Origin of the sequence: Citrobacter sp. Cpo147, from assembly GCF_030332405.1 — a bacterium.
GTDB lineage: Bacteria > Pseudomonadota > Gammaproteobacteria > Enterobacterales > Enterobacteriaceae > Citrobacter > Citrobacter portucalensis.
Window position 1 is genome coordinate 690,352 of sequence record NZ_JAOWHX010000030.1, and the last position, 230,686, is coordinate 921,037.

The window sequence follows — 230,686 nt, forward strand, 5'->3', positions numbered from 1 at the left end:
GGCAGAAACTGAAGAAGCATTAAATCGCCGGCAAATAGATCAAACACTATTAAGCACTAGCGATTTAGCGCGTGATGAATTCTAAAACATGATTTTGTCCGGAGGCTTTCATGCGTGTTAAACATGCAGTGGTTTTGCTCATGCTAATTTCACCATTAAGTTGGGCCGGAAACATGACGTTCCAGTTTCGCAACCCAAACTTTGGTGGCAACCCGAATAATGGTGCTTTTCTGTTGAACAGCGCCCAGGCCCAGAACTCATATAAAGATCCAAGCTATGACGATTACGGTATTGAAACCCCGTCAGCTCTGGATAACTTTACTCAGGCGATTCAGTCACAAATTCTCGGTGGCCTACTCACCAACATTAATACCGGTAAACCAGGAAGAATGGTGACCAATGATTTTATCATTGATATCGCCAACCGGGACGGACAACTGCAATTGAATGTCACCGACAGGAAATCGGGGAAAACTTCGACTATTGAAGTGTCGGGTTTACAAACACAGTCGACCGACTTCTAAGTTATAGCCACGAAAGGAAATAATCATGCAGCGTTTACTTATCATGGTGGCAGTAATTTTACTCAGCGGATGTTTAACAGCCCCGCCTCAAGAAGCCGCTAAGCCGACATTAATGCCCCGAGCCCAAAGCTATAAAGACTTGACGCATCTGCCTATGCCTACAGGTAAGATCTTTGTGTCGGTATACAACATTCAGGATGAGACTGGCCAATTTAAACCTTACCCGGCAAGTAACTTCTCAACCGCCGTCCCGCAAAGCGCCACGGCTATGCTTGTCACCGCATTGAAAGATTCTCGTTGGTTCGTCCCACTGGAACGTCAGGGGTTACAGAACTTGCTTAACGAACGCAAAATCATTCGTGCAGCTCAGGAAAACGGTACGGTTGCGATTAATAACCGGATCCCGCTACAGTCCCTGACCGCGGCAAACGTCATGGTGGAAGGGTCAATTATCGGTTATGAAAGCAACGTTAAATCCGGTGGTGTCGGTGCACGTTATTTTGGTATTGGCGCCGATACGCAATACCAGCTCGACCAGATAGCGGTAAACCTGCGCGTAGTTAACGTCAGCACCGGTGAGATCCTGTCGTCAGTGAATACCAGTAAAACCATTCTGTCTTATGAAGTACAGGCTGGGGTGTTCCGCTTTATTGACTACCAGCGTCTGTTGGAAGGTGAAATTGGTTACACCTCTAACGAACCGGTTATGCTTTGTCTGATGTCAGCGATTGAAACGGGCGTTATCTTCCTGATTAATGACGGCATCGATCGCGGATTGTGGGATTTGCAGGATAAGAAACAAGTTGATAATGACATTCTGGTTAAATACCGTCATATGTCGGTACCGCCAGAATCCTGATGGGTCTATACAGCATAAAAAGCGTGAGGAAATCCCTCACGCTTTTTTATTTACTGGTCAGCGTCGACGATATTCTATTTTCACGGCGAGATGCCAGCCACAGACCACTGTTTTTCATCGCATAGCCGAATACCAGACCCAGTGCCAATGACGGAACAACCAGTCGCCAGTCCCCCTGCCCTGCAAATGTTGCACATGCGCCAATGAACGTGCCCGGTACAAATGAAAGCAACCATTGCTTTGCCTGGATACACATCAGAAACGCGACAATTCCTGTCATGACATAACCAATAATGTCCATATGCGGAGCAAGCGCGCTACCGTTAATAATCACCAACGCCCACACCACACCGCTTAGCAGCGTACACGCCGAGATCCACAGTCCTTTTAACCCACCTTGCGGGCAGGCGAAATAAGCCGTACAACCCAGAAAGCCAGCCCAACTGAGTAAACCAAGAGAAACGGCCACCCATCCCCAGATCCCGGAGAGAATGCCCGTTGTGATTGCAATTGAGAGAAGTATGTTCATGCCGCGCATCTTAGCAGAAAAACGGCATGGGAATGAGATCGCGCACACAATTTATGCAAGCTTATAAATTGAGTTGCACTATTAAGTGATACGCATCACATTTATTCGTCTGTATCTTCCTGCAATTCGTCCCACATCGCACCAATGGCATCACGCGTCAGCGGTGCTATCGTACGCCAGAAAGGCGTGTTCGCGTGCGCTTCAACTTTTCCAAGGAACGTACCGCACCAGGGCAGCAAGTAGTCTACAAACAAGGTTTCAAGCGCCTCACTTTCATCTTCCGCAGACTGGTCCTCAAGCCATGAAGCCGCCAGCAACAGCGTACCAATGTGATCTGCCGGTGTATCAGCCAGCGGCATGCCCCGGGCTGAAAGAAATGCACGAACATCGGATTCTTTCGCCCCTTCTACCCAGGCACTACGATATGGCGGCACTGCACACTCGTCACCGACAAACAGCGCGTTGTAATCTGCAGCCAGCTGGGGCATATCGCAGCTCTTCTGTAAACGGGTGAGCAGTTCGTCCTGTTCCAGCGGCCAGTTGGCTGACAGTTTACCTTCACTAATCAGGGTAAACAGGGGAACCAGTAAAGGGTCCTGCGGTTGGCGGTAAAATAGCGAGCCCAGTACACGACACAGGATAGAAAACTCGTTCATTGATATATTCCAGTTAGTAACAATTACAGTTCAGCAAATTCCGCGATCGGCTCCATGCCTCGCGATTCCAGAAACGCCAATAGACGTTTAGGTGTGACGTTTAAAATTCTGTCTTCAGGGAAATTAACATCATCCAGGATTTTACGGCATTCGCCAAATTCTCCCAGCGTGAAAGCGGTATGTGAATCCGACCCTAACGCCACCCAGCCGCCAGCATCACGTACAGCCGCAGCAACCGCACGACAATTATCCTCACTGCCCTTACGCGAATGCAAAAACGAAGAGTTATTGATTTCCAGTGCAACCTGGTACTTTGCCGCCGCCTTCGCAATTGCTTTAATATCAACAGGATACTTTGGATTTCCCGGATGGCTGATGATGTGCACATTACCGCTGGCCATCGTAGCTATCATTGCCTGGGTATTGGTGTCTTTATCGTGAGGGGCAAAAACCGGCTCATGGAAGCCCGCAATAATGAGGTCCAGGGAGGTAAACATCGGACCTGAACAGTCAATTTCACCTTCAATATTCTTAATATTGGCTTCTATTCCTCGCAGGATCCCCACGCCATCCACGACACGTGGCCAAATACGCATATTGATAAAGTGCCAGTGGTGAGGCGCATCCGCCATGTCCGGTCCATGATCGGTAATGGCAAACAGCTTGATGCCTTTGCGACGAGCTTCCGCGATGTAATCACTTAAGGTGCTGTAGGCGTGGGTGCTGGCGACGGTATGCATATGCAGGTCAACGGGATACATAACTCTCTCCTGTAGTCATTTTCCGTCAAGGATAGCAGGTATCGCCGCCATTAATACCCTAAAAATTCGAGTCGTAGGCAGGTGGCAAGGGAGTGATACCTGAATCACTTACTTATGTAAGTGATTCAGGTGAACAACCGTAGCCAACGCACATGCAGCTTGAAGTATGGCGGGTATTTTAGCTGAAACCCGGTACTTGCCGGGTTACCATCAATATCCCCGAACGCGATTGACCTGACCTGTTACGACTTGCCCGCTCTCCAGGTTCATAATCGTGCGGGAGATATAGTCCACCGCTTCTGCCGGACGGGTAACTGCGGCAATATGTGGCGTCATCGCCACACGCGGATGTTTCCATAATGGGCTGTTTTCTGGCAGCGGTTCACGGCTATAAACATCCAGCATGGCCCCCTTCACCTTGCCGCTGTCCAGCGATGCCAGAAGATCGTCTTCATTGAGATGAACACCGCGTGCAAGGTTCAGCACGTAGGCGCCATCCTGCAATTGGCTAAGTAAATCAGCGTTAATAATGCCTACGGTTTCTGCCGTATTAGGCAGGAGGTTGATCAGCACGCGAGTTTGACTCAAAAATGCGCCCAGTTCCTCAGTACCGGCGAAGCTTTCCACGCCAGACCAGGATTTACGCGTACGACTCCAGCAGCGCAGTGGGAATCCCCATGCTTGCAGGCTTTCGGCAACTTTTGCGCCCAATACCCCTGCCCCCATGATCCCGACGGTAAATTCCTCGCGAGTATATTCTGACAACGGTTGCCATTTCGCCTGATTTTTCAATGCCTGATAATCATCAAAGCGACGAAACCAGTGCAGCACCTGACTGACCGCATATTCCTGCATTTGCAGGCCCATACCCGTATCTTCCAGACGGAAAAGCGGGATCGACGCATCCAACATTTCCGGATGAGCATTGAGTTTACTGAGAATAGAATCGACACCCGCTCCCAGCGCAAATACGGCTTTTAATTTTCGTCCTGCGAGCATTTCAACCGGCGGATGCCAGACCAGCGCATAGTCAGCATGTGCATTATCACCCGCTTTCCACTCGCGTACGTTCGCACCAGGTATTGCCTTTGCCAACGCATTAATCCACCAGGTCGTATCGAATGTTGGGTGATAGAAAATTATATCCATATTGTCTCCTGAACATTGTTGTGCGGAACTTTCTCGCACTTATTATCATCATTTTTCGAGGGAACATCAGAGTAGCAAATTTTAGGATGCTGGCAAAAAAAACAATTCCCGCTTATTTATGCTCCATGTTGCTTGAAGTTTGTGTAAATGCACATTTTTTTCAAAAAGTTGATTGACGGCGGGGCGGTGTTTCCCCTACATTAGCGCCCGTTCCGGTAGCACAGGGACAACAATATGGTGAGGTGTCCGAGTGGCTGAAGGAGCACGCCTGGAAAGTGTGTATACGGCAACGTATCGGGGGTTCGAATCCCCCCCTCACCGCCATATCTTAAGAAGAGCTCGTACGAAAGTACGGGCTTTTTTTTCGCATGTTGCACATCTGCAGGGGGATGAGAAGCCCCGACCGGGGTTCGACTACTGGCGCAGCCAGTTGGACAGACCGGGAGCGCAGCGAACGGGCTTCCCCGCAGGGGCGAGCAAAGCGAGTCAATCCCCCCCTCACCGCCATATTTTGAGAAGAGCTCGTACACAAGTACGGGCTTTTTTTTCGCATGTTGCACATCTGCGGGGGATGAGAAGCCCCGACCGGTCATGTACTGGCGTCAAACAACAAAGCCCGGTTTCCCGGGCCTTGAAGACGGAGTACATATCAGTTGTAAGCGTTGAGCGTCCGCTGACAAAGCGCAGAGCGGACGCAATCGTCTTTATTGAAACGAACAATCCCAACCATCTCATCTTCTTCGAAACGGGCCAGCGCATCGCTAAGCCCTGAGCGAACGTGGGCTGGTAGATCGCACTGGGTCACATCCCCATTCACAATCACCGTCACATTCTCCCCGAGGCGGGTCAAAAACATCTTCATTTGCGCAGCAGTGACGTTCTGAGCCTCGTCAAGAATGACCACTGCATTTTCAAATGTACGTCCACGCATATAGGCGAACGGCGCGATTTCCACCTTACCAATCTCAGGTCGCAGGCAATATTGCATGAAGGAGGCTCCCAGCCGTTTGACAAGCACGTCATACACGGGGCGAAAATAGGGAGCAAACTTCTCGGAAACATCTCCAGGTAAGAAGCCGAGGTCTTCATCAGCTTGCAGAACTGGACGGGTTACAATGATCCTGTCCACATCTTTATGGATCAGGGCCTCTGCTGCTTTTGCCGCGCTGATCCAGGTTTTACCACACCCGGCTTCACCGGTGGCGAAGATCAGCTGTTTACTCTCGATAGCATTCAGGTAGTGCGCCTGAGCTTCATTCCGCGCCGTGATTGGCGAGGCGTCGCGACTGTCACGCGCCATACCAATCGCTTCTACGCCGCCCATCTGCACAAGCGAGGTGACCGATTCATCTTCACGTTGCTTATGGCTACGCGAATCCCGCCTCAGCACACGTTTTGCTTCACGACGAGCTTTGATCACTGCTTTTTGTCTTCCCATGGATAGCACCTTGAGTTGTAGGTATACATCACACGCGCCGTTGGCGGCACGATTATGCGCACGAACATCTGAGGGTTGGCTTCCTTGTAAGCCATTGCTTGCTTTCGGATAAGACGCCACGCACAGCTACGCGCACCGTACAGGGCGTCAGTTGCGAAGATAAGAAGTGAATAAGAGAGAGATTTAGCGGTGACGAGGAGGCTACCGGAAGAGAAACGTCCGCGTAAGGTACTGCTGTTACTGTGAAAAACGTGTCCAATACAGGACTTTTCCATTCGCGATCTCCATAGTGAATGACAATCACCGCCGGGAACTACCGCTATTACTTATAAGTACATCATAACCTTTCGCTAATGCAACAATATTTTTACTTACTGTTAACTTAAATTCTATCTTATCACCAGAGACAGTCTCTTGCAGAGAGATGACAGAATTATTTCAGTCGCATACCGATCATAAAAAATAGTTTGTTCCTTCATCAAGATGTCAGGAAAAACCCCGCTGTACTGCGGGGCATAATCATCAGGCTTCAAGCAGAGACTGTCCCAGATAATTGTCTGCAGTTTTAACACCCGGCAAAGCAAAGAAATATCCCCCACCAATCGGTTTGACATATTCTTCCAGCGCTTCACCGTTCAGACGTTTCTGCACTGTCAAAAAACCTTTTTCCAGATCGTGTTGATAGCAGACAAACAACAGCCCCATATCCAGTTGACCGGAATTAGTCACACCGAGCGAATAACTGTAGCCACGACGCATCATCAGGCTGGAGTCGGTCTCTTTCGTACGCGGATTTGCGAGACGGATATGGCTGTCGAGCGCAATCACCTCGCCTTCAGGATCGCTGGCATAGTCAGGCACATCATGCTCATGCTGCATACCCAGCGGCGCGCCGGTGTGTTTATCGCGACCAAAAATCGTTTGCTGCTCTTTCAGCGGCGTACGATCCCAGAACTCAACGCGAAACTGAATGAGCCTGACGGCCTGATAGCTACCGCCTTGTGCCCAGTCAGGCTCGCCCTGCCCGTCCGTAACCCACACCACGTCTTGCATCAACTTCGCATCCGTAGCGTCCGGATTCGCGGTGCCGTCTTTAAAGCCAAGCAAATTGACCGGGGTCTCTTTGCCTTTACTACGTGCGGCGTGGTCGGAAATAAAACCTTCACGTTTCCAGCGCACGCTAAGGAGATCGGGTGTATGTTTAATGATATCGCGCAACGCGTGGATGACGGTGTCCTGGGTGTTGGCACAAATCTGCAGCAGCACATCGCCATGGCACAGCGCCGCATCCAGCGAATCATTCGGGAAACGGGTCATTTTTTGCAGCTTTTTCGGCATCTGCGATTTCAGGCCATAGCGTTCATCAAACAGCGAGGAGCCGACTGACAACGTCATCGTCAGGTTGTCTGGCGCAATGTATGCGCCGAGGATACCTGAATCCATAGGGGGGAGACGCGGATTCGGCGTATCCGGCGCCGGTCCACCGGTGGTCAGAAACGCAAACCGGCTGGTCAGCAACCGGAATAACCGCTCAAGATCGGCCTTATCGCTGGCGAGAACATCGAATGCCACCAGCATCATTGATGCCTGCTGCGGCGTCAGGATCCCCGCCTGATGCTGACCATAAAACGGCTGCGCTTCACTACGTGCATCCGGAGACAACGTGCCCGGCGCGCTTTGTGATTTTTGCGCGTGGGCAACCGGACACCCACCCGCCAGCGCCAGCGCCCCACCCAGGGCGCCCATCCCTTTCAGTAAACGTCGGCGTGACGGTTCGCTCACGCCGTTTTCATTATCTTGCTGCATAGTGCTTAGTCCAGACCCAGAACACCGCGTAATTGCGACAAATCTTCCGCCAGCGTCGTGATTGGCCCTTTCAGTGCATTACGATCGGCATCAGTCAGTTTGTCATAGGTTTCAAAGCCGTCTTTGGTACGGTACTTGCTCAGAATGGTATCGACCTTTTTGAAGTTCGCATCCACCTTCGCAAGCAGTTCAGCATTGGATTTTTGCAACTGAGGACGCAGGAGATCGACAATTTTCTGCGCACCATCGACGTTGGCCTGGAAATCCCACAGATCGGTATGGCTATAGCGATCTTCTTCCCCACTGATTTTGCTGGCAGCAACTTCTTCAATCAGTCCTGCTGCCCCGCCAACAACTTTAGACGGTGGGAAAGCCAGCTCGCTAATACGCGTTTGCAGGTCAAGAACATCGCTGTTTAATTGGTCGGCGTACTTATCCATACCTTTGGTGGTATTGTCGCCAAACAGCGCTTTCTCCAGGCGGTGGAAGCCGGTGAATTTAGGATCGGCGGCTTTTTGCTCATAATCATCTTCACGTGCATCGATGCTGCCATCGAGATCGGAGAACAGTTCAGCAATCGGTTCAATACGCTCATAATGCTGACGGGTTGGCGCATACAGCGATTTCGCTTTTTCCAGATCGCCAGCTTTAATCGCATCGGTAAAGGCTTTGGTGCCCGCAACCAACTGCGCGGTTTCGGCTGTCACATAGGCTTTGTATTCGGTAATCGCGCCGCTCAGACTCAGCAGAGCATCGCTTTGCGCGGCATCCGCCGTTGCGCTACCTTTTACGATCAGTTTGCCTTTCGGGTTAGTCAACAGGCCGCAGGTCATATCATATTCGCCAGGCTGGAGGTTAGCGGTCATTTTCTGGCTAAAGCCCGGTGCAATGTTTTCGCGTTCTTCAACCACCATAACGCCTTTGAGGATCTCCCACTCCAGCGCTTTCTGGCTATGGTTCTGGATGATGAACTGCGTTTTCCCTGCATTAACCGTGATAGTCATCGGTTCACATTGTTTGTCGTTAACCGTGACTTTCACCTGCGGAATATCGGCAGCTTGTGCATTAAAAGCGGAGGCAAACAGCGCGGCGATACCTAGCTGCAGCGCACTACGGCGAAAATTAAACGTCATAACCTATCCCTATAAATAAGTATGTTGTAACTAAAAAGTATTCTGCATCGCGTTTTTATCAAGGTGCGGTACGCGATGCCGTAGTGCCTGAACGCGGCGGTAACGCAAACATAATCAACGCCGGAATCAGGTAGATAAACCAGACAGCGACTTCACTAACGCTTGGCGCTTCCTGATAGCCGAAAATGCCTTCCATCAATGTGCCAAACAGCGAATGCGTCGACAGCACGCTGCTCAGGTCAAACGCCACATCCTGAAAATGATTCCACAACCCAGCTTCGTGGAAAGCACGGATTGCCCCTGCAGCAAGACCGGCAGCCACCAGCAAAATGAACAGGCTGGTCCATTTGAAAAATGCCCCGAGATTGAGGCGAATGCCGCCGAGGTAAATCAGGTAACCCAGTACCACCGCGGTAGCCAGTCCCAGCATCGCGCCTAACGGCGGCCAGATACCTACATCCTGCTGGAATGCTGCCAGCAGGAAGAACACCGACTCCAGCCCTTCACGGGCAACAGCAAAAAAGACCATCATAACCAGCGCCCAGCCGTGATGGTTGCCACGCTGCAACGCGTTATCGACAGCCTGTTCAAGCTGGACTTTGACGTTGCGCGAAACTTTACGCATCCAGAACACCATCCAGGTGAGGATCACCACGGCAATGACCGCCACGATGCCTTCAAACAGCTCCTGTTCTTTTTGCGGAAATTCACCGGTGGTTTCGTTGATGAAAATCCCTAACGCCAGGCATAACGCCGCCGCCAGCAGAACACCAATCCACATCACACCAATCCATCGACCACGCTGAGTCCGTTTCAGGTAGCTGGCAATCAGGCTGACAATCAGCGCGGCCTCTAACCCTTCGCGCAACATAATTAGAAATGGAACAAACATGCGAAGAACCCTTAAACGTTATTCTCAGTCAATTGATGAAAAGAAAAGTAAATTACAGTGATAGTGATTATCATTACAGGAAAGAAAAACTCAAGCAGAATGTTTTGAGAATGATGACTGAATGTAAAAGGTTAGGCAGGTAATGGTTATAGCAGGTTTACAACGGAAGCAATAAAAAAGCCCGCACGCGGCGGGCTTGAAGACAGAGGCAGATTATTCTGCCTGTAAACGCGATGGCGGAGCTGAGTGATAATGCGCATCAGCCTCGGCAAAACGTTGCTGCATAGCAGTTGAAGGCGCTTTACCCAACAGGCTGAAGACCACAATACCGATGCTGCCGAAAACAAAGCCCGGGATGATTTCATACAGACCCAACCAGGCAAACTGCTTCCAGACGATTACCGTCACCGCACCGATGATCATCCCTGCCAGCGCGCCGTTGCGGGTCATACGCGACCACATTACCGAGAACAGAACCACCGGACCAAACGCCGCGCCGAAGCCCGCCCAGGCGTAGCTTACCAGACCCAGCACGCGGTTCTCCGGGTTCGCCGCCAGCGCGATAGACACCAGCGCCACGACCAGCACCATGATGCGGCCAATCCATACCAGCTCTTTCTGGCTGGCATTTTTACGCAGGAACGCTTTGTACAAATCTTCGGTGATTGCGCTGGAGCACACCAGCAGCTGGCAGCTCAAGGTCGACATAACCGCAGCGAGGATCGCAGACAGCAGAATACCAGCAATCCACGGGTTGAACAGGATTTGCGCCAGTTCAATAAACACGCGCTCGGCGTTCTGGTTAACAGCACCGGCAAGCTGTGGGTTGTTGTTAAAGTAAGCAATACCAAAGAAGCCCACGGCCACGGCACCTGCCAGGCACAGGATCATCCAGGTCATACTGATACGGCGAGCATGAACGATGCTATGGTGGGAATCTGCTGCCATAAAGCGCGCCAGAATATGCGGCTGGCCAAAGTAGCCCAGACCCCAGCCCATCAAAGAAATGATGGCAACAAAATTCAGCCCTTTGAACATGTCCACGTTCTCAATGCTCTTTTGTTTAATCACTTCCAGCGAATCTTCAAATCCACCCACGCCAATAATGACCATCACCGGCGTCAGGATCAGAGCAAAGATCATCAGGCTGGCCTGGACGGTATCGGTCCAGCTAACCGCCAGGAAACCACCAATAAAGGTATAAATGATCGTCGCGGCCGCCCCTGCCCACAGCGCTGTTTCATAGCTCATGCCAAAGGTGCTTTCAAACAGACGCGCCCCTGCCACAATCCCTGAAGCACAATAGATGGTGAAAAACAGCAAAATAACCAGCGCAGAGATAATACGCAAAATTCGGCTTTTATCTTCAAAGCGACCGGTAAAGTAATCCGGTAACGTCAGCGCATTGTTATTGTATTCGGTATGTACACGTAAACGTCCGGCCACCAGCTTCCAGTTGATCCATGCGCCCAAAATAAGGCCGATGGCGATCCAGCTTTCTGAAATCCCCGACAGGAAAATCGCGCCGGGCAACCCCATCAGCAACCAGCCGCTCATGTCAGATGCCCCGGCAGATAACGCGGTCACGAATGGACCCAGACTGCGTCCACCCAGAATGTAATCGTCAAAGTTTTTGGTTGAACGCCATGCAATAAACCCTATCAATATCATGCCGAAAATATAGACACAGAATGTCACTAACATCGGTGTGCTAATAGCCATCAAAAATCTCCAAAATTATGTATCAGCAATGCCGTGGCTTGCCGTTTTATTACCCTGCCGGAACGTGGCAAAGATATCTATGTTGACCAGGGCGACCGTATCCTGCCGGAAGCGATGGTTATTCACAATCGATTTAACACACCATTTACATCAAATTTGATCCAGAGTAGATAGCATTTTTCTGTAGGTTGCACTCTCTCACATTTTTTTCGGTTGCACCTTTTAAAAGTGTTAACTACCGCAGAGAAAAAGATTCTGTAATTTTTACAGCCCACATCATAAGACTCATATTTATTAACATTTCATTCATTTCCAAGCTTGCAAACCAAGTCACATTTAACACGGTTGCACAAAGTTGCAACATAGTGGATATTTCTCGGTAACTATCAGCCCCGTATTTCAGTACAACAGGAGTAAACGGCATGGGAACCACCACGATGGGGGTTAAACTGGATGACGCCACTCGCGAGCGTATTAAAACAGCAGCATCACGAATCGATCGCACGCCACATTGGCTGATCAAGCAAGCCATCTTTAATTATCTCGAAAGACTGGAAAATGACGACGCGCTTCCTGAACTGCCGGCCCTGCTGGCGGGTGCCGCGAATGAGGGTGAGGAGTCAACCACGCCGCAGAATGAAGCGCACCAGCCTTTCCTGGAATTTGCCGAACAGATCCTGCCGCAGTCTGTTTCCCGTGCAGCAATCACCGCCGCGTACCGCCGAGCCGAAACCGATGCCGTGCCGATGCTGATGGAGCAGGCTCGTCTGCCGCAACCCATCGCGGAGCAAGCACACAAGCTGGCGTACGATCTGGCTGACAAACTGCGTAACCAAAAGACCGCCAGCGGCCGCGCCGGGATGGTACAAGGTTTATTGCAGGAATTCTCCCTTTCTTCACAGGAAGGCGTCGCGCTGATGTGTCTGGCGGAAGCCCTGCTGCGTATTCCCGATAAGGCAACCCGCGATGCGTTAATCCGCGACAAAATCAGCAACGGCAACTGGCAGTCGCACATTGGACGCAGCCCGTCCCTGTTCGTCAACGCGGCGACCTGGGGGCTGTTGTTTACCGGTCGTCTGGTTTCTACGCATAATGAGGCCAGCCTTTCACGCTCACTCAACCGTATTATCGGCAAGAGCGGTGAACCACTGGTACGTAAAGGTGTCGACATGGCAATGCGCCTGATGGGCGAGCAGTTTGTCACCGGAGAGACTATCGCTGAAGCGCTGGCTAACGCGCGTAAACTGGAAGAAAAAGGCTTCCGCTACTCTTACGACATGCTGGGCGAAGCGGCTCTGACCGCAGCAGATGCCCAGGCTTACATGGTTTCGTACCAACAGGCAATCCACGCCATTGGTAAAGCCTCAAATGGTCGCGGCATCTATGAAGGGCCAGGCATTTCTATCAAGCTGTCAGCGCTGCATCCGCGTTATAGCCGCGCGCAGTATGACCGCGTGATGGATGAACTCTATCCGCGTCTGAAGTCGCTTACTCTGCTGGCCCGCCAGTACGACATCGGTATCAATATCGATGCTGAAGAGGCCGACCGACTGGAGATCTCCCTCGATCTGCTGGAGAAACTGTGCTTTGAACCTGAACTGGCGGGCTGGAACGGTATCGGCTTTGTTATTCAGGCCTACCAGAAGCGCTGCCCGTATGTTATCGACTACCTGATTGATCTCGCCACGCGCAGCCGCCGTCGCCTGATGATCCGTCTGGTTAAGGGCGCCTACTGGGATAGCGAAATCAAACGTGCGCAAATGGACGGTCTGGAAGGTTATCCGGTCTATACCCGTAAGGTCTACACCGACGTTTCCTATCTGGCCTGTGCGAAAAAACTGCTTGCGGTACCGAATCTGATCTACCCGCAGTTCGCCACCCACAACGCCCATACGCTGGCGGCGATTTATCAGTTGGCCGGTCAAAACTACTATCCTGGTCAGTACGAGTTCCAGTGCCTGCACGGTATGGGCGAACCGCTGTATGAGCAGGTCACCGGTAAAGTTGCCGATGGCAAACTGAACCGTCCATGCCGCATTTATGCACCGGTAGGCACGCATGAAACGCTGCTGGCATATCTGGTGCGTCGTCTGCTGGAAAACGGCGCCAACACTTCATTCGTCAATCGCATTGCAGACACTACCCTGCCGCTGGATGAACTGGTAGCCGATCCGGTCGAAGCCGTTGAAAAACTGGCGCAGCAGGAAGGCCAGGCTGGTCTGCCACATCCGAAGATTGCCCTGCCGCGTGATCTGTACGGTAAAGGCCGTGAAAACTCAGGCGGTCTGGATTTAGCAAACGAACATCGTCTGGCCTCGCTGTCCTCTGCCCTACTCAACAGCGCACTGCAAAAATGGCACGCAAAACCGATGCTCGAACATCCGGTTGCTGACGGTGAAATGACCCCAGTCGTCAACCCGGCCGAACCGAAAGACATTGTCGGTTACGTGCGTGAAGCAACCCACAGCGAAGTGGAACAGGCATTGCAGAACGCGGTAAATAACGCGCCGATCTGGTTCGCCACACCGCCACAAGAGCGCGCCGTTATTTTGCATCGCGCCGCCGTTCTGATGGAAGGCCAGATGCAGCAGTTAATTGGCATTCTGGTGCGCGAAGCAGGCAAAACCTTCAGCAACGCCATTGCGGAAGTACGCGAAGCGGTTGACTTCCTGCACTATTATGCCGGTCAGGTCCGCGATGACTTCGATAATGAAACCCATCGTCCGTTAGGGCCGGTGGTCTGTATCAGCCCGTGGAACTTCCCGCTGGCCATTTTCACCGGGCAGATTGCCGCTGCGCTGGCGGCGGGCAACAGCGTGTTGGCAAAACCCGCGGAACAAACTCCGCTGATTGCCGCCCAGGGTATTGCCATTTTACTCGAAGCAGGTGTGCCGCCAGGCGTGGTGCAACTGTTGCCTGGTCAAGGCGAAACGGTCGGGGCACAGCTCACTTCCGATGAGCGCGTACGCGGCGTCATGTTTACCGGCTCAACGGAAGTCGCCACGCTGTTGCAACGCAATATCGCGACCCGCCTCGATGCTCAGGGGCGCCCAATCCCGCTTATCGCCGAAACCGGCGGGATGAACGCCATGATCGTCGACTCTTCTGCGTTAACGGAACAGGTGGTGGTCGACGTTCTGGCTTCTGCCTTTGACAGCGCCGGACAGCGCTGCTCAGCGCTTCGCGTCCTGTGTCTGCAGGACGATGTCGCCGACCATACGCTGAAAATGCTGCGTGGCGCGATGGCGGAATGTCGCATGGGTAACCCGGGCCGTCTGACCACCGATATTGGACCGGTTATCGATGAAGAAGCCAAAGCCAATATTGAGCGCCATATTCAGGCCATGCGCGCTAAAGGGCGTCCGGTGTTCCAGGCCGTGCGCGAAAACAGCGACGATGCGCGTGAATGGCAAACCGGTACCTTTATCGCGCCGACGCTTATCGAGCTGGAAAGCTTCGACGAATTGCAAAAAGAGGTGTTCGGTCCGGTACTGCACGTGGTGCGTTACACCCGCAACAATCTGGGCAGCCTGATTGAGCAAATTAATGCCTCCGGCTACGGCCTGACGCTGGGCGTGCACACCCGTATCGATGAAACCATCGCCCAGGTCACGGGTTCGGCACATGTGGGGAACCTGTACGTTAACCGCAATATGGTCGGCGCCGTCGTCGGAGTGCAGCCATTCGGTGGCGAAGGCTTGTCAGGAACCGGGCCAAAAGCGGGTGGACCGCTGTATCTGTACCGCCTGCTGGCAAACCGTCCGGAAAATGCGTTAGGCATTACGCTTGCCCGTCAGGATGCCGAATACCCGGTCGATGCACAGCTTAAAACGGCGCTCGTTCAGCCGCTGGAAGCGCTTAGCGAATGGGCAACCGATCGTCCAGCACTGCGTGCGCTCTGCCAACAGTTTGGTGAACTGGCGCAGGCCGGAACGCAACGCCTGCTGCCAGGACCCACCGGCGAGCGCAATACCTGGACGCTGTTGCCGCGCGAACGCGTGCTGTGTATCGCCGATGACGAACAGGACGCACTGGTACAAGTTGCCGCTGTAACTTCCGTTGGTAGCTTAATCCTGTGGCCAGATGATACGTTCCATCGCGACCTGGCAAAACGCCTGCCAGCCGCGGTTTCCGGGCGCATTCAGTTTGCCAAAGCGGACAACATCGCCACGCAGCCGTTTGATGCGGTTATTTTCCACGGCGATTCCGATCAGCTTCGCGCACTGTGTGAAGCAGTGGCGGCCCGCGAAGGGGCGATTGTGTCGGTCCAGGGCTTTGCCCGCGGCGAAAGCAATATCCTGCTGGAAAGGTTGTATATTGAGCGCTCCCTGAGCGTCAATACCGCCGCAGCTGGGGGGAACGCCAGCCTGATGACAATCGGCTAAGGTTGTGGTTAATTAAGGCTCCGGTAACGGGGCCTTTTTTTATTAAGCCAGAGGGAAGCATGAAACGAATCGTACTGACATGTGCAGTGCTGCTGCTGAGCGGCCAGGCGCTGGCGGATGACTGCGCCAACGCGAACACGCAGATTGAGATGAACACCTGTGCGGCAGAGCAGTATAAGGCGGCCGACGCCAAACTTAATGAAACGTACCAGAATGCGCTAAAGCGCGCCGCCCCAACCCAGCGCGATTTACTGAAAAAAGCGCAAATATCATGGATAACTTTGCGCGATGCAGATTGTGCATTAATCAGTTCCGGTACCGAAGGCGGTAGCGTTCAGGCGATGATTTCCAGCCAGTGCCTGACGGATAAGACCAACGAGCGCGAAGCGTTTCTCGCCTCGCTCTTGCAGTGTGAAGAAGGCGATTTAAGCTGCCCGTTACCGCCGGCCAGTTAACGCACGCGGATCCCTTCAATAATCATCCGCTGTACGCTCTCCACCGTTTGGTTAAAAAAGGCTTCATCACGCAGCGTTGCGCCCGTCACCGCCTCTACCTGTGGGGCAAAATCGGCGTAGTGCTGAGTTGAAGCCCAAATCATAAAAATCAGATGATGCGGATCGACCGGAGCCAGTTTTCCGCTTTTGATCCAACCGGCAATCAGCGCGGATTTCTCATCAATTAGCGTTTTGAGATCCCCCTCCAGTTCTGCCATCAATAAAGGCGCTCCGGCCAGCATCTCCATACAAAACAGCCGTGAGGCCTGAGGGTAATCGCGCGACACTTCCAGCTTAAGGCGAATGTATTCTTTAATGGCCACCAGCGGTGCAAAGTCTTCGCGAAAAGCTTTCAATGGAGCTAGCCAGATGTCGAGGATCTGCCGTAAAACGGCGATATAAAGCACCTCTTTTGACGGGTAGTAATAAAGTAAATTGGTTTTTGACACGCCCGCCTGCTCTGCCACCTGCTCCAGGCGAGTGCCGTGGATCCCATATTGGGAGAAGATATTTAATGCCGCGGTTAAGATGGCCTGGCGTTTTGCACTGACGGCCTGCGAGCGCTTACCTGTTTTTTTCTCTGCGCGTTGGACCATGCGCCCTCTCCTTCTTGTGAGGGCGTCAGCATACCAAATCACGCGGTGAATGGTTAAATTAAAGCGATTCCGGCGGCGCCTCTTGTCCAAGCGCTTTTTTCTTTTTGAACTTCAGCTCGCTGACCAGTACGCCAACAATAATGAATGCCGCACCAAGCAATGCAAGTAGCGGTAAACGTTCACCCGCCAGACGGCCAAAGATCCCCGCCCACACCGGCTCACCGGTATAAATAACCGTTGCGCGCGTCGGCGAAACGCTGCGCTGCGCCCAGTTCATGGTGACCTGAATAATCGCGCTAAAAATCCCCAGCCCCAGCGCCACCACCAGCAATCCGGTAGACATTGGTGGTACGGTCTCTCCGGCCGGTCCCATCGCCATAAACGCCACTATCGAAGCGGTTGCCAGTTGCACTACCGTTACCCGACGTACATCCACTTTTCCCGCCCACGCGCTAATCAGGATAATTTCTGCCGCAATCGCCACCGCACCGGCAAGCGTGATCCACTCGCCTTCGCCCAGGGCCAGTAAATTGCCTCCCGGTCCGGCAAGAAAAATCAATCCGATAAAGGCCAGCACAATGCCGACGCACGGCATCAGGCCAGGCATGCGCCCCAGGCACAGCCATTGTAAAAGCGGCACCAACGGTACGTACATCGCGGTAATAAACGCCGATTTACTGCTGGGAATAAACTGTAGCCCCCAGGTTTGCAGACTATAGCCCAGCGCAATTGCGATACCGATTGCAACCCCAGCTTTGACTTCCAGCCACGTCAGCTTATGCAGTGTGTGTAACGATAAAAGCGCGACCGCCAGCGCGGCAGTGGCAAAACGCACACCGACAAAGAAAAAAGGGCCGCTCAGGGTAACGGCATATTGCACCGCCAAAAACGTGCCACCCCAGAACATGGTGATCACAATGAGGATCGCTTCCTGAGGTTTAACAGAGAAGGAATAACGAGAAAGTAATGGCATGAGACACCCGATTAACTGAATGTCATTAGTCTGCGTTGCGTTTTGTTACAGTTCAACCTTGCAGACAAAAAAAACCGCCGGAAAGACCCGGCGGCGGTGGCTACGTAACGTCTGTCTCTGACACTCAGCCGTCACGACATATCTGACAGATAGCCCGACAATTACGATTTGTTGTTGCCGTGGCTATTTTTGCCCCCTTTTTTGCCTGCCTCTGAAGCGCGTTGCGGGTCATTCTTGAAGTTGCCCCCGCTGTGCTGGCCACCTTTTCGACCTGCTTCTGATGCTCTTTCGCGGTCTTCCGCAAAGTTGCCGGAACCGCCCCGATGGTTTGCCATTACTGACCTCCGTCATTGATTAGACATCATATTGCATAGGTACTGAGGAGTGATACCTCACGCAGCGTTACGGGCGAGGCCCTGAAAATAACTGCGTGGGAATAAGCATAGTGAAGCGTGGCCAGGGCAGACGCTAACTGTAATATCCTGCAACAGGATCAGGAGTGACAAAGAAATAATCACCATAAGAAATCAATAAGTCTTTCTTATGACTACCGAATTCTACCCGGTTAAATATGTATCATTTTGCTACAAAGCAGGTTGTTATAAAAATTGTTATAAATCAAAGAAGTGATTGTGAAATTTGCACTCCTGACAGTACGTCATATCTTTAAAGGTAGGTAGCGAATCGCTACGGACACGGTTAACTCGAGGAGTAGTGTAAAATGGCAAAAGTTCTGGTGCTTTATTATTCCATGTACGGACACATTGAAACTATGGCCCACGCAGTCGCAGAAGGCGCAAATAAGGTAGATGGCGCAGAAGTGATTATTAAGCGTGTACCAGAGACCATGCAGCCCGAGATTTTCCTTAAGGCTGGCGGCAAAACACAAAACGCACCAGTCGCAACCCCGCAAGAACTGGCTGATTACGACGCCATCATTTTTGGTACCCCCACGCGCTTTGGTAATATGTCCGGTCAGATGCGTACCTTCCTCGACCAGACTGGCGGGCTGTGGGCCTCTGGCGGCCTGTACGGCAAACTCGCCAGCGTATTCAGCTCAACGGGAACCGGCGGCGGTCAGGAACAAACCATTACATCAACCTGGACTACGCTTGCCCACCATGGGATGGTGATTGTACCTATCGGTTACGCGGCGCAAGAGCTGTTTGATGTCTCACAAGTTCGCGGCGGTACCCCTTACGGTGCAACCACCATTGCCGGAGGCGACGGCTCCCGCCAGCCAAGTCAGGAAGAATTATCTATCGCCCGCTATCAGGGTGAATATGTCGCAGGTCTGGCAGTAAAACTCAACGGCTAATCTTCAACAGGAGGATTCGAATGCCAACTCAAGAAGCGAAAGCCCATCGCGTCGGCGAATGGGCAAGTCTGCGCAATACATCGCCGGAAATAGCCGAAGCCATTTTTGAAGTCGCGCATTATGACGAGAAACTGGCGGAAAAAATTTGGGAAGAAGGTAGCGATGAGGTACTCATCAAAGCCTTTGAAAAAACAGACAAAGATTCGCTCTTTTGGGGTGAACAGACTATCGAACGCAAAAACGTCTAGCGCGCTGACTCCCCCGCGAACACGGGGGAGTTTTCTTTTACTTAGCCGCCTCATTCAGCACGCTATCGAACTTATCTATCGGGCAAAAACCATCCGCATCTATCGGACATCCTTTCAGCTCCAGCGTTACGCGCTGCGCCGGAGATTTCAGCGTCAGAACGTCTGCATTACGCAACTGCTGCGAGCTCTGATACACATACTCGATTTTCATCAGATCACGATTTGCATTGCTGTCATGCCAGCGCTGGAAGACAATCTTCCCGCCAATCGGCGTACGCTCGTTCTGATCGTGAAGTTGGTACGGTTTAAAATCCAGCGCGGTGAGCAGCGAAGCGATATTTGAATCATGCCCCACCAGCACGGTTATTTTCGGTGCTTTCGCGCGTTCAGTAACCAGCGCATTATCAATATATTTCACCAGTGGTTTGGCGACGTTCTGCGCCACTTCCGGGGAGGTGAACAGGCTATCCTGATAGCCGTTTTTCAGCTTCGACAGAACCTTCCACTGCTGATCGGATTTAATCTCGCCCCAGGCAACTTTGTCCATTGGGAAGCCTTCGTAATATTGCAGCGTGAAGGCATCAACCAGCGAATTCCCCACCTTCAGCGGCCCCGAAACGCCTGGCTCCTGCTGGTATTTCGCACTAAACGTATCTTTGGCATCGGTCAGGGAACACTGCTGTTTTTCTTTGCAGGACGGAGAGTCTTTGTAGTCGGTCATTTGCTCAAGCAACTGATAGCTATCGTTGAGCTGCATTTTACTACGCTCTTTCTCCATGGCCTGAACGGCCTGCTGGCTGAAGACGGCGGAATCATCGGTGATCACCGGATTAAAGGTAGGATCCATGGTGCCCATTTTTTCCTGATGATGGACCGGAACATCGCAACCAGGGAAAGCACCGGTGACAAAGAACTGCGCCGTGGCGACCGTACGCTGCAGGCTGTTAGCATAGGTATAGACCGTGTTCGGTGCCGGGCATTCGCCCGATTTCACCATCCCCTGCTCTGCCAGCCACTCTCGCATGTAGTGGCCCATATAGATTTCCAGCACACCGCCTTTGGTAGTGAGTTGTCCGCCGGGGACATCCCATTCTGGCCATTGTTTGGGGGTGGACTGTTCAAGAACGCTGCCATTATTGGCTAAAGGTGCACGTAAGTTATGCCGACTCATCATCAATACTTGTTGAAGCTGATACCCTTCCGGCGCGGTCTGCGCCTGCGCGGCGGTTGACAATAATACAGCCCCTGCCACGGCTGCGGCGATTAACGATTTATTCATCCCTACGACCTCTTGTTGTTATCAATCACAACAGAGTGTGACAGAAATATGACATATTTCCGGGAACGCTTTCGCAAAACAGACCATCTAGCGTGTCGTTTTAACACCAAATTCGGTTTCGAGTTTACGAATGCCAAGAGGTGTGAAGATGATATGGCGGCTGCCCTGTTCGGTTTTTATCCATCGCTGTTCACTGAACCAGCGCAGCAGCGTTGCGCCAAGCACACCACCAGGATGATAACGTCGTTCGCTCCAGTCCAAACAACCGCAGGTTAACTTCCGCCGGGATGGGACCGCCGCCAGGACAATCCCCATCTGTGCCAGCTTTTCCAGGCCAAGAGGAGTCAGGGTTTCACCATCCGGCGTTAACCACTGACGGGAAACCAGCGTATCGAACAGCCTCACCGCCACCTCTCCGGCGAGATGGTCGTAGCAGGTGCGGGCATGGCGCAAACCTGACGGTGTAGTGATTCTGCGGGGCGTTGATGTCGCCCACGCAACGCCCATCAGGCGTTCCAGCAGTTCAGCGATATCGGAACCTGCAAGGCGAAAATAACGATGTCTGCCCTGCGCCAACGCCACAACAAAACGTTGTTCGCACAGACGCGCCAGATGCGCGCTGGCGGTCGATGCGGATATATCCGCCACCGCGCTGAGCTCAGTTGCAGTCCAGGCGCAGCCATCCATTAGGGCGCACAACATACGCGAGCGCGATTTATCGGCCATCACTGCCGCAGTGAGTGCCATTTTCGACTCCAGATCGCCCTCTTCTTCATGTAACATCACGGATGCCATAACGACCTCATTGGCCCTGAATCTCTGAATTAACGATGCCATGAAAGTCGCGCAAAGTCACCGCACCGGTCACACAGCACGCAGCATCATCTCTGTACCCAACCCAATCAGACAAAACAGAAAACAGCGTTTAAACACGAGCGGAGAAATAACCTTTCGCACACGGGTACCGATCCATTGGCCAATCAGTGCAGGAACAATGGCCAAAGCCGACAAGCTTAGCGATTGTATGGGCAGCGCGTTGTGCCACCACAGACCCAGCGCCAATGCCAGGGTTGAAAAGGTAAAAGAGATCCCGAGAGCCTGCACCAGTTCATCTTTCTCAAAGCCGAGGGACTGGATCCAGGGCACTGCGGGCATCACAAACACCCCGGTTCCGCCGGTCAATAAGCCGGTCACAAATCCAATAACGAGGGAGTATGTTTTTTCACGCTGCGGGGCCACCGCGATTTTCTTTCCCGCCAGCGTCCAGATAGCGTAGGCCACCAGCGCCACGCCGAGCGCAAACTGGGTACGGGTGGTGTCACCCCCGGTAATCCAGGTGCTGGCAAGCAGAGTCGCCATTACCACTGTCAGCAGCATTGGCCACAGTCGTTTGAGTAATTGGCGTGTATTTCCACCACCGCCAAACTGGAACAAATTGCTTATCAGCGAAGGCAATAGCAGCATGGCCGCCGCGGCAACTGGCGAAATAAGCGATCCGAGGATCCCCATTGCCACGGTGGGTAACCCCATACCCGTAACGCCTTTCACCATCCCCGCGAGGACAAATGTAGCTGTAATCATCACCACCAGAGCGTGTTCAAACGCTAAAGAACTCGTCATGTTGCACTTTCCTGGAAAAGAGAAGATGACTGATTCTGGACGTTAATCACTGTGTTTGCTTCGTCAGGCAACGAAATATGCCTTCCTGGCGAGGGTGTCGTCATAAAAAATGCCGGGTTTCCCCGGCACATTTATCAGAACGTTTTCGCCCACCACAACCGAAGTTTCATGCCCCAGTAGCTGGTCCAGCCGCTGGTGGTTGATACCACCCGACCTTGTGACATCACCACCAGCGTGGGCGTGACGCTGATCGCCCAACTGCGGGAAATGGCCCCGTTCGCATCATTGATGACTGGAAAGTCCACGCCTTTTCGCGACAGCCAGCGAGATACCTCAGCTTCATTTCCGGAACGTAACGCAATGGTCATCACATTTTCCCCTTCCGAACGCAGCCTGGCGACTTCCGGCGTCGTGAAGCGGCATACGCCGCACCAGCTCGCCCAGAAATAAAGCAACACCGGCTCGTCTTTGCTGAGCGCCGCCAGCGTGACGGTTTCACCATCCAGCGTTTGTAAAGGCGTGCTGTCAAAGGAGGCAGGGAGCTGCGGCGCGCGCCAGGCATCCATCAGCAGCATCGCCCCCGCCAACAATGCCAGTAAGATCAGCCCTTCGCGCAGCCAGCGGCGCAGTTTACTGAGCATTGGCCGCCACCAGTTTTTCTTTTACCACTTCCTCAAGGGTTTCCCACGACACCGCACCGGGAATAAGTTCATCACCAATAATCGTTGCGGGAGTTCCCTGCACACCCACCAGTCTCGCCAGTTGCAGGTTAGTACTCAGCGTTTCAGCACTTTGGGCATCCAGCGTCACCGGAATGGCCCCCGCTTTTTCCTGCGCCTGCTTGATACTGACGTCGGTATGATAGCCCTTCTTCTGCATCAATTTTTCATGTAATGCCAGGGACTGTTGCGGATGCTCATGCCAGGTGGTCAACACGGTCCGCGCCGCCAGTTCCGAACTTTCACCTTTAAACGGCAGCGGTTTAATCACCACCGCCACGTCAGGATATTTCTGCACAATTTTTTCCAGCATTGGATCCAACTGCTTGCAGTATGGGCAGTTGTAATCAGTGAAGTTTATCAGGGTCAGTTTCGCCTGCTTCGCGCCAAGCCGCGGGCTGTTGGGATCGTTAAACAAGGCTTCCTGAATTAATGCTTCAATTTGCTTTTCCTGTTCCGGGGTAAACGGCGCAGGCTCTTTCGCGATACTGACGGCAGAAAACAAGGTTAACAACAGAACAATCATCATTTTCATGGAGTTACTCCTTTGGCATCATTCAACGTTTGCAGTACCGCATCGCGGGTTAACAACGTGGGTAACGCCTGGCCATCCGGCAGACCGGGGCCATAAATTTGGTTATACGGCACAGCAACCTGGCCGCGTTTTTTTAGAAATTCGGTAATAGCTTCAGAAGGGAGTGTCCAGTCGCCGCGCAGCGCCACCACATCCGGCTGTTGCAATGCGGCCTGTACGTCTTCTTGATGCAAGACGTTGTATTTGTTTACCTTACAGGTGATGCACCAGTCGGCTGTGACGTCAATGAACACGCGCTTATGTTGCGCCAGCGCATCCTCAATCGCCTGCTCGCTTAGCGGTTGCCAGTTCACGCTTTCTTTAGCGCTACTTTGTCCGCTAAACCCTAAGTGTGGGAGCAGCAACGTCGCAAGCCAGATAGCCGAACCCAGCATCATCACGCCAAGCAGACGCCGCAAAATATTCATCCACCGCCCTGGTCGCGGCAAACGCAGCGCCAGACCGGGACGCAGGGCCACCAGCAGCCACGGTAAGCTCATCCCCAGCCCAAGTGCGATAAACAATCCCCACAACGTCGGCAGCGAAGCGGTCAATGCTACCGCCACCGCCGTTCCCAGAAACGGGGCACTGCACGGCGTGGCAAGCAGTGTCGCAAATGCACCTTGCCAGAAATGTCCCGACAGTCCGTTGCCGCCGTGAGTCGCCAGCGTGGTGGTCATTGCAGAAGGCAGGCGGAATTCAAACCACCCGAACAGGCTGGCGCTGAACGTCAGCATCACCAGTACCATGACGCCAATGAACCATGGATTCTGAAACTGGATCCCCCAGCCAAGGGCCTGATTGGTTAAACGCAGCACCGTCATCAATAGCGCCAGTGCCATAAACGAGACCAGTATTCCGGCTACCGATGCGAGGAACTGACGACGGATCTGGCGACGACTTTTTTCCTCGACCAGCAAAATAGAGCCCAGCTTCATGCCGAGAACCGGTAACACACAAGGCATCAGATTGAGGATCAAACCGCCCAGCAGCGCCATTAGCACCACTTGCCACAGTGGGAGTGAGGCGTTCTCAACAACCGGGGCTTCACCAATCGCAAGACGACTCTCCTGGGCAACACCGTTATCTGCCAGCACCAGCGTGACTGACTTACCACGTAAATCCGGCGCGCCTTCTCCCCAACCGTCATGTACAGGTACCGTGGCGCGTAACGTCTCCCCCTCAACATGGATTTGCGGCATGCCAAAATCCGTATCATCAACGGCATCCAGATATAGCCCTGGTTCAGTCCAGCCTCCCGCACGGTGAGCCTCGACGACTAACTCTCCCGCCCGTGCGCCAGCGCTCAGAGTATCGGTCAGGCCGCTGGCAAGTGGGATCTGTCCCATCGCCTGAGCATAGTCATGTGCAAAAGTCGGGTCCTGGGCTGTGGGCGTCACGGAAAAAGGAAAATCCGTCAACAGGCAAACGTTGCTACAGGTGGATAGCGTCAAAACGCCACTGAGCGTGGCGGGCGCTCTACCGCGCACCACCATCGGGAACGTCACCTTATCGTGATACCCTTGGGTAGTGATATTGGCGACCTCAAAACGAGCAGGGGTTGGCCAGAACCAGTCGACCGCAGGCATTTCCCCTTTCCAGGCGATAGCAGGCGCAACGCCTCCCTCGCCCGGGGAACGCCAGTAGGTTTTCCAGCCGTCCTCCAGTTTGACATCCAGCAGCAGACGGGTTTCTCCGCCTGCGGACGTATCAGCGCGTAACCGCACGCTGGCGTGATCGTTATCGGGTGAACGCAGCCAGCCGGGTTCAGCCGCCCAGGATACGGGCAGCCATAGCAATAACAGACAGAGCAACGCCTGTCTGAAAACAGTCATCATAGTTTTTCTCCGTGAATAATTATCTAACAGTCAGCAACGGCTGTTCTGTCATTCACGGAAGACGCAAAATCGGAGATGCACCCGGAGAGTGGGCGGCGAGATGGCTCGCGGTGGGAAAAAAGGTAGGCGAAACGCCCGCACTGGCGCCAGCAACGACAACAGCAGGCACAGCACCAGAATAGCACCTTCAAACAGTACGGGTGGCGCAGCCAGTAATGACTTCGCGCTCAGTTCACAAGGGGTAACGGGTGAGGCCTCGTCGGTCTGCACTTGCGCGCTGGCGGCAACGCTTGTAACGGCGGTATCCATCTGCAACGCGTGCAGGCCCGCCATGCGTTGTGCGGTGCAAACCATCACCACAACACATGCCAGACAGAGGAACCACCATCCCATCCGTTGACGTTTCGCCATTATACCCTCACTCATTGATGCGAGTTATCTTAACCACTCGCCAGGTTTTGGCAACCTTTACGCTGTAAAGTTATGTCCTGCTATCTGCTGGATATACCGCGATTTCAATCAGATTGAGATCGGGATCCCTGACATACACCGAGCGAATAGGTCCTGTCGCACCGGTACGTGCAACGGGCCCTTCAATAATCTCGACTCCGTGGGTTTGAAACGTCTCCATCACCTCTTCCAGCGTACGCGTGGTGATAAAACACAAATCCAGCGCCCCCGGCGTTGGCGCGTAGGCTTTGGGTTCAAACTCTTTTCCCCGAATGTGGAGATTGATTTTCTGATTGCCAAAGACGAAGGCTTTCCGACCTTGCGCGAAGGTTTCCAGCCTCATGCCTAAAAGCTCGACATAGAAACGAACGCAAGCCTCTTCATGATTGGTGGTTAGTACCAGGTGATCCAGGTGGTCAATCATAGCGATATCCATTTGGGTTGCTCATCTCTGACACTTACCCTATTCATTCACGCACGACAAGAAAAAGAAAATCTACGGGGGTATTTGCAGAACTTAGCGCAATACCTTGCTATTCACGCTTTAAAAACGAAATGATAATTAATCATATTACGTCTTCTTTTATTACACTATAACATTGCTAAAACACCCCTGAAAATATCACGCAAGTTATCATTCACTATTTACGAAGAATGCATGTAGATAATTCAATGACAGCACACAAATAATGCCCGCTACGTACTGATGCGTAAATGAAAGTAAGGGTCAGCGTATTTTCAGAAGATTCCATTAGTATATCCAGGCGCAATGAATAACGTATTCATTAGCAGAATGATTTGTTTATTAAATGTTATTTAGAGTATATGGAAATGAAAAAATATTTATTACCCCTGATTGGGTTACTTTTTACAGTTAGCGCTCAGGCAGCATCATTTACCGACGGCAAAGAGTATATCACCCTGGAAAAACCTGTCGCTTCCGCACCGCCGGCGCTGAAGTTTTTCTCATTCTACTGCCCTTCCTGTTATCAGTACGATGAAGTTTTTGAAATCACTGATAACGTGAAAAAAGTATTGCCTGCAGATGTCAAACTCACCGAATACCACGTCGACTTTTTAGGACCGCTGGGGCAAGACATGACCCACGCCTGGTCCGTCGCCATGCTGTTAAATGTACAAGATAAAGTTAAGCCGTTGCTTTTTGATGCCGTTCAGAAAAAACAAACCGTTAAAACAGCGGACGATATTCGTAACGTATTTATCAGCGCGGGCGTCAGCGCCAGTGATTATGATGCGGCATGGAATAGCTTTGCCGTGAAATCACTGACCGCTAAGCAGCAAGAAATGGCGAAGGCAGTTGATTTAACCGGTGTGCCCGCCATTTTTATCAACGGAAAATATATGATCAATCCAAAAGGACTGAAGTCTGATGACCTTAATGCATTCGTGCAAAACTATGCTGATACGGTCCGCTTCCTGATAAGCAAATCCTGATGTTTAGCTAATCTCATTTTTCGCACCACACAACAGATGCCGTAACCTCAACTGCGCTGTTGGTGGTGCAATGCCTGCATCGTTTATCGCAATATCCTCCCTTCCCGGTTGGCATTCGCCGTTATCAGGATTACCCTAAACTTAGCGGTGATACCTGTTGTCAGGGTTCACCTTCTGCAAGTGTTGATTTACACGAGAGAACGCTATGGAATTAAAGGATTATTACGCCATTATGGGCGTGAAACCGACAGACGATCTCAAGACAATCAAGACCGCCTATCGTCGACTCGCCCGTAAATATCATCCTGATGTCAGCAAAGAGACTGACGCGGAGGCCCGGTTTAAAGAGGTTGCAGAAGCCTGGGAAGTATTGAGTGATGAGCAGCGACGCGCCGAGTACGACCAGCTGTGGCAGCACCGCAACGACCCACAGTTCAGCCGTCAATTCCAGCAAGGAGAGAATCAAAGCTACAGCGCCGAAGATTTCGACGATATCTTCTCCTCCATTTTTGGTCAGCGTGCGCACCAGTCGCGCCAGCGCCCTGCCAGCCGCGGGCACGACATCGAAATCGAAGTTGCCGTATTCCTCGAAGAAACGCTTACTGAGCATAGCCGCACTATCAGTTACAACCTGCCAGTCTACAATGCGTTTGGCATGGTAGAACGAGAAATTCCTAAAACGCTGAATGTGAAAATTCCGGCTGGCGTCGGTAACGGCCAGCGCATCCGTCTGAAAGGCCAGGGCACCCCCGGCGAAAACGGTGGGCCGAACGGTGATTTGTGGCTGGTGATTCATATTGCGCCGCATCCGCTGTTCGATATCGTTAATCAGGATCTGGAAGTTGTCGTTCCCCTCGCGCCGTGGGAAGCTGCGCTGGGTGCGAAAGTAACCGTTCCGACGCTGAAAGAGAGCATCCTGCTGACCATTCCTGCAGGCAGCCAGGCCGGTCAGCGGCTACGCATTAAAGGCAAGGGTCTGGTAAGTAAAAAACATACCGGCGATTTGTATGCGGTGATCAAAATAGTCATGCCACCGAAACCTGACGACGCCAGTGCCGCCCTGTGGCAACAACTGGCGGATGCACAAAAGACCTTTGATCCGCGCAAAGAGTGGGGGAAAGCATAATGGCTAACGTTACCGTCACTTTTACCATTACCGAATTTTGTCTGTACACCGGTGTGTCAGAAGAAGAGCTGCATGAGATTGTCGGCTTAGGGGTGATAGAACCCCATGAAGACGAGACGTTTGACGATCATGCGCTGACAGTAATGCGTCGCGCGGTGCGCCTTCGTCAGGAGCTGGAACTTGACTGGCCAGGGATTGCCGTTGCGCTGACGTTGCTGGAGGAGAACGCTCAGTTACGCCAGGAAAACCGCCTGCTGCGCCAGCGCCTATCTCGCTTTATCAGCCATCCTTAGTGTGTCAGGACCAGCATGGTGCTGGTCCTTTTATTATCCGCCCCGCGCTCTTAATGACATTGCCCAGCAGATGGCATACAGTCTCAGATAAGAATTATCTTAAACAAGAAGACGTTGAGTCATGCAGCTTAAACCCCTCACGAAAGGTCGTTTTCACAACATCTGGCAGCAGGATGATGCCTTGATTGAGAAGATATTTCAGGAACTGCTCTCTGAAACGCAGATTCTCCAGGAAGATGAGTATCTATACCGCCAGGGACAGGTTGTCGATCGACTGATCATGGTGCAATCCGGAAGAATTTCGCTGCGTTACAGCGCGGAGAATGGTCGCCGATTCCAGTTGGGCGCCATGGAATGCGACGAGCAGCTGTTTGGTGAAATGGAGTTTTTTACCGGGTATCGCTGCCAGCTTGATATCGTCGCGGAAGAACCACTGACCGTAGCGGTGTGCAGCTGTGACCGTCTGGAAGAAGCGCTGAATCAGCATCCCAGACTGGCGATATTTTTTGCCAGTGCAATGGCGATTGATTATCAGGATATGCTGGAAATCTTCCTGCACCGGATGCTCTACCCTATCGTACATAACGTGGCGTATGACCTGTATCGCCAGCATCAGAACAAGCAGCCGATGGATGGTTTCCATAAAAAATACCAGGAAGCTGAGCGATTCGGCACAACCGACCGGGTCTATCGGCGGGCGGTTAAAGCGCTGACGGATGCCGGGCTGGTAACGCGAACGAAGCAAGGACTGGAAATTAAGGATCTGGATGGGCTGCGTAAATTTCTCGGCAATGACATCATTGACTGACACACCAACTCTCGTAAACAGAGCATTGGTGTGTCATTTCGGCGCAATCAGAACTTATAGGTGAGATTGAAATAGTGACCGAGCCCGGTGGTTCGCCCTGCTCCGCCGTGGTTTTCCATCAATGCCATGTTACGGAAATACTTCAGGCCATAACCGACTGCATAATGCTCTGAATGCCAGTAGATACCGTTATACCATTCAATCGCGTTATTGCTGTATAACGGTTGATTAGCAATCTTATTCGCGGCGAACTGGTAGTCAAAGTACCCCTGATAGTTCAGATAACTGCCGTTGGCAAAGGTATAGAATGGCGTCGACCAGTTAGTCGAGAACATGTAACCATCCCACTTTCCTTCGTTATCCGCACCGTAGTTTTCACGAACATAATGCGCATAGATGTTCATTCCCACCAGACCAAACCACGGGACCTTCACATCTGTACCCAGACCAACGTAATGTTCAAATAATTCCCGGTCGCCAATGTTATTTACCGTTGCAATATAGAATTCGTTAAACGGCCCAACGGATAAATCTTTATTAAAAATGGCGTCCAGGGAAAAACGTGGAGATATCTTGGCAAAGAAGTTATCACCACCGTGACGATCGTCCTGCTCGCGATCCAAAATATCAAAGAAATCCACATAACCGTACAGATCGATAATGCCAGAGCGTGCACCAAACTCCAGTTCCAGATAGGTGTCATTGCGAATACCATATGGCACTTTCGCGTCCACACTTTGCATTAAGTTCATCTGCATCCAGTTAAAATCATTTTTACGGATGTTGCCATCAGTATAGTCAGCCGCGAATGCTTGCATACAGCTCATTGCCACTACTGCACCCAAGATTGTTTTTTTAATCATTAATTTATTCTTTTTCAGCATTTTCAATTCCTTTGAGTAAGGTTGAGTATCGCCTCACCATATAAATGGTGTGGCGACTGGCTATTTAATTAAAGAGGTAAGTATTATTAGTGCTTTTAATTACGTTTGAGTTTTAATGTCGCCATTAACATAACAAAGATAATTAAATACAACACCGGTATTGCGTACATAATTTTCTGTAATCCCATTGTTTTTTCCATGAGCGCGCTGATCGCCGGACTAAACATGGCCCCGGCACTGCCGCTAATTAAAATATAAGAAACGTTCTGACTGCTCGCACGCTTCACGAAAGAAACACCATAGGCAATAAATGAGTTATACAGCGCAGCACAGACAAAGCCGTAACTGTAGGCCAGATAATCAAGCCCGGAGATATTATCCTTCGTGACGATAATTGCGGTAATAATGCTTGCCAGCAAAATAATACTTAGCAGGAAATAATGTATCTTCACCCGAGAAACAATGACGGTTGATACTAATGCCCCGACCAGCGCAGCGCCCCAGTATTGCGTAATAATATTTCCTGCTTCTTCAAAGGGAATGCCAAATTTGTTCTTCACAAATAATGGTGCCCAGGTCAGGAAGGTGTACAGCGCCAGCATACCTAAGAACAGGCCAATGCCTCCGCTGATAATCCCTGGATTCCACTCCGATTTTACCTTGTCTGTCCGATCTGCCGTGGGCGACGTCTCGCAGGCAGTAAAGCGGGTGAGCGCCACAACGCCCAGCGTGAGTAAGGCCACCATACCCACGCTCAGATAGCTGTAACTCCACGACATATTGTGCGTCAGGGCGAAGGTGGTGATCAGCGGGAAAACTACACCCGCGACGTTGAAAGTGGCGTCCTGCACCACCAGCATCGTACTTTGAATACGATCCTGCCAGACCGATACCACAATCGTTCCTGCCACACACAGACCGATCCCACCGCAAAAACCCACCAGGGTCATGGCGACCATCACCGGCCATAAGCCAGGGCTTAAGTGCATTACCAGAGCGCAAAGGAACACTATCGAATAGATAATGAGCGTCATACGCTTCACACCGATTTTCTCAATCAGGAAAAAGGCGGCGATGGTGCCGGCTAATGCTCCACCATTGAGCAACGAAAATATCGAAGCAACGGTATTCACATCGGCACCGTAGCGTACTGCAATCGGTTCGATTAGCATACCGAACTGACTGGCAAACCCTGCCATAATAAAATTTGCCAGAAAACTAATCAGCGTAAGTGCTATTTTATTCTTCATATAATGCCATCTCTGATTGGTTCAATTAAAAGCCGGAACTAAGCGGTAACAGCAGTATTTAGCGCCAGCTCAATCATGTTGTTAAAGGTCAATTGTCGTTCTTCTGCCGTTGTTTCTTCACCTGTCAGGCAATGATCGGAGACAGTTAAAATAGCCAGCGCTTCAATATTAAACTGATGCGCTAAAGCGTATAAGCCTGCTACTTCCATATCTACACCCAGTACACCGAATTTTTCCAGTGCCGGTATTAAATTTTCGTCAGGATCGTAATAAAGATCGCCGCTGAAAACATTGCCGACTTTAATATCGATACCCGCCTTCTGTGCCAGCGTCCACGCCTGCTGTAATAATGGGAAATAGGCAGATGTTGCCATCGCATAGCCCGCGCTACGTTTTAAATTTGTGACTGAATCCGTTCCGGCGGCGACGGCCAGGATAATATCGCGCATTTTGACATGATGTTGTGTTGCTCCTAAACTGCCGACGCGAATAATTCTTTGCACACCAAAATCATGTACCAGTTCATGGGCATAAAGCGTCATTGAAGGGATGCCCATTCCATGTCCCATCACCGAAACAGGTTGCCCAAAATATAAACCGGTATAACCCAGCATATTACGTACATTGGTGACTTCGCGGTAATCCATTAAATAATTTTCGGCAATAAATTTAGCACGGAGCGGATCGCCCGGCATAATAACGGTTGGCGCGAAATCCCCTGGCTTGGCATTAATATGTGCAGTCATAACAATTCCTGAATTATGGGTATTGAAGATATGCAGGGATTGTAACCAGACGTTTGTGAGGTGATTGAGGACAAAAGTCCTGCTCAGAGGATCGGCCTCTCATTTTTGAGAGTTAGTGGTGCAGGTAAGTGGTAAAACGGAACACAGCGTGTTGGTCTTCTGGCTTGCGGTGAATAACGTCAGCACCCCAGCGCAAAGAAGCAGTACGTTGCTCATGGCAAACGTGCACTGCCAGATAAAGGCGAGGACCGCGACGGGAACCAGGCACAAGAAAGCGCCTCACCATCCGATTGTGGTCCCCCCCAGATCCCCCCCACCAGCGGCGTGGCTACTACCGTCGCCAGCAGCAGGGGCTTACGATTCCCATTTATAATCCGTATGCAGAATAGCACCATAGATAATTGCATTTCTGTCTCTTGCCGCTCAATATTGTTTTTAAAGGAGGCTTATTGTTATTATCGTTTTCCATTCTAAGATTGAGTTATGCATGCCATGATCCCATTTAGATTTAGTGAGATGACTCACGCCGATATTCCTGCTGTTCAGTCGTTCCTTATTGAGCATCTTAATTTATTCTTCAATGCCGGCAGATCCATGCCTTCTGCCGAAGAAGATCTCTTTGATCTCGAACAACAGTATCTGTTACAGGAAAGAAATTTATTGCTTTGCGCATGGAATGAAAACCAAGAATTAATCGCCACACTGGCGGTATGTCAATATAATGATCGTATTACTGAACTGCGTGGGCGCTACAACTTGCGTGAAACGGCAGAAATTTGTCGTTGCTACGTGGATGAGCGCTATCGTAGACAGGGGATTGGCAGCCAATTGTTTGCTTTAGCAGATGTATTCTGCCAGCAACATCAATATAAAACGTTGTATCTTCACACCCACCATTTTTTACCAGGAGGATATCACTTCTGGTTGCGTAATAATTTTAAGGTGATTATGGATATGCAGGATGAATGGCAATTGGTACATATGGAGAGTTCGTAAAAAAAGGACTCAAACACCAATCCGCAGCATTTTTGATGGTGATCAATATGTTTTATACGCAGAGATTGAATCATGCTCGTAATTTGATCAACATCAATCAATTCTCATTTAGCTTTCTGTTGTTATTTTCATTTATAGCAACACACAGAGCAATGCATCTACATCCTATTGTTTTTACTGATTATTTTCAGAACGACATTATCTTTATACCTCTTACATTCCGTGGTTGACCTTGTTAACAATTGCCGTTAGAGTCACTTTCGACAGCATTTCATTACATTTTGTGTATGAATAGGAATATGGTGAGAATTATTTAATTCAATTCCATAACTGCCCCCGCAACTGTAGGCGGATGCAGAATATCCTTGTGTGGCTAATAAGCCACAGGTCACTGTAAAGTTTATCTTTATGGGAAGGCTGATATTCTGATTACCGTGAGTCAGGAGACCTGCTGTCAATGATGTATACCATTGAGTGGACGGGATGGTCCATGGGATGAATTATTTGACACCAGCAGTAGTGTATTTATGAATAAGATTTTGGCTAAGTCAGTATTACTTGCATTTTTCGCATATCTTTATTCTTAAATTTCACGATTCAATGTCATCTATCTTCATGTCTCCTCCCGATATATGGAATGAAATGAGCCATGACCAGACCTTAAGATTCTGGCATCAACGGGACGATGACAATGCACGCTAATTCTACCTTTTACTCCTCTAAAAAAACGCTTCTGGCAATTTTTGGTACCACTGCTCTGCTGCTCGCTTCCGGTTTTTCTGACGCGGCAAAAACTGAATATCCTCTGACGATTAAAAACTGTGGCCGCGATATTACCTTTAATCAGGCACCAACGCGCGTGGCAACGGTGGGTCAGAACAGTACCGAGATCCTCTATTCATTAGGCCTTGCCGATCGCGTCGTCGGTACTTCATTGTGGTTTGGCCCGGTACTGGACGCCTATAAAACAGAAAATGAAAAAGTTGCCGTTATTGCGCAAAATATTCCGAGCTTTGAAGGGATTTTGGCTAAAAAACCAGATCTGATCGCCAGCCAGTTTGAGTGGCAAATCGGCCCAGCTGGCACAGTTGCCTCTTATGAACAGTTTAGTGAACTGAAAGTTCCTGTTTACACCGCGCCAGCTGACTGTGCGAAAGATAACGAAGATGGTGGTGATGGTGTCCGTAAAGGGATGTTTGATATCACCATGGTGTATCAGGAAGTCGCCGATCTGGCAAAAATCTTCGATGTTCAGGATAAAGGCGAAGCGCTGATTGCCAGCCTTAAAGCACGTGAAGCCGCAGCGAAAAATAAAATTACCGGTATTGATAAGAATGTTTCTGCCGTGTTCTGGTTTTCAAGCGCCGATTTACAGCTCGATCCTTACGTTGCCGGGAAGTTTGGCCCAGCAGCATGGATAGCCCAAACACTGGGTGTGAAGAATGTGATTGATTCTGCCGAAGAATGGCCAACAGTGGGCTGGGAAACTATCGCTAAAGCTAATCCTTCTGTCATTGTGCTCGGCGAGATGAGCCGTCGCCGCTTCCCGGCAGATGACTGGAAGGTCAAGATGGAATACCTCAAGTCCGATCCTGTCACCAGGCTGGTTCCTGCCGTTAAGGAAAACCATCTGCCGGTCATTGACGTACAGACAATGAATGCTGGGATCAGAACTATTGATGGGCTGGAAAAACTGGCTGATGCCCTTGTTGAATATGGCTTAGCGCATCCGCAGGCTGCTCATTAATCTACGTTTTGCGCTATATCCTCGCACGGTATAGCGCATCTCTGTTACTCAGGAACGCAGATAATCATGAGTGATCCACGCAGGATGCGTCGTGCCGTTGGTCTGCTTGCGGTGAGAGTCGGTGGGCATGCCGTCTGGGTCAGTGCGCTGATGTGCTGCGTGCTGCTGGCGGGGATTTCCATCGGCGAAACGCTGATCCCCTGGCGGCATGTGCTCAGTACGCTGGCAAATCATCTTTTTGATACCCACTATCCTGTCGATGCGCTGGATGCTGGGATCGTCTGGAACTATCGCCTGACCCGAGCGCTGGTCTCTGCCAGTTGCGGTGCCTGCCTGGCTGTTTCCGGCGTAGTGTTACAGTCGTTGCTACGCAATGCACTCGCCGAACCTTATCTACTGGGGATTTCTGCCGGAGCATCCACCGGAGCGGTGCTGATTGCTCTCACCGGGCTTGGGGCCGGCATTATCAGCATGTCATTGGGGGCTTTCATTGGCGCGCTAACGGCATTTATGTTCGTTGCACTATTGGCAATGGCTGCTGGCGGTAGACAAGGCGGCGGTGTGACAACCCAAATCATTCTTGCCGGCATCGCCAGCTCGCAGCTTTTCAATGCAATTACGTCGCTAATCATCACCCGCTCAGCAAATGCCGAGCAAGCGCGCGGAATTATGTTCTGGTTATTAGGTAATTTGAGCGGTGTACGCTGGCCCGATGTTGTCTTAGCCATTCCTACCGCTCTGGTCGGTATTGCGCTGTGCTTTTGTTATGCCCGCCATCTCGACGCCTTCTCCTTTGGCGCTGAGTCTGCAGCATCGTTGGGCATTCCAGTAAAACGTACCCGTGCAGTACTGATTGCCGCCGTCACCGGCATGACGGCAATTATGGTCTCCATCGTTGGTGCGATCGGCTTTGTCGGTCTGGTTATCCCGCATGCCGCTCGTCTGCTGGTCGGCAACCAGCATCATCGACTGCTGCCAGTCAGTGCGCTTACCGGCGCGATTTTCCTCATTATCGCAGATGTTATTTCCCGCACGTTACTCCCCGGTCAGGTTCTACCAATAGGTGTGATCACCGCTCTGGTTGGCGCCCCTGCGTTTTCAATCATTCTGATTAGAGGAAACCAGAACAAATGACGGTGAATCTCGTATCCCCCCTTGTGAACTCTGCACAAGCCGTTATTGAAGCCTGTAATCTGCGATGGAAGGTAAAAGGCAAGACGATTGTTGATGATATTTCACTCAGCGTAACGCCTGGTGAATTTGTCGGCATCATAGGTCCCAACGGCTCGGGCAAAACGTCACTGATTTCACTGCTGGCCGGTTTATTGAAGCCGACTTCCGGGCATATCACTCTGCAGCAAAAGGCGCTCCAGCATTATTCGCGGCGTCATCTTGCGCAACAGGTGGCGCTGGTCGAACAACAGGCTGAAACCAGCGAGCGTCTTACCGCTTTACAAGCCGTTTCTCTGGGGCGAACCCCCTGGCTTAGCATGCTCTCCCCCTGGTCCGCCAAAGATGACGATATTGTGCAAACTATGCTGGAAAAGGTCGATCTCAGTGAATTACAGCATCGCTGCTGGCATACCTTTTCAGGGGGAGAAAAACAGCGCCTGCATATCGCCCGGGCGCTGGCGCAACAACCACAGTTGTTGCTGATGGATGAACCCACCAACCACCTCGACATTCAACATCAGATTGGCCTGTTGAGTCTGGTTAAACGTGAAAAGCTCACGGTGATTGCCGCTCTGCACGATCTTAATCATGCCGCGATGTTCTGCGATCGCGTCATCGTCATGACGTCCGGACATATGGCGATGCAGGGGAAACCTTGCGCCGTTTTTACCCGCGAAAACCTCCACTCCTGGTTTGGAATCGACGCCATCATTGAAAAGGATGCGGGTGGTGAAAATTGTTTTATTCGTTATCAACGGCCTGATGAATTTTAAGGAAGAATCAATGAAATACCTCAAACAGAGTCTGCAAATTTTGTGTTTACTCGCCTTCGCCTCTTCTGCCTTCGCACAAACTCATGAAGTGTTGATGAAAAATCGTGGGACTGGGGGACCAATGGTCTATGAGCCAGATTATCTGGAGATCCAGCCAGGGGATACGGTGAAGTTTATCCGTAAACATAAGAGCCACAACGCGGCTTCAATCGCTGAATTGTCACCGGCTGGCTATCCTGGATTTATGGGAAAAATAGATGAAGAGATCGAAGTTACTTATGACAATGCCGGGTTTTACGGCATCAAATGTACACCGCATTACGCTCAGGGCATGGTGATGCTGATTAAGGTTGGAGATGCCTCGTTACCAGAAAGCTACCGCGCGTTCAAAGCGCCGGGTATTGCTGACAAGCGCTTTCAGGAAATTTACGCGCGTATCGATAAACGTTAATCCGCGAAACTCAGGGAGGTATACGAGGTGGCAGATAATAAACTTCCAGATGGCGAAATCCAGGAACAGCGTAGGGAATGCCTGTGTAAACTGACTAAATTTGTCGGTGCCGCAGGCGTCGCGGCTGCCGTCTGGCCGCTGGTTTCGGCCTTGGGCCCGGATGAAAAAACGCTTGGGGAAAATGAACCGATTGATGTCTCTCTTGCAGGTGTTGCTGCCGGACAAACAGTCAGACGTGTATGGCAAGGAAGGTTGATTCTTATACACCATCGCACCCCGGATGAAATTATTACTGCCAGAAGTGCCGACCTGGATACGCTTATCGACCCACAGCCAGACAGCGCCAGGGTCTCTGCAGCCCATCCTCAATGGCTGGTGGTTCAAGGTTATTGCCCACATGCCGGGTGTGTACCCAACGCCCGACCGGGGGGGATGGGTTGGATCTGTCCGTGCCACGGTTCAGAGTTTGATACCTCCGGGCGCGTGACGCGCGGGCCCGCAACTGCCAACCTGGCAATCCCAGACTACGTTATTCATTCCGATGGGCAGGTCGTGCGTATCGGCACGAAGGAAGCCTGAAATGAGGAATGAACTTGTCTGTTCGCTTCGCGGACGTATCCCCTTCCCTCGCTCAGTTGCTGGACTCTGGGTGTTTGCAATCGGCGCTATCCTGCTAATTATGCTCGGGGTGCAGATCCTTACGGGTATCGTGCTGGCGATGTTTTACGTGCCGACAGCTGAGCTGGCATTTGACTCCATTATTCATATTATGCGCGCGGTTCGCCATGGAGAGCTGTTACGCAACATGCATGCTATTGGCGCATCGCTCTTTTTCTTTGCCTGCTATCTGCATATTTTTCGTGGTATGTACTACAACGTTTACCGCAAGCCCTGGACGACAATGTGGATGGTTAGCGTCACGTTGTATATCCTGCTGATGATGACCGCGTTTCTTGGTTATAGCCTTATCTGGGGGCAAAAAAGCTACTGGGCGGCAACGGTCATTACCCGCTTTGCCCAGGCTATTCCGTGGGTAGGGGATACGCTTTACGCATATTTAGTCGGCAGCCATACGCCGGGTACGCCGATGCTTGGTCGCTTTTTTGTTATCCACTTTATTCTTCCCTTTGTGATTGTTGTCGCCACGGTTATCCATATACGTACCGTACAGTCGGCGTTTGCCCAGGCGATGAAAAAGAAGTTTAGTGAGAAAGAGTCCAGGAGTCTGTTGTTCGATTACAAAATTACCGATCTCGATGCTATCAAAATCATCCTTTTTTTAATGGTTTTCGCCTGGTTTTTATTCTTCGCGCCGCACTATCTGAGCAGCGCCGACAACTTTATTGCTGCGGACCCAACGATTACACCCGCGATTGTTGCGCCAGAATGGTATTTCCTTCCCTTCTTCTCCATCTTGCGCTGCTTCCCGAATGAATTCGTAGGACTAGCCGCGATGTGCGGTTCGATCCTGATTTTCTATTTTCTACCCTGGCTTGATACTTCCCGGGCTCGTTTTCGCCATTACAGCAAACTGGTTAAGTGCGGATTCTGGCTATGGGTCATAAATGCCTGCTTTTTAGGCTGGTTAGGGTCGAAAGCACTGGTTGGTCCGGATCTTCTTGATGGCTTTCGTAATGAAGAGGGCTGGATCCGTGCCGCATCCCAGCTTTCGACACTGATTTGGTTTGCCTGGTTTTTAATCGTCTTACCTTGTCGTCGTTTTTTGGAAAAACAGGATTGAGGATGAAACAACTATTGAAATTCAGCGTCCTGTCCTTTTCTCTGTTGGGGCTGGGTTCCTCATATGCGCAGGAAGCCACGCCTGAACGCCAGGAATGGAGCTTCAGCGGCATTACCGGTCAATATGATAAGGAACAGCTTAGACGTGGTCTGCAGGTTTATGAAGAGAAGTGTCGCGCTTGTCACGGCATGAAACACCTTACCTTTCGGACGTTGACCAGGCCCGGTGGTCTGGAACTCACGGTTGAAGAAGCAAGAAGTATCGCCAGCGGCTATCAGTTTCCTGCGATTCAGGATGACGGCCAGATAGGTGAGCGCGACGGTACGCTAAATGACAGCTTTATATCACCATATCTAAACGACCGGGAAGCAAGATACCTTAACAATGGCGCTGAACCCGTTGACCTGAGCTATATCGTCCGTGCCCGTTCATACGATCGCGGATTCCCACAATTTTTGTTAGATGCTTTTCTGCCCTACACGGACCAGGGGGCAGATTACGTTTACGCGCTGCTAACCGGCTATCTGCCTGCCGATCCCGAACTGAAGGCTAATCGCTATTTTCCTGGCGGTGTGATTAACATGCCAAAACCGCTGACGAGTGGGGAGATCCAATGGAGCCCGGCGTCGAAAAAAGCTGAAACTGAGGAGCAATACGCCAGGGATGTTACCGCCTTTCTGGCATGGGCTGCCGACCCGGCGCTCTCTGAACGAAAGCAACAGGGAAATTACGTTATGGGCTATCTGGCTATTATGCTGGGCTTGCTATGGATAGCACGACGAATGAAGAGACGTTCGCTCATGTAGGTCTTGCGAGGCCGGGGATTACTCAGTTCACCAGCATTCAACCGGTCAGGTGCGCAGTTGCCCTTGCGCGAGTAAGACGAGTAAAGGAAGGCAAAATATAAACCGAGCAAAATGAAAAAACCCCAAGCTATTTTATAGCTTGGGGTTTATGTTTGGCGGAAGCGTAGAGATTCGAACTCTAGAACCCTTTCGGGTCGCCGGTTTTCAAGACCGGTGCCTTCAACCGCTCGGCCACGCTTCCAATGAGGCGCACTATAAACATCCCGAACGGACCTGTAAAGCACCAATGTGTTCGTTTGCCTGAAAAACAGCCAAAATGTTGTTAATCGACTGAAATAACAACAGATTGACCATTTATTCAGCACGAATGCCGGCTATAGCGCTTAATGTTTTTTGATGTACATATCTTTGGTGTAGTAATTTCCCCGGTTATCTGGCGCAAATCCCCCCACCCACGGCTTCACGAGATGCGTGCGGACGTAGTGGTAAACCGGAATCGCGGGCACATCCTCACCTAAAAGGTCTTCAGCCTGCTGATAGTATTTGCCTCGTTCTTCCAGCGAAGTTGCTTTCGCCGCATTACGCATCGCTTCATCAAAGGCGGGATTGCTGTACTTGGTGGTATTCTCGCTATCACCGGTACGGAAAATATTGAGGAAACTTGAGGCATCATCATAGTCGGCTATCCACGCATAGCGCACGACGTCAAAATTACCGGTGTGCATGGTGTCCAGCATGGTTTTCCATTCCTGGTTTTGCAGCTTCGCCTCGACGCCAAGGTTTTTCTTCCACATCGACGATGCGGCAATCGCAATACGCTGGTGCGTTTCGAAGGTGTTGTAGAGCAGATTCAAGCTAAGCGGATGCTCAGGACCAAAACCGGCTTCAGCCAGCAGTTTTTTGGCTTCAGCAATACGTTTTTCAAGCGGCCATGACGCATACTCCGGCGCATGCAGTTTCACCCCACCTATTTCCGGCTGGCTGATAACCCACGCTGCTCGCTGCCCCTGTCCCATTACCTTTTGCGCAATGATGTCTTTATCCAACGCCATATTCAGCGCCCGCCGCACGCGCGGATCATTAAACGGCGCGCGGGTTGTATTGAACTGATAGTAATACGTTGAAAGCTGGGGCGAGACATGCAGTTCATCCCCCATCGTTTTTTTCAGTTGCGCGAACTGATTGACCGGTACGCTATACACAATGTCGATTTCACCGGCCTTATAGCGATTTACGTCAGCCGACTCTGAGCTGATAGGCAAATAAGTAACTTTATTAATAACCGTATGCCGATCGTCCCAGTAATGTGGATTACGCTCGGCAACGATGCGCTCATTGACCACCCATTGCGATAGTTTGTACGCCCCGCTGCTGACAAAATGTTCTGGCCGGGTCCACTTATCACCAAAACGACCTATCAACACTTTATCCAGCGGGACCAGCGATGGATGCGCCAGCATCGCCAGAAATGCCGCCGTCGGTTGCGTCAGGGTAATTTCCAGCGTGGTATCATCCAGGGCTTTGACCCCTAGTGTAGTGGGATCTTTATTCCCTTGGGCAATATCAACCGCGTTCGCAACGTGCATGTTGCCCAGATACGAAGCATAAGGTGAAGCCGTTTGCGGCGAGACGAGACGCTGCCAGCTCCAGACGACATCCTGTGCGGTAATAGCAGATCCATCTGACCAGGTTATGCCCGGGCGTAAATGGAAGGTCCAGACAGTGTTGCCTTTATTCTCCCAGGATGCGGCTAGACGGGGTTCGATAGACCCATCCTGCTTAACAGCCACCAGACCGTCGAACATATCGCTGATTAAATTAAACTCAACGTTGCTTTCAACTTTATGCGGATCCAGCGATGCCGGCTCACTGCCGTTGTTTCTGACCAGTTCCTGTTTTTCTGCCAGTAGTGTTCCTGCGGGAACATTTGCCGCCCTCGCCGCGCCGTTTATAGACATCAAACAGACAGTCAACAGCGTAAACGTCAATATCTTCGATTTATGTTGAATCATTCCCTTTACCTTATTGCTCTGTTTTATGTAGACACCGCTGTCACTGTCAGAGAGATTCAGGAATAACGCAATATTTTTCAGTTACCTGGTAGATAGCGATCTGACATTTTTGCACATACAGTGCTAACATCTAATTCGGGAACTTTTGTTGAAATAATATGCTTAAGTCTGGCGGGTTAAAATGCGTAAAGATGGGTAAAACCGCTGTGTCATTCCCCTTGATTTCATTATCCTCCATCATTAATTACATCTGTCATAAGAGAGTGACTCATGGATCGTATTATTAGTTCTTCGCGCGAGCGTACATCGCTACTCAGCACGCATAAGGTGCTGCGCAATACCTATTTCCTGCTCAGCCTGACGCTGGCGTTTTCAGCGATCACTGCAACCGCCAGTACCGTACTGATGTTACCTTCTCCGGGACTTATCCTGACGCTGGTGGGTATGTATGGTCTGATGTTCCTGACCTACAAAACGGCAGATAAGCCGGTTGGTATTTTGTCAGCGTTCGCTTTCACTGGCTTCCTGGGCTACATCCTGGGACCAATTCTGAATACCTACCTGTCTGCGGGCATGGGTGATGTTATCGCCATGGCGCTGGGCGGAACGGCGCTGGTCTTCTTCAGCTGCTCGGCCTATGTGCTGACCACGCGTAAAGATATGTCCTTTCTCGGCGGTATGCTGATGGCGGGTGTGGTCGTGGTGTTGATTGGTATGGTTGCAAATATCTTCCTGCAACTGCCAGCATTACATCTGGCAATCAGCGCGGTGTTCATTCTGATTTCTTCAGGCGCAATCCTGTTTGAAACCAGCAATATCATCCGCGGCGGTGAAACCAACTATATTCGTGCCACCGTTAGCCTGTATGTTTCGCTGTACAACATCTTCGTCAGCCTGCTGAGTATTCTGGGCTTCGCCAGCCGCGATTAAGATGTCCACTCGCATTATCCAGCCCCGCTTATGCGGGGCTTTCTTTTTTGGTAAACTGCCGCCAGTTTGACTAACGAAGTGACGAATTATGTTGATCTTTGAAGGTAAAGAAATCAGTACCGATAGCGAAGGCTATCTGAAAGATACCACGCTGTGGAGCGAGGCGCTGGCGGAGAGAATCGCCGAAAACGAAGGCATTACGCTCTCCGCGGAACACTGGGAAGTGGTGCGTTTTGTCCGCGAGTTTTATCTGGAGTTTAATACCTCCCCCGCTATCCGCATGCTGGTAAAAGCGATGGCCAGCAAGTTTGGCGAAGAGAAAGGGAACAGCCGTTATCTCTACCGCCTGTTCCCGAAAGGTCCGGCCAAGCAGGCGACTAAAATTGCCGGCCTGCCGAAACCGGTGAAATGTATTTAATAGCGGATACTAAATCCTTTTAGCTCGTCGCCAGGACGATGTGGTTCACTGAGAACCCGATCAACCCTGGCGCTGCTCGGCCCCCCAGCTTTCAACCACTTCATCAGTTGTTCTACCCGGTTGCTTTCACCGCAGGCGACAACCTCTACGCTGCCGTCATCCATATTCTTCGCGTAGCCGGTCAACCCCAGCCGTTGTGCTTCATGCTGGGTGGTGTAGCGAAATCCTACCCCCTGAACCCGGCCATAGACCCAGGCGATTATGCAGACTTTCGACATTGCTGTTCTCCTTATCATCACAGCGTGCGTTGCAAATATGCAAAAAACTCAGGACAATGGCGCCCATTTCTTTGAATTGACAGAATAGTAAATTATGAGTGTACGTTTAGTGTTAGCCAAAGGGCGCGAAAAATCATTACTTCGCCGCCATCCGTGGGTATTTTCCGGTGCTGTCGCCCGTATGGAAGGTAAAGCCAACCTCGGTGAAACCATCGATATTGTTGACCATCAGGGTAAATGGTTAGCACGCGGCGCGTACTCACCCGCGTCGCAGATCCGTGCACGCGTCTGGACATTCGACAAGTCTGAGTCCATCGATATTGATTTCTTCACCCGTCGTCTGCAGCAGGCGCAGACATGGCGTGACTGGCTGGCGAAAAAAGACGGCCTGGACAGTTACCGTCTGATCGCCGGAGAATCCGATGGCCTGCCGGGCATCACCATTGACCGCTTCGGCAACTTCCTGGTGTTGCAGTTGCTCAGTGCGGGGGCTGAATACCAACGCGCCGCGCTGATTAGCGCTCTGCAAATTGTTTTCCCGGACTGCGCCATTTATGACCGTAGCGATGTGGCCGTACGTAAAAAAGAAGGTATGGAGCTGACTCAAGGACCAGTAACGGGTGAGCTTCCGCCAGCCCTGCTGCCAATTGAAGAGCACGGAATGAAGCTGCTGGTTGATATTCAGCATGGTCACAAAACCGGCTATTACCTCGATCAACGCGACAACCGCCTGGCCACGCGTCGTTATGTGGAAAATCAGCGTGTGCTGAACTGTTTCTCTTACACCGGCGGCTTTGCGGTCTCAGCATTAATGGGCGGATGCCGTCAGGTCGTCAGCGTTGACACCTCTCAAGAAGCGCTCGATATTGCCCGCCAGAACGTGGAACTGAACAAGCTGGATCTAAGCAAAGCTGAGTTCGTGCGTGATGATGTGTTCAAACTTCTGCGTGCTTATCGCGATCGTGGTGAGAAATTCGACGTCATCGTGATGGATCCGCCGAAATTTGTCGAAAACAAAAGCCAGTTGATGGGCGCCTGCCGCGGCTATAAGGACATCAATATGCTGGCTATTCAGTTGCTCAATCCGGGCGGTGTGCTGCTGACTTTCTCCTGCTCTGGGCTAATGACCACCGATTTATTTCAGAAAATCATCGCTGATGCCGCAATAGATGCTGGTCGTGATGTACAATTTATAGAGCAGTTCCGTCAGGCCGCCGATCACCCGGTGATCGCTACCTACCCGGAAGGGCTGTATCTGAAAGGGTTTGCCTGTCGCATCATGTAACTTGAAAAGTGGAATATTACCCTTACATAAAGGGTATCTATTTCCCGGGAGGTGACTATGATTGCCAGCAAATTCGGTATCGGCCAGCAGGTCCGCCATTCCCTGTTAGGTTACCTCGGAGTGGTCGTGGATATCGACCCGGAATATTCGCTTGATCAACCGTCAGCCGATGAGTTGGCGGTTAACGACGAACTTCGCGCCGCTCCCTGGTATCACGTGGTGATGGAAGACGATAATGGTCTGCCAGTGCATACATATCTGGCCGAAGCACAACTGAGTAGTGAGCTACAGGAAGAACATCCGGAGCAACCGTCGATGGATGAACTGGCGCGAACAATTCGAAAACAGCTCCAGGCCCCGCGCCTGCGCAATTGATGCTAAAACAGACCCGATGGCGATTCGCTAATCGGGCCTGTGCGTTTTGTTCGGCTACAGATCAGTCTTACTTCGCCAGTCCCAACCGCGGGATCTCAATCGCCGGGCAGCGATCCATCACCACCGTCATCCCTGCATCGCGAGCCAGCACGGCTGCCTGCTCGTTAATCACGCCGAGCTGCATCCATAGGGTCTTCGCGCCGATGGCAATTGCCTCCTGAGCAACACCCCACGCCGCTTCAGAATTACGGAAGACATCTACCATATCCACTTTCTCTGGTACATCTGCCAGCGTCGCATAGCCCTGCTGCCCCAGCAGCGTTTTTCCAGCAACCTTCGGTGAAACAGGAATAACTTGATAGCCCTGATCGAGTAAATATTTCATCACCCGATAGCTTGGACGATCGGGTTTATCGCTTGCCCCCACCAGTGCAATCGTGCGGGTTGTTGTCAAAATGCCAGCAATATCGGTCTCTTTCATCGTTTTCCTCCAGGCTGTTTAGCAAAGTGTACGACAAACCTGACTTTGCAACCATTCATCCCATACTGGCGCATGAGAGCTAAACTCAAAAATATGTCTATATGTTAGTAAACATGATTATCGAAAAATTTAGATACATCTTATACAGATATTTTCTGGACAGGAGAAACCTATGAAAGCCGGCATTGTGACAGCCTTGATTGCCCTATGTTTGCCGGCAACCGTTTTTGCTACTTCTTTACGTCTGTCCAATGATATTGACCTTCTGGTACTGGACGGAAAAAAAGTCTCCAGCTCATTACTGCGTGGTGCCGACAGTATTGAGCTGGAAAATGGTCGGCACCAGCTCGTGTTTCGCGTAGAAAAAACCATTCGCCTGTCCAGCCACGAAGAACGTCTGTATATTTCGCCTCCGTTGGTCATCAGCTTTGATACCCAACTCGTCAGTCAGGTTAATTTCCACCTCCCACGTCTGAGCAACGAGCGGGATGCAACGCATTTTGATGATGCCCCGCGCGTAGAACTGCTGGATGGGGATTCCATGCCTATACCGGTTAAGCTGGATATTCTGTCAATCACGTCCACCGCAAAAATCGTAGATTATGAAATGGAAACAGAGCGCTATAACAAAGCGGCTAAGCATGCATCTTTACCGCAATTTGCCACAATGATGGCCGATGACAGTTCGCTGCTTTCCGGGGTGTCTGAACTGGATCGCGTGCCGCCTCAGTCGCAAACACTGACCGAGCAGCGCTTAAAATATTGGTTTCAACAGGCTGACGCACAAACGCGAAGTAACTTCTTACAATGGGCGGAGAAACAACCCCCATCGTGACATTTATGTTCGTATACGCATTTTTTTTGTCTTTCTCTTGCAGCGTCAAGTGCTTCCAGTACTCTGTAACAAGGTTAACTTGGGAGCTGTACTATGGAATTAACGACTCGCACATTGCCAGCGCAGAAACATATTGCGTTGGTCGCACACGATCACTGCAAAAAGATGTTGATGAGCTGGGTTGGACGCCACCAGCCATTACTGGAAAAACACGTTCTGTATGCTACAGGAACAACAGGAAACTTAATTCAACGCGCGACAGGAATGGACGTCAACGCCATGCTGAGCGGCCCAATGGGGGGTGACCAGCAGGTAGGTGCGCTGATTTCAGAAGGGAAAATTGATGTGCTGATTTTCTTCTGGGATCCGCTCAACGCCGTTCCCCACGATCCTGATGTCAAAGCCCTGCTACGCCTGGCCACGGTCTGGAACATTCCAGTCGCCACTAACGTGTCAACCGCTGATTTTATTATCCAGTCGCCAAACTTCAACGACGCAACGGATATCTTGATCCCGGATTACGCCCGTTATCTGGCAGAACGTCTCAAATAAGCGCTAAGCAGGCGGTAATTACCGCCTGCTTTTCAGGGTTTCCGGGTCACCGGAACGTCTAATTGCTTAAGCTCATCAACAAAGCATGATGGCGCGTCTTTGCTAAACAGTAGCCATACCCGATGCCGCGCACGCGTTAGCGCCACATACAGCAACCGTCTCTCTTCTGCATCAGGAAAATCTTCAACAGCCGGGAGTAACGCCTCTTCCATAATCGACTCGCGAGCCGGAGCCGGGAAACCGTCATTCCCGTCATGAAGCCCCATCACAATGACATAATCCGCCTGCTGCCCTTTGCTGGCATGAATAGTCATAAAATCCAACTGCAGCTTGGGCCAGCGGGTGGCCGCTTTGTCCAGGCTAGCAGGTTTGAGATGATGGTATCGCGCCAGCACCAGAATTCTCTCTTCGGCTTTCACAAAACCCGACAGCTTATCCAGCAACAGATCTAACTGGCTTTCGTCGAGCAACGTGACGGCTTTTTTATCACCGGTCATCAGACTGTTCAGCGGTTTCGTGAGCTGATGTGGGTTTTGCTGGATAAACTGGTTTGCGACTTCGCCAATACGGCTATTAAAACGGTAAGTCGTATCCAGATTACAGCTATCGCCCTCACCAAAATTTTGCTGAAATGCGGTTGTCAGAGAAAGCTGTGCTCCGCTGAACCGGTAAATGGCCTGCCAGTCATCTCCCACGGCAAACAGCGTAGTCTGCGAGTTTTGCTTACGCAAGGCGGCTAACAGGGCGGCGCGCTGAGGGGAAATATCCTGAAATTCATCGACCAGAATATGTTTCCACGGACTGATAAACCGCCCCTTCTCCAGAATGACAATAGCCTGATGGATCAACCCGGAGAAATCGACGGCATTCTCATCCTTCAGGGCACTCTTCCAGGCCTTGAGCAGCGGCGCCATTAGCTTTATGCGTTTACTGAACAGATCACGGATCTCCTCCGGAGCATTAGCAATCATCTCCGCCTGTGCTCCGCCATGCATTCGCATCAAACTAACCCAGCGATCCAACCGGGAAGCCAGACGACGCTGTAATTTTTCGTCATCCCAGAAGTTACCTTCGGGTACAGACCACTGCATTTCTTCTTCTAACCATTGTCGCCAGCCTTTAGCCTGAGCCTTTTTCTCACTGCACTGCTGACGCCAGGTTGTTATAAAGAGTTTGTTGCGCGCGATAGCATCATTTTCCAGCTTGCTCACCGTTGGAACTTTTTTGCTACCTTGCGAAATAATGTGCAACGCCAGTGCATGGAACGTCCGCGCGGTGACCTCATCCGTATGCAGACGCTCACGGATGCGGTCATCCATCTCCTGGGCTGCTTTGCGTCCAAACGCCAGCAACAGGATCTGTTCTGGTGCGGCTTCTCCTCGTGCAAGCAACCAACCCGCCCGGGCAACCAACACAGATGTTTTACCGCTTCCAGCACCTGCAAGTACCAACAATGATTGCTCACCGTTCACCACCGCGCGCGCCTGAGCAGGGTTCAACGGCGAAGATTCAACATGCTGGAAAAACTCGTCATACTCTTCCAGCATTGCATCGGTGTACGCCTGATTGTGCTGTAAGCGGCAGGCTTCAATGTCTTTCAGCCATGCCTGGCATTGACGTAACGCCTCCCGGCAATTTTCAAATTCCTCCAGCCGATTAACCGGGAGCGGTAACGCGGCAAAGGCACGGCGAATCTGCTGCTGCAGCCCTGATGTTTGTTCGCGCGTCAGCCACTTACTTTCACTAGTACGCGCCGCTATCGCATCCAACTGCTGCTGTAAAACCCCCGCAGCAACGTCACTCATTTCCTGGCTCCACTGTTGCCAGAGCGCATTCAAATGATGATGGAAGCGCTGGGTTTCCGCCCACTCTGTACCGTGAAGACGAACCACCTTCTCATCCGGGAGTACAAACTCCAGCTCGCCCCATACCAGGCCGCGTTTGCAATGAATAGCCAGTAACTGATTGAAGGGAATAAGATACTCGTGACGATCGCCGGAAACTTTAATCCCGGCATTGAGAATAACGGCCCGATCGTAAGGGTGTTGTGCCAGACGTTTTCCAAGAGAAGTTGCTTTCAGTTCCATAAGACTCAAGCGGATCCACACGAAGAGGTTTGCTTATCAGTGTAACCGCCAGAGAAAACGTGCTCCAGCCCAAAAAAACGTTACAATTGCCGAATTCACAGAAAACCAGAGTTAACCGAGGGTTTATGCGTACTGTTCTGAATATTTTAAATTTTGTGCTTGGGGGGTTCGCCACCACCCTTGCCTGGTTACTGGCAACGCTGGTCAGTGTCGTGCTTATTTTTACTTTACCCTTGACCCGTTCATGCTGGGAGATAACCCGACTTTCGCTGTTTCCCTATGGTAACGAAGCGATTCATGTCGATGAACTGAATCCGGCCGGTAAAAGCGTCCTGTTAAATACCGGCGGCACCGTGCTCAATATTTTCTGGCTGATTTTCTTCGGCTGGTGGTTGTGCCTGATGCACATTATCTCTGGTATTGCCCAGTGCATAACGATTATTGGTATTCCGGTTGGCATTGCAAACTTTAAAATCGCTGCCATTGCGCTCTGGCCGGTGGGTCGCCGTGTGGTTTCAGTAGAAGTTGCCCGTGCAGCGCGTGAAGCCAATGCGCGTCGTCGTTTTGAATAATCAGGACCGATGGCCTTTATGTTAAGTCCTCTGCTCAAACGCTATACCTGGAACAGCACATGGCTGTACTACGTGCGGATTTTTATCGCGCTATGCGGCACAACAGCGCTGCCCTGGTGGCTGGGCGATGTCAAGCTGACCATCCCACTCACGCTGGGCATGGTCGCTGCCGCACTTACCGATCTGGACGATCGTCTCGCAGGCCGACTACGCAATTTAACCATCACACTGGTGTGCTTTTTTATTGCCTCAGCCTCCGTTGAACTGCTCTTCCCATGGCCATGGCTGTTTGCTATTGGGTTAACGCTTTCCACCAGCGGCTTTATTCTGCTGGGGGGATTAGGCCAGCGCTATGCAACTATTGCTTTTGGTGCATTGCTGATCGCCATTTACACGATGCTGGGCACCTCGCTTTACGATCAGTGGTATCAACAACCAATCCTGCTGCTCGCTGGCGCTATCTGGTATAACCTGCTGACGCTCACCGGACATCTTCTGTTCCCCATCCGCCCCTTACAGGACAATCTGGCACGCAGCTACGAACAGTTAGCGCACTACCTGGAACTGAAATCGCGTCTTTTTGACCCCGACATAGAAGATGAAAGCCAGGCACCGTTGTATGATTTAGCTCTCGCGAATGGCCAACTGATGGCAACGCTGAATCAGACTAAAGTGTCGCTGCTGACCCGCCTGCGCGGTGACCGTGGACAACGGGGAACACGTCGCACGCTACATTACTATTTTGTGGCACAGGATATTCATGAACGCGCAAGCTCCTCACATATTCAGTATCAAACGCTACGCGATCATTTCCGTCACAGCGATGTGATGTTCCGTTTCCAGCGGTTGATGTCGATGCAAGGGCAAGCCTGTTCACAATTATCTCGCTGTATTTTATTGCGCACGCCTTACCAGCACGATCCGCACTTTGAGCGAGCCTTCACCCATATAGATGCTGCACTTGAGCGCATGCGCGCCAGTGGTGAACCTGCCGACCTGCTCAATACGCTGGGTTTTTTACTGTCAAACCTACGGGCAATCGACGCGCAGCTTGCTACCATCGAATCCGAACAGGCTCAGGTACTCTCGCGCAATGAGTCTGAAAATCAGCTTGCCGATGACAGTCCCCATGGATTCAGTGATATCTGGTTACGTCTGAGCCGTAATTTCACCCCTGAGTCTGCTCTGTTTCGCCATGCCGTTCGCATGTCGTTAGTACTCTGTGTTGGTTATGCCATTATCCAGATAACCGGTATGAATCACGGGTACTGGATCCTGTTGACCAGTCTGTTTGTTTGTCAGCCAAACTACAATGCCACCCGACATCGCCTGGCGCTCAGGATTATCGGCACGTTGGTTGGGATTGCCATCGGTTTACCGATCCTGTGGTTTGTGCCCTCTTTAGAAGGGCAGTTAATACTTTTAGTGATCACTGGTGTGCTGTTTTTTGCCTTTCGCAACGTCCAGTATGCGCATGCCACCATGTTTATCACGCTGCTGGTATTACTGTGCTTTAACCTGCTCGGCGAAGGCTTTGAGGTTGCGCTGCCGCGTGTCATCGATACGCTAATTGGCTGTGCTATCGCCTGGGCTGCTGTCAGTTTCATCTGGCCGGACTGGCGTTTTCGTAACCTACCACGGGTAATTGAACGGGCGACTGACGCTAACTGCCGCTACCTTGATGCAATTCTCGAACAATATCATCAGGGTCGTGATAATCGCCTGGCCTACCGTATCGCTCGCCGTGATGCGCATAATCGTGATGCTGAACTCGCCTCCGTGGTATCAAACATGTCGAGCGAGCCGGATGTCACGGCCCAAACCCGCGAAACGGCGTTCCGTTTACTGTGTCTCAACCATACGTTTACCAGCTATATTTCTGCGCTAGGCGCACATCGCGAACAGTTGACCAATCCAGACGTTTTGGCATTGCTGGATGACGCTGTTTGCTATGTTGATGATGCCCTTCACCATCAACCCGCTGACGAGCAGCGTGTATACCAGGCGTTAGAAGGGCTGAAGCAGCGAATTCAGCATCTGGAACCACGCCCGGACAGTAAAGAGCCGCTGGTCGTTCAGCAAGTTGGGCTATTGATCGCTCTACTCCCGGAGATCCGGCGATTACAGCAGCAAATTGACGTGCTGCCGTCTAATACCCCGGTTCCGGCGTAAGAGAACTTACCCACTCAACCAGCTCCTGGCGACGCGTCGCCGGGAGCGCGGCTTCATGTATCCCCCCTACCGCGCCTTCAAGGGCATAGAGTACTTTTACCGTCAGAGCCGGGTTATTTTGCCGAAGTTTCAGCCAGCACATTTGTGCTCCCAACGATCGCATGGTCCCCTCATCTTTAATTCCAGCTTCATTCAGCAGAGTCTCCAGATGAAACGTCATATTCGGCAATTCCCGCAGACGATGCTGGGCAAAGCGACTTTGTTTCTCCTTAACCGCAGCATCCAACGAATATCGCGATAACGACACCAGCTGCTGCTGGTTTTGCCACAGGGCATCGTTCACCTGGTAATAATTAAGTACAAGAGGACGTCCGCGCTTAATAAATGTCAGCCAGACAGGAGAATTTTGTACACAATACTGGGCGCTCTGCTCACAGGCGCGAAGATACAGCTCACCATTAGCGACCATGGCAAAGACCGTATCGCCAACCGTCAGACTGTAACCACCAAACAGTGAGCGATAGTGAATTGTCCCCAGAGAAGCCAGATATTCCTGCGATTTATAGATCCTTGCATAAGAAAGCTCTTTCATAAAAATCCTTTTTAAATCATAACGTAAGCAAATGATTTTCAGTAGCGGATCCGTTAATGACGAAAATAGGCAACTTATGCGTATGGGGCAAGATGAATTTTATTTTTCCCGTGACGACGACTAAAAATTGCGAACCTGTTTCCGAAAATAAGGTTGATCTTTGTTGACGGCAGGGTTACTGTATATCCATACAGTAACTCACAGGGCTGGATTGATTATGTACACTTCAGGCTATGCAAATCGTTCATCGTCGTTCTCTTCCACATCAAGCAACATTGCGCGCGTTTCATCAGAGAACGCAACCGCTGGGCTTATCAGTGAAGTTGTCTATCGCGAGGACCAGCCCATGATGACACAACTGCTGCTGCTTCCCCTGCTGCAACAGTTAGGGCAACAATCACGCTGGCAGCTGTGGCTGACGCCTCAGCAAAAATTAAGTCGGGAGTGGGTGCAGTCAGCTGGACTTCCATTGACGAAAGTCATGCAAATTAGTCAGCTCTCCCCCTGCAATACGCTGGAATCAATGATTCGTGCGCTACGCACGGGTAATTACAGTGTTGTCATTGGCTGGCTGGCGGAAGAATTAACGGAAGATGAACATGCCGAACTGGTCAAAGCGGCTGATGAAGGTAATGCGATGGGTTTTATCATGCGTCCGGTTCGCGCCCAGACACTTGCGGGGAGACAGCATTCCGGGCTAAAAATTCACTCGAATTTGTATCATTGAGTAAAATTAGGATTTATCCTGGAATTTTTTTTCATCTCTCAATTTGTCTTTGAGCTGTAATGTGTTTTTCGTCTGAACGCTTGTCAGAAGCGGTTTTCAGGATATCCTCAGTACATTTATTCAGCTATAAATGTTAAATATTGTGTATACAAGCCTTTTTTTTTCATATGCCTGACGGACTTCACACTTGTAAGTTTTCAACTACGTTGTAGACTTTACATCGCCAGGGGTGCTCGGCGTAAGCCGCAGATATCGGTAGAGTAACTATTGAACTGGTCCCCGGGTGAAGGATTTAACCGTGTTATCTCTCTTCGGAGATATTCATGGCGAATTTTGGATGATAACGAGGCGCAAAAAATGAAAAAGACAGCTATCGCAATTGCAGTGGCACTGGCTGGTTTCGCTACCGTGGCGCAGGCCGCTCCGAAAGATAACACCTGGTATACTGGTGCTAAACTGGGCTGGTCTCAGTTCCATGATATTGGCAACAACCGTATCGACAACAACGGTCCGACCCACGAAAGCCAACTGGGTGCCGGTGCGTTCGGTGGTTACCAGGTTAACCCGTACGTTGGTTTTGAAATGGGTTACGACTGGTTAGGCCGTATGCCATACAAAGGCAGCGAGCAGAATGGCGCTTTCAAAGCTCAGGGCGTTCAGCTGACCGCTAAACTGGGTTACCCAATCACTGACGATCTGGACGTTTATACCCGTCTGGGTGGTATGGTTTGGCGTGCAGACGCTAAAAACAACACTGGCTTCAAAGACCACGACACTGGTGTATCCCCAGTATTCGCTGGTGGCGTAGAGTATGCAATTACTCCTGAAATCGCTACCCGTCTGGAATACCAGTGGACCAACAACATCGGTGACGCGAACACCGTTGGCGGTCGTCCAGATAACGGTCTGTTGAGCGTTGGTGTTTCTTACCGTTTCGGCCAGCAGGAAGAAGCAGCTCCAGTAGTTGTTGCTCCGGCTCCGGCTCCAGAAGTACAGACCAAGCACTTCACTCTGAAGTCTGACGTTCTGTTCAACTTCAACAAAGCAACTCTGAAACCAGAAGGCCAGCAGGCTCTGGACCAGATGTACAGCCAGCTGAGCAACCTGGATCCGAAAGACGGTTCCGTAGTGGTTCTGGGCTTCACTGACCGCATCGGTTCTGACGCTTACAACCAGGCGCTGTCCGAGAAACGTGCTCAGTCCGTTGTTGATTACCTGATCTCTAAAGGTATTCCTTCTGACAAAATCTCTGCACGTGGCATGGGTGAATCCAACCCAGTTACTGGCAACACCTGTGACAACGTGAAAGCTCGCGCTGCACTGATCGACTGCCTGGCTCCGGATCGTCGTGTTGAGATCGAAGTTAAAGGCATCAAAGACGTTGTAACTCAGCCTCAGGCTTAAGTTATCGTCTTATAAAAAACCCCGCCATGCGGGGTTTTTTTTCATCTTTTTTCATCCAAAGTAAGCCACGTGTTAAACCAGCCGACCGCTACTCTTTTCCCAGCAACGCCTGTAAATCCTGTTTCAATGTCGACATTTTGTTCGCGTACTTCTCTTTATGCTCTGCGTCTTCAATTAGCTGCACAATAGTTTCAGAAAGCGTTTTTCCGCGCCGCTGCGCAAGACCAGCCAGACGCTGCCAGACCATGAACTCCAGATCGATGGATTTCTTCCGGGTATGCTGATGCTCAGCATTAAAGTGCCGCTTGCGCCTGGCACGTATGGTTTGTTTCATACGATTAAGCAGCGCAGAATTCATGTGTTCTTCAATCCAGGCATTAACCCGAACCGGTTCATTTTCGAGGGTTAGCAATAAATCAACGGCTTCTTTGGCAGCGCTGGCCTCGACGTAACGGGTGATTAATTCCCCCTCACGATGCTTCTTCACCAGATACTTCCATTTCCAGCCGCTTTCAAGGTTTTCAAGTTGTTGATATTTCATTGCGATCTCAGTGTTACCGTGTAACTCTTATCAGAATATCAGCTTTTTCGGCATCTGAAGAAAAGAATATCCAGCCTGTGAACTGCCGCGCGTCATCACAACCGTTTCACGGCGCTTTCCAGGTGTTTAGTGGTGAGGGTTACGGTATAATCTCGTTTTTTACAACAGACTAAAAAACATCAACTTTGACCATTACGAAACTTGCATGGCGTGATCTGGTTCCTGATACCGACAGTTATCAGGAAGTATTTGCACAGCCGCACGTCACTGACGACACCGACACCTTACTTAGTGATACTCAGCCACGTTTACAATTCGCGCTAGAGCAGCTTCTTCAGCACTGGACAACATCCTCGTTCATGTTGGTAAAAGCACCGGAAGAGCTTGAGTATCTCAACCTTATTGCAAAGGCTGCACGTCCCTTGCACACGGATGCAGGAAGCCTGACTGGCGGTCATTACGACATCTCCGGTCACACTATTCGTTATCGTACAGCTGAGAAAGCGGAAGACAATTTTGCTACGTTGACGCAGGTGGTCAGCGCTGACTGGGCCGAAGCCGAACAACTGTTTGGCTGTCTGCGTCAGTTCAATGGAGAAATTACGCTGCAGCCAGGTCTGGTACATCAGGCCAATGGAGGTGTGCTGGTTATCTCATTGCGCACGCTGTTGGCCCAACCTCTGTTGTGGATGCGCCTGAAAGCCATTGTCAGCCACGAACGTTTTGATTGGGTAGCTTTTGATGAGTCTCGCCCGCTGCCTGTCTCCGTTCCCCCTATGCCGCTTAAACTGAAAGTTATTTTGGTGGGTGAGCGTGAATCGCTGGCGGATTTCCAGGACATGGAACCAGACCTGGCTGAGCAGGCCATTTACAGCGAGTTTGAAGATAATCTGCAGATAGTGGATGCCGAAACCATGACGCAATGGTGTCAGTGGGTCACGCATACCGCCATACGCAATAATTTGCCCTACCCCGCTCCTGATGCCTGGCAGGTTCTGATCCGTGAAGCCGTTCGCTATACCGGTGAACAGGATACATTGCCGCTTAACCCGCTGTGGATCACCCGACAGTTCAAAGAGGTGGCTCCGTTATGCGAGGGCGAAACCTGCAACGCTGAGCAGTTCAGCCTGATGCTGGCTCAGCGCGAATGGCGTGAGGGATTCCTGGCTGAACGCATGCAGGATGAAATTCTGCAAGAGCAGATCCTTATCGAGACAGAAGGCGAGCGTATTGGCCAGATCAACGCCTTGTCGGTAATTGAGTTTCCAGGCCACCCACGCGCATTTGGCGAGCCTTCTCGTATCAGTTGCGTCGTGCATATTGGCGACGGCGAGTTTACGGATATTGAGCGCAAAGCCGAGCTCGGCGGAAATATTCATGCCAAGGGTATGATGATTATGCAGGCGTTCCTGATGTCGGAACTCCAGCTTGAGCAACAAATCCCCTTCTCTGCCTCACTGACCTTTGAGCAATCTTACAGCGAAGTGGACGGTGACAGCGCGTCTATGGCAGAACTGTGCGCATTGATTAGCGCCCTCGCCGACGTTCCTGTTAATCAAAGTATCGCCATTACAGGTTCTGTCGATCAGTTTGGTCGGGCACAACCTGTCGGTGGTCTGAATGAGAAAATTGAAGGTTTCTTCGCCATCTGCCAGCAGCGCGAACTGACAGGCACACAGGGCGTTATCATTCCTTCGGCTAACGTCAGACACCTCAGCCTGCAGCCTGCGCTGCTACAGGCCATAGAAGAAGAAAAATTCACTATCTGGGCGGTGGACGACGTGACTGATGCGCTACCACTGTTGTTAAATCTGGTGTGGGATGGCGAAGGCCAGACAACGCTGATGCAAACCATTCAGGAGCGTATTGCCACGGCAACGCAACAGGAAGGTCGTCACCGTTTCCCATGGCCGCTACGTTGGCTGAACTGGATTATTCCGAACTGATCGGACTTGTTCAGCGTACACGTGTTAGCTATCCTGCGTGCTTCAATAAAATAAGGCTTACAGAGAACATGGTAGATAAACGCGAATCCTATACGAAAGAAGACCTTCTTGCCTCTGGTCGCGGTGAGCTGTTTGGCGCTAAAGGGCCACAACTGCCAGCACCAAGCATGCTGATGATGGACCGTGTCATCAAGATGACCGAAACCGGTGGCAACTTTGACAAAGGTTATGTTGAAGCTGAACTGGATATCAACCCGGACCTGTGGTTCTTCGGTTGTCACTTTATCGGCGATCCGGTGATGCCGGGCTGTCTGGGTCTCGACGCCATGTGGCAACTGGTTGGATTCTATCTCGGCTGGCTGGGCGGCGAAGGTAAAGGCCGTGCGCTGGGCGTAGGCGAAGTTAAATTCACCGGCCAGGTTCTGCCGACCGCGAAGAAAGTCACTTACCGCATTCACTTCAAACGCATCGTTAACCGTCGCCTGATCATGGGCCTGGCAGATGGTGAAGTGCTGGTTGATGGTCGTCTGATCTATACCGCAAACGATCTGAAAGTGGGTCTGTTCCAGGACACTTCCGCGTTCTAATCCAGAACTGCGAAGCAGCCAGACATTAACGTTTCCCCGTTTTTTCAGGTGTGCAAAAAGGCGAAACCTCCGCTCTGCGGAGGTTTCTTTTATCTAAAGAGACAGAATCAGGCCATTAAAACCCTATCCCCCATGGCTTCTCGCCAGCCTCCCAGCCAGTATGACCTCTGATTCAGCGTCTGATAGGGACACATTTCTTTTGAGCGTCCGGCAATGCCGGCCTGATATCCACGTTGATGTGCCCGTTCCAGGCGATCTCGTTTTTGTCTCTTCATGCCTCGTTTCCCTCATTTTTGGGTCTGGTGGAAAAGAAAACAGTGATTACTAAGTGTGCAATCACACTAAACGAATACCCCTAAACATCAGGCTCGTCAATGCGCAAAATTCACGCCAGTGTCATATTTGTGAGCTACTCGCTAAATCATTTGTACAAAAATAGTCAGTCAGAACAGCTATCTCCACGGCTAAAAAAATAAAAAAAACCGCCCCGGGCAATGAACCAGGGGCGGTATAATTTACAATTATTTAAGCTTAAGGGATGCGTTTCAGCTCTTGAGCAATGGCCATTGCTTCCTGACTCCAGGCATTGGCAAGAACCTTCACCATCTCATCGTAGCCGTCTTTAGTCTGTACAGCTTCGATGTGGAATGGACGTTTGATCAGTTGTCCCTGATGATTCAGCAACCATTCACCGCTCACGATAACCTTACCATCGTACCGACCGTGGAAGCCGGTTACGGTAACGTTCAGCGTGTCCTGAGTGCTTCCCAGCGGCTGTGAAGCGACAACCCAGCCAGGCAACTGCATACTGAGGTTCGCAACCAGCGTATTGCGCAATTGCTGATCTAATGGGCTGGCCCAGAGATTATTATTGGCTATCACATATTGCACATCGCTGGTCTGGTAAACCACCCCATTACCGGCCAGATAATCAGGTACCGCAATCTGTTCAACCCACAGCAGACGGTTTCCCTGATTGGCAGAGCTCTGCACACCGCCTTGTGCGATAGGGAGCTGGTAATAGCTTTTATTTTCTCCGCTGGAGCTGCATGACGTCAGCCAGACCGCCATCATCACCACTAGCCACTTTTTCATTGTTTCGCCCTCTTCGGCTCTGGATCTTTTTTGTCCTTCGCTTCAAATACCAGCGCATTACTCTTATCGTTCAACGTTTTCAGTACCGGTTGCAGTTCACGCAGTACCTGATCAAGACGCTGCATATCCGCCACCATCTTGTTGTAGGCCGCGGAACCAGGCTGGAAACCCTGCATACTACGATTTAGTTCACGCAGCGTGTTCTGCATATCCGCCGGCAGATCCTGCATCGACTGACTGGACGTGATCTTGTTCATGTTATCCAGCGTAGTTTGCAGATGTTTCATTGTGCGCTGGCTTTCCGACAGCGTATTAGTTGCCTGCTCAATCATCGGGTTCAGCGGCAGATTGTTAATCTTATCCAACGCTTCCATCAGACGCTGTTGGATCTGCGCCAGACCACCGCTCACGGTCGGAATAATTTGATAACCATTAAATTCGCGCACACCAGTAATCGGCGGCTCTTTCGGGTAGAAGTCGAGATCGACATACAGCGCGCCGGTTACCAGGTTCCCGGTTTTGAGCGATCCTCGTAATCCGCGTTTAAGCAGTTGCTCCAAATGAGCGCCTACATCGGTATCCTCTCCCAGTTGCGCCTTCAGACGTTCTGGTTCAATACGCACCAGCACCGGAATGCGGTAATCATTGTTAAATACCTGACGCATATTCGGTGAGAAGAAAGGTACTTTACTCACCGTACCCAAGCGGATGCCACGGAATTCCAGCGGTGCACCAGGCTGTAGGCCACGAATCGAATCTTTAAAGAACATCAGGTAATCAATATGATCGGTATACAGTGAATCCTGAATACTTTTTTGATCGTCATAAAGATTAAACGCTGATTGTTGTGCGACCGGCTCGCCCTGCTCTAAACCTTCTGGCACATCAAAACTTACACCACCGCCAAACAGCGTGGAGAGCGAACCCATTTCTACGCGCATACCTGCTGAGGTAAGATCTACGGCGATCCCGCTGTCTTTCCAGAAACGTACATTGCTGGTCACCAGACGATCGTTAGGCGCATTGATGAAAAGCTGATAGCTGATCGTACGCTTTTGCGCATCAAATGTGCTGGTTTCAACCGAGCCCACACGATAGCCGCGGAAAAGCACCGGATCGCCTGGACTCAACTGACCGGCTTTTTTGCTGTCCAGAATCACACGGATCCCTTTTGCATCTGGCGGGGCCAACGGCGGTGAATCCAGCAGTTGGTAATTTTCCAGCTTACTGCCTTTATTGCCAGGCTGCAGTTCAATATAAGCCCCGGACAATAGCGTGCCGAGTCCACTGATACCTTCACGTCCAACCTGCGGCTTCACCACCCAAAAGACAGAATCTTTATGCAGCAGCTTTTCCATTCCGGAGTTAAGACGCGCTTTAATCTCCACATGGGTCAAATCATCAGTCAGGGTTGCGCTCTCGACGATACCGACATCCACGCTGCGGCTTTTAATCGTCGTTTTGCCCCCTTCAATACCTTCGGCATTGGTGGTAATTAGCGTGACCTGTGGCCCCTGATGACTGTAGTGATAAAACAGTACCCACGCGCCAATGAGTGCAGTGACGATAGGGAATATCCACACGGGCGACCAGTTTTTTACCTTTTGCACTTTGGCTTCCCCACTTTTAGATTCCATGCTGTCAGGACTCCTCATGGCCTGGTTCTGGTTCACGGTCCCACGACAGACGCGGATCAAATGTCATCGCAGAAAACATTGTCATAATGACGACTAAAGCAAACATCAAAGCACCCATTGCAGGATAAATGTTCATTAACCCTCCCATGCGCACCAGCGCAGAGAGTACCGCAATCACAAAGACGTCGATCATTGACCAGCGACCGACAAATTCCACAACTTCATAAATCAGGTGCATACGTTCGCTGTCGCGTTTGCCGTGCCCTTTGGCATCCCAGCATAGCCAGGCAATGGCGATCATTTTCAACGTCGGCACCATAATACTGGCGATAAAAATAACCGCAGCCACCGGATAAGAGCCTTCGCTCCAGATTAAAACCACCCCCTCAAGTATCGTTGATGGCAGCTTTGACCCGAGCAGATCGGTAATCATAATCGGCAAAATATTGGCAGGAAGATAAAGCATGATTGACGTAAACAGTAATGCCAACGTCCATTGCAGACTGTTTTTACGCCGCACATAGCCTTTCGTCTGGCAGCGCGGGCACACCCGTTCATTAGCGGGAAGTATCGCAGTGCAGCAAGAGCAGGAACGCAGTCCCTGTCGAATGCCGGGCACACCAGGTTTTAACTCCTGCTTAATCACTGGCATTGGCGCAATATCATCCCACAGCCAGCGACGGTCAACGCACTGGAATGCGCGCAGTTGCAAAACGCAAAAGAAGCACCACGGAATAAAGCTGCTGCCCACGCCGATATCGCCGTAAGCCATGAGCTTAACGAAGCTGACCAGCACGCCGGCGAGGAAGATTTCCGCCATCCCCCAGCTTTTTAACTGGAACAGGACGCGTGCAAGACCCGCCTTAAGTCTTGCGGGCATCTGCACCCGATTCACCAGCAGCAGGATAGTCAGCAGGCAAAACGCGGGGACCAACTGCACGAATAATAAAAAGAAGGTGCCGAGACTGGCGTAGTCTTCAGAAAAGAGAACGCTGGGGATCTCCAGCAACGTGACTTCGCTGCTCACCCCTGCAACGTTCATATTCACAAAGGGGAAGAGGTTTGACAGAAGCAGCATGAATAATGCTGCTAAAACATAGGCGGTAGGACGCTGCCGCGGCGCGTCCCACTCCACCGTTAACGTAGTGCCACATCGTGGACATGCCGCTTTCTGACCATGCTCAAGGCGAGGTAACGCCACCAGCATGTCACACTGCGAGCACAAAATATGCTTCGCGGCATGGTGATGTTCGCACATATGTGCTCCTTTAAATTATGCGCCGTTCTTCAAAGACTCAAGATACTCCCAGCGCTCAAAGGCTTGCTCAAGTTCTTGTTCCGCTTCGTTCAGACTAGCTAATACCTGTTGTGTTTGCTCATGTGGCTGACTGAAAAAAGCGGCGTCAGCAACCTGCGCTTGTAGCCTTTCCAGTTTAGCTTCCAGTTCTTCAAGCTGCGCGGGGAGTTGCTCGAGTTCGCGCTGCAGTTTATAGCTTAGTTTGCTCGTGCCACGTTTGACAATTTCTGCTTTAGGAGCAACGGCTTCCTCTGTTTTTTTCGTGACCGGTTGTTTAAACGCCACATACTGAGATTGCTGGCTGCGCGCATCATGATAACCACCGACATAACGACCAATTTTACCGCCGCCTTCGAAGATCCAGCATTCAGTTACAGTATTATCCACAAACTGACGGTCGTGGCTTACCAGCAGTACAGTCCCCTGATAGCTATCAATTAGTTCTTCAAGCAGTTCCAGCGTTTCGACGTCAAGATCGTTCGTTGGTTCATCGAGAATCAAAAGATTGCTGGGTTTCAGAAAAAGACGCGCCAACAGCAGGCGATTTCGTTCCCCACCAGAAAGCGCACGCACTGGCGTCATCGCGCGTTTCGGATGGAACAGGAAATCCTGCAGATAACCCAGCACATGGCGAGGTTTACCGTTAACCATCACCTCTTGCTTACCTTCAGCCAGGTTGTCCATCACGGTTTTATCTGGATCCAGTTCGGCGCGGTGCTGATCGAAATAGGCCACTTCCAGCTTGGTGCCGACGTGAATGCGTCCACTGTCAGCCTGAAGCTGGCCTAACATCAACTTCAGCAGCGTTGTTTTGCCGCAGCCGTTCGGTCCGATTAGCGCAATTTTGTCGCTACGTTGTACCTGTGCGGAGAAATCTTTTACCAGCTGCTTTCCATCAACCTGGTAATCCACGTTCTCCATTTCGAAAACAATCTTGCCTGAACGGCTCGCCTCTTCGACCTGCATCTTCGCCGTACCCATCACTTCGCGGCGTTCGCCACGCTCGCGACGCATGGCTTTCAGTGCGCGCACGCGGCCTTCGTTGCGGGTACGGCGCGCTTTGATCCCCTGACGGATCCAGACCTCTTCCTGCGCCAGCTTGCGGTCAAACTCTGCATTTTGTAACTCTTCTACGCGCAGCGCTTCTTCTTTCTCCAGCAGATACTGATCGTAATTCCCCGGATAAGTCACCAGCTTGCCACGATCGAGGTCGACGATACGTGTCGCCATATTGCGTATAAATGAACGGTCATGGGAAATGAAGATGATTGTCCCATTGAAGGATTTCAGGAACCCTTCCAGCCAGTCGATGGTTTCAATATCCAGGTGGTTCGTTGGTTCATCCAGAAGCAGTACACGCGGATTACTCACTAACGCGCGGCCCAGCGCCGCTTTACGCAGCCAACCGCCTGAAAGCGAAGAAAGTGCGGCGTTTGGATCCAGCCCCAACTGCTCCAGCACTTCATTAATACGGCTTTCGAGCTGCCACAGATTGTGATGATCGAGCATTTCCTGAACCCGCGCCATCTCATTCAGATTTCTGTCGCTCGGATCAGTCATCACCAGACGCGAAATATCGTGATAACGCTTGAGATACTCGGCCTGCTCTTCGATACCCTCGGCAACGAAATCATACACGCTGCCCTCAACATTACGCGGCGGATCCTGTTGCAGACGCGCCACAACCAGATCCTGCTCATAAATGATACGCCCGTCGTCAAGCCCCTGCTCACGGTTCAGGATCTTCATCAGCGTCGATTTACCTGCGCCGTTACGGCCAACCAGACAGACGCGTTCGTTATCTTCGATATGCAGTTCTGCATTATCAAGAAGCGGCGCATCGCTGAACGACAGCCATGCACCATGCATACTGATCAATGACATTTATTTATCCTTTCAGGCTGCGGTAATCAGCCAGCAATTGTGGATCTGACGGTTACGGGCAAAATCCTGGGAAAGCGTTTTTTGGGTAATTTCTTGTGCTTTCAATTCCAGTTCAGCCAAACCGTCGAGATCCATACGGAACCCACGTTTGTTGTTGGAGAACATGATCGTGCCGTCTTTACGCAACAGACGTTTCAGATCTTTCATCAGCGCCAGATGATCGCGCTGCACATCAAACGAATCTTCCATACGTTTTGAGTTAGAGAACGTCGGCGGATCGATGAAAATCAGATCAAACTGTTCATTCGCATCACGCAGCCAGCCCAGGCAATCGGCCTGAATTAAACGGTGAGCGCGACCGCTCAGGCCGTTCAGACGCAAGTTGCGTTCCGCCCATTCCAGGTAGGTACGCGACATATCAACCGTCGTGGTGCTACGCGCACCACCCAGTCCGGCATGTACGCTGGCGCTGCCGGTGTAGGAGAACAGGTTAAGGAAATCCTTACCTTTACTCATCTGTCCCAGCATGCGGCGCGCAATACGATGATCGAGGAATAAGCCCGTATCAAGATAGTCTGTCAGGTTAACCCACAGGCGCGCGTTGTACTCGCTTACCTCAATGAATTCACCCTTCTCATTCATCTTCTGATACTGATTTTTCCCTTTCTGACGTTCACGGGTTTTCAGCACCAGTTTATTTGGCGCGATTTCCAGTACCGACAGCGTTGCGGCAATGATGTCGAACAGGCGTTGACGCGCTTTTTGCGCATCAACTGTCTTCGGTGGGGCATATTCCTGAACCACGACCCACTCACCGTAACGGTCCACTGCAACGTTGTATTCCGGCAGGTCAGCGTCATACAGGCGATAACATTCAATGCCTTCCTGACGCGCCCATTTTTCCAGCTTTTTAATATTCTTGCGCAGGCGGTTGGCATAATCTTCTGCTACCGTGGCAGGCTTGCTGTCCGCGGTGGTCTCTGCAACGTGATAGTTCTTCTGGACACAATCCAGCGGGCCGTTTTTCGCTTTGAACTGCTTGTCGGCACGTAATTGCAAACTGCTGAGCAGATCCGGAGAAGCGCTGAACAGCGACAAATTCCAGCCGCCAAACTGGTTTTTCATCGTACGGCCCAGCAGGCTGTGCAGGGCAATCAGCGCCGGTTCGCTATCCAGACGTTCGCCGTATGGCGGGTTACTGATAACCGTCCCGTACGGTCCTTTTGGCAGCGGATTACTCAATTTGGCGACATCTTTCACATCAAACGTCATCAGATCGGCAATCCCGGCGCGGCGAGCGTTACTACGCGCTTTTTCAATCACGCGCGCATCGCTGTCAGAGCCGTAGAAATGCGAGGTATAGTCAGCCAGTCCCTTACGCGCACGCACCTGCGCTTCGGCTTTAACTTCTTGCCAGACAGCTTCGTCGTGCTGCGCCCAACCGCTGAAGCCCCAGTACCCACGGTGCAGGCCCGGCGCACGATCGGTTGCCCACATCGCCGCTTCAATCAGCAGCGTGCCGGAACCACACATCGGATCGAGTAACGGGGTTCCCGGCTGCCAGCCAGAACGCATAACAATTGCCGCGGCCAGCGTCTCTTTAATCGGTGCCTGACCCGCGCGATCGCGATAGCCACGCTGATGCAAACCGTCACCGCTCAGATCGAGCGCAATGCTGGCAGTATCTTTGTTCAACCAGACGTTGATGCGCAGATCCGGAGATTCACGATCCACATTCGGACGCGGCATATTTTTGCGGGTAAAGGCATCGACAATCGCATCCTTGACCTTCAGCGCGCCGTACTGGCTGTTACGAATGGTCTCGTTCAGTCCGCTAAAATGGACGGCAAACGTAGCACCAGGGTTAAATATCTCTGTCCAGTCGATTGCCTGAACGCCGAGGTACAGATCAAGATCGCTGTAGACCTTGCACTCTCCCATCGGCAGGATAATGCGCGAGGCCAGGCGGCTCCACATCAGGCTCTGGTAAACAAGCCGCGTGTCGCCCTTAAAATGGACCCCACCCTGAACGACCTGACACTCCAGCGCGCCGAGGTTTTCCAGTTCAGTTTTTAACAGCTCTTCCAGCCCGCGGGCCGTACTGGCAAACAGAGAATTCATAATGTCACTTTTACTCCGAGAAAATTGCTGCGCATTATAGCTAATATGGGCTGTATGTCATAAAGTTGAAGGCTTATTTTCATTCGAGGGGCTGTACAGTGGTCACGTTAACCCGACTTTTTATTCATCCGGTTAAATCAATGCGCGGCATTGGGCTTACGCATGCCCTGGCAGATATTAGCGGTCTCGCCTTTGATCGCATATTTATGATCACTGAACCTGACGGAACATTCATAACCGCCCGCCAGTTCCCACAAATGGTCCGTTTTACGCCTTCCCCATTCCACGATGGGCTGCATCTTACGGCGCCAGACGGCAGCAGTGCGCTCGTACGATTTGCCGATTTCGCTCCTCAGGATGCACCAACAGAAGTATGGGGAAACCATTTTACCGCGCGTGTTGCGCCAGCGGCTATCAACCAGTGGCTTAGCGGCTTTTTCTCCCGTGAAATGCAGTTACGCTGGGTCGGCCCGCAGCTGACGCGCCGTGTAAAACGCCATGTTGATGTTCCTTTATCCTTCGCTGATGGTTATCCCTATCTGCTGGCCAACGAAGCATCCCTGCGCGATCTGCAACAGCGCTGTCCGGCAAGCGTCAAAATGGAACAGTTTCGCCCCAATATAGTGGTTTCGGGAGCTGGTGCCTGGGAAGAAGATACCTGGAAAGTGATTCGTATTGGCGACGTCATTTTTGATGTAGCAAAACCCTGTAGCCGCTGTATTTTCACGACAGTTAGCCTGGAAAAAGGCCAGAAACATCCATCCGGTGAACCGCTTGCCACATTGCAAACCTTCCGTACTGCGGTAGATAACGGCGATGTCGATTTCGGTCAGAATCTTATCGCGCGTAACAGTGGCGTTATTCGCGTCGGCGATGAGGTAGAAATTTTGGCAACCGGCCCCGCCAGAGCGTACGGCGCGGCTGAATCAGACGAAACTACACCCGAACAACAACCTGATGCCACGGTGCTTATTGACTGGCAGGGACAGACCTTTCGCGGAAATAATCAGCAGGTATTGCTTGAGCAGTTGGAGAACCTGGGTATCCGGGTTCCCTATTCATGCCGGGCAGGCATTTGCGGATGCTGTCGAATTCGACTGGTAGAAGGCGAAGTTAGCCCGTTGAAGAAATCAGCGATGGGGGACGACGGAACGATTCTGTGCTGTAGCTGTGTTCCCAAAACGGCAATCAGGCTGGAGAGCTAAACCGCCTGCTCAAGGCTGAAACTGTCAACAACGGCCTGCGGTTTCAGTCTGTCATTCATTATTTTAATCGCATCGCCAAGCTGCATCGTACGCCCGGCGATAACCACGCCAGGTTGCGCAAGCAGGCAAAGCGCGGCGTTTTCACCCGGCTCAACCACTAACAGGTTTACCTGTTCATCGGTATCGCTTAAATCAACACAGGCTGCGTCACCCACGACCGGCGACCAGTTAATACCGTGTGCGACAAAGTGCCAGCTTTTTGGCATTTGCGGTTTGAGATAACGAATCGCCACCAGCGCATTAAGCACCAGTTCCGCTTTTTGTTCTTTGGCTAAATCCAGGTAGCGACATTTTTCTTCAAAGGAAAAATAAAGCGCGGCGTCATCAACACAAAAACCAGACGGAGAAAATGCATCAGGAGTGAGCATTTTACGAGCAAAACGCGAACGGAATAACATGCCATTGGCTAAATCGAGCATCATACGATCGTGCTCTTCATCATAATACCAGCGCCAGTTATCGTCGGGTTTAATTCGCATCAGTTTCTCTCCTTTCCTTAATCATCACCGTTACGACAGTATCCTTTTGCCGCTTCGTTTATTGCCCTAATAATAAAAGCTCAGAATGTTTAAATAAGCAACAGTAAAGGAATATAAAACAACCAGGGCTAGAAATAAAGCCCTGGTTTGTGATTAAGGTAGCATTCAGATATTGCTGACGATTTCTTTTATCAACGGCGGACCTTTAAAAATAAAGCCCGAATAAATCTGTACGAGGGTTGCACCAGCAGCTATTTTCTCACGTGCAGCAATCACCGAGTCGATACCACCAACGCCAATAATCGGCAGCTGACCTTTTAATTCCTGAGACAACTGGCGAATAATTTCTGTACTTTTTAATTGTAACGGTCGACCGCTCAGACCACCCATTTGATCGCAATTTTTCATTCCCTGAACAAGAGAACGATCGAGGGTGGTGTTAGTCGCAATTACGCCATCAATATTATGACGAACTAAACTATCGGCGACCTGGATCAGTTCTTCCACAGAAAGATCCGGCGCGATCTTTACCGCCACCGGAACATATTTATGGTGGATCGCTTGCAGATCGTTTTGCTTATTTTTAATTGCCGTCAGGAGATCGTCCAGCGCTTCGCCGTATTGCAGCGTACGTAATCCCGGCGTATTCGGTGAAGAGATATTAATCGCGATATAACCAGCATAAGCATAGACTTTTTCCATACAAATCAGATAGTCATCTTTGCCGTTCTCTACTGGGGTATCTTTGTTCTTACCAATATTAATACCCAGAATACCGTCAAAATGCGATTTTTTAACGTTCTCAACCAGGTTATCAACCCCGTGGTTATTAAACCCCATGCGGTTGATCAGACCTTCTGCATCGACCAGACGGAACAGACGCGGTTTATCGTTACCCGGCTGAGGGCGTGGCGTCACGGTACCAATCTCAATGGAACCAAATCCCATCGCGCCGAGCGCATCAATGCACTCCCCGTCTTTATCCAGTCCGGCAGCAAGTCCGAGCGGATTTTTAAACGTCAACCCCATACAGGTAACCGGTTTTGCCGGTACTTTCTGGCGCACAAGCGCTTCAAGCGGTGTGCCGGTAATGCGACGTAATTGCTGGAATGTCAATTCATGAGCGCGCTCTGGATCGAGCTGAAAAAGGGCTTTACGAACGAAGGGGTAGTACATGAACTCTCCTGGATTCCCGGTGTGCAAACCGGGGGCGTATTATGTGCTATCGCGAGCAAAAAGGGAATTGACCTGCGGCAATAAATAGCAATCGTTTTCCTTGCCTCTGCCTTTTTATTCAATTTCCAACTTTTCTATGCCGTATAAATCATTTCGATAAACAAAATCTCTCTGCCAGACTGCTCAAATTGTTATCGATGTTAACCAAAAGCAAACAATTAGTTATAAGGGGAGAATGAAATTATGCGCGTCATCACTCTGGCGGGGAGCCCTCGCTTTCCCTCTCGATCCAGTGCGTTACTGGAATATGCCCGAGAAAAACTTCACGGTCAGGATGTCGAAGTCTTTCACTGGAACCTACACAATTTTTCCCCGGAAGACCTGATCTATGCTCGTTTCGACAGTCCAGCGCTGAACACATTTATCGAACAATTGCAGGATGCAGACGGGCTGATTGTCGCAACACCAGTCTATAAAGCCGCTTACTCTGGCGCCCTGAAAACCCTGCTCGATCTACTCCCCGAGCGGGCGCTGGAAGGGAAAGTGGTTTTGCCGCTGGCGACCGGCGGCAGCGTGGCGCATTTACTTGCCGTCGATTACGCGCTGAAACCGGTACTGAGCGCATTAAAGGCCCAGGAGATCCTGCACGGTGTGTTTGCTGATGATTCACAGGTAATTGATTATCAACATAAACCTCAGTTTACGCCCAACCTTCAGCAGCGTCTGGACAGTGCGCTCGATACCTTCTGGCTGGCGTTGCATCGTCGCGATGTCCAACTTCCTCAACTGAACACCCTGCGAGGTGCCGCTCATGCTTGATTTTCTCAGGCGTCACACGTCATGGCTGGCACTGACCGGGTTGTTGTCGCTGTCAACTCTGGGGCATGCCGCAGAATCGGCCCCCGATGCTCTGCGTATTGGTTACCAGAAAGGAAGCGTCAGTATGGTGCTGGCCAAAAGCCATCAGCTACTCGAGAAACGCTATCCGCAGACTAAAATCTCGTGGGTCGAATTCCCGGCTGGACCGCAAATGCTGGAAGCGCTCAATATCGGCAGTATCGATCTCGGCAGTACCGGTGACATTCCGCCGATTTTCGCCCAGGCAGCCGGGGCCGATCTGGTTTACGTGGGCGTCGAGCCGCTCAAACCGAAAGCCGAAGTGATTCTGGTGCCAAAAAATAGCCCGATCCAGAGCGTCGCGCAGCTTAAAGGACATAAAGTCGCCTTCCAGAAAGGCTCCAGCGCTCACAATTTACTGCTCCGGGCGCTGCAACAGGCCGGACTGAAATTTACCGATATTCAACCGACGTATCTGACTCCCGCCGATGCGCGAGCGGCCTTTCAGCAAGGGAACGTTGATGCGTGGGCTATCTGGGATCCCTATTATTCCGCCGCGTTACTGCAAGGTGATGTACGCGTACTGAAGGACGGCTCAGACCTCAAGCAAACCGGTTCGTTTTATCTCGCCGCCCGTCCTTATGCCGAGAAAAATAGCGCTTTTGTACTTGGCGTACTGGATACCTTTAGCCAGGCCGATGCGTTAACGCTCAACCAGCGCCAGCAAAGCATTACCCTGCTGGCCAAAACCATGGGGCTGCCCGAACCGGTGATTGCGTCTTATCTGGATCACCGTCCGCCAACCACCATTGTGCCAGTCAACGCCTCCGTTGCTGCCCTGCAACAACAAACCGCCGATCTGTTTTATGACAACCGTTTGGTGCCGAAAAAAATCGATATTCGCCAGCGTATCTGGCAACCCACTCAGCAGGCAGGAGAAAAATTATGAGTCTGAATATGTTCTGGTTTTTACCCACCCACGGTGACGGTCATTATCTTGGAACGGAAGAAGGTTCGCGCCCGGTCGATCACAGTTATCTGCAACTAATCGCGCAAACGGCCGATCGTCTTGGATTTACCGGCGTCCTGATCCCAACCGGTCGCTCTTGCGAAGATGCCTGGCTGGTCGCCGCTTCGATGATCCCGGTCACCCAGAGATTAAAGTTTCTGGTCGCGCTGCGCCCAAGCGTCACCTCGCCAACGGTTGCCGCACGTCAGGCTGCGACGCTCGACAGACTCTCAAATGGCCGGGCGTTATTTAACCTGGTGACCGGCAGCGATCCACAGGAGCTGGCAGGTGACGGCGTGTTCCTCGATCACACAGAACGATATGAAGCCTCTGCTGAATTTACTCAGGTCTGGCGGCGCTTGCTGCAAGGTGAAACGGTGGATTTCAACGGCAAACATATTCATGTCCGCGGCGCGAAGCTGCTTTTCCCTCCCGTACAACAACCCCGGCCACCGCTTTATTTCGGCGGCTCGTCTGATGTCGCACAAGACCTTGCTGCCGAGCAGGTTGATCTCTATCTGACCTGGGGCGAGCCGCCGGAACAGGTGAAAGCGAAGATTGAACAGGTGCGGGCCAAAGCAGCGGCGCTCGGGCGCAAGATCCGCTTTGGTATTCGTCTGCATGTGATCGTACGGGAGACAACCCACGAGGCGTGGCAGGCAGCGGATCGTCTGATAGCCCACCTGGATGACGACACCATTGCCAAAGCCCAGGACGCCTTCTCAAGAACGGATTCGGTTGGTCAGCAGCGAATGGCTGCACTGCACAATGGTAAACGCGACAAATTGGAAATTAGTCCGAACCTGTGGGCAGGCGTTGGACTGGTACGCGGTGGCGCGGGTACCGCGCTGGTCGGAGATGGTCCGACTGTCGCGGCGCGTATCAACGAGTATGCCGCGCTGGGAATCGACAGCTTTGTGTTGTCCGGATACCCACATTTGGAAGAGGCATACAAGGTTGGCGAGCTGCTGTTTCCGCATCTGGATGTTGCTATACCGGAAATTCCGCAGCCGCAACACCTGCAACAACAAGGCGAAGCGGTGGCAAACGAATTTATCCCGCGCAAAGTCGCGCAAAGCTAAGGAGCTGCAAATGGCAACGCCGAAAAACAGGTGGTTATTACGCCTCGCGCCCTGGTTTTTACCGGTAGGTCTGGTGGCGCTCTGGCAGCTCGCATCATCAATGGGCTGGCTGTCCACCCGCATCCTGCCCTCACCGGAGGGCGTTGTCGAAGCCTTCTGGACGCTTTCCGCCAGTGGCGAGCTTTGGCAGCATCTGGCCATCAGTTCCTGGCGCGCGTTGATCGGATTCTCCATCGGTGGATCGATTGGCCTGACACTGGGACTTATCAGCGGTCTTTCGCGTTGGGGAGAACGCCTGCTTGATACCTCGGTGCAGATGCTGCGTAACGTACCGCATCTGGCGCTGATCCCGTTGGTGATTTTGTGGTTCGGCATTGATGAATCCGCCAAGATCTTTCTCGTGGCGTTGGGCACGCTGTTCCCAATTTACATCAACACCTGGCATGGGATCCGTAGTATCGATCGTGCGCTGGTAGAAATGGCGCGCAGCTATGGATTATCCGGCTTTTCACTGTTTGTTCATGTGATCCTCCCCGGCGCCCTGCCCTCGATTATGGTCGGCGTGCGTTTTGCTCTCGGGCTGATGTGGCTGACGCTGATTGTGGCGGAAACCATTTCTGCCAATGCCGGTATTGGTTACCTGGCGATGAACGCCCGCGAATTTCTGCAAACCGATGTGGTCGTGGTGGCCATTATTCTCTACGCCCTGCTCGGCAAACTTGCCGACGTCAGCGCCCAACTGCTGGAGCGAGTCTGGCTACGCTGGCATCCGGCTTATCATGTAAAGGAGGCTACCGTATGAATACCGCTCGCCTGAACCAGGGTACACCGCTGTTGCTGAGCGCCGTGACAAAACAATACGCCGTCAATACAGTGCTCAATCAATTAGATTTGCATATTCCGGCCGGACAGTTTGTTGCCGTGGTTGGCCGCAGCGGCGGTGGTAAAAGTACGTTGCTGCGTCTGCTGGCAGGGCTGGAATCGCCGACCTCAGGCGCATTACTTGCCGGAACCACCCCACTGGCGGAAATTCAGGATGATACGCGTATGATGTTCCAGGATGCGCGTCTGCTGCCATGGAAGACGGTTATCGATAATGTGGGCCTGGGTCTGAAAGGTCAGTGGCGCGATGCGGCCCGAGATGCGCTGGCCGCCGTTGGGCTGGAGAGTCGTGCTCACGAATGGCCGGCTGCGCTATCCGGTGGACAAAAACAGCGTGTAGCCCTGGCACGGGCATTAATTCATCGCCCCGGTTTGCTGCTGCTGGATGAACCCCTCGGCGCTCTGGATGCCCTAACCCGCCTTGAAATGCAGGATCTGATCGTCTCTTTATGGCAAGAGCACGGCTTTACCGTACTGCTGGTCACTCATGACGTCAGTGAAGCGGTGGCAATGGCCGATCGCGTGTTGCTGATTGAGGACGGAAAAATCGGACTGGATCTTACGGTGGATATTCAGCGCCCCCGCCGTTTGGGATCGGGACGGTTAGCCGATCTGGAAGCGGAAGTGTTGAACCGGGTTATGCAGCGTGGCGACAATGAAGTTCAGTTACGCAAGCAGGGTTAAAAATGCCGGATGGCGCTACCGCTTATCCGGCCTACGCGTGAATGGTAGGCCGGACCCATCCGGCAATATTATCAGGCTAACGCTTTAGAAATCTTCTCGAACAGATCGCCTGAGAGATTCTCCAGACCTTTCAGCTGTTCCAGCGCCGCACGCATTTTCGCCTGACGTTTTGCATCATAACGTTTTAAGCGAATCAGCGGCTCAATCAGACGTGACGCCACCTGCGGGTTACGACTATTAAGCTCAGTCAACATGTCGACCAGGAACTGATATCCACTACCATCTTCCGCATGGAATGCCGCCGGGTTGCTACCTGCAAAGGCACCGATCAGCGAACGGATTCGGTTCGGGTTACTCATACTGAAAGAGCGATGCTTCAGCAGGCCGCGTACGGTTTCCAGCACGTTTTTCGCCGGGCTGGTGGATTGCAGGATAAACCATTTGTCCATCACCAGACCGTCATGATGCCACTTATCATCATACTCTTGCATTAGCGCGTCGCGACATGGCAGCTGCGCCGCTACTGCCGCGGATAGCGCCGCCAGCGCATCGGTCATATTGTTCGCTTCACGATACTGCTTGCTTACCAGCGTGTCAGCCAGATGGGTTTCGCCAAAGGCCAGGAAACGCAGGCAGGCGTTACGCAGCGTACGCTTGCCAATATCGGCATGCTCAACGCGGTACTCATCAAGATGATTAGCGTTATAGATGGCGAGGAATTCATCTGCCAGTTCGGCCGCCAGCGTGCGGGTTAATGCTTCGCGTACTTCGGTTATCGCCACCGGATCGATGATGTCGAACAGTTCAGCTATTTCATTTACTGAAGGCAGCGTCAGGATCTCTGCCGCCAGCGCCGGATCGATTTTCTCATCCAGTAAAATTGCGCGGAATGCATCAGCCACGTGTACCGGCAGCGACAGCGGTTGTCCCTGCTGATGACGGGCAACGTTAAGCTTAATATAGGTCGCCAGCAGGCTTTGCGCCGCGTCCCAACGAGAGAAATCGTTACGCGCATGACGCATCAGGAAGGTCAGCTGCTGATCGCTCCATTTGTATTCCAGTTTTACCGGCGCGGAGAATTCGCACAGCAGCGCCGGAACCGGCTGGAAGTAGACGTTATCAAAGACAAACGTCTGCTCTGCCTGGGTGACGTTGAGTACAGAATTCACCGGGTGCCCGCCTTTTTGTAGCGGGATCACTTTCCCTTCGTTGTCATACAACTCGAGGGCGAAAGGAATATGCAGCGGCTGTTTTTCGGCCTGATCCGGCGTGGCCGGCGTGCGCTGGCTGATCGTCAGCGTGTACTGCTCAGTTGACGGATTGTAGTCATCACGCACGGTCAGAATCGGCGTACCGGACTGACTGTACCAGCGGCGGAAATGGGAGAGATCAACGTTAGAAGCATCTTCCATCGCCTGCACGAAATCATCACAGGTTGCAGCACTGCCGTCATGACGCTCAAAGTACAATTGCATCCCTTTCTGGAAGTTAGCCTCACCGAGCAGGGTGTGGATCATACGAATCACTTCAGCGCCCTTTTCATACACGGTCAGGGTATAGAAGTTGTTCATTTCAATGACCATATCCGGACGGATAGGATGCGCCATCGGGCTGGCATCTTCAGCAAACTGCAGACCACGCATGGTGCGCACATTGCTGATGCGGTTTACCGCGCGTGAGCCGAGATCGGAACTGAACTCTTGATCGCGGAACACGGTTAAGCCTTCTTTCAGGCTCAACTGGAACCAGTCACGGCAGGTCACACGGTTGCCGGTCCAGTTGTGAAAATACTCATGACCGATAACGCGCTCAATATCGAGGTAGTCTTTATCAGTGGCGGTATCGGTACGTGCCAGCACATATTTGGAGTTAAAGATGTTCAGACCTTTATTCTCCATCGCGCCCATATTGAAGAAATCCACGGCGACAATCATATAGATGTCGAGGTCATACTCGAGGCCAAAGCGCTCTTCATCCCATTTCATGGAGTTTTTCAGCGAGGTCATCGCCCACGGCGCGCGATCCAGATTACCGCGATCGACGTAAAGTTCCAGCGCCACTTCACGCCCGGAACGGGTAGTAAAAGTGTCGCGCAGGACGTCAAAATCACCGGCCACCAGCGCAAACAAATAGCACGGTTTCGGGAACGGATCCTGCCACTGTACCCAGTGACGACCATTTTCCAGTTCGCCCTGCGCCACACGGTTACCGTTGGAGAGCAGGAACGGATATTGGGTTTTATCGGCGATAATTTTGGTGGTAAAACGCGCCAGAACATCGGGTCTGTCGAGATACCAGGTAATATGGCGGAACCCTTCCGCTTCACACTGGGTGCACAGCGCTTCGCCAGACTTGTACAGCCCTTCCAGCGCGGTATTGGCCGCCGGGCTAATTTCATTCACGATATGCAGCGTAAAACGTTCCGGCAACTGACTAATGACCAGAGCGCCCTCTTCTTCTTTATACTCTGTCCACGGCTCGTCGTTCACGTGGATCGACACCAGGGTCAGATCTTCGCCATTCAGGCGCAGGGGCACATCGGACGCGCCATGACGGACAGCCTGGCTCACTGCGGTGACCACGGTTTTTTCAGCATCCAGGTCAAAGGTCAAGTCAATATCAGTAATCTGGTAATCCGGCGCACGATAGTCGTGACGGTATTTGGCTTGTGGCTGTTGTGTCATAAAAAAACCTTTAGCATCTTTAATAGAGTCTCGGCTTCAGTCTATTCCTGTTGCGTAAATCGCGCTACGCAGAATGTTCATCTTTTCAGGCACAAACACCCTTTTTGCTACATTTTCATAACACGTGGCACGAATTGCCCTCGACCAGAAAGAGAGCTTATGGTGTGATCGGGGTTCAATAAATCGCTAAACAGGGTATACTCCAGCGGTTTTCTTAGTTGTTTATTGTACTAAACGCTCCCGTGAGAGGATGCTACTGCGCACCTATGACACAATTCGCTTCTCCTGTTCTGCACTCGCTGCTGGATACAGACGCTTATAAGTTGCATATGCAGCAAGCCGTTTTTCACCACTACTACGATGTACAAGTAGCGGCTGAATTTCGTTGCCGTGGCGATGACCTGCTCGGTATTTATGCCGATTCTATTCGTGAGCAGGTGAATGCTATGCAGCACCTGCGACTGCAGGAGGATGAGTACCAGTGGCTCTCCGGCCTGCCTTTCTTTAAAGCTGATTACCTTACCTGGTTACGTGATTTCCGCTATAACCCGGAACAGGTTTGCGTCACCAATGATAACGGCAAGCTAAACATCCGCTTAACCGGTCCGTGGCGTGAAGTGATCATGTGGGAAGTCCCGCTGTTAGCGGTGATTAGCGAACTGGTACACCGTTACCGTTCACCTGAATCAGGCGTCCCGCAGGCACTCGATGAGCTGGAAAGCAAACTAGTAGAATTCTCTGCTTTAACGAAAGATGTCGATATGTCTCGCTTCCATTTGATGGATTTCGGTACGCGTCGTCGTTTTTCGCGCGAAGTACAGCAGGCTATCGTTAAACGCCTGCAGCAAGAGCCCTGGTTTGTTGGCACCAGTAACTACGATCTGGCCCGCCGCCTGTCATTAACCCCAATGGGTACGCAGGCGCATGAGTGGTTCCAGGCTCATCAGCAAATCAGTCCAGAACTTGCCACCAGCCAGCGCGTAGCCCTGGCAGCCTGGTTAAATGAATACCCTGATCAACTCGGCATTGCATTAACCGATTGCATCACCATGGACGCATTTTTACGCGACTTTGGCGTTGAGTTTGCTACCCGCTATCAGGGTCTACGCCATGACTCAGGCGATCCGGTGGAATGGGGTGAAAAAGCCATCGCCCATTATGAAAAACTGGGGATTGATCCGCTGAGCAAAACGCTGGTCTTCTCAGATAATCTCGATCTGAAAAAAGCGATTGAACTCTACCGCCACTTCTCTTCCCGCGTACAGTTGAGTTTTGGTATTGGGACACGGCTAACATGCGACATTCCGCAGGTTAAGCCACTCAATATTGTGATCAAGCTGGTGGAATGTAACGGCAAACCGGTGGCGAAGTTATCTGACAGCCCGGGTAAAACCATCTGCCACGATAAAGCATTTGTTCGTGCACTGCGCAAAGCCTTCGATCTCCCGCATATCAAAAAAGCCAGTTAAGCCTTCCAGGGAGCCATTTTGGCTCCCTTTTTCGCGTTTATTTCCGAAATCTTTCACTCCAGCTACGAATTCTGCTTGTCTGATTGCAGATGCCAGGTAACATAGGTATCCCCCCATTACGGGTGGACATGTGTTTATATATCCGACTATTAACAGAGAGAATATTATGAGCGTTGTGCCTGTAGCCGACGTACTCCAGGGCCGCGTAGCCGTTGACAGCGAAGTCACCGTGCGCGGATGGGTGCGTACCCGCCGAGATTCAAAAGCTGGCATCTCCTTCCTCGCCGTTTATGACGGTTCCTGCTTTGATCCTGTACAGGCCGTCATCAATAATTCTCTGCCCAATTACAATCAGGACGTACTGCGCCTGACGACGGGTTGTTCAGTTATCGTAACGGGTAAAGTCGTTGCGTCTCCTGGACAAGGACAGAGCTTTGAAATTCAGGCCACTGAGGTTGAAGTAACGGGCTGGGTTGAAGATCCTGACACTTACCCAATGGCAGCTAAGCGTCACAGCATTGAGTATCTGCGTGAAGTGGCGCACATGCGTCCGCGTACCAACATGATTGGTGCGGTAGCGCGTGTACGTCATACGCTGGCGCAGGCTCTGCATCGTTTCTTCCACGAGCAGGGTTTCTTTTGGGTATCGACTCCGTTGATCACCGCTTCCGATACAGAAGGTGCCGGTGAAATGTTCCGTGTTTCTACGCTGGATCTGGAAAACCTGCCGCGTAATGATCAGGGTAAAGTCGATTTCGACAAAGACTTCTTTGGTAAAGAGGCCTTCCTGACCGTTTCCGGTCAGCTGAACGGTGAAACCTACGCCTGCGCCCTGTCTAAAATTTATACTTTTGGCCCGACGTTCCGTGCAGAAAACTCTAACACCAGTCGTCACCTGGCAGAGTTCTGGATGCTGGAACCAGAAGTAGCTTTTGCTGACCTGAACGATGTTGCAGGCCTGGCTGAAGCGATGCTGAAGTACGCGTTTAAAGCCGTACTCGCAGAGCGTGCGGATGATATGAAATTCTTCGCTGAACGTGTCGACAAGGACGCGATTTCACGCCTGGAACGTTTCATTGACGCTGACTTCGCGCAGGTGGATTACACCGACGCGGTAAGCATTCTGGAAAAATGCGGTAAACAGTTCGAAAACCCAGTTTACTGGGGTGTGGATCTGTCTTCTGAGCATGAACGTTACCTTGCTGAAGAGCACTTTAAAGCGCCGGTGGTAGTGAAAAACTACCCGAAAGATATCAAAGCGTTTTATATGCGCCTTAACGAAGACGGTAAAACCGTTGCTGCAATGGACGTACTGGCCCCGGGAATCGGTGAAATCATCGGTGGTTCTCAGCGTGAAGAGCGCCTGGACGTGCTGGATGCCCGTATGCTGGAAATGGGTCTGAACAAAGAGGATTACTGGTGGTATCGCGACCTGCGTCGCTACGGTACCGTTCCGCATTCCGGCTTCGGATTGGGCTTCGAGCGTCTGATCGCTTACGTCACCGGCGTACAGAACGTCCGTGATGTTATTCCGTTCCCGCGTACTCCACGTAACGCCACCTTCTAAACGTGCGTTATTGTTTTGAAGGCCAGCATTGCTGGCCTTTTTTATACCCTTTTCGTGTTATCTGGATACCCATCTCACGTTAAACACAACCTTTCAATCTCCTCCACCTGTTACGTAATATTTCATCGCAATACATTTGCACAAAAAATAATCAGCAATTTTATTGTGGATTAGCATTTTCTGATTAAATAGTACATTTTTCAGCCTCTCGCACGGCACTCCAGACGTCCAAAAATCGTTACCTGTAAAATCCTAACTTTCCGGCAGAACGGAGAAAAAATGACCTTAGCAAAATTAAACATAAGAAAATCATATAAATAGAAATAAAAACGAGAATTTTAAGCGCAGGGGCATCCGAAGTTTGACGCCGTTCACAAAGTTGCACAAAAATAACATTTTGTTACGTATTTTTTCTTTTTGAAACCAAATCTTTATATTTGTAGCACTTTGACGGTAGCGAAACGGTAGTTTGAATGGAAAGATGCCTGTCAGACACATAAAGACACCAAACTCTCATCAATAGTTCCGTAAATTTTGATTGACGGAATTTATTGGCGGCAGTGGCAGGTGTCATATAAAAACCGATGAGGGTAATAAATAATGATGAAGCGCAATATTCTGGCAGTGGTTATCCCTGCTCTGCTGGTAGCCGGGGCAGCTAACGCTGCAGAAGTTTATAACAAAGATGGCAACAAAGTAGACGTATACGGTAAAGCCGTTGGTCTGCATTATTTTTCCAAGCACAACGGTGATAACGCCTACGCTGCTAACGGCGATCAGACATATGCCCGTCTTGGTTTCAAAGGGGAAACTCAGATTAACGACCAACTGACCGGTTACGGCCAGTGGGAATACCAGTTCAGCGGCAATAACGCAGAAGGCGGTGACGATGCCCAGAAAGGCAACAAAACCCGTCTGGCGTTTGCTGGTTTGAAATTTGGTGACGCAGGCTCCTTCGATTACGGTCGTAACTACGGCGTTGTATACGATGCTCTGGGTTACACCGATATGCTGCCAGAATTCGGTGGTGATACCGCTGCTTCTGACCAGTTCTTCTCCCAGCGTAACGGCGGTCTCGCAACCTACCGTAACTCTAACTTCTTCGGTCTGGTTGAAGGCCTGAACTTCGCAGTACAGTACCTGGGTAAAAACGAACGCTCTAGCAGCCCAACCCGTTCTAACGGCGACGGCGTTGGCGGTTCCGTAAGCTACGAAATGGATGGTTTCGGTATCGTCGGTGCTTACGGTGCAGCTGACCGTACCAACGCGCAAGAGCAGCTGGCCTATGGCCGCGGCGCGAAAGCTGAGCAGTGGGCGACCGGTGTTAAGTACGATGCGAACAACATTTACCTGGCAGCGAACTACAGCGAAACCCGTAACGCAACCCGTATCTCTAACGGTTATGCTAACAAAACTGAAGACGTGTTGTTGGTTGCTCAGTACCAGTTCGACTTCGGCCTGCGTCCGTCCCTCGCCTATACCAAATCTAAAGGTAAGGACATCGAAGGAATCGGCGACGTAGATCTGGTGAACTACTTCGAAGTGGGTGCGACTTACTACTTCAACAAAAACATGTCCACCTATGTTGATTACATCATCAACCAGATCGATTCTGACAACAAACTGGGCGTAGGCTCTGACGACACCGTTGCAGTGGGTATCGTTTACCAGTTCTAATAGCAGACCTCTTTGTTAAATGCCTAAAAAACAGGACTTCGGTCCTGTTTTTTTATATCTGCTAGCGGATTCTTGCGTCTTAAAAAAACACCTCAGCTTTTCGTCAGTAACGGTTGGCATTTTGTAAATCTACCGTTAACCTGATAGCGGACTTCCCTTCTGTAATCACTATGGAACCTCGTCATGTTTGAGAACATTACTGCCGCTCCTGCCGACCCCATTTTGGGTCTGGCTGATTTGTTTCGTGCCGATGACCGCCCTGGAAAAATAAACCTGGGGATCGGTGTATATAAAGATGAGACAGGCAAAACGCCGGTACTGACCAGCGTTAAAAAAGCCGAGCAATATATACTGGAAAATGAATCCACCAAAAATTACCTTGGCATTGACGGTATTCCAGAGTTTGGTCGCTGCACTCAGGAATTACTGTTTGGTAAAGAAAGTTCGCTGATCAACGATAAGCGTGCACGTACCGCACAAACCCCTGGCGGCACTGGTGCACTGCGTGTGGCAGCTGATTTCCTGGCAAAAAATACGTCGGCTAAACGCGTATGGGTGAGCAATCCAAGCTGGCCGAACCATAAGAGCGTCTTTAACTCTGCAGGCCTGGAAGTTTGTGAATACAACTATTACGATGCAGCAAACCACTCGTTAGATTTTGATGCGCTGCTGGCAAGCCTCAGCGAAGCGCAGGCTGGCGACGTGGTGCTATTCCACGGCTGCTGCCATAACCCTACCGGTATCGATCCTACGCTGGAACAGTGGCAAACGCTGGCTCAGATGTCTGTCGAAAAAGGTTGGTTACCGCTGTTTGACTTCGCATACCAGGGCTTTGCCCGTGGCCTGGAAGAAGATGCAGAAGGTCTGCGCGCATTTGCGGCTCTGCACAAAGAGCTGATCGTTGCCAGCTCCTACTCCAAGAACTTTGGACTGTACAATGAGCGTGTAGGCGCCTGTACGCTGGTTGCTGCCGATGCTGAAACCGTTGACCGTGCGTTCAGCCAGATGAAATCAGCTATTCGCGCTAACTATTCCAACCCACCAGCACACGGTGCATCCGTAGTGGCCACGATTCTGAGCAACGACGCGCTGCGTGCCATCTGGGAACAGGAACTGACTGATATGCGCCAGCGCATTCAGCGCATGCGTTTACTGTTTGTGAATACGTTGCAAGAGAAAGGTGCAAACCGCGATTTCAGCTTTATCATCAAACAGAACGGCATGTTCTCGTTTAGCGGCCTGACCAAAGAGCAGGTTCTGCGTCTGCGTGAAGAGTTTGGTGTCTACGCTGTCGCTTCCGGTCGCGTAAACGTGGCAGGAATGACGCCAGACAACATGGCGCCACTGTGCGAAGCGATTGTCGCAGTACTGTAATCTATCGCGCACAAAAAAGGCCGCAAACGCGGCCTTTTTATTTATTAAACGAATTACCAGACAGGCATTTCATCTTGCAGGAACGGGTTATGTAAGCGTTCATTACCCAGCGTAGAGAGTGGGCCGTGACCCGGAATAAACGTTACGTCATCGCCTAACGGCAATAGTTTACGTTTAATCGAATCGATTAGTTGGCTGTGATCACCGCGCGGGAAATCGCTGCGCCCTACGCCACCTTTGAAAATCACGTCACCAGAAATCAGTAACTTTGATTGCTCATCAAAGAAGACCACATGTCCCGGTGTATGACCTGGACAATGCAGAACCTGTAACGTCACGTTGCCAACGCTTATCCGGTCACCTTCATTCAACCAGCGATCGGGCGTCAGCGGCTCACAATCTCCCAGGCCAAACATGCGGCTCTGAGCAGGGAGTCCCTGTAACCAGAACTCATCTTCTTTTTCCGGACCAATAACCGGTACACCATAATGTTGTGCCAGTTCAGCCGCCGCTCCAACATGGTCAAGATGACCGTGAGTAAGCAGGATCTGCATTAGCGTCAGACCGCTGGCATCCACTTCCTGTTTGATTTTCTCGGCATCGCCGCCGGGATCGACCAGCGCGGCCAGACGAGTCTGCTCACACCAGATTAGCGAGCAGTTCTGGGCGAATGCAGTGACCGGAATAATACGATAGTTCATACAGCTCCTGTTTCATTAAGCTTATGGATCACCAGTGCCGTGCAGGGCCGGTGTCAATATGCACAAAGTTACTGCTGGGGTAGTATCCTACACCACCTGCGCGCATAGATAACGCAGCTTTGCGAATATTACTTAATGCGATGCCTTCAATATGGAAATCCATGGCCTGACCTTTAGTGTGGTAGCTTTTCTTGGCCACACCGCGGCTACGTGCACGGAGTTCATTATTGGTATCGATAGAGCGATAGCCTGAAATCAGCTGTACGGGTTTACGCGTGCCCAGCAGGCCCTGCAGACGGAAGAGTTGATCAAACAGTCCCGGGTCAATGGATTTCACTTTATTGGCCCGAAAATCACGGAAAAAGTGGTTAAGTTTTGCTAATTCGTCCTGAATATAGCCCCTGCCATCAAAAAACTCTGCTTTTATTGACTCACCGGTATGCAGGTTATTCAGAGTCAATATACGCGGACGTGGGGTAGAGAGTGTTGCAAACGCAGGCGTAGGCAAGATGGCAGCGCCGAGGGCAATACCACCAAGCGCCAGCAGTTTGCGGCGATTAGCGTCAAATTTGTCCATGGTATTAAGGTCTACAAGGTCAATGTTATCGTATGTATGCTCTAGCGCACGCGGGAAACCTTATCTGGCTAAGTAGTCCACGTCAAGGCTCCCAACCCCAGGAAATACGGGGCTCACAGCCATTTTGCCCCGTTTCCAGCATAACTTACGACAATCATTTTCCTCGAACTGCTTCATTTATCTGATTAATTGCTCGGCTTTTGACACAATTTGTGCGCTGGATCGCGCTGTCAGATCGTAATTGTAAATATCTGTACGATACTGCGTACGCCCATCAGGGCCGACAAATGCGGTCAGATAGTAGAGGTTGACCGGAATATTCTGGCGAATATTCACATACCGCGTATCCCCTTGCTTCAGGGCATCCGAGATGCGCGTATCATTCCAACCCGCATCCTGTAGCAGCATATTCGCCAGCTCAGATGCCTTGTTCACACGCACGCATCCGGAGCTTAACGCCCGCGTATCTTTCTGGAACAGATTGTGGTTCGGCGTATCGTGCAGATAAATAGCGTCCGAACTCGGCATATTGAATTTATAGCGTCCTAGCGAGTTACGTGCGCCCGGAGCCTGCTGAAAGCGGAACGGCAGATTGGACGCAGTGATGGTCGCCCAGTCAACCTGCCACGGATCTATCGTCTCTTTACTGTTCCAGCCGCGCATTACGGTATAGCCGTGACGTTCAAGATATCCCGGATCATTCCATAACTTAGGCAGAATATCTTTACGTGCCAGCGTCGGCGGAACGTTCCACGGTGGGTTAACGACCACGTTATTCAGCGCACTGCTCATCATCGGCGTTTTACGATCGGGACGCCCGACAATAACTCGCGAGGCCAGCACCTGATTGCCATTCTGATAATAAACCAGCGAATAGGCAGGAATGTTCACCATGATACCGGTAGACAGCTCACTCGGCAGCAGGCGCAAGCGCTGAATATTTAACGCTAGCACGCCCGCACGCTGAGCAGGCGTCACGTTCAGCCAGTCACGTGTGGCTGGGCCAATCGCGCCATCTGCGCCAAGTCCCTGCCACGTCTGAAAACGCTTTACCGCATCAACCAATTCACGATCGTAGGTACCACGCCCTTCTTTGCCAGACGTACTGACGGCAGGCTCCAGCATCCCGGTTCGACGCAAAATTTCACGCAGCGCGGGGATGTCATTACTCCACTCCCCCGGACGCAGCGTTGCTGTACTGGTGAGTTGCGGCCAGGGACGTGAATCGCCCACCAGCTTGAGCAGTGATTCATGCATGGCTGCATACTGCGGATGTTGAGGCGAAAGGCTGGCCACAAATGAAGTCAGTTGACCGTTATCCAGTGCGACCTGCCACTGGTTGATGACGGAAATCGGCGGTGTCGTTAGCGCATAGGGCTTATCGCTGTAAAGCCAGCGATTACCTTTGACAGGGATGTTAGCGATAAAGTGCAAATACCCCATCATCGCATCAGAGAGCACGATGTCTCTCGCCTGACCGGTTACTGCCGGGTCAGTCAGAAGTGCAACCCAGGTAGTGAACTGCGGCTGAAAGCCGGCAATTGCGATCTCGGCTAACTGTTGCTGAAATGCCTTTACCGCATCACGATTTTCCCACATCGGCTTCATTTCGCGTGCGGCATACAGCAGTTCCAACTGGCTCATGTAAACCGGCGTATAACCTGCTGGCAGTTGAGAGTGTATTTCGGCGCGGGCTTTATCGACAGACACGCCTTCTGGCAGCGGTTGAATACCCGCCATGATAGCCGTCGCAGAAGATTGAACCTGCGGCTGCGATAACGCTGTTGGCTGTTCACTGACGGTCGCAGAGCTATCGCCAGGGATCATTTCAGGCTCATCGGCCTGCGCATTGAACAGTGGAGCGAATGTTACGGCCAGGCACAAACTGATTGCCGACAGCCGACGACCACACATTTTATTAAGCAACATCCCTTGCCCCCTGTTTTCTTTATCATACTCTGAATAGCCAGGCCGTCTGTATTCCCCTTTATTTTGACGAGGGTCGGACCTGTAAAACGCCAATACAAACTGAAGTATGACGAGCAAGCCAGTGACGCGTTAGGCTCACCTTTAGTATATAAACATCAAAAACTTTTTGCCTAACCTAATGTAAAGAAGTCTAAAGAAATTACACCAGGCATGAAGTCTTTTCGGAAAAAGATAAGGCGGCCATGTAGCCGCCTTTTTACTTATTACTTAGCTTGCCTGCGAGGAGGCATCTTCAGTCCCCGGCAGCGGTTCCGGTAACTGTGGCGCAAATCCGCGCAGCCCCACCACGTGAACGTGTTCAGTGTTCTGGAAGACTTTACGCACCAGTTTGTAGGTGGTGCCTTTCTCTGGGCTGATGTTTTCCGGCGCAGCGATAATCAGCTGCATCTGCAAACGCTCACACAGCTCAAACAAGGTCGCAATAGAACGCGCATCGAGTCGTGCAGCTTCATCAAGGAACAGCAGGCGGCAAGGAGAGATATCTTTCCCGCGCAATCTGCGGCCTTCATCTTCCCAGCTTTGCACCACCATCACCAGAATAGACATCCCGGTCCCGATCGCTTCCCCCGTTGACAACGCACCAGACTCAGCACGCAGCCAGCCGTCAGAGCCACGGTTAACCTCAACTTCCATTTCCAGATAGTTACGATAATCCAGCAGCTCTTCACCAATGGTTTGCGGCGTGCGTTGCCCCATGTCTATCTGCGGATTCAGACGCTGATACAGCTTCGCCAGCGCTTCTGAGAAGGTCAGGCGATTGCTGTTAAACAGATCCTGATGCTGTTCATGCTGCTCTGAAAGTACGTCCAGCAAGGTAGCATGTGTTTCACGCACATTGACGTTCAGGCGAACGCTGTTGACCTGGCCAAACGACACGCTTTGCAGCCCCTGGTTCAGCATGCGAATACGGTTCTGTTCACGCTGAATAGTCTTACGAATAATGTTCGCCACGCTGCGTGAGCTGATCGCCAGCTTCTGTTCGCGTGAGGTTAACTCTTCCGTCAGACGGCTCAGCTCGATCTCCATCTGTTCAATGGCTTCAACCGGATCGTCGGTACGAATAATATCCTGGCGAATACGTTCGCGCAGATGCTGGTAAACCGCGACGAAGAACTGAATTTTACGCTCTGGACGTTTTGGATCTTCAGACAGACGCAACACATCGCGCAGGTGCTCGTTATCTGCAACCGCCAGACGTAGCGCACCGAGCGCCTTATCCGACATCGAACGCAGTTCGTCACCGGAAAGATAGGCCAACTCGCGACGGTGCAGACGACGTTCTACACCGTTATCTTTCACCATCCGCATGACTGCACACCAGCCGGCTTTGGCGGTGACTACTTGCTCGCGCATTTCATGATAATCACGTTCCAGCTTGCGCAGTCTGCGGGTCAAGTTTTCCATCTCCGCTTCGCAGAAGGTCAGCGCTTTCTCAAGTTGGTTGCGGCGTGCACGGTTGTTGCTGAGCTGCGCATGCAGTTCGTCACGGCGGATACGCGCGCGCTCTTCAGCACCGCTGTCCGCACGAACGCCGATATCCTGCAGTTCACGTTGTAAATCGTTAAGCAGCTCTTTTTTGGTGTCATAAGAGCTTTTTAGCGATGCCATCACCTGGTTGTACTGGCTTAACTGTGCGGCGTGGCTGCGCAGCGCTTCACGAGCGCGGGTACGTTCGGCTTCCGCCTGTTCCAGGCGTTCACGCAATTTTTCGTTCAGATCGCTATTGCCGCTCAGCATTTCGGCTGAGTCGGAATAACTAAAGTGCGCCCGACGCTGTACGACTTCGGTCAGCGCAAAAGCCTGCTGACGCGCATCGCGCTGCATCTGCTGGGAATACGCATAGTCTTCCTTCAGCTGTTCAAACTGCTCAGGGTCATTTTGCAGAACCGAAACGATAGGTTCCAGTTTCGCCAACTGATTGCCATGTTGCTGTACAAAACGCGCGGCTTCCTGAGCTTCATCCAGACGCTCGCGAATTTCGTCAACGCGATCGGCCAGCGTATCATCTGCCAGCAGATTCAAGCGCGGCAGCAGGCGGTTCAGCGCAGAGACGCCCTCTTTCGCCTGTTCAAACTGCATACGGCTTTGCTGGTTATCATTTTCATGATTGGTCAGCGCACGTTCCAGTTCAACGCGACGGCTATTCAGCTGGCGAATTTCCGCTTCTGGATCGGCTTCAAACGCCACCGACAGATGGCTGCCGATAAAGCGACTGAACGCCTGATGCAGACGTTGGGTTTTCTGGACGTCAAAGGAGAGCGTGGCGAAACGTTCAGACAGCCCTTCACGCTCGGCATGCAGGGTTTCGATACGGCTTTCACGTGCTGCACGCCCAAAAATAGGCACCGTCGGGAAGCGAGAATAACGCCACTGACGCTCGGCAGTTTTCACCACCACCGCATTTTCCAGTTCATCAACGCTGAAGACGCTGTCATCAAACGACTGCGGATCCCCTTCGATGAAATAGAGATCTTCCGGGCAATCCGTCAGCCCTTCAAGCTGTTCGGTAATCAGCGACAGATCCGGTACCACAATGGCATGGCGCGAAGGACCGTACAACGCAGAGAAGTACGGTGCATCTTCAAGGCTAACGTCATCATAAATTTCTGACAGCAGCACGCCGCCAAAGCGTTCCGCTAGCGCGTTCAGACGCTGATCTTCCGCCCCGCCCGGCTGACTTAAACGTTCAATCTCTTCATCAACCGCATTTTTACGTGCACCGACTTCATCACGCTCAACAATGGCCTCACGCTCGCGCTCCAGCAATTGTTGCAGATACTCGGTCACATCCTGGCTGGAGGTAAACTCTTCCCCACACTGCTCGCTAAGCTGGTTCAGGCTATTTTGCGCAGCCAGCCAGACGGGTGCCCGTTTCATCAAATGCTGAATACGGGATTGTAGCTGTTCCTGCTCCTGACGCAGCGTCATACGCTGTTCGCTGGCAGACGAGACGCTGTCCGACAAGGCGGCGATGCGCGCTTCCAGCTCCTGGTGCAGTGCTTCCAGCTCCTCGATATCGAACTGTTTACCCTGTCGCTTGCAGAATTCGGCCAGCAGACGCTCGGCGTCCTGCTGTTCGCGCAGACGCTGCTCCAGTTCGCTCAGTCGCATACGCAACGGCTGAACCTGTTCTGCCAGGTGGCGCTGTTCCACGCCTTCGCGCAGCAGTTCACGCGCCACGCTCCAGGCTTCACCGCGCGCCAGCGGGCCGTTGATCGCCGCCACCAGCTGATAAGCCTGTTCGAACTGGCTATGCGCGGTTTGCGCCACGCTCATTTTTTGTTCTAGCGTCAGCAGCTTTTCAGTGGCTTCCTGCTCTTTGGCCTGGAAAGTCTCCAGCCATTCGGCGGCGCTGTCGGCTGTCAGATCCGGTAGGTGGCAGAGCTCTTTCGCCCGATTTAGGGCCTGGATCGCCTGAGTATACTGGATGGCTCGCGTTTGCTGGACGTCCAGCGCTTGCTGGTAATCGGCAAGCTGGCTTTTCAGCTCATCCACTTCCAGCTCAGCGGCTTCCGCACGGGCTTCGTTTTCATCCTGGCGGTCAACGGCTTCCGCGACCACCTCGTTTTGTTCTTCCAGACGGACCTGCAGTTCTTCGAGATCCGCCTCATAGCGTTCAATTTTTTCCTGTTGACGCAGCGCGGTTTGCACCAGATTCAGGTGATCGCTCGCGGCCTGGTAATCAGCTTCCAGATCACCTTCCGCACCGTTGTGCTCACCCAATTCACGTGCCATATCCACGTGTTTGTACTGCTCTGCCGCCAGCTGCTTGCGCGAGGTATACAGTTCACGACGATATTCCAGTGCTTTATCCAGATGGATACGGCGTTCGTTGGCGTGGCGCATATAATCCGCGGCCACATAGTTGGTCGCTTCGCTGATTAAATGCTTAAACAGGTCGCGGTCAGACTGGGTTACGCGAATCGCTTCCAGCGTCATACGGTTTTCACGCAGCGCGGCTTCCATATCCTGGAACGCTTTACGTACGCCGCTGTTTTCCGGCAGCAGGTAGTCACGAAGTGAACGGGTAATGGCGCTGGAGATCCCGCCGTACAGCGAGGCTTCAATCAGACGGTAGAATTTACTACGATCGGACGCGGAGCGCAGACGACGGGCAATGATGCCCAGATCGAACATCAACGAGTGATAATCGGTTATTGAGTTGAACTGCTTAAACTGCACGCCTTCCATCTCATCAAGCTTCTCTTTCAGCTCAGGTAGAGACAGTACGCGCGCCTGGCGTTCGTTCAGCGTTTCCGTCACCAGTTGGGTTGGCTGTACCGACATCGGCAGCCCCTGAATGGCAAACGGTTTGATATCCACTTTGCGATCGCGACCAGCAACCTGTTGCAGACGCACACCCACGACCACGCGCTGATGACGCGAGTTGAGGACGTCGAGCATTGAATAACAAACCCCTGCTTTCAGCTTACCGTGCAGGCCTTTATCACGTGAACCGCTGGTTGCACCGGCTTCGGTGGTGTTACGGAAATGCAGCAGGGTTAAGTCCGGAATGAGCGCCGTAACAAATGCCGCCATGGTGGTGGATTTACCCGCACCGTTACCACCGGACAGCGTGGTGACCAGCTCATCGAGATCAAACGTACGGGCAAAAAAACCATTCCAGTTAATCAGCGTAAGTGAGCGAAATTTACCGCGTTCAATCATTATTCTTCTTCTCCACTGTCCGGCTGATTCTCTTCGGGCTCATCGTTAAGCTGCAGACGGTTCTCGACCGCCATCGCTTCACCATCACGAATTAAGCGACGCTGTGCTTCACGCGGATCGTCGCCGCTACGCACATCCGCGCCAAAGCGGAAGACAGATTCCGTAATACGGAATTTGCTGCTGTCGTGGCCCAGAAACCACACCATGCCTAAGCGGCGCAAGCGGTTGAGCGAAGAACGCACTTTTTCCTGTAGCTTCTGGCGGTCAACGTCAGAACCGGTTGAACGGTTGTTCACCAGCTTCAGTAACTTCGCTTCGTCTGCCAGCGTTAGCAGCTCGTCGTACAGCTCTTGCTGGGTAAAAATCCCTTCGTTCGCCAGGCGTTCCGGGCTGAGATAGAGATAGCAAAGAATTTTACCCACCATCATGTCCAGTTCAGACAGGACCGAACGCGGAATGAGCGTCGTTGAACGCGGACGAAGGTAGAAGAACCCTTCCGGCGCACGGATCAATTCCACGTTATAGCGGCTGTAAAACTCTTCAAAATATTCCTGAAAATCCATCAGGAAGGCATGATTATCCAGTTCATCCAGACCGATATGGCGGCCCGAACGTAAGGCGCTATCCAGCGCAGGAAATAACGGATTCGCCAGCGCCTGCGCCAGCTTTACCGGCATCACTTGTTCAATATTTGTCAATGACATGCGCCTGTACCTTGGCTCCGTAATCATTAATCGGCTGCCATTTGGCTGGCAGTCCGGTGAAGTCTGCTTGCGCTACGCCAAGGCGTACCGCCTGATCGATAACAATACGCGCGACGTCGAAATGACGCGCACGTGGGTATTGCGCCAGATACTCGCGCACTACCAAACCGAGATCCAGTGGTGTTTGTCTGGATTTGTAGATAGCCAGCTGTTCTTCGATGATCGCCGCCAGCTGCTCACGGATCTCGTTAAATTCTTCATATTCCAGATCTTCCGGAAGTTCACCGGTGACCTCTTCGTCACGCAGCACCATCTCCTCGTCACGCATATCCAGCAGACGATCGGCGTTGGCATAGGTCAGCGCCCATGGGTCGTCAAAGTAGGTCTGCACGGACTGACGCAGACGCTGGGCGAAGACGCGGTTTTTATCCATATCGATCGCGGTACGGATAAATTTATGAACGTGACGATCGTAGCCGATCCACAAGTCAATGGACTGCTGGCCCCAGCTAATAATGCGGTCGAGCTTGCTTTGTAAATCAAACACCAGCCGATCGACAAAATGCAAATCGTCATGCGTCATCGTGGCGTCCTGGATGCGTAACAGGTTAGCCTGCAGCTTATCCCCTGCCGCTTCCAGCGTATCTTGCAGCTCACGCAGCGTACCAGATGTTTCTGACAGCAGCATTTCACAGCTGGAAATCGCCGCCCGCCAGTCTTTGTTTAGCAACTGTGCGATGTCGTCTTTTACCTGCTGCTGCTGTTCATCCATGATGCGCTGGGTCAGATCGATACTGTCGAAAATCTCCGCCACCGAGTATTTCAATGGCGCATAGACGTTGCGATGCCAGTGGAACTCATCACCACCTTCCGCTGCCGCATCCGCCGCGCGCTTCAGTTCGCCTGCTACAATTGACAACTGCATAGAAAGACGCAGCGTAGAGAATTCGCGCTGACGAATATAGTAATCTGTGATGCCAATCCCGAGCGGCGTTAAACGGTAAATGGCGTTGCCTTCAGCCTGCTCGCTGGTAAAGCGGTTCAGCAGACGTTGACGCACCATATCGTTGATCGCGTTGTTGGCGCGGACGCCGATGGTTTCGCTGGTTTGCTCAAACGCATCACTAACATGGCGGAACGCATCCACCAGTTCACCTTCACTCATCTCACCGTCAAGTCGCTCACCGTTCAATGTGGCGACCGCCAGCAGGAACGAAAGTCTGTCTACCGGCAGAGAGATGGAGAAGTCATTTTTTCTGGCCCAGGCAACCAGTTCGGGGACTGTCTGGGAAAATTCACTCATAGGTTATCCTTGCATCTGCGGCTCGGGCCGGACGTTTAATCGCGGTGACATGAATATAGCGCCCAAGGCTGATATACGGTTCCTGGCGGCAATAACGTGTTTCTATTTCTGTTAAAGCATCAAAACAGTCATGCTGTTTTTGTTTATCACGCAGATAATCATGAAACACCCTCACGCCCGTTTTTCCGGTTATCTCCCAGCCAATCTCCTCCAGCCAGCCATAGACCTGCTGAGGGTCGCGCGGAAAATCGGGAGACAACGTGCGCCGTTTCTTTTTATACATTCCCTGCTGTACATAGCCGAAATTACCGACCAACACATTACGCATCAACAGACCGTTTGCATTGTAGAACATCAGCGATAAAGCACCGCCCGGGCGTAACATCGACCACAATGTTTTTAAGACGGCTTGCGGATCGGCCACCCATTCCAGCACAGCATGAAACAATATCAGATCAACCTGAGAATCCAAATGCTGTGGGATGTCCTGAGCGGCACAATGTATAAAATGCATGTTGTCGCTCACACCTTGCTCTTCTGCCGCCCGTTGCGCTCGCGCCACCATCTCAGCAGAAAGATCGCACAAGGTGACGTGATGGCCCCGCTGCGCCATCAGAATGGCTGTCTGCCCTTCTCCGCCACCCGCATCAAGCACACGCAAAGTTTGGCCCGCATAGTCGGCAAGAAGTTTGTCCAGATCCTGCCAGAGGATCGTCTGACGAAGCTGACCTTTGGTGGTGCCGTAAATGTTACGGGAAAACTTCTCTGCAATGTCATCAAAATTGCGATCCCGCATCGGGCTCTCCACATGCTGGCTTTAGGGTGACTAAGTAAAACCGCTATTTTGTCACACCCACGCCGAGAATGAACCTTCCTGGTGTAATATCCCTGCTGATCCCCTGCTGTATGGTTAAAAAAGGAACCAAAAAGGATGCTTTTTACGCTGAAGAAAGTGATTGGCGGTATGATGCTGCCACTTCCGCTAATGCTCATTATCATGGGTATAGGCCTGGCGCTGCTCTGGTTTAGCCGCTTTCAAAAAACAGGGAAAATGTGCATTAGCCTGAGTTGGCTGGCACTGTTACTTCTAAGCTTGCAGCCCGTCGCCGACAGTCTGCTGAAACCGATTGAGGATAGCTATCCAACCTGGCAGGATACACAAAAAGTGGAATACATTGTGGTGCTGGGCGGAGGGTATACCTGGAATCCTCAGTGGGCGCCAAGTTCAAACCTGATCAGCAACAGTCTTCCGCGTCTGAATGAAGGTATTCGCCTTTGGCGTGCTAACCCGGGATCGAAGCTTATCTTTACCGGTGCTGCGGCAAAGAGCAATAACGTCAGTACTGCAGAAGCGGGCGCCCGCGTAGCGCAGTCACTGGGTGTGCCGCCCGGTGATATCATCACGCTGGATAAACCCAAAGACACCGAAGAAGAAGCCGCAGCGGTGAAGCAGGCCATCGGCAGCGCGCCGTTCCTGCTGGTGACCTCCGCATCGCACTTACCACGAGCAATGATTTTCTTCCAACAGGCCGGACTACATCCGTTGCCCGCACCAGCCAACCAGTTAGCGATTGACTCACCGCTTAATCCGTGGGAGCGCGCGATCCCCTCTCCCGTCTGGTTGATGCATAGCGATCGTGTTGGTTACGAAACGTTGGGGCGAATCTGGCAGTGGCTAAAGGGATCGGAACATTGACAGTAATGTTGCCTGATGGCGACACTAACGCGTCTTATCAGGCCTACGTGTTCAGCGCAGAATTGTAGGCCGGATAAGGCGTTCACATGTTCATCAGGCGAGCCACGGCAGCAGTGATTTCGTGGCCAGGTCAAAGTTAGATCGATTAAAACGTCCGGTGTTGACCAGTTGCGCCACCTCATCCCATAACACATACAGCCAGCGCCGCCAGATGAAGGACTCAGCCACTGGCGCGCGTTGCAGGTATTGCCAAAGCAGGCTTTCCGCCAGCGCGTTATCCATTAAACGGAACAATTCATACTCTCTGGGTGCCCACAGCATCAAACCCGGTCCGACCATCGCCAGAAGCTGATCGCTACGGGCGTCTTTGAGCATGCTACGTAAACTAAAATTACCGTGGATTAGCACGCAGTTATCATTGAATCCTTCAAATAAAGCGGGCAAACACTCACGGGTGCGAAACAGGATCCGCTTATCCTGCATCGTCAGCCCGGTATTGTTGAACTGATTTAACGTGGTCCACAACACTTCAACACGTTGGCGATACCAGGATGGCCAGATATTCTCTTGCGTGTTATCCACCATTCCCACACAGCCACGGCTATCCTGTCGATGCCATGACAGCAGACCTTCTACGATCTGATCTTTTAAATGTTCCCAGCGTTCGGGCGTTCGGGCTGGCGCTTCCACCGGCACGCCACGTAAACGCTCAAGCAGTAACACATCAGGACCGGGATGCTCTTCGTGGGTTAAGACCCCGTAAATGACGGGCATACGCACCGTACCGCTGCGCGCCAACATGGAGGTTTTCCAGGCCAGCTGCTGCGCCATACCTGGCGTGGTGAAACTTCTCGCCATCAGCGGCATCGGATTTCCCTGGCTGTCGTACAGTGACCACAGGGCCGTATCCACTTTTTCATTCACGCATTCTATGCGACTGAGTTTTTCGCCCAGCAGGTGGCTGAGTTCGGCACGCAACTGTTCCATTTCAGATTGCCCTCATAAATGCTACTGCTTTCATAATGAGCGTCGTGCAGACAGATGTCACCCGGATGAGATCAATTGATGAAAAGAAAAGTGGAGGGAAAGCGCAACGATACGACACTCCTCCCAAAAATACGCCTCAATATGGGAGGAGTGCCGTGAGAAAAACTAATGCATTTCGGCGCGAACGCGCTCAAGATCTTCGGCAGTGTCTACGCCGGTACCCGGGACTTCTTTTGCGACGGCAACGTGAATTTTTTCGCCGTACCACAGCACTCGCAGCTGCTCCAGCATTTCGATATGCTCAAGCGGGCTTGGCTGCCAGTTAACATAGCGGCGAATAAAACCAGCGCGATAGCCGTAAATGCCCAGATGGCGCAGGAAGGTGTCTCCCACCGTTTCCAGACTTTTGGCGAAACGATCGCGATCCCATGGGATGGTCGCGCGTGAAAAATAGAGAGCATATCCTTCTGCGTCCAACACGACTTTTACCGCATTCGGATTAAATGCCTCTTCGGCACTGTGAATCGGAGCCGCAAGAGTCGCCATACCGACCTGACGTTGCGCCAGATTCTCAGCCACCTGGCGAATAATGACCGCCGGAATCATCGGCTCATCACCCTGTACGTTCACAATAACGGTATCATCGCTAAAACCACATTTCTCGACGACTTCCGCCAGGCGCTCCGTACCAGACTGGTGATCGGCGCGAGTCATGCACACTTCGCCACCCACCGCTTCTACCGCGCGAGCGACATCCTCGTGATCGGTGGCAACGATGATACGTTCAGCGCCAGATTCACGCGCACGCTCCAGTACATGCACGATCATCGGCTTGCCGTTGATATCCAACAGCGGCTTACCCGGCAGACGTGTGGACGCATAACGCGCAGGAATAATGACCACAAAACTCATGATTTACTCTCATCAGCAGTCAGAACACGGGCTTCGGTTTCCAGTAACACGGGAATGCCATCACGCAGTGGGAAAGCAAGGTTATCCAGTTTACAAATCAGTTCCTGTTTTTCCTGGTTAAACCAGAGTTTGCCATTGCATACCGGGCAGGCAATGATTTCAAGCAGACGATGATCCATAGTTCCTCCAGATGGACCGGATTGTGAATCCGTAAATATTAACATAATCGCTTAAAGGGCTGGGTCTATTTCCCAACCATGGCGTGCATCAGCAAATAAACCTTCAGGATAACGTCCCAGCGTCACGCGTGTTGCCTGTTGCCAGCGGGCAAAATCGTCAATCGCCTGAAACAATCCTTTTTGCAACGTTACTCCAGGCTTAACCCCATCCTGTAACCACAGCGAAATAACGTCCAGCACACCCGTTTTACGGTGCATTTTGGCATCCATCCTCCCAACCAACTGTCCACGATGCAGCAACGGCAAGACAAAATAACCATACTGACGTTTCGGTGCTGGCGTATAACACTCCAGCCGGTAGCTAAAATCGAATAGCTGCTCTGCCCGTTTACGATCCCAGACCACCGGATCAAAAGGTGATAATACTGCACTGTGGGTCGCCGTTAATTTGCCTGCCAGCGCCTGTTCAAGCAGCGGCTGAAGGTGGCTATGCAGCCACAAGGCTCCTAGCCCCTCAACGTCGACAGGAATAATCTGCCGCTGTTCCGCCCGTTCGTTGCACCAGTTTTTTAGCGCCGGGCGCTTCAGGCGGTAGTAGTCTGCCAGCCACTGTTCGCGAAAAATCCCCAGGCTACGGGCGCTGTTATCCAGCATGGCGCTTTCAGCATCTTCCTGCGAAAGCAGGTCGCGTTCATCATCCCAGTGCGGCATGACGCGATGGGTTAGATCATACACTCGCTGGAAATTACGCCGTTCAACGACCATCACTTTCCCGGCAGTGAACAACCCTTCAAGATGACGCTTCTGCGGTTTCCATTCCCACCAGCCGCTGGTCCCTTTGCGTGGATGCTCAAAATCAGCTGAGCGTACCGGCCCATTATGCTGGATGTGCTGGAGCAGTTGCTCAATCTCATGCGCATGTTCTTTCATCCACGCCACTTTATATTTCCAGCCCATATTCTCCGGGGCCAGCATGCGGTGACGTATCAGCATAAAATCGCTGCGCGGCAAAAAACAGGCCTCGTGCGCCCAGTATTCCATCAGTTCGCCCTGCTGTAACGAGTCGTCCAGCCATTGGGGGGAATAATCGCCTAAACGACTAAACAGCACCAGGTAAGGACTGCGCGCCACAATATTGATGGTGTCGATTTGCAGTAACGACATGCGCGAAATGGTCGCGAGAATATCTGCCGGGGTTGCCCGGCGGCGTGTTTTTTTCAGCAGACCTTGAGCAGCAAGGTGAAGATGACGGGCATCCATCAGAGAAAGGCGCGGCAACGACATTTATGGCCTCATAAATGATTCGCTGCCGCAGCGTGAATCAGTTAGCGAGTCAGCGAGATTAAGCTATTCAGCAATACATCAGGCCGATCGCCTGACAAATGTGCATCAACAGGTAAATACCACCAGTTTTCATCGGCAAATGCCCGGCACTTAACCGCATCTTTTTCCGTCATTACCAGCGTTTGCCCGGCGTCTACAAACGCACTGACGTCACTGTAGGTCAGAGACTGATGGTCTGCCAGCGCTATAGTTTTTTGCACGCTGGCACCACATGCTTTCAGCGTGGCAAAAAAACGCGGTGGATGACCAATGCCCGCCATGGCGACAATATTGGACAATTGCGCCACATCACGGCGTTCACCGGTACGTAAATTAACGGCCAGCCCCGGTTCAAGTCGCATAGGGATTTCCCCTGGCTGCGCAACGCCACCGTTAACAATAGTCGCATCCACCGATTTAAGGCGACCTGCACGTTCCCGCATTGGACCAGCGGGAAGCCACCAACCGTTGCCAAACCGACGTTCGCCGTCAATGACCACGATTTCAACATCTCGCGCCAGACGATAGTGCTGTAGTCCATCGTCCGTCACAATAATCTGCACATCGTGTTGGGCCAAAATGGCTTTTACCGCATCCGATCTTACCGGGGATACCGCTACCGGCACGCCGGTACGTTGGGCGATCAGCACAGGTTCATCGCCCGCTTCTGCGGTAGTAGTATCAGCGGTTAGCAACAGCGGGTAAGCAGTCGCTTTCCCGCCATAACCACGCGACACCACACCCACGCGGATCCCGCGTTGTCGCAGTTGTTCAACCAACCAAATCACCACCGGCGTTTTACCGTTTCCGCCCGCGGTAAGGTTTCCGACCACCACAACCGGGACTGGCGCGCGCCATGCGCGTTTAAGCCCCAACTTGTAGCATAAGCGGATCGAGCCACTCACCAGGCCATACAGCCAGGAGAGTGGAAGTAACAATCGCCACAGCGGTGATTCACCAGACCAGATACGTGCGATCATTGACCAAATTGCATTTTGTGTAATTGTGCATACACCCCGCGCTGCTCAATCAGCTCGCTATGGGTCCCGCGTTCGACAATCAGACCATCCTCCACCACGATGATTTCGTCGGCTTGTTCAATGGTTGAAAGACGGTGAGCAATGACCAGAGAAGTACGGTTTTTCTGTAGCTCATCCAGCGCAGACTGAATCGCGCGTTCAGATTCAGTATCAAGAGCCGATGTTGCTTCATCAAGGATCAGTATTGGGCTGTCACGCAACAAGGCACGGGCAATAGCGATACGCTGACGTTGTCCGCCGGAAAGCAGGACGCCGTTTTCACCAATCACCGTATCCAGGCCATTGTCCATCTTGTTGATGAAATCCATAGCGTAGGCCATCTGTGCCGCTTTTTCGATCTGCTCACGGCTGTACATATCGGTACGCGCGTAGGCGATATTGTTGGCAACCGTATCGTTAAACAAGTGCACATTCTGCGAAACCAACGCAACCTGATCGCGCAGTGATGCCAGGGTATATTCGCGCAGATCGTGTCCGTCCATCAGAATCTGCCCTTCATCAACATCGTAGAATCGCGTAATCAGGCTGGCGAGAGTGGATTTCCCTGAGCCCGAACGGCCAACCAGAGCAACGGTTTTACCCGCTGGAATATTCAGGTTGATGTTACGCAGAGCCGGTACTTCACGTCCCGGATAAGTGAAAGTCACGTTGCGGAACTCGAGATCGCCGGTAGCACGATCGATCACACGTTTACCTTCATCTTTCTCCTGTTCGCTATCCAGAATCGTAAATAAGGTCTGGCATGCCGCCATACCGCGCTGGAACTGCGCGTTGACGTTGGTCAGAGATTTCAACGGACGCATTAATGCGATCATTGAGGAGAAGACAACCGTAATTGTACCTGCTGTCAGGTTTTCCATTACGCTTGGGAAGCTGGCCGCATACAACACGAAAGCCAGTGCCAAAGACGCAATCAGCTGGATGATAGGGTCGGAGATAGAAGAAGCAGAAACCATCTTCATGCCCTGCAAACGCATCTTGTTGCTGACATTATCAAAGCGCTTGGTTTCAACTTCCTGACCACCAAAAATCAGAACTTCTTTATGGCCTTTCAGCATCTGCTCCGCACTGGTCGTAACCTGCCCCATGGTGTTTTGCATGTTTTTACTGATGCTACGAAAGCGCTTGGAAACCACACGGATTGCCACTGACACAATTGGTGCCAGTACAATCAGGATCAGCGACAGCTGCCAGCTGTAATAGAACATCATGATAAACAGGCCAATGATTGAGGCCCCTTCACGTACCACGGTGATCAGCGCGCCGGAAGACGATGATGCAACCTGTTCTGAATCATAGGTAATACGTGATAACAATGTCCCTGTAGACTGTTTATCAAAAAAGGAGACGGGCATGCCCATCATATGGCCAAACAGGCGGCGGCGCATGGTCATGACCACTTTGCCTGACACCCATGAGATACAGTAGCTGGAGACATAGCTGGTTAAGCCACGAACTATCATCAGCCCAATGACCACCAGCGGCATCCACAGCAGCACCGAGCGATCCGTTTTACCAAAACCATCATCCAGTAATGGTTTAAGGAGCGATAACATGAAGGTATCGCTGGCCGCGTTAAGGACTAACGCTATACCCGCCACGATCAGACCCGATTTAAAAGGCGCTATGGTTGGCCATAGTCGGCGAAACGTCTGCCACGTAGAGAGATCTTTATCGTTATGCATTCAAAAAACCAGCATTTGTTAGAATAGCCGCATATTCTACCCGTTATCCTCCGACACGCCAAACCACTGATGATACCAACGAGGTAAAATCTGATCCCGCATGCTGCGTATGCGCCAGTTTTTTTGATAAAAATCCAGCGTAATCTGTCCCTGATGGGGGGTATCCAGCCATTGATAATTTTGTTGCCGATAACGTTGCTTCACTTTCCAGGACGGCAGACGCCAGGCGTTGTAACGGGATGCAGAGGCGAGTGCGACCTGCCCGTCAACCCGCTGAATGAGTGCCAGTGATGATGAAGTATTGCTGCCATGATGTGGAACCTGCATCACCGTCGACTGAAGGTGCTGCCAATAGTGACTTAGCATTTTTTGTTCAGCAGGAGATTCGATATCGCCGGTCAGCAGAATACTCTGATATCCGTCATCGACCTTAACCACACAGGAGTGGTTATTCCCCTGGTCTGTATTTCCACGCACAGGCCAGTGCGCACTGAAGGTTAACCCTTGCCATTGCCAATGCTCTCCGCGAAAACACGGGAGATGACCTTTCCAGCTCAGCGGACTTCTTACCCATAGCGACGGCCAGGCTTGTTGTAAGGAGTGCAACCCGCCGCGGTGATCCATGTGCTCATGGCTTAAAATAATTCCTTCTGGCTCCAGATTATGCCAACGCAACCAGGGAATAATCAGATGTTGTGCGCTATCGCCTTCAGGCCATGCCAGACCGGTATCGTAAAGCAGCGCTTTCCCATTTCGCGCGATCACCATCGCCAGCCCCTGCCCGACATCCAGCATATGCACTTGCCACACATCAGTACGCGGTGCACGCCAAAGCGGCCCACTCAGCAAAAGGAGCACAGAGAAACAGACCACCGGTAGCGTACGCAAGATATTTAGTCGCCATGCGATAATCATCATTCCGGGTAAAAATGCGAGCCATTGCCAGCGTGCATCAATATTGATCCACCCTTCAGGCAGACTTCTGAGCCCCCAAAATAGCAGCGCCAGAGAACGATCCGCCAGATACCACAGGCTTGATTCAACCATCACCGTCCCGGCTAAATGCATGATCATGCCTGCTAATATCAAGGGTACGGAAACAAACGTGACCAAAGGGACGGCAAACAAATTAGCCAGAAACGAGGTCAGACTAAAACCGTGAAACATTGCGATTTGCACGGGAAGAAGCAGAAGCGTAATACCCAATTGCAGATGAGCCAGCGCCAGAAATTGACGTCCAGCACGCGACAGCGGCCAGTCCGGGAGCGGTACCCATTGGTACCAGAACAGCAGTGCTGCAACGGCGGACGCAGACAACCATAGGCTTTGCGAAAGAACAGCAACAGGATCCACCACCACGATGGCTGCCAGACAGCAAATCCAGACCGACCATCCACTCCACTGCCTGCCGATAAGTCTCAGCGCCCCCCAGACTAGCAGCGCAACAACCGTTCGTAATGCCGGGGGTTGCAGCCCCGTCAGCCAGGCATAAAATGTGGCGCAGACAATTCCACCCACTAATGGCATCTGCCAGCAAATCCACCTTGTTGGCATAAAAAATTGTCCAGCACGTATCAATCCTGCGGTCAGTAATGCAGCAAACGCAATATGCAGCCCGGAGATAGCCATCAAATGAGCCGTGCCGGTATCACGCATAATTGTTTTCACCTCTTGTGACACAGACAAGCGCTCCCCCATTCCCAGACCCAGTATGACCTGCTGCCAGGGATAGTCGGTGAGTGCCGTTTTCAGCGAGGCGAGATACCGCGAACGCAAACTGCATTGTGGTGTGATTACCGAAGCCTGCAAGAATCGTCCCGTCAGCGGTTGATGCTGCGCCAATGCGTAACGCTGGCTATCAAATCCGCCTTCGTTTAATTGACCGTGTACAGCGCGGACTTTTAACGTCATCGCCCATGTCTGACCCGCACAAACATCACCGGGTAAATACTGCCCGTACAAGACGATTCCTTGCGCAGGAAAGATTCGTTTCCCCTGAAGGTGAGTGATCTGGCCGTAGTGCGTTGTCATATTGTCAGTTCCGGTTATCCGCACAATGGCTTGCTGGGTTTTCGCAGGCAGCGTATTACCTGCCCACATAGCCTCTTCCGCGGCCAGGATTCCCCAAAGAAAAAACAGCAGGGTTAGTCCGGCGGAACGCATATATTTGTAGGGGAGAAAACAGAGCAGACATGCCAGACAAAATACAATGCCGATACACAACATGCCTGGCAGCATGGGTAATAGCATGAGTGGGAGGATACCGAGTAATGCGCAGGTACTCACCGTTGTTATTTTCATCAATCACCTCCCTGTTACAGGGAGTGTGCAGTACTCTTCGACGGTTGTCTGGCATCAATTTATCGTTATACGACCTGAGTTCCGCAGACATTTAGTGATGGTTGTAACGTACAAATTAACTGGGATGAGGATTCCAGGATAGGTGGACAGAAATGAAAAAAGCACCCATTTGGGTGCTTTTCTCGGCGTTAAGTCTCGCTAAAAACTTAACCGTAAATATTGGCGCGATCGCGCAATTCTTTACCTGGTTTAAAGTGCGGAACGTATTTCCCTTCCAGATCCACTTTATCGCCGGTCTTCGGATTACGTCCGGTACGTGGTGCGCGGTAATGCAAAGAGAAGCTGCCGAAACCGCGGATTTCAATACGCTCGCCCTGCGCAAGAGTCGAGGCCATATGTTCCAGCATCTCTTTAACTGCATCTTCAACCGCTTTCGCGGGAATATGAGGTTGCTGGGTTGCAAGTCTTTCAATCAATTCTGACTTGGTCATGATTCCTCCGGTTCCTTAAAGGCATAATTAGCTGCTGCATTGATTAAGGGCGGCCGTAGCCGCCCTTTGTCATTGATTACAGGACGAATCCTGTAATCTGTCAAGCTACTCGTCACCCTTTGTGCCGTTAACAGCACAAAGGATTTAGAGCACTCGATATTACTCGCCTTTAGCTGCTTTGAAAGCTTCAGCCATTGCGTTGTTAGAGAAGTTAGCATCTTCCTGTTTGTTAACAGTTGCGATTGCATCTTTCTCATCAGCTTCGTCTTTAGCACGAACAGACAGGCTGATTGCACGGTTCTTACGATCAACGCCGGTGAATTTAGCTTCAACGTCGTCGCCTACGCTCAGAACCAGAGTTGCATCTTCAACGCGGTCACGTGAAGCTTCAGAAGCGCGCAGGTAACCTTCAACGCCGTCAGCCAGTTCTACGGTTGCGCCTTTAGCGTCAACTGCAGTAACTTTACCGTTTACGATTGCGCCTTTCTTGTTCAGTGCAACCCAGTTGTTGAACGGATCTTCTGCGAGCTGTTTAACGCCCAGAGAGATACGCTCACGCTCTGCGTCAACCTGCAGAACAACTGCTGCGATTTCGTCGCCTTTTTTGTATTCACGAACTGCTTCTTCGCCTGCAACGTTCCAGGAGATGTCAGACAGGTGAACCAGGCCGTCGATGCCGCCGTCCAGGCCGATGAAGATACCGAAGTCAGTGATAGACTTGATTTTACCTTCAACACGGTCACCCTTGTTGTGGGTTTCCGCGAACTGCTGCCATGGGTTGTTTTTGCACTGCTTCAGACCCAGGGAGATACGACGACGTTCTTCGTCGATATCCAGAACCATAACTTCCACTACATCGCCAACGTTAACAACTTTGGACGGGTGGATGTTTTTGTTGGTCCAATCCATTTCGGAAACGTGAACCAGGCCTTCAACGCCTTCTTCGATTTCAACGAAGCAGCCGTAGTCGGTCAGGTTGGTCACGCGACCAGTCAGTTTGGTACCTTCCGGATAACGCTTAGCGATAGCTACCCATGGATCTTCGCCCAGCTGTTTCAGGCCCAGAGATACACGAGTACGCTCGCGGTCGAACTTCAGCACTTTAACAGTGATTTCGTCGCCAACGTTTACGATTTCGCTCGGATGCTTAACGCGTTTCCATGCCATGTCGGTGATGTGCAGCAGGCCGTCAACGCCACCCAGATCAACGAATGCACCGTAGTCAGTGAGGTTCTTAACGATACCTTTAACTTCCATGCCTTCCTGCAGGTTTTCCAGCAGCTGATCGCGTTCTGCGCTGTTTTCGGATTCGATAACGGCACGACGGGAAACAACAACGTTGTTACGCTTCTGATCCAGCTTGATTACTTTGAATTCAAGCTCTTTGCCTTCCAGGTGCAGCGTGTCGCGGACCGGACGAACGTCTACCAGGGAACCCGGCAGGAACGCACGAATACCATTCAGCTCAACAGTGAAGCCACCCTTGACTTTGCCATTGATAACACCAGTAACGGTTGCAGCTTCTTCGTAAGCTTTTTCCAGCGTGATCCAAGCTTCGTGACGTTTAGCTTTTTCACGGGACAGCAGGGTTTCACCGAAGCCGTCTTCTACTGCATCCAGAGCAACGTCAACTTCGTCACCAACCTGGATTTCCAGCTCGCCCTGGGCGTTTTTGAACTGCTCTGCCGGAATGGCGGACTCAGATTTCAGACCAGCGTCAACCAGTACTACGTCTTTGTCGATAGCAACAACAACACCACGAACGATGGAACCCGGACGGGTTTCGATTTCTTTTAAGGATTCTTCAAACAGTTGAGCAAAAGATTCAGTCATGTTTAATCTTCAGGTTTCATATTTAACGTCCACCTGGCTCCATGCCGGATGGGGTTGTTTAACATACCCGCTGTCAATCCATTGCAACGGGGGTACTGCAAATTCGGTCGCACTTAAGCGAGAGCCAGTTTTTGGCGCGCGTATTGTAACGCTTTTTCAATCACTTGCTCAATGCTTAATCGGGTTGAATCCAAAACTAAAGCATCAGCAGCGGGAACCAGCGGCGCTACAGCACGATTACGATCGCGATAATCGCGTTCTTCGATCTCGGCCAAAAGGCGTTCAAAGTTAACACTAAAGCCCTTCTCCTGCAACTGTAGCATACGTCTATGCGCACGTTCTTGCGAGGAGGCGTCCAGAAAAATTTTCACCGGCGCATCCGGGAACACCACAGTGCCCATATCACGTCCATCAGCAATCAGACCTGGGGATTCGCGAAATGCGCGTTGACGACGTAATAACGCTTCACGCACGCGGGGAAACGCCGCAACCTGAGAGGCGGCATTCGCTACTTCCTGAGTACGTATTTCACCGCTGACATCTTCACCTTCAAGAATGACTTCCAGGTTGCCGTCTGTTGAGATAAAACGCACATCAAGGTGTGAGGCAAGCGGTACCAGAGCATCTTCAGATGTGACATCAACATGGTGATGTAACGCTGCGAGCGCCAGTACGCGGTAGATCGCGCCTGAATCTAACAGATGCCACTGCAATGCTTCCGCCATTGCCTTGCACAAGGTGCCTTTACCTGCACCACTTGGGCCATCAATGGTAATAACCGGGGCAATTGCCGTCATCTTTTTCTCCTTAAAAGGGCGTACATTAACGTGAACGCCGCGCATTATACGCGCCAACGCCAACGATCGTTATCTTTGTGTGAAAAATGCAGAATCATTGAAGCTGAGTGTAGAATAAATAGGCAATCGGAGATGTCAGAATGTGCCGCACCCGAAAGTGCGGCAATAAAATCAGGCAGATGTACTAATACGAGCAAGCTGTTCGAAATAATCCGGGAAGGTTTTGGCGGTACATTTTGGGTCAAGAATGGTCACCGGCGTGTCAGACAGCGCCACCAGCGAGAAACACATCGCCATGCGGTGATCGTTGTAGGTCGCGATGTCCGCAAATTGCAATGTTGCAGGCGGGGTGATGCGGATAAAGTCATGCCCCTCTTCCACTTCCGCGCCCACTTTGCGTAACTCCGTCGCCATCGCGAACAGACGATCGGTCTCTTTGACGCGCCAGTTGTAGATATTACGTAATGTCGTGGTGCCTTTAGCGAACAGCGCCGCCGTTGCAATGGTCATCGCCGCATCAGGAATATGGTTCATATCCATATCCACTGCGTTCAACTCGCCGTGAGTACAGGCAATAAAATCGTCTCCCCATGTAATGGTTGCACCCATTTTCTCCAGTACATCGGCAAAACGAATATCACCCTGCATGCTGTTGCGGCCAATCCCGGTAACTTTTACCGTACCGCCTTTAATAGCACCCGCCGCAAGGAAATAGGAAGCGGAAGAAGCATCACCTTCAACCAGGTATGCACCCGGTGACTGATACTGCTGCTGCCCCTTCACGACAAAGCGCTGGTAGTTTTGATTTTCAATTTCAACACCAAACGTTTTCATCAGGTTCAGTGTAATATCAATGTAAGGTTTGGATACCAGGTCACCTTTAATTGCGATCGTCGTATCCTGCGGCGCCAGCGGCGCAGTCATCAGCAACGCAGTGAGGAACTGGCTGGAAACGCTACCGTCTACCTCAACCTGGCCTCCGGTAAAGCCACCGCGCAGACGTAAAGGTGGATAGTTTTCCTGCTCCAGATAGTCAATTTTGGCTCCGCCCTGGCGCAGCGCATCAACCAGATGGCCAATCGGGCGCTCTTTCATGCGCGGTTCGCCCGTCAGCACGATGTCATTGCTGCCCAGACATAACGCTGCGGCCAGAGGGCGCATTGCGGTTCCGGCGTTACCAAGGAACAGCTCAACTGCACCTTCTGCGTGCAACACACCGCCATTGCCAACTATCTCGCAGCGGGTACGATCGGCAGAAAGGGTATAGCTAATCCCTAACGCATTCAGAGCATTGAGCATATGGCGAACATCATCGCTGTCCAGCAGATTGGTCAGGACAGTGGTGCCATTGGCTAATGCAGCCAGCAGCAAAGCGCGGTTAGAAACACTTTTGGATCCAGGCAGATTGATGGTGCCATCCACCCGCGCAATGGGTTGTAACGTCAGGGATTCCATGAAACTCGACTCTCAAAAACAGACATAAAAACCCCACAGACGAGCTGTGGGGATGAAAAGTACAGCAGATTAGCCGCGGCGGCGTTCGAAATCGACCATGAAATCGGTCAGTGCTTTAACACCTTCAAGCGGCATGGCATTGTAGATGGACGCACGCATACCGCCGACTACACGATGCCCTTTCAGCGCGTGCAGGCCCGCAGCAAAAGACTCTTCCAGGAACAGTTTATCCAATGCGTTGTCAGCCAGCTGGAACGGTACGTTCATGCGTGAACGGTTGGATTTCGCCACATCGTTACGGTAGAAATCGCTGTTATCGATTACGCCGTAGAGCAATTCCGCTTTTTGCTGGTTAATTTTATCCATCGCATTAACACCGCCCTGCTTTTTCAGCCATTTAAAGACCAGGCCAGACAGATACCAGGCAAAGGTTGGCGGCGTATTGAACATGGAATCGTTGTCATTCAGCACGGTATAGTCGAGGATTGACGGGCATGAGACATGAGCTTTACCCAGCAAATCTTCACGGACGATGACAATCGTCAGGCCGGCCGGGCCGATATTTTTCTGTGCCCCAGCATAAATTACGCCATAACGGCTAACGTCAAGCGGTGCGGAAAGAATGGTAGAGGACAGATCCGCCGTGACCACAACGTTGCTGGCAAAATTCGGCGTTTCATCGATCGCAATGCCATCGATGGTTTCGTTCGGGCAATAGTGCAGGTATGCCGCGTTATCAGAAAGTTGCCATTCACTCATCGGCTTAACAGCACGCAGGCCGTCCACGGTGACTTTGGCATCAATAACGTTTGGCGTGCAGTATTTTTTCGCTTCTTTAATTGCGCTGGCGGCCCAATAACCGGCATCGACGTAATCCGCGGTGGTTTTATCGCCCAGAATATTTAACGGTATACCCGCGAATTGCCCACGACCACCACCATGGCAGAACAACACTTTATAGTTGGAGGGGATGCTGAGAAGATCGCGAAAATCCTGCTCCGCTTCCTCTGCGACCTGGATGAACTCTTTGCCACGGTGGCTAATTTCCATCACTGACGTGCCAAGACCGTTCCAGTCACAAAGATCCTGTTGAGCCAGTTTAAGTACTTCTGCCGGTAACATTGCCGGACCTGAACTAAAATTGAAGACCTGAGCCATTTCCCCTCACCACGTTGTGTTGTTGTCCAATCAACATCCTGTCATTGACGATAATCCGGTGACAGACATTGGTATAAGTTATTCCTGTGGATATCGGTTTTATCATTCAGTGACACGCGCCGCAATGGGTAAAACTGGCAAGGGTAAAAATGTGTCATCGGTCACACAACAGAATCTATCGGATTGACGGGTAAAAACCGAGATTTTTGCTGTCAGGTAACCCGTTTTGCCCGACTGGCCTTCGACCATTCTGGATTTGCACAGCGCGGACATAATTGATGATCTCCGGCGCTCATTTGCACCACTTCGCTACAACGTATGCAGGCATAGTCCCCTGCTTCAGGTATTACTTTAAATCGTTGCGTACAACGTTTAGGCAGAATACTGAGCCCCGGCTTTACGTCTTCATCAGCAAAGAAGTAGACGCTGATTTGCCCATTCGTCTCCAGAATAGCCAGTTTCACTTGTCCCAATTGCTCCACGCCGTTCAAACGCAGTTCCATAAAGAATTCAAATTCCGTCATATTGGCGCTATTGAGCTTTGACCATGCCAGCTCGCCGTCTTCAATGATCACGACGGGTTTGCCCTCCAGCAGGTCCTCCATTTTTTCACTATGTGCCATTAGCCACATTACCAGCCGATACAGCACAGCAAGAGTAATAAATACCACCAGCACCGGCAGCATCGGAACATCGTCATAAAACGCCACGTCTCCCGCAGCGGAACCCAGCGTAAGGATGATGAGGACTTCAAAAAGCGACATCTGGCGTACGCCACGACGTCCGGTGATTTTTAAAAACAGAAAAACCAATATAAAGGTGTAAAGGCTGCGTAGCGCAACTTCCCCCAGAAAATCCATGGGCACCTTATCAAGCGCCATACGGTGTAAATCGAAAGCTTTCATTAATATGCTCTAAACGTGATTGGCTGTAAGAAAGCATAGCCAATGCTTTTATTTACGCATGGGCTCCGGCGACGATAGCGCCGTTCATTGAAAACCCGTATCATTGCGCGCTTTCCGTACGACAAAAGTGATTTTCATGACGCAAACATTTATCCCCGGCAAAGATGCCGCTCTGGAAGACTCCATCGCTCGCTTCCAGCAAAAATTGCTCGACCTCGGTTTTCAAATTGAAGAAGCTTCGTGGTTGAATCCCGTCCCTAACGTCTGGTCTGTACATATTCGCGACAAAGAATGCGCGCTGTGCTTCACCAACGGTAAAGGCGCGACAAAAAAAGCGGCGCTGGCTTCTGCGCTGGGCGAATACTTTGAGCGTCTGTCGACTAACTACTTCTTTGCGGATTTCTGGCTGGGCGAAACTATCGCCAATGGCCCGTTCGTACATTACCCGAACGAAAAATGGTTCCCGCTGACTGAAGAAGACGATGTTCCAGAAGGTTTACTGGATGCGCGTCTGCGTGCGTTTTACGATCCAGATAACGAACTGACCGGCAGCATGCTTATCGATCTGCAGTCTGGTAATGAAGAGCGTGGCGTCTGCGGCCTGCCGTTTACCCGCCAGTCGGATAACCAGACCGTCTACATTCCGATGAATATTATCGGCAACCTGTATGTTTCTAACGGCATGTCTGCAGGTAACACGCCTAACGAAGCTCGCGTTCAGGGTCTGTCTGAAGTCTTTGAGCGCCATGTGAAGAACCGTATTATCGCCGAAAGCATCAGCCTGCCGGAAATCCCGGCCGAGGTGATGGCGCGCTATCCGGCAGTGGTGGAGTCCATCGCCACACTGGAAGCGGAAGGTTTCCCAATTTTTGCCTACGATGGCTCGCTGGGCGGCAAGTATCCGGTGATTTGCGTTGTCCTGTTCAACCCGGCCAACGGTACCTGCTTTGCCTCCTTCGGCGCACACCCGGATTTCGGCGTTGCGCTGGAGCGTACCGTGACTGAACTGCTGCAGGGCCGTGGTCTGAAGGATCTTGATGTCTTCACCCCACCGACCTTCGACGATGAGGAAGTGGCAGAACATACCAACCTTGAAACTCACTTCATCGATTCCAGCGGTCTGATCTCCTGGGATCTGTTCAAGCAGGATGCCGACTATCCGTTCGTTGACTGGAATTTCTCCGGCACCACGGAAGAAGAGTTCGCCACCCTGATGGCCATCTTCAATGCTGAAGATAAAGAAGTGTATATCGCTGACTATGAGCACCTGGGCGTTTACGCGTGCCGCATTATTGTTCCGGGAATGTCTGACATCTATCCGGCAGAAGATCTGTGGTTAGCCAACAACGCTATGGGCACCCATCTGCGTGACACCATTCTCTCGCTGCCAGGCAGTGAGTGGGATAAAGAAGACTACCTCAATCTGATTGAACAGTTGGATGAAGAAGGTTTTGACGACTTCACCCGCGTGCGCGAGCTGCTCGGTCTGGCGACCGGTGCGGATAACGGTTGGTACACCCTGCGTATTGGCGAGCTTAAAGTGATGCTGGCGCTGGCCGGTGGCGATCTGGAGCAAGCCCTGGTGTGGACCGAATGGACGATGGAATTTAACGCCTCCGTCTTTAGCGCGGAACGTGCAAACTACTATCGCTGCCTGCAAACATTGTTGCTGCTGTCTCAGGAAGAAGACCGTCAGCCGCTGCAGTATCTGAACGCATTCGTCCGCATGTACGGCGCTGAGGCGGTTGAAGCGGCAAGTGCGGCACTGAGTGGTGAAGCGCCGTTTTATGGACTTCAGCCAGTAGACAGCGATCTGCACGCATTCCCGGCACATCAGTCTCTGCTGAAAGCCTATGAGAAATTGCAACGCGCGAAAGCGGCACACTGGTCAAAATAGTGACAAACAACTTGCCTCGAGTAGGCTAAATGTATTGTCTGAGCTATATTACGGGGCGCTTAAAGCGCCCCGTTTTTTATTTTGGTCAAACCAAAAAATAAATGTAAAGGCAAGGTTAAATATTAGTAGTTGATATTAAAAAAATTAGCTTATTAATGTGGTTTTTTATCTCAATTACTCCATTTTAATTAACCGTCCCATAGGAGGCTGAAAGAAAAAATTCAACTCACTTTATAATTTTTAAAATTTATTTTTATATGGATAATCAACATGTTACACCGTAATCGCATAAAAACCATGCGTCTTACGGGCCTATAAGCCAGGCGAGATATGATCTATATCAAATTCTCATCTATAATGCTTTGTTAGTATCTCGTCGCCGACTTAATAAAGAGAGAGTTAGTGTGAAAGCTGACAACCCTTTTGATCTTATTCTACCTGCTGCAATGGCCAAAGTTGCCGAAGAAGCAGGCGTCTATAAAGCAACGAAACATCCGCTTAAGACGTTCTATCTGGCAATTACTGCCGGTGTATTCATTTCAATTGCCTTTGTTTTCTATATCACCGCCACAACCGGCACTGGTACTATGCCTTTCGGCATGGCGAAATTAGTAGGTGGTATCTGCTTTTCCCTGGGGCTGATCCTTTGTGTTGTCTGCGGTGCAGACCTCTTCACTTCAACCGTACTGATCGTCGTTGCTAAAGCCAGTGGTCGTATTACCTGGGGTCAGTTAGCGAAAAACTGGCTTAACGTTTATGTCGGCAACCTGATTGGCGCCCTGATCTTTGTGTTACTCATGTGGCTTTCTGGCGAGTATATGACCGCCAACGGCGCATGGGGGCTCAACGTTCTGCAAACAGCCGACCACAAAGTGCACCATACTTTTGTTGAGGCAGTGAGCCTTGGTATCCTGGCTAACCTGATGGTGTGTCTGGCCGTATGGATGAGCTACTCGGGCCGCAGCCTGATGGACAAAGCGTTTATCATGGTATTACCGGTCGCAATGTTTGTTGCCAGCGGTTTTGAGCACAGTATCGCAAACATGTTTATGATCCCTATGGGTATTGTAATACGCGATTTCGCCACCCCGGAATTCTGGACCGCAGTTGGGTCTTCTCCGGAGAATTTTTCTCACCTGACCGTGATGAATTTCATCACCGATAACCTGATTCCGGTTACGATCGGTAACATTATCGGCGGCGGTTTGTTGGTCGGGTTGACATACTGGGTCATTTATCTGCGTGGTAACGATCATCATTAATCTGTTGATGCCCATTACACGCAGTAAATAAAAAATCCACTTAAGAAGGTAGGTGTTACATGTCCGAGCTTAATGAAAAGTTAGCCACAGCCTGGGAAGGTTTTACCAAAGGTGATTGGCAGAATGAAGTAAACGTACGTGACTTCATTCAGAAAAACTACACTCCGTATGAGGGTGACGAGTCCTTCCTGGCTGGCGCAACTGATGCGACCACTGCACTGTGGGACAGCGTGATGGAAGGCGTTAAACAGGAAAACCGCACTCACGCGCCTGTTGACTTTGACACCTCCGTTGCTTCTACCATCACTTCTCACGACGCTGGCTACATCAACAAAGCGCTCGAGAAGATTGTTGGTCTGCAGACTGAAGCTCCGCTGAAACGTGCGATCATTCCGTTTGGCGGCATCAAAATGGTTGAAGGTTCCTGCAAAGCGTACAATCGCGAACTGGACCCGATGCTGAAAAAAATCTTCACCGAATACCGCAAAACCCACAACCAGGGCGTATTCGATGTTTACACCAAAGACATTCTGAACTGCCGTAAATCCGGTGTTCTGACTGGTCTGCCAGATGCGTATGGCCGTGGCCGTATCATCGGTGACTACCGTCGCGTTGCGCTGTACGGTATCGACTACCTGATGAAAGACAAATACGCTCAGTTCGTCTCTCTGCAGTCCGATCTGGAAAACGGCGTAAACCTGGAAGCAACTATCCGTCTGCGTGAAGAAATCGCTGAACAGCACCGCGCTCTGGGTCAGATCAAAGAAATGGCTGCTAAATATGGCTGCGATATCTCTGGTCCGGCTACCAACGCTCAGGAAGCTATCCAGTGGACTTACTTCGGCTACCTGGCCGCAGTTAAATCTCAGAACGGTGCAGCAATGTCCTTCGGTCGCGTATCCACCTTCCTGGATGCTTACATCGAACGTGACCTGAAAGCAGGCAAAATCACCGAGCAAGACGCACAGGAAATGATCGACCACCTGGTCATGAAACTGCGTATGGTTCGCTTCCTGCGTACTCCTGAATATGATGAACTGTTCTCCGGTGACCCGATTTGGGCAACTGAATCAATCGGTGGTATGGGCGTTGATGGCCGTACTCTGGTTACCAAAAACAGCTTCCGCTTCCTGAACACCCTGTACACCATGGGTCCTTCTCCGGAGCCGAACATCACTGTTCTGTGGTCTGAAAAACTGCCTCTGAACTTCAAGAAATTCGCCGCTAAAGTGTCCATCGACACCTCTTCTCTGCAGTACGAGAACGATGACCTGATGCGTCCGGACTTCAACAACGACGACTACGCTATCGCTTGCTGCGTAAGCCCGATGGTTGTTGGTAAACAAATGCAGTTCTTCGGTGCGCGTGCAAACCTGGCAAAAACCATGCTGTACGCAATCAACGGTGGCGTTGATGAAAAACTGAAAATGCAGGTTGGTCCTAAATCTGAACCGATCAAAGGCGACGTTCTGAACTTCGACGAAGTTATGGACCGCATGGATCACTTCATGGATTGGCTGGCTAAACAGTACGTCACCGCGCTGAACGTTATCCACTACATGCACGACAAGTACAGCTACGAAGCCTCTCTGATGGCGCTGCACGACCGTGACGTTATCCGCACCATGGCGTGTGGTATCGCTGGTCTGTCCGTTGCTGCTGACTCCCTGTCTGCAATCAAATATGCGAAAGTTAAACCGATTCGTGACGAAGACGGTCTGGCTATCGACTTCGAAATCGAAGGCGAATACCCGCAGTTTGGTAACAACGACTCTCGCGTTGATGACATGGCGGTTGACCTGGTAGAACGTTTCATGAAGAAAATTCAGAAACTGACTACTTATCGTAACGCTATCCCGACTCAGTCTGTTCTGACCATCACCTCTAACGTGGTTTATGGTAAGAAAACTGGTAATACCCCAGATGGTCGTCGTGCTGGCGCGCCGTTCGGACCGGGTGCTAACCCAATGCACGGTCGTGACCAGAAAGGTGCTGTTGCCTCTCTGACCTCCGTTGCTAAACTGCCGTTTGCTTACGCTAAAGATGGTATTTCTTACACCTTCTCTATCGTTCCGAACGCTCTGGGTAAAGACGACGAAGTTCGTAAGACCAACCTGGCTGGTCTGATGGATGGTTACTTCCACCACGAAGCGTCCATCGAAGGTGGTCAGCACCTGAACGTGAACGTCATGAACCGCGAAATGCTGCTGGATGCGATGGAACATCCGGAAAAATATCCGCAGCTGACCATCCGCGTTTCTGGCTACGCAGTACGTTTTAACTCCCTGACTAAAGAACAGCAGCAGGACGTTATTACTCGTACCTTCACTCAGACCATGTAATTGGTTTTGACTGAAATCGTACTTTAAAAAGCGTACAATAAAGGCTCCACGTAAGTGGGGCCTTTTTAATAGCCTGCTTTGTCAGCTATCTATACTTATATACTCGATGGATTTCGAGTTGCATTGAGGCGGCAACGGAGTGAATCCCCTGGAGCGTACAGAAGTACGTGACTGGGGTGAGCGAAGGAAGCTAACAAAGATGCAGCTTGAAAGACGAAAAGTATGGATAGCAGCCAAAACAGACTCGACACAGTTAATAACTGTGCACTAACACTGGCCCCGGATGGGCCACACCTGGAGAAACACCGCAATGTCAGTTATTGGTCGCATTCACTCCTTTGAATCCTGTGGCACTGTTGATGGCCCGGGCATCCGCTTTATTACCTTCTTTCAGGGCTGCCTGATGCGCTGCCTGTATTGCCATAACCGCGACACGTGGGATACACACGGCGGTAAAGAAGTCACCGTCGACGAATTAATGAAAGAGGTGGTGACCTATCGCCACTTTATGAACGCATCCGGCGGCGGCGTGACGGCGTCTGGCGGCGAAGCTATCCTGCAAGCTGAATTCGTACGTGACTGGTTCCGCGCTTGTAAAAAAGAAGGTATTCATACCTGTCTGGATACCAACGGTTTTGTTCGCCGCTACGATCCGGTGATCGATGAGTTGCTGGAAGTCACCGACCTGGTCATGCTCGATCTCAAACAGATGAACGATGAAATCCATCAGAATCTGGTCGGCGTATCTAACCATCGCACGCTGGAGTTCGCGCGTTACCTGTCAAACAAAGACATCAAAGTGTGGATCCGCTATGTTGTCGTACCTGGCTGGTCTGATGACGATGACTCCGCACACCGCCTCGGCGAATTTACCCGCGATATGGGTAACGTTGAAAAAATCGAGCTGCTGCCTTACCACGAGCTGGGCAAACACAAATGGGTGGCAATGGGCGAAGAGTACAAACTGGATGGCGTCAAACCACCGAAGAAAGAGACCATGGAGCGCGTGAAGGGCATTCTCGAGCAATATGGACATAAAGTGATGTATTGAGTTTTAGCCACCACGAAACGGCTGCCCTGAACGGCAGCCGTTTTGCTATATAAGCGACAATATTTGAGTCGAAGGCGCGGTTAACAGGAGAAAGCGACGCTATCTCCTGCCCTCGTCTTTAGCGCCCTCTTCTCGCCAGTAGCGGGAAAATCAATCCCAGTCCAACCAGCACAAATGGCGTCACGATATTCAGCGTGAGCTGGAATGTCCACTCAGGGGTAAAGGCTTCCATTTTCGGGAAGATCCCGGTCAGACAGGCAAATGCGGTAAAGGCAAAGCACCAGATCCCCACGGTCATCGCAAGCGAGCGGTTGCGAATAAAGACATATTCCGATTTATATTTTTGCGCCAGGCGAATAACGGCAATGAACGCCACAAATACCCATAAATAACGCAATGGCATCACGACAGAGTTAAGATTCAATAGCCATTTATACAGGTTGTTCATGTCGCCAATTCCCAGTGTTGGCAACATAATCAGAATCGCTACCAGCACCAGCGTCAGAATATAACCATTGACCGGCGTACCGGAAGCGTTGGTTTTACACAGGCTCTCGGGAATATATTTACGATCAGCATCACCCAGAAGAACTTTAAGCGGTGCATCAATAGAAAATACCAATGCCGCAATCTGTCCCAGCGTATTGGCAATCGCGTAAATAACCATCAGCGAATTACCCATACCATAATACTCACCCAATTTCTGGAAGGCGTAATATTGACCATTCGTCATCAGGTCATCTGGAATATGCCGGGAGTCAAACATCATTCCCATAGCCAGCGACCCGAGAATCGCGCATACCGCTACCATAACAGCCAGAACGAGCATCCCTTTTGGAAATTCTTTGCCCGGATTACGTGTCTGATTAACGTATGGCGAAATTTTCTCCGCACCGCCCACAGCAAAGACCAGCATGGAGATCGTAGTAATGTAGGTAAAATCGATGTGCGGGATAAACGATTCCCAGGTGATATTGGTTGTCGCTATTTGCACATCCGTAATTGCAGGCGCGGTTACCGCCATCACGACATACAAAATGGACATCACAAACATCGCGATGCCAGCAACTGACCCAACAATTTTCAGTGACTTCATGCCACGGGACGCAACCCACATGAAAAAGACAAACAGCGCCAGCGTTAGTCCCTGCAACGCCACGACGGTGTACTCTTTAATCAACGAACCATCGCCCTTCAGCGCCCATCCCAGCGCAATCAGAATAGCCTGCGGTTTTTGCGCCAGATAAGGTATATGCACAACCCAATAGGTCCAGGCAGCAAGATAGGCCAACCCTGGCCCCATGGTATGTTTAATCCAGGTACTGACGCCGCCTTTACCCTCTTTAAAGGTTGAGCCAAGCTGCCCGACGATCAACGCATAAGGAATAAAATAGAGCGCGAAAATAAATATCCAGGAGGAGACAACAACCAATCCCTGATTAGCATAGTTGTTGACGACGTTACCAAAACCCCAGACGGTAATAAATGACATCAATGCAATGTTGTACCATCGCAATTGTTTTTCCTGCACACCAGCCATACGCAATCCTTTGTGGAAGCTTTTTGATTATCAATATATGAGGCGTGGGATTATGCGCGGTAAAATGAGCGAGCGGAAACGGCAGGATGTAAAACTATAACCTTCTGCACACTTTATTTTCAGGACAGACGTGTGCAATTAAATAATGCAGGTTCCCATAAAGCATACATAAACAGTATGTATGGGAACCTGTTCATATTCTGTTAAATCAGGTCAAATGTGCGCAATAGAATTAGGCGTATGGCCCGTCTTACGCAACAGCATCAGTAAATAAATAAACGATACGCTGGCGATCATGATAAACAGCAAGCTATCTGAATAATTCTGCATCAGCATCGCAGTAAATGAAGGTCCCAGCAGGCTGCCCACGGTATAGCTCAATAACAATGCCTGATTCATGGCGACCAGCTGATGATGTTCCACCTTTTCGCAGGCCCAGGCCATCGCGACCGGGTAGAGGGTAAAGCCTGCCGCACCCAACATAAACAACGCGGGCGCCATCGCCGCCTGGTTCAGCATGGCGATACTCCCGACGATCACCACGAAGACCTGGACGCGTAAAACCAGCAGACGTCCCAGCTTGTCCGCCAGACGGCCAATCGGCCATTGACCCAGAATACCGGCACTTACCAGGACCGCCATCCAGAAACCAATGCTGGCGTTGCTCACCCCCTGATGGTTGAGATACAGCGGCATCAGGCCATACAAAGACCCCAGCACGATCCCGGAAATAATGCAGCCATTAACGCCCAAGCGCGCCTGACGCAACCTCAGCATGGAGACAATAGGCGTAGACTGCTGTTCATCGCCCTGCTGATTAGCAATGCGCGTAAATAGCAGTGGCAAAACACCCGCCAGGATAGTACCCGTCACCCACGGCAGGACGTTCATCAATTCTGTTGATACTTTACTAACCAGCAGTTGGCCTAAAAACGTTCCCACATAATAGATCATCATATAGGCGGCAAGTAACCGTCCGCGATTACGGGACGTCCCGCTGCACATCAGCGCGCTTTCCACGACCACCCAGATCATGGCGCAGCCAACACCGGCGATAAAACGCCATGTCATCCAGCTCCAGAATCCCACCATAATCCCCAGCCCGACACAGCCCGCGGCGAAAATAAGCGAGGCGATGTAATAGCTGCGATTAAAACCAAGGTGTTTTATTAAATAACCTGTCAGCAACGTCCCTACCAGATTACCGGTAAAGTAAGACGAGCTCACCACGCCTACCTGCCAGGTGGGCAGATTTTCATGGGCGAGCCAAAGCGGGACGAGCGTGTTTAACACGGCGATCGCCAGGGTCAACAGAAGTAGCCCGCACAGCAATAGCATGACGGGACGGGTATACGTGGACATGAATAAAAACCGTGAGGAAGTTCAAATTTCATGCGCATCATGCCACTGCTAAAAACATTGTCAATCGGCGGAATCAGAGGGCTGAGGCGCTTTCTGGTCGTTCGATTTGCATTACTGATTCTTAATGTGAATAGATAAAAAATACAAAAACACATCTGCTTGTTTTTATTGATCTAAAACAAAAATCTCGCGTTACGTTCAGTCGAAAAATTTCATGGACTCCCCTTACTTTTATTTCTTACTAAACTCTATGCGGGATGCTGAGCTGCATTGTCTTCAAAATAGAACAGTGAGTTCCTATTTATCTATCTAATCCAAATATCGTTCTTTTCGTAGACTTAAACTCATCAAATTTCCCCCACTGATACTGAACAGGAGAAATACCATGACTAAACCTTACGTAAGACTTGATAAAGACAATGCGGCAGTACTGCTGGTCGACCATCAGGCTGGCCTGCTCTCTCTGGTTCGGGATATCGATCCCGATAAATTTAAAAACAACGTGCTTGCGCTCGGTGACTTAGCAAAATACTTCAACCTCCCAACCATTCTGACAACCAGTTTTGAGACAGGACCAAACGGACCGCTGGTACCGGAACTGAAAGCTCAATTTCCCGATGCGCCCTACATTGCTCGCCCAGGAAACATTAACGCATGGGATAACGAAGATTTCGTGAAAGCAGTAAAAGCGACCGGCAAAAAGCAGCTGATTATCGCTGGTGTCGTGACGGAAGTTTGCGTCGCTTTCCCAGCGCTCTCGGCTATTGAAGAAGGTTTTGACGTCTTTGTTGTCACCGATGCTTCAGGCACGTTTAATGAAATTACCCGCCATTCAGCATGGGATCGGATGTCTCAAGCAGGCGCTCAATTGATGACATGGTTCGGAGTAGCATGCGAACTGCACCGCGACTGGCGCAACGATATCGAAGGTCTGGCGACGTTGTTCTCTAATCACATTCCGGATTATCGCAATCTGATGACCAGCTATGACACGTTAACTAAGCAGAAGTAAAGACCGGGGCAAAACCCTGGCCTGACATGTAGCCGGATAGCGCGCAGCTTTAAGGCCTACGGATATTGTAGGCTTGATAAAGCACGAGCCGCCATCCGGCATATTATGGATTAACTCGCCACCGCCATACCGACGGTCATATGCAGCCCGTAGAACACGCCACGACCAATCAGCTCGCCGACTAACAGCAGAATAAACGCGACAGAAAGCAACGGAACGGCAGGCTGGTAACCCTTCACTTGCGGTACTATCCAGCAGCATAGCGCTAAGGCCAGTGCCACAATCCGCCACGCCATCAGCGAACCGTAATCCGGAACCAGCGCAGAGGCCTGTTGAATCGAACTGTGGATTGTCGCCAGTTCAGTCCCCTGCATTACCGACATGATGGCGCTCACGACCAGAGCAAGCACTGATATAGCCGGCAGCAGACGCATCGCCCAACCATCCACGCCAGCAATTCTCAGTAACAGATATCCCAGCAGCGGACCGCCCATAAACATCGTCAGGAAGAAGCCCAGCGGTGTCCAGACGCTGTACCAGGTCGGTACGGTATCGATGGTGTTATACACGCGCACCATCATCCAGACAAAAACCACACCCAGCACCATGGTAACAACTAACCACAGATTGCGTAATGCGGGCGACATTTTCTTCAACATAGCCAGCAGCCAGCCGATACCGCCAACGGCAAAGAAGAGTGAGCCGCTGGCAATTTCGTTACTCAACGCAGATGACCCAACGCGATTGAGTGAGTTAAAGGCGCGCATCGGTGAGCCCAAATGGAGCATGGAAGCAATAAATCCAATGCCCATTAATACCCACAGCCCAAACATGCAGGTAATTACGCGTTGCTGCGATTCTGGGCGTAAGCCCCCTTTCATCAACGCCAGCGCCAGAACGATAAAACCGCCAACCACACACTGCCCGAAGACCGTGAAGATCATCAGCGGCCATTCATGCCATCCACTTCCCATCTTACACCTCCTTCGGATTAGCCAGATAACCTGTGGTATCGCCGGTCGGGCGGCTATTGGCGTTAGGTTTGATAACAATGCTCGGTTTGGTAAAGTGCGCGCCCGGCAATGGCGCAACCGCAGCCAAAGTACCGTGTTTTTTGCGCAGTTCATCAATTGGGCCAAAATCCAGCGCACGCAGTGGACAGGACTCGACGCAAATAGGTTTCTTACCTTCAGCGACGCGCTCATGGCAACCATCGCATTTGGTCATATGTCCTTTGTCAGCATTATACTGTGGTGCGCCGTAAGGACAGGCCATGTGGCAATAGCGACAGCCGATGCACACATCTTCATCGACAACGACAAAGCCATCTTCACGTTTGTGCATCGCACCGCTCGGACACACTTTGGTACAGGCCGGGTCTTCACAGTGGTTACACGCAATGGAGAGGTAATAGGCAAAGACGTTCTGATGCCAGACGCCGTTGTCTTCCTGCCAGTCACCGCCCGCGTACTCATAAATGCGGCGAAAGCTGACTTCAGGGGTTAAATTTTTGAAATCTTTGCACGCCAGTTCGCAGGTTTTGCAACCGGTGCAACGGCTGGAATCAATAAAAAATCCATACTGGGTTGTCATCGGTTACTCCTTACACCTTTTCAACCTGAACAAGGTTCGTGTGTGATGGGTTCCCCTTCGCGAGAGGAGACGGACGCTGGGTCGTCAGGACGTTAATACAACCGCTCTGGTCCACGCGTTTTGCGTCCGGGTCATACCACGCCCCTTCGCCCAATGCCACCACGCCAGGCATCATACGCGGCGTTACTTTCGCCTCGATGTGCACTTCACCACGATCGTTAAAGATGCGCACCTTGTCGCCGTTGTTAATGCCGCGTCGCTGTGCATCCATCGGGTTGATCCACATTTCCTGACGGCAGGATGCTTTCAGAACATCCACGTTGCCATAGGTCGAGTGGACGCGAGACTTATAGTGGAAGCCGGTCAACTGCAGAGGGAATTTCTCCACCAGCGGATCGTTTAAGCTCTCAAAGCCTGGGGTATAAATCGGCAGTGGATCAATCACATCACCTTCCGGCAGTTCCCAGGTTGACGCGATCTCGGCAAGCTGCTGCGAATAAATTTCGATCTTACCTGACGGCGTGGTCAGCGGATTGACGTTAGGATCCTCACGGAACGCCTTGTAGGCCACGTGATGTCCCTGTGGGTCGCGCTGTTTAAAGATCCCCTGCTTGCGGAATTCTTCAAACGTTGGCAGTTCAGGAATGGCTTTTCGCGACTGCTCGTACAGATGACGCATCCACTCTTCCTGAGTACGACCTTCTGTAAACTGCTGCTCAACACCAAGGCGTTTCGCCAGCTCACTGGTCATCTGGTAGATAGTCTTGCATTCGAAGCGTGGTTTGATCGCCTGATCGGTGAAAATCACATACGACATATTTCCGCAGGAGGCATCCAGTGCGAAGTCCATCTGCTCCGAAGCGGTGCAGTCCGGCAGCAAAATATCCGCGTATTTCGCCGAGGAGGTCATATGACAGTCGATGACAACGATCATCTCGCACTTCTTATCATCCTGTAGGATTTCATGTGTGCGGTTGATATCAGAGTGCTGGTTAATCAGACAGTTACCGGCATAGTTCCAGATCATCTTAATCGGAACATCGAGTTTATCTTTACCACGAACACCGTCACGCAGCGCCGTCATCTCCGGACCTCGCTCAATGGCGTCCGTCCACATAAACATAGAGATGCTGGTTTCGACTGGGTTTTCCAGCGTAGGCATACGTTCAAACGGCAAACTGTATGAGCCCTCACGCGCCCCACTGTTGCCGCCGTTAATCCCAACGTTACCGGTAAGGATTGCCAGCATAGAAATGGCACGGGTCGCTATTTCACCGTTAGCATGGCGCTGCGGTCCCCACCCCTGACTGATATATGCCGGTTTAGCGCTACCGATTTCACGGGCCAGTTTGACGATTCGATCAGCAGGAATACCGGTAATTTGCGCTGCCCATTCCGGGGTCTTGGCGATACCGTCTTTGCCCTGCCCAAGAATATACGCCTTATAGTGACCGTTTTTCGGTGCGTCGGCCGGTAAGGTTTTCTCGTCGTAACCCACGCAGTATTTATCAAGGAACGGTTGATCGATCATGTTTTCGGTGATCAGCACATACGCCAGACCATTAACCAGCGCCGCATCGGTACCTGGGCGGATCGGGATCCATTCATCTTCACGACCCGCGCCGGTATCCGTGTAGCGAGGATCGATAATAATCATGCGGGCATTGGATTTTTGTCGCGCCTGTTCAAGGTAATAGGTTACCCCACCCCCGCTCATACGGGTTTCACCTGGGTTATTCCCGAACAAAACCACCAGCTTGCTGTTTTCAATGTCGGACGGGCTGTTACCGTCTGCCCAGCCGCCGTATGTGTAGTTCAACCCGGCAGCGATTTGCGCTGAAGAGTAGTCACCGTAGTGGTTCAGGTAGCCGCCACAGCAGTTCATCAGACGTGCTACCAGCGTTTTGCCTGGCGGCCAGGAGCGTGTCAGGGTGCCGCCCAGCGTACCTGTGCCGTAGTTCAGGTAGATAGACTCGTTGCCGTAGTCTTTGATAAGACGCTGCATATTGCTGGCAATGATGTCGTAGGCTTCATCCCAGCTGATGCGCTCAAATTTCCCTTCACCACGTTTACCGACGCGTTTCATCGGGTATTTCAGACGGTCGGGATTATAAACGCGACGACGCATGGAGCGACCACGCAGACAGGCGCGTACCTGGTGCAAGCCGTCATAGTTGTCATCACCGGTGTTGTCGGTTTCAACATACTTTATTTCACCGTCTACCACGTGCATACGCAGAGGACAGCGGCTACCACAGTTCACCGTACACGCGCTCCATATGACTTTCTCATTGGCCTGTGTCGGATTAAGGGCTTCTGCAGCATTTGCAATACGGGTAAATGGCAGGGTAAACGCGCTACTGGCCACCGCCAGTCCGCCTATCGCCGTCGTTTTCACCAAACCTCGGCGACTAACCTCAGCTGCCAGCATGGCATCGGGGATCTTAGTTTTCATAGTGGCTCACTCTGCTGCTCACAATAAACAAAAGAGAAATACTCGTTATGTAGATTTTTATATAGCGTATATGTCGATATACAGACTGGTAGATACCGAATTTGCGAAAAGACAGAGATAAATACTGACTTTCATTCGAAGGCAGTATTACTCCTATGGAGGTAGGCGTTATTGTCCGACGTCAAACGGGCATAAAAAAAGCGCCCTAAGGCGCTTTTTTAGCAAAGAAAGGTAGCTTAGCCGATAAATTCCAGGCCATTCATGTACGGGCGTAACACTTCCGGAACCTGAATACGGCCATCAGCCTGCTGATAGTTTTCCATCACCGCAACCAGCGTACGTCCCACCGCCAGACCGGAACCGTTCAGCGTATGTACTAAACGGGTCTTTTTGTCGGATTTGCTGCGGCAACGCGCCTGCATACGGCGAGCCTGGAAATCCCACACGTTGGAGCAAGAGGAGATTTCGCGATAGGTGTTCTGCGCCGGGATCCACACTTCCAGATCGTACGTTTTGCATGCGCCGAAGCCCATGTCGCCTGTGCACAGGATGATCTTACGGTACGGCAGGCCCAGCAGCTGAAGAACCTTCTCGGCATGGCCGGTCATCTCTTCCAGCGCGTCCATAGAGTCTTCCGGGCGAACGATCTGCACCATTTCAACTTTATCGAACTGGTGCATACGGATCAGACCACGGGTATCACGACCGTAAGAACCTGCTTCAGAACGGAAGCACGGCGTATGCGCGGTCATTTTGATCGGCAGCGCATCTTCGTCAATGATTTCGTCGCGAACCAGGTTGGTCAGCGGAACTTCTGCCGTTGGGATCAGCGCATAGTTGCTGCTGTCAGCTTCTTCATCCAGCGGACGGGTGTGGAACAGATCGCCAGCAAATTTCGGCAGTTGCCCTGTTCCGTACAACGTGTCATGGTTAACCAGATACGGAACGTAGTTTTCGCTGTAACCATGCTGCTCGGTATGCAGATCCAGCATGAACTGAGACAGCGCACGGTGCATGCGCGCGATCTGCCCTTTCATCACGACGAAACGAGAGCCGGTCAGCTTAACCGCAGCGGCAAAATCAAGACCCGTGTGCATTTCACCCAAGGTAACGTGATCGCGCACTTCGAAATCAAACTCACGCGGAGTACCCCAACGGCTGACTTCAACGTTGTCATTTTCATCTTTACCCACCGGAACGTCGTCCGCTGGCAGGTTAGGAATGGTCAGCGCAATGTCGCGGATCTCGGCCTGTAAGGTATCAAGTTCAGCTTTCGCGGCATCCAGCTCTTCGCCCAGTTTGTTCACTTCCAGACGTAAAGACTCGATATCTTCCCCGCGCGCTTTTGCCTGGCCGATGGATTTCGATCGAGAGTTACGCTCTGCCTGCAGGTTTTCAGTTTGTACCTGCAGAACTTTACGACGCTCTTCAAGAGCGCGCAGCTTATCTACATCCAGCTTAAAGCCCCGGCTTGCCAGTTTTTCTGCGACTGCGTCTGGCTCATTACGCAGCAGATTGGGATCGAGCATGCTTATCCTGTGCTTATCGAATTAAAATAGGAGAAAGTGACCACAGCCTGCGGTCACAGGGATACAGAGACAACATTACCGCAACGATAACACTAACGGTAGCGTTTTATAGGGCTATTTTGATCCTGTCCGGCGAGCCAGGCGAGCTTTTCGCCAATCTTGCCTTCAAGACCTCTGTTTGTGGGGTGATAATAGCGCGTTTGTGCCATTTCCTGCGGGAAGTACTCTTCTCCGGCGGCATAGGCATTTGGTTCATCATGGGCGTAACGATACTCCTGACCATAGCCCATTTCTTTCATCAGCTTAGTTGGCGCATTGCGCAGGTGGACCGGCACGTCGTAATCCGGACGTTCGCGGGCATCAGCCAGCGCGGCTTTGAAGGCGGTGTAAACCGCATTACTTTTCGGCGCGCAGGCCAGATAAACAATCGCCTGAGCAATCGCTCGTTCACCTTCCGCGGGTCCCACTCGGGTAAAGCAGTCCCATGCGGAAATTGCCACCTGCATGGCGCGAGGATCGGCATTGCCCACATCTTCAGAGGCAATTGCCAGACAGCGACGAGCAACATACAGCGGATCACCACCTGCACTAATGATGCGCGCATACCAATAAAGTGCCGCATCCGGGGCGCTGCCGCGAACCGATTTGTGTAATGCGGAGATGAGATCGTAAAAGCGATCGCCTTTATTATCGAAACGCGCGCTGCGTTCACCGGCAATTTCAGTGAGCAACTTGGCCTTCAATACGCGCTTGCCAGAATCATCAACTTCGGCCATATCGGCCATCATTTCCAGCGTATTCAGCGCTCGCCGCGCGTCGCCATTCACCAGTTCAGCAATCGCCCGACGCGTCTCTGGAGGCAGAACGATATCCTGGGCGCCGTAACCCCGCGCTTTGTCTGACATAGCCTGGTCCAGCACCTGTTCAATATCGTCGGAGGTTAACGACTTCAGTAAGTAAACGCGCGCACGCGACAGCAGCGCCGAGTTCAGTTCAAACGAGGGATTTTCAGTGGTGGCGCCAATAAACGTGATGGTACCGTCTTCAATATGCGGTAAAAACGCATCCTGTTGGCTTTTATTAAAACGGTGAACTTCATCCACAAACAGGATCGTACGCCGGCCCGCGTTACGATTCTGACGCGCACGCTCAATCGCTTCACGAATTTCTTTTACGCCAGACGTAACCGCCGAAATTCGTTCAACATCGGCGTTGGCGTAACGGGCAATAACTTCGGCTAGCGTGGTTTTCCCCGTCCCCGGCGGCCCCCATAAAATCATGGAGTGCAGGTGCCCGGCCTCGATGGCGCGCGGCAAGGGTTTACCCGCAGCCAGCAGATGCTGCTGGCCGATGTACTGCGCTAAATTTTCTGGCCGCATACGTGCGGCCAGTGGCTGAAAGGTATTATCAGAAAAGTCGAGCGACAGATTGCTCACTCACACGCCTCTACTTACGTTGATCGTCAACCGTTACACCTTGCGGCGGGGTAAAGGTAAATTTCGAAGGTTCAATCGCACCATTTTGCTGAGATTTCAGCTGATAGCTGCTGCGCTGATCGTCTTGCTCAACGGCACTAAACTGGTGGATCGTCCCGTCCCGCCCAACATTGATAGTAAACTGCTTCAGGTTACCGCTGCTGGTTTTTGGCGTCAGCACGAAATCGTCGCCGTTTTGCTTAATGTTGTACTGTTGCCAGTCGCTGGCCTGGTTACGCGCAATCAGCATAAACGGAGTGTTACCCGTGGCGTCTTTCAACCAGGTCGCAGTCGCCTGCTCAACAAACGGGTTAAAGAACCACAGCGTTTTACCATCGGAAACCAGGATGCTCTCGTCAGGCTGCGTCATATGCCAGTTAAACAGATTAGGGCGTTTAACCCATAAGTCGCCCTGACCTTCCTGCACCGCCGCGCCGCTACCGTCCGTGACCTTCTGAGTAAAGCTGGCATGGAAGCTACTGACTTTATCCAGACGGCTTTTCAGGTCGCTGGCAGCGTCAGCCCAGACGCTGCTCACCACAAAGCTAGACAGTAATGCACAGGTGATTGCGATTCTTTTCATCGTTATTCCTCAAAATACGTCACTCCCAACGGGGAGATCCCTCTGCTATCCATTTCAGGCCAAAAATCAGCATGAGGAAAGTAGAAAATACTGAATTACTTAACTTTGCAATCATTCGAAGGGCGGCGGAGCCAGCACTTCACGATTACCATTATGCCCTTGTTCGCTGACTATTCCCTGCGCTTCCATCTGTTCGATGATGCGCGCCGCTCGGTTGTAACCGATACGGAACTGACGCTGGACGCCGGAGATTGAGGCTTTGCGTTTCTGAGTAACAAAGTTCACCGCCTGATCGAACAGCGGATCCAGTTCTTCTCCACCATCAAAGCCGCCACCGCCGCCTTCGCTTTCGCTGTCAGAGGTAATACCATCAATGTATTGTGGACGGCCGCGCGCTTTCCAGTCCTGAACTACCGCGTGAACTTCTTCATCGCGTACAAAGGCGCCGTGTACACGTACAGGGATCGTCGAGTTTGGTGCAGAATAAAGCATGTCACCCATACCCAACAGCGATTCCGCGCCGCCCTGGTCAAGGATGGTACGCGAGTCAATTTTACTGGACACTGTAAAGGCGATACGCGTCGGGATGTTCGCTTTAATCAGACCGGTGATAACGTCAACTGATGGTCGCTGGGTTGCCAGCACCAGATGGATCCCCGCCGCACGCGCTTTTTGCGCCAGACGAGCGATCAGTTCTTCCACCTTTTTGCCAACGGTCATCATCAGGTCAGCGAATTCATCCACCAACACCACGATATACGGCAGTTTTTCCAGCACCGGATGCTGAACATCCATGCTGTCGCCCGGCTTCCAGTATGGGTCTGGAATCGGACGTCCCATACGGGCGGCTTCAGCAATCTTATCGTTATAACCGGCAAGGTTACGCACGCCAAGCGCCGACATCAGTTTGTAGCGACGTTCCATTTCATTGACGCTCCAACGCAAGGCATTGGCGGCATCTTTCATGTCGGTCACAACTTCAGTCAGCAGATGTGGAATACCTTCATAAACAGAAAGTTCCAGCATTTTCGGGTCAATCATGATAAAGCGAACGTCTTCCGGCTGCGCTTTGTACAGCATGCTGAGGATCATGGCGTTCACCCCAACAGACTTACCGGAACCGGTTGTCCCTGCCACCAGCAGGTGCGGCATTTTAGCCAGATCGGCCACCACCGGTTCGCCTGCAATATCTTTGCCCAGCACCACAGTCAGCGGAGATGAGTTATCACGGAATTTAGCGTTATCCAGTACTTCACGCAGATAAACGGTTTGACGTTTTTTGTTCGGTAACTCCAGTCCAACATACGGTTTGCCTGGAATAACCTCGACCACACGTACCGCCGCGGTCGACAATGAACGCGCCAGATCTCGTGACAGGTTAGAAATACGCGCCGCTTTAACCCCTGGAGCCAGATTAAGCTCAAAGCGGGTAATCACCGGGCCAGGAGAGTAGTTCACCACATCGGCTTTAATGCGGAAATCCGCCAGACGCGCTTCCACCAGACGTGCCATTTGTTCTAGTGCGAACGTATCTATCGGCTCAACTTCGCTCGGCGGCGGCGTGAGCAGATCTAACGATGGCAGCGGCGTGCTTGGACGGTGCGCCGGACGACTATCCCCATTACGCATCAGCAGCGGATGGATCAGACTATCCTGCGGCGGCGGTGTAACAGGCTGCGCTGGTTGCTGATAATGCTGCTGTGGTGCAACTGGCTGTGCCGGTTGCTGATAGTGCTGCTGTGGTGCAACTGGCTGTGCCGGTTGCTGATAGTGCAGCTGCGGTGCAACTGGCTGCGCCGGCTGCTGATAATGCTGCTGCGGCGCAACTGGTTCCTGGTACTGCGGCGCGGGCTCCGGCATTACGCCAGGCGTAAACAGCGGCTCATGCGGCCCCTCATCCACCAGCGTTTTCATTGGCGAAAATTCAAAGTCATCGAGGGAGAACGGATTCGCTCCGGCAGGCTGTTCACCGGAATAACGCTGCTGCTGAGAAGAAGCAAACTGGCGAGCAAGCTCCGCTTCTGCGGCTGAATCTTCGTCATCAGTCTGGTGGGTATCGTCCTGATACTCTTCGCCATAACGATGCTGCTGCGACTGAGCGAACTGACGTGCCAGCTCGTCCTGCTGCATTGCATCCATTTCATCGTCACTGTACGCATCTGTATCAAGCTGCTCTTCGCGCGCTTTCTCTTCAGCCATACGCTGTGACGGCAGTTTTATGCCATATGAAGCCAGCTCACGACGAGTAGGCACGCGCACACGATTCGGACGCGGCAACTGCGGGCCAATGCCCTCTTTCACCTGCGGACGCGGCGTACCGCTGCCTGCAAGGCTAAAGACAGGTGCTGCGGCAGCGGCACTCGCCCCTAACGCGGCGCTTTTTACGCCAGCGGCCAGCGGTGCAACGGCAGCAACAGATTCAACGGGCGGTATGGATGCAGTCGTCGGCATAGACGGCGTAGACGGCTTAACACGCTCAGGCTCCTGAGCAGGTTCTGGGATCGGTTGATACCATGCGGCCAGTTGCTCACGCTCACGCGCACGTTTCTCTTCGACTTCTTCAAAGTAATAGAGCGGCGGACGAGTCGGTTTAACTTCTTCAACCACCGGCTCAGGTTCCACCACTGTTGGTTGTTCAACCACAGGCTGCTGGAACGTAGTGCTCTGTTGAAAAGTTGGATCCTGCTGATAAACAGGTTGCTGCACAGGCTCCGGCTGATAAGCAGGCTGCTGGAATGCGGCGTTCTGTTGAGAGGTTGGATCCTGTTGATAGACAGGTTGCAGCACGGGCTCCGGCTGATAAACAGGTTCCGGCTGCGGCGCGACAGGCTGCGTATAAACAGGTTCAACGGGCTGCTGTGCGTAATATTGCGGCTGCGGACTCTGCTCCACAACCGGCTGTTGCCATGGCTCATACGGCTGCTGCACCGGAGGTTGCGCGTACTGGGCTGGCTGCGGATAACCTTCAGGCGCTGGTGCAATCGCGGCATCACCGGTTTGCGGGCCAGGCACGGGCTGCCAGGCCACAGTTGGGACCGGTTGCTCCATAACAGTGTTGGTCACGGGAGACGTTTGCAGCAACGGATCAACCGGTGCGCTCCAGGCCTGAGCGGCCGTTGTAGCTGCAGCTGCTGCAGCCACAGGCTCGGTCACCGAGTGGCCGTTAAGGAGCGGATCAAGTTCGTCATATTCAGGCAGCGTCGCGCGATTACCGGAAAACAGCACATCATTAGGATCGGCAACCACGCCACGGGCGCTGTATTCAATTTCGTCTTCATCATCCATGCGTTTGCCGGAGAACAGCGCCGCATCGGTATGACGACCAAGCGGGTTGGTAAATTTCTCCGCCAGACGTTTACGGCGCGCTAACGCACCGCGCAGAATACGAGCCCGGCGCGATTCATGGGGTTTGCCATCAGCGGCGTCGACAGACTCTTCTTCGTCTTCATATTCTTCGTCATCGACCCAGGTATCGTCGCGGCGGGTACGGTTGCTGGCAAACGTCAGGATATTGAGTAACCAGCCGCCCAGTTTTTCCGCAATGCTCACCCATGACCAACCGGTGAACAGCGTTAATCCCGCAGCCCAAATGCACAACAACGTCAGCGTGCCGCCGCTGCTGTGCAGCAATGGTTGTAGCGTGGTGCTGAGCAGACTGCCGATCACGCCGCCAGAGGCGAAATACCAGATATCATCGGCGTTAATTGCGGCCAGCCCGCAGGAAGTGAGAATCAGCGCCAGAACGCCAATAATGCGCAGCGAGACGGCAAAATAATCGACGTATTCGTCGCTGGCCTGATGTCGCCAGGCAAACCAGCAGCCACCGACAATGATGACGGGGATAGTGTAGGCCATGACGCCAAAAATAAAGAACAGCGTGTCCGCCAGCCATGCTCCAGGTATTCCGCCCAGATTATGGATAGGCTCATGCCACGCGGTTTGCGACCAACTGGGATCCGAAGGGTTAAAGCTGAGTAAGGCAGCCATCAACCAGACGGCAAAAAGGGCAATAAGGATCAGTAGCGCTTCCAGAAGTCGGCGCCCGCTGCTTAACTTCGTCAATGTGACGTCTTTGTCTTCAGTGTATTCCTGGCTCAAAAACGGCTCTCCAGGTTTCGGGCTTTTCCTGCCCGATGCTAAAACGGACAACAGCACCGGGTTGCCCCGGCACTGTTGCTGTATGGATTAACAGGAGTGTAATCAAACTGCGTCGATTTTGCACCTGTTCCGTGTTAGCGCGTCTTAATTACCAGACGATTGCTCTGTTTGACTTCTTCCATTACTACATAAGTACGTGTGTCATTCACGCCAGGCAGACGCAGCAGGGTTTCCCCCAACAGCTTACGGTATGCTGACATATCCGGTACGCGTGTTTTCAGCAAATAGTCGAAATCACCGGAAACCAAATGACACTCTTGAATTTCTTCAAGTTTTTGTACTGCAGAGTTAAATTGTTCAAACACATCCGGGGCGCCACGATTCAGAGTAATCTCAACAAAAACCAGAAGTGATGCATCCAGATAATGCGGGTTTAACAGCGCTGTATAGCCCTGAATAAAACCCTGTCTTTCCAACCGACGCACACGCTCAAGGCAGGGCGTTGGTGAAAGTCCCACACGTTTAGAAAGCTCGACGTTAGAAATACGCCCATCCTTTTGCAGCTCATTAAGAATGTTACGATCGATACGGTCGAGATCTTTGCCAGGGCGCTTCTTACTATCTACCATTATTATTGTCTCTCTGTATTCCTTCCCTACTCCTGCCTGACTCTACCAACATCACTGTTCAGAGTCGCTACCCATCAAGATAAACCGCAACCCAGAGGGATTTTCGGTTCGCAATGTCTGGGTTTATGGTGAGAAGACCGTTGCCTGTCGGCGGCTATCGACATCACGAATGGCATCTGTCCACACCATGCGTAGATTTCGCTAACACGGTAAACATGGTATCTACATGCATGATTATGCAGCACATACATGACACAGTTTTTTTCTTCCTTGAATGTTTTCGCAAAACAGCAGGGGATTGTCAAAGCAAAACATCGATTTTTAGTACAACATGCCAGTTATTCATTCGCAGTGATGGAAAATCGTCATTTTATCACCTTATAACTGACCGATTTTAAGTAGAAATCGTTATAGTATTACGACTAATTCTGCCGTTCATCGGTTCCCGCTATTACACATATTGTTAACAAAATCGCCATACTCTTTTTTTACGCCTGTAAATTCCCTACAATCCTGCTCATTGCCTGCTAACAACTATGGGGATCTCATGGGCGCAACCAAACACAGTAAACTTCTTATTCTGGGCTCTGGCCCTGCGGGGTATACCGCTGCGGTCTACGCTGCACGCGCGAACCTGCAACCGGTACTGATTACCGGTATGGAAAAAGGTGGTCAGTTGACCACAACAACAGAAGTGGAGAACTGGCCTGGCGATCCGCACGATCTCACAGGCCCATTGCTGATGGAACGCATGCACGAACATGCGACCAAATTTGAAACTGAAATTATTTTTGATCATATCAGCAAAGTTGATCTGCAAAACCGCCCTTTCCGTCTGACCGGCGACAGCGGTGAATACACCTGTGACGCACTGATCATCGCCACCGGTGCGTCAGCACGCTACCTGGGTCTGCCTTCAGAAGAAGCCTTCAAAGGCCGTGGCGTTTCCGCCTGCGCGACCTGCGACGGTTTCTTCTACCGTAATCAAAAAGTTGCGGTGATCGGCGGCGGCAACACTGCTGTTGAAGAAGCGCTGTACCTGGCGAATATCGCATCTGAAGTGCATTTGATTCACCGTCGCGACAGCTTCCGCGCCGAGAAAATCCTGATCAAGCGTTTGATGGATAAAGTCGAAAACGGCAACATCGTGCTGCATACCCACCGCACACTGGAAGAAGTGACCGGCGATCAAATGGGCGTAACCGGACTGCGCCTGCGCGATACGCAAAACACTGACAACGTCGAGTCACTTGACGTTGTAGGGCTGTTTGTCGCTATCGGTCACAGCCCGAATACCGCCATTTTCGACGGTCAGCTAGAACTGGAAAATGGCTACATCAAAGTTCAGTCCGGTATTCATGGTAACGCCACCCAAACCAGCATTCCGGGTGTATTCGCCGCCGGTGACGTGATGGACCATATTTATCGCCAGGCGATCACTTCAGCAGGCACCGGTTGCATGGCTGCGCTTGACGCAGAGCGTTATCTCGACGGTCTGGCAGACGCTTGCAAATAAGTTTTACAAATCAGTAACAAAAGTAAAAAAGGCGACTATAAGTCGCCTTTATTTTTGCCTCGTTGTAACATTGTCCTGCCCAAAAATTCCAATAACTCACCTGCTAAGCGTGCAATGAATAAAACCCGTCAAAAAGAGCTGACCCGCTGGTTAAAACAGCAAAGTGTAATTTCCCAACGATGGCTGAACATTTCACGCCTGTTGGGGTTCGTGAGCGGCCTGTTAATTGTCGCTCAGGCCTGGCTCATGGCCCGAATTCTCGACCATATGATCATGGACAATATCCCCAGAGAGGCGCTTCTGCTCCCTTTCATTGTGCTGGTATTGATTTTCATCCTGCGAGCATGGGTCGTCTGGTTACGCGAACGCGTCGGGTTTCATGCTGGCCAACATATCCGCTTTGAGATTCGCCGCCAGGTGCTTGACCGTCTGCAACAAGCAGGTCCCGCCTGGATACAAGGCAAACCAGCCGGGAGCTGGGCTACGCTAATCCTGGAACAGATTGATGACATGCATGATTACTATGCACGTTATCTGCCGCAAATGGCGCTGGCCGTATGCGTCCCCTTATTGATCGTGGCAGCGGTATTCCCGTCAAACTGGGTAGCCGCCCTTATTCTGCTTGGAACTGCCCCGCTGATCCCGTTGTTTATGGCGATGGTTGGTATGGGTGCAGCCGACGCTAACCGCCGCAATTTTCAGGCTCTTGCTCGCCTCAGTGGCCATTTTCTCGATCGCCTGCGGGGTATGGAGACGCTAAGAATCTTTGGTCGCGGTGAAGCTGAAACAGAAAGCATCCGCGCAGCGTCACAAGATTTCCGCCAGCGCACCATGGAAGTCCTGCGCCTGGCGTTTCTGTCATCCGGTGTCCTTGAGTTCTTTACCTCCCTGTCCATCGCACTGGTCGCGGTTTACTTCGGTTTTTCCTACCTCGGTGAACTCGATTTTGGTCACTACGGGACAGGCGTCACATTGGCTGCTGGCTTCCTCGCGCTCATTCTGGCGCCGGAATTTTTCCAGCCCCTGCGCGATCTGGGCACGTTTTATCACGCCAAAGCGCAAGCCGTTGGTGCCGCGGATAGTCTGAAAACCTTCATGGAAACCCCGCTTGCACATCCTGAGCGTGGCGATATTGAGCTGACAACAAAAGACGCAGTTTCAATTGAAGCAGAAGATCTGGTCATCACCTCGCCGGAAGGTAAAGTGCTTGCAGGTCCGCTCAACTTTACCCTGCCAGCGGGCCAACGCGCGGTGCTGGTTGGCCGCAGCGGTTCCGGCAAAAGTTCGTTGCTCAATGTCCTGTCCGGTTTTCTCTCTTATCAGGGTTCGCTGCGGATTAACGGCTTTGAGCTGCGCGACCTGTCGCCTGATTGCTGGCGCAAACAGCTGTCCTGGGTTGGACAAAATCCGCAGCTCCCTGCCGCCACGTTACGCGATAACGTGCTGCTCGCTCGCCCCGATGCCAGCGAAGAACAGCTGCAGGCCGCACTCGACAGCGCCTGGGTCAGTGAGTTTTTACCACTTCTGCCACAGGGTGTGGATACACCAGTAGGCGATCAGGCTGCTCGACTTTCTGTCGGACAAGCGCAGCGCGTTGCCGTGGCTCGCGCCTTACTCAATCCATGTCAGTTGTTGCTGCTTGACGAGCCCGCCGCCAGCCTTGATGCACACAGCGAACAACGCGTGATGCAGGCGTTGAAAGCAGCGTCACGCCGCCAGACCACTCTGATGGTGACACACCAACTTGAAGATCTTGCCGACTGGGACGTTATCTGGGTAATGCAGGACGGACAGATCGTTGAACAAGGCACTTATGCCGAACTTAGCGCAGCCAACGGGGCGTTTGCGACATTACTGGCTCATCGTCAGGAGGACATCTAAATGCGCGCTTTGCTACCTTATCTGACGCTGTATAAACGTCACAAATGGATGTTAACCCTGGGGATCGTTCTGGCGATCGTCACACTGCTGGCAAGTATTGGTTTGCTGACGCTTTCCGGCTGGTTCCTGTCGGCTTCTGCTGTGGTGGGTGTCACCGGAATTTACAGTTTTAACTATATGCTCCCTGCTGCCGGGGTACGCGGTGCGGCAATCACCCGAACCGCGGGCCGCTATTTCGAGCGGCTGGTCAGCCACGACGCGACGTTCCGCGTGCTGCAACATTTGCGTATTTATACCTTCAGCAAACTGCTGCCGCTCTCCCCTGCTGGCCTGTCCCGTTATGGACAAGGTGAATTGCTTAACCGCGTAGTGGCAGATGTCGACACGCTCGATCATCTCTATTTGCGCGTGCTCTCCCCGCTTGTGAGCGCTTTTGTCGTCATCATGGTGGTCACGCTGGGGCTAAGCGTTCTCGATTTCACGCTGGCTATCACTCTCGGCGGTATTATGCTGCTGACCTTATTTATCCTGCCCCCACTCTTTTATCAGGCAGGTAAAAGCACCGGGCAAAGCTTGACGCATTTACGTGGGCAGTATCGTCAGCAGTTAACATCCTGGCTGCAGGGCCAGGCTGAACTGACCATCTTTGGCGCCAGTGAACGTTACCGCGCCCAAATGGAAGCCACCGAGTTGCAGTGGCATGAAGCCCAACGACGTCAGTCTGAATTAACGGCGCTATCACAGGCGGTCATGCTGTTAGTCGGCGCACTGGCAGTGGTTGTGATGTTATGGATGGCCTCCGGCGGCGTGGGTGGCAATACCCAGCCTGGCGCGCTGATCGCGCTGTTTGTCTTCTGTGCGCTGGCCGCGTTTGAAGCATTAGCACCCGTCACCGGCGCGTTTCAGCATCTCGGACAGGTTATTGCCTCTGCGCTGCGCATCACCGAACTGACCGAACAGCAGCCAGAAGTCACCTTCCCGGATGCCAGTTCTCCAGTTTCTGAGCAGGTCACTCTCACGCTACGCGATGTTTCATTCAGCTATCCGGGGCAAGCACAAAAAGCGCTCGACACCCTTTCGCTGCAGGCTCAGCCCGGTGAACACATTGCGATTCTCGGTCGCACCGGCTGCGGTAAGTCAACGTTACTACAATTGCTGACCCGCGCATGGGATCCGCAGCACGGCGAAATTCTGATTAATGAGCAGCCGATTTCAGCCCTCAGTGAAGCCACGCTGCGCCAGAGCATCAGCGTCGTGCCACAGCGCGTGCACCTGTTCAGCGCGACGCTGCGTGATAACCTGCTGCTGGCAGCACCGCACGCCAGTGATGACACATTATCCGCAATGCTGTGCCGCGTCGGTCTGGACAAACTGCTAGAGGGTGATGGACTCAATGCCTGGTTAGGCGAAGGCGGTCGTCAGCTTTCTGGCGGCGAACTCCGTCGTCTGGCTATCGCCCGCGCCTTATTGCACGATGCCCCACTGATGCTGCTGGATGAACCGACCGAAGGGCTTGATGCCACAACAGAAAGCCAAATGCTTGAATTAATTGGCGATGTCATGCGCGATAAAACCGTACTGATGGTGACACATCGTCTGCGCGGCTTGTCACGTTTTGATCAAATAATAGTGATGGACAACGGACACATTATTGAGCAAGGTAATCACGCAGATTTGTTAGCCCGGCAGGGGCGTTATTACCAGTTTAAGCAACGTCTGTAAGCTATTATTGAACGATCAAACTCGCGTAGTGGAGTTTCGCTGTCATGCGCCTGGTGCAATTGTCCCGCCATTCTATAGCCTTCCCTTCACCGGAAGGCGCTTTACGCGAGCCTAACGGTTTGTTGGCGCTTGGCGGCGATCTCAGTCCAGCCCGACTGTTAATGGCCTACCAGCGCGGAATTTTCCCGTGGTTTTCACCTGGCGACCCCATTCTTTGGTGGTCGCCCGATCCACGCGCCATTCTTTGGCCCGAGAAATTTCATCTCAGCCGCAGCATGAAACGTTTTCATAAAAACTCGCCTTATCGCGTGACGCTCAATTACGCGTTCGGTCAGGTGATTGAAGGCTGCGCGAACAACCGGGAAGAAGGCACCTGGATAACGCATGATGTAGTCGACGCCTACCATCGCCTGCACGAGCTGGGCCATGCGCACTCAATTGAAGTATGGCGACAAAATGAGTTAGTGGGCGGTATGTATGGCGTGGCGCAAGGTACGCTATTTTGTGGCGAATCAATGTTCAGCCGTCAGGAAAATGCGTCCAAAACCGCACTGCTTGTTTTTTGCACTGAATTTATCCGTCAGGGCGGAAAATTAATCGACTGCCAGGTATTAAATAGCCATACAGCTTCGCTGGGCGCCGTCGAAACCCCACGTCGGGAGTACCTTGAACACCTGAGCAGACTGCGCCAGCAGCGGCTACCGAGCCATTTCTGGGTTCCCAGGACGTTATTTTCGCCTCAGGGGTGAATGTTTTCGGCACATTTTTTGTCGGGGTGTTATAATTGTCGCGCAGAGTTGGTTTAGCCCATTACCCCGCCGCCGTTAAGGAACAGTTCGCGTCAGGCAACGCCTATCGTTTATCTCCTCGTTCCCTTACACGTTGCGCTTTAAGTGCGGCTTTGCCGTGTGTGGTTAGAGTAATGCGCCAAACCCGATTTGCTGTGTTTTAAACGCACAAATCTTTACTTATTAAAAGAACTTCGGCATTATCTTGCCGGTTCAAATTACGGTAGTGATACCCCAGAGGATTAGATGGCCAAAGAAGACAATATTGAAATGCAGGGTACCGTTCTCGATACGTTACCTAATACCATGTTCCGCGTAGAGTTAGAAAACGGTCACGTGGTTACTGCACACATCTCCGGTAAAATGCGTAAAAACTATATCCGCATCCTGACGGGCGACAAAGTGACTGTTGAGCTGACCCCGTACGACCTGAGCAAAGGCCGCATTGTCTTCCGTAGTCGCTGATTGTTTTTAACGCCCGAATGGCGTCCAGATAATAAAAGGTCGGTTTAACCGGCCTTTTTTGTGGGCCAAGGTCAGGTATTTAATCCTCAATCATCCGCGCATATTCTTCCGTTAAGAAATCCACTAATGTGCGTACTGACGGCAATAATCCCCTGCGTGATGGAAAGACTGCGTGAATTATTTCTCGCTTCGGTTCCCAGCCGTCGAGCAATGCCACCAGTTCACCCGCAGCTACTTGATCTTTTACCATCAGCTGTGGAAGTTGAACTACCCCCACACCGGCAACTGCGGCTTCACGTAACGCCAGCATATCGGTGGTGATCATACGCGGCGTGAAATGCACCTCCGCACGTGCGCCCTGCGGCCCGAATAACTCCCAACGATGCACATGTTTACCCGTCGCCAGACTCAGGCCCGGCCAACGCGTCAGCTCCGCCGGAGAATGTAGCGTTCCCATTTGCTCGATTAACTGCGGGCTGGCATACAAACGATGCCCCCTGTCCGCCAGCACACGCATCACCAGGTCGCTATCCTCAAATGGTCGGGGCCTGACGCGAATCGCCACGTCCAAGCCCTCTCCAACAACGTCCACGCGGCGGTTAGTAGCCTCCAGTTGCACTGATACGTCAGGATAACGCGCCATAAAACGGGCAAGCATCGGCCCGATATGCACATGCAGCAGCGTGACCGGACACGTCAACTTCACCACGCCACGCGGTTCAACCTGTAACGCGGCAATCGCATCCTGCGCTGCCTGCGCTTCCACCAGCATCGCCTTACAGTGTTCGTAAAAGGTTTGCCCAACTTCCGTCACGTTAAACTGGCGGGTGGTTCGCTGAATCAGTCGAACTCCCAGTGTCTCTTCCAGTTGCGCTATCCGTCGGCTTAGTTTTGATTTCGGTTCATCAAGCGCCCGACCCGCCGCCGCGAATCCCCCTTCCTCTACAACATGCACAAACCATGCAAAATCATTGAGATCTGGCTTCGTCATCCAATTGTCCTATTTATGAGACAGTGAGAACTATTTTAGCTACTACTCAGCTCGCTGTCATGAATATAAGCTTATTCACATCAAGATAACGCCACAGAGGAGACACATATGAAACAAGTAACAGGCGTCTACACCGCACCTCGCCCGCACTGGGTTGGCGATGGATTTCCGGTTCGCTCGATGTTTTCTTACCAGTCTCATGCTGAACAGCTAAGTCCGTTCCTGCTGCTGGATTACGCCGGTCCACATACGTTTACGCCGGGTAACGAAAAACGCGGCGTAGGCGAACACCCTCACCGTGGTTTTGAGACGGTGACCATCGTGTACAGCGGCGAAGTTGAACACCGTGATTCAACCGGTCGCGGCGGCATTATCGGCCCCGGCGACGTGCAGTGGATGACCGCAGGAGCAGGAATATTACACGAAGAGTTCCATTCACCTGAATTTACCCGTCAGGGTGGCGAATTGGAAATGGTACAGCTGTGGGTCAATCTGCCAGCAAAAGACAAAATGGCCGTTCCGGGTTACCAGGGCATCAGCAGCGATGTGATCCCCACTGTCGCCCTGCCTGATGAAGCAGGGAGCGTTCGTGTGATTGCGGGCAGCTATCAGGATACAAAAGGCCCGGCACATACCTTCTCGCCGCTGAACGTCTGGGATATGCGTTTGCAACGTAATCATCAGCTCACGTTGTCCCAGCCGGAAGGATGGAGCACTGCCCTGGTGGTATTGAAAGGGAATATCACCGTAAACGGCACTACGTCTGCCAGCGAAGCGCAACTGGTGGTGCTGAGCCAGCAGGGGAAAACGCTGCATATTGAAGCCTCCAGCGACGCCAGCGTGCTGCTGCTTTCTGGAGAACCGTTGAACGAGCCGATTGTAGGTTACGGTCCGTTTGTAATGAACACGAAACAAGAAATCGCTGAAGCCGTACGCGATTTTAACTCCGGCCGCTTTGGCCAAATCTGAATCGAAGGAGAAGAATATGTCCAGTCCTGCAAACTTTAATGGTTCACGTCCAGTCATCGATGTGAATGATTCCGTCATGCTGCTTATCGATCATCAGAGCGGGCTGTTCCAGACCGTCGGCGACATGCCAATGCCAGAACTGCGTGCGCGTGCCGCCGCGCTGGCTAAAATGGCGACTCTGGCGAAGATGCCGGTGATTACCACGGCATCCGTACCGCAGGGACCTAACGGCCCGCTGATCCCTGAGATCCACGCCAATGCGCCGCATGCCCAATACGTGGCGCGTAAAGGCGAAATCAACGCCTGGGATAACGAAGATTTCGTGAAAGCGGTCAAAGCAACTGGTCGTAAAACGCTGATTATCGCCGGTACGATTACCAGCGTGTGCATGGCTTTCCCGGCTATCAGCGCGGTTGCGGAAGGCTATAAGGTTTTCGCTGTGATCGACGCTTCCGGTACTTACAGCAAAATGGCGCAGGAAATCACCCTGGCTCGAGTTGTTCAGGCTGGCGTTGTGCCGATGGATACCGCCGCCGTCGCTTCTGAAATTCAGGGCACATGGAACCGTGAAGACGCCGCCGAATGGGCTGAAGTGTATACCAAAGTCTTCCCGGCTTATCAGTTGCTGATCGAAAGCTACAGCAAAGCCCAGGAAGTCATGACCAGCGGAGAAAAACTGGACTCTCAGCGCTAATCCAATCCTCTGCGCCTGCCTGGGCGGAGGAATATGTATAATGCGTAACCAAACGAGAGTTAACACGTAAATTCTGCTTGACCGTTTTAGCGCAACTCCCTATAGTAGCGCCCCGTTGCCCCCCAAGCGGTCAGGCAGCAATACAATATGGTGAGGTGTCCGAGTGGCTGAAGGAGCACGCCTGGAAAGTGTGTATACGGCAACGTATCCGGGGTTCGAATCCCCGCCTCACCGCCATATTTTAAGAAGAGCTCGTACGAAAGTACGGGCTTTTTTTTCGCATGTTGCACATCTGCGGGGGGATGAGAAGCCCCGACCGGGGTTCGACTACTGGCGCAGCCAGTTGGACAGACCGGGAGCGCAGCGAACGGGCTGCCCCGCAGGGGCGAGCAAAGCGAGTCAATCCCCGCCTCACCGCCATATTTTAAGAAGAGCTCGTACGAAAGTACGGGATTTTTTTTCGCATGTTGCACGCCAGTGGGGGATGTAAATCCCCCACTGTATGATGAACGCTTTCCGATATGCACGGAGTACTTTTATTACGTACTTAGCTTATTTTAATATCATCCCAATCGATATCTTCCTCTTCTTGATCATTATTTATAATTACATCCCGAGGAACATCTTTTTTGATAACGGCATAGACAGTAGCCGTGACAAATATATTAACTATCAATGCCATAATACCGGCCATTGGATGTGACATTGTAGGAATCATCAAAACACCACCAAAAGGTACTGTTGCATCTGCGCCATAAACCATGGTGATTGCACCACCACAAGCACCGCCGATTGCTGCAGCAGCAATACCACGAACGATATCATTCATAACTATGGGTATAGATCCTTCAACAATATTCACCACCCCCATAGGAACAGCCGATTTTAACATTTCGATTTCTTCGTTATTATAAATATTTTTGCGAAGAAGTTTGGCAATAAAGAATGCAAGCCCAAAACCGATAGGTGTTGCCGTGTTAACTAACTGCAGGGCCGTAATTGGTTCATTTATACCCTGCGCCTGGAGTGTTAAGACAAATGCAAAACACGTTTTATTTATCGGACCGCCAAAGTCAACGATACACAACGCTCCTATAACAGCACCTAATAGTAAATTAGATGAAGTTCCCATACTTCTCAGGAACGATGTCAGAGCGTCTGTAAAAATACCAATAGGCGTACCGATGATATAAACCATAATCAGAGCACTGAGAACGGATGCAAAAAATGGCACAATCAATGTGGGCATTAACCCTCTAGCCCAGTCAGGCACCTTCATATTTTTAATAATAGCAAGAGCAATATACCCGGAAATGTAGCCGCCGATCATGCCACCAATGAAGCCCGCACCAATAGCATTAGCCGCCAGACCAACGACAAAACCAGGGGCAATACCGGGCTTACCTGCGATAGAACCGGAAATCCCGATAGCTATAACGACGGGTAATAGTCCAAGCGCCTTGGCCCCCATAGTAGCGAAGGCCTGCCACAGATCAAATTGACCCGGTACTAAAGTGTCCTGAACCGTCCCCCCAAGACCCATACCAATTGCAATAATAAATCCAGCACCACAAACAATGGGAATCAAGAATGAGATGGCAGTAAGCAGATGACCCTTAGGGTTTGCTGCTTTCCATACTTCTTTAATATTCATAAATTACGCCCTTTAATTTATATAGGATACGCATAGGTAAAAGTTATGAATTTACTAATTCACTGAGTTTTTCAATAAGTTTATTGGGAGATTTAACTGCCATTTCAGTTGGCACTCTGACTACTTTCTTTCCAGCGAACCTTTCTTCACCAGAAACCTTAACATCGGCGGCTAACAGGACAATGTCGGCTTGTGCGATCTCATCAGCGGTTAAGGCATTCTCGATACCTATAGTGCCTTGTGTTTCAATTTTGACATTATGCCCTGCTTTTTTCGCAGCTATTTCAACTTTCTTTTGCGCAATATATGTATGTGCAATACCTACAGTACAGGCTGTAACGCCAACAATATTCATAACTATTCTCCAGGATTTAATTATTTGCTATGCTATGGCAGAGGTGTTGATTAAATTAAGCGTTGATGCCTTCATCTTCAGGGATCAAAAGTTCGATGATTTTCTGAGGATCATTTTCTTTCAGCAATTTTTCTATTATTTCTTCATCTGCTAATGAGCCAGAGACTTGTGATAGTAAACGGATATGAGTTGCATTTTGATCCACTAGACAAACAGCAAATAAAATAATACAACGAACATCACTACCATCCATTGTTTCCCAGGGTATTTGATGCTGGGTTCGTCCAATAGCCAATGCAGTACGGGCTACGCCTGAGGATTTCCCATGTGGGATCGCAACATGATTCTCGAACCCAGTGGAGCCTTGTTCCTCGCGTAGCCAGACATCTTTTAGAAAATCATTTTTACTGATGACAACTCCATCAAGTACTAATAAGTCGGTTAATTCTTCAATGGCTTCTTCTTTTGTTTTAGCCATCATATTTAGCTTAATGTTCTTTGCATTAAGTACATCCGAAATATTCATAACTCACCTTCATTAATATAATAGGGTTACAGCGCCCTCAACCGAATAAATCAAGAGCGAGAGTAAAGAGACAGATCGGTTAAATAGACTCTTTATCCCAAGTAATGGCTTAATACGGTTGAGCGCGCTGTAATTTTAGGCAGCGACTTCGCGCTGGTAGATATCGACCATTTTATCCCAGGCATCACTGACATTATCCGCCAGGGAGAACAGACCCGAGGTTCCCACAATAAAGACGTCAACACCGGACCGGGAGATCACATTAAAGGTTTTCTCGTTGCAGGATCCATCAATCTCAGTCAAGTAGTGGTAGCCTTTATTTTCACGCATCGCAATCAGTTCTTTGATTTTGGTGAGTGATTCCGGAATAAACTTCTGCCCTGCGTAGCCGGGGTCAACCGACATAACGGTCACTTTATCCAGCAGATGAGCGTACTCTTTAATAGCATCCGCTGGAGTTGCCGGATTCAACACGACGCCACAGCGGCGACCAGCATCTTTAATCTGGTTCAGCAGGCGGAATATTTTGTTATTCGCCGTTTCCGGATGGAAACTGATAATATCGGCTCCGGCCTCAATACACATTGGAATTATATCTTCCGGGTGATTCACCATCAGATGCACATCAATTGGCACATCGGTGATTTTCTTCAGATTTTCGATAAAGAAGGGTGACAACGTAATGTTCTTCACATAGCTACCGTCCATAATATCGACGTGATAAAAATCAGCCCGGGCGTTCATTGCCGTAATTTGTTCTCTGAACCGCGTTAAATCCATACACATTAACGAGGGCGAAAATTTAGCTGCCATACCTTACCTCTATAAGAATCAATTAGTTAAATAATGAAACGACATGCCCAAGTATGATGCCAACAACGCCGAAATCCGCATCACCAAAGGTGGTGGATGCAAAACCAAGGTCGCCCATTAGAGGCAGCAAGATTGCAGGCAAAAACGAAATCAGCAGGCCGTGCGCGAAGGCCCCCACCACCGCACCTCGGCGACCGCCGCAGATGTTGCCGTAGACGCCCGCCGTCGCGCCGCAGAAGAAGTGTGGTACCAAACCCGGAACAATGACGCTTAAACCAAACAAAGGGCATAGGAACATGCTCACCAGACCGGCGGCAAAACTTGACAGAAAACCGACGATTACGGCATTCGGGGCGAACGGAAAGACGGTTGGGCAGTCGAGCGCCGGTTTGGCGTCTTTCACCAACTTGTCGGCGATACCTTTAAAGGCTGGAACAATTTCGGCAATAATCATGCGCACACCCGCAAGGATGATCCACACGCCTGCCGCAAAGGTCAGCGACTGGATAACGGCGAAGATGATAAAGTTCTGACCACCACTGACGCTGCTCTCAACAAATTCCTTACCTGCAACCAGCACCAGAATTACAAACAGGATCATCATCGTCAGAGAGATAGCAACCGAGGAGTCCCGCAGGAAATTCAGTGATTTCGGCACCTGCATTTCTTCAATTGATGGGCTACCTTTACCGACCGCTTTTCCCACCAGCGCCGACAGCAGATAGCCAGTTGAACCAAAATGACCTAGTGCCAGATCATCAGTACCGGTTATTTTGCGAGTGAACGGCTGCAGAATGGCCGGAGAGACCACCATCATGATGCCGAGGATCACCGCCCCGACCAGTATCACCCAAAATGGTGACAAGCCGCCGACGGAGAGAATGACAGCCAGCATCGCCGCCATATACAGCGTGTGGTGCCCCGTTAGAAAGATGTATTTCAGCGGTGTATGCGGGCAAGTACAATGTTAAACAGCATCCCCAGCACCATGATCATTGCCGTCGCGGTACCGTAGTTTTTCTGCGCCAACGCCGCCATAGCGTCAGTATTTGGCACAACGCCCTGAATATGGAATGAGTACTCAAACAACTGGCTAAACGTTGTTAACGTAGTGGCAACAATCGCCGCACCGGATGTTAGTATTACAAAACCCATTATAGTTTTAAGAGTTCCGGAAATAACCTCGGAGACTGCTTTTTTTTGCAATAATAAACCGATCATGGAAAACAGACCGACCAGTATTGCTGGTGTACCTAATACATCATGAATAATAAACTGCAGCATAGAATGACTCCGTAGGGCCGCAAAAAATTAGTCAGAGATTCTCGGAAAGAATTTCTTTGATTTTATTGTTATCCAGTAAATTTGATAAGCCAAAGACCTGTGCAGCATGGCTGGATAGGTGCTCAGCAATATCTTTAGCGCTAAGAATAATATCTGCAGTTTCGCTTTTCGCCGACGTCAGATCAGTATGAGAAACAACTGCTTCTTTATTTAACTCTTTAATGATTTTTTTCACGTTCATTTCAACGATAAAACTACTGCCTAAACCGTTACCACACACAATCAGAATTTTTTTCATCTTTACCTCACCATCCGTTGATAACGGCTTGAATTTTTTCCATTGAGGATGCTTTTAACAACGCTGAGAGTCTTTCATCATCGCTAAAAATATCCGCAAGGGCTGTGATCATATTAATGTGCTCATCTCCCGAAATCGCACATAACATAATCACCACATAAATAGGATCATTGTCTTCCGAGTCAAAAGAAATGCCTTGTTTAATATGCAAAAGCGATAAGCCATTTTTAATCCCACCCTGTTCCGGACGAGCATGGGGCATCGCCAGACCAGGTGCTAAAATATAATAAGGACCGAGTTCCTGATGGCTATTTAAAATGGCTTTAATATAAACCTGAGTTATCGACTCTTTATCCAATAAAGGTTGTGCCGCTAACGTAATGGCCTGTTTCCAGTCACAGACTGAATCCACAATTTGGATATTTTCCGTAGGTAACCAGGTCGTAATCATAAATACCCCGATAGCGTTGAAATTGAGCCTACTATAGAGGAATGCCTTCACGCCTTACCGTGATCTCCCTCGCAAAGTTAGCGCTAACACTATGGCGATGTTAAAATTCTTGTTACCGCTAACTTCATTAACCATACTTATCATTACTTTGCAGTTGGGCAATGCGCAAAACGCTAAACATCATTTACAATGGGAGCCCAGACAGGCTATAGGAGGACATCAGTGCAGACGTTACAAGCGGACGATAGCGCGCGAGAAAAACGCAGGAAAAACACTGGCAAAATTACGCTCGCCGAAGTGGCAAAACTGGTCGGCGTTAGCACGATGACCGTGTCGCGCGCATTACGTATGCCTGAAAAAGTGAATCCTGAACTACGCATCCGCATCGAAGCAGCGGTGAACGAGTTGGGCTATGTGCCAAACCTGCAGGCCCGCAGCCTCGCCTCTGCTGACTCCAGTCTCGTAATGGGTGTGGTGCCTTCTTTTTCCTCCCCTGGATTTCTTGCCGTCTCCGAAACGCTACAGACGGTGATCGCGACCCAGGGCTACAGCATGATGTTTATCGAGTCCGGCCAGGGTGGACAAAGCGAAGAAAAAGCCTTTGCACAAATGCTCGCCTATAACCCGGCGGCAATTGTTCAGTTCAATATTGATAACATCAGCAGTTGTTCGCAGATGATAAGTAATACCGGCGTGCCGGTGGTTGAGATTGGTGCTATTAATCGCGATGCTAGCTGGGTCAGTATCGGCGTTGACTACGCTGCGGCCATTAAAAAGCTGGTTACCTCCCTTGCGCAGAGCGGATATAAAAATATCGGCTTGCTCTGCACCGCCTCCAATAACATTATGTTTCGCCAGGTGCTGAGCGGCTGGAACAGCGCCATGCTCTCGGTTAACCACTCCCCACATCGCGTGGTGACCTCTCACCTACCAGCAGGCATAACGACCGGTTTAAACCTGCTGGGAGATATTCGTATCACCTGGCCAGAGCTGGATGCGCTGATTTGTACATCTGATGAAATTGCCTGCGGCTGCATTATGGCCTGCCACGGTGCAGGACAAAAAGTGCCCAACTCCCTGGCATTGGCAAGCTTGAGTGGTGGTACTCTTGCCGCAGTTTGCTCACCTTCTCTGACTGCTGTCGAGTTCCCATGGAGTGAAACAGGAACTCGCGCAGGAAAAACGTTACTTGATCTCCTTGCTGGCAATTCGACGGATAAATTCATTGAATTACCATCAACGTTACAAGTTCGCGCGAGCACCAGAAAAATGTAATGCGCTAATATATTTATTGATTTGTCATCCTGCCTACAGCCCTGAATATCTCCGTAGGCCTGATAAGCGAAGCGCCATCAGGCATGGCAGTTATTGTCGGCTGAGCAGCGTTAACACTTCATAGTGCGCGGTGTGTGGGAACATATCGAAAAGTTGGACGCGTTCAATGCGATACCCGGGCAACTCACGAATATCCTTCGCCATGGTTTGCGCATTACAGCTGGAATAAATGATAAAACGCGGTGCCATGCGGGAGAGAAAATCGCACAGCGGCTTTCCAATCCCGCGACGCGGCGGGTTCACCAGCACCAGGTCAGGTACTTCGCCCTGAGCGGTAGCAAACTGGGTTGAATCCAGCGCCTGAAAATGCAGATTCTGCAATCCAAGCTCCTGCGCTGACTGCTTCGCGCAGGTAATCGCTTCTGGCGCGATTTCAATCCCCGTCAGTTTCATCTGCGGTGTGGCGCAGTGCAGACCAAAGCCCCCGACGCCGCAAAACAGATCCCACATATGATTAACCGGAAGCTGACGCACCCAGTCGCGCGCCGTGGCATATAACTGCCCCGCTACCACCGGGTTGGTCTGGAAAAAGCTCTGCGGGCGGATCCACAACGGCACATCGTTAAAGCGTTCCGCCAGTGCCTGTTGTTCAGTCAGGAAGATTTCGGTCTCCCCTTCCATAATCGCCATATGCACCGGCTGAATATTGGCAGTAATCACTTTTAACTGTGGGAGTTGTGCCTGCAACCAGGGTAGCGCCGCGCGCAGTTGTGCCAGTTTTGCGTCAGAACGCAGGACAAAACGCAGCATCATACCGCCGTCGTACCGGCTTTCCGTTAACAGCAGATATTTCAGTTCCCCGCGTTTGCGCGCCACGTTATAGGGCGTCAGCCCCGCCCGAGCGATAAACGGCTTAAGCGCGGCAAATACGGGCGCAAAAGACTCAGGATAGAGCGGACAGTCGCACAAATCCTCAGGCGTACCGTCACGATGCAGCATTCCCAGCAGCGGTTTTTCCACGCTGCCGCTGACCACCATTTTAGCTTTATTACGAAACGCGCTTTCCGGACCACTGATCGGCGCGCACCATTCTCCGACCGGACGCTCGGCAAGCAGATTCTGCAGATCGGCTGTTTTAGCGAAGAGTTGATCGGCGACAGGCTGAGTTATCCACTGACAGGAGCGGCAGCGCTCGGCGTCATATAGTGCGCACTGCATACAAAAACCTATAAATTAACAGGGGGCCAATATTATACACGTTATTGCAAACGGAAGAACCGCCTGCTGGACGCAGGAACAAACAGTAACAGCAATACCAGCATATCCGGCAGTTTTTGCATTACCAGCGTATGCAGGATTTCGCGTCGGGACTCCCCCGCAATACTGAATAGTTCTGGGTATCCGTAGCCCAGCGAAGCAGCCCACAGATAGACGCTGGCGATAATCTGGGTCAACAGATAGATCCAGCGTGCCCAGTTCCGTCCTTTTACCAGCGAAAATGCGCAGTAAATTTCGATAAATAGCAGCACCAGACTGCCCAGAAACACCAGCGTCAAATTCCAGGTCTGCACGCTGCGATGAATAAACTCACTGGTTCCACGAAACCCAAGCGTATTAAAAATCATCAACAGATCGAGACAGCGGATCATGATAATAGCCAGCGCCGCCACCTGCACCAAAGCAGGGACGTTTAAGCGAGCATGTGATGTGGATGATTTCTTAAAAAATCCCAACGCGTCGTCTTCCATGAAAACGGCGCAACCACCACAGCTGCGCCGTATAGACAGGTTGGCAGATTTTAGTTTTTTCAGCCGCGTCTTGCACGTTGGATATCGCGGATCCGTTGTTTTTCTGTTCGCGCCATCAGATACCACGCGATAAATCCGATAATTCCTACCACACCAAGGATCAGCGTCGCCAGCGCGTTGATCTCCGGGTTCACCCCCATACGTACGCTGGAGAACACCAGCATCGGTAACGTTGTGGCGCCAGGACCAGAGACAAAGCTGGCAATAACCAGATCATCGAGCGACAGCGTGAAGGCTAATAACCAACCGGAAATCACCGCCGGCATAATCATCGGCAGGGTGATGACGAAAAAGACCTTCAGCGGCGTGGCGCCGAGATCCATCGCAGCTTCCTCAATGGAGTGATCCAGTTCGCGCAAACGTGAAGAAATCACCACCGCCACATATGCCGTACAGAAAGTGACATGCGCCAGCCAGATGGTCAGCATGCCGCGATCCGCTGGCCAGCCGATGGCGTGAGCCAACGCAACAAACAGCAGCAGCAGCGACAAACCGGTAATAACATCCGGCATGACCAGCGGCGCGGTGATCATAAAGGCGAAACCATTTGAACCACGAAAACGACCAAAGCGCACCATTACCACGGCGGCGATGGTGCCAAGGATTGCCGCCATCGTCGCAGCACCCGCAGCAATCGTTAAACTCATGCCGACAGCGCTTATCATCGCGCTATCGTGGAAAAGCTCACCATACCAACGGGTTGACCAACCCGCCCATACCGTCACCAGCTTCGAGCTGTTAAACGAATAGATAACCAGCATTAGCATCGGCGCATACAGGAAGGTAAAACCCAGCACCAGGATAAAAATACGCCACGGCGAGCGAACGACCGGTAAGTTATTCATCCGTGTTCCCCCACGCTTTTTTGCTGATATTTATGGAACCACATGATTGGCACAATCAGTAACAGCAGCATAATAATGGCGACAGCAGAAGCCACCGGCCAGTCGCGGTTATTGAAAAACTCCTGCCAAAGCACACGGCCAATCATGATGCTATCCGGGCCGCCCAACAGTTCCGGGATCACAAACTCGCCAACAGCCGGAATAAATACCAGCATTGACCCGGCGATAATACCGCCCTTGGTCAACGGCACAATCACGCTAAAGAAGGTCTTCAGCGGCCGGGCACCTAAATCCAGCGCCGCTTCCACCAGCGAGTAATCGATACGGGTCAGCGCGGTATAAATCGGCAGCACCATAAAGGGCAAATAGGCGTAAACAATACCGATGTAGACCGCCAGATTGGTATGCAAAATCGTCAACGGTTGGTCGATGACGCCCAGCCACATCAGGAAGTTGTTCAGCACGCCGTTGTTTTTCAGGATCCCCATCCAGGCATATACGCGAATTAAAAACGAGGTCCAGGACGGCAGGATCACCAGCAACAGCAGAATATTACGCGTTGAGGGTTTACTGTGCGCGACGGCCCATGCCAGTGGGTATCCCAGCAGCAGGCAACAGATTGTCGAAATTCCCGCCACCTGTAACGATTGCAGGTAGGCATCGAAATAGAGCGGATCGTCCGTTAACTGCAGGAAGTTGGCTAAGTTGAGTGTGATGGATAGCTGATCATCAGCCCATGAAACGAGGTCCGTATAGGGAGGAATAGCGCGCGCCATTTCAGCCAAACTGATTTTGAAGACAATCAGAAAAGGCAGCAGAAACAGGAGCAGCAGCCACACATACGGCAGCGCGATCACCAGCTTGCGCCCGTGCTTCATTTGCAGCCGCGACATAAACAGCGTGAATCGCCCTGCTTTATCCACGCGTGCCGGAGGTTCAAGTGTACTCATCTTCGCTCCTTAAACCGTCAACACCACACAGCTGTCCGCATCCCAACATAAACGGACTTCGTCACCCCAGGTTGGTAATCCCTTGCGATAACGATGCTCATTTTGTAGCTGGGCGCTCAACATCTGGCCGCTTTTCAAACGTACGTGGTACACCGACAAATCACCCAGATAGGCAATGTGCACCACTTCGCCTACCGCGAAGTTATAACCCTCTGGCGGAGGGGCTTCGCAGAGCATGATTTTTTCCGGACGCAGCGCAACATACACCGGGACGTTATCGACAACAGAAGCATCGGCGTCCACTTTCAGCGGATGTACCAGACCAGGAGACTCAATCACCAGACCATCTTCCTGGCGTTCTTTTAGCAGTCCCTCAAAAACGTTTACCGAACCGATAAACTCTGCGCTGTAACGCGTAGTCGGATGCTCATAGATCTCTTCCGGCTCGCCAATCTGGACAAATTTGCCACGGTTCATGATCGCAATACGGCCCGCCATCGTCATGGCTTCTTCCTGATCGTGTGTCACCATCACGCAGGTCACGCCGACGCGTTCAAGAATATCCACCACTTCCAGTTGCATGCGGTCTCGGAGTTTTTTATCCAGCGCCCCCATTGGCTCATCCAGCAACAGCAGTTTTGGACGTTTTGCCAGGCTGCGCGCCAATGCCACGCGCTGACGCTGGCCGCCAGAAAGCTGATGTGGCTTGCGTTTGGCGAACTCCTGCATATGCACGAGTCCCAGCATCTCATTCACCCGACTGGCGATTTCAGCCTTCGGCAGTTTGTCCTGCTTGAGGCCAAAGGCAATGTTCTGCTCCACCGTCATGTGCGGAAACAGGGCATAGGACTGAAACATCATATTAATCGGACGCAGATAAGGCGGGACATGCGCTAAATCGACGCCATCAAGCATGATTTGCCCGGTAGTCGGCAGTTCAAATCCCGCTAACATGCGCAGCAGAGTCGATTTGCCACAGCCGGACGCGCCAAGCAGAGCAAATATTTCACCTTTGTAGATAGTAAGATTGACGTCATCAACGGCGTGCTGACCGTCAAATGACTTGGTCAGATTGCGAATTTCAAGCAGCGGGGTCAGCGCCTTGCGGATTTTCGCTTGTGGGCGTGGGGTTGCATCATTCACTCAGGTGCTCTCCGGCATAAAACAAAGAAACGGTGCAAATAACGCACCATAACGGTGCGTATTGCCGGGTTATATGTGTCCGGGCTCAACACTGCCCGGCAGGCAAAAATCCTGCCGGGTCATGTCCCAAACATCGGTTTATTTCCCGCTTTTTACCTTCGTCCATGCGCGGGTACGTACACGATCGATCTTCGGATCCTGTACTTTCAGTGTGAACAGCTTGGCGCGAACATCCGCAGGCGGGTAGATACCCGGGTTGTCACGAACCTCAGGGCTGACCAGAGCCGTCGCTTCTTTGTTGGCATTGGCATAAAACACGTGGTCGGAGATATGCGCAATCACATCAGGGCGCAGCAGGTAATTGAGGAACTGATAGGCTTCATCTTTGTTTTTCGCATCGGCAGGCATCGCGAATACGTCAAAGAACGCCATTGCACCTTCTTTAGGAATTGAGAAGGAGATATTGACGCCATTTTTCGCTTCTTTCGCACGGTTTGCCGCCTGCCATACGTCCCCTGCCCAGCCAATCGCGACGCAGGTATCACCGTTTGCCAGGTCGTTAATATATTGCGAGGAGTGGAAGTAGCGAATATTTGGACGCAGCTTCAACAGCAGATCGGTTGCTGGCCCGGTGTAATCATCCGCTTTGGTACTGTTTGGGTCTTTACCCAAATAGTTCAGCACCGTGGCAAATACCTCTTCTGGCGCATCGAGGAAAGAGACGCCGCAGCTTTTGAGTTTTTCCAGATTTTCCGGTTTGAGGATCAAATCCCAGCTGTTAACCGGCGCATCCGGCCCAAGCACCGCTTTGACTTTATCCACGTTATAGCCAATACCGGTCGTAGCCCACATGTACGGCATCGCGAACTTGTTGTCCGGATCGTGTTTACCCACCAGCTTCAGCAGTTCAGGATCAAGATTTTTCCAGCCCGGCAATTTGCTCTTATCCAGCGGCTGGAATACGCCCGCAGTCAGTTGACGCTCAAGGAAGCTGGCAGAAGGAACGACAAGGTCAAAGCCGGTACTGCCAGCCATGAGCTTACCTTCCAGTACTTCATTGGAATCAAATACATCATAGATAACTTTAATTCCGGTCTCTTTTTCAAAATTAGCCACCGTATCCGGGGCAATATAATCAGACCAGTTATAAATATGCAGCGTTTTTTGTTCAGCAGCGAGCGTGCCGGCAGAGATGGCCATCAGAGCACCCGCAACCAGGCCTGATAACCATTTTTTATTTAAGGCGGTCATAATCTCTTTCCTTCTGAAAGTTCGTTAACAAACGAACAAAAATGTCACACTCTAATGATATGCAAGAAACGTGCATATTCTTTCATGCAGCACCGATGAAAAGAGAGACCTCTCCTCATGCCGCTGTTGCTCGCTGGCATCCGCCTATGCATTCAACACACATTGTGGCCACAGGTCAGGTCACAAGGGACTGTTTAAATGATGACGTTGGTAAGCTTCGCAAGAATAACTTTAGCCAGGAATTGTGGATATAGCCCAGATTAAAAAACGTCTTTTATCAATTTTTTATGCAGGAATTGTCTATGACATAAAGCGGAAGGCGCTGAATCGAGGTGAATAATTCTTTAATGAAAGGTTAAATGCAGAATAAAAACAGGCAATACGCAACCGCTCTGGCAGCGGCTGCGCAATATATGTCCAGATTCAGGAAGAATTAATGGAGGAAATGAATTTCAGCGGTGCTGTTTTGCGCATCTTCTTCAGCATTAAATAACAGCTGATGCGCTCCGGCTTCGAGGATCACCATCGATATTTGCTCTTCGCTCTGGCGAACAAAACATTCAAACTGCTCAAACGTTACGCCCGGCGTAACGGATAAAGACTGGCAAACCACCAGCTTTGGCAGATTATCATCCTGCATATCCAGAAAAGCTTTCACCGTCAGTGAACTGGCATTGATCGCAGACAGATCGGCTGCCAGTGGCAGCAGTGCAGAAGGTCTGACTTCCGCCATCGCAGAAAACAGAATGACGTTATCGACCAAATCAACTTTTGCATCAAAGATGCCGTCAAAATTCTGCATGTGTGGCAAGTGCAGCGCCTGACAGGTATCGCATTCAAAAAAACTCATGCCCAGGTCGTCGAGCCATTGACGCAACGTATCCAGAGTGGGAACGACCAGTGATGTCATAATAATGTGCGACCTCTATTGATGAAAAAAATACCGGCACAGCTTACGCAAAAAGAGCGTGTCATACCACGATCGCAATCGATATTGCGCTTAGCCGCCGATTTTAAGACAAAATTCAGGAGTAGCATGGCGCTCGATCCACTGGATCATTTTCGCGGCAATGTCTAACCCGGTAGTTTTCTCCACGCCTTCCAGCCCCGGAGACGCGTTGACCTCCATGACCAGTGGCCCTCGATCAGCGCGCAGAATATCAACGCCTGCAACGTCCAGGCCCATAGTCCGGGCGGCTTTGAGCGCAATTTCTCTTTCGCGCGGCGTGATACTCGCAATAGTCGCCACACCACCGCGATGGAGATTAGAACGAAAATCGCCCTCTTTAGCCCGTCGTTCAATGGCGGCCACTACTTCATCGCCCACCACGAAACAGCGAATATCGCGCCCCTTCGCTTCTTTGATATATTCCTGAACCAGGATATGGGCATTCACCCCACGAAACGCATCTACCACGCTTTCTGCAGCCTGCCGCGTTTCCGCCAGCACCACGCCAATACCCTGGGTGCCTTCAACCAGTTTCACCACCAACGGCGCACCGCCAACCATGTCAATCATGTCGCTGGTATCGTCCGGAGAGTGAGCAATTCCGGTGATGGGTAAATCAATTCCCTGACGCGCCAGCAGCTGTAGAGAACGCAGCTTATCGCGCGCTCGCGTAATCGCTACCGATTCATTCAACGGATAGCTACCCAGCATCTCAAACTGGCGCAGCGCCGCCGTCCCATAAAAGGTAATCGCGGAACCAATCCGCGGGATCACCGCATCGAAATGAGGAAGCTGACGGCCCTTGTAATGAATAGAGGATGCCGCTGGGCTGATGTTCATATAGCAAGAAAGGGGATCGATAACTTCAACCAGGTGACCGCGCTGCATCGCCGCTTCACGCAGGCGTTTACAAGAATAGAGCGTTCCGTCCCGGGACAAAATGGCAATTTTCACCCTGCACCTCTCTGAATGACCTGGTAAAAGCTGGCGTATCATACACTGGGTTAAAATCTTTAGCGCGTGGCCCATCCCTGTTTATGCAAATATTCCAGGATAAAGGGGCGACTTTCTTTAATGATGGTACGGCGAATATGATCGCTCCAGGTGTCGCGGCGGGTATTGCTGCCTCGGGTCAGATAGTACTGCGCGAGCTGCTCATCATATTGCGCCAACACATCGCTGTTGAGTGGCTGATATTGATTTTCGTGCACCACAAGCGACGCGGGCAGCCGCGGCTTGATATCCGGGTTATCCGCAGGCCAGCCGAGGCACAAACCAAAGAGCGGAAGAACATGTTGCGGAAGCTTCAGCAGTTCGGTGACCGGCTCAATATTGTTACGCAGGCCACCAATAAACACGCCGCCAAGTCCCAGCGACTCTGCCGCCGTCAACGCATTTTGCGCCATCATTGCGGTATCAACCACGCCCAGCAGCAGCTGTTCCGCCAGCCCAAGTTGCGCGTCAGGGCAAATCTGCAAATGACGATTAAAATCAGCGCAAAACACCCAGAACTCAGCGGCCTGTGCCACATGCTTTTGGCCGCCAGATAAGGTAGCCAGCGATTCGCGCAGAGATTTATCCGTTATGCGAATGATCGTCGTGCACTGTAGAAAACTGGAGCTTGACGTTCCCTGAGCGGCGGCAATAATCGCCTCACGCTGTGCATCCGAAATGGCATCATCAGTAAAATGGCGAATGGAACGGTGGCTGCGGAGTAAATCAATGGTTGGAGTCATCTCTTTTGTCTCTGTCTGAATCAGTTGAATCACCGGGTGTGCGAGACATCAGTTGCGGTGCCAGCAGTTGAGCAACACGCCACATCAACGCTACCGCAGCAGGGAGCATCAGCAGTACGCCCAGAAATATCATCACCACGCAGGCTAACGGGCTGTTAAGCGGTGCGGGCAAGGTGAGGTAATCGTTAAGCGATAGCAGTGCCAGCGATAACAAAACCATCCCAATTATTTCCAGCATCAATACGCATTTGGGTAATACACCAATTGTGCGCATACGCGGCCTCCCGGCGAAATGGCTTCCATTATAAAACGTTCCGGCTTGCCGTGTTTAACAGATATAGCTTGAGGATATCAAAGCAACAGGCTGAACCTGCTTTCCATCCGTCACAAATCGCGGCATCATAACCAGTATTGCCATCCGGCCTGATAAGTTCGAGGAGAAAGAGATGTTTGCCGTTATTTTTGGTCGCCCAGGGTGCCCGTATTGCGTGCGCGCAAAAGAATTAGCAGAAAAATTAAGCAGTGAGCATGACGATTTTAACTTCCGCTACATTGATATCCATGCTGAAGGAATTACCAAAGCAGATCTGGAAAAGACGGTAGGTAAGCCAGTTGAAACCGTTCCGCAGATTTTTGTCGATCAAAAACACATCGGCGGCTGCACGGATTTTGAAGCTTGGGCAAAAGAGAACATGAATCTGTTCGCCTGATAGCGGTTTCTACGCCCTCACCTTGAGGGCGTCATCAGTTCTTTTTCCGCCGTTGATGCTGATTGAATAAGCTACTGATAAATAAAAAACATAATGCGCCAAGAGCGCACCAAAACACCGCACTAAACAACCACGCCAGCTCTTGCCACAATGAACGCGTCGGCATAAAAACGAACCGCATCAGTAACAGGCAGCACGGCGCCGCCAACATTGCACCAAGCAGGGGTTTGAGCACTTCCCGACGATGGGAAAAAAAGCTTGCTGCAGCACCAGGTAAGATAAAAAACAACAATCCGACCTCAGGATGCCCTGCCGCTCTGAATGCCCCTTTCACGTTCAGCGTTAATGAAAGACACACCACAATAAAGAGCACAAAGCAGCAGACCGCACTCGCCCAACTTTGCTTATGTTTCAATCGTTCCTCCTGACACATTCTCTATCGAACACTCTTTTCGCCCGCAGGCGTCCAGTCAGATAAAGTAACTCGGCATTCCATGCCAAAAACACACCCACACGATTCTTATAGCCGTTGATACGTAATGAGATTAAACTAACCGCATATATTGTTATGCTGCATTATTCGGGGCTGTGTACGATGCTATCGCCCCTTAATTTCTGGCAAAAACATTAGCGTAAATTGCCATTTCTTTCAATAGCTTACTAGTAAACAAGAAGTTAGTCTCCGTGAATATAAACGTCGCAGATTTGTTAAATGGGAATTACATCCTGTTATTATTTGTGGTCCTGGCTCTGGGCCTGTGTCTGGGCAAATTACGTCTGGGTTCAGTCCAACTCGGTAATTCCATTGGCGTTTTAGTGGTCTCCCTATTATTAGGTCAGCAGCACTTTAGTATTAACACCGATGCATTAAATCTCGGCTTTATGCTGTTTATTTTTTGCGTCGGCGTCGAAGCCGGTCCCAACTTTTTTTCGATTTTTTTTCGCGATGGGAAAAATTATCTAATGCTTGCCCTGGTGATGGTCGGTAGCGCAATGCTGATCGCGCTGGGGCTGGGTAAGCTATTTGGCTGGGATATCGGCCTGACGGCGGGCATGCTGGCTGGCTCGATGACCTCAACGCCGGTACTGGTCGGCGCGGGTGATACCTTGCGCCATTCAGGAATGACAGGGACACAACTTTCAAGCGCTCTCGATAACCTGAGCCTGGGTTACGCCCTCACCTATTTGATTGGTCTGGTCAGCCTGATTGTTGGAGCGCGCTATTTGCCGAAACTGCAGCATCAGGACCTGCAAACCAGCGCCCAACAAATCGCGCGTGAACGAGGTCTGGATACCGACGCTAATCGTAAAGTGTACCTCCCGGTGATCCGCGCCTATCGCGTTGGCCCTGAGCTGGTGGCATGGGCCGATGGTAAAAATCTGCGCGAACTGGGTATTTATCGCCAGACCGGTTGTTACATTGAACGCATCCGTCGCAACGGCATTCTGGCCAACCCGGATGGCGACGCGGTATTGCAAATGGGCGATGAGATAGCCCTGGTGGGTTATCCGGACGCCCATGCTCGCCTCGATCCCAGCTTCCGTAACGGTAAAGAGGTGTTCGATCGCGATCTGCTCGATATGCGCATCGTCACTGAAGAAATTGTGGTAAAAAACCACAATGCCGTTGGTCGTCGCCTGGCCCAGTTGAAACTGACCGACCACGGTTGTTTCCTGAACCGCGTGATCCGCAGCCAGATTGAAATGCCTATCGATGACAACGTCGTGCTCAATAAAGGCGACGTGTTGCAGGTCAGCGGTGATGCTCGTCGCGTGAAAACCATTGCCGACCGTATCGGCTTCATTTCAATTCACAGTCAGGTGACCGATCTGCTTGCCTTCTGCGCCTTCTTTATCATCGGTCTGATGATCGGGATGATCACATTCCAGTTCAGTAATTTCAGCTTCGGCATCGGGAATGCGGCTGGACTGCTGTTCGCTGGGATCATGCTGGGCTTCCTGCGAGCCAACCACCCCACATTTGGCTATATCCCACAGGGTGCGCTGAATATGGTGAAAGAGTTTGGCCTGATGGTATTCATGGCAGGCGTCGGTTTAAGCGCAGGCAGTGGCATTGGTAATGGCCTGGGTGCCGTCGGTGGTCAAATGTTGATTGCCGGCCTGGTGGTCAGCCTGGTTCCAGTTGTCATCTGTTTCTTGTTTGGTGCTTACGTATTACGCATGAACCGCGCCCTGCTGTTTGGTGCCATGATGGGCGCACGTACCTGTGCTCCGGCAATGGAAATCATCAGCGACACCGCACGCAGCAACATCCCTGCGTTAGGTTATGCAGGGACCTACGCGATTGCCAACGTTCTGCTGACATTAGCGGGGACACTCATCGTCATCGTATGGCCTGGTCTTGGTTAGCACTGAAATTTTCCCTTAATTGAAAAATTTTTTGCAGGTAAGCAGAACTTTTCTTCAAGGCGTCAGTCATAACTATTGCCACTGCTTTTCTTTGATGTCCCCAATTTGTGGAGCCCATCAACCCCGCCGTTTTGGTTCAAGGTTGATGGGTTTTTTGTTGCCTGAAATTTGCGTTCATCGCCTTCCACCTCTGAAACTCCTCCCCAATTTGCAGCATGCCGGTTATGGCACATACTTTAAAACGGTGCTTTATCGGGGATGGGGGTTAGTCATGTTGCTTACTGGCAAAGTCGCAGTAATTTTTGGTGGCAGCGGGGCTATTGGTAGTGCGGTTGCGCAGGTCATGGCGCGCGAAGGAGCCCATGTGTGTCTGGGTGCTCGCAGCCATGAAAAACTTGATCGGACGGCCAGTAATATCCGAACGGCTGGTGGTACAGTCGAAACCTTTATCACCGATGTACTCGCCGAGCACAACGCATCGAAGGAAGTTACCCGCCTTGCGCAGCAAACCGGTGGAATAGATGTGGTGGTTAACGCAACGGGATTTATGCACGAACAGGGCAAACGCATTGACGCATTATCCCTCTCTGAGTTTATGAGCGGCATCACCCCTTTCCTCTCGGCGCAGTTCAATATCGCTAAAGCCGTAACGCCGCACATGGGCGGCAATCGTGCGGGCGTCATTCTCAGCGTTGTTGCCCCCGCGGCCCCGATGGCGATGCCTGGTCATCTGGGTCATATTGTTGGTTGTGCAGGAACAGAGGCTTTTATTAAAGCGTTCGCCAGCGAGGTAGGACCGGCAAATATCCGGGTCGTCGGCGTGCGCTCGCATGCGATTGTGGATGCTGTTGCAGCTGGCTCCTATACCGGAGAAATTTTCTCCGCCAAAGCACAGTCAATGGGTTTAACCGTCGATCAATGGTTAGGAGGTGCGGCGCAAAGTACCATGCTCGCGCGCCTGCCTACGCTTGCACAAATCGCTGAGGTCATGACCTTTCTTGCTTCAGACCATGCCAGCGCCATGACCGCGACGGTGGTGAATATTACCGGAGGCGCTACGCACAGCTGACTGTCGCGGGTATCCCTGCAATACGCTCCACCATCAGCAAGATATCTTCTCGCTGCAGCGGTTTTTTGTCCGTGACAAAATGCAGCGTCATTCCTTCAATAAACGCATCCAGCGCCCGCGCAGTAACCGGATCAAACCACTGCTCCAGCGTTTGTTGGCTGCGTAGCATCCAGTTCTGCATCACCGTTTTCAACGCTGGTTTACGGCTGGCGAAAGCATACAGCTGATACATGAGCTCCATATTATCAGGCGTTGTGACCTGAGAGCCGTAAATCATATCGGTAATGGCATGGCAAGCCTGCGACGCATCCTTAACGTCGGCAAAAAAGTCCTGATACTGCAACAGCATCCTGTCAGTAAAACGGCCAAATGCCTCCATCAAAAGCTCATCAATTCCCGAAAAGTAATAGGTCATAGAACCCAGTGGCACCTCGGCAATCGTAGCGATTTTACGATGTGTAACCCCATGAATGCCATGGTCTATTACTGCATCCAGAGTCGCCTGAACTATTTTTTCCCGCCGCTGCGGATCGTTTGCACGTCGCACTACATTTCCTCTTCTTGCATTTGTGTACAAATGTACACAGTCTTGCTAATGTTGTCTCCTTCCTTCTTTTCTTTGGCTCGAATTCATGACTGGCATCTCATCACGCAAAGCCTTAAGACGTCGCACCTGGGCGCTGTTCACGTTCTTCTTTTTACCAGGATTATTAATGGCCTCCTGGGCAACGCGTACCCCTGCCATCAGAGATATCCTCTCCATCTCCACTGCCGAAATGGGCGCGGTGTTGTTTGGGCTCTCTATTGGTTCGATGAGTGGCATACTTTGTTCGGCCTGGCTGGTGAAACGATTTGGCACGCGTAAGGTGATTCGCACCACCATGTCTTGTGCAGTCCTCGGAATGGCGATCCTCAGCGTAGCGCTCTGGCTGCATTCCGCATGGCTTTTCGCGTTTGGCCTGGGCGTATTTGGCGCCAGCTTTGGTGCGGCAGAAGTTGCCATCAACGTCGAAGGTGCGGCAGTTGAGCGCGAAATGAACAAAACCGTGCTGCCGATGATGCACGGTTTTTACAGCCTGGGAACGTTGGCAGGGGCTGGAGTTGGAATGATGCTTACCGCCTTCAGCGTCCCGGCTACCGCGCATATTCTTTTGGCTGCAATGGTTGCTATCACACCTATTTTCATCGCCATCAAAGCTATTCCTGACGGCACGGGCAAAAATGCCGCTGACGGTTCTCACTCCGGTGAAAAAGGACTGCCTTTTTATCGTGATATCCAGCTATTGCTGATCGGCGTTGTAGTGCTGGCGATGGCATTTGCTGAAGGTTCCGCCAACGACTGGCTTCCACTGTTAATGGTGGACGGACATGGATTTAGCCCGACCTCAGGCTCGCTGATTTATGCCGGTTTTACGCTGGGTATGACCGTTGGGCGATTTACCGGTGGCTGGTTCATCGACCGTTACAGCCGCGTTGCGGTGGTGCGCGCCAGTGCGCTGATGGGCGCTCTCGGGATTAGCCTGATTATTTTTGTCGACAGCTCCTGGGTGGCCGGTGTGTCCGTTATTCTGTGGGGACTCGGCGCATCGCTCGGCTTCCCGCTGACCATTTCAGCCGCCAGCGACACCGGCCCCGATGCCCCAACCCGCGTCAGCGTTGTGGCGACCACCGGTTACCTGGCGTTCCTTGTTGGACCGCCGCTGCTAGGCTATCTGGGTGAACACTATGGCCTGCGCAGCGCTATGTTGGTGGTGCTGGCGCTGGTGCTTGTCGCCGCCGTCGTCGCGAAAGCGGTAGCGAAACCGGATCTCAAAAATACTACGGTGATGGAGAACAGCTAATGAGTATCAAATTAATTGCGGTCGACATGGACGGCACATTTTTAAGCGACCAAAAAACCTATAACCGTGAGCGCTTTATGGCGCAATACCGCCAGATGAAAGAACAAGGGATCCGCTTTGTGGTCGCCAGCGGCAACCAATATTATCAGTTGATTTCCTTTTTCCCCGAACTGGCCAATGAGATCTCATTTGTCGCCGAAAACGGCGGTTGGGTGGTCAGTGAAGGAGAAGATGTCTTTAACGGCGAACTGGCTAAAGACGATTTCCATGCCATCGTGGATCATCTGCTGACCCGCGCCGATATCGACATTATTGCCTGCGGTAAAAACAGCGCCTATACGCTCAAAAAATACAGCGATGAGCATAAATCCGTTTCCGCCATGTACTATCATCGTCTTGAATTTGTAGATAATTTTGACAATCTCAACGACGTTTTTTTCAAATTCGGGCTGAATATTTCCGACGACCGAATTCCACAGGTACAGGCCGATCTCCACGAGGCGATTGGCGATATTATGGTACCGGTTCATACCGGCTACGGCAGCATCGACTTAATAATTCCCGGCGTGCATAAGGCTAACGGTCTGCGCCTGCTGCAACAACGCTGGAATATTAACGACAATGAAGTTGTTGTGTTTGGCGATGGCGGAAATGATATTGAGATGCTGCGTCAGGCAGGATTTAGTTTTGCAATGGCCAACGCCCATGAGCCGGTGATCGAGGCGGCAAAATATCGCGCAGGCTCGAACAACGAAGAGGGCGTTCTGGATATTATCGACCGCGTGTTAAAGAATGAAGCACCGTTTACGCATTAACGGCTCAGCACAGACGGCAACAAAATGATGGCATGATCTATTCATAATCCGCCTCAAATTAACCCGCTGGATTATTACTTCCAGTGAATATTTCAGGCGAGCGGATCATGAAGAAAAGTGTACTGATGGCGACATTGTTGCTGGGCTTTGCGGGGACAACATTTGCGCAAAGCGTTACCGTTGATGTCCCCAGCGGTTATAAAGTGGTGGTAGTACCCTCTTCCGTCAGCGTGCCCCAGGCGGTCAGCGTAACGACCGCACCACAAACGGTATATGTTGCTCCAGCGCCTGCTCCGGCCCCTGTCTATCGCGCACATCCTTATGCGCGACATGTGGCAAGCGTCGGTGAAGGGATGGTTATCGAACATCAGATTGACGACCACCACTAAGTTGTCGCCAGGCCCGGACAACCGTAATACTGGTCAGTTAAGATCTTTGGTGAGCGGTAGGCCGGATAAGGCGTTTACGCCGCCATCCGGCAATTTGCTACAGGCCGCCGGATGGCGCTTCGCTTATCCGGCCTACAGCGTGATTCTCTTATCAACATAATGATGAATTTATCGGCGTCATTATGCTCATATGCGCTGGATTGCGGAAATCCGGTCCTTAACCTTCCCGGGAATTCCCTACCCGTTTATCTTTCAGGAAGATAACCATCAGAATCAGCCACAGTACGCCGCTTGCCAGATTGAACAAGCTGAACAAGCCGTTCCCTCCCAGCAGATACGCGTGTTTACTCAGCTCAATACCAACGGTAAAAATCAGCATCTGCAGCATACCCATTGCGGCAGAAACGGTACCCTTACTCATTTCGCTGGCAAACAGCGTCAGGCGCACCAGCCCCGCATTCGCCACGCCAATGCCAAACGCATAGATACTCAAACCCGCCGTCATCCATAGATATGCATGGGATGACACCACCGTGGCCGCAGCGGCAATAATCAGGCCAACGGCGATTGGCCAGCCGCCCATGATAATTAGCGAACGCACGGTTTTTCGCGAAGTCAGACGCGCCAGCACCAGGTTACCAGCAATCAACGCGCCAAAAATCGGCACCTGCAACAGACCATATTCGTAGCTGCTGAGATGTTCACCGCTGATGATAATAATCGGGGACTGCGCAATCCACGCCAGTAACGGCAGGCTGACAAAACCCAACGCCAGTGCGCCTGCAACGAAGCGCACGTTCCTCAGCACCAGCTTATAATCCTTGCCCAACTCTTTAATGGACAGCTTTTCACCAAGCCGGGTTGCCGTTTCCGGCATCGCGCGTTGCAGACCAAAAAAGGAGATGGCCGCCAGAGCAGCAAACAGGATAAACATCCCTTCCCACGGCAGAACATGTACCCAGGCTGCGCCTACCAACGGACCCAGCAGTGGCGCAATCAGCGCCACGTTTGCCATCAGCGCGGTAATTTTTATGCAGACCGCTTCTTCAAAAGATTCCTGAATGGCGGCGTAACCCACCGCACCAATAAAGCACAGGCTTATCCCCTGCAAAAAACGCAGGAAGGTAAATTGCTCAATATTCTGTGCAAGCAGGGTTGCAAGGCAGGTAACGATGAACCAGATCACGCCGGTTAACATTACCGGACGACGACCAATACGGTCCGACAGCGGTCCTAACAACCACTGCAAAAACATGCCGCCTGCCAGATAGGCGGTCATAGACGTAGGTACCCAATCTAATCCGGCGTTATATTGCGCCACCACCGCCAACATTCCGGGCTGGATCATATCGTTGCCGATATAAGTGGAGAATTCGTAAAGTACCAGACAGAGCGGGAAAAGTAATGCCTGACGCCCTAAACGGACGCCTGAAGATAAACGGTTCTGCATGCAATCTCTTAACTATAGAAAAATCGCGCAAAGTGTAATAAATGCGCCGTACTGGTGATAGTGAATTATGTGATTTGAAAGCAAAATGCGCACATTTTTACACTCATTTGCTCAAGAACATTTTGCTTTAAGGTTAATTTAAGTTGAGACCGCTATCATGCTCAATAAGTCTCATTAATTGTCTTAAAAATCGTCATTTAACAGGCAAATAAGACAAGACCGCTTTTTATCCCGTGAAAGCAATTTTATGCTCTCCCCCCTATGGGCCTTTTTAACGATTACACTGAGTCTGGACGTTATGCTGGAAAATCTGAACAATTCTCTTTTTTACTTGATCAATGCAACACCCGACTCTGCGCAATGGGCAATTTCGCTCGCCATTTTCATTGCCAAAGATCTGATCAGCATTGTGCCGCTGTTAGCCGTTGTGCTCTGGCTTTGGGGACCTCGTGGTCAGGTTACAATCCAGCGCCAGTTGGTCATCAAAATGGCCATTGCGTTAGTAGTCGGTCTGACGATTTCCTGGCTGATGGGGCATCTTTTCCCCCACGATCGTCCGTTCGTTAACCACATCGGCTATAACTTCCTGCACCATGCGGCAGATGACTCTTTCCCGAGCGACCACGGTACGGTTATCTTTACCTTTGCTCTGGCCTTTCTGTTCTGGCATCGCTTGTGGACGGGTGCTCTGCTGATGGTTGTCGCCGTGGCGATTGCCTGGTCACGTGTTTACCTTGGCGTTCACTGGCCGCTGGATATGCTGGGCGGATTACTGGCCGGGTTGATCGGTTGCCTGAGCGCCCAGATGATCTGGCAACGGTTCGGCACAACCTTGTACCTCGGCTTGCAGACGTGCTATCGCACCTGCTTCGCTCTCCCCATCCGTAAAGGTTGGGTACGTGACTAACCCGCGGTAAAAAGAGTAGTATTAAGCGCGAAACTGAGCACTTAATCTATTCTCCAGGGGAACTATGGAAACTCGACGCGACGAGCGTATTGGTCAATTACTGCAGGCGCTGAAACGCAGCGATAAATTACACCTCAAAGAAGCCGCGACGTTGCTGGGCGTATCTGAGATGACCATTCGTCGCGACCTGAATAATCATGATGCTCCCGTCGTGCTGCTCGGGGGCTATATTGTTCTGGAACCCCGCAGCGCTAACCACTATTTAATCAGCGATCAAAAATCCCGTCTGGTTGATGAAAAGCGTCGCGCTGCCCAGCAGGCGGCGAGTCTCGTGCAGGCGCATCAGACCATCTTTTTCGATTGCGGTACGACCACGCCGTGGATCATTGAAGCGATCGACAATGAACTGCCCTTCACCGCAATCTGCTACTCGTTGAATACGTTTCTGGTACTGCAGGAAAAACCGCAGTGCCGCGTCATTCTGTGTGGTGGTGAATTCCATGCCAGTAACGCGATTTTTAAACCGCTCGATTTTCAGGAAACGCTGAACAACCTCTGTCCGGATATCGCCTTTTATTCCGCGGCAGGTGTTCACATCGAAAAAGGCGCGACCTGCTTTAATCTGGAAGAACTGCCGGTGAAGCACTGGGCAATGTCGATGGCGCAGCATCACGTGCTGGTGGTCGATCACAGCAAGTTTGGCAAGGTGCGACCTGCGAGGATGGGGGAATTAAAACGCTTTGATACCATCATCAGCGACAGCCGTCCTGACGAGGCATTTGTTGAGTACGCTAAAACACAACGTATCACGCTGAAGTACTAACAGATACTGCCGGACGGCGATTGCGCCATCCGGCAATAGATAAGATTAAGAGAACCAACCACCAAACCACTGGTGGAATTTCATCATCACAAAGTCCCACATGCGGCTAAAGAAACCACCCTCTTCCACATCTTCCATCACCATCAACGGACGCTGCTCAATAGATTTTCCGTTCAACTGGAAGTCGATAGTGCCCACAACCTGACCTTTCTTCAGCGGTGCAGTTAGCTGTGGTTCAGTCAGGGTAAAGCTGGCCTTCAGGTTTTTGAGCTGACCACGCGGGATGGTCACAGACCCCCCTTCTCCGGCGCCCAAATTCACTTCACTCTTATCGCCAAACCAGACGCGCTGGGTCACGAAAGTCGCATCCGGCTTGATCGGCGTAACGGTTTCAAAGAAACGGAAGCCCCAGGTCAGCAGCTTTTCTGACTCATTGAAACGAATGCGGTCGGTTTTTGCTCCCAGCACCACGGAGATCAGGCGCATATCGCCCTGGGTCGCGGAGGCCACCAGGTTGTATCCCGCCCCGGCAGTGGTCCCGGTTTTCATACCATCCACGTTCAGGTTGGTGCTCCACAACAGACGGTTGCGGTTCGGTTGACGTATTTTATTGAAGGTAAATTCTTTCTCTTTGTGAATAGCGTACTCTTCCGGCACATCGTGGATTAACGCCTTCCCGAGCAGCGCCATATCACGTGCGGTACTGAACTGTCCTGCCGCATCCAGGCCATGCACCGTCTGGAAAGTCGTGTTAGTCAGCCCCAGTTTTTTCGCATAGCCGTTCATCAGACCAATAAAGGATTCCTGGCTGCCAGCAACGTAATCAGCGAGTGCAATACAGGCATCGTTACCTGACTGAATGATAACGCCTTTATTCAGATCGGACACCGCAACCTGATCGCCGGGCTTGAGGAACATGACCGACGAACCGCGCAGGGCTGGATTACCGGTCGCCCAGGCGTCTTTGCCCACGGTGACCATGTCGTTGAGGTTAATTTTTCCGGCCTTCAGCGCCTGCCCAACCACATAGCTGGTCATGATTTTGGTCAGACTGGCAGGATCCAGTTTCTCATCAGCATTACCTTCCGCCAGCACCTTACCACTGGCGTAATCCATCAGAATCCACGCGCGCGCGTCCACGCTCGGCGGGGCCGTCGGTTGCTCCGCCGCCTGTACGGTCGGCACCAAAAGGATTAAGAGTGCAGAACCTGCAGCAAAGCTGCGAAGTGAAGAGAAGTATTGCGTCATAAATGCCACCCGAGTATCCATTCCAAAAAACCACGTCATACCACACCGTGTTTACACAAAACCGGCCAAGCGACCTCGACCAACCCATGCAGAAAAAGTCTGATGGATGACGTGTAAAATAAGTGCGGTGAGTAATAACGCACTAACGAGCTTAAAGAAACCGTAAGTTGGTAAAGTTTTTAAAGTTTATGCAATAACGCCGCGCTGCGCTGCTCCTGGCACGATTTTTTTAGACTTTGTTGCGTAAATATTAGGTTTACCCCACCATGTGAGCTAGTCAGATGGCATCTGCAGCCATAAAGCTGCTCAATTAATTTGCGGGGTTACTATGATTACACTGTGGGGTCGCAATAACTCGACCAACGTAAAAAAAGTATTGTGGACGCTCGAGGAACTGGAACTGCCATATAACCAAATTCTGGCGGGCGGGCAGCATGGCGGTAACCGCGATGCCGACTATCTGGCACTGAACCCGAACGGACTGGTCCCGCTACTACGCGATGATGAAACGGACGTTGTTCTGTGGGAATCCAATACCATTGTCCGCTATCTGACCGCTCAGTACGGACAAAAACGTTTGTGGATTGACGCCCCGGCCGCGCGCGCCGTCGGTGAAAAATGGATGGACTGGGCAAATCAGACGCTAAGCCCTGCGCATCGGATTATCTTATTTGGTTTGGTCAGAACACCTGCCGATCAGCGCGATATGGCGGCCATTGAGGCAAGTAAGCAAGTTTGCGATAACCTGTTTGCCATTCTGGATAACGCGCTGGCAGACCAGCCATGGTTCTCCGGGGCTGAATTTGGCACCGCGGATATCGCTGTGGCACCATTCATCTATAACCTGTTCAACGTTGGCCTGAGCTGGACCCCGCGCCCGCATCTGGAACGCTGGTATCAACAACTGACCGAGCGCCCGGCGTTTCAAAAAATCGTGATGATCCCGGTCAGCTAACCAAATCAGGGACTCACTTTCAGTAATTCCCCGTCGGACTCGTCGGTTAGCACGTACAAATAACCGTCTGGTCCGACGCGCACATCACGGATCCGCTGCCCCCTTTCCTGCAACAGACGACCATCCTCAGTCACCGTATTCCCTTTAACGCTCAGCACGATCACTTCTTTATCTTTCAACGCGCCGATGAACAACTTTTGCCGCCACTGCGGGAAGGTACCGCTATTGTAAAAAGCCATTCCACTAACCGCCGGCGACTTTTCCCAGTAAAAGATGGGTTGTTCCGTGCCAGCAACAATTTGACCTTTTGCTTCGGGAATTTTCAAACCACTGTAGTTAACCCCCCAGGTCGCGATAGGCCAGCCGTAGTTTTTCCCTTTCTCGGGGATATTAATCTCATCGCCTCCGCGTGGACCATGCTCATTGAGCCACAGCACATCACTCCACGGATTCATCGCCATCCCCTGCGGGTTGCGGATGCCATACGACCAAATCTCTGCCCGCGCTCCCGCCTTGTTCACAAACGGATTATCCGGCGGAATTTTGCCCTCGTCGGTCAGTCTGACTAATTTACCCTGCAATTTATCCAGGTCCTGGGCGGTAGCGCGTTGATTATTCTCTCCCAGGCCAATAAACAGATAACCATTACCATCAAATACCAGACGTCCACCAAAATGGTTCCCGGTGGAAAGCTTTGGCTGTTGGCGAAAAACGGTCTGAAATCCTTGCAGATGTTTGAGATCGTCACTCAATCGCCCGTAGCCTACCGCGGTGCCCGCTTTGCCTTCGCGGTCGGCTTCAGCGAAGCTTAGCCATACCCGGCGAGATTGTACAAAATCCGGTGCTAACGCCACATCAAGCAGTCCTCCCTGACCATTCGCCCAGACTTTTGGTACGCCGGTCAGCGGGTCGGAAAGCCCTTTATCAGGCTGCCAGAGTCGAAGCTGTCCACCTTTGAGCGTAATGAGCATACCGCGGTTATCGGGTAAAAAAGCCAGTGACCATGGGTGATCGAGTTTAGTTTGCAGCACTTCCACTTTTACCGCGGCGGCATAAGTGGAAAGTAGCGCGAATGAGGCAGCACAGAGAAAGAGTCGACGCATAACACCTCCTGAATAGCTCTGCATAAAGCGTAGCCAGCAAGGGGAATTATCCTGCCACATTTACATAAGCTTAACGAAAAGGGGGAGCGCCCTCCCCCTGATTCAGACGTGTTCCAGCGTTGGGTAAGATTGCAAACTCTGGATACTTAGCGTCAGCGTTGTCAGGCAGTTTTCCAGTTTCTCTGCGTTAACGGCGATAAACGTTGGACAATCGTGATGTCCACTCATAAGACAAACAGCGGCGGCGGCTAACGCCCCTTCAGCACGATGAAGGGCATTCCACTCTTCCTGATCAAGATGCATACCGTGAAGCTGTGATTGCTCGTGCAATTCGCGATTCAGTGCAAAAAAAACATCACGCAGGCGATCGCTCTCGCTAACTGACATGTAGCCTTTCGCTTTTCTCAACTGCAGATAAGCGGCAAGTTCGATACGGGCGTTTATCAATTTGTTGAGAAGATCGGTTCTCAGTCTGTCAACAACCATACTTTGTTCCTCCTCTTTCCAACTATGGTGCAACTTAATAGTATGGTTGTTTTTTGAACAAATAGATGCCCTACATCAATAAAGCTCAATTGATTAACATAATTTACAATGTTACAACTCCAGACGGTGTGCTCAGCGAAAATGGTCAGTGTCTGACTGGCCTGACATTTTTTGCTATACCTGATGTGATTCCTGCCGTGGCGCTGATTATGAGGGGTGTATGTCGAAAGCAAATGATGCAGAGAAAATTCGCACGCTATCAAAAATTGATCTCAATCTACTGACGATTTTCTGCTTGATCTATAGCGTCGGCAGCATTTCCAGGGTCGCGGACATGTTGAACATTTCGCCCTCTGCCGTCAGCCAGTCCCTGAGAAAACTGCGAGAAATGATGGGGGATAATCTGTTCGTCCGCAGCGGAAATGCGCTGTTACCGACGGTCTACTCTGATGAGCTTTATGATAATACAATCCCAATTATCGACAAACTGTCGTCGCTGATGCCGCTTTCCACGCCTGCCGCCAAGAAAAGGTTAACGCTTTATACGGAATCTTTTATTTCCCCTATCGTTATTCCAGATGTCACCGCCAGAATAATCGAGACTGACGCCGATATCAGCCTCCTGCACCTTACCGCCGACCTGAATGAACAGAGTATTATTGAACTGCTGAATATGCGTCAGGCAGATGTCGTTTTTTCTACCTTTTCTGTAGAGTCAGCAAATCTTTCATGCCAGAAAATATGCGATATGCGCCTGGTGCTGGCGGCCTCGCAGAATAATTCTTTATATGGTAATACCATCAGTGAAGCGCAATTCAGAAATGCTAACCTGGTCGGTTACAATACTAAGAATGAGAAAATCATTTATCATCGCAGTATTGTGGATAAAAAATTCAGAACCGGAGAACGCTGCCTGCTTACCTCATCGTTTACGGCGATTCTGACGATTGTGTCCAATACCCATTGTTTAGGGGTGATCCCGGAAAAGGTATTTGAAACACACGCTCAGCTGTATGGACTAAAAAAAATAAACACTCCGTTTCCCTTGCCACAATTTAGCGTATTTGCCTCATCGCGCAAAGAAAGCAATACCCACAAAATCCTCTCACCTATTCTGGCTGATTTGCAAACAGCCTCCCTGTGATGAAAACCAGAGAGGCTGAGCGTTAGAAAAACTGATTACACGCGAATTTTTGCTATGCGCCAGATATGGTCGGCATATTCCTGAACCGTTCTGTCCGACGAGAAATACCCCATGTTAGCAATATTGTGCATGGTTTTTGTCGTCCACTCCCGGGGAGTACGATACAACTCGTCCACCGAATCCTGGCAATCTACATAGCTGCGATAATCGGCCAACACCTGATAGTAGTCGCCGAAGTTAATCAATGAATCCAACACCTCTCTATAACGCCCTGGCTCCTGCGGACTGAACACCCCCGTACCGATTTGCGTCAGCACCTGATGAAGTTCCTCATCCTTTTCAAAGATGTGCCTCGGGTCATAGCCATCACGTCGCAGAGTTTCAACCTGATTCGCCGTATTGCCAAAGATAAAGATGTTATCTTCCCCAACGTATTCGCGCATTTCGATATTCGCACCGTCGAGCGTACCGATAGTCAGCGCACCATTCATACCGAATTTCATATTACTGGTCCCGGAGGCTTCCGTCCCGGCCAGGGAAATTTGCTCTGACAGATCGGCTGCCGGAATAATTAGCTGAGCAAGACTGACGCTGTAATCCGGAATAAATACTACTTTCAGTTTGCCGCCAATCTGCGGATCGTTATTGACTAACTGCGCCACATCGTTAATCAAGCGAATAATTTGTTTTGCCATGTGATAAGAGGAGGCTGCTTTTCCGGCAAAGATATTCACTCGCGGTACCCAGTTGGCATCCGGCGCGGCTTTGATCCGGTTATAACGTGTAATAACGTGGAGCACATTCATGAGTTGCCGCTTGTACTCGTGGATGCGTTTCACCTGCACATCAAACAGCGCATCAGGATTCACCACCACGCCGTAGTGAGTGGCAATATGGTGCGCCAGCCGCTGCTTATTTTCACGTTTCGCACGATGCACAGCCTCATTCACCGACGGATAATCTATAAACTGCTTCAGCTCGCCCAACTGCATTAATTTAGTCCGCCAGCTGTCACCGATATTTTCGTCCAGCACTTTAGCAAGCGGTGGATTCGCCAGCGCCAGCCAACGACGCGCAGTCACACCATTGGTTACGTTGGTGAAACGCAGGGGAAAAATATTCGCAAAATCTGCAAACAGTGATTCGGTCATCAGTTTTGAATGCAATGCCGACACGCCGTTAACCTTATGACTGACAACTACTGCCAGCCAGGCCATACGAACGACGCGACCATCGGATTCATCAATTAACGACACACGTTTCAGTAGATCGCTGTCATTACGATAACGTTCCTGTAAGGTCTTCAGAAAACGATCGTTAATCTCAAAAATAATCTGCAAATGGCGCGGCAAAATTCGACTTAGCATTTCTACTGGCCAGGTCTCCAGCGCCTCACTCATCAACGTATGGTTGGTATAAGAAAAAATCTGACAGGTCACGTCAAACGCGTTATCCCAACTAAACTGATGATGATCAATCAATAAACGCATCAACTCAGGGATCGCCAGTACCGGATGCGTATCATTAAGGTGAATCGCAATTTTATCGGCCAGATTGTCGTATGTTTTGTTCAACTGATAATGACGACTCAGAATATCCTGAATCGTCGCCGAGGCCAGGAAATAGGCCTGGCGTAAACGCAATTCACGCCCCGCATCGGTGGAATCATCCGGGTACAAAACCCGCGAGATACGATCGAAGTGGTATTTGTTTTCCACTTCAGTAGCAAAGTCGACCTGCTGATTCAGTTTGCCCGCATTAACTTCGCTATTCACCTGCACGTTCCACAAGCGTAACGTATTAGTCGTGTCCGTCGCATAACCTGGAATAATTTGATCATGCGCCACGGCCAGAATATCCTCAGTTTCAAGCCAGCGGGTTTTATTCCCCTCCTGTTGAACACGCCCGCCAAAACGTACTTTATAATGCGTATTATGACGTTTGAACTCCCAGGGATTACCGTATTCCAGCCAATAATCCAGCGACTCTTTTTGTACACCGTTAACGATATTTTGTTTGAACATACCGTAGTTATAACGAATACCGTATCCACATCCCGGCAACCCAAGCGTCGCCAGTGAATCAAGGAAGCAGGCCGCCAGACGACCGAGACCACCATTACCTAACCCGGGATCGTTTTCTTCATCAATCAGTTCTTCCAGTTCAAGCCCCATTGCCTCCAGCGCGCTTCTGACTTCGTCATAAATACCTAAAGAGAGCAATGCATTGGATAGCGTACGACCAATTAAAAATTCCATCGACAGATAATATACCTGGCGCGCATCCTGAGAGAATTGCGCCCGATTAGAACGGTGCCAGCACTCGACCATCCGATCGCGTACCGCATATAACGTCGCATTAAGCCACTCCCGTTTCGTGGCGATTGCGGGATCTTTGCCAATAGTGAATAAAAGCTTATTAGCAATATCATCTCTAAGTTTATCAACATCAGAGTCCGTGGCGACCGGAAGTGGCGAAATATACATATTAACGTTACCTTTCAAATTTTGTAGGATGGTAATAGACAGGTGAATTATTTAAAGTTTGGGTACGTGAGCGTTAGATTTTTGTCGAATATTTTCATGACTGGCGATGAACGTTAATTCTGTCATTAATACACGCCAACTTAAGCCTGTGGCAAGTGAGATATAATATAAACTCACACCATTAGCATAAAGAGTTTTAGCCATTTCAAGTTTCGACTTCAAAACAATATCTTTCAAATTAAACCTCATTAGTAACGCTCGACGAGATAAAATTTACGATAATGAGTGTCTATAGCCAAGAAGCGGCACTTAAAGCCGGAATTAGACTCACTAAACACCTTTCACTGAACGATCTACTCTTTATAGGTATCGCTCTTTATTCTCTCCGTCTTATGCTGATCAGATATAGATGTACCGTGAAGGCATCTGTATAATCCCCCGATTACGAGCAATGTACAGTATAAGAAAATGGCAAAAATTGGTTTTATATCACTAGGTTGTCCGAAAAACCTCGTCGATTCTGAGCGCATCCTGACCGAACTTCGTACCGAAGGCTATGATGTTGTGCCAAGCTACGACGACGCGGATATGGTTATCGTTAATACCTGCGGCTTTATCGACAGTGCGGTTCAGGAGTCCCTGGAAGCAATTGGCGAAGCGCTGAATGAGAACGGTAAGGTGATTGTCACCGGCTGTCTGGGCGCGAAAGTCGATCAGATCCGTGAAGTCCACCCGAAGGTACTGGAAATCACCGGGCCGCATAGCTATGAACAGGTTCTGGAGCACGTTCACCACTATGTGCCAAAACCAAAACACAACCCGTTCCAGAGCCTGGTTCCTGAGCAGGGCGTTAAGCTGACTCCTCGCCATTACGCCTATCTGAAGATTTCCGAGGGCTGTAACCACCGCTGCACGTTCTGCATTATTCCATCCATGCGCGGCGATCTGGTGAGCCGTCCGATTGGCGACGTCCTCAGCGAAGCCAAGCGTCTGGTCGATGCGGGCGTGAAAGAGATTCTGGTAATCTCTCAGGATACCTCTGCTTACGGTGTAGATGTGAAGCATCGTACCGGTTTCCATAACGGCGAGCCGGTCAAAACCAGCATGGTTGATCTGTGCGAACAGTTATCAAAACTGGGGATCTGGACGCGCCTCCATTACGTCTACCCTTACCCGCACGTTGATGATGTGATCCCGCTGATGGCGGAAGGCAAAATCCTGCCGTATCTGGACATCCCGTTACAGCATGCCAGCCCGCGTATTCTTAAACTGATGAAACGCCCGGGCTCCGTGGACAGACAGCTGGCGCGCATCAAGCAGTGGCGTGAAATCTGCCCTGAACTGACGCTGCGCTCCACCTTCATTGTTGGTTTCCCGGGTGAAACGGAAGAAGACTTCCAGATGTTGCTCGACTTCCTGAAGGAAGCGCGTCTGGATCGCGTGGGCTGCTTTAAATACAGCCCGGTAGAAGGCGCTGGCGCTAATGACCTGCCGGATCAAATCCCGGAAGAGGTGAAAGAAGAACGCTGGAACCGCTTTATGCAATTGCAGCAGCAGATCTCTGCTGAACGTTTGCAGGAGAAAGTGGGCCGCGAGATTCTGGTTATCGTTGATGAAGTTGACGAAGAAGGCGCAATTGGTCGTAGCATGGCTGATGCTCCAGAAATCGACGGCGCGGTATACCTGAATGGTGAAACCAAGGTGAAACCTGGCGATATCATCCGCGTGAAGGTCGAAAACGCAGATGAATACGATCTGTGGGGCACCCGCGTTTAATTAGCGTAACCCAACGTAGGCCGGATAAGGCATTTATGCCGCATCCGGCAATGCCTGATGGCGACGCTGAAGCGTCTTATCAGGCCTACGGTTTACCCTTTAATTTTCGGGTCCAGCGCGTCGCGCAGACCATCTCCCAGTAAGTTAAACGCCAGCACCGTCAGGAATATCGCTACCGCCGGGAAAATCGCCACGTGCGGCGCGATCACCATATCAGCGCGCGCTTCATTAAGCATTGCCCCCCACTCCGGCGTCGGCGGCTGTGCGCCTAATCCCAGGAATGACAAGCTCGCGGCAGAGATAATCGACGTACCAATTCGCATGGTAAAGAAGACCACGATCGATGAGACCGTTCCAGGCAGAATATGGTTGAAGATGATGGTCGCATCGCTGGCACCAATACTGCGCGCAGACTCAATAAACGTCTGTTGCTTCAGCACCAGCGTATTCCCGCGCACCAGGCGCGCGAAGGCTGGAATGGAGAAAATGGCCACGGCAATGATCACATTAGCAATTCCGCTGCCCAGCACGGCGACCACGGCTATCGCCAGCAATATCCCCGGAAAGGCGAACAGCACATCGCAGATTCGCATGATCAGTCGATCCCACCAGCCTTCGTAGTATCCCGCCAGCAGCCCCAGTACCGTACCAATCGCCGCGCCAATAAACACGGCAAAGACCCCTGCCGCCAGCGAGATTTGCGCGCCAACCAGCACGCGGCTAAAAATATCCCGTCCCAGTGAGTCAACGCCAAACCAATGCAGCATCGACGGCCCATCATTCAAACGGTCATAATCGAAGTAATTCTCGGCATCAAATGGCGTCAGCCAGCGGGCAAAAATCGCCACCATGATCAGGAGCAATACAAACAGCCCAGCGACCATCGCCATGTGCTGTCGACGGAACCGACGCCAGAACTCATGCCACGGTGTGCGTATCTGCTCTGGCTTAACAAGGGGCATCGCATTTAAAATCGCCTGTCGGCGCCAGTTAAAAAATCGCATCCTTACTTGTACCTGATAGCCGGATTAATGGCAGCGTAGAGCACATCCACCACTAAGTTAATAAGAATAAATTCCAGAGAAAACAACAGTACCTCGGCCTGAATCACCGGGTAGTCGCGCATTTCGACGGAGTCCACCAACAGTCGCCCAAGCCCAGGCCAGTTGAACACCTTCTCAACCACGATTGATCCACCAAGCAAAAAGCCAAACTGTAGTCCCATCATGGTGACCACCGGGATCATCGCATTACGCAGACCATGTTTTAACACCACCCAGGTTTCACTCACCCCTTTAGCCCGCGCGGTACGCATATAATCTTCGCTGAGCACATCAACAAACGAGGCGCGAGTAAATCGGGCTAACACCGCAGCCACCGCCGCGCCCAGCGTAATAGACGGGAGGATATAGTGCATCCAGGTGTCAGCGCCAACGGTGGGTAACCAACCGAGCTCAACGGAGAATATCTGCATCAGCAGCATGCCAAGCGCAAACGCCGGGAACGAGATCCCGGTGACCGCCAGCGTCATGCTTAATCTGTCCGGCCAACGATTTCGCCATACGGCAGCAATGATCCCCGCCGTCATACCAAACAATACCGCCCACGCCATACTGGCAATAGTCAGCCATAGTGATGGCATAAAACGACTGGCTATCTCTTCAGAAACCGGGCGACGAGAAACCATCGACGTGCCAAAATCGCCTTGCAACACGTTGGTCATGTAATGCCAGAACTGAACATGCAGCGGCTGGTCCAGACCCAGCTGCTTGCGCACCAGTTCAATCACCTCGGCGTCAGCTTCCGGTCCGGCAATCAGCCGGGCCGGATCGCCGGGTAGCAGATGAACAAATAAAAATACCAGCACCGCAACAATCAACAGAGTTGGAATCAACCCCAGCAGGCGCTTGAAAACATAGTTAAGCATCACGCTCCCTTCGCCGGCCCCTGGGCTGCGGGGCCGAATGAATAGCTTATTTTAAATCCGCATCATCAAAGCTAAATCCGGTATCCGGCATGATCCAGAATCCGGTCAACCTGGTGCTGTGCGCCGAAATCAGTTTTTCCACTACCAGCGGGATCCACGGCGACTCTTTCCAGATAATATCCTGCGCGTCTTTGTACAGCTTCGCTTTCTGCGCCGGATCGTTAGTTTGCAACGCTGCCGATAAATCACTGTCCACCTGCTTATTGCTGTAGAACGCCGTGTTAAACAGAGTTGGCGGCCAGTTTTGTGATGCAAACAGCGGTGACAGCGCCCAGTCAGCTTCACCCGTAGACGCCGACCAGCCGGTGTAGAACATCCGTACCCCGCTCTCTTTCTGCGCCTTCCCTTCAACTTCCGCGGCGCGCTGACCAGCATCCATCGCTGTAACCTGAGCCTTAATGCCCACCTGCGCCAGCTGCTGCTGGGTAAATTGCAGCACTTTCTGCGCGGTACTGTGGTTATGCGAAGACCATAGCGTAGTGGTAAAACCGTTCGGATAACCTGCTTCTTTCAGCAGTTCGCGCGCTTTCGCCGGGTCGTAGGGCCACGGCGTATAGCTTTGCGCATAGGCTATCGACGGGGGGAGAACGCCGGTTGCCGGCGTCGCGTAACCAGCAAAAGCCACTTTCACCAGCGCCTGGCGGTTGATGGCATAGTTCAGCGCCTCACGCACTTTTGGGTTGTCGAACGGTTTTTGCGTGACGTTCATGCTGATATAACGCTGCATAATAGACGGACTGGCCACCAGTTCCAGGTTTTTGTTCTTCGCCAGTAACGCCGCCTGCTCGTAAGGGATTGGGAAGGCAAACTGCGCTTCCCCAGTTTGCAGCATGGCCGCACGCGTGTTGTTGTCGGTCACCGGACGCCAGGTAATCGTATCCAGCTTTGGCAACCCTTGCTGCCAGTAGCCCGCGAACTTCTTAACCTTCACAAAATCCGTCTGATTCCAGGTATCAAGCTGGTACGGCCCGGTCCCCACAGGATGGAAACCGATCTCCTTACCGTATTTCTCCAGCGCGGCGGGAGAAATCATCGCCGTTGCCGGGTGCGCCAGAATATTGATAAAGGCAGAGAACGGCTGTTTCAGCGTAATCTTCACCGTCGACGGATCGACGACTTCGGTTTTATCGATATTCTTATACAGGTTGTAACGTTTCAGATGGTTTTCCGGGTTACTGGCCCGATCGAGGTTAGCTTTAACCGCATCGGCGTTGAAGTCGGTGCCATCCTGAAACTTCACCCCCTGACGCAGCTTAAGGGTATAGGTCAGCCCATCATCAGAAACCGTATAACTCTCCGCGAGCACATTTTTCAGTTTCATCTCTTTATCAAGGCCAAACAACCCCTGATAAAACGACTTCGCTACCGCCTGCGACAACGTGTCATTCGCGTCATAGGGGTCGAGCGTCGTGAAATTGGATCCCACCGCCACCACCACATCTTTGGCGGCCCAGCCAGGCGATGCGGCCAGTGCAGAGACCACTCCCACAGCAACCAGCCATTTTCGAGCAACAATTTTTGTCATGTTATTCTCCTTAAACCCTGCCTGCCTGTTATAAACGCGAAAGCGCATTTTCTGGTTGCCCACGCGCAACATAATGCCCCGGACCAACTAACTGGAGCGAAACGGGGGAAATCTCTTCGCCACGTTTGCGAATATTGCTGGGGATATCGTCCGACAACAGCACGCGCTGGGGACGGTGATGGGATGGATCGGCGACCGGAACTGCCGCCATCAGCTTGCGAGTGTACGGATGTTGCGGATTTTCAAACACCGCCCGCCGGGTGCCTATCTCAACGATCTGCCCCAGATACATCACCGCCACACGGTGACTGATCCGTTCCACTACCGCCATATCGTGGGAAATAAACAGATATGCGATACCCAATTCTCGCTGCAGGTCGAGCATCAGGTTGATGATTTGCCCACGAATTGAAACATCCAGCGCCGAGACAGATTCATCGGCAATAATCACTTTGGGATTGAGCGCCAATGCCCGTGCAATACAGATACGCTGACGCTGACCGCCGGAAAACTCATGTGGATAGCGCCAGGCATGCTCAGGTAGCAAGCCTACACGTTCCAACAACCATGCAACCCGTTTTGACCCCGCATCGCCCTGCAATAACCCATGTACTCGTAGCGGCTCCAGAATGGAATATCCCACAGTCTGGCGCGGATCGAGCGAGGCATACGGATCCTGGAAGATAAACTGAATATCCCGACGCAGCGGCTGCAACTTGCTGGCAGCAAGGGTATCAATACGCTGTCCGTTGAAAATGATTTCCCCACGCTGAGACTCAACCAGGCGCAGCAGCGCCCGCCCGGTGGTGGATTTCCCGCAGCCTGACTCCCCCACCAGCGAGAGCGTTTCTCCCGGCCACAGGTCAAAACTGACGTTTTCCACTGCATGCACCTCGCGAGTCACGCGATTTAGAATGCCGCTGCGCAGAGGAAAACGCGTCACCAAATTTCGTACCCGCAGAATAGGCTCGCCTTCAACCACGGTGTCCTGCTCGGTCTGCGGTTCTACATGACTGGGATCGTGCAATGAAATAAGCGGGAAACGGCGTGGAAGCTCATGCCCGTTCATCGCCCCAAGCTGCGGCACGGCTGCCAACAGCGCTTTGGTATAGGGATGCTGGGGATTGTGAAAAATCTGTTCAACGCTGCCGGTTTCTACCGCCTCGCCCTGATACATCACCAGCACGCGGTCGGCAATATCCGCCACGACGCCCATATCGTGGGTAATGAAGATCACTCCCATCGACATATCCTGCTGCAACACTTTTATTAGTTGCAGGATCTGCGCCTGAATGGTGACATCCAGCGCGGTCGTCGGCTCATCGGCAATTAAAACCGCAGGGCGACACGACAGTGCCATGGCGATCATCACCCGCTGGCGCATACCGCCGGAAAGCTGGTGTGGATATCGCGATAAAATCGCCTTCGCCTCGGGGATACGCACCTGATCGAGCATTCGCTTCGCTTCTACCATCGCCTCTTCATGGCTGGCGCCCTGGTGCAAGCGTATAGACTCGGCAATCTGTTCGCCCACGGTAAACACCGGATTGAGCGATGTCATAGGCTCCTGGAAGATCATCGCGATATCCGCACCGCGCACGTGACGCATTTGTGATGCGCTCTGTTCACCCAGCTCAATAACCTGTCGGTTACGGCGTCGTAGCAGCATTTCATCGCAGCTCACCTCGCCGCCGGCCTGTTCAATCAGACGCATCAGCGACAAGGCTGTTACCGATTTTCCTGAACCGGATTCGCCCACGATCGCCAGCGTTTCGCCACGCTTCAGGCGAAATGACAGATTGCGCACCGCACTGACGCGCTGCTGCTCCTGTTCAAAGGCAATATTCAGATTGTTGACTGCCAGCACGTCGCTGGCATCAAGCTCATCACTGTGTGGCAACGCTATCTCCTTTTTCCCGATAAATACCGGTGGTTGGCGTATCGCCTGCGTATCCCCAGGCGCGGTACATGCCTTCGCTATTAAACGGCAAGGCGACATTGCCCTCATGATCGATAGCAATTAAACCGCCGCTGCCACCGAGCGCCGGTAATTTTTCCATTACTACGCGTTCACACGCCTCCGATAAACTCAGGCCGCCGTAATCCATCAACGCCGCAATGTCATAGGCCGCCAGCGCACGAATAAAGACTTCCCCGGTTCCGGTGCAGGAGACTGCCACACTTGCGTTATTGGCATAACAGCCTGCGCCGACCAACGGACTGTCACCCACCCGCCCCGGTAATTTGTTGGTCATTCCACCGGTCGATGTTGCGGCCGCCAGATTGCCAAACATATCTAACGCGACCGCCCCCACGGTACCCATTTTGTTGTTTTCATCCAGCGGGCTCGCGCTATGGTCCAGCACCGTTTCACCCGCTGTTCGCGCCGCCAGCAGTTGAGCATAGCGTTCTGGCGTAGAGAAAATATCCGCTGATACGCGTTCCATACCCTGCGCAATGGCAAAGTTCTCTGCCCCTTCACCTATCATCATGACGTGTGGGCTATGTTCCATTACCAGGCGCGCCGCGAGAATCGGATTGCGTAAATGGCTGACTCCGGCGACGGCTCCCGCATTAAGCGTGTTACCGTCCATCACGCAGGCATCCAGTTCATGGGTTTCATCACGGGTATATACCGCGCCAATTCCGGCATTAAACAACGGACACTCTTCCAGTAAGCGCACGGCTTCGGTCACCACATCCAGTGCGCTACGACCGTCCTCTAGCATCCGCTGGCCGGTTTCAACGATATCCGACAGCGCCTGAATATAACGCAACTCTTGCTCCTGACTCAGCTGCGAACGGGTGATAGCCCCTGCGCCGCCGTGAATTGCAATGACTGCTTTACCCATTTTTTTCGTCCATTAGGTGGCAGGTACCGGGGTTATAAATATCAGAATTTCTGTGACTTATTGATTCGATTTTTGAATATAGAAAGATGCAGACGTCATGTAAAGGTAAAGGCCCGTACCTCACGCCCCATCCCATCAGGTTATTTAAATGAGTTAAACAGAAAGTGTATCTTCCAACATCGTTGAATATATTATTCAAGCCGATCGGCAATCTGTTTTTTTGCATAAAACACAAAGCGTTCAACAGACGGCATAGACGCAGTCCAGTTCTTTTTGGTTAACCCCAGGTATTCCGCACGTGCGGCTTGCAGCGTATCCGCATACTCATCGGGTAATTGCGGTATAAGCCAGGAGGCGGCTTCATCTTTAGCGACAATATTGCCCGTAACTACGCTGTACCAAATACGCGCCAGAGTAAGGATGATATTTCGCTCGTCACCCTCTAAATCGCCCGGTTTCTGCCACATATCAAGGATATGCCGAAATGTTTGCACGACATCGCTAAAAGGGATGACGTTGAATAACGTCTCAGCGGGTTCACCGAACAACGCTACGCTGGCGCGCCGGGCCTGGGTCAGCAGGATGGAAAGATCAGGATCCACCTGCGCCGGTTCATACACGCCAGCGCAGATATCATCACGCAACCATTCGCCAAACTGCATCTCTCTCGCCGGAGAGAATCGCCACGGCACAAGTTGTGAATAGACCACGATGGTCACTTCCAGCGCCCGATAGTTATCAACGCTGCCAGGCGGTGCTGATATTTCCAGAAAACCCTGCATCAGATCTTTTCTTTGCCGGGTATTCAGTGGCTGCCTAATGGTAACCAGTAAATCGATATCGCTTTGGGGCTTTAAGCCACCTTCAACAGCAGAGCCATACAAATGAACAGCAACCAGGTCGCCCTCGATAATCCGCGCAATCAGTGCACTGGCGGCATTCACCTGTTGTAGAATTGAATTTGGGATAATCGCAGCCATTTAGCCTCCTGGAAAAAAGCAGAAATAATGAGTCTATACTGCATTTTTCCTGTAGCGCTATTCTCTGGCAGAAAACCTGTCTCAGATCGGATCCTAAGCCTGAGGTAGCATACTGTCCGCGTCCATTTTCTGACATAATGAGCAGATTCGATTTTGCCCCGCAGGAGTCTTCTCATGGAATTTACCGCCGGACTGATGCCGCTTGAAACGGCTCTCTCTCAGATGCTTTCGCGTATTACCCCACTCACCGCCGTCGAAACGCTGCCGCTGGTTCAATGCTTTGGTCGCATTCTGGCCACCGACGTCATATCCCCGATTGATGTGCCGGGATTCGATAACTCGGCAATGGATGGCTATGCGGTGCGATTAGCCGATTTACAATCAGACCAGCCTCTTGCGGTGGCTGGCAAAGCCTTTGCTGGTCAACCATTCCACGGCGAGTGGCCTGCGGGAACCTGCATCCGCATTATGACCGGTGCCCCGGTGCCTGCCGGTTGTGAAGCGGTGGTGATGCAGGAGCAAACGGAACAAACTGACGACGGTGTGCGTTTTACCGCCGAGGTCCGCAGCGGACAAAATATTCGTCTGCGCGGTGAAGATATCGCAAACGGCGCGGTGGTATTCCCCACCGGAACTCGTCTGACAACCGCCGAGCTTCCGGTTCTGGCCTCACTCGGCATTGCCGAAGTACCGGTCGTTCGCAAAGTTCGCGTGGCGTTGTTCTCCACCGGTGATGAGCTGCAACTGCCGGGTCAACCGCTGGGCGACGGGCAGATTTATGACACAAACCGTCTGACCGTTCACCTGATGCTGCAGCAGTTGGGCTGCGAAGTGATCAACTTAGGAATTATTCGCGACGATCCCAACGCGCTGCGAGCCGCATTTATCGAAGCCGACAGCCAGGCCGACGTCGTCATCAGCTCTGGCGGCGTTTCGGTAGGCGAAGCGGATTACACCAAAACCATTCTGGAAGAGCTGGGAGAAATTGCCTTCTGGAAGCTTGCCATCAAACCCGGTAAACCGTTCGCGTTTGGTAAACTGAGCAACAGCTGGTTTTGCGGCCTGCCGGGTAACCCGGTGTCTGCAGCCCTCACCTTTTATCAGCTGGTGCAACCGCTGCTGGCGAAACTCAGCGGAAACACCGCCTGTGGGTTACCTCCGCGCCAGCGCGTGCGCACCGCCTCACGCCTGAAGAAAACGCCAGGGCGTCTGGATTTTCAACGTGGTGTATTGCAGCGTACCGCGGAAGGCGAACTGGAAGTCACCACCACCGGACACCAGGGCTCGCATATTTTTAGCTCCTTTAGCCAGGGCAACTGCTTTATCGTGCTGGAGCGCGATCGCGGTAACGTTGAGGCCGGAGAATGGGTTGAGGTCGAGCCGTTTAACGCACTGTTTGGAGGCCTGTAATGGCAGAACTCAGCGACCAGGAGATGATGCGCTATAACCGGCAAATCATTCTGCGCGGCTTCGATTTCGAAGGTCAGGAAGCGCTCAAAGATGCGCGGGTACTGGTCGTTGGTCTGGGGGGACTGGGATGCGCAGCAACCCAGTACCTTGCGGGCGCTGGCGTCGGGCATTTAACCCTGCTCGACTTTGACACAGTCTCCGTGTCGAACCTCCAACGCCAGACGCTGCATAGCGATGCGACCGTTGGACAGCCCAAAGTGCTCTCCGCCCGCGACGCACTGGCGCGGATTAACCCTTACATCGCCATTATGCCAGTGAATGCGCTGCTGGAAGAAAACCAGATTCACGCGCTGATCGCCGAGCACGATTTGGTGCTGGACTGTACGGATAACGTCAGCATCCGCAATCAGCTGAATGCCGGATGCTTCGCCGCCAGGGTTCCGTTGGTTTCTGGGGCGGCAATTCGCATGGAAGGACAAATTACCGTCTTTACGTATCAGGAAGGAGAGCCATGCTACCGTTGCCTGAGTCGTCTGTTCGGTGAAAACGCCCTGACCTGCGTCGAGGCAGGAGTGATGGCCCCGCTGATCGGCGTGATTGGCTCGTTACAGGCGATGGAGGCCATTAAGTTGCTGGCAAACTATGGTAAACCGGCGTCTGGAAAAATCGTCATGTACGACGCCATGACCTGCCAGTTTCGCGAAATGAAGCTAATGCGCAACCCGGGGTGTGAGGTTTGCGGGCAGTAAAAAAGTCGGGTGGCGGCTTCGCCTTACCCGACCTACAACGGCTCCAACGTAGGCCGGGTAAGCGTTAGCGCCATCCGGCAACAGCATCAGATCGACGTGCGTCCAAATGCACTCTGCCAGTCGTGCTCAAACTTCGCGACGGCAGCATCAACTGCCGGAGAGCTAATCATCTGCTGAGCAACATCCAGCGGTAGCGTGATGGACTCGCAGCCCGCCAGCAGACAATCCAGCGCCTGACGCGGTGTTTTAAAACTGGCTGCCAGTACTTTGGCGTGCGGGGCATGCATTTTCAGTAACGTCTGCAGGTCGGTCACCGTCTGGATGCCATCCCCTCCTTGCGCATCCACGCGGTTAACGTATGGCGCAACGTATTCCGCACCCGCCAGAGCAGCCAATAACCCTTGAGCTGCACCGTATACCGCAGTACCCAACGTCGGGATCCCTTCTTCTTTCAGCAATTTTATAGCCGCCAGACCTTCTGCTGTCACCGGCACTTTGACCACGATATTAGAAATGATTGCCCGCAGCTTACGCGCATCGCTGACCATCCCTTCGGCGGTGGTCGCCATCACCTGAGCAAACAGACGCCCTTGCCCTCCCGTCGCCTCCTGCAGTTGCGGCAGTAGTACTTCCAGCGTCTGGTTCCCTGCCGCCACAATGCTCGGGTTAGTGGTCACCCCTGCCAGCGGGAAAATGCGCGCCAGAGCTTTTACCGCATCAACATCAGACGTATCTAAATAGAGTTCCATAAGCTTTCCTCAAACGAATAATTAGCATGAATAAAAGGTAGCACGGCGAAACCTCACGGTTAGTTGACGCATGTCAATATAACTTTCATTCGAAAGTAATTTAATCTTTATACGAAAGAAAAGAGGTCGCTTATGATTTTCAATATCCAGCGCTACTCCACGCATGATGGCCCCGGGATCCGTACTGTGGTGTTCCTTAAGGGATGCTCCCTGGGCTGTCGGTGGTGCCAGAATCCGGAAAGCCGCGCCCGCACGCAGGACCTGCTTTATGACGCGCGTTTGTGCCTTGACGGTTGCGATCTCTGTGCTCAGGCTGCACCCGCGGTGATTGAACGGGCGCTGGGCGGATTACTTATTCATCGCGAAAAACTGACCGATGACGCTCTCACCGTACTGACCGACTGCTGTCCGACTCAGGCGTTAACCGTCTGCGGAGAGGTAAAAAGCGTGGACGATATCATGGCGACCGTATTGCGAGATAAACCGTTTTACGACCGCAGTGGCGGAGGCCTCACCCTGTCCGGCGGTGAACCGTTTATGCAGCCAGAGCTGGCAGCTGCTTTGCTCAAAGCCAGCCACGACGCAGGCATTCATACCGCGGTGGAAACCTGTCTGCATGTCCCGTGGAAGTATATTGAACCATCATTACCTGACGTCGATTTGTTTCTCGCCGATCTAAAACACGTGGCGGATGCGCCGTTTAAACAATGGACCGATGGGCGTGCCTCTCGCGTACTGGAAAATCTAAAAAAACTGGCTGCCGCCGGTAAAAAAATGATTATCCGCGTACCGCTGATTCAGGGATTCAACGCAGACGAAGCCGCTATTCAGGCCATTACCGATTTTGCCGCCGATGAGCTTCACGTCGGTGAGATCCATTTCTTGCCCTACCACACCCTGGGCATCAACAAATACCACTTACTCAGTCAACCCTACAACGCACCGGATAAACCGCTTGATGCGCCAGCACTGCTCGAATTTGCCCAGCAGTACGCCAGCCTTAAAGGTTTAACCGCGACCCTACGAGGATAATCGCCATGACCACTCTGAAACTGGACACACTCAGCGACCGTATCAAAGCGCATAAAACGGCCCTGATCCACATCGTGAAGCCACCGGTTTGTACCGAGCGCGCCCAGCACTATACCGAGATGTATCAGCAACACCTGGATAAGCCTATCCCGGTACGTCGCGCACTGGCACTAGCCCATCATCTGACGGAACGCACCATCTGGATCAAACATGACGAACTGATCATTGGTAACCAGGCAAGCGAAGTGCGTGCCGCGCCTATTTTCCCGGAATACACCGTCTCCTGGATTGAAAAAGAGATCGACGACCTCGCCGACAGACCGGGTGCAGGATTTGCGGTAAGCGAAGAGAACAAACGTGTATTGCATGAGGTGTGCCCATGGTGGCGTGGTCAAACCGTGCAGGATCGCTGCTACGGGATGTTCACTGATGAGCAGAAAGGGCTGCTGGAAACCGGCATTATCAAAGCCGAAGGTAACATGACCTCCGGCGACGCGCACCTGGCGGTAAACTTCCCGCTGCTGCTGGAAAAAGGTCTCGACGGCCTGCGTCACAAAGTCGATGAACGTCGCTCCCGCATCAATCTGACATGTCTGGAAGACCTCCATGGCGATCAGTTCCTGAAAGCGATAGATATCGTGCTGGAGGCCGTCAGCCTGCACATTGAGCGCTTTGCCGCGCTGGCACGTAAAATGGCATCCACAGAAACTCGCGCCAGTCGTCGAGATGAACTGCTGACCATGGCGGAAAACTGTGATGTTATCGCCCATGAGCCGCCAAAAACATTCTGGCAGGCGCTGCAGCTGTGCTATTTCATCCAGTTGATCCTGCAAATTGAATCTAACGGTCACTCGGTGTCGTTTGGTCGTATGGATCAATACCTCTACCCATTCTATCGTCGCGACGTCGAACTGAACCAGAGCCTTGATCGTGAGCACGCTATTGAACTGTTGCACAGCTGCTGGTTGAAACTGCTGGAAGTGAACAAAATCCGTTCCGGCTCCCATTCGAAAGCCTCGGCGGGCAGTCCGCTGTATCAGAACGTGACCATTGGTGGTCAAAACCTGGTCAACGGTCAGCCGATGGATGCCGTCAACCCGCTCTCCTACGCCATTCTGGAGTCCTGCGGCCGCCTGCGTTCTACGCAGCCAAACCTGAGCGTGCGTTATCACGCGGGGATGAGTAATGACTTCCTCGATGCCTGCGTGCAGGTGATCCGCTGCGGCTTCGGGATGCCCGCCTTTAACAACGATGAAATCGTCATACCGGAATTCATTAAGCTGGGCATTGAACCGCAGGACGCCTATGACTATGCGGCTATTGGATGTATCGAAACCGCTGTTGGTGGGAAATGGGGCTATCGTTGCACCGGCATGAGCTTTATTAACTTTGCCCGCGTGATGCTGGCGGCACTGGAAGGTGGGCGCGATGCCACCAGTGGCAAAGTCTTTCTGCCACAGGAAAAAGCGCTCTCAGCCGGTAACTTCAACAATTTCGACGAAGTGATGGACGCCTGGGATACACAGATCCGCTACTACACGCGTAAATCCATAGAAATTGAGTATGTCGTCGATACCATGCTGGAAGAGAACGTGCACGATATTCTGTGCTCCGCGCTGGTAGACGACTGCATTGAGCGGGCGAAAAGCATTAAGCAAGGCGGCGCGAAGTATGACTGGGTATCGGGTTTGCAGGTGGGTATTGCCAACCTCGGTAACAGCCTGGCTGCAGTGAAGAAACTGGTCTTTGAACAGGGCGCTATCGGTCAACAACAGCTGGCCGCCGCGCTGGCCGATGATTTTGACGGTCTGACCCATGAGCAGTTACGCCAACGACTGATCAACGGCGCGCCGAAATACGGTAACGATGACGATAGCGTTGATACGCTGCTGGCCCGCGCTTATCAGACCTATATCGATGAACTGAAACAGTATCATAATCCGCGTTACGGACGTGGCCCGGTTGGCGGCAATTACTACGCCGGGACCTCGTCTATTTCTGCAAACGTGCCTTTTGGCGCAGCAACGATGGCAACGCCGGATGGCCGTAAAGCACACACTCCACTGGCAGAAGGCGCCAGTCCGGCTTCCGGTACGGACCATCTCGGCCCAACGGCGGTAATTGGTTCGGTGGGTAAACTGCCGACCGGTTCGATTCTTGGCGGCGTGCTGTTAAATCAGAAGCTCAACCCGGCCACGCTGGAAAATGAATCCGATAAGCAAAAGCTGATGATCCTGCTGCGCACCTTCTTCGAAGAGCACAAAGGCTGGCATATTCAGTACAACATTGTCTCCCGTGAAACGCTGCTGGAAGCCAAAAAACACCCGGATCAATATCGTGACCTGGTGGTCCGTGTAGCAGGTTATTCCGCCTTCTTCACTGCGCTTTCTCCGGATGCGCAAGACGACATCATCGCGCGTACTGAACATATGCTGTAAACAATATTGTCGGCCGGATGAGATTCCGCACCGCCATCCGGCACGCTACCCTCCCCATTGCCGGGTAAGGCGAAGCTACCACCCGGCTTTTTACTTTCATTCGAAATTAAATTTGTGCTACAGGTCACATTGTTATTAGAATGTTTCTGGTTGCAGTAATCGCCAGGAGCCTATCTTTATGACCATCAAAGTTATCGTCACCGATATGGACGGAACTTTTCTCGACGACGCCAAGAAATACGATCGTGCACGTTTTATGGCGCAGTATCAGGAACTGAAAAAACGAAATATTGAATTTGTCGTGGCCAGCGGCAACCAGTATTACCAGCTGATCTCCTTTTTCCCGGAGCTCAAAGAGGAAATTTCCTTTGTCGCCGAGAACGGGGCGTTAGTTTTTGAACATGGCAAACAGCTATTTCATGGCGAGCTAACCCGCCACGAGTCCCGTATTGTCATTGGTGAACTGCTAAAAGATAAGCAGCTCAACTTTGTGGCTTGTGGGCTGCAAAGCGCTTACGTTAGCGAAAATGCGCCGGAGTCCTTTGTCGCATTGATGTCAAAACACTACCATCGCCTGAAACCTGTAAAAGATTATCAGGATATCGACGATGTGCTGTTCAAGTTCTCGCTAAATTTACCGGACCAACAAATCCCATTGGTTATCGATCACCTGCATGCTGCGCTGGACGGCATCATGAAGCCCGTCACCAGCGGCTTCGGGTTTATCGATCTGATCATTCCGGGCTTACATAAAGCCAACGGGATCAGCCGCCTGCTTAAACGCTGGAACCTGTCACCGCAAAACGTAGTCGCCATTGGCGATAGCGGCAACGACGCGGAAATGCTGAAAATGGCGCACTACTCTTTCGCCATGGCCAACGCGGCAGAGAGTATTAAAGCGATTGCTCGCTATCAGACCGACGACAACAACCATCAGGGCGCGCTGAACGTAATTCAGGCAGTGCTGGATAACACCTCCCCTTTTAACGTCTAATCCTGCCAACCGGGGTATCCCTCATCCCGGTTTTCACTCTTTTTCCATTTTGCTCACTCCATCAAGCTTTAAACTTGCGTTAACTAAATTTTAACTTATATTATCATCTGTAAGTTATTTTTGTTTCGAATGAAAGTTAATGCGAGGTGGATATGGCTTTTACTTTTACCAGCGACACGCTGCCCGCCGATCACAAAGCGGCAATCCGGCAGATGAAACGGCAACTGCGGGCACAGCTTGGGGATGTTCAGTTGATCTTCAATCAGTTGAGCGACGCTATCGCCGCCCGCGTGGCAGAAATCAACGCCCTCAAAGCACAGGGAGCCCCGGTGTGGCCAGTGATATCTTATGCAGATATCAAAGCTGGCCACGTAAATGCAGAGCAGCGTGAAGAAATTAAGCGCCGCGGATGCGCGGTTATTAAAGGTCATTTCCCTCGCGAACAGGCTCTCGGCTGGGACAGCTCAATGCTGGACTATCTGGACCGCAACCACTTTGACGACGTCTATAAAGGACCAGGCGATAATTTCTTCGGTACCCTGAGCGCATCACGACCTGAAATCTACCCCATCTACTGGTCCCAGGCGCAGATGCAGGCCCGCCAGAGTGAAGAAATGGCCAATGCACAGTCGTTTCTCAATCGTTTGTGGACCTTTACAAGCGAAGGTAAACAATGGTTTAACCCGGATGTCAGCGTTATTTACCCTGACCGCATTCGCCGTCGACCGCCGGGAACCACGTCCAAAGGGCTGGGCGCGCATACGGATTCCGGCGCGCTGGAACGCTGGCTTCTTCCGGCATATCAGCAGGTCTTTGCTCATGTATTCAATGGCAAGCTGGAAGATTACGATCCGTGGCAGGCGGCGCATCGCACCGAGGTAGAAGAGTACACGGTGGATAACACCACCAAATGTTCGGTATTCCGTACCTTCCAGGGCTGGACTGCACTGTCCGATATGCTGCCAGGTCAGGGATTGTTGCATGTGGTCCCGATCCCTGAAGCGATGGCGTATGTACTGTTACGCCCATTGCTTGACGATGTGCCAGAAGATGAACTTTGCGGCGTCGCGCCCGGCCGGGTGCTGCCGATTTCCACGCAATGGCATCCGCTGCTGATTGAAGCGCTAACCAGCATTCCACAACTGGACGCCGGAGACTCCGTCTGGTGGCATTGTGATGTGATTCACTCCGTCGCACCGGTGGAAAATCAGCAGGGTTGGGGTAACGTGATGTACATTCCTGCCGCACCGATGTGCGAAAAGAATCTGGCCTACGCCCACAAAGTGAAGGTCGCGCTGGAAAAGGGTGCGTCGCCGGGTGATTTTCCACGGGAGGATTATGAAACTAACTGGGAAGGACGCTTCACGCTGGAGGATTTGAATATCCACGGTAAACGCGCGCTGGGGATTGTTTAATTTTATATACCCTTATCCCTAAGTATCCCGTGTTACAGGTGCAACCATCACACCTGTAACACGAGAACGACGGGATAATTATTCGACGCCTTTGCTACGCAGGTAATCTTCGTAGTTACCGGTGAAGTCAATTACACGTTCTGGCGTAATTTCAATCACGCGGGTTGCCAGCGAGCTGACGAACTCACGGTCGTGAGAAACGAAGATCAGCGTGCCCTGGTACATTTCCAGCGCCATGTTCAGCGACTCGATAGATTCCATATCCAGGTGGTTGGTCGGTTCATCCATAACCAGGATATTCGGTTTCTGCATCATCAGTTTACCGAACAGCATGCGTCCTTTTTCACCACCGGAGAGCACTTTCGCAGGTTTCTTGATATCGTCCTGGCTGAACAGCAGACGGCCAAGGAAGCTACGTACTACCTGCTCATCATCGCCTTCTTGTTTCCACTGGCTCATCCATTCGAAAACAGTCAGATCGTTTTCGAACTCGTATTCATGATCCTGTGCGTAGTAACCGACCTGGGCGTTCTCAGACCACTTAACGGTACCGTTGTCCGGCTGCAAGTCGCCAACCAACGTTTTCAGCATAGTGGATTTACCCACGCCGTTGGCACCAATGATGGCAACCTTCTCCCCTACTTCCAGCAGCAGGTTGAAGTTTTTAAACAGCGGGCCTTCATCAAAACCTTTCGCCAGCGCTTCCACTTCCAGCGCGTTACGGAACAGTTTCTTATCCTGTTCGAAGCGGATAAACGGGTTCTGACGGCTGGACGCTTTCACTTCGTCGAGCTTAATCTTATCAATCTGACGCGCACGAGAAGTCGCCTGTCGAGATTTAGACGCGTTGGCGCTAAAGCGGCTGACGAAGGATTGCAGATCGGCAATCTGTGCTTTCTTCTTGGCGTTATCGGCCAGCAGACGTTCACGCGCCTGGGTTGCCGCCGTCATGTATTCGTCGTAGTTACCCGGATAAACACGCAGTTCGCCGTAGTCCAGATCCGCCATGTGCGTACAGACCATGTTCAGGAAGTGACGGTCGTGCGAAATGATAATCATGGTGCTGTCACGCTCGTTCAGCGTCTGCTCCAGCCAGCGGATAGTGTCGATATCCAGGTTGTTCGTTGGTTCGTCGAGCAGCAGAATGTCCGGGTTAGAGAACAGCGCCTGCGCCAGAAGCACACGCAGCTTCCAGCCGGGCGCGACTTCGCTCATCGGGCCGTAATGCTGTTCTACCGGAATGCCTACGCCCAGCAGCAGTTCACCCGCACGCGCTTCCGCAGAGTAGCCGTCCATTTCGCCATACTGAACTTCGAGGTCAGCCACTTTATAGCCGTCTTCTTCGCTCATCTCGGCCAGGCCGTAGATACGATCGCGCTCCTGCTTCACTTCCCACAGTTCAGCATGACCCATAATAACGGTGTCAAGCACGGTGAACTCTTCAAAGGCGAACTGATCCTGACGCAGCTTACCGATGCGCTCGTTCGGATCGAGTGAAACGTTACCCAGCGTCGGTTCGAGGTCGCCGCCGAGAATTTTCATAAAGGTGGATTTACCGCTACCGTTCGCGCCAATCAGGCCGTAACGATTGCCGCCGCCAAACTTGACGGAAATATTTTCAAACAGCGGCTTACTGCCGAACTGCATAGTGACGTTGCTGGAAACTAACACAGGCGTATCCTGAAAGAGAAAGAAATATGTGACAAACCGCTTATTATGCCATAAGTCTGCAATAAGATCGCGCCGTTCATGCTGCGCAGATAAAGTGAAAGCAAAAGGAAAAAAATGTGATTTAGTACACATCCGAATTCCTTGTTGCTCAGAATGCACATATAATGCGTGCCCAACACTACATAAATCTCAACCCACTAGCCTGCTTGGCTTCAGAATCTCGCAAAAATGAATATGAAATTGACAACGCTTTTCGCGGCGGCGCTCGCGGTAGTTGGTTTTTGTAACACTGCTTCAGCCGTCACATACCCGCTGCCTACCGATGGTAGTCGTTTAATTGGCCAAAACCAGGTTATCACCATTCCTGAAGGCAACACCCAGCCGCTGGAATACTATGCGGCAGAGTACCAGATGGGTCTGTCTAACATGCTGGAAGCCAACCCGGGCGTGGATACCTTCCTGCCGAAAGGCGGCACCGTGCTGAACATTCCTCAGCAGTTGATCCTGCCGGATACTGTGCATGAAGGTATTGTTATCAACAGCGCTGAAATGCGTCTGTACTACTACCCGAAAGGCACCAACACCGTAATTGTTCTGCCGATCGGTATCGGCCAGCTGGGCAAAGACACGCCAATCAACTGGACCACCAAAGTAGAACGTAAAAAAGCGGGCCCAACCTGGACGCCAACGGCGAAAATGCATGCGGAATACCGCGCTGCAGGCGAGCCGCTGCCAGCCGTTGTTCCGGCGGGTCCGGATAACCCGATGGGTCTGTACGCGCTGTATATCGGTCGCCTGTATGCCATCCACGGCACCAATGCTAACTTCGGCGTCGGCTTACGCGTCAGCCACGGTTGCGTGCGTCTGCGTAACGACGACATCAAATTCCTGTTTGAAAATGTGCCAGTCGGCACCCGCGTACAGTTTATCGATGAGCCGGTAAAAGCCACTACCGAACCAGACGGCAGCCGTTACATCGAAGTACATAACCCACTGTCTACGACTGAAGCACAGTTCGAAGGCGGAGAAATCGTACCGATTACCCTGACCAAGAGCATTACCAGCATCACCGGCCAGTCTGACGTCGATCAGGCCGTCGTTGAGCAGGCGGTACAGAACCGTTCAGGTATGCCGGTTCGTCTGAACTAATCTGCTATATATGCCCGATGGCGCTACGCTTATCGGGCCTACCAACGCAGTAGGCCGGATTAGGCGCCAGCCGCCATCCGGCACACCACATCAATTACATCAACAGCAGCAAACCATACCCCACCAGCGCCGCCCATATCAGCATCGGTACCGAATACCAATGAAAACGCCACCAGATCCGTCGGTCGTTTGCCATCCGTAACGCAATGAGATTCGCCAGCGATCCCGGCAACAGCCCAAAGCCGCCCACATTAACCGCCCAGGCCAGCAGCAGCGTCGGCGGGACATAGTTCAGCAGCAAAATCGTACTGGGCACATTACTGATAAACTGCGACAAGCCAATAGCCGTTAACCAAAGTCCCGGTGCTGAGAGCGTGCCAATCTGGTGGGTAATCCCCTGCAAGGCCGGGAGCTGCGTCAGCAAATGCACATCAATGAACATCGCCATAAACACTAACAGCAACGTCCAGTCCACGCTGAGGATCACGCGACGCGCCAGCACCATGAACCCTGCCGCCACAATCGCCAGACCCCACAGCTCTTGCTTTAACTCCAGCGCCGCAAGGAAGACGATATACAGCGCCAGACAGCTCCACACCAGGCGTGGTTGCCAGTCAGGTGCGCGCGTACCGGTATGATAGTGCAACGCTTTAGGCGGGAAACTGAACCAGCACAGCACCACCAGCGTCAGCATCATGGCCCCCGCAAGCGGCGCCATTTGCCAGGTAAACGCGGTAAACGATAAGCCTGAGCGTCCCCACATCAGAATGTTTTGTGGATTGCCTATTGGCGTGAGCAACGATCCGGCATTTACCGCCAGCGCCTCAAAGATAATCAGGCGATTCACCGGAATGGCACATAATTTTTTCAGCGTGATGGTTAGCGGAACAACAATAAACAATGCAACGTCGTTGGTCAGAAACGTCGACAACAACGCCGCCGCCAGCACCATAAATATCGCCAGCTGGCGCTCTGTTTTGAAGCGGCGGGTCATCTTGCGCCCTAACACATCGAAATAACCGCTTAGCTCTACGCCTTTGGTCAGTAACATCAGGCCGCTAAGCGTGATAATCGTGTGCCAGTCAATCGCCCCTGGCCAGGACCGGGGCGTAAATGGCGTGAACAGACTCAGTACAACCCCAACGATGATTAACAGCTGGAAAAAACGATCGCGCTGTAAGGCACGTAATAAAGGAAAACTCATTCAGAGCCAGTTCCTTGCTGTTGCGTAAACCGGCTAAAAGCCTCCAGCGTTTCCTTACTGACGTGATGCTCCATCCCCTCCGCGTCGCGACGGGCAATTTCCGGGCTGATGCCTAACATCAACAGGAAATTTTCCACAATCTGATGACGTTCCCGGCTCTCCTGGGCTAGTCGTTCACCTTCTGCGGTTAAAAACACCCCACGCCACGGAATCATTTCAATCAATCCGACTGAAGCAAGGCGCTTAAGCATTTTAGCAACCGTCGGCTGAGAAACCCCAAGTCGCGCTGCCATATCCACCTGGCGCGCTTCACCCACCTCAATAATGAGATCGGAAATCAGCTCTACGTAGTCATCAATCAGTTCGCGGCGATGCGCCTCCCGGACCTGACGAAATCCTTCAACGTGTTCTTCGACATTCACCAATTGCGTCACTTTTTTTGTTGTTGGCATACCTGCGCGACGACTCATTCTGCTTCCTCGTTACTGTGACGCGTTAACGGCATCTGATTAGAGAGCGCTCATTGTAAACCAGAGTTGCGTGGGCACAAAAAATTAACGTTTTAGCAATAGCTATATAATATAGCCTGTGCTATATCTGTATATAATAAAGGCATCCCTCAAGGACTGATGGGATCGTGAAGTCAGGAGGTTTACATGAATGAATTTAAGAGGTGTATACGCGTGTTTAGCCACTCTCCCTTTAAAGTACGGTTGATGCTGATCTCTATGCTGTGTGACATGATTAACAGCAAACCAGAGCAGGATAAACCTTCAGAAAAATAATGCGGCGTCGCGGTACGCCGCTTCATTTTCCTACCGTCATCCGGGTACGGTGGTGGTTTTCGTCTCAATAACCCTTCTTTTTGTCAGTTTTGCCACGCCCCTCGCAAAACAATTTCTTTGTAGTAGTTGACCTTCTCTTGCGCACACTCTATCTTTTCGCAGCCCTGCGTATATTGCGGCTCGCGGATGCGGACCCTATCCCTCTTCTCGCTCTCTCAGGCAGGCAATGACCCTTAGCGCCAGGGTAAGCACATGGCGTTTTTGTAACAGTGGCATATGAATTTAACCCTCAAAGATTCAATCATTGCTCGTAGCCGGGCAATTAGTCCGTGGACTGGCCTCTATTTCTTACAGTCTCTGCTGATCAACCTTGCACTGGGCTATCCACTTAGCCTGCTCTATAGCGTTGCTTTCACCTGTATATTGATGCTGCTGTGGCGTAGCGCGCCGCGCGCGCAGAAAGCACTGATTGGCATTTGCTCACTCGTTGCGGCAATGTATTTTCCGTTCGGCCAGGCTTACGGCTCACCGAACTTCAATACCTTACTGGCGCTGCACTCAACCAATATGGAAGAGTCAACCGAGATCCTGACCATCTTCCCCTGGTACAGTTATCTGGTTGGAGTGTTTATTTTTGCCCTTGGCGTTATCGCCGTACGCCGTAAAAAAGATGTGCAGCAGCGCAGCTGGAATAAGTTCGACAGCATTTGTTTGCTGTTCAGCGTTGTCGCATTCTTTGTTACCCCGGTACAAAACCTGGCCTGGGGCGGCGTGTTCAAGCTGAAAGATACTGGCTATCCGGTTTTCCGTTTCGCCAAGGACGTTATCGTCAATAACAACGAAGTGCTCGACGAACAAGAGCGTATGGCGAAACTGTCGAGCGTAAAAGACAGCTGGACGGTAACCGCCGTTAAACCGAAGTATCACACCTACGTCGTGGTGATCGGTGAAAGCGCCCGCCGCGATGCGTTAGGCGCGTTTGGCGGTCACTGGGATAACACCCCGTTTGCCAGCTCCGTTAACGGCTATATCTTCGCGGATTACATTGCTGCCAGCGGTTCAACGCAAAAATCGCTCGGCTTAACGCTTAATCGGGTAGTGGATAATAAACCCCAGTTCCAGGATAACTTTGTCACCCTGGCTAACCGTGCGGGCTTCCAGACATGGTGGTTTTCCAATCAGGGACAGATTGGTGAATACGATACGGCCATCGCCAGCATTGCGAAGCGCGCTGATGAGGTTCAGTTCCTCAAAAGCGGTGACTTCGAAGCGGATAAAAACACCCGTGACGAAGCGCTGTTGAAGATGACTGCCCAGGTGCTGGCAACCGAGCGCACTCAGCCACAGCTCATCGTGCTGCATTTAATGGGCTCGCATCCGCAGGCCTGTGACCGAACACAGGGTAAATACGAGACTTTCGTCCAGTCAAAAGAGACATCTTGTTATCTGTACACCATGACGCAGACGGATGACCTGCTTCGCCAGCTTTACGAGCAGTTACGTAACAGCGGTAATAGCTTCTCGATGGTCTATTTCTCCGATCATGGCCTCGCGTTTAAAGAGCGGGGAAAAGAGGTGCAGTACCTGGCGCATGACGATCAGTTCCAGCAGAATTTCCAGGTGCCTTTCATGGTGCTTTCGAGCGATGATAAAGCGCATCGGGTGATTAAAGCCCGTCGCTCCGCCAATGATTTCCTCAGTTTTTTCTCGCAGTGGACAGGGATCAGCGCAAAGGAAATCACCAACAGCTACCGCTTTATCTCAGAGAAAAAAGCCGGGCCGGTGTACATCACCAACTTCAAACTGCAGAAGGTGGACTACAACCATCTGGGTACCGATATTTTCTCAACCAAATAATACGCTTGTAGGCCGGATAAGACGCACTGTGTCTTATCCGGCCTACAACGAACTTCCTTCCAGGATTACAGACAAAAAAAATCCGCCCCAAGAGGCGGATTTTTCATATCACCGAAGTGATTAGAAGCGGTAACCCACGCCAGCAATCCAGGTGCCAACGTCAACGCTACGAATACGGCTCTGCTCGTAGGAGAAGTCCAGAGCAACGTTTTCGATCGGGTTGAACTGCAGGCCCGCACCATAAGAGAAACCGTAGTCGCTGGTGCTGTGGTTGTAAGTCGAAGATTCTACGTTCTGGAATTTACCGTAACCAACACCCACAACGCCGTAGATGCTTGCCCAGTCGTTCAGACGGTAAGCCGGACCAGCAGTGATGCCGTAGTATTGGGTTTTGTTGTAGTCGCCAGAAGCATCGGTACGATCTTTTTCAGTGTAAGTGAAGGAACCGATAACACCCAGCGGGTTGTTGTCCTGCTCGTAGCGATACTTCAGGTTGAAACCGTTCATTTTGTTCGCTGCGCCCTGAGCATCGCTCTGAGCGTAACCACCGGTAACGGTAGAAGTAGCAGCTACAGCAGTACCTGCGGAGAAAGCCAGAACAGCGGCCAGTGCTGAAAGACATGCAATTTTTTTCATAACCACCTCAAATGTGCTTCAAGTAAATCTTAAGTTTTAAATATACCAAAAATTGATGGGAAACTCTTTGCGATTCGCGATGTCTAACGGGGTCTTTCATGTAACAGAACATTTCAAAAACCCGCTATCTCTTTCAATTAACATCACTTTTTCAATTGAAAATACCATTATTGCGCGCACAATATGGCACATTCATCCAGAACATTCCTAATCACACAGATTATTAATCCATCGTTTTCATGCCATTGTACGGAACTGAGCAATTTTTTTTTCAACGAATACTCAACCAGTTGAGCGTAATTCCATTACACTCGCTGTTTTACTTTTCTATACATAAAATCATCTGCGTCGTAACAATGCTGAAGCGTGGCACAGATGGAGATGTGTAATCATCATTTGACAGGAGAAAGGATGCCGGGGTTGTCACGTAAAGCGCCAGTCTGGTTGCCTATTTTGGTTTTGCTTATTGCTATGTCCTCCATTCAAAGCGGAGCATCACTGGCAAAATCGTTGTTCCCACTCGTCGGTGCGCCAGGCGTTACCGCGCTGCGCCTTGCGCTGGGTACGCTCATTCTTATCACTTTCTTTAAGCCCTGGCGTTTACGATTCGCCAAAGAACAACGCCTGCCGCTACTGTTTTATGGCCTGTCTCTGGGCGGGATGAACTACCTTTTCTACCTGTCAATCCAAACCGTCCCACTGGGAATCGCCGTGGCGCTGGAATTTACCGGCCCGCTCGCGGTAGCGCTGTTTTCATCCCGACGCCCGGTGGATTTCATTTGGGTTGCGTTGGCAGTGCTCGGGCTTTGGTTCCTGCTGCCTCTGGGTCAGGACGTTTCTCACGTAGATTTAACGGGTGCTGCACTGGCGCTGGGGGCTGGCGCCTGCTGGGCCATCTATATTCTTACCGGGCAGCGAGCCGGCGCGGAACACGGTCCTGCGACCGTCGCGGTAGGGTCATTTATTGCAGCACTGGTATTTGTACCAATCGGCGCACTCCAGGCCGGAGATGCCCTGTGGCACTGGTCCATTTTGCCGTTAGGTCTGGCCATTGCAGTCCTCTCTACTGCGCTTCCCTATTCGCTGGAGATGATTGCGTTAACGCGCCTGCCTACGCGTACTTTCGGTACATTGATGAGCATGGAACCCGCGCTGGCCGCGATTTCCGGAATGATCTTCCTCGGTGAAACGCTGACGCTTATCCAGACGTTCGCTCTGGGCGCCATTATTGTCGCATCAATGGGCTCTACGCTCACTATTCGTAAAGAGCCACAAATAAAACAAGTCGACGTGAATTAACCACGTAATATTCTGCATGGTTTGCATAATCATGCAGAATATCCAATTGTAAATCTGCGTGATAATAATTCTAATAAATATAATTTTCTCATCCGCATATTTCATTTAATCTTAAAATTAACATAAAAATAACACCACACAAGTAACAAAACACTCATTGCATTGATTTTATTTGATATTTTATATTTACCCTCGTCTTCGCTATTAAAGTGATAGGCAACACCGGAAACAAAAATCCAAATTTAGCGCTATACTTAATTCCGTTGAAGAGTTGGGACATAAATATCAAGAGGATATGAAAATATGAGTACCGCGAAACTGGTAAAAACAAAAGCATCCGCCCTCCTTTATACCCGCAACGATGTGTCTGATAGCGAAAAGAAAGCGACCGTAGAACTGCTGAATCAGCAAGTAATCCAATTCATTGACCTGTCATTGATCACCAAACAGGCTCACTGGAACATGCGCGGTGCAAACTTCATTGCAGTACATGAAATGCTGGATGGCTTCCGTACAGCTTTGACCGATCACCTCGACACCATGGCTGAACGCGCCGTACAGTTGGGCGGTGTGGCACTGGGCACAACTCAGGTTATTAATAGCAAAACGCCTCTGAAAAGTTACCCGCTGGATATCCATAGCGTACAGGACCACTTAAAAGAGCTGGCCGAACGTTATGCCGTAGTTGCAAACAGCGTACGTAAAGCTATCAGCGAAGCAAAAGACGAAGATACCGCGGATATCTTTACCGCAGCTTCTCGCGACCTCGATAAATTCCTGTGGTTTATCGAAGCCAACATTGAGTAACAGCAGACATAAGAATTACCTATATAACCCTCGCTCCGGCGGGGGTTTTGCACATCTATGGTGCATAACATTGATCATTCGTCACTCCAAAGTAAATTATTTGTAATAATCACCTCACACAATCGTTAACGAAAGATTGTTTTATCAACAATTTTTACGCTAAATAGTCATACCGTTTGCACCGTGACTGGTTCGCACCAAATGAGTGCCCCAAAACAGTGCAGATTACTCGCTTTGCCCTACTTATTGTGCAACAAAACGAGACACCCTCTTGTTAAAACAATGAGTTGCAAAATTGGCACGATTTTTTCATTAAGCCATATGTTCTCGCAGGGGATCGCCCCGTGGATATAAAAGGAAATCCTATGAAGTCTGTATTAAAAGTTTCACTGGCTGCACTTACCCTGGCTTTTGCGGTGTCCTCCCATGCCGCAGACAAGAAACTGGTTGTCGCAACCGACACCGCGTTTGTACCGTTTGAATTCAAACAGGGTGACAAATACGTTGGTTTTGATGTGGATCTGTGGGCTGCCGTGGCCAAAGAACTGAAACTGGATTATGAACTGAAACCAATGGATTTCAGCGGCATCATCCCGGCTCTGCAAACCAAAAATATCGACCTGGCACTGGCAGGTATCACCATCACCGATGAGCGTAAAAAAGCGATCGACTTCTCCGACGGCTACTACAAAAGCGGTCTGTTAGTGATGGTGAAAGCGAATAACAACGACGTCAAAAGCGTAAAAGATCTGGATGGTAAAGTCGTTGCGGTTAAGAGTGGCACCGGTTCCGTTGATTACGCGAAAGCGAATATCAAAACCAAAGACCTGCGTCAGTTCCCGAACATCGATAACGCATATATGGAACTGGGCACCAACCGCGCAGACGCTGTACTGCACGACACACCAAACATTCTTTACTTCATCAAAACAGCTGGCAATGGTCAGTTCAAAGCTGTAGGCGAATCGCTGGAAGCCCAGCAGTACGGTATCGCCTTCCCGAAAGGCAGCGACGACCTGCGTGAGAAAGTGAACGGCGCACTGAAAACGCTGAAAGAGAACGGTACTTACAACGAAATCTACAAAAAATGGTTCGGTACTGAACCTAAATAATAACCGGCAGCGTTGCCCGGTAGCGTGATGCTTACCGGGCCTACGCCTGGATTTTTGAGACCTGTAGGCCGGATAAGCACAGCACATCCGGCAAAACGGGCATTTGAATATTTACACCACGGTAACAGGAACGACATATGCAGTTTGACTGGAGTGCCATCTGGCCCGCCATCCCGCTTTTGATTGAAGGCGCCAAAATGACCCTGTGGATCTCGGTCCTCGGTCTGGCTGGCGGTCTGATAATCGGACTTGCAGCAGGGTTTGCGCGCACTTTTGGCGGTTGGATCGCCAACCACGTAGCGCTGGTGTTTATCGAAGTCATTCGCGGTACACCAATCGTTGTGCAGGTAATGTTTATTTACTTCGCTCTGCCAATGGCATTTAACGATTTACGCATTGACCCCTTTAGTGCCGCCGTTGTCACCATCATGATCAACTCCGGGGCCTATATTGCGGAAATCACCCGCGGTGCGGTGCTCTCAATCCATAAAGGGTTCAGCGAAGCCGGTTTGGCGCTTGGACTTTCACGCACAGAGACTATCCGCCACGTTATTTTACCTCTCGCACTGCGTCGTATGCTGCCGCCGCTGGGCAACCAGTGGATCATCAGCATTAAAGATACCTCGCTGTTTATTGTCATTGGCGTCGCTGAACTGACCCGTCAGGGCCAGGAAATCATTGCCGGTAACTTCCGCGCACTGGAAATCTGGAGCGCCGTTGCGGTGTTCTATCTGATCATTACGCTGGTGCTGAGCTTCATTCTGCGTCGTCTGGAAAGAAGGATGAAAATCCTGTGATTGAATTTAAAAACGTTTCTAAGCACTTTGGTCCAACCCAGGTGCTGCACAATATTGACCTGAACATTCAGCAGGGTGAAGTCGTGGTGATTATCGGGCCGTCAGGATCCGGTAAATCTACCCTGCTGCGCTGCATTAACAAGCTGGAAGAGATAACCTCCGGCGATCTGATCGTCGACGGTCTGAAAGTAAACGATCCGAAGGTAGACGAGCGCTTAATCCGTCAGGAAGCCGGAATGGTATTTCAGCAGTTTTACCTGTTCCCACATCTGACGGCGCTGGAAAACGTCATGTTTGGACCGCAGCGCGTACGCGGGGCGAATAAAGAACAGGCCGAGAAACTGGCGAAAGAGCTGCTGGCAAAAGTGGGTCTGGCCGAACGTGCACATCACTACCCTTCTGAACTGTCCGGCGGTCAACAACAGCGTGTGGCTATCGCCCGTGCGCTGGCGGTAAAACCGAAAATGATGCTGTTTGATGAGCCAACCTCAGCACTCGACCCGGAACTGCGCCATGAAGTTCTGAAAGTTATGCAGGACCTGGCGGAAGAAGGGATGACCATGGTGATTGTGACCCACGAAATTGGCTTTGCCGAAAAAGTGGCTTCACGCCTGATTTTCATTGATAAGGGACGAATTGCCGAAGACGGTAATCCGCAGGCCCTGATTGAAAATCCACCCAGCCAACGCTTACAGGAATTCTTGCAGCACGTTTCCTGATAGCTCAACCTCCCTTCGCCCGAAGGGAGGTTTTTCACCAGAATCCTCTCATTTCAATTCCCTCCCGCCCTGACATCTATACTTATCCTTTTGAATTTATTTTCTCATGGGAGGAGTCATGCGCTGGATCCTGTTCATCTTTGTTTGTCTGTTGAGTCTTCCGGCACAAGCAGTGACGATACCTGGCGTCACCACGCCAACGTCAACCAACGCACAAACCGCCCCGGCAAAGGAGCCAGATGTTGAACAGAAGAAAGCGGCTTACGGCGCACTGGCTGATGTGCTGGAAAATGACACCTCGCGGAAGGAACTGATCGATCAATTACGCAAAGTGGCAACTGCGCCCCCTGCTGAGCCGGTGCCAACCATTGTCCCACCCACGTTAACGGAAGAAAAAACGGTACTGGAAAACGTCACGGATGTCACCCGGCACTACGGTGAGGCGCTCTCCAGCCGCTTTGCCCAGCTTTATCGCAATATTACCGATGCACCGCACAAGACCTTTAACTCGCAAACGTTCACCAATGCCCTGACTCATTTTTTAATGCTGGCGGCGTCAGTGTTCGGGTTTTACTGGCTGATCCGCCTGTGCGCGCTGCCTCTGTATCGCAAAATGGGGCAATGGGCACGGCGGAAAAACCGCGAACGCAGCAACTGGCTGCAGCTTCCGGCGATGATCGTTGGCGCATTCATTATTGATTTGCTTCTGCTGGCGCTGACATTGTTTGTCGGGCAGATACTGAGCGACAGAATGAATGCCGGCAGTCGCACCATCGCCTTTCAGCAAAGCCTGTTTCTCAATGCCTTTGCCCTGATTGAGTTCTTCAAAGCCATTTTGCGTCTGATATTTTGCCCAACGGTGGCTGAACTACGCCCGTTTAACATTCAGGATGCCGGTGCGCGCTACTGGAATCGGCGTTTGAGTTCATTAAGCAGTTTGATTGGTTACGGGCTTATAGTTGCCGTTCCCATTATCTCCAATCAGGTCAATGTTCAGGTCGGCGCGATGGCTAACGTCATCATCATGCTGTGTATCACGCTATGGGCGCTGTACCTGATTTTCAGAAACAAGAAAGAGATAACGCTGCATTTACAGAATCTGGCAGAAAGATCGTTAGCTTTTTTCAGCCTGTTTATCCGTGCCTTTGCGTTGGTATGGCACTGGCTGGCCAGCGCCTACTTCATTGTGCTGTTTTTCTTTTCGCTGTTTGATCCGGGCAACAGCCTGAAATTCATGATGGGCGCTACGCTGCGCAGCCTGGTAATCATTGGAATTGCCGCCTTTGTTTCCGGCATGTTTTCCCGCTGGATAGCCAAAACTATTACCCTTTCGCCACACACCCAGCGCAGCTATCCGGAATTACAAAAACGACTGAATGGCTGGCTGTCGACGGCGTTAAGCGTGGCCAGGATCCTGACGGTGTGCGTTGCGGTGATGCTGCTATTGAATGCCTGGGGATTGTTCGACTTCTGGAACTGGCTGCATTACGGCGCAGGAGAAAAAACGGTGGATATTCTGATCCGTATCGCGCTGATTTTATTCTTCTCCGCCATCGGCTGGACGATCCTTGCCAGCCTGATTGAAAATCGTCTGGCTTCCGATATTCACGGACGCCCGCTACCCAGCGCTCGTACCCGAACCCTGTTGACGCTGTTTCGCAACGCGCTGGCGGTGATCATCAGCACGATCACCATCATGATTGTGCTGTCGGAAATTGGCGTTAATATCGCCCCATTGCTGGCCGGGGCCGGGGCGCTGGGGTTGGCTATCTCTTTCGGCTCGCAAACGCTGGTAAAAGATATTATTACCGGGATTTTTATTCAGTTTGAAAATGGCATGAACACCGGCGACCTGGTGACCATCGGTCCACTCACCGGTACGGTTGAACGAATGTCCATTCGTTCTGTGGGCGTGCGTCAGGACACCGGGGCGTACCATATCATTCCCTGGTCATCGATTACGACCTTCGCCAACTTTGTGCGTGGAATTGGATCGGTCGTCGCCAATTACGACGTAGACCGCCATGAGGATGCGGATAAAGCGAATCAGGCGTTGAAAGACGCAGTTGCTGCGGTGATGGAAAAAGATGATATTCGCGGGCTGATTATCGGCGAGCCGTCGTTTGCCGGGATTGTAGGATTAACCAATACGGCATTCACGCTACGGGTCTCGTTTACCACCTTACCGCTGAAGCAGTGGACGGTACGTTTTGCGCTCGACAGCCAGGTGAAGAAATACTTCGATCTGGCCAACATACGCGCCCCGGTACAGACGTATCAAGTGTTACCTGCACCAGGGAATGGTCCTGCGTCGGCGGCAAGCGAACCGCTACCGCCAACCGAGCCAACGCTTTAGCGTTTACGCGCCATAAAACGACGACGCTGATCGTTATCCATAAAGGTCCAGGCAATAAAGCGGCTCTGCTTTTGCCCCTGGGCCATCTCTTTCTTGACCACTTTCACCGCGCCCGCATCCGTTAATGCGTGGTACAGCGGAGGCAAGTTCTCGCCGCGAGAAACCAGTGTAGTAAACCACATCACCTGGCGACCAAAGGCCTGGCTTTCAGCAATCATTTTCTTGATGAACGCCACTTCACCGCCTTCACACCACAACTCCTGCTGCTGTCCGCCAAAGTTCAGCGCATCGTCTTTGTCCTGTCCCAGATTACGGCGTTTGCGCTCGCTTCCGGCACGGGCTGAGGCCGCAGAATCATGGAATGGCGGGTTACATAATGTGGCTTCATACTGCTCATTTTTGTGAATGATGCCGTTGAAGATTGCCGTTGCATCTTTCTGGCGACGCAGACGAATAGCGCGGGTTAATCCCGGATTGGCGTTGACGATCGCCTGAGCGCTGTTAAACGCTTCGCTACTGGTTTCACTACCCGTGAATCGCCAGCCATATTCATGCACGCCGATCAGTGGATAAATACAGTTTGCCCCAACTCCCACGTCCAGCACGCTCGCATTTGCCGGAATGGTTCCGCTGGTTTCACTCAACAGATCGGCCAAATGGTGTATGTAGTCAGCACGACCAGGCACCGGCGGACACAAAAAACCATCTGGAATATCCCAGTTTTTCACCGCATAAAAATGCGCCAGTAGTGCTTTATTGAGCGCCTTTACTGCCTGCGGATTCGCGAAATCAACACTCTGCTCGCCGCCGGGCGTGAGGGTGAGAAATTGCGTCAGCTCGGGCGTAACCTGGCATAAAGTCGCAAGATCATAACGGCCATTGTGGCGGTTGCGTGGGTGTAATCCCGGTTTCAGGGCGGACATAGCATTCTCCTTTTAACAGCGGCGTAAGATACCCGCATAACGCCACGCGGTAAACACACACAACAAGGAAATTTGATTTTTTACACCTGTTTGACGCTTTGCGAATTGTTCAAAAAACAGACAGCTCATCACCAATTTTTTGCGGTAAATGTCATCCGCTGACGACCTAAACTTATCAGGCACACCTGTTGTTTTTCAGAGGATATCACCATGAAGAAATGCCTCACATTACTTGCTGCTACCGTACTTTCCGGCATGACATTTGCCTCCTTTGCTGCACAGCCATACACCAGCCCAGCTACCGGTCAGCTACAAGCTTCCGGCACAGTATCCGCTACCGGCGCCTCTAACCTGAGCGACCTCGAAGACAAGCTGGCAGAGAAAGCGAAAGAGCAAGGGGCAAAAGGCTTTGTCGTTGATTCTGCGGGCGGCAAAAATCAGATGTACGGTACCGCAACCATCTATAAGTAACCCCCCTTCTCAGCCCAACTGCATTCACCCCGAATGCAGTTTTCTGCGTGCGGTTCACTTCATTGCAGCTCAATTTGTAATCAATATGTTGGCATTTTGAATCCAATGTAAATAAATGTATTTATTTTTGAATTAATGAATGCTAAAACGTCGCACTAATTAGTAATGCTTATCAAAATCATTATCAATTACATATTCATTTCCGCGAGGCCTGCAGGGTATAACATCCATAGAGATGTCCCTTCGCGCGAGTGAAACCGTCCACTCAAACAATAATAAGTCACTCATTAACATGGATAAAAATCGCAACTTGCCGTCCAGTAGCTTTCACTCACTGACTTTTTTTGCCGGTCTGTGCATTGGCCTGTCCCCTATAGCTCAGGCTGTCGCTGCGGACGACCAGGATAAAAAACAAGAAGACACTCTGGTCGTTGAAGCGGCCAAACCTTCGCTGTACGCCCCAACACAGTCTGCCGACCCTAAATTCTCCCGTCCGGTGGCGGATACAACCCGCACCATGACGGTGATTTCTGAGCAGGTGATTAAGGATCAAGGCGCAACAAATCTGACCGACGCGCTGAAAAACGTCCCGGGCGTTGGCGCATTTTTCGCCGGTGAGAATGGTAACTCCAGCACCGGAGACACGGTTTACATGCGTGGTGCGGATACCTCGAACAGTATTTATATCGACGGTATCCGTGATATTGGCAGCGTCACGCGCGACACCTTCAATACCGAACAGGTGGAAGTAATCAAAGGTCCTTCCGGTACCGACTATGGACGTAGCGCACCGACTGGCTCTATCAATATGATCAGCAAACAGCCACGCACCGACTCAGGAATCGATGCATCGGCCAGCGTCGGTAGCGCCTGGTTCCGCCGTGGTACGCTGGACATTAACCAGGTCATCGGCGAGACCACCGCCGCACGTTTAAACCTGATGGGCGAAAAAACGCATGATGCCGGTCGCGATAATGTTAAGAATGAACGTTACGGTGTGGCCCCCTCTCTCGCTTTTGGCTTAGGGACTGAGAACCGACTGTACCTGAACTATCTACATGTCACCCAGCACAACACGCCGGATGGCGGCATCCCTACCATTGGCCTGCCGGGATATTCCGCACCTTCTGCGGGGACTTCTGCACTGAATCATTCAGGCAAAGTGGATACGCATAATTTCTACGGTACCAACTCGGATTATGACGATTCGACAACCGATACCGCGACGATGCGTTTTGAACATGACCTGAACGACAGCACCACTATTCGCAACACCACCCGCTGGTCGCGCATTAAACAGGATTATCTGATGACGGCGGTGATGGGCGGCGCGTCTAACATCACCCAACCCACCAGCAGCGTCGACAGCTGGACCTGGTCACGCCTGGCAAATACCAAGGATGTCAGCAATAAGATCTTGACCAACCAGACCAACCTGACCTCAACGTTCTACACGGGATCCATCGGTCACGACATCAGCACCGGTGTGGAGCTGACGCGCGAAACACAAACCAACTATGGCGTGGCGCCGATCACCCCACCACCGGTGAATATCTATCACCCCGACAGCAATGTGAATATCGGCGGATTGTCTCGTAACGGCGCCAACGCTAACGGGCAAACAGACACCTTCGGTGTATACGCTTTTGATACGCTACAAATTACCCGTGAATTCGAGCTGAACGGTGGTATTCGCCTCGACAATTACCGCACAGAATATGACAGCGCCACCGCATGCGGCGCTTCCGGTCGCGGCGCAGTCGCGTGCCCGACAGGCGTGGCTAAAGGTTCCCCGGTCACCACTGTGGATACTGCCAAATCAGGCAATCTGGTGAACTGGAAAGCTGGCGCGCTGTATCACCTGACCGATAACGGTAACGTGTACATCAACTATGCCGTTTCTCAGCAACCGCCGGGCGGCAGCAACTTTGCTCTTGCTCAGGGCGGCAGCGGTAACAGTGCGAATCGTACCGATTTCAAACCGCAGAAAGCGAAAACCAGCGAGATCGGCACCAAATGGGAGGTGCTGGATAAGCGCCTGCTGTTAACCGCTGCGATTTTCCGCACGGATATTGAGAATGAAGTTGAGCAGAACGACGACGGTACCTATTCCCAGTACGGAGAGAAACGCGTTGAAGGCTACGAGCTCTCGGTAGCAGGCAACATCACCCCCGCATGGCAGATTATTGGGGGTTACACCCAGCAACGCGCGACCATCCACAGCGGTAAAAACGTTGCTCAGGATGGCTCCTCTTCCCTGCCATATACACCGGAACATGCGTTCACGCTGTGGAACCAGTATCAGGCTACCAATGATATCTCCGTTGGCGCAGGCGCTCGCTACGTGGGTAGTATGCATCGCGGTTCCGACGGTGCAGTGGGTACGCCATCCTACACTGAAGGTTACTGGGTCGCTGACGCCAAACTGGGCTATCGCGTGAATCACAATCTCGATTTCCAGCTAAACGTCTATAACCTGTTCGACACCGATTATGTATCCTCCATAAACAAGAGTGGATACCGTTATCATCCGGGCGAGCCAAGAACTTTCCTGCTCACCGCCAATATGCATTTCTAATCCATCGCGTGGGGCGTAAGCCCCACTTTCAGGAGAAATACTGATGATGTACCACATTCCCGGCGTTCTGTCGGCGCAGGATGTAGCCTGGTTTCGTGAACAACTGGACGCTGCCGACTGGGTTGATGGCCGCGCAACCACCGGCGCTCAGGGGGCGCAGGTAAAAAACAACCAGCAGGTGAATACGCAAAGTGAACGCTACGGCGTTTTACAACAGGCGGTACAGACTGCGGTAAGTAACAGCGCGCTTTTCTTCGCCGCAGCACTACCAAAAACGCTCTCCACACCGCTGTTTAATCGCTACCAGGACAACGAGACCTACGGTTTTCACGTCGACGGTGCGGTGCGTAGCCATCCGCAAAACGGCTGGATGCGCACGGACCTTTCCGCAACTTTATTCCTGAGTAACCCGAATGATTATGAAGGGGGAGAACTGCTGGTCAATGATACTTACGGCCAGCATGCGGTGAAGCTTCCGGCAGGCGATCTGGTGCTTTACCCTTCCAGCAGCCTACATTGCGTCACGCCAGTGACCCATGGCGTTCGTGTAGCGTCTTTTATGTGGATACAGTCGATGGTCCGTGACGACAAAAATCGCGCCATGCTTTTTGAACTGGATAAAAACATTCAATCCCTGAAAGCTCGCCATGGGGAGAGCAGCGAGATCCTGTCATTACTCAATCTCTACCATAACCTGCTGCGTGAATGGTCTGAAATCTGATACTGCTGGCGCGTGGTCGTTTTTCAATCATCACCTTCGCTATACTTAGTCTGTAGACATCAGCAGGAGGTACACATGGCATCCGGATGGGCAAATGACGACGCGGTTAACGAACAGATCAACAATACTATTGAAGATGCTGTTGCCCGCGCTCGCGGTGAGTTACCGACAGGGGAAAGTCTGTATGAATGCGAAGAATGCGGCAATCCTATCCCTCAGGCCAGACGTGAGGCCGTGCCAGGGGTACGCTTGTGCATCGCCTGCCAACAGGATAAAGATTCACATAGCTCAGCATTTTCAGGATATAATCGCAGAGGTTCGAAAGACAGCCAGCTACGTTGACTTATCTTTACCAAAAGTTTCAGCGCATACGATTTCCTTTACGAGCACGATTTTTTGCACCCTGTGTAGCAAAATGTGCCGTTGTCGCCTTCTCTGTAAAGCGCAATGACAAGAACTGTAAATCCCTTACTCGAATTTATTAATATTCAATAAGTTATTTGTCATTCAATTTATTTGATTGATGTGGTCAATTCTATTCGATTTTCTCTCACCAAAAAAAACGTGATACTTATCACATCGACGGAACAACGTCTTCTTAAAGAACACTGACTAACAGAACAACCCTGCGAGAGATTAATCATGAAAAATATCAAATTTGCTGTTGCTGCCATCGCCCTGTCTACCCTGTCATTTGGCGTTTTCGCTGCCGAGCCGGTTTCCTCTACTCAGGCGCAAAACATGAACAAAATTGGTGTGGTATCTGCTGACGGCGCTACTACGCTGGACGGCCTGGAAGCCAAACTGGCTGAGAAAGCGAATGCAGCTGGCGCAACTGGCTACAGCATCACTTCCGCTATCGGCAAAGACAAAATGAGCGGCACCGCGGTTATCTATAAATAACCGAAAGATTACCTGTACGACCCAATGCTCCAACCCTCATTGACCCTGTTTGTTACCCTTTGTTTGCCCGTCCGCCACTGGACGGGCTTTTTTTTGCCTATTTTTCCAGCCGTTGACAGAATTCCTGCAACACGGTGTCTGGCATCCCAATTTGCAGTGCCGCCTCACAAATCGCTTGCCAGCTTCCGGCATCCAGCGGAATACCGTGTTCCAGCCGTTCCTCGCGAGTATTCACCTCCCACTCCCCAGGCAACAGGATCGGGGCATCTTCAGCATGCGGGGACGCTTTCACCCACTCAGCAAATGCCGCGACCTGGTTGTCGCAGTCCGGCGCGCCGAACAGTTGTGGATTCATAATGATGGTGGTCATACAGTTAATGATGGCGTCCGCGCTGGTCTGCAGGCTCTCTTCATGTGTGGTTTTACCGCCAGAAAGCGCACCGCCCATAATTTCGCACATCGCCGCCAGCGCATACCCCTTGTGCTCGGCAAAGGTCAGCAACGACCCCAGCGGAGAAACCTGCATTACCGCAGGATCGGTAGTGGGCACACCCTCCACATCAATCAGGCATCCTGGAGCCACCGGCTCGCCCTTATGCCATGCCACACGGGTTTTGCCAAACGCGATGGCGCTGGTTGCATAGTCCAGCAACAGTGGGAAGGTATCTTTACGCGGGAATACGACGCAGAAGGGATTGGTGCCAAAACGGCTATCGCGGCCATGAAACGGTGCGACCATCGGGATCCCCACCACATTCACAAAATGCACCGAGACAAAACCTGCTGCCGCACATTGCTCCGCCCAGTAGCCAATACGGCCGATATGGTGCGAATTATGTAATGCCACAGCGGCGATTCCGTACTGACGCGCCTTTTCGATTCCAAGCGTGATTGCCTCGTGCGCCGCCACCTGACCAAACGCACAGTCGCCGTCAAGCGTAATCACCGCCCCCGCATCTTTTACCACTTTGGCATGACGGTTGATCTGCAGATGCCCCTGCGAGAATGAGCGAATATAGCTTGGGATCATACCGATGCCATGGGAGTCGTGACCGGCGAGGTTAGAGGCTATCAGATGGTCGGCCACCAGCCGCGCCTCCTGATCATTGCTTCCCATCTGATGAAAAACGGCCTGGATAAAGGCGTGCAGCGTTGGCACATGGAAGCGATGTCCACTGTTCATTGTTATCTCCTTTGTGTCGCGTGTTTGTTGTGTTTCTTATTTTTCAACAAACTATGCTGCGCCACGGTGCGCTGGGGGTCAATAAACGTGCAGAAATTTCACATTGCCGAAAAGAGAGAACCGACAGGCCAGGCAACAGGCCCGTCGGGATAACAAATGGTTTAGAAACTTTGCTCGACGCGGGCAAGTCCTTCAGCCAGTGAGGCGGACTCACCGGTTGCCACCAGGCAGCAGGCCATCTGGATTTTCAACGATGCCGGAACAGGCTCGCTGCCAACCAGACAACGCTCAATCCAGCGCGCGGTGGTTTCCGGGTCTTTTGCTACCGGTAGCGGTACCGGCTCGTCAGGCATCTCGCTCTGTCGGTCTTGTAGCACTCGCACACCGGATGAATCGATCAGGCTTATCTGCGGGCAGCGCTGCGGGTTGGCATACACTTCGCCCTCGGTACCATGCATCAACAGGCCGCGCCCACCGATATCGCCGAAGAACTTCGCCACGCGCGAAACGTATTCCGGGTGGGACACGCTGGAAAGACGCAGCGCGGCATCTTCAGCAAACGGCGTGGCTAATTTAGCCAGCGTGTGCGCACTGTTACGCACACCCATGCGCCAGCGCATCGCCAGCTGTTTCTCCAGCGGAGGGCAAAGCGTGCTCACCGGAATAAACACCGGCTCATGACCATCCAGCTTTGCCTGCGCCTGCCCGGCATGCAGCGTTGGCGTAATTCCCATCAGTTCGAAAATGGTTTCAGTCAGCACGCGGGTCGGATCCTCGCTGACGCCGTGCACCACCACCGGGAAGCCAAGTTTATGCAATAAAATCGCCAGCAGCGGAGTCAAATTCGCCTGCTTGCGCGCACCATTGTAGCTGGGAATGACAATCGGCATGGGTTTGGCTACCGGCGGAGTCAGGCGAATGGTGTGGTTTTGCATCGCTTCGTAAAAGCCCAGCATCTCCGCTTCACCTTCGCCCTTGATACGTAGCGCAATCAGTACCCCGCCCATCTCGAGGTCAGGTACGTCGCCGTTCATCATATGGGTATACAGTCCGCGAGCGGTATCCTTGTCCAGGTCACGCGCGTGATTTTTTCCTCGCCCAATCTCTTTAATGATTTTGCGGTAATCCATCGATAACTCCTTGCCTGTTGCTCGCATCGTTAACGCCGACGGCGGCGCGTGGGTTTCGCTTTTTCTTTTGGTTTTACTATAACGTCTGGCACAGCAGGTTGCTCTATCGGAAATATGGGTAACGCGTTCAGTAAACGCTTGCCATAGCTTTTGGTCAATAAACGCTTGTCATAAATAACCACTTCTCCCCAGCAGCCATGGCTACGGATGAGTCGCCCAACCTGCTGGATCAAATTGAACGACGCCGCAGGCAGGCTCTGCACCTCGAAGGGGTAGCGGTTCAGGCTTTTCAACCACTCGCCCTCGGTGATCACCACCGGACTGTCGATAGGCGGAAAAGCAATTTTGTGAATATGCACCTGAGTCAGCAGATCGCCTTTCAAGTCCAGACCTTCAGCAAAAGATTGCAGCCCAACCAGCACGCTGCGCTCGCCGTTGGTCACCCGTTTGCGGTGCAACTCCACCAGACGGTAGCGCGGCTGATCGCCCTGCACCAACAACAGCAGGCGCAAATCGGTAACGTGCTCAAGAAAACGCTGCATCGCCCGACCGCTGGCAAAGAGTACCAGCATGCCCTGATGCTTTTTACTCTCCAGCTGTTCACGAAAATAGGCGGCCATTTCCGCGATATGCTGCTCTTCGTTATCAATTAACGGTTCATAGCGCATTTGCGGAATGACGATTTTGCCCTGTTCAACGTGATTAAACGGTGAATCCAGCGCGACAAACCGGTCTCCTGCTTTTTCCTTCAGACCGCTCATCTCCTGCAAACGCGAGAAGCTGTTGAGCGAGCGCAGCGTTGCGGAAGTGACAATAATATGCGGGACGCTACGCCACAGCAGTCGTTCTAGCTGATCGCTCACACGAATCCCCACGCAGTGGAACCAGACGTGGATCTGCCCGTCACGCACCTCGCGCGTCGCCCATTTACTTACCGGTGCACCTGACGACTGCGCGAGCGATGCTAGCCGCCACAGTTTGCTTTGCGCCTCAAACATGCCAAGCGCCCGGTTCATCTGCAAAATAACCCGATGCAGACGCACGATATCGTGAGTGCCGGTTTTTTCGCTGAGATCGTTGAGGAACAGTTCCGCCAGACCGCGCAGCATTTCTGTTAGCTTTGCCAGACGCTGACAAATCTCCATCACTTCCGTAGGCAATTCGCCCATCGCGAAGCGGTGTTCTGCCTCCTGGGTAGCGGGCATATACAGATTAAGAATGTTATTGAGCGATGAAATCAGCTCATACAGCTCCTCACAGTGACCGTTCAGACGCTCGGCATTTGCCAGTGGCGGCGTGGTCTTCGGGCGAAACTGCTCCAGGCAGGTAGCCACTAATTTGCAAAATAGATCCAACTGCAGTCGATACCAGGGGGCGCTGATTTCTGCGCTCATCTCCAGCGCATCGCGCGCGACATCCGGCAAATGGTGGCCTTCATCAAGTACCAGCAGTAGATTTTTCGGCTCCGGCAAAACGGCTTCGCTTTCCATGGCCGCCATTACCAGCGCATGATTAGCCACGACCACTTCAGCTTCCTGAATCTCCCGGCGGGCGACAAAAAAAGGGCATTCACGATAGTAGTGACAGTTGCGATTCAGACAGCTGGCTTTATCGGTGCTCAGACGCTGCCAGAGTCCGTCGTCGATAGCGATATCGGTGTGATCGCGCAGCCCGTCCCACTTGTAGCTGTCGAGATCGCCTTTTAGCCTGGCACAGCGCTTTTGTTCTTCCTGGTTGTTGGGCGTCAGGTCATCGTCGAGAAAAGCCAGCAGATCCTGCTGATTGGGTTCAGTGCTGGCCAGCGCCGCTAAGTTACGCGGGCAGACATAGCGTCCGCGACCAAACGCAGCGGTAAAACGCAGGTCGGGGATAATTTTGCGCAGCAGCGGTAAATCTTTGCTGTAGATCTGGTCCTGCAAAGCGACGTTGGCGGTACTGACCACCAGCGTTTTTTGTTCTTCACGCGCGATGGCAATACCGGGGATCAGATACGACAGGGTTTTCCCCACCCCGGTCGGTGCTTCAATCGCCAGATGTCGCCCTTCTTCCCCGGAGAGCGTTTTCGCGACGTCAGCAATCATCTGCCGCTGCGGCGCACGGGGGATAAAGTCGGGGATCTGTTCCTGAAGCGCCTTGTACCAGGCGGCGATTTGCGCTTTTAGCGCAGCCGTAAGTGCCATGAGAAAACCTGAAATACTGTATAAACAGCCACTATTGTGGCACATTTCAGGCGTTGGATGTACCTTTTTCCCCCATTCTGGAAAGCGCTTCGCAGCTCTGGCTTAAATTACCGGATGGCGGCTTACACCTTATCCGGCCTACAGTCAGGTACATTGCAGGCCGAATAAACGTGTCGGTTAATAGTATCCCAGCAGCTTCCACCACAGCATGCCCACTGCAAAAATGATAATCACATTTGCCGTTACCACACAGAGGTTAATTTTGTAAAAACGCGGTCGTTCAAAATAGCCCTGGGCAAAATAAATAGGACCAGGTCCGCCACCATACTCGGTATTCCCCCACATCAGATTACTAAAGATACCGAAGCAAATAGCAACCATCATCGGCGGTGCACCCGCAGCTATCGCCGTGGCCGCGAAAGGAGCATACAGCGCAGCTACGTGCCCGGTAGCCGTAGCAAAGAGATAGTGGACGTAAATGTAAAGGATCCCCAGCACAATAAAGGACTCAATCGCACCAAACCCTTGAATACCGCTGCCTAACTTTATTGTCATCCATTTAATAAAACCCAGATCGGCAAGTCCGGTCGCAAGGCTAATAATGACGCTAAACCAGATAACCGTATCCCAGGCTGCATGGTCATTAAGCAAACTTTTCCAGCTAACAGCACCCGAAGCAAACAGATAAGCAGCCAGCCCCAGCCCGACAGATGTGGCAGACAATCCAGTAATCAAACTGGTGCCCCAGCCAACCAGCGCCAGCACAAAACCAAACGCGACCTTTTTCTCGTTGCTGCTCATCGAACCGAGCTCACCGAGCGCCTGCTTACCCATCGCTTTTGCCTCTGGCGTACGCTTAAGCTCAGGATCCAATAATTTATAGACCAGTAGCGGCATCAGACAGAAACAAACCATCGCAGGGACTACTGCGGAAATAAACCATCCGCCCCAGGTTATCTCCATACCCAATGACGATTTCGCCAGGCTCGCTACCAGCGGATTCGCCGCCATCCCGGTGAGAAATATCGCCCCGGTAATCGGCGTAAACTGGAAGCACACCATGGTTAAGAAATCGCCAATACGTTTGCCCGTTACCCCTGGAGCGGAGCCCAACACATCATTGATGGAACGCGTGATGGGAAAAATTATGCCCCCGGACCGCGCAGTTACTGACGGCATTGCCGGGGCCATAATCAGATCGGAAACCCCCAGTGAGTAAGCAATACCCAGGCTGCTGCCGCCAAAGAGCGATAACATTTTATACGCAATACGTTTCCCCAGTCCTGACGTCACAAACCCCAGAGACAAGACGTAGGCGCAGAAAATGAGCCATACCGTACCGGACGCAAACCCTGACAGCGCCTTTGCCTCTGGTAACGTTTTGGTGAAAATAACCACGCAAAGTGCAATCAACATCACCGCCCCCGAAGGGAGCGGCTGAGTGAGAATGGCGGCAATGGTCGCGGCAAATATCGCGAACATATGCCAGGCCTGAGGCGTTAGACCATCAGGAACAGGATAAAACCAAATGATCGCGCCTATCGCCAGCGGTATCAGGAACGACAGAATGGATTTTCCCGTGACAGAATTCGTTGACATAAAAATATCCTTATTCCGTTAGCCCGAGAGCATTCATTTCCGCGACATGTATCTTGCTAATACCTGATCCACCATCGCCGGTGCCATTCCAAGGTAATTTGCCGGGTCGGTCAGTTTTTCAATCAACTGTGGGTCCAGTCGTTCAGAGACAGATGGCATCGCATTCAGCACATCAGCCAATCGTCCACCTTGTTCGTTGACGATACGACAGGCGTCATACACCACGTCATGTGCATCCTGACGACCAATATACGGAGCCAACCCCATCATGACCGCTTCAGCCACAATCAATCCGTTAGTCATGCCGAGGTTACGTTTCATCGCCTCTTCATCGACCACCAGCCCCGCCAGCATAAAGTTGGCCTGATGCAATGCCCCCGCGCTGAGAACGAAACTTTCCGGGATAGCAATCCATTCGGCATGCCACGGCCCGGTTGCGCGCTCCAGATCTTGCACCATCGCATCAAGCATCAACCCTGCCTGTTGGCGAACACCTTTGGCGCAGGCCAGCATCAGCTCGCTGGAAATAGGGTTGCGTTTCTGCGGCATGGTACTGCTGGCGCCACGCCCTTTAACAAACGGCTCATACAGTTCGCCAAACTCGTTTGCAGCCAGCAGCATTACGTCGTAGGCAATCTTGCCCAGCGACCCGGTAATCACCGCTAACAGGTTCACCGCTTCGGCAAAACCATCACGCGCGACGTGCCAGGTGGATGTTGGGACATTTAGCCCAAGCTCTTCCATCATCGCTTTTTGTACCGCGAGGCCTTTATCCCCCAGTGATGCCAGCGTACCGGCTGCCCCCGCAAATTCGCCGACCAATACACGAGGACGCGCCTGGGTAAGACGTTCCGCGTGGCGTTCAAACATATCCAGCCAGATGGCAGTTTTGTAGCCAAAGGTCACGGGCAAAGCCTGTTGTAAATGGGTTCGCCCGGCCATCGGCGTATCACGGTAGCGGCGTGAAAGATCGGCCAGCGTGGCGCGGAGTTTGTCCATATCGGACTCAATGAGCGCAAAAGCATCACGAATTTGCAGAACCACTGCGGTGTCCATAATGTCCTGAGTGGTGGCCCCCCAGTGCACATAACCTCCGGACTCGCCTGCCTGTTTAGAAATCTGGTGCACCAGCGGTAGGATCGGATAACCCACAATTTCGGTTTCATGGCGCAATAAATCAAAATCGAGCGTGTCAGCATTACATTTTTCTGCGATTTCCTGCGCCGCAGCCTCGGGTATCACACCGCAGCGTGCCTGGGCTTTGGCTAATGCCACTTCCACTTCCACGTATTTGCGTACCAGCTCGCGATCGTCAAACACCGCGCGCATCGCCGGTGTGCCGAAAGAATCCCTGAACAGAACAGAATCAAGTACATTCGAAGCCATAAATCCCCCTGGAAAATCTGATAATGATAAGATGCGTGTTTACGGCAGTTTGTTGGATATTCAAATGCCGCCACAATGTCCAGACATAAACAAATGTCCGTACATTTGAATGTACGGACATTTATAGTATTCATAAGAAATGTAGGGAATAGTCCGTACAAATTTTCGTGATAAAGATCACTAATATTTTGATGAAACTGCGATGAAAGAATCTCTGTACAAGCGAATAGCACGTGAACTGGCGCAGCAAATTGCGGTGGGAACTTTTGCCCCCGGTTCGCTGTTTCCTACGGAAATGGAACTGTGCGAAACATGGCAGGTCAGCCGCCACACCATGCGTGAGGCGTTAAGGGAATTAACAGAGCAAGGTCTGATATCACGGCGTAAAGGCGCGGGAACCCGCGTTTGCGAACCTAAGGCTAACGGCGTCAATCACCCGCTATCGCATCTTGAGGATCTGTTGCTGCTGGCCAAAAACAATCTGCGCGTCATCAAGAAAATCGATGAGATTGTGGCGGACATAGAGTTGTCCCAGATGATTGGCTGCCCGCCCGGTTCCCGTTGGCTGCACATTGCCAGCACTCGCGAAGATGCGCAAAACCCCGACGCGCCAATCTGCTGGACGGACAGTTATGCCAGCACGGATTACGCCAAACTGCGTACGTACATCCGTGACGACCCACACTCGTTAATCAGCGATTTGATCGAAACGCATTACGGTATTAAAAGCCATGAGGTGCATCAGACCATTACGGCTGTCGGCGTGCCCAAAAAGGTGGCAAAGATTCTCAATGTAGCACCTGATTCGCCAGCGATGAGAATCGTGCGTCGTTATCTGGACAGGGACGGGAAAGTATTTGAGACGACGATTTCGATTCACCCGGCAGGACGATATACCTGCTCAATCGTGCTGAAATCACAAAGTTCGGGGGAGTGATTGACCTATCCGGTCTACACAGTGTGTAGGCCGGATAGCGTGTTTATACTGCCATACAGCAAGGTGAATTACTGTGCTGCAGACGGTTTGCGCGGACGGCGCGGTGGACGAGGCTTATCGCCTACCGGTTTGCCTTCTCCGCTACGCGGTTTCGCTTTTGGCGCACCGCCATCCTGACGACGCGGCTGCTGGCCACGCCCTGCTCCGCCCTGCCCACGACCACCGCCGCCGCCACGCTGCTGACGACCGTTCTGGATCGGCTCAGCTTTAATGGACGGATCTGGCTCGTAGCCTGGCGTTGCAATACGCGGGATCTCTTTTTTCAGCAACTTCTCGATATCACGCAACAGCTTGTGTTCATCGACGCACACCAGAGACAACGCTTCGCCGGTAGCGGCCGCACGACCGGTACGACCAATGCGGTGCACGTAGTCTTCCGGGACATTTGGCAGCTCGTAGTTCACCACGTGCGGTAACTCTTCAATGTCCAGACCACGCGCGGCAATATCGGTCGCTACCAGCACGCGAATATCACCGGATTTAAAATCAGCCAGCGCACGCGTACGCGCACCCTGAGATTTATTACCGTGGATAGCCGCACTGCGGATGCCGTCTTTATTCAGCTGCTCTGCCAGATGGTTCGCGCCATGTTTGGTACGGGTAAACACCAGCACCTGCTGCCAGTTGCCCTGACCAATCATCTGCGACAGCAGTTCACGTTTACGTTTTTTATCAACGAAATGAACGTGCTGAGTAACCTGCTCTGACGCGGTATTACGACGCGCCACTTCAATTTCCAGCGGGTTGTGCAACAGTTTTTCGGCCAGCGATTTAATGTCATCAGAGAACGTTGCCGAGAACAGCAGGTTCTGACGTTTTGCCGGCAGTTTTGCCAGAACGCGACGAATATCGTGAATAAAGCCCATATCCAGCATGCGGTCAGCTTCATCCAGTACCAGGATCTCAACCTGATCCAGTTTCACCGCATTCTGGTGTTCCAGATCGAGCAAACGACCCGGAGTGGCGATCAGCACATCTACGCCGCCACGCAGCTTCATCATCTGCGGGTTAATACTGACGCCACCGAAGACCACCAGCGAGCGAATATTCAGATACTTACTGTAATCACGGACGTTTTCGCCAATCTGGGCCGCCAGTTCGCGGGTTGGCGTGAGGATCAGCGCACGAACCGGACGACGGCTTTTACCATGCGGCTGATTGGTGATCAGGTGCTGCAACAGCGGCAAGGTAAATCCTGCCGTTTTCCCCGTACCGGTCTGGGCGCTGGCCATCAGATCGCGGCCTTCCAGCACGGCAGGAATAGCCTGCTGCTGAATAGGGGTAGGTTCACGGTAACCCTGCTCGGCAACGGCACGTAAAATTTCAGGGTTTAAACCAAGGGAATTAAAAGACATAACAACTCCGAACCGCCCTGACCGTTACCGGTGTCGTTTTCAGGGAGATACATACAATAGAGATGACAAAAACCACAATGTCATGAAGGGGCGGAGTGTAGCAGTTTTTGTGATGTGCCGCATAAATTATCCCTTCACTGGAAAATAACGCTCCGGACTGGACAAGGCTACACATCAGTCATAATCTTAATCAATCGATTGATTAAGATCAGAGTCGTGCCATGAATACACCCACCATGACAACCAAAGGTGAACAGGCGAAGAACCAGCTCATTGCCGCCGCATTGGCGCAATTCGGCGAGTATGGTCTGCACGCCACGACGCGCGATATAGCTGCACAGGCCGGGCAAAACATTGCGGCTATCACCTACTATTTTGGCTCAAAAGAGGATTTATATCTCGCCTGCGCCCAGTGGATTGCGGATTTTATCGGTGCACAGTTTCGCCCGCACGCTGAAGAGGCCGAGCGTTTATTCGCCCAACCAGAGCCGGACCGTGGCGCGATGCGCGAACTGATCCTGCGCGCCTGCAAAAATATGATCATGCTGTTAACTCAGGACGACACCGTTAACCTGAGCAAATTTATCTCGCGTGAACAGCTTTCCCCCACCGCGGCTTATCAACTGGTGCACGACCAGGTTATCAATCCGCTGCATACACATCTGACGCGCCTGATTGCCGCCTATACGGGCGGCGATGCCAATGATACCCAAATGATTCTGCACACCCACGCCATTCTCGGCGAGGTGCTGGCTTTTCGTCTGGGGAAAGAAACCATTCTGTTACGTACGGGCTGGTCACAATTTGATGAGGATAAAACCGCGCTGATTGACCAAACGATCACCTGTCACATCGATCTTATTCTGCAAGGTTTAACGCAAAGGAGTCTGGAGTCATGAAAAAACCTGTCGTTCTCGGGCTGGTTATCGCGGCCCTCGTTGCCGTGATTGCCGGTGGAACGTGGTGGTATCAAAGTCGGCAAGATAATGGTTTAACACTGTACGGCAATGTCGATATCCGTAGCGTCAACCTGAGTTTTCGCGTCGGCGGCAGGCTGGCCTCGCTGGCGGTTGACGAAGGCGATGCCATTACCGCCGGTCAGGTGCTGGGTGAACTGGACCGCGCACCGTATGAAAACGCATTGATGCAGGCAAAAGCCAACGTTGCCGCCGCACAGGCACAATACGATCTGATGCTGGCAGGGTATCGCGAAGAAGAGATCGCGCAAACCGCGGCAGCAGTCAAACAGGCGCAGGCCGCCTATGATTACGCGCAGAACTTTTACAATCGGCAGGTCGGATTGTGGAAAAGCCGCACCATTTCTGCCAACGATCTGGAAAACGCCCGTTCATCTCGCGATCAGGCGTTAGCTTCGCTTAAATCCGCACAGGATAAACTCACGCAATATCGCAGCGGTAATCGTGTGCAGGACATCGAGCAGGCGAAAGCCACGCTCGAACAAGCTCAGGCCGAGCTGGCACAGGCAGAGCTTAATTTGCATGACACCACGCTGACCTCGCCGTCTGACGGCACGCTTCTCACCCGTGCGGTTGAACCCGGCAGCATGCTGAACGAAGGGGGCACAGTACTGACGCTGTCGCTCACGCGTCCGGTTTGGGTTCGTGCTTACGTTGACGAACGAAATCTGAGCCAGGCGCAGCCAGGACGTGAGATCCTGCTCTATACCGATGGCCGACCGGACAAACCGTATCACGGCAAAATCGGCTTCGTTTCTCCTACCGCCGAATTTACCCCGAAAACGGTCGAGACTCCTGACCTGCGTACCGACCTGGTTTATCGCCTGCGAATTGTCGTCACCGACGCGGACGATTCGCTGCGCCAGGGAATGCCGGTAACGATTAAGTTTGGCGATGAGGCACGGCATGAATGACGCCGTCATTACGCTAAAAGGGCTGACGAAAAACTTTGCCGGAATGGAAAAGCCGGCCGTCGCCCCGCTCGACTGTACCGTTCATGCGGGCTACGTGACCGGACTTGTCGGGCCTGACGGCGCGGGCAAAACCACGCTGATGCGAATGCTGGCGGGATTATTAAAACCTGATGCCGGAAGTGCTGCGGTGATTGGTTTTGACCCCATCAAAGACGACAGCGCGCTGCATGCGGTGCTCGGCTATATGCCGCAGAAATTTGGTCTGTACGAAGATTTAACCGTCATGGAGAACCTCAATCTCTATGCCGACTTACGCAGCGTCACCGGTGAAGCGCGAGAAAAAACCTTTGCCCGGCTCCTGGAATTCACCTCGCTGGGACCATTTACCGGACGACTGGCTGGCAAGCTTTCTGGCGGCATGAAGCAGAAGCTCGGGCTTGCCTGTACGCTGGTTGGCGAACCCAAAGTGTTGCTGCTGGATGAGCCAGGCGTGGGTGTCGACCCTATTTCCCGTCGCGAACTGTGGCAAATGGTCCACGAGCTGGCCGGGGACGGCATGCTGATCCTCTGGAGTACGTCGTATCTGGATGAAGCAGAGCAATGCCGTGATGTGCTGCTGATGAACGAAGGTGAGCTGTTATACCAGGGCGATCCTACTCAGCTTACGCAAACCATGGCGGGTCGCAGCTTCCTGATGAGCAGTCCACAGGAAAACAACCGCCGACTGCTGCAACGCGCGTTAAAACTGCCGCTGGTCAGCGACGGAATGATTCAGGGTAAATCCGTCCGTTTAATCCTGAAAAAAGAGGCTACTGCTCAGCAGATCCAAAACGCTGACGGCATGCCGGAGATAACCATCAACGAAACAGCCCCCCGCTTCGAAGATGCTTTTATCGATTTACTCGGCGGAGCCGGAACATCGGAGTCCCCGCTGGGCGCTATCCTGCATACCGTGGAAGGCACGCCTGGTGAAACGGTGATCGAAGCCAAAGCGTTGACCAAGAAATTTGGCGATTTTGCCGCTACCGACCACGTAGACTTTGCCGTGCAGCGCGGCGAGATTTTTGGTCTGTTAGGCCCTAATGGCGCTGGCAAATCCACCACCTTTAAAATGATGTGCGGCCTGCTGGTCCCCACTTCCGGCAAAGCGCTGGTGCTGGATATGGACCTGAAAGTCAGCTCCGGCAAAGCGCGTCAGCATCTGGGCTATATGGCGCAGAAATTCTCCCTGTACGGTAACCTGACGGTTGAACAGAATCTCCGCTTTTTCTCCGGCGTCTACGGCCTGCGCGGTCGGGCGCAGAAAGAGAAAATCGATCGTATGAGCGAGGCATTTGGCCTGAAAAGTATCGCCTCCCACGCCACCGACGAACTGCCGCTGGGCTTTAAGCAGCGTCTGGCGCTGGCCTGCTCGCTGATGCATGAACCCGACATTCTGTTCCTTGATGAACCCACTTCCGGGGTCGATCCTCTTACCCGCCGCGAGTTCTGGTTGCATATCAACAGCATGGTGGAAAAAGGCGTCACGGTGATGGTGACCACCCACTTTATGGATGAGGCGGAATACTGCGATCGCATCGGGTTGGTATATCGCGGCAAGCTGATTGCCAGCGGTACGCCAGACGACCTGAAGGCTCAGGCTGCCGACAGCGACACGCCGGACCCGACCATGGAACAGGCGTTCATCACGCTAATCAATGACTGGGATAAGGAGCATACGCATGAGTAACTCCGCTCTCTCCTGGCGTCGCGTACGTGCGCTTTGCGTGAAAGAGACGCGCCAGATCGTCCGCGATCCCAGCAGTTGGCTGATTGCGGTGGTGATCCCGCTGCTACTGCTGTTTATCTTCGGCTACGGGATCAACCTCGACTCCAGCAAGCTGCGGGTAGGGATTTTGCTTGAACAGCAGAGTGAAGAGGCGCTGGATTTTACCCATACCATGACCGGTTCGCCGTATATTGACGCCACCATCAGCGATAATCGCCAGGAACTGATTGAGAAAATGCAGGCCGGGCGCATTCGCGGGCTGGTGGTGATCCCGGTGGATTTTGCCCAGCAGATGGCACGACCCAATGACGTGGCACCGATCCAGGTGATCACCGACGGCAGCGAACCCAATACCGCCAACTTTGTGCAGGGTTATGTCGAAGGCATCTGGCAAATCTGGCAGCAACAGCGGGCAGAAGATCGTGGGGAATCGTTCAAACCATTGATCGACGTGCAGACCCGTTACTGGTTTAACCCGGCGGCCATCAGCCAGCACTTTATTATTCCCGGGGCGGTCACCATCATCATGACGGTCATTGGCGCCATCCTCACCTCATTAGTGGTGGCGCGCGAATGGGAGCGCGGCACCATGGAAGCGCTGCTGTCTACCGAAGTCACCCGCGTCGAGCTGCTGCTGTGCAAACTGATCCCGTATTACTTTCTGGGCATGCTGGCGATGCTGCTGTGTATGCTGGTGTCGGTGTTTATTCTTGGCGTGCCCTACCGTGGCTCGTTGCTGATCCTGTTTTTCATTACCAGCCTGTTTCTGCTCAGTACGCTGGGTATGGGGTTGCTTATTTCCACCATCACCCGCAACCAGTTTAACGCCGCGCAGGTCGCGCTGAACGCCGCCTTCCTGCCCTCTATTATGCTGTCGGGTTTTATCTTCCAGATAGACAGCATGCCCGCGATTATCCGGGCGGTAACCTACATTATTCCGGCGCGTTATTTCGTCAGTACCCTGCAAAGCCTGTTCCTGGCGGGAAATATTCCGGTGGTGCTGATTATCAACGTGCTGTTTTTAATCGCTTCGGCGGTGATGTTTATTGGCCTGACGTGGCTTAAAACCAAACGTCGGCTGGATTAAATATGTGTATGGATAATTGTAGCCGTAGGCCGGATAAGGCGTTCACGTCGCCATCCGGCATTATGCCTGATGCGCTTTGCTTATCAGGCCTACAAACTGGACTGAGAGGACGGGCATGTTTCATCGCTTATGGACATTAATTCGCAAAGAGCTGCAATCGCTATTACGCGAACCGCAGACGCGAGCCATTCTGATTTTACCGGTGCTGATTCAGGTTATCCTGTTCCCGTTCGCGGCAACGCTGGAAGTCACCAACGCCACTATCGCTATCTATAACGAAGACAACGGTAAACATTCGGTTGAGCTTACCCAGCGCTTCGCCCGCGCCAGCGCCTTTACGCATGTTCTGCTGCTGAAAAGCCCGCAGGAGATCCAGCCCACCATCGACACGCAAAAAGCCCTGCTGTTGGTGCGTTTCCCGGCTAACTTTTCGCGTAATCTGGATACCTTCCAGCAGGCACCCATGCAGATTATCCTCGACGGGCGCAACTCAAACAGCGCGCAAATTGCCGCGAATTACCTGCAGCAAATCGTTAAGGAGTATCAGCAGGAGCTGATGGACGGCAAGCCGAAACCGAACAACAGTGAGCTGGTAGTGCGTAACTGGTACAACCCGAATCTGGATTACAAATGGTTTGTGGTTCCGTCGCTGATCGCCATGATCACCACCATCGGCGTAATGATCGTCACCTCGCTCTCGGTTGCCCGCGAGCGTGAGCAAGGCACACTGGATCAACTGCTGGTTTCCCCGCTGACCACCTGGCAGATTTTTATCGGTAAAGCGGTGCCCGCGCTAATTGTGGCTACTTTTCAGGCCACCATTGTGCTGGCGATCGGTATCTGGGCTTATCACATTCCGTTTGCCGGTTCATTGGGGCTGTTCTATTTCACAATGGTGATTTACGGGCTGTCGCTGGTTGGCTTTGGTCTGCTGATTTCGTCACTGTGCGCCACCCAGCAGCAGGCGTTTATCGGCGTGTTTGTGTTTATGATGCCGGCGATTTTACTCTCGGGCTACGTCTCACCGGTCGAAAACATGCCGGTCTGGTTGCAGAATCTGACGTGGATAAACCCGATCCGCCATTTTACGGACATCACGAAACAAATTTACCTGAAAGATGCGAGTATGAAGATTGTCTGGGGAAGCTTGTGGCCGCTGTTGGTGATAGCGGCCACGACCGGCTCAGCGGCGTATGCGATGTTTAGACGCAAGGTGATGTAGCTTTTTGTCTTTCGCCAGCAGCGAGACCACGGCGGGTCCGGCAAGGATTACCAGCCCCGCCAGTGCCAGCAAGACGTTGTTTTGCAGCACACGCGACAGCAGCCACAGCACGATCATTGCGGCACCGAAATACCACGTCGTGGTCAACTCTTCCAGCACATCAGCCACGTCGCGCCAGCGCTGTTCGTGGTGACGTTGCAATGCCAGCATCAATAAAACCGTAACGCCGTACACGACGCACAATCCCAGGCCGACATGCACCAGTCTGCCGCTCATCCAGCCCATTACCAGCAACGCCACTACCAGTAAATGCAACACTATCTGCCAGCAACTTAGACCCGTTGCGACACGAACACGTTGTTGCCACCTCATGGCTATTCTCCTGAAGGATTTTCGACTAATTGTTCAGAGTACCGGACTTTACGGAAAATTCCGCAACACCGCATCTTTTTGTGACGACGACTACACTATTTTATTTAGGAAGTGACGCCATCGGGAGGCTCATGAGCGGATCGGGAGTTCAATTTTCATTCAATGTGCTCACCATTAATACTCACAAAGGGTTCACCGCCTTCAACCGGCGTTTTATTTTGCCTGAGCTACGGGAGGCCGTCAGAACGGTTGGTGCAGACATTGTATGTCTGCAGGAAGTCATGGGCGCACACGAAGCGCATTCGCTGCACATTGATAACTGGCCGGATACCAGCCATTACGAATTTCTGGCGGACACCATGTGGAGCGACTTCGCCTACGGGCGTAACGCCGTGTACCCGCAGGGACATCATGGTAATGCGGTGCTGTCGCGGTATCCCATTGAGCATTATGAAAATCGTGATGTGTCAGTCGGCGCGAGTGAAAAGCGCGGAGTCCTTTATTGCCGAATCGTACCGCCAATGCTCCCCCACCCCATTCATGTGATGTGTGTGCATCTCGGCCTGCGTGAAGCTCACCGCCAGACCCAGCTCGCTATGCTGGCAGACTGGGTTAACGCCCTACCCAACGCGGAGCCCGTAGTGATTGCCGGAGATTTTAATGACTGGCGGCAAACGGCCAATCGCCCGTTGAAAGCCAAAGCTGGCCTTGACGAGATTTTTACTCGCACCCACGGCCGCCCGGCGCGAACGTTTCCGGTGCAGTTTCCCCTGCTGCGTCTGGACAGGATCTATGTGAAAAACGCGAATGCCAGTACCCCAACGACGCTGGCGCTGCGTCACTGGCGACATTTGTCCGATCATGCCCCCCTGAATGCGGAGATTCATTTATGAAATATGGCTGGCGTGAAGGCAATCAAATTCAACTGCTGGAAAATGGCGATCAATTCTACCCCGCCGTCTTTGACGCCATTGAGCAGGCAGAGCAAAAAATTATCCTTGAGACCTTTATCTGGTTTGAAGATGCGGTCGGAAAACGGCTGCATGCCGCGTTGCTCGAAGCCGCCCGGCGAGGCATCAAAGCAGAGGTGCTGCTGGATGGCTACGGTTCGCCGGATCTGAGCGACAGTTTTGTTGAAGAGCTGACCGTAGCCGGCATTGTTTTCCGCTACTACGATCCGCGCCCGCGCCTGTTCGGTATGCGCACCAATCTCTTTCGCCGTATGCATCGAAAAATAGTGGTCATTGATGACCGTGTTGCCTTTGTCGGCGGCATCAATTACTCCGCTGAACATATGTCTGATTACGGCCCGGAGGCCAAACAGGATTACGCCGTGCGCGTTGAAGGTCCAGTCGTAGCCGACATCCTAAGATTCGTGCTGGAAAACTTGCCCGGACAGAGCGCCGTACGACGCTGGTGGCGACGTCATCACCGGGCAATCGACAATCATCGCCCCGGCGAAGCGCAGGCGCTGTTTGTCTGGCGCGATAACGAAGAGCATCGCGATGATATTGAACGCCACTATCTTAAAATGCTGACCCAGGCCCGACGGGAAGTGATCATTGCCAATGCCTATTTCTTTCCCGGTTATCGCCTGCTGCATGCCCTGCGTAAAGCAGCACGACGCGGCGTTCGGGTAAAACTCATTGTGCAGGGTGAACCGGATATGCCGATTGTGAAAGTGGGTGCCCGCCTACTGTACAACTATCTGGTTAAAGGTGGCGTCCATGTCTACGAATACCGCCGTAAACCTCTGCATGGCAAAGTAGCGCTGATGGACGATCACTGGGCGACGGTGGGCTCCAGCAATCTTGATCCGCTGAGCCTGTCGCTGAATCTGGAAGCGAATCTGATTATTCATGACCGCACGTTTAACCAGACCCTGCGCGACAACCTGAACCCTATTATTGCGCAGGACTGCAAACGGGTTGATGAATCCATGCTGCCAAAACGCACCTGGTGGAACCTGACTAAGAGCGTGCTGGCCTTCCACTTTTTACGCCACTTCCCGGCGCTGGTCGGCTGGCTTCCGGCGCATACCCCGCACCTGGCCGAGATAGAGCCGCCCGCGCAGCCCGCTCTGGAAACTCAGGACCGTATACAAACTGAGGATGCAGGAGGGAAAACCTGATGGCAAAAAATCACCGACGCTGGCGGTTAGCGAAAAAGATCCTCACATGGTTATTTTTTATTGCGGTGATCGTGTTGCTGGTCGTTTATGCCAGCAAAGTCAACTGGCAGGAAGTGTGGACGGTAATTCGCGATTACAACCGGATCGCCCTGCTCAGCGCCGTGGGGTTGGTGATCGTCAGTTATTTACTTTACGGTTGTTATGATCTGCTCGGGCGCTACTACTGCGGTCACAAACTGGCAAAACGCCAGGTCATATTGGTGTCGTTTATCTGTTACGCGTTCAACCTGACGTTAAGCACCTGGGTGGGCGGTATTGGGATGCGATATCGGCTCTACTCGCGTCTCGGGTTGTCGGGGGGCACAATAACGCGGATTTTTTCGCTGAGCATTACCACTAACTGGCTGGGCTATATTCTGCTGGGCGGTTTTATATTTACCTTCGGCGTCGTCGAACTGCCCGCTCACTGGTATATCGATGAAGGCACATTGCGCATTTTAGGCATAGCGCTGCTGCTGATTATTGTTGTTTATCTGTGGTTTTGCACCTTCGCTAAACATCGTCACATCACCA

208 protein-coding genes, 3 tRNA genes, 2 pseudogenes and 1 riboswitch (2 of these 214 running past the window's edge) are annotated in these 230,686 nt (G+C 51.7%); of the genes and pseudogenes, 97 read left to right on the forward strand and 116 right to left on the reverse strand.

Going from position 1 to position 230,686, the window contains the following annotated elements; translation table 11 throughout:
• The 3 genes in view from csgE to csgG are tightly spaced (at most 25 nt apart) and all read left to right on the forward strand, a layout consistent with a single transcriptional unit that may run on beyond the window.
• Positions 1-85: the 3' portion of a curli production assembly/transport protein CsgE gene (gene csgE, locus OGY06_RS05970; protein WP_003832091.1), read on the forward strand. Its footprint begins 314 nt before the window's first position; the window shows 85 of its 399 coding nt (coding positions 315-399); its start codon lies off the left edge, out of view; the stop codon is at positions 83-85.
• Positions 86-110: 25 nt separating this feature from the next.
• Positions 111-524, forward strand: coding sequence for a curli production assembly/transport protein CsgF (gene csgF / locus OGY06_RS05975; RefSeq protein WP_003832089.1), 414 nt, complete (start codon positions 111-113; stop codon positions 522-524).
• 25 nt (positions 525-549) lie between these two features.
• Positions 550-1,383 (forward strand): curli production assembly/transport protein CsgG, encoded by an 834-nt coding sequence (gene csgG / locus OGY06_RS05980; RefSeq protein ID WP_003036082.1) that lies wholly within the window; start codon positions 550-552, stop codon positions 1,381-1,383.
• Between the two features lie 46 nt (positions 1,384-1,429).
• Here csgG and OGY06_RS05985 read toward each other — a convergent pair whose 3' ends face one another.
• The 4 genes from OGY06_RS05985 to ghrA all read right to left on the reverse strand — a co-directional run bounded on the left by OGY06_RS05985 (position 1,430) and on the right by ghrA (position 4,478).
• The gene (locus OGY06_RS05985; RefSeq protein WP_032934412.1) at positions 1,430-1,912 is read right to left on the reverse strand and encodes a DUF1097 domain-containing protein; all 483 of its coding nucleotides are present in this window, start codon (positions 1,910-1,912) and stop codon (positions 1,430-1,432) included.
• Positions 1,913-2,013: 101 nt separating this feature from the next.
• Positions 2,014-2,568: a TorD/DmsD family molecular chaperone gene (locus OGY06_RS05990; RefSeq protein WP_003832084.1), complete on the reverse strand. Its 555-nt coding sequence runs from the start codon at positions 2,566-2,568 to the stop codon at positions 2,014-2,016.
• A gap of 23 nt (positions 2,569-2,591) precedes the next feature.
• Complete coding sequence (locus OGY06_RS05995; RefSeq protein WP_003832082.1) at positions 2,592-3,329, reverse strand: phosphatase; 738 nt, start codon at positions 3,327-3,329, stop codon at positions 2,592-2,594.
• A 210-nt stretch (positions 3,330-3,539) separates the two neighbouring features.
• Entirely contained in the window at positions 3,540-4,478 is a 939-nt protein-coding gene (gene ghrA, locus OGY06_RS06000) for a glyoxylate/hydroxypyruvate reductase GhrA (protein ID WP_003832080.1), read from the reverse strand.
• Between the two features lie 236 nt (positions 4,479-4,714).
• Between ghrA and OGY06_RS06005 the strand changes: the two genes are divergently transcribed.
• Positions 4,715-4,802 (forward strand) — tRNA-Ser (locus OGY06_RS06005).
• A gap of 325 nt (positions 4,803-5,127) precedes the next feature.
• Here OGY06_RS06005 and phoH read toward each other — a convergent pair.
• The 6 genes from phoH to putP form a co-directional block, all read right to left on the reverse strand.
• The gene (phoH, locus tag OGY06_RS06010) at positions 5,128-5,916 is read right to left on the reverse strand and encodes a phosphate starvation-inducible protein PhoH (RefSeq protein ID WP_003832078.1); all 789 of its coding nucleotides are present in this window, start codon (positions 5,914-5,916) and stop codon (positions 5,128-5,130) included.
• The gene (locus OGY06_RS06015; protein WP_003832077.1) at positions 5,895-6,191 is read right to left on the reverse strand and encodes a hypothetical protein; all 297 of its coding nucleotides are present in this window, start codon (positions 6,189-6,191) and stop codon (positions 5,895-5,897) included. The genes phoH and OGY06_RS06015 overlap by 22 nt, the downstream gene beginning before the upstream one ends.
• Before the next feature lie 247 nt (positions 6,192-6,438).
• Positions 6,439-7,722: an iron uptake transporter deferrochelatase/peroxidase subunit gene (gene efeB, locus OGY06_RS06020; protein WP_003832075.1), complete on the reverse strand. Its 1,284-nt coding sequence runs from the start codon at positions 7,720-7,722 to the stop codon at positions 6,439-6,441.
• Positions 7,723-7,727: 5 nt separating this feature from the next.
• Positions 7,728-8,855 carry an iron uptake system protein EfeO gene (efeO, locus tag OGY06_RS06025; protein ID WP_003832073.1) on the reverse strand — a complete coding sequence of 376 codons (1,128 nt, stop codon included), beginning with the start codon at positions 8,853-8,855 and terminating at the stop codon, positions 7,728-7,730.
• Positions 8,856-8,913: 58 nt separating this feature from the next.
• Positions 8,914-9,747 carry an iron uptake transporter permease EfeU gene (gene efeU, locus OGY06_RS06030; RefSeq protein ID WP_003036041.1) on the reverse strand — a complete coding sequence of 278 codons (834 nt, stop codon included), beginning with the start codon at positions 9,745-9,747 and terminating at the stop codon, positions 8,914-8,916.
• A 213-nt stretch (positions 9,748-9,960) separates the two neighbouring features.
• Positions 9,961-11,469, reverse strand: a complete 1,509-nt coding sequence (gene putP / locus OGY06_RS06035; RefSeq protein ID WP_032936247.1) for a sodium/proline symporter PutP — start codon at positions 11,467-11,469, stop codon at positions 9,961-9,963.
• 422 nt (positions 11,470-11,891) lie between these two features.
• Between putP and putA the strand changes: the two genes are divergently transcribed.
• Both putA and OGY06_RS06045 read left to right on the forward strand, forming a co-directional pair.
• Positions 11,892-15,854 carry a trifunctional transcriptional regulator/proline dehydrogenase/L-glutamate gamma-semialdehyde dehydrogenase gene (putA, locus tag OGY06_RS06040; protein ID WP_063941868.1) on the forward strand — a complete coding sequence of 1,321 codons (3,963 nt, stop codon included), beginning with the start codon at positions 11,892-11,894 and terminating at the stop codon, positions 15,852-15,854.
• A 59-nt stretch (positions 15,855-15,913) separates the two neighbouring features.
• On the forward strand, positions 15,914-16,309 hold the full coding sequence (locus tag OGY06_RS06045) for a lysozyme inhibitor LprI family protein (protein WP_063941867.1): 396 nt from the start codon (positions 15,914-15,916) through the stop codon (positions 16,307-16,309).
• On the opposite strand, the gene rutR is transcribed toward OGY06_RS06045, so the two are convergent.
• From rutR to OGY06_RS06060, 3 genes are all read right to left on the reverse strand, one after another.
• On the reverse strand, positions 16,306-16,944 hold the full coding sequence (gene rutR, locus OGY06_RS06050; RefSeq protein ID WP_003036026.1) for an HTH-type transcriptional regulator RutR: 639 nt from the start codon (positions 16,942-16,944) through the stop codon (positions 16,306-16,308). The two genes, OGY06_RS06045 and rutR, sit on opposite strands and share 4 nt — an antisense overlap.
• A gap of 58 nt (positions 16,945-17,002) precedes the next feature.
• Positions 17,003-17,917: a DMT family transporter gene (locus tag OGY06_RS06055; RefSeq protein WP_286604945.1), complete on the reverse strand. Its 915-nt coding sequence runs from the start codon at positions 17,915-17,917 to the stop codon at positions 17,003-17,005.
• 161 nt (positions 17,918-18,078) lie between these two features.
• The gene (locus tag OGY06_RS06060; protein ID WP_003036022.1) at positions 18,079-18,252 is read right to left on the reverse strand and encodes a con-10 family general stress protein; all 174 of its coding nucleotides are present in this window, start codon (positions 18,250-18,252) and stop codon (positions 18,079-18,081) included.
• Positions 18,253-18,638: 386 nt separating this feature from the next.
• On the opposite strand from OGY06_RS06060, the gene wrbA reads away from it, so the two are divergent.
• Together wrbA and OGY06_RS06070 are read left to right on the forward strand one after the other, a co-directional pair.
• Positions 18,639-19,235 (forward strand): NAD(P)H:quinone oxidoreductase, encoded by a 597-nt coding sequence (gene wrbA / locus OGY06_RS06065; protein WP_003832057.1) that lies wholly within the window; start codon positions 18,639-18,641, stop codon positions 19,233-19,235.
• Positions 19,236-19,255: 20 nt separating this feature from the next.
• Complete coding sequence (locus OGY06_RS06070) at positions 19,256-19,483, forward strand: YccJ family protein (protein WP_003036015.1); 228 nt, start codon at positions 19,256-19,258, stop codon at positions 19,481-19,483.
• Positions 19,484-19,520: 37 nt separating this feature from the next.
• Here OGY06_RS06070 and agp read toward each other — a convergent pair whose 3' ends face one another.
• The 8 genes from agp to OGY06_RS06110 form a co-directional block, all read right to left on the reverse strand.
• On the reverse strand, positions 19,521-20,762 hold the full coding sequence (agp, locus tag OGY06_RS06075) for a bifunctional glucose-1-phosphatase/inositol phosphatase (protein ID WP_003832053.1): 1,242 nt from the start codon (positions 20,760-20,762) through the stop codon (positions 19,521-19,523).
• 87 nt (positions 20,763-20,849) lie between these two features.
• On the reverse strand, positions 20,850-21,557 hold the full coding sequence (locus OGY06_RS06080; RefSeq protein WP_003832049.1) for an ArsR/SmtB family transcription factor: 708 nt from the start codon (positions 21,555-21,557) through the stop codon (positions 20,850-20,852).
• Positions 21,558-21,626: 69 nt separating this feature from the next.
• Complete coding sequence (locus tag OGY06_RS06085; protein ID WP_286604947.1) at positions 21,627-22,382, reverse strand: sulfite exporter TauE/SafE family protein; 756 nt, start codon at positions 22,380-22,382, stop codon at positions 21,627-21,629.
• A 134-nt stretch (positions 22,383-22,516) separates the two neighbouring features.
• Entirely contained in the window at positions 22,517-23,023 is a 507-nt protein-coding gene (locus OGY06_RS06090) for a protein disulfide oxidoreductase (RefSeq protein ID WP_048214488.1), read from the reverse strand.
• Positions 23,013-23,636: a DsbA family protein gene (locus OGY06_RS06095; protein WP_286604948.1), complete on the reverse strand. Its 624-nt coding sequence runs from the start codon at positions 23,634-23,636 to the stop codon at positions 23,013-23,015. The genes OGY06_RS06090 and OGY06_RS06095 overlap by 11 nt, the downstream gene beginning before the upstream one ends.
• Entirely contained in the window at positions 23,633-25,513 is a 1,881-nt protein-coding gene (locus OGY06_RS06100; protein WP_286604949.1) for a protein-disulfide reductase DsbD family protein, read from the reverse strand. Before OGY06_RS06100 ends, OGY06_RS06095 begins: the two co-directional genes overlap by 4 nt.
• Before the next feature lie 48 nt (positions 25,514-25,561).
• Positions 25,562-25,924: a hypothetical protein gene (locus OGY06_RS06105; protein ID WP_003832041.1), complete on the reverse strand. Its 363-nt coding sequence runs from the start codon at positions 25,922-25,924 to the stop codon at positions 25,562-25,564.
• 70 nt (positions 25,925-25,994) lie between these two features.
• Positions 25,995-26,399, reverse strand: coding sequence for a VOC family protein (locus OGY06_RS06110; protein WP_003832040.1), 405 nt, complete (start codon positions 26,397-26,399; stop codon positions 25,995-25,997).
• A gap of 395 nt (positions 26,400-26,794) precedes the next feature.
• On the opposite strand from OGY06_RS06110, the gene dsbA reads away from it, so the two are divergent.
• The 4 genes from dsbA (at position 26,795) to OGY06_RS06130 (ending at position 29,645) form a co-directional block, all read left to right on the forward strand.
• Positions 26,795-27,418 carry a thiol:disulfide interchange protein DsbA gene (gene dsbA / locus OGY06_RS06115; protein WP_126318536.1) on the forward strand — a complete coding sequence of 208 codons (624 nt, stop codon included), beginning with the start codon at positions 26,795-26,797 and terminating at the stop codon, positions 27,416-27,418.
• A 205-nt stretch (positions 27,419-27,623) separates the two neighbouring features.
• Positions 27,624-28,544 carry a curved DNA-binding protein gene (gene cbpA, locus OGY06_RS06120; RefSeq protein ID WP_003832035.1) on the forward strand — a complete coding sequence of 307 codons (921 nt, stop codon included), beginning with the start codon at positions 27,624-27,626 and terminating at the stop codon, positions 28,542-28,544.
• The gene (gene cbpM / locus OGY06_RS06125; protein WP_003832033.1) at positions 28,544-28,837 is read left to right on the forward strand and encodes a chaperone modulator CbpM; all 294 of its coding nucleotides are present in this window, start codon (positions 28,544-28,546) and stop codon (positions 28,835-28,837) included. Before cbpA ends, cbpM begins: the two co-directional genes overlap by 1 nt.
• Positions 28,838-28,958: 121 nt before the next feature.
• A complete protein-coding gene (locus tag OGY06_RS06130; protein WP_063941862.1) occupies positions 28,959-29,645 on the forward strand; it encodes a Crp/Fnr family transcriptional regulator in 687 nt (228 codons plus the stop codon).
• A gap of 47 nt (positions 29,646-29,692) precedes the next feature.
• On the opposite strand, the gene OGY06_RS06135 is transcribed toward OGY06_RS06130, so the two are convergent.
• From OGY06_RS06135 to OGY06_RS06155, 5 genes and pseudogenes are all read right to left on the reverse strand, one after another.
• Complete coding sequence (locus OGY06_RS06135) at positions 29,693-30,529, reverse strand: nucleoside-specific channel-forming Tsx family protein (protein ID WP_003832029.1); 837 nt, start codon at positions 30,527-30,529, stop codon at positions 29,693-29,695.
• Positions 30,530-30,624: 95 nt separating this feature from the next.
• Positions 30,625-31,779 carry an MFS transporter TsgA gene (tsgA, locus tag OGY06_RS06140; RefSeq protein WP_003832028.1) on the reverse strand — a complete coding sequence of 385 codons (1,155 nt, stop codon included), beginning with the start codon at positions 31,777-31,779 and terminating at the stop codon, positions 30,625-30,627.
• 38 nt (positions 31,780-31,817) lie between these two features.
• Entirely contained in the window at positions 31,818-32,525 is a 708-nt protein-coding gene (deoD, locus tag OGY06_RS06145; protein WP_032942921.1) for a purine-nucleoside phosphorylase, read from the reverse strand.
• 112 nt (positions 32,526-32,637) lie between these two features.
• Entirely contained in the window at positions 32,638-32,793 is a 156-nt protein-coding gene (locus OGY06_RS06150; RefSeq protein WP_154816728.1) for a hypothetical protein, read from the reverse strand.
• 14 nt (positions 32,794-32,807) lie between these two features.
• A pseudogene (locus OGY06_RS06155) lies at positions 32,808-32,869 on the reverse strand (hypothetical protein); the annotation flags it as partial.
• Between the two features lie 148 nt (positions 32,870-33,017).
• Between OGY06_RS06155 and OGY06_RS06160 the strand changes: the two are divergent.
• The 8 genes from OGY06_RS06160 to OGY06_RS06195 all read left to right on the forward strand — a co-directional run bounded on the left by OGY06_RS06160 (position 33,018) and on the right by OGY06_RS06195 (position 40,212).
• Positions 33,018-33,521 (forward strand): GNAT family N-acetyltransferase, encoded by a 504-nt coding sequence (locus tag OGY06_RS06160; protein WP_003832026.1) that lies wholly within the window; start codon positions 33,018-33,020, stop codon positions 33,519-33,521.
• Between the two features lie 247 nt (positions 33,522-33,768).
• Positions 33,769-33,991: riboswitch (cobalamin riboswitch) on the forward strand.
• Between the two features lie 221 nt (positions 33,992-34,212).
• Complete coding sequence (locus tag OGY06_RS06165) at positions 34,213-35,268, forward strand: ABC transporter substrate-binding protein (protein ID WP_003832024.1); 1,056 nt, start codon at positions 34,213-34,215, stop codon at positions 35,266-35,268.
• 66 nt (positions 35,269-35,334) lie between these two features.
• Positions 35,335-36,402: a FecCD family ABC transporter permease gene (locus OGY06_RS06170; RefSeq protein WP_003832023.1), complete on the forward strand. Its 1,068-nt coding sequence runs from the start codon at positions 35,335-35,337 to the stop codon at positions 36,400-36,402.
• Complete coding sequence (locus OGY06_RS06175) at positions 36,399-37,214, forward strand: ABC transporter ATP-binding protein (RefSeq protein ID WP_003832021.1); 816 nt, start codon at positions 36,399-36,401, stop codon at positions 37,212-37,214. The genes OGY06_RS06170 and OGY06_RS06175 overlap by 4 nt, the downstream gene beginning before the upstream one ends.
• A gap of 10 nt (positions 37,215-37,224) precedes the next feature.
• Entirely contained in the window at positions 37,225-37,665 is a 441-nt protein-coding gene (locus tag OGY06_RS06180) for a pseudoazurin (protein WP_032934409.1), read from the forward strand.
• 27 nt (positions 37,666-37,692) lie between these two features.
• Positions 37,693-38,244, forward strand: coding sequence for a ubiquinol-cytochrome c reductase iron-sulfur subunit (gene petA / locus OGY06_RS06185; protein WP_003832018.1), 552 nt, complete (start codon positions 37,693-37,695; stop codon positions 38,242-38,244).
• Between the two features lies 1 nt (position 38,245).
• Positions 38,246-39,406 carry a cytochrome b gene (locus OGY06_RS06190; RefSeq protein WP_164562951.1) on the forward strand — a complete coding sequence of 387 codons (1,161 nt, stop codon included), beginning with the start codon at positions 38,246-38,248 and terminating at the stop codon, positions 39,404-39,406.
• Positions 39,407-39,408: 2 nt separating this feature from the next.
• Positions 39,409-40,212 (forward strand): cytochrome c1, encoded by an 804-nt coding sequence (locus OGY06_RS06195; protein WP_164562952.1) that lies wholly within the window; start codon positions 39,409-39,411, stop codon positions 40,210-40,212.
• A gap of 153 nt (positions 40,213-40,365) precedes the next feature.
• Here OGY06_RS06195 and OGY06_RS06200 read toward each other — a convergent pair.
• Positions 40,366-40,453: transfer RNA gene (locus OGY06_RS06200), tRNA-Ser, on the reverse strand.
• A gap of 142 nt (positions 40,454-40,595) precedes the next feature.
• On the reverse strand, positions 40,596-42,224 hold the full coding sequence (locus tag OGY06_RS06205) for an ABC transporter substrate-binding protein (RefSeq protein ID WP_286604954.1): 1,629 nt from the start codon (positions 42,222-42,224) through the stop codon (positions 40,596-40,598).
• A 270-nt stretch (positions 42,225-42,494) separates the two neighbouring features.
• On the opposite strand from OGY06_RS06205, the gene yccA reads away from it, so the two are divergent.
• Together yccA and tusE are read left to right on the forward strand one after the other, a co-directional pair.
• Positions 42,495-43,154, forward strand: a complete 660-nt coding sequence (gene yccA, locus OGY06_RS06210) for an FtsH protease modulator YccA (protein ID WP_079938022.1) — start codon at positions 42,495-42,497, stop codon at positions 43,152-43,154.
• Positions 43,155-43,242: 88 nt separating this feature from the next.
• Positions 43,243-43,572, forward strand: a complete 330-nt coding sequence (tusE, locus tag OGY06_RS06215; RefSeq protein WP_003832010.1) for a sulfurtransferase TusE — start codon at positions 43,243-43,245, stop codon at positions 43,570-43,572.
• Here tusE and yccX read toward each other — a convergent pair.
• Positions 43,569-43,850: an acylphosphatase gene (gene yccX / locus OGY06_RS06220; RefSeq protein WP_003832008.1), complete on the reverse strand. Its 282-nt coding sequence runs from the start codon at positions 43,848-43,850 to the stop codon at positions 43,569-43,571. The genes tusE and yccX overlap by 4 nt on opposite strands.
• Before the next feature lie 94 nt (positions 43,851-43,944).
• Between yccX and rlmI the strand changes: the two genes are divergently transcribed.
• Together rlmI and hspQ are read left to right on the forward strand one after the other, a co-directional pair.
• A complete protein-coding gene (gene rlmI, locus OGY06_RS06225) occupies positions 43,945-45,135 on the forward strand; it encodes a 23S rRNA (cytosine(1962)-C(5))-methyltransferase RlmI (protein WP_286604956.1) in 1,191 nt (396 codons plus the stop codon).
• A 57-nt stretch (positions 45,136-45,192) separates the two neighbouring features.
• Positions 45,193-45,510, forward strand: a complete 318-nt coding sequence (gene hspQ, locus OGY06_RS06230) for a heat shock protein HspQ (RefSeq protein ID WP_003035905.1) — start codon at positions 45,193-45,195, stop codon at positions 45,508-45,510.
• 67 nt (positions 45,511-45,577) lie between these two features.
• On the opposite strand, the gene OGY06_RS06235 is transcribed toward hspQ, so the two are convergent.
• Positions 45,578-45,991 carry a CoA-binding protein gene (locus OGY06_RS06235; RefSeq protein WP_126956796.1) on the reverse strand — a complete coding sequence of 138 codons (414 nt, stop codon included), beginning with the start codon at positions 45,989-45,991 and terminating at the stop codon, positions 45,578-45,580.
• A gap of 172 nt (positions 45,992-46,163) precedes the next feature.
• On the opposite strand from OGY06_RS06235, the gene csgI reads away from it, so the two are divergent.
• Both csgI and mgsA read left to right on the forward strand, forming a co-directional pair.
• A complete protein-coding gene (gene csgI, locus OGY06_RS06240; protein ID WP_008784291.1) occupies positions 46,164-46,826 on the forward strand; it encodes a curli synthesis inhibitor in 663 nt (220 codons plus the stop codon).
• A 93-nt stretch (positions 46,827-46,919) separates the two neighbouring features.
• Entirely contained in the window at positions 46,920-47,378 is a 459-nt protein-coding gene (gene mgsA, locus OGY06_RS06245) for a methylglyoxal synthase (RefSeq protein ID WP_126956794.1), read from the forward strand.
• A gap of 32 nt (positions 47,379-47,410) precedes the next feature.
• Here mgsA and helD read toward each other — a convergent pair whose 3' ends face one another.
• Entirely contained in the window at positions 47,411-49,465 is a 2,055-nt protein-coding gene (gene helD / locus OGY06_RS06250) for a DNA helicase IV (protein WP_191221629.1), read from the reverse strand.
• Positions 49,466-49,590: 125 nt separating this feature from the next.
• Here helD and OGY06_RS06255 point away from each other — a divergent pair, with 125 nt between their 5' ends.
• Both OGY06_RS06255 and yccS read left to right on the forward strand, forming a co-directional pair.
• Positions 49,591-50,037 carry a YccF domain-containing protein gene (locus OGY06_RS06255; RefSeq protein WP_003831998.1) on the forward strand — a complete coding sequence of 149 codons (447 nt, stop codon included), beginning with the start codon at positions 49,591-49,593 and terminating at the stop codon, positions 50,035-50,037.
• Between the two features lie 18 nt (positions 50,038-50,055).
• Positions 50,056-52,209 (forward strand): YccS family putative transporter, encoded by a 2,154-nt coding sequence (gene yccS / locus OGY06_RS06260; RefSeq protein ID WP_286604960.1) that lies wholly within the window; start codon positions 50,056-50,058, stop codon positions 52,207-52,209.
• On the opposite strand, the gene OGY06_RS06265 is transcribed toward yccS, so the two are convergent.
• On the reverse strand, positions 52,187-52,801 hold the full coding sequence (locus tag OGY06_RS06265; RefSeq protein WP_003831996.1) for a TfoX/Sxy family DNA transformation protein: 615 nt from the start codon (positions 52,799-52,801) through the stop codon (positions 52,187-52,189). The genes yccS and OGY06_RS06265 overlap by 23 nt on opposite strands.
• Positions 52,802-53,018: 217 nt before the next feature.
• Here OGY06_RS06265 and sulA point away from each other — a divergent pair, with 217 nt between their 5' ends.
• Positions 53,019-53,528, forward strand: coding sequence for an SOS-induced cell division inhibitor SulA (gene sulA, locus OGY06_RS06270; RefSeq protein WP_008784287.1), 510 nt, complete (start codon positions 53,019-53,021; stop codon positions 53,526-53,528).
• Positions 53,529-53,885: 357 nt separating this feature from the next.
• Complete coding sequence (gene ompA / locus OGY06_RS06275) at positions 53,886-54,932, forward strand: porin OmpA (RefSeq protein WP_126318575.1); 1,047 nt, start codon at positions 53,886-53,888, stop codon at positions 54,930-54,932.
• An 88-nt stretch (positions 54,933-55,020) separates the two neighbouring features.
• On the opposite strand, the gene matP is transcribed toward ompA, so the two are convergent.
• Positions 55,021-55,473 (reverse strand): macrodomain Ter protein MatP, encoded by a 453-nt coding sequence (gene matP / locus OGY06_RS06280; RefSeq protein WP_003831992.1) that lies wholly within the window; start codon positions 55,471-55,473, stop codon positions 55,021-55,023.
• 185 nt (positions 55,474-55,658) lie between these two features.
• Here matP and OGY06_RS06285 point away from each other — a divergent pair, with 185 nt between their 5' ends.
• Positions 55,659-57,419, forward strand: coding sequence for an AAA family ATPase (locus OGY06_RS06285; protein ID WP_286604962.1), 1,761 nt, complete (start codon positions 55,659-55,661; stop codon positions 57,417-57,419).
• Positions 57,420-57,487: 68 nt separating this feature from the next.
• On the forward strand, positions 57,488-58,006 hold the full coding sequence (gene fabA, locus OGY06_RS06290; RefSeq protein ID WP_003035875.1) for a bifunctional 3-hydroxydecanoyl-ACP dehydratase/trans-2-decenoyl-ACP isomerase: 519 nt from the start codon (positions 57,488-57,490) through the stop codon (positions 58,004-58,006).
• A gap of 107 nt (positions 58,007-58,113) precedes the next feature.
• On the opposite strand, the gene rmf is transcribed toward fabA, so the two are convergent.
• From rmf to rlmKL, 6 genes are all read right to left on the reverse strand, one after another.
• Entirely contained in the window at positions 58,114-58,281 is a 168-nt protein-coding gene (gene rmf / locus OGY06_RS06295) for a ribosome modulation factor (RefSeq protein ID WP_003035871.1), read from the reverse strand.
• Positions 58,282-58,537: 256 nt separating this feature from the next.
• Entirely contained in the window at positions 58,538-59,101 is a 564-nt protein-coding gene (gene pqiC / locus OGY06_RS06300; RefSeq protein WP_003831985.1) for a membrane integrity-associated transporter subunit PqiC, read from the reverse strand.
• Entirely contained in the window at positions 59,098-60,738 is a 1,641-nt protein-coding gene (pqiB, locus tag OGY06_RS06305; RefSeq protein ID WP_003831983.1) for an intermembrane transport protein PqiB, read from the reverse strand. Before pqiB ends, pqiC begins: the two co-directional genes overlap by 4 nt.
• A gap of 4 nt (positions 60,739-60,742) precedes the next feature.
• On the reverse strand, positions 60,743-61,996 hold the full coding sequence (gene pqiA, locus OGY06_RS06310; protein WP_003831981.1) for a membrane integrity-associated transporter subunit PqiA: 1,254 nt from the start codon (positions 61,994-61,996) through the stop codon (positions 60,743-60,745).
• A 15-nt stretch (positions 61,997-62,011) separates the two neighbouring features.
• Positions 62,012-63,919, reverse strand: a complete 1,908-nt coding sequence (locus tag OGY06_RS06315; RefSeq protein WP_003831978.1) for an ABC transporter ATP-binding protein — start codon at positions 63,917-63,919, stop codon at positions 62,012-62,014.
• A 12-nt stretch (positions 63,920-63,931) separates the two neighbouring features.
• Positions 63,932-66,040: a bifunctional 23S rRNA (guanine(2069)-N(7))-methyltransferase RlmK/23S rRNA (guanine(2445)-N(2))-methyltransferase RlmL gene (gene rlmKL / locus OGY06_RS06320; protein WP_286604964.1), complete on the reverse strand. Its 2,109-nt coding sequence runs from the start codon at positions 66,038-66,040 to the stop codon at positions 63,932-63,934.
• A 98-nt stretch (positions 66,041-66,138) separates the two neighbouring features.
• Between rlmKL and OGY06_RS06325 the strand changes: the two genes are divergently transcribed.
• Positions 66,139-67,245, forward strand: a complete 1,107-nt coding sequence (locus OGY06_RS06325) for a YcbX family protein (protein ID WP_286604966.1) — start codon at positions 66,139-66,141, stop codon at positions 67,243-67,245.
• Here the strand turns inward: OGY06_RS06325 and zapC are convergent.
• Positions 67,242-67,784 carry a cell division protein ZapC gene (zapC, locus tag OGY06_RS06330; RefSeq protein ID WP_003035852.1) on the reverse strand — a complete coding sequence of 181 codons (543 nt, stop codon included), beginning with the start codon at positions 67,782-67,784 and terminating at the stop codon, positions 67,242-67,244. The two genes, OGY06_RS06325 and zapC, sit on opposite strands and share 4 nt — an antisense overlap.
• Before the next feature lie 165 nt (positions 67,785-67,949).
• Positions 67,950-68,960 carry a quinone-dependent dihydroorotate dehydrogenase gene (gene pyrD / locus OGY06_RS06335; protein WP_003831973.1) on the reverse strand — a complete coding sequence of 337 codons (1,011 nt, stop codon included), beginning with the start codon at positions 68,958-68,960 and terminating at the stop codon, positions 67,950-67,952.
• A gap of 243 nt (positions 68,961-69,203) precedes the next feature.
• On the opposite strand from pyrD, the gene ssuE reads away from it, so the two are divergent.
• From ssuE to ssuB, 5 genes are read left to right on the forward strand one after another with little or no spacing between them, the layout of a single operon-like run.
• A complete protein-coding gene (gene ssuE, locus OGY06_RS06340) occupies positions 69,204-69,779 on the forward strand; it encodes an NADPH-dependent FMN reductase (RefSeq protein ID WP_003831971.1) in 576 nt (191 codons plus the stop codon).
• Complete coding sequence (locus OGY06_RS06345; protein ID WP_286604968.1) at positions 69,772-70,746, forward strand: sulfonate ABC transporter substrate-binding protein; 975 nt, start codon at positions 69,772-69,774, stop codon at positions 70,744-70,746. The genes ssuE and OGY06_RS06345 overlap by 8 nt, the downstream gene beginning before the upstream one ends.
• Positions 70,743-71,888: an FMNH2-dependent alkanesulfonate monooxygenase gene (ssuD, locus tag OGY06_RS06350; protein WP_191221634.1), complete on the forward strand. Its 1,146-nt coding sequence runs from the start codon at positions 70,743-70,745 to the stop codon at positions 71,886-71,888. Before OGY06_RS06345 ends, ssuD begins: the two co-directional genes overlap by 4 nt.
• Positions 71,889-71,898: 10 nt before the next feature.
• Positions 71,899-72,690, forward strand: coding sequence for an aliphatic sulfonate ABC transporter permease SsuC (gene ssuC, locus OGY06_RS06355; protein WP_149335623.1), 792 nt, complete (start codon positions 71,899-71,901; stop codon positions 72,688-72,690).
• Positions 72,687-73,454 carry an aliphatic sulfonates ABC transporter ATP-binding protein gene (gene ssuB, locus OGY06_RS06360; RefSeq protein ID WP_063940611.1) on the forward strand — a complete coding sequence of 256 codons (768 nt, stop codon included), beginning with the start codon at positions 72,687-72,689 and terminating at the stop codon, positions 73,452-73,454. The genes ssuC and ssuB overlap by 4 nt, the downstream gene beginning before the upstream one ends.
• A gap of 71 nt (positions 73,455-73,525) precedes the next feature.
• Here ssuB and pepN read toward each other — a convergent pair whose 3' ends face one another.
• Positions 73,526-76,138 (reverse strand): aminopeptidase N, encoded by a 2,613-nt coding sequence (pepN, locus tag OGY06_RS06365; protein WP_218667519.1) that lies wholly within the window; start codon positions 76,136-76,138, stop codon positions 73,526-73,528.
• Positions 76,139-76,404: 266 nt separating this feature from the next.
• Between pepN and pncB the strand changes: the two genes are divergently transcribed.
• The 4 genes from pncB to aspC all read left to right on the forward strand — a co-directional run bounded on the left by pncB (position 76,405) and on the right by aspC (position 82,225).
• Entirely contained in the window at positions 76,405-77,607 is a 1,203-nt protein-coding gene (gene pncB / locus OGY06_RS06370) for a nicotinate phosphoribosyltransferase (protein ID WP_003836860.1), read from the forward strand.
• Positions 77,608-77,773: 166 nt separating this feature from the next.
• A complete protein-coding gene (asnS, locus tag OGY06_RS06375; protein ID WP_020996514.1) occupies positions 77,774-79,174 on the forward strand; it encodes an asparagine--tRNA ligase in 1,401 nt (466 codons plus the stop codon).
• Between the two features lie 600 nt (positions 79,175-79,774).
• Complete coding sequence (ompF, locus tag OGY06_RS06380; protein WP_003831952.1) at positions 79,775-80,851, forward strand: porin OmpF; 1,077 nt, start codon at positions 79,775-79,777, stop codon at positions 80,849-80,851.
• Between the two features lie 183 nt (positions 80,852-81,034).
• Positions 81,035-82,225: an aspartate transaminase gene (gene aspC, locus OGY06_RS06385; RefSeq protein WP_286604972.1), complete on the forward strand. Its 1,191-nt coding sequence runs from the start codon at positions 81,035-81,037 to the stop codon at positions 82,223-82,225.
• A gap of 53 nt (positions 82,226-82,278) precedes the next feature.
• Here aspC and OGY06_RS06390 read toward each other — a convergent pair whose 3' ends face one another.
• The 7 genes from OGY06_RS06390 to cmoM form a co-directional block, all read right to left on the reverse strand.
• Positions 82,279-82,926 (reverse strand): MBL fold metallo-hydrolase, encoded by a 648-nt coding sequence (locus OGY06_RS06390; RefSeq protein ID WP_003831949.1) that lies wholly within the window; start codon positions 82,924-82,926, stop codon positions 82,279-82,281.
• 28 nt (positions 82,927-82,954) lie between these two features.
• On the reverse strand, positions 82,955-83,503 hold the full coding sequence (gene mepK / locus OGY06_RS06395; RefSeq protein ID WP_003831948.1) for a peptidoglycan L,D-endopeptidase MepK: 549 nt from the start codon (positions 83,501-83,503) through the stop codon (positions 82,955-82,957).
• A 177-nt stretch (positions 83,504-83,680) separates the two neighbouring features.
• The gene (gene ldtD, locus OGY06_RS06400; protein WP_155848021.1) at positions 83,681-85,432 is read right to left on the reverse strand and encodes a L,D-transpeptidase; all 1,752 of its coding nucleotides are present in this window, start codon (positions 85,430-85,432) and stop codon (positions 83,681-83,683) included.
• Positions 85,433-85,699: 267 nt separating this feature from the next.
• Positions 85,700-90,160, reverse strand: coding sequence for a chromosome partition protein MukB (mukB, locus tag OGY06_RS06405; RefSeq protein ID WP_003831942.1), 4,461 nt, complete (start codon positions 90,158-90,160; stop codon positions 85,700-85,702).
• Positions 90,160-90,864: a chromosome partition protein MukE gene (gene mukE / locus OGY06_RS06410; RefSeq protein ID WP_003035809.1), complete on the reverse strand. Its 705-nt coding sequence runs from the start codon at positions 90,862-90,864 to the stop codon at positions 90,160-90,162. Before mukE ends, mukB begins: the two co-directional genes overlap by 1 nt.
• A complete protein-coding gene (gene mukF, locus OGY06_RS06415; protein ID WP_003831939.1) occupies positions 90,845-92,167 on the reverse strand; it encodes a chromosome partition protein MukF in 1,323 nt (440 codons plus the stop codon). Before mukF ends, mukE begins: the two co-directional genes overlap by 20 nt.
• Complete coding sequence (cmoM, locus tag OGY06_RS06420; RefSeq protein WP_003035803.1) at positions 92,160-92,963, reverse strand: tRNA uridine 5-oxyacetic acid(34) methyltransferase CmoM; 804 nt, start codon at positions 92,961-92,963, stop codon at positions 92,160-92,162. Before cmoM ends, mukF begins: the two co-directional genes overlap by 8 nt.
• Before the next feature lie 135 nt (positions 92,964-93,098).
• Between cmoM and elyC the strand changes: the two genes are divergently transcribed.
• Positions 93,099-93,863 carry an envelope biogenesis factor ElyC gene (elyC, locus tag OGY06_RS06425; RefSeq protein ID WP_063940617.1) on the forward strand — a complete coding sequence of 255 codons (765 nt, stop codon included), beginning with the start codon at positions 93,099-93,101 and terminating at the stop codon, positions 93,861-93,863.
• A 93-nt stretch (positions 93,864-93,956) separates the two neighbouring features.
• Here elyC and OGY06_RS06430 read toward each other — a convergent pair whose 3' ends face one another.
• From OGY06_RS06430 to OGY06_RS06490, 13 genes are all read right to left on the reverse strand, one after another.
• Complete coding sequence (locus OGY06_RS06430; RefSeq protein WP_003831934.1) at positions 93,957-94,850, reverse strand: YcbJ family phosphotransferase; 894 nt, start codon at positions 94,848-94,850, stop codon at positions 93,957-93,959.
• 165 nt (positions 94,851-95,015) lie between these two features.
• Positions 95,016-95,762: a 3-deoxy-manno-octulosonate cytidylyltransferase gene (gene kdsB, locus OGY06_RS06435; protein ID WP_003831932.1), complete on the reverse strand. Its 747-nt coding sequence runs from the start codon at positions 95,760-95,762 to the stop codon at positions 95,016-95,018.
• On the reverse strand, positions 95,759-95,941 hold the full coding sequence (gene ycaR, locus OGY06_RS06440) for a protein YcaR (RefSeq protein ID WP_003035793.1): 183 nt from the start codon (positions 95,939-95,941) through the stop codon (positions 95,759-95,761). The genes kdsB and ycaR overlap by 4 nt, the downstream gene beginning before the upstream one ends.
• A 51-nt stretch (positions 95,942-95,992) precedes the next feature.
• Positions 95,993-97,225, reverse strand: a complete 1,233-nt coding sequence (locus OGY06_RS06445; protein WP_063940618.1) for a winged helix-turn-helix domain-containing protein — start codon at positions 97,223-97,225, stop codon at positions 95,993-95,995.
• Between the two features lie 41 nt (positions 97,226-97,266).
• Entirely contained in the window at positions 97,267-98,244 is a 978-nt protein-coding gene (lpxK, locus tag OGY06_RS06450; RefSeq protein ID WP_063940619.1) for a tetraacyldisaccharide 4'-kinase, read from the reverse strand.
• On the reverse strand, positions 98,241-99,989 hold the full coding sequence (gene msbA / locus OGY06_RS06455; RefSeq protein WP_003831926.1) for a lipid A ABC transporter ATP-binding protein/permease MsbA: 1,749 nt from the start codon (positions 99,987-99,989) through the stop codon (positions 98,241-98,243). The genes lpxK and msbA overlap by 4 nt, the downstream gene beginning before the upstream one ends.
• Before the next feature lie 36 nt (positions 99,990-100,025).
• The gene (locus tag OGY06_RS06460) at positions 100,026-102,290 is read right to left on the reverse strand and encodes a ComEC family protein (RefSeq protein ID WP_286604974.1); all 2,265 of its coding nucleotides are present in this window, start codon (positions 102,288-102,290) and stop codon (positions 100,026-100,028) included.
• Between the two features lie 206 nt (positions 102,291-102,496).
• Positions 102,497-102,781, reverse strand: a complete 285-nt coding sequence (gene ihfB, locus OGY06_RS06465) for an integration host factor subunit beta (protein ID WP_003035780.1) — start codon at positions 102,779-102,781, stop codon at positions 102,497-102,499.
• Between the two features lie 159 nt (positions 102,782-102,940).
• Positions 102,941-104,614, reverse strand: coding sequence for a 30S ribosomal protein S1 (gene rpsA, locus OGY06_RS06470; protein ID WP_003035776.1), 1,674 nt, complete (start codon positions 104,612-104,614; stop codon positions 102,941-102,943).
• Positions 104,615-104,727: 113 nt separating this feature from the next.
• Complete coding sequence (cmk, locus tag OGY06_RS06475) at positions 104,728-105,411, reverse strand: (d)CMP kinase (protein WP_003831921.1); 684 nt, start codon at positions 105,409-105,411, stop codon at positions 104,728-104,730.
• 171 nt (positions 105,412-105,582) lie between these two features.
• Positions 105,583-106,866: a 3-phosphoshikimate 1-carboxyvinyltransferase gene (gene aroA, locus OGY06_RS06480; protein WP_003831919.1), complete on the reverse strand. Its 1,284-nt coding sequence runs from the start codon at positions 106,864-106,866 to the stop codon at positions 105,583-105,585.
• A gap of 69 nt (positions 106,867-106,935) precedes the next feature.
• Positions 106,936-108,024: a 3-phosphoserine/phosphohydroxythreonine transaminase gene (gene serC, locus OGY06_RS06485; protein ID WP_063940621.1), complete on the reverse strand. Its 1,089-nt coding sequence runs from the start codon at positions 108,022-108,024 to the stop codon at positions 106,936-106,938.
• Positions 108,025-108,236: 212 nt separating this feature from the next.
• Positions 108,237-108,929 (reverse strand): DUF421 domain-containing protein, encoded by a 693-nt coding sequence (locus tag OGY06_RS06490; RefSeq protein WP_003831913.1) that lies wholly within the window; start codon positions 108,927-108,929, stop codon positions 108,237-108,239.
• A 136-nt stretch (positions 108,930-109,065) separates the two neighbouring features.
• Here OGY06_RS06490 and ycaO point away from each other — a divergent pair, with 136 nt between their 5' ends.
• From ycaO to pflA, 4 genes are all read left to right on the forward strand, one after another.
• Positions 109,066-110,826 (forward strand): 30S ribosomal protein S12 methylthiotransferase accessory factor YcaO, encoded by a 1,761-nt coding sequence (ycaO, locus tag OGY06_RS06495; protein ID WP_020996515.1) that lies wholly within the window; start codon positions 109,066-109,068, stop codon positions 110,824-110,826.
• Positions 110,827-111,230: 404 nt separating this feature from the next.
• Entirely contained in the window at positions 111,231-112,088 is an 858-nt protein-coding gene (gene focA / locus OGY06_RS06500) for a formate transporter FocA (RefSeq protein ID WP_003831909.1), read from the forward strand.
• A gap of 59 nt (positions 112,089-112,147) precedes the next feature.
• Positions 112,148-114,430 (forward strand): formate C-acetyltransferase, encoded by a 2,283-nt coding sequence (gene pflB, locus OGY06_RS06505; RefSeq protein WP_003035753.1) that lies wholly within the window; start codon positions 112,148-112,150, stop codon positions 114,428-114,430.
• A 310-nt stretch (positions 114,431-114,740) separates the two neighbouring features.
• Positions 114,741-115,481, forward strand: coding sequence for a pyruvate formate lyase 1-activating protein (pflA, locus tag OGY06_RS06510; protein ID WP_003035751.1), 741 nt, complete (start codon positions 114,741-114,743; stop codon positions 115,479-115,481).
• 118 nt (positions 115,482-115,599) lie between these two features.
• Here pflA and OGY06_RS06515 read toward each other — a convergent pair whose 3' ends face one another.
• Complete coding sequence (locus OGY06_RS06515) at positions 115,600-117,021, reverse strand: amino acid permease (RefSeq protein ID WP_003035749.1); 1,422 nt, start codon at positions 117,019-117,021, stop codon at positions 115,600-115,602.
• A gap of 213 nt (positions 117,022-117,234) precedes the next feature.
• Positions 117,235-118,383: an MFS transporter gene (locus OGY06_RS06520; protein ID WP_003831907.1), complete on the reverse strand. Its 1,149-nt coding sequence runs from the start codon at positions 118,381-118,383 to the stop codon at positions 117,235-117,237.
• A gap of 385 nt (positions 118,384-118,768) precedes the next feature.
• Between OGY06_RS06520 and ycaC the strand changes: the two genes are divergently transcribed.
• Entirely contained in the window at positions 118,769-119,395 is a 627-nt protein-coding gene (gene ycaC / locus OGY06_RS06525) for an isochorismate family cysteine hydrolase YcaC (RefSeq protein WP_003035746.1), read from the forward strand.
• A gap of 110 nt (positions 119,396-119,505) precedes the next feature.
• Here the strand turns inward: ycaC and OGY06_RS06530 are convergent, their stop codons facing one another.
• From OGY06_RS06530 to lrp, 8 genes are all read right to left on the reverse strand, one after another.
• The gene (locus OGY06_RS06530; RefSeq protein WP_003831906.1) at positions 119,506-120,369 is read right to left on the reverse strand and encodes a dimethyl sulfoxide reductase anchor subunit family protein; all 864 of its coding nucleotides are present in this window, start codon (positions 120,367-120,369) and stop codon (positions 119,506-119,508) included.
• A 1-nt stretch (position 120,370) separates the two neighbouring features.
• Positions 120,371-120,988, reverse strand: coding sequence for a dimethylsulfoxide reductase iron-sulfur subunit DmsB (gene dmsB / locus OGY06_RS06535; protein ID WP_003831905.1), 618 nt, complete (start codon positions 120,986-120,988; stop codon positions 120,371-120,373).
• Positions 120,989-120,998: 10 nt separating this feature from the next.
• Positions 120,999-123,443 carry a dimethylsulfoxide reductase subunit A gene (gene dmsA, locus OGY06_RS06540; protein WP_286604976.1) on the reverse strand — a complete coding sequence of 815 codons (2,445 nt, stop codon included), beginning with the start codon at positions 123,441-123,443 and terminating at the stop codon, positions 120,999-121,001.
• Between the two features lie 236 nt (positions 123,444-123,679).
• Positions 123,680-124,972 (reverse strand): serine--tRNA ligase, encoded by a 1,293-nt coding sequence (serS, locus tag OGY06_RS06545; RefSeq protein ID WP_003831902.1) that lies wholly within the window; start codon positions 124,970-124,972, stop codon positions 123,680-123,682.
• Between the two features lie 92 nt (positions 124,973-125,064).
• Complete coding sequence (gene rarA, locus OGY06_RS06550; protein ID WP_286604978.1) at positions 125,065-126,408, reverse strand: replication-associated recombination protein RarA; 1,344 nt, start codon at positions 126,406-126,408, stop codon at positions 125,065-125,067.
• Between the two features lie 10 nt (positions 126,409-126,418).
• Positions 126,419-127,030 carry an outer membrane lipoprotein periplasmic chaperone LolA gene (gene lolA, locus OGY06_RS06555; RefSeq protein ID WP_003831898.1) on the reverse strand — a complete coding sequence of 204 codons (612 nt, stop codon included), beginning with the start codon at positions 127,028-127,030 and terminating at the stop codon, positions 126,419-126,421.
• 111 nt (positions 127,031-127,141) lie between these two features.
• Positions 127,142-131,128 (reverse strand): DNA translocase FtsK, encoded by a 3,987-nt coding sequence (gene ftsK, locus OGY06_RS06560; RefSeq protein WP_286604980.1) that lies wholly within the window; start codon positions 131,126-131,128, stop codon positions 127,142-127,144.
• Between the two features lie 134 nt (positions 131,129-131,262).
• Positions 131,263-131,757, reverse strand: coding sequence for a leucine-responsive transcriptional regulator Lrp (lrp, locus tag OGY06_RS06565; protein ID WP_002439523.1), 495 nt, complete (start codon positions 131,755-131,757; stop codon positions 131,263-131,265).
• A 547-nt stretch (positions 131,758-132,304) separates the two neighbouring features.
• Here lrp and trxB point away from each other — a divergent pair.
• The 5 genes from trxB (at position 132,305) to infA (ending at position 138,129) form a co-directional block, all read left to right on the forward strand.
• Positions 132,305-133,273, forward strand: a complete 969-nt coding sequence (gene trxB, locus OGY06_RS06570; protein WP_286604982.1) for a thioredoxin-disulfide reductase — start codon at positions 132,305-132,307, stop codon at positions 133,271-133,273.
• 114 nt (positions 133,274-133,387) lie between these two features.
• On the forward strand, positions 133,388-135,154 hold the full coding sequence (gene cydD / locus OGY06_RS06575) for a heme ABC transporter permease/ATP-binding protein CydD (RefSeq protein WP_003831887.1): 1,767 nt from the start codon (positions 133,388-133,390) through the stop codon (positions 135,152-135,154).
• Positions 135,155-136,876 carry a heme ABC transporter ATP-binding protein/permease CydC gene (gene cydC / locus OGY06_RS06580; RefSeq protein WP_286604984.1) on the forward strand — a complete coding sequence of 574 codons (1,722 nt, stop codon included), beginning with the start codon at positions 135,155-135,157 and terminating at the stop codon, positions 136,874-136,876.
• A gap of 44 nt (positions 136,877-136,920) precedes the next feature.
• Positions 136,921-137,625, forward strand: a complete 705-nt coding sequence (aat, locus tag OGY06_RS06585; RefSeq protein WP_003831883.1) for a leucyl/phenylalanyl-tRNA--protein transferase — start codon at positions 136,921-136,923, stop codon at positions 137,623-137,625.
• A 285-nt stretch (positions 137,626-137,910) separates the two neighbouring features.
• Positions 137,911-138,129 carry a translation initiation factor IF-1 gene (gene infA, locus OGY06_RS06595; protein WP_002211347.1) on the forward strand — a complete coding sequence of 73 codons (219 nt, stop codon included), beginning with the start codon at positions 137,911-137,913 and terminating at the stop codon, positions 138,127-138,129.
• A gap of 79 nt (positions 138,130-138,208) precedes the next feature.
• Here infA and OGY06_RS06600 read toward each other — a convergent pair whose 3' ends face one another.
• Complete coding sequence (locus tag OGY06_RS06600; RefSeq protein WP_003831675.1) at positions 138,209-139,120, reverse strand: LysR family transcriptional regulator; 912 nt, start codon at positions 139,118-139,120, stop codon at positions 138,209-138,211.
• A gap of 108 nt (positions 139,121-139,228) precedes the next feature.
• On the opposite strand from OGY06_RS06600, the gene OGY06_RS06605 reads away from it, so the two are divergent.
• The 3 genes from OGY06_RS06605 (at position 139,229) to OGY06_RS06615 (ending at position 141,020) form a co-directional block, all read left to right on the forward strand.
• Positions 139,229-140,089, forward strand: a complete 861-nt coding sequence (locus OGY06_RS06605) for a pirin family protein (protein ID WP_003831674.1) — start codon at positions 139,229-139,231, stop codon at positions 140,087-140,089.
• Positions 140,090-140,105: 16 nt separating this feature from the next.
• A complete protein-coding gene (locus OGY06_RS06610) occupies positions 140,106-140,783 on the forward strand; it encodes an isochorismatase family protein (RefSeq protein WP_286604985.1) in 678 nt (225 codons plus the stop codon).
• 149 nt (positions 140,784-140,932) lie between these two features.
• Positions 140,933-141,020 (forward strand) — tRNA-Ser (locus OGY06_RS06615).
• Between the two features lie 310 nt (positions 141,021-141,330).
• Here the strand turns inward: OGY06_RS06615 and OGY06_RS06620 are convergent.
• The 7 genes and pseudogenes from OGY06_RS06620 to OGY06_RS06650 all read right to left on the reverse strand — a co-directional run bounded on the left by OGY06_RS06620 (position 141,331) and on the right by OGY06_RS06650 (position 146,164).
• Complete coding sequence (locus OGY06_RS06620) at positions 141,331-142,437, reverse strand: PTS fructose transporter subunit IIC (RefSeq protein WP_063940631.1); 1,107 nt, start codon at positions 142,435-142,437, stop codon at positions 141,331-141,333.
• Positions 142,438-142,480: 43 nt separating this feature from the next.
• Positions 142,481-142,792 carry a PTS fructose transporter subunit IIB gene (locus OGY06_RS06625; protein WP_063940632.1) on the reverse strand — a complete coding sequence of 104 codons (312 nt, stop codon included), beginning with the start codon at positions 142,790-142,792 and terminating at the stop codon, positions 142,481-142,483.
• Between the two features lie 55 nt (positions 142,793-142,847).
• On the reverse strand, positions 142,848-143,318 hold the full coding sequence (locus OGY06_RS06630; protein WP_063940633.1) for a PTS sugar transporter subunit IIA: 471 nt from the start codon (positions 143,316-143,318) through the stop codon (positions 142,848-142,850).
• A gap of 135 nt (positions 143,319-143,453) precedes the next feature.
• Positions 143,454-144,131 carry a D-allulose 6-phosphate 3-epimerase gene (alsE, locus tag OGY06_RS06635; protein WP_063940634.1) on the reverse strand — a complete coding sequence of 226 codons (678 nt, stop codon included), beginning with the start codon at positions 144,129-144,131 and terminating at the stop codon, positions 143,454-143,456.
• 22 nt (positions 144,132-144,153) lie between these two features.
• A pseudogene (gene ulaA / locus OGY06_RS06640) lies at positions 144,154-145,415 on the reverse strand (PTS ascorbate transporter subunit IIC).
• A gap of 31 nt (positions 145,416-145,446) precedes the next feature.
• Complete coding sequence (locus OGY06_RS06645) at positions 145,447-145,713, reverse strand: PTS sugar transporter subunit IIB (RefSeq protein ID WP_063940636.1); 267 nt, start codon at positions 145,711-145,713, stop codon at positions 145,447-145,449.
• Between the two features lie 7 nt (positions 145,714-145,720).
• The gene (locus tag OGY06_RS06650) at positions 145,721-146,164 is read right to left on the reverse strand and encodes a PTS sugar transporter subunit IIA (protein ID WP_063940637.1); all 444 of its coding nucleotides are present in this window, start codon (positions 146,162-146,164) and stop codon (positions 145,721-145,723) included.
• A 222-nt stretch (positions 146,165-146,386) separates the two neighbouring features.
• Here OGY06_RS06650 and OGY06_RS06655 point away from each other — a divergent pair, with 222 nt between their 5' ends.
• The gene (locus OGY06_RS06655; protein WP_080470551.1) at positions 146,387-147,439 is read left to right on the forward strand and encodes a LacI family DNA-binding transcriptional regulator; all 1,053 of its coding nucleotides are present in this window, start codon (positions 146,387-146,389) and stop codon (positions 147,437-147,439) included.
• A gap of 90 nt (positions 147,440-147,529) precedes the next feature.
• Here OGY06_RS06655 and rlmC read toward each other — a convergent pair whose 3' ends face one another.
• The 10 genes from rlmC to OGY06_RS06705 form a co-directional block, all read right to left on the reverse strand.
• Positions 147,530-148,657 (reverse strand): 23S rRNA (uracil(747)-C(5))-methyltransferase RlmC, encoded by a 1,128-nt coding sequence (rlmC, locus tag OGY06_RS06660; RefSeq protein WP_206159957.1) that lies wholly within the window; start codon positions 148,655-148,657, stop codon positions 147,530-147,532.
• 41 nt (positions 148,658-148,698) lie between these two features.
• Positions 148,699-149,187 carry a YbjO family protein gene (locus OGY06_RS06665; RefSeq protein WP_003035378.1) on the reverse strand — a complete coding sequence of 163 codons (489 nt, stop codon included), beginning with the start codon at positions 149,185-149,187 and terminating at the stop codon, positions 148,699-148,701.
• Between the two features lie 59 nt (positions 149,188-149,246).
• The gene (potI, locus tag OGY06_RS06670) at positions 149,247-150,092 is read right to left on the reverse strand and encodes a putrescine ABC transporter permease PotI (RefSeq protein WP_003831669.1); all 846 of its coding nucleotides are present in this window, start codon (positions 150,090-150,092) and stop codon (positions 149,247-149,249) included.
• Positions 150,089-151,042, reverse strand: coding sequence for a putrescine ABC transporter permease PotH (gene potH / locus OGY06_RS06675; RefSeq protein ID WP_003831667.1), 954 nt, complete (start codon positions 151,040-151,042; stop codon positions 150,089-150,091). The genes potI and potH overlap by 4 nt, the downstream gene beginning before the upstream one ends.
• 9 nt (positions 151,043-151,051) lie before the next feature.
• Positions 151,052-152,185, reverse strand: a complete 1,134-nt coding sequence (potG, locus tag OGY06_RS06680) for a putrescine ABC transporter ATP-binding subunit PotG (protein ID WP_003831665.1) — start codon at positions 152,183-152,185, stop codon at positions 151,052-151,054.
• Positions 152,186-152,323: 138 nt separating this feature from the next.
• Positions 152,324-153,436 carry a spermidine/putrescine ABC transporter substrate-binding protein PotF gene (gene potF / locus OGY06_RS06685; protein ID WP_003831664.1) on the reverse strand — a complete coding sequence of 371 codons (1,113 nt, stop codon included), beginning with the start codon at positions 153,434-153,436 and terminating at the stop codon, positions 152,324-152,326.
• Between the two features lie 433 nt (positions 153,437-153,869).
• Complete coding sequence (locus OGY06_RS06690) at positions 153,870-154,346, reverse strand: type III secretion system chaperone family protein (RefSeq protein WP_003831662.1); 477 nt, start codon at positions 154,344-154,346, stop codon at positions 153,870-153,872.
• A gap of 90 nt (positions 154,347-154,436) precedes the next feature.
• Complete coding sequence (gene rimK / locus OGY06_RS06695) at positions 154,437-155,339, reverse strand: 30S ribosomal protein S6--L-glutamate ligase (protein WP_164562966.1); 903 nt, start codon at positions 155,337-155,339, stop codon at positions 154,437-154,439.
• A gap of 59 nt (positions 155,340-155,398) precedes the next feature.
• Positions 155,399-156,121 carry a nitroreductase NfsA gene (gene nfsA / locus OGY06_RS06700; protein WP_048235739.1) on the reverse strand — a complete coding sequence of 241 codons (723 nt, stop codon included), beginning with the start codon at positions 156,119-156,121 and terminating at the stop codon, positions 155,399-155,401.
• Positions 156,105-156,395 (reverse strand): DUF1418 family protein, encoded by a 291-nt coding sequence (locus OGY06_RS06705; RefSeq protein WP_149281401.1) that lies wholly within the window; start codon positions 156,393-156,395, stop codon positions 156,105-156,107. The genes nfsA and OGY06_RS06705 overlap by 17 nt, the downstream gene beginning before the upstream one ends.
• A 172-nt stretch (positions 156,396-156,567) precedes the next feature.
• Between OGY06_RS06705 and OGY06_RS06710 the strand changes: the two genes are divergently transcribed.
• Positions 156,568-156,831 carry a GrxA family glutaredoxin gene (locus tag OGY06_RS06710; RefSeq protein ID WP_003035358.1) on the forward strand — a complete coding sequence of 88 codons (264 nt, stop codon included), beginning with the start codon at positions 156,568-156,570 and terminating at the stop codon, positions 156,829-156,831.
• Positions 156,832-156,865: 34 nt separating this feature from the next.
• Here the strand turns inward: OGY06_RS06710 and OGY06_RS06715 are convergent, their stop codons facing one another.
• Positions 156,866-157,246: an inner membrane protein YbjM gene (locus tag OGY06_RS06715; protein ID WP_003035356.1), complete on the reverse strand. Its 381-nt coding sequence runs from the start codon at positions 157,244-157,246 to the stop codon at positions 156,866-156,868.
• Between the two features lie 269 nt (positions 157,247-157,515).
• Here OGY06_RS06715 and OGY06_RS06720 point away from each other — a divergent pair, with 269 nt between their 5' ends.
• Together OGY06_RS06720 and OGY06_RS06725 are read left to right on the forward strand one after the other, a co-directional pair.
• A complete protein-coding gene (locus OGY06_RS06720; protein WP_003831652.1) occupies positions 157,516-159,201 on the forward strand; it encodes an aspartate:alanine antiporter in 1,686 nt (561 codons plus the stop codon).
• Between the two features lie 271 nt (positions 159,202-159,472).
• Positions 159,473-160,270 (forward strand): SDR family NAD(P)-dependent oxidoreductase, encoded by a 798-nt coding sequence (locus tag OGY06_RS06725; RefSeq protein ID WP_267385173.1) that lies wholly within the window; start codon positions 159,473-159,475, stop codon positions 160,268-160,270.
• Here OGY06_RS06725 and OGY06_RS06730 read toward each other — a convergent pair.
• The gene (locus OGY06_RS06730; RefSeq protein WP_267385182.1) at positions 160,257-160,817 is read right to left on the reverse strand and encodes a TetR/AcrR family transcriptional regulator; all 561 of its coding nucleotides are present in this window, start codon (positions 160,815-160,817) and stop codon (positions 160,257-160,259) included. The two genes, OGY06_RS06725 and OGY06_RS06730, sit on opposite strands and share 14 nt — an antisense overlap.
• 85 nt (positions 160,818-160,902) lie before the next feature.
• Between OGY06_RS06730 and OGY06_RS06735 the strand changes: the two genes are divergently transcribed.
• The 3 genes from OGY06_RS06735 to OGY06_RS06745 all read left to right on the forward strand — a co-directional run bounded on the left by OGY06_RS06735 (position 160,903) and on the right by OGY06_RS06745 (position 163,315).
• The gene (locus tag OGY06_RS06735) at positions 160,903-162,111 is read left to right on the forward strand and encodes an MFS transporter (protein ID WP_032934393.1); all 1,209 of its coding nucleotides are present in this window, start codon (positions 160,903-160,905) and stop codon (positions 162,109-162,111) included.
• Positions 162,111-162,926: a Cof-type HAD-IIB family hydrolase gene (locus OGY06_RS06740; protein WP_164562968.1), complete on the forward strand. Its 816-nt coding sequence runs from the start codon at positions 162,111-162,113 to the stop codon at positions 162,924-162,926. The genes OGY06_RS06735 and OGY06_RS06740 overlap by 1 nt, the downstream gene beginning before the upstream one ends.
• 107 nt (positions 162,927-163,033) lie before the next feature.
• Complete coding sequence (locus OGY06_RS06745; protein WP_003831642.1) at positions 163,034-163,315, forward strand: hypothetical protein; 282 nt, start codon at positions 163,034-163,036, stop codon at positions 163,313-163,315.
• A 217-nt stretch (positions 163,316-163,532) separates the two neighbouring features.
• Here the strand turns inward: OGY06_RS06745 and OGY06_RS06750 are convergent, their stop codons facing one another.
• The gene (locus tag OGY06_RS06750; RefSeq protein ID WP_008784235.1) at positions 163,533-164,765 is read right to left on the reverse strand and encodes an MFS transporter; all 1,233 of its coding nucleotides are present in this window, start codon (positions 164,763-164,765) and stop codon (positions 163,533-163,535) included.
• Positions 164,766-165,063: 298 nt separating this feature from the next.
• On the opposite strand from OGY06_RS06750, the gene ybjG reads away from it, so the two are divergent.
• Together ybjG and deoR are read left to right on the forward strand one after the other, a co-directional pair.
• Complete coding sequence (ybjG, locus tag OGY06_RS06755; protein ID WP_164562969.1) at positions 165,064-165,672, forward strand: undecaprenyl-diphosphate phosphatase; 609 nt, start codon at positions 165,064-165,066, stop codon at positions 165,670-165,672.
• Positions 165,673-165,736: 64 nt separating this feature from the next.
• The gene (gene deoR / locus OGY06_RS06760; protein ID WP_008784233.1) at positions 165,737-166,495 is read left to right on the forward strand and encodes a DNA-binding transcriptional repressor DeoR; all 759 of its coding nucleotides are present in this window, start codon (positions 165,737-165,739) and stop codon (positions 166,493-166,495) included.
• Between the two features lie 45 nt (positions 166,496-166,540).
• Here deoR and dacC read toward each other — a convergent pair whose 3' ends face one another.
• On the reverse strand, positions 166,541-167,743 hold the full coding sequence (gene dacC / locus OGY06_RS06765; protein WP_003831630.1) for a serine-type D-Ala-D-Ala carboxypeptidase: 1,203 nt from the start codon (positions 167,741-167,743) through the stop codon (positions 166,541-166,543).
• A 328-nt stretch (positions 167,744-168,071) separates the two neighbouring features.
• Here dacC and OGY06_RS06770 point away from each other — a divergent pair, with 328 nt between their 5' ends.
• Positions 168,072-168,698, forward strand: a complete 627-nt coding sequence (locus tag OGY06_RS06770; protein WP_164562970.1) for a glutathione S-transferase family protein — start codon at positions 168,072-168,074, stop codon at positions 168,696-168,698.
• A 5-nt stretch (positions 168,699-168,703) separates the two neighbouring features.
• Here the strand turns inward: OGY06_RS06770 and OGY06_RS06775 are convergent, their stop codons facing one another.
• The gene (locus tag OGY06_RS06775; protein WP_149384175.1) at positions 168,704-169,801 is read right to left on the reverse strand and encodes a PQQ-dependent sugar dehydrogenase; all 1,098 of its coding nucleotides are present in this window, start codon (positions 169,799-169,801) and stop codon (positions 168,704-168,706) included.
• A gap of 102 nt (positions 169,802-169,903) precedes the next feature.
• Positions 169,904-170,287: a biofilm formation regulator BssR gene (gene bssR, locus OGY06_RS06780; protein WP_008784229.1), complete on the reverse strand. Its 384-nt coding sequence runs from the start codon at positions 170,285-170,287 to the stop codon at positions 169,904-169,906.
• Positions 170,288-170,507: 220 nt separating this feature from the next.
• Here bssR and OGY06_RS06785 point away from each other — a divergent pair, with 220 nt between their 5' ends.
• Positions 170,508-171,431 (forward strand): LysR family transcriptional regulator, encoded by a 924-nt coding sequence (locus tag OGY06_RS06785; protein ID WP_164562971.1) that lies wholly within the window; start codon positions 170,508-170,510, stop codon positions 171,429-171,431.
• A gap of 35 nt (positions 171,432-171,466) precedes the next feature.
• Here OGY06_RS06785 and glgP read toward each other — a convergent pair whose 3' ends face one another.
• Positions 171,467-173,917, reverse strand: coding sequence for a glycogen phosphorylase (glgP, locus tag OGY06_RS06790; RefSeq protein WP_164562972.1), 2,451 nt, complete (start codon positions 173,915-173,917; stop codon positions 171,467-171,469).
• A gap of 468 nt (positions 173,918-174,385) precedes the next feature.
• On the opposite strand from glgP, the gene rimO reads away from it, so the two are divergent.
• Entirely contained in the window at positions 174,386-175,693 is a 1,308-nt protein-coding gene (gene rimO / locus OGY06_RS06795; protein ID WP_003831616.1) for a 30S ribosomal protein S12 methylthiotransferase RimO, read from the forward strand.
• Positions 175,694-175,785: 92 nt separating this feature from the next.
• Here the strand turns inward: rimO and gsiD are convergent, their stop codons facing one another.
• From gsiD to OGY06_RS06825, 6 genes are all read right to left on the reverse strand, one after another.
• Entirely contained in the window at positions 175,786-176,697 is a 912-nt protein-coding gene (gene gsiD / locus OGY06_RS06800; RefSeq protein WP_003831612.1) for a glutathione ABC transporter permease GsiD, read from the reverse strand.
• Between the two features lie 2 nt (positions 176,698-176,699).
• Positions 176,700-177,620: a glutathione ABC transporter permease GsiC gene (gene gsiC / locus OGY06_RS06805; protein ID WP_048235754.1), complete on the reverse strand. Its 921-nt coding sequence runs from the start codon at positions 177,618-177,620 to the stop codon at positions 176,700-176,702.
• A 46-nt stretch (positions 177,621-177,666) separates the two neighbouring features.
• A complete protein-coding gene (gene gsiB, locus OGY06_RS06810) occupies positions 177,667-179,205 on the reverse strand; it encodes a glutathione ABC transporter substrate-binding protein GsiB (RefSeq protein ID WP_063940645.1) in 1,539 nt (512 codons plus the stop codon).
• Positions 179,206-179,233: 28 nt separating this feature from the next.
• Positions 179,234-181,105, reverse strand: coding sequence for a glutathione ABC transporter ATP-binding protein GsiA (gene gsiA, locus OGY06_RS06815; protein WP_003831607.1), 1,872 nt, complete (start codon positions 181,103-181,105; stop codon positions 179,234-179,236).
• The gene (iaaA, locus tag OGY06_RS06820; RefSeq protein ID WP_003836974.1) at positions 181,092-182,057 is read right to left on the reverse strand and encodes a beta-aspartyl-peptidase; all 966 of its coding nucleotides are present in this window, start codon (positions 182,055-182,057) and stop codon (positions 181,092-181,094) included. The genes gsiA and iaaA overlap by 14 nt, the downstream gene beginning before the upstream one ends.
• Before the next feature lie 191 nt (positions 182,058-182,248).
• Positions 182,249-183,037: an aminoglycoside adenylyltransferase family protein gene (locus tag OGY06_RS06825; protein WP_164562975.1), complete on the reverse strand. Its 789-nt coding sequence runs from the start codon at positions 183,035-183,037 to the stop codon at positions 182,249-182,251.
• A 174-nt stretch (positions 183,038-183,211) separates the two neighbouring features.
• Here OGY06_RS06825 and moeA point away from each other — a divergent pair, with 174 nt between their 5' ends.
• Together moeA and moeB are read left to right on the forward strand one after the other, a co-directional pair.
• Positions 183,212-184,447, forward strand: a complete 1,236-nt coding sequence (gene moeA / locus OGY06_RS06830) for a molybdopterin molybdotransferase MoeA (protein ID WP_008784221.1) — start codon at positions 183,212-183,214, stop codon at positions 184,445-184,447.
• Positions 184,447-185,196, forward strand: a complete 750-nt coding sequence (moeB, locus tag OGY06_RS06835; protein WP_149335587.1) for a molybdopterin-synthase adenylyltransferase MoeB — start codon at positions 184,447-184,449, stop codon at positions 185,194-185,196. The genes moeA and moeB overlap by 1 nt, the downstream gene beginning before the upstream one ends.
• Positions 185,197-185,282: 86 nt before the next feature.
• On the opposite strand, the gene fsa is transcribed toward moeB, so the two are convergent.
• Entirely contained in the window at positions 185,283-185,945 is a 663-nt protein-coding gene (gene fsa / locus OGY06_RS06840; protein WP_063940650.1) for a fructose-6-phosphate aldolase, read from the reverse strand.
• Between the two features lie 132 nt (positions 185,946-186,077).
• Here fsa and OGY06_RS06845 point away from each other — a divergent pair, with 132 nt between their 5' ends.
• From OGY06_RS06845 to OGY06_RS06860, 4 genes are all read left to right on the forward strand, one after another.
• On the forward strand, positions 186,078-186,977 hold the full coding sequence (locus tag OGY06_RS06845; protein WP_008784219.1) for a glycyl-radical enzyme activating protein: 900 nt from the start codon (positions 186,078-186,080) through the stop codon (positions 186,975-186,977).
• Between the two features lie 5 nt (positions 186,978-186,982).
• On the forward strand, positions 186,983-189,415 hold the full coding sequence (locus OGY06_RS06850; protein WP_126956721.1) for a glycyl radical protein: 2,433 nt from the start codon (positions 186,983-186,985) through the stop codon (positions 189,413-189,415).
• Positions 189,416-189,593: 178 nt separating this feature from the next.
• Positions 189,594-190,409, forward strand: a complete 816-nt coding sequence (locus tag OGY06_RS06855) for a Cof-type HAD-IIB family hydrolase (RefSeq protein ID WP_126318719.1) — start codon at positions 189,594-189,596, stop codon at positions 190,407-190,409.
• A gap of 152 nt (positions 190,410-190,561) precedes the next feature.
• Complete coding sequence (locus OGY06_RS06860; RefSeq protein WP_003831596.1) at positions 190,562-191,824, forward strand: DUF1479 domain-containing protein; 1,263 nt, start codon at positions 190,562-190,564, stop codon at positions 191,822-191,824.
• Positions 191,825-191,902: 78 nt separating this feature from the next.
• Here the strand turns inward: OGY06_RS06860 and OGY06_RS06865 are convergent, their stop codons facing one another.
• Positions 191,903-193,495 (reverse strand): ABC-F family ATPase, encoded by a 1,593-nt coding sequence (locus tag OGY06_RS06865; protein WP_032934551.1) that lies wholly within the window; start codon positions 193,493-193,495, stop codon positions 191,903-191,905.
• 228 nt (positions 193,496-193,723) lie between these two features.
• Here OGY06_RS06865 and ldtB point away from each other — a divergent pair, with 228 nt between their 5' ends.
• Positions 193,724-194,644 (forward strand): L,D-transpeptidase, encoded by a 921-nt coding sequence (ldtB, locus tag OGY06_RS06870; protein WP_063940654.1) that lies wholly within the window; start codon positions 193,724-193,726, stop codon positions 194,642-194,644.
• Positions 194,645-194,738: 94 nt separating this feature from the next.
• On the opposite strand, the gene OGY06_RS06875 is transcribed toward ldtB, so the two are convergent.
• Together OGY06_RS06875 and mntR are read right to left on the reverse strand one after the other, a co-directional pair.
• Positions 194,739-195,848 carry an anion transporter gene (locus OGY06_RS06875; protein WP_003831588.1) on the reverse strand — a complete coding sequence of 370 codons (1,110 nt, stop codon included), beginning with the start codon at positions 195,846-195,848 and terminating at the stop codon, positions 194,739-194,741.
• On the reverse strand, positions 195,845-196,318 hold the full coding sequence (gene mntR, locus OGY06_RS06880; RefSeq protein ID WP_003831586.1) for a manganese-binding transcriptional regulator MntR: 474 nt from the start codon (positions 196,316-196,318) through the stop codon (positions 195,845-195,847). The genes OGY06_RS06875 and mntR overlap by 4 nt, the downstream gene beginning before the upstream one ends.
• 186 nt (positions 196,319-196,504) lie before the next feature.
• Here mntR and mntS point away from each other — a divergent pair, with 186 nt between their 5' ends.
• Both mntS and OGY06_RS06890 read left to right on the forward strand, forming a co-directional pair.
• Positions 196,505-196,633 carry a manganase accumulation protein MntS gene (gene mntS / locus OGY06_RS06885; RefSeq protein ID WP_003831584.1) on the forward strand — a complete coding sequence of 43 codons (129 nt, stop codon included), beginning with the start codon at positions 196,505-196,507 and terminating at the stop codon, positions 196,631-196,633.
• Positions 196,634-196,909: 276 nt separating this feature from the next.
• Entirely contained in the window at positions 196,910-198,490 is a 1,581-nt protein-coding gene (locus OGY06_RS06890; RefSeq protein ID WP_126318725.1) for a phosphoethanolamine transferase, read from the forward strand.
• A gap of 120 nt (positions 198,491-198,610) precedes the next feature.
• Here the strand turns inward: OGY06_RS06890 and ompX are convergent, their stop codons facing one another.
• Entirely contained in the window at positions 198,611-199,126 is a 516-nt protein-coding gene (gene ompX, locus OGY06_RS06895; RefSeq protein ID WP_003831579.1) for an outer membrane protein OmpX, read from the reverse strand.
• A 411-nt stretch (positions 199,127-199,537) separates the two neighbouring features.
• Here ompX and rhtA point away from each other — a divergent pair, with 411 nt between their 5' ends.
• From rhtA to ybiO, 6 genes are all read left to right on the forward strand, one after another.
• Complete coding sequence (gene rhtA / locus OGY06_RS06900; protein WP_003831578.1) at positions 199,538-200,425, forward strand: threonine/homoserine exporter RhtA; 888 nt, start codon at positions 199,538-199,540, stop codon at positions 200,423-200,425.
• Between the two features lie 303 nt (positions 200,426-200,728).
• The gene (dps, locus tag OGY06_RS06905; protein ID WP_003035253.1) at positions 200,729-201,232 is read left to right on the forward strand and encodes a DNA starvation/stationary phase protection protein Dps; all 504 of its coding nucleotides are present in this window, start codon (positions 200,729-200,731) and stop codon (positions 201,230-201,232) included.
• Between the two features lie 365 nt (positions 201,233-201,597).
• Entirely contained in the window at positions 201,598-202,344 is a 747-nt protein-coding gene (gene glnH / locus OGY06_RS06910) for a glutamine ABC transporter substrate-binding protein GlnH (RefSeq protein ID WP_003035251.1), read from the forward strand.
• A 137-nt stretch (positions 202,345-202,481) separates the two neighbouring features.
• Positions 202,482-203,141: a glutamine ABC transporter permease GlnP gene (gene glnP / locus OGY06_RS06915; RefSeq protein ID WP_003035248.1), complete on the forward strand. Its 660-nt coding sequence runs from the start codon at positions 202,482-202,484 to the stop codon at positions 203,139-203,141.
• Positions 203,138-203,860, forward strand: coding sequence for a glutamine ABC transporter ATP-binding protein GlnQ (gene glnQ, locus OGY06_RS06920; protein ID WP_003035246.1), 723 nt, complete (start codon positions 203,138-203,140; stop codon positions 203,858-203,860). The genes glnP and glnQ overlap by 4 nt, the downstream gene beginning before the upstream one ends.
• A 118-nt stretch (positions 203,861-203,978) precedes the next feature.
• Positions 203,979-206,216 carry a mechanosensitive channel protein gene (gene ybiO, locus OGY06_RS06925; protein WP_149384170.1) on the forward strand — a complete coding sequence of 746 codons (2,238 nt, stop codon included), beginning with the start codon at positions 203,979-203,981 and terminating at the stop codon, positions 206,214-206,216.
• Here the strand turns inward: ybiO and rlmF are convergent.
• Positions 206,213-207,139, reverse strand: coding sequence for a 23S rRNA (adenine(1618)-N(6))-methyltransferase RlmF (rlmF, locus tag OGY06_RS06930; RefSeq protein WP_063940657.1), 927 nt, complete (start codon positions 207,137-207,139; stop codon positions 206,213-206,215). The two genes, ybiO and rlmF, sit on opposite strands and share 4 nt — an antisense overlap.
• Positions 207,140-207,349: 210 nt before the next feature.
• Between rlmF and mcbA the strand changes: the two genes are divergently transcribed.
• From mcbA to ybiJ, 5 genes are all read left to right on the forward strand, one after another.
• The gene (gene mcbA, locus OGY06_RS06935; RefSeq protein ID WP_003831565.1) at positions 207,350-207,610 is read left to right on the forward strand and encodes a DUF1471 family periplasmic protein McbA; all 261 of its coding nucleotides are present in this window, start codon (positions 207,350-207,352) and stop codon (positions 207,608-207,610) included.
• A gap of 292 nt (positions 207,611-207,902) precedes the next feature.
• Entirely contained in the window at positions 207,903-210,188 is a 2,286-nt protein-coding gene (locus OGY06_RS06940; protein ID WP_164562978.1) for a catecholate siderophore receptor Fiu, read from the forward strand.
• 43 nt (positions 210,189-210,231) lie between these two features.
• Positions 210,232-210,909, forward strand: a complete 678-nt coding sequence (ybiX, locus tag OGY06_RS06945; protein WP_164562979.1) for a PKHD-type hydroxylase YbiX — start codon at positions 210,232-210,234, stop codon at positions 210,907-210,909.
• Between the two features lie 75 nt (positions 210,910-210,984).
• The gene (locus tag OGY06_RS06950; RefSeq protein ID WP_150344823.1) at positions 210,985-211,251 is read left to right on the forward strand and encodes a DksA/TraR family C4-type zinc finger protein; all 267 of its coding nucleotides are present in this window, start codon (positions 210,985-210,987) and stop codon (positions 211,249-211,251) included.
• A gap of 300 nt (positions 211,252-211,551) precedes the next feature.
• On the forward strand, positions 211,552-211,812 hold the full coding sequence (ybiJ, locus tag OGY06_RS06955; protein ID WP_003831561.1) for a DUF1471 family protein YbiJ: 261 nt from the start codon (positions 211,552-211,554) through the stop codon (positions 211,810-211,812).
• Positions 211,813-211,909: 97 nt separating this feature from the next.
• Here the strand turns inward: ybiJ and OGY06_RS06960 are convergent, their stop codons facing one another.
• The 5 genes from OGY06_RS06960 to OGY06_RS06980 all read right to left on the reverse strand — a co-directional run bounded on the left by OGY06_RS06960 (position 211,910) and on the right by OGY06_RS06980 (position 219,290).
• Complete coding sequence (locus tag OGY06_RS06960) at positions 211,910-212,995, reverse strand: malate/lactate/ureidoglycolate dehydrogenase (RefSeq protein WP_164562980.1); 1,086 nt, start codon at positions 212,993-212,995, stop codon at positions 211,910-211,912.
• 161 nt (positions 212,996-213,156) lie between these two features.
• Entirely contained in the window at positions 213,157-214,125 is a 969-nt protein-coding gene (gene ybiB / locus OGY06_RS06965; RefSeq protein WP_164562981.1) for a DNA-binding protein YbiB, read from the reverse strand.
• A 29-nt stretch (positions 214,126-214,154) separates the two neighbouring features.
• Positions 214,155-216,305, reverse strand: a complete 2,151-nt coding sequence (gene dinG, locus OGY06_RS06970; protein WP_071445151.1) for an ATP-dependent DNA helicase DinG — start codon at positions 216,303-216,305, stop codon at positions 214,155-214,157.
• A 177-nt stretch (positions 216,306-216,482) separates the two neighbouring features.
• Positions 216,483-217,904: a DASS family sodium-coupled anion symporter gene (locus tag OGY06_RS06975; RefSeq protein WP_003831557.1), complete on the reverse strand. Its 1,422-nt coding sequence runs from the start codon at positions 217,902-217,904 to the stop codon at positions 216,483-216,485.
• 33 nt (positions 217,905-217,937) lie between these two features.
• Complete coding sequence (locus OGY06_RS06980) at positions 217,938-219,290, reverse strand: class-II fumarase/aspartase family protein (RefSeq protein ID WP_003831555.1); 1,353 nt, start codon at positions 219,288-219,290, stop codon at positions 217,938-217,940.
• A 202-nt stretch (positions 219,291-219,492) separates the two neighbouring features.
• Here OGY06_RS06980 and OGY06_RS06985 point away from each other — a divergent pair, with 202 nt between their 5' ends.
• On the forward strand, positions 219,493-220,227 hold the full coding sequence (locus OGY06_RS06985; RefSeq protein ID WP_003831553.1) for a GntR family transcriptional regulator: 735 nt from the start codon (positions 219,493-219,495) through the stop codon (positions 220,225-220,227).
• Between the two features lie 68 nt (positions 220,228-220,295).
• Here the strand turns inward: OGY06_RS06985 and rhlE are convergent, their stop codons facing one another.
• Positions 220,296-221,642 carry an ATP-dependent RNA helicase RhlE gene (rhlE, locus tag OGY06_RS06990; protein ID WP_286604994.1) on the reverse strand — a complete coding sequence of 449 codons (1,347 nt, stop codon included), beginning with the start codon at positions 221,640-221,642 and terminating at the stop codon, positions 220,296-220,298.
• Positions 221,643-221,863: 221 nt separating this feature from the next.
• On the opposite strand from rhlE, the gene cecR reads away from it, so the two are divergent.
• From cecR to OGY06_RS07015, 5 genes are all read left to right on the forward strand, one after another.
• Positions 221,864-222,541, forward strand: coding sequence for a transcriptional regulator CecR (cecR, locus tag OGY06_RS06995; RefSeq protein WP_003831550.1), 678 nt, complete (start codon positions 221,864-221,866; stop codon positions 222,539-222,541).
• Positions 222,538-223,533, forward strand: a complete 996-nt coding sequence (gene hlyD, locus OGY06_RS07000; protein ID WP_003831548.1) for a secretion protein HlyD — start codon at positions 222,538-222,540, stop codon at positions 223,531-223,533. Before cecR ends, hlyD begins: the two co-directional genes overlap by 4 nt.
• Positions 223,526-225,262 (forward strand): ATP-binding cassette domain-containing protein, encoded by a 1,737-nt coding sequence (locus OGY06_RS07005; RefSeq protein WP_003831546.1) that lies wholly within the window; start codon positions 223,526-223,528, stop codon positions 225,260-225,262. Before hlyD ends, OGY06_RS07005 begins: the two co-directional genes overlap by 8 nt.
• Positions 225,255-226,388 carry an ABC transporter permease gene (locus tag OGY06_RS07010; RefSeq protein WP_003831545.1) on the forward strand — a complete coding sequence of 378 codons (1,134 nt, stop codon included), beginning with the start codon at positions 225,255-225,257 and terminating at the stop codon, positions 226,386-226,388. The genes OGY06_RS07005 and OGY06_RS07010 overlap by 8 nt, the downstream gene beginning before the upstream one ends.
• Positions 226,389-226,503: 115 nt before the next feature.
• Complete coding sequence (locus tag OGY06_RS07015; RefSeq protein WP_063940663.1) at positions 226,504-227,610, forward strand: ABC transporter permease; 1,107 nt, start codon at positions 226,504-226,506, stop codon at positions 227,608-227,610.
• Here the strand turns inward: OGY06_RS07015 and OGY06_RS07020 are convergent.
• Positions 227,572-227,982, reverse strand: a complete 411-nt coding sequence (locus OGY06_RS07020) for a YbhQ family protein (RefSeq protein WP_003831542.1) — start codon at positions 227,980-227,982, stop codon at positions 227,572-227,574. The two genes, OGY06_RS07015 and OGY06_RS07020, sit on opposite strands and share 39 nt — an antisense overlap.
• 131 nt (positions 227,983-228,113) lie before the next feature.
• Here OGY06_RS07020 and OGY06_RS07025 point away from each other — a divergent pair, with 131 nt between their 5' ends.
• The 3 genes in view from OGY06_RS07025 to OGY06_RS07035 are tightly spaced (each overlapping or abutting the next) and all read left to right on the forward strand, a layout consistent with a single transcriptional unit that may run on beyond the window.
• Positions 228,114-228,875, forward strand: a complete 762-nt coding sequence (locus tag OGY06_RS07025; protein ID WP_286604996.1) for an endonuclease/exonuclease/phosphatase family protein — start codon at positions 228,114-228,116, stop codon at positions 228,873-228,875.
• A complete protein-coding gene (gene clsB, locus OGY06_RS07030) occupies positions 228,872-230,113 on the forward strand; it encodes a cardiolipin synthase ClsB (RefSeq protein WP_003831540.1) in 1,242 nt (413 codons plus the stop codon). The genes OGY06_RS07025 and clsB overlap by 4 nt, the downstream gene beginning before the upstream one ends.
• Positions 230,113-230,686, forward strand: the 5' portion of a protein-coding gene (locus tag OGY06_RS07035) for a lysylphosphatidylglycerol synthase domain-containing protein (protein ID WP_286604998.1). The gene runs 389 nt beyond the window's last position; 574 of the gene's 963 nt are visible here — the first part of the coding sequence; it begins with the start codon at positions 230,113-230,115; the stop codon falls past the right edge of the window. Before clsB ends, OGY06_RS07035 begins: the two co-directional genes overlap by 1 nt.

Coding starts and splice junctions, on each gene's coding strand:
- csgF (WP_003832089.1), top strand. CDS start 111: ATGCGTGTTAAACATGCAGTGGTTTTGCTCATGCTAATTTCACCATTA.
- csgG (WP_003036082.1), top strand. CDS start 550: ATGCAGCGTTTACTTATCATGGTGGCAGTAATTTTACTCAGCGGATGT.
- OGY06_RS05985 (WP_032934412.1), bottom strand. CDS start 1,912: ATGAACATACTTCTCTCAATTGCAATCACAACGGGCATTCTCTCCGGG.
- OGY06_RS05990 (WP_003832084.1), bottom strand. CDS start 2,568: ATGAACGAGTTTTCTATCCTGTGTCGTGTACTGGGCTCGCTATTTTAC.
- OGY06_RS05995 (WP_003832082.1), bottom strand. CDS start 3,329: ATGTATCCCGTTGACCTGCATATGCATACCGTCGCCAGCACCCACGCC.
- ghrA (WP_003832080.1), bottom strand. CDS start 4,478: ATGGATATAATTTTCTATCACCCAACATTCGATACGACCTGGTGGATT.
- phoH (WP_003832078.1), bottom strand. CDS start 5,916: ATGGGAAGACAAAAAGCAGTGATCAAAGCTCGTCGTGAAGCAAAACGT.
- OGY06_RS06015 (WP_003832077.1), bottom strand. CDS start 6,191: ATGGAAAAGTCCTGTATTGGACACGTTTTTCACAGTAACAGCAGTACC.
- efeB (WP_003832075.1), bottom strand. CDS start 7,722: ATGCAGCAAGATAATGAAAACGGCGTGAGCGAACCGTCACGCCGACGT.
- efeO (WP_003832073.1), bottom strand. CDS start 8,855: ATGACGTTTAATTTTCGCCGTAGTGCGCTGCAGCTAGGTATCGCCGCG.
- efeU (WP_003036041.1), bottom strand. CDS start 9,747: ATGTTTGTTCCATTTCTAATTATGTTGCGCGAAGGGTTAGAGGCCGCG.
- putP (WP_032936247.1), bottom strand. CDS start 11,469: ATGGCTATTAGCACACCGATGTTAGTGACATTCTGTGTCTATATTTTC.
- putA (WP_063941868.1), top strand. CDS start 11,892: ATGGGAACCACCACGATGGGGGTTAAACTGGATGACGCCACTCGCGAG.
- OGY06_RS06045 (WP_063941867.1), top strand. CDS start 15,914: ATGAAACGAATCGTACTGACATGTGCAGTGCTGCTGCTGAGCGGCCAG.
- rutR (WP_003036026.1), bottom strand. CDS start 16,944: ATGGTCCAACGCGCAGAGAAAAAAACAGGTAAGCGCTCGCAGGCCGTC.
- OGY06_RS06055 (WP_286604945.1), bottom strand. CDS start 17,917: ATGCCATTACTTTCTCGTTATTCCTTCTCTGTTAAACCTCAGGAAGCG.
- OGY06_RS06060 (WP_003036022.1), bottom strand. CDS start 18,252: ATGGCAAACCATCGGGGCGGTTCCGGCAACTTTGCGGAAGACCGCGAA.
- wrbA (WP_003832057.1), top strand. CDS start 18,639: ATGGCAAAAGTTCTGGTGCTTTATTATTCCATGTACGGACACATTGAA.
- OGY06_RS06070 (WP_003036015.1), top strand. CDS start 19,256: ATGCCAACTCAAGAAGCGAAAGCCCATCGCGTCGGCGAATGGGCAAGT.
- agp (WP_003832053.1), bottom strand. CDS start 20,762: ATGAATAAATCGTTAATCGCCGCAGCCGTGGCAGGGGCTGTATTATTG.
- OGY06_RS06080 (WP_003832049.1), bottom strand. CDS start 21,557: ATGGCATCCGTGATGTTACATGAAGAAGAGGGCGATCTGGAGTCGAAA.
- OGY06_RS06085 (WP_286604947.1), bottom strand. CDS start 22,382: ATGACGAGTTCTTTAGCGTTTGAACACGCTCTGGTGGTGATGATTACA.
- OGY06_RS06090 (WP_048214488.1), bottom strand. CDS start 23,023: ATGCTCAGTAAACTGCGCCGCTGGCTGCGCGAAGGGCTGATCTTACTG.
- OGY06_RS06095 (WP_286604948.1), bottom strand. CDS start 23,636: ATGAAAATGATGATTGTTCTGTTGTTAACCTTGTTTTCTGCCGTCAGT.
- OGY06_RS06100 (WP_286604949.1), bottom strand. CDS start 25,513: ATGATGACTGTTTTCAGACAGGCGTTGCTCTGTCTGTTATTGCTATGG.
- OGY06_RS06105 (WP_003832041.1), bottom strand. CDS start 25,924: ATGGCGAAACGTCAACGGATGGGATGGTGGTTCCTCTGTCTGGCATGT.
- OGY06_RS06110 (WP_003832040.1), bottom strand. CDS start 26,399: ATGGATATCGCTATGATTGACCACCTGGATCACCTGGTACTAACCACC.
- dsbA (WP_126318536.1), top strand. CDS start 26,795: ATGAAAAAATATTTATTACCCCTGATTGGGTTACTTTTTACAGTTAGC.
- cbpA (WP_003832035.1), top strand. CDS start 27,624: ATGGAATTAAAGGATTATTACGCCATTATGGGCGTGAAACCGACAGAC.
- cbpM (WP_003832033.1), top strand. CDS start 28,544: ATGGCTAACGTTACCGTCACTTTTACCATTACCGAATTTTGTCTGTAC.
- OGY06_RS06130 (WP_063941862.1), top strand. CDS start 28,959: ATGCAGCTTAAACCCCTCACGAAAGGTCGTTTTCACAACATCTGGCAG.
- OGY06_RS06135 (WP_003832029.1), bottom strand. CDS start 30,529: ATGCTGAAAAAGAATAAATTAATGATTAAAAAAACAATCTTGGGTGCA.
- tsgA (WP_003832028.1), bottom strand. CDS start 31,779: ATGAAGAATAAAATAGCACTTACGCTGATTAGTTTTCTGGCAAATTTT.
- deoD (WP_032942921.1), bottom strand. CDS start 32,525: ATGACTGCACATATTAATGCCAAGCCAGGGGATTTCGCGCCAACCGTT.
- OGY06_RS06160 (WP_003832026.1), top strand. CDS start 33,018: ATGATCCCATTTAGATTTAGTGAGATGACTCACGCCGATATTCCTGCT.
- OGY06_RS06165 (WP_003832024.1), top strand. CDS start 34,213: ATGCACGCTAATTCTACCTTTTACTCCTCTAAAAAAACGCTTCTGGCA.
- OGY06_RS06170 (WP_003832023.1), top strand. CDS start 35,335: ATGAGTGATCCACGCAGGATGCGTCGTGCCGTTGGTCTGCTTGCGGTG.
- OGY06_RS06175 (WP_003832021.1), top strand. CDS start 36,399: ATGACGGTGAATCTCGTATCCCCCCTTGTGAACTCTGCACAAGCCGTT.
- OGY06_RS06180 (WP_032934409.1), top strand. CDS start 37,225: ATGAAATACCTCAAACAGAGTCTGCAAATTTTGTGTTTACTCGCCTTC.
- OGY06_RS06190 (WP_164562951.1), top strand. CDS start 38,246: ATGAGGAATGAACTTGTCTGTTCGCTTCGCGGACGTATCCCCTTCCCT.
- OGY06_RS06195 (WP_164562952.1), top strand. CDS start 39,409: ATGAAACAACTATTGAAATTCAGCGTCCTGTCCTTTTCTCTGTTGGGG.
- OGY06_RS06205 (WP_286604954.1), bottom strand. CDS start 42,224: ATGATTCAACATAAATCGAAGATATTGACGTTTACGCTGTTGACTGTC.
- yccA (WP_079938022.1), top strand. CDS start 42,495: ATGGATCGTATTATTAGTTCTTCGCGCGAGCGTACATCGCTACTCAGC.
- tusE (WP_003832010.1), top strand. CDS start 43,243: ATGTTGATCTTTGAAGGTAAAGAAATCAGTACCGATAGCGAAGGCTAT.
- yccX (WP_003832008.1), bottom strand. CDS start 43,850: ATGTCGAAAGTCTGCATAATCGCCTGGGTCTATGGCCGGGTTCAGGGG.
- rlmI (WP_286604956.1), top strand. CDS start 43,945: ATGAGTGTACGTTTAGTGTTAGCCAAAGGGCGCGAAAAATCATTACTT.
- hspQ (WP_003035905.1), top strand. CDS start 45,193: ATGATTGCCAGCAAATTCGGTATCGGCCAGCAGGTCCGCCATTCCCTG.
- OGY06_RS06235 (WP_126956796.1), bottom strand. CDS start 45,991: ATGAAAGAGACCGATATTGCTGGCATTTTGACAACAACCCGCACGATT.
- csgI (WP_008784291.1), top strand. CDS start 46,164: ATGAAAGCCGGCATTGTGACAGCCTTGATTGCCCTATGTTTGCCGGCA.
- mgsA (WP_126956794.1), top strand. CDS start 46,920: ATGGAATTAACGACTCGCACATTGCCAGCGCAGAAACATATTGCGTTG.
- helD (WP_191221629.1), bottom strand. CDS start 49,465: ATGGAACTGAAAGCAACTTCTCTTGGAAAACGTCTGGCACAACACCCT.
- OGY06_RS06255 (WP_003831998.1), top strand. CDS start 49,591: ATGCGTACTGTTCTGAATATTTTAAATTTTGTGCTTGGGGGGTTCGCC.
- yccS (WP_286604960.1), top strand. CDS start 50,056: ATGTTAAGTCCTCTGCTCAAACGCTATACCTGGAACAGCACATGGCTG.
- OGY06_RS06265 (WP_003831996.1), bottom strand. CDS start 52,801: ATGAAAGAGCTTTCTTATGCAAGGATCTATAAATCGCAGGAATATCTG.
- sulA (WP_008784287.1), top strand. CDS start 53,019: ATGTACACTTCAGGCTATGCAAATCGTTCATCGTCGTTCTCTTCCACA.
- ompA (WP_126318575.1), top strand. CDS start 53,886: ATGAAAAAGACAGCTATCGCAATTGCAGTGGCACTGGCTGGTTTCGCT.
- matP (WP_003831992.1), bottom strand. CDS start 55,473: ATGAAATATCAACAACTTGAAAACCTTGAAAGCGGCTGGAAATGGAAG.
- fabA (WP_003035875.1), top strand. CDS start 57,488: ATGGTAGATAAACGCGAATCCTATACGAAAGAAGACCTTCTTGCCTCT.
- rmf (WP_003035871.1), bottom strand. CDS start 58,281: ATGAAGAGACAAAAACGAGATCGCCTGGAACGGGCACATCAACGTGGA.
- pqiC (WP_003831985.1), bottom strand. CDS start 59,101: ATGAAAAAGTGGCTAGTGGTGATGATGGCGGTCTGGCTGACGTCATGC.
- pqiB (WP_003831983.1), bottom strand. CDS start 60,738: ATGGAATCTAAAAGTGGGGAAGCCAAAGTGCAAAAGGTAAAAAACTGG.
- pqiA (WP_003831981.1), bottom strand. CDS start 61,996: ATGTGCGAACATCACCATGCCGCGAAGCATATTTTGTGCTCGCAGTGT.
- OGY06_RS06315 (WP_003831978.1), bottom strand. CDS start 63,919: ATGTCATTGATCAGTATGCATGGTGCATGGCTGTCGTTCAGCGATGCG.
- rlmKL (WP_286604964.1), bottom strand. CDS start 66,040: ATGAATTCTCTGTTTGCCAGTACGGCCCGCGGGCTGGAAGAGCTGTTA.
- zapC (WP_003035852.1), bottom strand. CDS start 67,784: ATGCGAATTAAACCCGACGATAACTGGCGCTGGTATTATGATGAAGAG.
- pyrD (WP_003831973.1), bottom strand. CDS start 68,960: ATGTACTACCCCTTCGTTCGTAAAGCCCTTTTTCAGCTCGATCCAGAG.
- ssuE (WP_003831971.1), top strand. CDS start 69,204: ATGCGCGTCATCACTCTGGCGGGGAGCCCTCGCTTTCCCTCTCGATCC.
- OGY06_RS06345 (WP_286604968.1), top strand. CDS start 69,772: ATGCTTGATTTTCTCAGGCGTCACACGTCATGGCTGGCACTGACCGGG.
- ssuD (WP_191221634.1), top strand. CDS start 70,743: ATGAGTCTGAATATGTTCTGGTTTTTACCCACCCACGGTGACGGTCAT.
- ssuC (WP_149335623.1), top strand. CDS start 71,899: ATGGCAACGCCGAAAAACAGGTGGTTATTACGCCTCGCGCCCTGGTTT.
- ssuB (WP_063940611.1), top strand. CDS start 72,687: ATGAATACCGCTCGCCTGAACCAGGGTACACCGCTGTTGCTGAGCGCC.
- pepN (WP_218667519.1), bottom strand. CDS start 76,138: ATGACACAACAGCCACAAGCCAAATACCGTCACGACTATCGTGCGCCG.
- pncB (WP_003836860.1), top strand. CDS start 76,405: ATGACACAATTCGCTTCTCCTGTTCTGCACTCGCTGCTGGATACAGAC.
- asnS (WP_020996514.1), top strand. CDS start 77,774: ATGAGCGTTGTGCCTGTAGCCGACGTACTCCAGGGCCGCGTAGCCGTT.
- ompF (WP_003831952.1), top strand. CDS start 79,775: ATGATGAAGCGCAATATTCTGGCAGTGGTTATCCCTGCTCTGCTGGTA.
- aspC (WP_286604972.1), top strand. CDS start 81,035: ATGTTTGAGAACATTACTGCCGCTCCTGCCGACCCCATTTTGGGTCTG.
- OGY06_RS06390 (WP_003831949.1), bottom strand. CDS start 82,926: ATGAACTATCGTATTATTCCGGTCACTGCATTCGCCCAGAACTGCTCG.
- mepK (WP_003831948.1), bottom strand. CDS start 83,503: ATGGACAAATTTGACGCTAATCGCCGCAAACTGCTGGCGCTTGGTGGT.
- ldtD (WP_155848021.1), bottom strand. CDS start 85,432: ATGTTGCTTAATAAAATGTGTGGTCGTCGGCTGTCGGCAATCAGTTTG.
- mukB (WP_003831942.1), bottom strand. CDS start 90,160: ATGATTGAACGCGGTAAATTTCGCTCACTTACGCTGATTAACTGGAAT.
- mukE (WP_003035809.1), bottom strand. CDS start 90,864: ATGTCATTGACAAATATTGAACAAGTGATGCCGGTAAAGCTGGCGCAG.
- mukF (WP_003831939.1), bottom strand. CDS start 92,167: ATGAGTGAATTTTCCCAGACAGTCCCCGAACTGGTTGCCTGGGCCAGA.
- cmoM (WP_003035803.1), bottom strand. CDS start 92,963: ATGCGGGATCGCAATTTTGATGACATTGCAGAGAAGTTTTCCCGTAAC.
- elyC (WP_063940617.1), top strand. CDS start 93,099: ATGCTTTTTACGCTGAAGAAAGTGATTGGCGGTATGATGCTGCCACTT.
- OGY06_RS06430 (WP_003831934.1), bottom strand. CDS start 94,850: ATGGAACAGTTGCGTGCCGAACTCAGCCACCTGCTGGGCGAAAAACTC.
- kdsB (WP_003831932.1), bottom strand. CDS start 95,762: ATGAGTTTTGTGGTCATTATTCCTGCGCGTTATGCGTCCACACGTCTG.
- ycaR (WP_003035793.1), bottom strand. CDS start 95,941: ATGGATCATCGTCTGCTTGAAATCATTGCCTGCCCGGTATGCAATGGC.
- OGY06_RS06445 (WP_063940618.1), bottom strand. CDS start 97,225: ATGTCGTTGCCGCGCCTTTCTCTGATGGATGCCCGTCATCTTCACCTT.
- lpxK (WP_063940619.1), bottom strand. CDS start 98,244: ATGATCGCACGTATCTGGTCTGGTGAATCACCGCTGTGGCGATTGTTA.
- msbA (WP_003831926.1), bottom strand. CDS start 99,989: ATGCATAACGATAAAGATCTCTCTACGTGGCAGACGTTTCGCCGACTA.
- OGY06_RS06460 (WP_286604974.1), bottom strand. CDS start 102,290: ATGAAAATAACAACGGTGAGTACCTGCGCATTACTCGGTATCCTCCCA.
- ihfB (WP_003035780.1), bottom strand. CDS start 102,781: ATGACCAAGTCAGAATTGATTGAAAGACTTGCAACCCAGCAACCTCAT.
- rpsA (WP_003035776.1), bottom strand. CDS start 104,614: ATGACTGAATCTTTTGCTCAACTGTTTGAAGAATCCTTAAAAGAAATC.
- cmk (WP_003831921.1), bottom strand. CDS start 105,411: ATGACGGCAATTGCCCCGGTTATTACCATTGATGGCCCAAGTGGTGCA.
- aroA (WP_003831919.1), bottom strand. CDS start 106,866: ATGGAATCCCTGACGTTACAACCCATTGCGCGGGTGGATGGCACCATC.
- serC (WP_063940621.1), bottom strand. CDS start 108,024: ATGGCTCAGGTCTTCAATTTTAGTTCAGGTCCGGCAATGTTACCGGCA.
- OGY06_RS06490 (WP_003831913.1), bottom strand. CDS start 108,929: ATGAAAGCTTTCGATTTACACCGTATGGCGCTTGATAAGGTGCCCATG.
- ycaO (WP_020996515.1), top strand. CDS start 109,066: ATGACGCAAACATTTATCCCCGGCAAAGATGCCGCTCTGGAAGACTCC.
- pflB (WP_003035753.1), top strand. CDS start 112,148: ATGTCCGAGCTTAATGAAAAGTTAGCCACAGCCTGGGAAGGTTTTACC.
- pflA (WP_003035751.1), top strand. CDS start 114,741: ATGTCAGTTATTGGTCGCATTCACTCCTTTGAATCCTGTGGCACTGTT.
- OGY06_RS06515 (WP_003035749.1), bottom strand. CDS start 117,021: ATGGCTGGTGTGCAGGAAAAACAATTGCGATGGTACAACATTGCATTG.
- OGY06_RS06520 (WP_003831907.1), bottom strand. CDS start 118,383: ATGTCCACGTATACCCGTCCCGTCATGCTATTGCTGTGCGGGCTACTT.
- ycaC (WP_003035746.1), top strand. CDS start 118,769: ATGACTAAACCTTACGTAAGACTTGATAAAGACAATGCGGCAGTACTG.
- OGY06_RS06530 (WP_003831906.1), bottom strand. CDS start 120,369: ATGGGAAGTGGATGGCATGAATGGCCGCTGATGATCTTCACGGTCTTC.
- dmsB (WP_003831905.1), bottom strand. CDS start 120,988: ATGACAACCCAGTATGGATTTTTTATTGATTCCAGCCGTTGCACCGGT.
- dmsA (WP_286604976.1), bottom strand. CDS start 123,443: ATGAAAACTAAGATCCCCGATGCCATGCTGGCAGCTGAGGTTAGTCGC.
- serS (WP_003831902.1), bottom strand. CDS start 124,972: ATGCTCGATCCCAATCTGCTGCGTAATGAGCCAGACGCAGTCGCAGAA.
- lolA (WP_003831898.1), bottom strand. CDS start 127,030: ATGAAAAGAATCGCAATCACCTGTGCATTACTGTCTAGCTTTGTGGTG.
- lrp (WP_002439523.1), bottom strand. CDS start 131,757: ATGGTAGATAGTAAGAAGCGCCCTGGCAAAGATCTCGACCGTATCGAT.
- trxB (WP_286604982.1), top strand. CDS start 132,305: ATGGGCGCAACCAAACACAGTAAACTTCTTATTCTGGGCTCTGGCCCT.
- cydD (WP_003831887.1), top strand. CDS start 133,388: ATGAATAAAACCCGTCAAAAAGAGCTGACCCGCTGGTTAAAACAGCAA.
- cydC (WP_286604984.1), top strand. CDS start 135,155: ATGCGCGCTTTGCTACCTTATCTGACGCTGTATAAACGTCACAAATGG.
- aat (WP_003831883.1), top strand. CDS start 136,921: ATGCGCCTGGTGCAATTGTCCCGCCATTCTATAGCCTTCCCTTCACCG.
- infA (WP_002211347.1), top strand. CDS start 137,911: ATGGCCAAAGAAGACAATATTGAAATGCAGGGTACCGTTCTCGATACG.
- OGY06_RS06600 (WP_003831675.1), bottom strand. CDS start 139,120: ATGACGAAGCCAGATCTCAATGATTTTGCATGGTTTGTGCATGTTGTA.
- OGY06_RS06605 (WP_003831674.1), top strand. CDS start 139,229: ATGAAACAAGTAACAGGCGTCTACACCGCACCTCGCCCGCACTGGGTT.
- OGY06_RS06610 (WP_286604985.1), top strand. CDS start 140,106: ATGTCCAGTCCTGCAAACTTTAATGGTTCACGTCCAGTCATCGATGTG.
- OGY06_RS06620 (WP_063940631.1), bottom strand. CDS start 142,437: ATGAATATTAAAGAAGTATGGAAAGCAGCAAACCCTAAGGGTCATCTG.
- OGY06_RS06625 (WP_063940632.1), bottom strand. CDS start 142,792: ATGAATATTGTTGGCGTTACAGCCTGTACTGTAGGTATTGCACATACA.
- OGY06_RS06630 (WP_063940633.1), bottom strand. CDS start 143,318: ATGAATATTTCGGATGTACTTAATGCAAAGAACATTAAGCTAAATATG.
- alsE (WP_063940634.1), bottom strand. CDS start 144,131: ATGGCAGCTAAATTTTCGCCCTCGTTAATGTGTATGGATTTAACGCGG.
- OGY06_RS06645 (WP_063940636.1), bottom strand. CDS start 145,713: ATGAAAAAAATTCTGATTGTGTGTGGTAACGGTTTAGGCAGTAGTTTT.
- OGY06_RS06650 (WP_063940637.1), bottom strand. CDS start 146,164: ATGATTACGACCTGGTTACCTACGGAAAATATCCAAATTGTGGATTCA.
- rlmC (WP_206159957.1), bottom strand. CDS start 148,657: ATGCAGTGCGCACTATATGACGCCGAGCGCTGCCGCTCCTGTCAGTGG.
- OGY06_RS06665 (WP_003035378.1), bottom strand. CDS start 149,187: ATGGAAGACGACGCGTTGGGATTTTTTAAGAAATCATCCACATCACAT.
- potI (WP_003831669.1), bottom strand. CDS start 150,092: ATGAATAACTTACCGGTCGTTCGCTCGCCGTGGCGTATTTTTATCCTG.
- potH (WP_003831667.1), bottom strand. CDS start 151,042: ATGAGTACACTTGAACCTCCGGCACGCGTGGATAAAGCAGGGCGATTC.
- potF (WP_003831664.1), bottom strand. CDS start 153,436: ATGACCGCCTTAAATAAAAAATGGTTATCAGGCCTGGTTGCGGGTGCT.
- OGY06_RS06690 (WP_003831662.1), bottom strand. CDS start 154,346: ATGACATCACTGGTCGTTCCCACTCTGGATACGTTGCGTCAATGGCTC.
- nfsA (WP_048235739.1), bottom strand. CDS start 156,121: ATGACTCCAACCATTGATTTACTCCGCAGCCACCGTTCCATTCGCCAT.
- OGY06_RS06705 (WP_149281401.1), bottom strand. CDS start 156,395: ATGCGCACAATTGGTGTATTACCCAAATGCGTATTGATGCTGGAAATA.
- OGY06_RS06710 (WP_003035358.1), top strand. CDS start 156,568: ATGTTTGCCGTTATTTTTGGTCGCCCAGGGTGCCCGTATTGCGTGCGC.
- OGY06_RS06725 (WP_267385173.1), top strand. CDS start 159,473: ATGTTGCTTACTGGCAAAGTCGCAGTAATTTTTGGTGGCAGCGGGGCT.
- OGY06_RS06735 (WP_032934393.1), top strand. CDS start 160,903: ATGACTGGCATCTCATCACGCAAAGCCTTAAGACGTCGCACCTGGGCG.
- OGY06_RS06740 (WP_164562968.1), top strand. CDS start 162,111: ATGAGTATCAAATTAATTGCGGTCGACATGGACGGCACATTTTTAAGC.
- OGY06_RS06745 (WP_003831642.1), top strand. CDS start 163,034: ATGAAGAAAAGTGTACTGATGGCGACATTGTTGCTGGGCTTTGCGGGG.
- OGY06_RS06750 (WP_008784235.1), bottom strand. CDS start 164,765: ATGCAGAACCGTTTATCTTCAGGCGTCCGTTTAGGGCGTCAGGCATTA.
- ybjG (WP_164562969.1), top strand. CDS start 165,064: ATGCTGGAAAATCTGAACAATTCTCTTTTTTACTTGATCAATGCAACA.
- deoR (WP_008784233.1), top strand. CDS start 165,737: ATGGAAACTCGACGCGACGAGCGTATTGGTCAATTACTGCAGGCGCTG.
- dacC (WP_003831630.1), bottom strand. CDS start 167,743: ATGACGCAATACTTCTCTTCACTTCGCAGCTTTGCTGCAGGTTCTGCA.
- OGY06_RS06770 (WP_164562970.1), top strand. CDS start 168,072: ATGATTACACTGTGGGGTCGCAATAACTCGACCAACGTAAAAAAAGTA.
- OGY06_RS06775 (WP_149384175.1), bottom strand. CDS start 169,801: ATGCGTCGACTCTTTCTCTGTGCTGCCTCATTCGCGCTACTTTCCACT.
- bssR (WP_008784229.1), bottom strand. CDS start 170,287: ATGGTTGTTGACAGACTGAGAACCGATCTTCTCAACAAATTGATAAAC.
- OGY06_RS06785 (WP_164562971.1), top strand. CDS start 170,508: ATGTCGAAAGCAAATGATGCAGAGAAAATTCGCACGCTATCAAAAATT.
- glgP (WP_164562972.1), bottom strand. CDS start 173,917: ATGTATATTTCGCCACTTCCGGTCGCCACGGACTCTGATGTTGATAAA.
- rimO (WP_003831616.1), top strand. CDS start 174,386: ATGGCAAAAATTGGTTTTATATCACTAGGTTGTCCGAAAAACCTCGTC.
- gsiD (WP_003831612.1), bottom strand. CDS start 176,697: ATGCGATTTTTTAACTGGCGCCGACAGGCGATTTTAAATGCGATGCCC.
- gsiC (WP_048235754.1), bottom strand. CDS start 177,620: ATGCTTAACTATGTTTTCAAGCGCCTGCTGGGGTTGATTCCAACTCTG.
- gsiB (WP_063940645.1), bottom strand. CDS start 179,205: ATGACAAAAATTGTTGCTCGAAAATGGCTGGTTGCTGTGGGAGTGGTC.
- iaaA (WP_003836974.1), bottom strand. CDS start 182,057: ATGGGTAAAGCAGTCATTGCAATTCACGGCGGCGCAGGGGCTATCACC.
- OGY06_RS06825 (WP_164562975.1), bottom strand. CDS start 183,037: ATGGCTGCGATTATCCCAAATTCAATTCTACAACAGGTGAATGCCGCC.
- moeA (WP_008784221.1), top strand. CDS start 183,212: ATGGAATTTACCGCCGGACTGATGCCGCTTGAAACGGCTCTCTCTCAG.
- moeB (WP_149335587.1), top strand. CDS start 184,447: ATGGCAGAACTCAGCGACCAGGAGATGATGCGCTATAACCGGCAAATC.
- fsa (WP_063940650.1), bottom strand. CDS start 185,945: ATGGAACTCTATTTAGATACGTCTGATGTTGATGCGGTAAAAGCTCTG.
- OGY06_RS06845 (WP_008784219.1), top strand. CDS start 186,078: ATGATTTTCAATATCCAGCGCTACTCCACGCATGATGGCCCCGGGATC.
- OGY06_RS06850 (WP_126956721.1), top strand. CDS start 186,983: ATGACCACTCTGAAACTGGACACACTCAGCGACCGTATCAAAGCGCAT.
- OGY06_RS06855 (WP_126318719.1), top strand. CDS start 189,594: ATGACCATCAAAGTTATCGTCACCGATATGGACGGAACTTTTCTCGAC.
- OGY06_RS06860 (WP_003831596.1), top strand. CDS start 190,562: ATGGCTTTTACTTTTACCAGCGACACGCTGCCCGCCGATCACAAAGCG.
- ldtB (WP_063940654.1), top strand. CDS start 193,724: ATGAATATGAAATTGACAACGCTTTTCGCGGCGGCGCTCGCGGTAGTT.
- OGY06_RS06875 (WP_003831588.1), bottom strand. CDS start 195,848: ATGAGTTTTCCTTTATTACGTGCCTTACAGCGCGATCGTTTTTTCCAG.
- mntR (WP_003831586.1), bottom strand. CDS start 196,318: ATGAGTCGTCGCGCAGGTATGCCAACAACAAAAAAAGTGACGCAATTG.
- mntS (WP_003831584.1), top strand. CDS start 196,505: ATGAATGAATTTAAGAGGTGTATACGCGTGTTTAGCCACTCTCCCTTT.
- OGY06_RS06890 (WP_126318725.1), top strand. CDS start 196,910: ATGAATTTAACCCTCAAAGATTCAATCATTGCTCGTAGCCGGGCAATT.
- ompX (WP_003831579.1), bottom strand. CDS start 199,126: ATGAAAAAAATTGCATGTCTTTCAGCACTGGCCGCTGTTCTGGCTTTC.
- rhtA (WP_003831578.1), top strand. CDS start 199,538: ATGCCGGGGTTGTCACGTAAAGCGCCAGTCTGGTTGCCTATTTTGGTT.
- dps (WP_003035253.1), top strand. CDS start 200,729: ATGAGTACCGCGAAACTGGTAAAAACAAAAGCATCCGCCCTCCTTTAT.
- glnH (WP_003035251.1), top strand. CDS start 201,598: ATGAAGTCTGTATTAAAAGTTTCACTGGCTGCACTTACCCTGGCTTTT.
- glnP (WP_003035248.1), top strand. CDS start 202,482: ATGCAGTTTGACTGGAGTGCCATCTGGCCCGCCATCCCGCTTTTGATT.
- ybiO (WP_149384170.1), top strand. CDS start 203,979: ATGCGCTGGATCCTGTTCATCTTTGTTTGTCTGTTGAGTCTTCCGGCA.
- rlmF (WP_063940657.1), bottom strand. CDS start 207,139: ATGTCCGCCCTGAAACCGGGATTACACCCACGCAACCGCCACAATGGC.
- mcbA (WP_003831565.1), top strand. CDS start 207,350: ATGAAGAAATGCCTCACATTACTTGCTGCTACCGTACTTTCCGGCATG.
- OGY06_RS06940 (WP_164562978.1), top strand. CDS start 207,903: ATGGATAAAAATCGCAACTTGCCGTCCAGTAGCTTTCACTCACTGACT.
- ybiX (WP_164562979.1), top strand. CDS start 210,232: ATGATGTACCACATTCCCGGCGTTCTGTCGGCGCAGGATGTAGCCTGG.
- OGY06_RS06950 (WP_150344823.1), top strand. CDS start 210,985: ATGGCATCCGGATGGGCAAATGACGACGCGGTTAACGAACAGATCAAC.
- ybiJ (WP_003831561.1), top strand. CDS start 211,552: ATGAAAAATATCAAATTTGCTGTTGCTGCCATCGCCCTGTCTACCCTG.
- OGY06_RS06960 (WP_164562980.1), bottom strand. CDS start 212,995: ATGAACAGTGGACATCGCTTCCATGTGCCAACGCTGCACGCCTTTATC.
- ybiB (WP_164562981.1), bottom strand. CDS start 214,125: ATGGATTACCGCAAAATCATTAAAGAGATTGGGCGAGGAAAAAATCAC.
- dinG (WP_071445151.1), bottom strand. CDS start 216,305: ATGGCACTTACGGCTGCGCTAAAAGCGCAAATCGCCGCCTGGTACAAG.
- OGY06_RS06975 (WP_003831557.1), bottom strand. CDS start 217,904: ATGTCAACGAATTCTGTCACGGGAAAATCCATTCTGTCGTTCCTGATA.
- OGY06_RS06980 (WP_003831555.1), bottom strand. CDS start 219,290: ATGGCTTCGAATGTACTTGATTCTGTTCTGTTCAGGGATTCTTTCGGC.
- OGY06_RS06985 (WP_003831553.1), top strand. CDS start 219,493: ATGAAAGAATCTCTGTACAAGCGAATAGCACGTGAACTGGCGCAGCAA.
- rhlE (WP_286604994.1), bottom strand. CDS start 221,642: ATGTCTTTTAATTCCCTTGGTTTAAACCCTGAAATTTTACGTGCCGTT.
- cecR (WP_003831550.1), top strand. CDS start 221,864: ATGAATACACCCACCATGACAACCAAAGGTGAACAGGCGAAGAACCAG.
- hlyD (WP_003831548.1), top strand. CDS start 222,538: ATGAAAAAACCTGTCGTTCTCGGGCTGGTTATCGCGGCCCTCGTTGCC.
- OGY06_RS07005 (WP_003831546.1), top strand. CDS start 223,526: ATGAATGACGCCGTCATTACGCTAAAAGGGCTGACGAAAAACTTTGCC.
- OGY06_RS07010 (WP_003831545.1), top strand. CDS start 225,255: ATGAGTAACTCCGCTCTCTCCTGGCGTCGCGTACGTGCGCTTTGCGTG.
- OGY06_RS07015 (WP_063940663.1), top strand. CDS start 226,504: ATGTTTCATCGCTTATGGACATTAATTCGCAAAGAGCTGCAATCGCTA.
- OGY06_RS07020 (WP_003831542.1), bottom strand. CDS start 227,982: ATGAGGTGGCAACAACGTGTTCGTGTCGCAACGGGTCTAAGTTGCTGG.
- OGY06_RS07025 (WP_286604996.1), top strand. CDS start 228,114: ATGAGCGGATCGGGAGTTCAATTTTCATTCAATGTGCTCACCATTAAT.
- clsB (WP_003831540.1), top strand. CDS start 228,872: ATGAAATATGGCTGGCGTGAAGGCAATCAAATTCAACTGCTGGAAAAT.